The sequence below is a fragment of the Candidatus Mycoplasma haematobovis genome (genome assembly GCF_001645765.1).
Lineage (GTDB): Bacteria > Bacillota_I > Bacilli_A > Mycoplasmatales > Mycoplasmoidaceae > Eperythrozoon_B > Eperythrozoon_B haematobovis.
Genome location: NZ_LWUJ01000011.1, coordinates 57,672 through 256,799, shown reverse-complemented (window position 1 = coordinate 256,799; position 199,128 = coordinate 57,672). Strand labels below are relative to the sequence as shown.

208 protein-coding genes, 11 tRNA genes and 3 other RNA genes (1 of these 222 cut by a window edge) are annotated in these 199,128 nt (G+C 30.0%); 85 read left to right on the top strand and 137 right to left on the bottom strand.

Annotated features, from left to right (window positions below):
- Positions 1 to 259 precede the first annotated feature (259 nt).
- The 29 genes from A6V39_RS05930 to greA form a co-directional block, all read right to left on the bottom strand.
- A complete protein-coding gene (locus A6V39_RS05930; RefSeq protein ID WP_281178728.1) occupies positions 260 to 391 on the bottom strand; it encodes a hypothetical protein in 132 nt (43 codons plus the stop codon).
- 866 nt (positions 392 to 1,257) lie between these two features.
- Positions 1,258 to 1,719: a restriction endonuclease subunit S gene (locus A6V39_RS03515; RefSeq protein ID WP_187150260.1), complete on the bottom strand. Its 462-nt coding sequence runs from the start codon at positions 1,717 to 1,719 to the stop codon at positions 1,258 to 1,260.
- A 242-nt stretch (positions 1,720 to 1,961) separates the two neighbouring features.
- Positions 1,962 to 3,293, bottom strand: coding sequence for an MIP family Ig-specific serine endopeptidase (locus A6V39_RS03510; RefSeq protein ID WP_187150259.1), 1,332 nt, complete (start codon positions 3,291 to 3,293; stop codon positions 1,962 to 1,964).
- Positions 3,294 to 3,398: 105 nt separating this feature from the next.
- Positions 3,399 to 4,496 carry a restriction endonuclease subunit S gene (locus A6V39_RS03505; RefSeq protein WP_187150258.1) on the bottom strand — a complete coding sequence of 366 codons (1,098 nt, stop codon included), beginning with the start codon at positions 4,494 to 4,496 and terminating at the stop codon, positions 3,399 to 3,401.
- 1 nt (position 4,497) lies between these two features.
- On the bottom strand, positions 4,498 to 4,995 hold the full coding sequence (locus A6V39_RS03500) for a restriction endonuclease subunit S (RefSeq protein ID WP_281178730.1): 498 nt from the start codon (positions 4,993 to 4,995) through the stop codon (positions 4,498 to 4,500).
- A gap of 32 nt (positions 4,996 to 5,027) precedes the next feature.
- A complete protein-coding gene (locus A6V39_RS03495) occupies positions 5,028 to 5,633 on the bottom strand; it encodes a restriction endonuclease subunit S (RefSeq protein ID WP_187150256.1) in 606 nt (201 codons plus the stop codon).
- Between the two features lie 179 nt (positions 5,634 to 5,812).
- A complete protein-coding gene (locus A6V39_RS03490; RefSeq protein WP_187150255.1) occupies positions 5,813 to 6,346 on the bottom strand; it encodes a hypothetical protein in 534 nt (177 codons plus the stop codon).
- 309 nt (positions 6,347 to 6,655) lie between these two features.
- Positions 6,656 to 7,321 carry a TIR domain-containing protein gene (locus tag A6V39_RS03485; protein WP_187150254.1) on the bottom strand — a complete coding sequence of 222 codons (666 nt, stop codon included), beginning with the start codon at positions 7,319 to 7,321 and terminating at the stop codon, positions 6,656 to 6,658.
- Between the two features lies 1 nt (position 7,322).
- Positions 7,323 to 7,634, bottom strand: coding sequence for a hypothetical protein (locus A6V39_RS03480; protein ID WP_187150253.1), 312 nt, complete (start codon positions 7,632 to 7,634; stop codon positions 7,323 to 7,325).
- A 52-nt stretch (positions 7,635 to 7,686) separates the two neighbouring features.
- Positions 7,687 to 7,965 carry a hypothetical protein gene (locus A6V39_RS03475; RefSeq protein WP_187150252.1) on the bottom strand — a complete coding sequence of 93 codons (279 nt, stop codon included), beginning with the start codon at positions 7,963 to 7,965 and terminating at the stop codon, positions 7,687 to 7,689.
- Positions 7,966 to 8,083: 118 nt separating this feature from the next.
- The gene (locus tag A6V39_RS03470) at positions 8,084 to 8,659 is read right to left on the bottom strand and encodes a restriction endonuclease subunit S (RefSeq protein WP_187150251.1); all 576 of its coding nucleotides are present in this window, start codon (positions 8,657 to 8,659) and stop codon (positions 8,084 to 8,086) included.
- Positions 8,614 to 9,216, bottom strand: a complete 603-nt coding sequence (locus A6V39_RS03465; protein WP_187150250.1) for a restriction endonuclease subunit S — start codon at positions 9,214 to 9,216, stop codon at positions 8,614 to 8,616. The genes A6V39_RS03470 and A6V39_RS03465 overlap by 46 nt, the downstream gene beginning before the upstream one ends.
- A gap of 17 nt (positions 9,217 to 9,233) precedes the next feature.
- Complete coding sequence (locus A6V39_RS03460; RefSeq protein WP_187150249.1) at positions 9,234 to 9,770, bottom strand: hypothetical protein; 537 nt, start codon at positions 9,768 to 9,770, stop codon at positions 9,234 to 9,236.
- A gap of 4 nt (positions 9,771 to 9,774) precedes the next feature.
- Positions 9,775 to 10,479, bottom strand: a complete 705-nt coding sequence (locus A6V39_RS03455; protein WP_187150248.1) for a TIR domain-containing protein — start codon at positions 10,477 to 10,479, stop codon at positions 9,775 to 9,777.
- Between the two features lie 10 nt (positions 10,480 to 10,489).
- Positions 10,490 to 10,768, bottom strand: a complete 279-nt coding sequence (locus A6V39_RS03450) for a hypothetical protein (protein ID WP_187150247.1) — start codon at positions 10,766 to 10,768, stop codon at positions 10,490 to 10,492.
- 189 nt (positions 10,769 to 10,957) lie between these two features.
- The gene (locus A6V39_RS03445) at positions 10,958 to 12,052 is read right to left on the bottom strand and encodes a restriction endonuclease subunit S (protein WP_187150246.1); all 1,095 of its coding nucleotides are present in this window, start codon (positions 12,050 to 12,052) and stop codon (positions 10,958 to 10,960) included.
- A gap of 1 nt (position 12,053) precedes the next feature.
- Positions 12,054 to 13,196: a restriction endonuclease subunit S gene (locus A6V39_RS03440; protein ID WP_187150245.1), complete on the bottom strand. Its 1,143-nt coding sequence runs from the start codon at positions 13,194 to 13,196 to the stop codon at positions 12,054 to 12,056.
- Positions 13,189 to 13,557: a hypothetical protein gene (locus A6V39_RS03435; protein ID WP_187150244.1), complete on the bottom strand. Its 369-nt coding sequence runs from the start codon at positions 13,555 to 13,557 to the stop codon at positions 13,189 to 13,191. The genes A6V39_RS03440 and A6V39_RS03435 overlap by 8 nt, the downstream gene beginning before the upstream one ends.
- Before the next feature lie 2 nt (positions 13,558 to 13,559).
- On the bottom strand, positions 13,560 to 15,128 hold the full coding sequence (pyrG, locus tag A6V39_RS03430) for a CTP synthase (protein ID WP_245633510.1): 1,569 nt from the start codon (positions 15,126 to 15,128) through the stop codon (positions 13,560 to 13,562).
- A 1-nt stretch (position 15,129) separates the two neighbouring features.
- Complete coding sequence (gene obgE, locus A6V39_RS03425) at positions 15,130 to 16,383, bottom strand: GTPase ObgE (protein ID WP_187150243.1); 1,254 nt, start codon at positions 16,381 to 16,383, stop codon at positions 15,130 to 15,132.
- Positions 16,384 to 16,385: 2 nt separating this feature from the next.
- Positions 16,386 to 17,228 (bottom strand): hypothetical protein, encoded by an 843-nt coding sequence (locus tag A6V39_RS03420; protein WP_187150242.1) that lies wholly within the window; start codon positions 17,226 to 17,228, stop codon positions 16,386 to 16,388.
- Complete coding sequence (gene rbfA, locus A6V39_RS03415; RefSeq protein WP_187150241.1) at positions 17,221 to 17,574, bottom strand: 30S ribosome-binding factor RbfA; 354 nt, start codon at positions 17,572 to 17,574, stop codon at positions 17,221 to 17,223. Before rbfA ends, A6V39_RS03420 begins: the two co-directional genes overlap by 8 nt.
- Positions 17,574 to 19,277 carry a translation initiation factor IF-2 gene (infB, locus tag A6V39_RS03410; protein WP_187150240.1) on the bottom strand — a complete coding sequence of 568 codons (1,704 nt, stop codon included), beginning with the start codon at positions 19,275 to 19,277 and terminating at the stop codon, positions 17,574 to 17,576. Before infB ends, rbfA begins: the two co-directional genes overlap by 1 nt.
- On the bottom strand, positions 19,264 to 20,559 hold the full coding sequence (locus A6V39_RS03405) for a NusA N-terminal domain-containing protein (RefSeq protein ID WP_187150239.1): 1,296 nt from the start codon (positions 20,557 to 20,559) through the stop codon (positions 19,264 to 19,266). The genes infB and A6V39_RS03405 overlap by 14 nt, the downstream gene beginning before the upstream one ends.
- Positions 20,560 to 20,570: 11 nt before the next feature.
- A complete protein-coding gene (locus A6V39_RS03400) occupies positions 20,571 to 21,074 on the bottom strand; it encodes a hypothetical protein (RefSeq protein WP_187150238.1) in 504 nt (167 codons plus the stop codon).
- Positions 21,055 to 21,444 carry a transcription antitermination factor NusB gene (locus A6V39_RS03395; RefSeq protein WP_187150237.1) on the bottom strand — a complete coding sequence of 130 codons (390 nt, stop codon included), beginning with the start codon at positions 21,442 to 21,444 and terminating at the stop codon, positions 21,055 to 21,057. Before A6V39_RS03395 ends, A6V39_RS03400 begins: the two co-directional genes overlap by 20 nt.
- On the bottom strand, positions 21,437 to 21,778 hold the full coding sequence (locus A6V39_RS03390; protein ID WP_187150236.1) for a hypothetical protein: 342 nt from the start codon (positions 21,776 to 21,778) through the stop codon (positions 21,437 to 21,439). The genes A6V39_RS03395 and A6V39_RS03390 overlap by 8 nt, the downstream gene beginning before the upstream one ends.
- Entirely contained in the window at positions 21,750 to 22,559 is an 810-nt protein-coding gene (gene rpsB, locus A6V39_RS03385) for a 30S ribosomal protein S2 (RefSeq protein ID WP_245633508.1), read from the bottom strand. The genes A6V39_RS03390 and rpsB overlap by 29 nt, the downstream gene beginning before the upstream one ends.
- 2 nt (positions 22,560 to 22,561) lie before the next feature.
- Positions 22,562 to 23,035, bottom strand: coding sequence for a transcription elongation factor GreA (greA, locus tag A6V39_RS03380; RefSeq protein WP_187150234.1), 474 nt, complete (start codon positions 23,033 to 23,035; stop codon positions 22,562 to 22,564).
- A 126-nt stretch (positions 23,036 to 23,161) separates the two neighbouring features.
- On the opposite strand from greA, the gene ssrA reads away from it, so the two are divergent.
- Both ssrA and A6V39_RS03370 read left to right on the top strand, forming a co-directional pair.
- Positions 23,162 to 23,452: a transfer-messenger RNA gene (gene ssrA / locus A6V39_RS03375) on the top strand.
- Between the two features lie 8 nt (positions 23,453 to 23,460).
- A complete protein-coding gene (locus A6V39_RS03370) occupies positions 23,461 to 24,093 on the top strand; it encodes a DJ-1/PfpI family protein (RefSeq protein WP_187150233.1) in 633 nt (210 codons plus the stop codon).
- Here the strand turns inward: A6V39_RS03370 and rplQ are convergent.
- From rplQ to map, 7 genes are read right to left on the bottom strand one after another with little or no spacing between them, the layout of a single operon-like run.
- The gene (rplQ, locus tag A6V39_RS03365; protein ID WP_187150232.1) at positions 24,080 to 24,424 is read right to left on the bottom strand and encodes a 50S ribosomal protein L17; all 345 of its coding nucleotides are present in this window, start codon (positions 24,422 to 24,424) and stop codon (positions 24,080 to 24,082) included. The two genes, A6V39_RS03370 and rplQ, sit on opposite strands and share 14 nt — an antisense overlap.
- Positions 24,424 to 25,407 (bottom strand): DNA-directed RNA polymerase subunit alpha, encoded by a 984-nt coding sequence (locus A6V39_RS03360; RefSeq protein ID WP_187150231.1) that lies wholly within the window; start codon positions 25,405 to 25,407, stop codon positions 24,424 to 24,426. Before A6V39_RS03360 ends, rplQ begins: the two co-directional genes overlap by 1 nt.
- Positions 25,408 to 25,445: 38 nt before the next feature.
- A complete protein-coding gene (gene rpsK / locus A6V39_RS03355) occupies positions 25,446 to 25,820 on the bottom strand; it encodes a 30S ribosomal protein S11 (protein WP_245633507.1) in 375 nt (124 codons plus the stop codon).
- Entirely contained in the window at positions 25,820 to 26,287 is a 468-nt protein-coding gene (rpsM, locus tag A6V39_RS03350) for a 30S ribosomal protein S13 (RefSeq protein WP_187150230.1), read from the bottom strand. The genes rpsK and rpsM overlap by 1 nt, the downstream gene beginning before the upstream one ends.
- The gene (rpmJ, locus tag A6V39_RS03345) at positions 26,288 to 26,401 is read right to left on the bottom strand and encodes a 50S ribosomal protein L36 (protein ID WP_187150229.1); all 114 of its coding nucleotides are present in this window, start codon (positions 26,399 to 26,401) and stop codon (positions 26,288 to 26,290) included.
- Between the two features lie 2 nt (positions 26,402 to 26,403).
- Positions 26,404 to 26,643, bottom strand: a complete 240-nt coding sequence (infA, locus tag A6V39_RS03340; RefSeq protein ID WP_187150228.1) for a translation initiation factor IF-1 — start codon at positions 26,641 to 26,643, stop codon at positions 26,404 to 26,406.
- Positions 26,636 to 27,430 carry a type I methionyl aminopeptidase gene (gene map, locus A6V39_RS03335; protein WP_187150227.1) on the bottom strand — a complete coding sequence of 265 codons (795 nt, stop codon included), beginning with the start codon at positions 27,428 to 27,430 and terminating at the stop codon, positions 26,636 to 26,638. The genes infA and map overlap by 8 nt, the downstream gene beginning before the upstream one ends.
- 20 nt (positions 27,431 to 27,450) lie before the next feature.
- Here map and A6V39_RS03330 point away from each other — a divergent pair, with 20 nt between their 5' ends.
- On the top strand, positions 27,451 to 27,720 hold the full coding sequence (locus A6V39_RS03330) for a hypothetical protein (protein WP_187150226.1): 270 nt from the start codon (positions 27,451 to 27,453) through the stop codon (positions 27,718 to 27,720).
- A gap of 10 nt (positions 27,721 to 27,730) precedes the next feature.
- Positions 27,731 to 27,958, top strand: coding sequence for a hypothetical protein (locus A6V39_RS03325; RefSeq protein ID WP_187150225.1), 228 nt, complete (start codon positions 27,731 to 27,733; stop codon positions 27,956 to 27,958).
- On the opposite strand, the gene A6V39_RS03320 is transcribed toward A6V39_RS03325, so the two are convergent.
- Genes A6V39_RS03320 through A6V39_RS03210 form a run of 23 tightly spaced genes read right to left on the bottom strand, consistent with a single transcriptional unit; the run spans position 27,955 to position 39,255 of the window.
- Positions 27,955 to 28,575 (bottom strand): adenylate kinase family protein, encoded by a 621-nt coding sequence (locus A6V39_RS03320; protein WP_187150224.1) that lies wholly within the window; start codon positions 28,573 to 28,575, stop codon positions 27,955 to 27,957. The two genes, A6V39_RS03325 and A6V39_RS03320, sit on opposite strands and share 4 nt — an antisense overlap.
- A 13-nt stretch (positions 28,576 to 28,588) precedes the next feature.
- The gene (gene secY, locus A6V39_RS03315; protein WP_187150223.1) at positions 28,589 to 29,941 is read right to left on the bottom strand and encodes a preprotein translocase subunit SecY; all 1,353 of its coding nucleotides are present in this window, start codon (positions 29,939 to 29,941) and stop codon (positions 28,589 to 28,591) included.
- A complete protein-coding gene (gene rplO, locus A6V39_RS03310) occupies positions 29,925 to 30,380 on the bottom strand; it encodes a 50S ribosomal protein L15 (protein ID WP_187150222.1) in 456 nt (151 codons plus the stop codon). Before rplO ends, secY begins: the two co-directional genes overlap by 17 nt.
- Complete coding sequence (gene rpsE / locus A6V39_RS03305; protein WP_187150221.1) at positions 30,380 to 30,952, bottom strand: 30S ribosomal protein S5; 573 nt, start codon at positions 30,950 to 30,952, stop codon at positions 30,380 to 30,382. The genes rplO and rpsE overlap by 1 nt, the downstream gene beginning before the upstream one ends.
- The gene (gene rplR, locus A6V39_RS03300; RefSeq protein WP_187150220.1) at positions 30,952 to 31,296 is read right to left on the bottom strand and encodes a 50S ribosomal protein L18; all 345 of its coding nucleotides are present in this window, start codon (positions 31,294 to 31,296) and stop codon (positions 30,952 to 30,954) included. The genes rpsE and rplR overlap by 1 nt, the downstream gene beginning before the upstream one ends.
- Positions 31,296 to 31,847 (bottom strand): 50S ribosomal protein L6, encoded by a 552-nt coding sequence (rplF, locus tag A6V39_RS03295; RefSeq protein ID WP_187150219.1) that lies wholly within the window; start codon positions 31,845 to 31,847, stop codon positions 31,296 to 31,298. Before rplF ends, rplR begins: the two co-directional genes overlap by 1 nt.
- Entirely contained in the window at positions 31,847 to 32,242 is a 396-nt protein-coding gene (gene rpsH, locus A6V39_RS03290; RefSeq protein WP_187150218.1) for a 30S ribosomal protein S8, read from the bottom strand. The genes rplF and rpsH overlap by 1 nt, the downstream gene beginning before the upstream one ends.
- The gene (locus tag A6V39_RS03285; protein WP_187150217.1) at positions 32,236 to 32,421 is read right to left on the bottom strand and encodes a type Z 30S ribosomal protein S14; all 186 of its coding nucleotides are present in this window, start codon (positions 32,419 to 32,421) and stop codon (positions 32,236 to 32,238) included. The genes rpsH and A6V39_RS03285 overlap by 7 nt, the downstream gene beginning before the upstream one ends.
- Positions 32,421 to 32,966 (bottom strand): 50S ribosomal protein L5, encoded by a 546-nt coding sequence (rplE, locus tag A6V39_RS03280; protein ID WP_281178729.1) that lies wholly within the window; start codon positions 32,964 to 32,966, stop codon positions 32,421 to 32,423. Before rplE ends, A6V39_RS03285 begins: the two co-directional genes overlap by 1 nt.
- Positions 32,963 to 33,265 carry a 50S ribosomal protein L24 gene (rplX, locus tag A6V39_RS03275; protein WP_187150215.1) on the bottom strand — a complete coding sequence of 101 codons (303 nt, stop codon included), beginning with the start codon at positions 33,263 to 33,265 and terminating at the stop codon, positions 32,963 to 32,965. Before rplX ends, rplE begins: the two co-directional genes overlap by 4 nt.
- Positions 33,265 to 33,633, bottom strand: a complete 369-nt coding sequence (gene rplN / locus A6V39_RS03270; protein ID WP_187150214.1) for a 50S ribosomal protein L14 — start codon at positions 33,631 to 33,633, stop codon at positions 33,265 to 33,267. Before rplN ends, rplX begins: the two co-directional genes overlap by 1 nt.
- On the bottom strand, positions 33,633 to 33,875 hold the full coding sequence (gene rpsQ, locus A6V39_RS03265; protein WP_187150213.1) for a 30S ribosomal protein S17: 243 nt from the start codon (positions 33,873 to 33,875) through the stop codon (positions 33,633 to 33,635). Before rpsQ ends, rplN begins: the two co-directional genes overlap by 1 nt.
- Entirely contained in the window at positions 33,865 to 34,104 is a 240-nt protein-coding gene (gene rpmC / locus A6V39_RS03260) for a 50S ribosomal protein L29 (RefSeq protein WP_187150212.1), read from the bottom strand. The genes rpsQ and rpmC overlap by 11 nt, the downstream gene beginning before the upstream one ends.
- Positions 34,097 to 34,507 (bottom strand): 50S ribosomal protein L16, encoded by a 411-nt coding sequence (gene rplP / locus A6V39_RS03255; protein WP_187150211.1) that lies wholly within the window; start codon positions 34,505 to 34,507, stop codon positions 34,097 to 34,099. Before rplP ends, rpmC begins: the two co-directional genes overlap by 8 nt.
- Before the next feature lie 2 nt (positions 34,508 to 34,509).
- Positions 34,510 to 35,244: a 30S ribosomal protein S3 gene (gene rpsC / locus A6V39_RS03250; RefSeq protein WP_187150210.1), complete on the bottom strand. Its 735-nt coding sequence runs from the start codon at positions 35,242 to 35,244 to the stop codon at positions 34,510 to 34,512.
- Positions 35,244 to 35,705 (bottom strand): 50S ribosomal protein L22, encoded by a 462-nt coding sequence (gene rplV / locus A6V39_RS03245; protein WP_245633506.1) that lies wholly within the window; start codon positions 35,703 to 35,705, stop codon positions 35,244 to 35,246. Before rplV ends, rpsC begins: the two co-directional genes overlap by 1 nt.
- The gene (gene rpsS, locus A6V39_RS03240; protein WP_187150209.1) at positions 35,705 to 35,977 is read right to left on the bottom strand and encodes a 30S ribosomal protein S19; all 273 of its coding nucleotides are present in this window, start codon (positions 35,975 to 35,977) and stop codon (positions 35,705 to 35,707) included. The genes rplV and rpsS overlap by 1 nt, the downstream gene beginning before the upstream one ends.
- A gap of 2 nt (positions 35,978 to 35,979) precedes the next feature.
- Positions 35,980 to 36,834, bottom strand: a complete 855-nt coding sequence (rplB, locus tag A6V39_RS03235) for a 50S ribosomal protein L2 (protein ID WP_187150208.1) — start codon at positions 36,832 to 36,834, stop codon at positions 35,980 to 35,982.
- Between the two features lies 1 nt (position 36,835).
- Complete coding sequence (rplW, locus tag A6V39_RS03230; protein ID WP_187150207.1) at positions 36,836 to 37,171, bottom strand: 50S ribosomal protein L23; 336 nt, start codon at positions 37,169 to 37,171, stop codon at positions 36,836 to 36,838.
- Positions 37,162 to 37,797 (bottom strand): 50S ribosomal protein L4, encoded by a 636-nt coding sequence (rplD, locus tag A6V39_RS03225; RefSeq protein ID WP_187150206.1) that lies wholly within the window; start codon positions 37,795 to 37,797, stop codon positions 37,162 to 37,164. Before rplD ends, rplW begins: the two co-directional genes overlap by 10 nt.
- Positions 37,784 to 38,473, bottom strand: a complete 690-nt coding sequence (rplC, locus tag A6V39_RS03220; protein WP_187150205.1) for a 50S ribosomal protein L3 — start codon at positions 38,471 to 38,473, stop codon at positions 37,784 to 37,786. The genes rplD and rplC overlap by 14 nt, the downstream gene beginning before the upstream one ends.
- On the bottom strand, positions 38,473 to 38,784 hold the full coding sequence (gene rpsJ / locus A6V39_RS03215) for a 30S ribosomal protein S10 (protein WP_187150204.1): 312 nt from the start codon (positions 38,782 to 38,784) through the stop codon (positions 38,473 to 38,475). The genes rplC and rpsJ overlap by 1 nt, the downstream gene beginning before the upstream one ends.
- Positions 38,785 to 38,799: 15 nt before the next feature.
- Positions 38,800 to 39,255 (bottom strand): hypothetical protein, encoded by a 456-nt coding sequence (locus tag A6V39_RS03210; protein ID WP_187150203.1) that lies wholly within the window; start codon positions 39,253 to 39,255, stop codon positions 38,800 to 38,802.
- A 3-nt stretch (positions 39,256 to 39,258) separates the two neighbouring features.
- Between A6V39_RS03210 and A6V39_RS03205 the strand changes: the two genes are divergently transcribed.
- Positions 39,259 to 39,332, top strand: a tRNA-Thr gene (locus A6V39_RS03205).
- 2 nt (positions 39,333 to 39,334) lie between these two features.
- Here A6V39_RS03205 and rplL read toward each other — a convergent pair.
- Complete coding sequence (gene rplL, locus A6V39_RS03200; protein ID WP_187150202.1) at positions 39,335 to 39,709, bottom strand: 50S ribosomal protein L7/L12; 375 nt, start codon at positions 39,707 to 39,709, stop codon at positions 39,335 to 39,337.
- Between the two features lie 11 nt (positions 39,710 to 39,720).
- Positions 39,721 to 40,206, bottom strand: a complete 486-nt coding sequence (gene rplJ, locus A6V39_RS03195; RefSeq protein ID WP_187150201.1) for a 50S ribosomal protein L10 — start codon at positions 40,204 to 40,206, stop codon at positions 39,721 to 39,723.
- 32 nt (positions 40,207 to 40,238) lie between these two features.
- Here rplJ and rnpB point away from each other — a divergent pair.
- An RNA gene (gene rnpB, locus A6V39_RS03190) (RNase P RNA component class B) lies at positions 40,239 to 40,550 on the top strand.
- Here the strand turns inward: rnpB and lon are convergent.
- From lon to A6V39_RS03140, 10 genes are read right to left on the bottom strand one after another with little or no spacing between them, the layout of a single operon-like run.
- Positions 40,546 to 42,921: an endopeptidase La gene (gene lon, locus A6V39_RS03185; protein WP_187150200.1), complete on the bottom strand. Its 2,376-nt coding sequence runs from the start codon at positions 42,919 to 42,921 to the stop codon at positions 40,546 to 40,548. The two genes, rnpB and lon, sit on opposite strands and share 5 nt — an antisense overlap.
- 26 nt (positions 42,922 to 42,947) lie before the next feature.
- Entirely contained in the window at positions 42,948 to 44,120 is a 1,173-nt protein-coding gene (locus A6V39_RS03180; RefSeq protein ID WP_187150199.1) for a trigger factor, read from the bottom strand.
- A complete protein-coding gene (gene ruvX / locus A6V39_RS03175; RefSeq protein WP_187150198.1) occupies positions 44,120 to 44,542 on the bottom strand; it encodes a Holliday junction resolvase RuvX in 423 nt (140 codons plus the stop codon). The genes A6V39_RS03180 and ruvX overlap by 1 nt, the downstream gene beginning before the upstream one ends.
- On the bottom strand, positions 44,543 to 48,457 hold the full coding sequence (gene rpoC / locus A6V39_RS03170) for a DNA-directed RNA polymerase subunit beta' (RefSeq protein WP_187150197.1): 3,915 nt from the start codon (positions 48,455 to 48,457) through the stop codon (positions 44,543 to 44,545). It lies immediately after the preceding gene.
- Positions 48,457 to 52,599, bottom strand: a complete 4,143-nt coding sequence (gene rpoB, locus A6V39_RS03165; protein WP_187150196.1) for a DNA-directed RNA polymerase subunit beta — start codon at positions 52,597 to 52,599, stop codon at positions 48,457 to 48,459. The genes rpoC and rpoB overlap by 1 nt, the downstream gene beginning before the upstream one ends.
- A gap of 2 nt (positions 52,600 to 52,601) precedes the next feature.
- On the bottom strand, positions 52,602 to 54,203 hold the full coding sequence (gene pyk / locus A6V39_RS03160) for a pyruvate kinase (protein WP_187150195.1): 1,602 nt from the start codon (positions 54,201 to 54,203) through the stop codon (positions 52,602 to 52,604).
- A 3-nt stretch (positions 54,204 to 54,206) separates the two neighbouring features.
- Positions 54,207 to 55,205 (bottom strand): ATP-dependent 6-phosphofructokinase, encoded by a 999-nt coding sequence (locus tag A6V39_RS03155; RefSeq protein ID WP_187150194.1) that lies wholly within the window; start codon positions 55,203 to 55,205, stop codon positions 54,207 to 54,209.
- 34 nt (positions 55,206 to 55,239) lie between these two features.
- A complete protein-coding gene (eno, locus tag A6V39_RS03150) occupies positions 55,240 to 56,790 on the bottom strand; it encodes a phosphopyruvate hydratase (protein ID WP_187150193.1) in 1,551 nt (516 codons plus the stop codon).
- Positions 56,791 to 56,833: 43 nt separating this feature from the next.
- Entirely contained in the window at positions 56,834 to 57,394 is a 561-nt protein-coding gene (locus A6V39_RS03145) for an MPN555 family protein chaperone (RefSeq protein WP_187150192.1), read from the bottom strand.
- Entirely contained in the window at positions 57,395 to 59,230 is a 1,836-nt protein-coding gene (locus A6V39_RS03140) for a hypothetical protein (protein WP_187150191.1), read from the bottom strand.
- A gap of 53 nt (positions 59,231 to 59,283) precedes the next feature.
- Between A6V39_RS03140 and A6V39_RS03135 the strand changes: the two genes are divergently transcribed.
- The 4 genes from A6V39_RS03135 to A6V39_RS03120 are packed head-to-tail and all read left to right on the top strand — an operon-like array spanning position 59,284 to position 62,439.
- Positions 59,284 to 60,285, top strand: coding sequence for an adenosine kinase (locus A6V39_RS03135; RefSeq protein ID WP_187150190.1), 1,002 nt, complete (start codon positions 59,284 to 59,286; stop codon positions 60,283 to 60,285).
- Positions 60,285 to 60,518 (top strand): 50S ribosomal protein L31, encoded by a 234-nt coding sequence (gene rpmE, locus A6V39_RS03130; RefSeq protein WP_187150189.1) that lies wholly within the window; start codon positions 60,285 to 60,287, stop codon positions 60,516 to 60,518. The genes A6V39_RS03135 and rpmE overlap by 1 nt, the downstream gene beginning before the upstream one ends.
- 6 nt (positions 60,519 to 60,524) lie before the next feature.
- The gene (gene prfA / locus A6V39_RS03125) at positions 60,525 to 61,610 is read left to right on the top strand and encodes a peptide chain release factor 1 (RefSeq protein ID WP_187150188.1); all 1,086 of its coding nucleotides are present in this window, start codon (positions 60,525 to 60,527) and stop codon (positions 61,608 to 61,610) included.
- Entirely contained in the window at positions 61,597 to 62,439 is an 843-nt protein-coding gene (locus tag A6V39_RS03120; RefSeq protein ID WP_245633505.1) for a HemK family protein methyltransferase, read from the top strand. Before prfA ends, A6V39_RS03120 begins: the two co-directional genes overlap by 14 nt.
- On the opposite strand, the gene A6V39_RS03115 is transcribed toward A6V39_RS03120, so the two are convergent.
- Entirely contained in the window at positions 62,413 to 63,978 is a 1,566-nt protein-coding gene (locus tag A6V39_RS03115; protein WP_187150187.1) for a lyase family protein, read from the bottom strand. The two genes, A6V39_RS03120 and A6V39_RS03115, sit on opposite strands and share 27 nt — an antisense overlap.
- A gap of 2 nt (positions 63,979 to 63,980) precedes the next feature.
- On the bottom strand, positions 63,981 to 64,373 hold the full coding sequence (ybeY, locus tag A6V39_RS03110) for an rRNA maturation RNase YbeY (RefSeq protein ID WP_245633504.1): 393 nt from the start codon (positions 64,371 to 64,373) through the stop codon (positions 63,981 to 63,983).
- A gap of 177 nt (positions 64,374 to 64,550) precedes the next feature.
- On the opposite strand from ybeY, the gene secG reads away from it, so the two are divergent.
- Genes secG through A6V39_RS03095 form a run of 3 tightly spaced genes read left to right on the top strand, consistent with a single transcriptional unit; the run spans position 64,551 to position 67,036 of the window.
- Positions 64,551 to 64,778, top strand: coding sequence for a preprotein translocase subunit SecG (secG, locus tag A6V39_RS03105; protein ID WP_187150186.1), 228 nt, complete (start codon positions 64,551 to 64,553; stop codon positions 64,776 to 64,778).
- A gap of 3 nt (positions 64,779 to 64,781) precedes the next feature.
- Positions 64,782 to 66,635, top strand: coding sequence for a VacB/RNase II family 3'-5' exoribonuclease (locus tag A6V39_RS03100; RefSeq protein ID WP_187150185.1), 1,854 nt, complete (start codon positions 64,782 to 64,784; stop codon positions 66,633 to 66,635).
- Positions 66,635 to 67,036, top strand: a complete 402-nt coding sequence (locus tag A6V39_RS03095; RefSeq protein ID WP_245633503.1) for an SsrA-binding protein — start codon at positions 66,635 to 66,637, stop codon at positions 67,034 to 67,036. The genes A6V39_RS03100 and A6V39_RS03095 overlap by 1 nt, the downstream gene beginning before the upstream one ends.
- Here the strand turns inward: A6V39_RS03095 and tsf are convergent.
- The 5 genes from tsf to A6V39_RS03070 are packed head-to-tail and all read right to left on the bottom strand — an operon-like array spanning position 67,019 to position 71,143.
- Complete coding sequence (gene tsf, locus A6V39_RS03090; protein ID WP_187150184.1) at positions 67,019 to 67,852, bottom strand: translation elongation factor Ts; 834 nt, start codon at positions 67,850 to 67,852, stop codon at positions 67,019 to 67,021. The genes A6V39_RS03095 and tsf overlap by 18 nt on opposite strands.
- A 3-nt stretch (positions 67,853 to 67,855) precedes the next feature.
- A complete protein-coding gene (gene gatB, locus A6V39_RS03085; protein ID WP_187150183.1) occupies positions 67,856 to 69,241 on the bottom strand; it encodes an Asp-tRNA(Asn)/Glu-tRNA(Gln) amidotransferase subunit GatB in 1,386 nt (461 codons plus the stop codon).
- Entirely contained in the window at positions 69,229 to 70,599 is a 1,371-nt protein-coding gene (locus A6V39_RS03080) for an amidase family protein (RefSeq protein WP_187150182.1), read from the bottom strand. Before A6V39_RS03080 ends, gatB begins: the two co-directional genes overlap by 13 nt.
- The gene (locus tag A6V39_RS03075; RefSeq protein ID WP_187150181.1) at positions 70,562 to 70,840 is read right to left on the bottom strand and encodes a hypothetical protein; all 279 of its coding nucleotides are present in this window, start codon (positions 70,838 to 70,840) and stop codon (positions 70,562 to 70,564) included. Before A6V39_RS03075 ends, A6V39_RS03080 begins: the two co-directional genes overlap by 38 nt.
- Positions 70,841 to 71,143, bottom strand: a complete 303-nt coding sequence (locus A6V39_RS03070; protein WP_187150180.1) for an HU family DNA-binding protein — start codon at positions 71,141 to 71,143, stop codon at positions 70,841 to 70,843. It lies immediately after the preceding gene.
- A gap of 265 nt (positions 71,144 to 71,408) precedes the next feature.
- Here A6V39_RS03070 and cmk point away from each other — a divergent pair, with 265 nt between their 5' ends.
- Complete coding sequence (gene cmk, locus A6V39_RS03065) at positions 71,409 to 72,074, top strand: (d)CMP kinase (RefSeq protein WP_187150179.1); 666 nt, start codon at positions 71,409 to 71,411, stop codon at positions 72,072 to 72,074.
- Here cmk and A6V39_RS03060 read toward each other — a convergent pair.
- The 8 genes from A6V39_RS03060 to A6V39_RS03025 form a co-directional block, all read right to left on the bottom strand.
- The gene (locus A6V39_RS03060; RefSeq protein WP_187150178.1) at positions 72,061 to 73,854 is read right to left on the bottom strand and encodes a ribonuclease J; all 1,794 of its coding nucleotides are present in this window, start codon (positions 73,852 to 73,854) and stop codon (positions 72,061 to 72,063) included. The two genes, cmk and A6V39_RS03060, sit on opposite strands and share 14 nt — an antisense overlap.
- Positions 73,855 to 73,982: 128 nt before the next feature.
- The gene (locus tag A6V39_RS03055; protein ID WP_187150177.1) at positions 73,983 to 74,801 is read right to left on the bottom strand and encodes a DUF31 family putative serine protease; all 819 of its coding nucleotides are present in this window, start codon (positions 74,799 to 74,801) and stop codon (positions 73,983 to 73,985) included.
- Positions 74,794 to 75,492 carry a DUF31 family putative serine protease gene (locus tag A6V39_RS03050; RefSeq protein ID WP_187150176.1) on the bottom strand — a complete coding sequence of 233 codons (699 nt, stop codon included), beginning with the start codon at positions 75,490 to 75,492 and terminating at the stop codon, positions 74,794 to 74,796. Before A6V39_RS03050 ends, A6V39_RS03055 begins: the two co-directional genes overlap by 8 nt.
- A gap of 124 nt (positions 75,493 to 75,616) precedes the next feature.
- Complete coding sequence (locus tag A6V39_RS03045; RefSeq protein WP_187150175.1) at positions 75,617 to 75,886, bottom strand: hypothetical protein; 270 nt, start codon at positions 75,884 to 75,886, stop codon at positions 75,617 to 75,619.
- 337 nt (positions 75,887 to 76,223) lie between these two features.
- Positions 76,224 to 77,006, bottom strand: coding sequence for a DUF31 family putative serine protease (locus A6V39_RS03040; RefSeq protein WP_187150174.1), 783 nt, complete (start codon positions 77,004 to 77,006; stop codon positions 76,224 to 76,226).
- Between the two features lie 69 nt (positions 77,007 to 77,075).
- A complete protein-coding gene (locus tag A6V39_RS03035) occupies positions 77,076 to 78,650 on the bottom strand; it encodes an MIP family Ig-specific serine endopeptidase (RefSeq protein ID WP_187150173.1) in 1,575 nt (524 codons plus the stop codon).
- Between the two features lie 113 nt (positions 78,651 to 78,763).
- The gene (locus A6V39_RS03030; protein ID WP_187150172.1) at positions 78,764 to 79,015 is read right to left on the bottom strand and encodes a hypothetical protein; all 252 of its coding nucleotides are present in this window, start codon (positions 79,013 to 79,015) and stop codon (positions 78,764 to 78,766) included.
- A gap of 44 nt (positions 79,016 to 79,059) precedes the next feature.
- Positions 79,060 to 79,323, bottom strand: coding sequence for a hypothetical protein (locus A6V39_RS03025; RefSeq protein WP_187150171.1), 264 nt, complete (start codon positions 79,321 to 79,323; stop codon positions 79,060 to 79,062).
- On the opposite strand from A6V39_RS03025, the gene A6V39_RS03020 reads away from it, so the two are divergent.
- Positions 79,310 to 79,549 (top strand): hypothetical protein, encoded by a 240-nt coding sequence (locus tag A6V39_RS03020; protein WP_187150170.1) that lies wholly within the window; start codon positions 79,310 to 79,312, stop codon positions 79,547 to 79,549. The two genes, A6V39_RS03025 and A6V39_RS03020, sit on opposite strands and share 14 nt — an antisense overlap.
- Positions 79,550 to 80,200: 651 nt before the next feature.
- Here the strand turns inward: A6V39_RS03020 and A6V39_RS03015 are convergent.
- The 3 genes from A6V39_RS03015 to A6V39_RS03005 form a co-directional block, all read right to left on the bottom strand.
- A complete protein-coding gene (locus A6V39_RS03015; protein ID WP_187150169.1) occupies positions 80,201 to 80,446 on the bottom strand; it encodes a hypothetical protein in 246 nt (81 codons plus the stop codon).
- Between the two features lie 786 nt (positions 80,447 to 81,232).
- A complete protein-coding gene (locus A6V39_RS03010; protein WP_222702664.1) occupies positions 81,233 to 82,774 on the bottom strand; it encodes a sigma-70 family RNA polymerase sigma factor in 1,542 nt (513 codons plus the stop codon).
- The gene (locus tag A6V39_RS03005; protein ID WP_187150168.1) at positions 82,764 to 84,080 is read right to left on the bottom strand and encodes a thymidine phosphorylase; all 1,317 of its coding nucleotides are present in this window, start codon (positions 84,078 to 84,080) and stop codon (positions 82,764 to 82,766) included. The genes A6V39_RS03010 and A6V39_RS03005 overlap by 11 nt, the downstream gene beginning before the upstream one ends.
- A gap of 49 nt (positions 84,081 to 84,129) precedes the next feature.
- Between A6V39_RS03005 and A6V39_RS03000 the strand changes: the two genes are divergently transcribed.
- The 3 genes from A6V39_RS03000 (at position 84,130) to guaA (ending at position 86,688) form a co-directional block, all read left to right on the top strand.
- A tRNA-Ile gene (locus A6V39_RS03000) sits at positions 84,130 to 84,205 on the top strand.
- A 7-nt stretch (positions 84,206 to 84,212) separates the two neighbouring features.
- A complete protein-coding gene (locus A6V39_RS02995) occupies positions 84,213 to 85,160 on the top strand; it encodes an NAD(P)/FAD-dependent oxidoreductase (protein ID WP_187150167.1) in 948 nt (315 codons plus the stop codon).
- Positions 85,147 to 86,688, top strand: a complete 1,542-nt coding sequence (gene guaA, locus A6V39_RS02990; RefSeq protein ID WP_187150166.1) for a glutamine-hydrolyzing GMP synthase — start codon at positions 85,147 to 85,149, stop codon at positions 86,686 to 86,688. Before A6V39_RS02995 ends, guaA begins: the two co-directional genes overlap by 14 nt.
- A 2-nt stretch (positions 86,689 to 86,690) precedes the next feature.
- Here the strand turns inward: guaA and A6V39_RS02985 are convergent, their stop codons facing one another.
- On the bottom strand, positions 86,691 to 88,196 hold the full coding sequence (locus tag A6V39_RS02985; protein WP_187150165.1) for a TrkH family potassium uptake protein: 1,506 nt from the start codon (positions 88,194 to 88,196) through the stop codon (positions 86,691 to 86,693).
- Between the two features lie 18 nt (positions 88,197 to 88,214).
- On the opposite strand from A6V39_RS02985, the gene A6V39_RS02980 reads away from it, so the two are divergent.
- Positions 88,215 to 88,916, top strand: a complete 702-nt coding sequence (locus tag A6V39_RS02980; RefSeq protein ID WP_187150164.1) for a potassium channel family protein — start codon at positions 88,215 to 88,217, stop codon at positions 88,914 to 88,916.
- Here A6V39_RS02980 and A6V39_RS02975 read toward each other — a convergent pair.
- Genes A6V39_RS02975 through A6V39_RS02925 form a run of 11 tightly spaced genes read right to left on the bottom strand, consistent with a single transcriptional unit; the run spans position 88,900 to position 99,955 of the window.
- Complete coding sequence (locus A6V39_RS02975; protein WP_187150163.1) at positions 88,900 to 90,936, bottom strand: hypothetical protein; 2,037 nt, start codon at positions 90,934 to 90,936, stop codon at positions 88,900 to 88,902. The genes A6V39_RS02980 and A6V39_RS02975 overlap by 17 nt on opposite strands.
- Positions 90,937 to 90,938: 2 nt before the next feature.
- Complete coding sequence (fba, locus tag A6V39_RS02970) at positions 90,939 to 91,808, bottom strand: class II fructose-1,6-bisphosphate aldolase (protein ID WP_187150162.1); 870 nt, start codon at positions 91,806 to 91,808, stop codon at positions 90,939 to 90,941.
- On the bottom strand, positions 91,808 to 92,368 hold the full coding sequence (grpE, locus tag A6V39_RS02965; protein WP_187150161.1) for a nucleotide exchange factor GrpE: 561 nt from the start codon (positions 92,366 to 92,368) through the stop codon (positions 91,808 to 91,810). The genes fba and grpE overlap by 1 nt, the downstream gene beginning before the upstream one ends.
- A complete protein-coding gene (locus tag A6V39_RS02960; RefSeq protein ID WP_187150160.1) occupies positions 92,368 to 93,432 on the bottom strand; it encodes a DnaJ domain-containing protein in 1,065 nt (354 codons plus the stop codon). Before A6V39_RS02960 ends, grpE begins: the two co-directional genes overlap by 1 nt.
- Positions 93,433 to 93,439: 7 nt before the next feature.
- Positions 93,440 to 95,500 carry an elongation factor G gene (gene fusA, locus A6V39_RS02955; protein ID WP_187150159.1) on the bottom strand — a complete coding sequence of 687 codons (2,061 nt, stop codon included), beginning with the start codon at positions 95,498 to 95,500 and terminating at the stop codon, positions 93,440 to 93,442.
- Positions 95,501 to 95,971: a 30S ribosomal protein S7 gene (gene rpsG / locus A6V39_RS02950; RefSeq protein ID WP_187150158.1), complete on the bottom strand. Its 471-nt coding sequence runs from the start codon at positions 95,969 to 95,971 to the stop codon at positions 95,501 to 95,503.
- A 2-nt stretch (positions 95,972 to 95,973) separates the two neighbouring features.
- Positions 95,974 to 96,390, bottom strand: coding sequence for a 30S ribosomal protein S12 (gene rpsL, locus A6V39_RS02945; RefSeq protein WP_187150157.1), 417 nt, complete (start codon positions 96,388 to 96,390; stop codon positions 95,974 to 95,976).
- Positions 96,391 to 96,398: 8 nt separating this feature from the next.
- Positions 96,399 to 96,956, bottom strand: coding sequence for a nicotinate (nicotinamide) nucleotide adenylyltransferase (nadD, locus tag A6V39_RS02940; protein ID WP_187150156.1), 558 nt, complete (start codon positions 96,954 to 96,956; stop codon positions 96,399 to 96,401).
- Positions 96,947 to 97,945, bottom strand: coding sequence for a nicotinate phosphoribosyltransferase (locus tag A6V39_RS02935; RefSeq protein ID WP_187150155.1), 999 nt, complete (start codon positions 97,943 to 97,945; stop codon positions 96,947 to 96,949). Before A6V39_RS02935 ends, nadD begins: the two co-directional genes overlap by 10 nt.
- The gene (locus A6V39_RS02930) at positions 97,932 to 99,275 is read right to left on the bottom strand and encodes an MFS transporter (protein ID WP_281178727.1); all 1,344 of its coding nucleotides are present in this window, start codon (positions 99,273 to 99,275) and stop codon (positions 97,932 to 97,934) included. Before A6V39_RS02930 ends, A6V39_RS02935 begins: the two co-directional genes overlap by 14 nt.
- Positions 99,275 to 99,955, bottom strand: a complete 681-nt coding sequence (locus A6V39_RS02925) for a ribonuclease III family protein (RefSeq protein WP_187150154.1) — start codon at positions 99,953 to 99,955, stop codon at positions 99,275 to 99,277. The genes A6V39_RS02930 and A6V39_RS02925 overlap by 1 nt, the downstream gene beginning before the upstream one ends.
- A 17-nt stretch (positions 99,956 to 99,972) precedes the next feature.
- On the opposite strand from A6V39_RS02925, the gene A6V39_RS02920 reads away from it, so the two are divergent.
- Positions 99,973 to 100,962: a CPBP family intramembrane glutamic endopeptidase gene (locus A6V39_RS02920; protein ID WP_187150153.1), complete on the top strand. Its 990-nt coding sequence runs from the start codon at positions 99,973 to 99,975 to the stop codon at positions 100,960 to 100,962.
- Here the strand turns inward: A6V39_RS02920 and A6V39_RS02915 are convergent.
- From A6V39_RS02915 to A6V39_RS02905, 3 genes are read right to left on the bottom strand one after another with little or no spacing between them, the layout of a single operon-like run.
- On the bottom strand, positions 100,946 to 103,474 hold the full coding sequence (locus tag A6V39_RS02915) for a DNA gyrase/topoisomerase IV subunit A (RefSeq protein ID WP_245633501.1): 2,529 nt from the start codon (positions 103,472 to 103,474) through the stop codon (positions 100,946 to 100,948). The genes A6V39_RS02920 and A6V39_RS02915 overlap by 17 nt on opposite strands.
- Complete coding sequence (locus tag A6V39_RS02910) at positions 103,474 to 105,456, bottom strand: DNA gyrase/topoisomerase IV subunit B (RefSeq protein ID WP_245633500.1); 1,983 nt, start codon at positions 105,454 to 105,456, stop codon at positions 103,474 to 103,476. The genes A6V39_RS02915 and A6V39_RS02910 overlap by 1 nt, the downstream gene beginning before the upstream one ends.
- Before the next feature lie 2 nt (positions 105,457 to 105,458).
- On the bottom strand, positions 105,459 to 106,886 hold the full coding sequence (locus tag A6V39_RS02905) for an aldehyde dehydrogenase family protein (protein WP_187150152.1): 1,428 nt from the start codon (positions 106,884 to 106,886) through the stop codon (positions 105,459 to 105,461).
- A gap of 5 nt (positions 106,887 to 106,891) precedes the next feature.
- On the opposite strand from A6V39_RS02905, the gene hprK reads away from it, so the two are divergent.
- Positions 106,892 to 107,827: an HPr(Ser) kinase/phosphatase gene (gene hprK / locus A6V39_RS02900; protein WP_187150151.1), complete on the top strand. Its 936-nt coding sequence runs from the start codon at positions 106,892 to 106,894 to the stop codon at positions 107,825 to 107,827.
- On the opposite strand, the gene ftsY is transcribed toward hprK, so the two are convergent.
- Together ftsY and metG are read right to left on the bottom strand one after the other, a co-directional pair.
- Positions 107,814 to 108,743, bottom strand: a complete 930-nt coding sequence (ftsY, locus tag A6V39_RS02895) for a signal recognition particle-docking protein FtsY (protein ID WP_245633499.1) — start codon at positions 108,741 to 108,743, stop codon at positions 107,814 to 107,816. The two genes, hprK and ftsY, sit on opposite strands and share 14 nt — an antisense overlap.
- A complete protein-coding gene (gene metG / locus A6V39_RS02890) occupies positions 108,736 to 110,295 on the bottom strand; it encodes a methionine--tRNA ligase (protein WP_187150150.1) in 1,560 nt (519 codons plus the stop codon). Before metG ends, ftsY begins: the two co-directional genes overlap by 8 nt.
- Positions 110,296 to 110,337: 42 nt before the next feature.
- Between metG and A6V39_RS02885 the strand changes: the two genes are divergently transcribed.
- The gene (locus A6V39_RS02885; protein WP_187150149.1) at positions 110,338 to 110,946 is read left to right on the top strand and encodes a superoxide dismutase; all 609 of its coding nucleotides are present in this window, start codon (positions 110,338 to 110,340) and stop codon (positions 110,944 to 110,946) included.
- On the opposite strand, the gene recA is transcribed toward A6V39_RS02885, so the two are convergent.
- Positions 110,939 to 111,922, bottom strand: a complete 984-nt coding sequence (recA, locus tag A6V39_RS02880) for a recombinase RecA (RefSeq protein WP_187150148.1) — start codon at positions 111,920 to 111,922, stop codon at positions 110,939 to 110,941. The genes A6V39_RS02885 and recA overlap by 8 nt on opposite strands.
- 34 nt (positions 111,923 to 111,956) lie before the next feature.
- Between recA and tmk the strand changes: the two genes are divergently transcribed.
- From tmk to rlmB, 7 genes are read left to right on the top strand one after another with little or no spacing between them, the layout of a single operon-like run.
- Positions 111,957 to 112,613: a dTMP kinase gene (gene tmk / locus A6V39_RS02875; RefSeq protein ID WP_187150147.1), complete on the top strand. Its 657-nt coding sequence runs from the start codon at positions 111,957 to 111,959 to the stop codon at positions 112,611 to 112,613.
- Positions 112,606 to 114,408: a M3 family oligoendopeptidase gene (locus A6V39_RS02870; RefSeq protein ID WP_187150146.1), complete on the top strand. Its 1,803-nt coding sequence runs from the start codon at positions 112,606 to 112,608 to the stop codon at positions 114,406 to 114,408. Before tmk ends, A6V39_RS02870 begins: the two co-directional genes overlap by 8 nt.
- Complete coding sequence (gene thrS / locus A6V39_RS02865; RefSeq protein ID WP_187150145.1) at positions 114,408 to 115,964, top strand: threonine--tRNA ligase; 1,557 nt, start codon at positions 114,408 to 114,410, stop codon at positions 115,962 to 115,964. Before A6V39_RS02870 ends, thrS begins: the two co-directional genes overlap by 1 nt.
- Positions 115,954 to 117,102 carry an HAD hydrolase family protein gene (locus A6V39_RS02860; RefSeq protein ID WP_187150144.1) on the top strand — a complete coding sequence of 383 codons (1,149 nt, stop codon included), beginning with the start codon at positions 115,954 to 115,956 and terminating at the stop codon, positions 117,100 to 117,102. Before thrS ends, A6V39_RS02860 begins: the two co-directional genes overlap by 11 nt.
- On the top strand, positions 117,095 to 117,310 hold the full coding sequence (gene rpsO / locus A6V39_RS02855; protein ID WP_187150143.1) for a 30S ribosomal protein S15: 216 nt from the start codon (positions 117,095 to 117,097) through the stop codon (positions 117,308 to 117,310). The genes A6V39_RS02860 and rpsO overlap by 8 nt, the downstream gene beginning before the upstream one ends.
- Before the next feature lie 2 nt (positions 117,311 to 117,312).
- Positions 117,313 to 118,581: a cysteine--tRNA ligase gene (gene cysS, locus A6V39_RS02850; RefSeq protein WP_245633497.1), complete on the top strand. Its 1,269-nt coding sequence runs from the start codon at positions 117,313 to 117,315 to the stop codon at positions 118,579 to 118,581.
- Complete coding sequence (rlmB, locus tag A6V39_RS02845; RefSeq protein ID WP_187150142.1) at positions 118,582 to 119,325, top strand: 23S rRNA (guanosine(2251)-2'-O)-methyltransferase RlmB; 744 nt, start codon at positions 118,582 to 118,584, stop codon at positions 119,323 to 119,325.
- Here the strand turns inward: rlmB and A6V39_RS02840 are convergent.
- The gene (locus tag A6V39_RS02840; protein ID WP_187150141.1) at positions 119,258 to 120,391 is read right to left on the bottom strand and encodes a substrate-binding domain-containing protein; all 1,134 of its coding nucleotides are present in this window, start codon (positions 120,389 to 120,391) and stop codon (positions 119,258 to 119,260) included. The genes rlmB and A6V39_RS02840 overlap by 68 nt on opposite strands.
- A gap of 27 nt (positions 120,392 to 120,418) precedes the next feature.
- The gene (locus tag A6V39_RS02835; protein ID WP_245633496.1) at positions 120,419 to 121,648 is read right to left on the bottom strand and encodes a DUF2179 domain-containing protein; all 1,230 of its coding nucleotides are present in this window, start codon (positions 121,646 to 121,648) and stop codon (positions 120,419 to 120,421) included.
- Positions 121,649 to 121,692: 44 nt separating this feature from the next.
- Between A6V39_RS02835 and A6V39_RS02830 the strand changes: the two genes are divergently transcribed.
- The 5 genes from A6V39_RS02830 (at position 121,693) to A6V39_RS02810 (ending at position 122,099) form a co-directional block, all read left to right on the top strand.
- Positions 121,693 to 121,768 (top strand) — tRNA-Asn (locus A6V39_RS02830).
- Positions 121,769 to 121,774: 6 nt separating this feature from the next.
- A tRNA-Glu gene (locus A6V39_RS02825) sits at positions 121,775 to 121,851 on the top strand.
- Between the two features lie 3 nt (positions 121,852 to 121,854).
- Positions 121,855 to 121,930 (top strand) — tRNA-Val (locus A6V39_RS02820).
- A gap of 1 nt (position 121,931) precedes the next feature.
- Positions 121,932 to 122,007 (top strand) — tRNA-Thr (locus A6V39_RS02815).
- 7 nt (positions 122,008 to 122,014) lie between these two features.
- Positions 122,015 to 122,099: transfer RNA gene (locus A6V39_RS02810), tRNA-Leu, on the top strand.
- A gap of 2 nt (positions 122,100 to 122,101) precedes the next feature.
- On the opposite strand, the gene A6V39_RS02805 is transcribed toward A6V39_RS02810, so the two are convergent.
- The 15 genes from A6V39_RS02805 to A6V39_RS02735 all read right to left on the bottom strand — a co-directional run bounded on the left by A6V39_RS02805 (position 122,102) and on the right by A6V39_RS02735 (position 134,168).
- Positions 122,102 to 123,478 (bottom strand): replicative DNA helicase, encoded by a 1,377-nt coding sequence (locus A6V39_RS02805; RefSeq protein WP_187150140.1) that lies wholly within the window; start codon positions 123,476 to 123,478, stop codon positions 122,102 to 122,104.
- Positions 123,468 to 123,740: a 30S ribosomal protein S18 gene (gene rpsR / locus A6V39_RS02800; protein WP_187150139.1), complete on the bottom strand. Its 273-nt coding sequence runs from the start codon at positions 123,738 to 123,740 to the stop codon at positions 123,468 to 123,470. The genes A6V39_RS02805 and rpsR overlap by 11 nt, the downstream gene beginning before the upstream one ends.
- Positions 123,740 to 124,129, bottom strand: a complete 390-nt coding sequence (locus tag A6V39_RS02795) for a single-stranded DNA-binding protein (RefSeq protein WP_187150138.1) — start codon at positions 124,127 to 124,129, stop codon at positions 123,740 to 123,742. Before A6V39_RS02795 ends, rpsR begins: the two co-directional genes overlap by 1 nt.
- Positions 124,129 to 124,548, bottom strand: coding sequence for a 30S ribosomal protein S6 (rpsF, locus tag A6V39_RS02790; RefSeq protein ID WP_245633495.1), 420 nt, complete (start codon positions 124,546 to 124,548; stop codon positions 124,129 to 124,131). Before rpsF ends, A6V39_RS02795 begins: the two co-directional genes overlap by 1 nt.
- Positions 124,543 to 124,619: transfer RNA gene (locus A6V39_RS02785), tRNA-Arg, on the bottom strand. Before A6V39_RS02785 ends, rpsF begins: the two co-directional genes overlap by 6 nt.
- Before the next feature lie 15 nt (positions 124,620 to 124,634).
- Positions 124,635 to 125,954, bottom strand: coding sequence for a signal recognition particle receptor subunit alpha (locus tag A6V39_RS02780; RefSeq protein ID WP_187150137.1), 1,320 nt, complete (start codon positions 125,952 to 125,954; stop codon positions 124,635 to 124,637).
- Positions 125,942 to 127,153 carry a tyrosine--tRNA ligase gene (tyrS, locus tag A6V39_RS02775; protein WP_187150136.1) on the bottom strand — a complete coding sequence of 404 codons (1,212 nt, stop codon included), beginning with the start codon at positions 127,151 to 127,153 and terminating at the stop codon, positions 125,942 to 125,944. The genes A6V39_RS02780 and tyrS overlap by 13 nt, the downstream gene beginning before the upstream one ends.
- A 1-nt stretch (position 127,154) precedes the next feature.
- Positions 127,155 to 128,132, bottom strand: coding sequence for a ribose-phosphate diphosphokinase (locus A6V39_RS02770; RefSeq protein WP_187150135.1), 978 nt, complete (start codon positions 128,130 to 128,132; stop codon positions 127,155 to 127,157).
- Positions 128,132 to 129,688 carry a phospholipase D-like domain-containing protein gene (locus A6V39_RS02765; protein ID WP_187150134.1) on the bottom strand — a complete coding sequence of 519 codons (1,557 nt, stop codon included), beginning with the start codon at positions 129,686 to 129,688 and terminating at the stop codon, positions 128,132 to 128,134. The genes A6V39_RS02770 and A6V39_RS02765 overlap by 1 nt, the downstream gene beginning before the upstream one ends.
- Before the next feature lie 6 nt (positions 129,689 to 129,694).
- Entirely contained in the window at positions 129,695 to 130,975 is a 1,281-nt protein-coding gene (locus tag A6V39_RS02760) for a glucose-6-phosphate isomerase (protein WP_187150133.1), read from the bottom strand.
- Between the two features lie 2 nt (positions 130,976 to 130,977).
- Positions 130,978 to 132,381, bottom strand: coding sequence for an aminoacyl--tRNA ligase-related protein (locus A6V39_RS02755; RefSeq protein ID WP_187150132.1), 1,404 nt, complete (start codon positions 132,379 to 132,381; stop codon positions 130,978 to 130,980).
- A gap of 1 nt (position 132,382) precedes the next feature.
- Positions 132,383 to 132,913, bottom strand: a complete 531-nt coding sequence (locus tag A6V39_RS02750; RefSeq protein WP_187150131.1) for a PTS sugar transporter subunit IIA — start codon at positions 132,911 to 132,913, stop codon at positions 132,383 to 132,385.
- Between the two features lie 4 nt (positions 132,914 to 132,917).
- Positions 132,918 to 133,784, bottom strand: a complete 867-nt coding sequence (gene nusG / locus A6V39_RS02745) for a transcription termination/antitermination protein NusG (protein ID WP_187150130.1) — start codon at positions 133,782 to 133,784, stop codon at positions 132,918 to 132,920.
- A gap of 14 nt (positions 133,785 to 133,798) precedes the next feature.
- Positions 133,799 to 134,044 (bottom strand): preprotein translocase subunit SecE, encoded by a 246-nt coding sequence (gene secE, locus A6V39_RS02740; protein ID WP_187150129.1) that lies wholly within the window; start codon positions 134,042 to 134,044, stop codon positions 133,799 to 133,801.
- Positions 134,031 to 134,168, bottom strand: coding sequence for a 50S ribosomal protein L33 (locus tag A6V39_RS02735; protein ID WP_187150128.1), 138 nt, complete (start codon positions 134,166 to 134,168; stop codon positions 134,031 to 134,033). The genes secE and A6V39_RS02735 overlap by 14 nt, the downstream gene beginning before the upstream one ends.
- Positions 134,169 to 134,199: 31 nt before the next feature.
- On the opposite strand from A6V39_RS02735, the gene A6V39_RS02730 reads away from it, so the two are divergent.
- Positions 134,200 to 134,273: transfer RNA gene (locus A6V39_RS02730), tRNA-Gly, on the top strand.
- Positions 134,252 to 134,779: an L-threonylcarbamoyladenylate synthase gene (locus tag A6V39_RS02725; protein ID WP_187150127.1), complete on the top strand. Its 528-nt coding sequence runs from the start codon at positions 134,252 to 134,254 to the stop codon at positions 134,777 to 134,779. The genes A6V39_RS02730 and A6V39_RS02725 overlap by 22 nt, the downstream gene beginning before the upstream one ends.
- A gap of 256 nt (positions 134,780 to 135,035) precedes the next feature.
- Here A6V39_RS02725 and A6V39_RS02720 read toward each other — a convergent pair whose 3' ends face one another.
- The 4 genes from A6V39_RS02720 to A6V39_RS02705 are packed head-to-tail and all read right to left on the bottom strand — an operon-like array spanning position 135,036 to position 139,650.
- The gene (locus tag A6V39_RS02720) at positions 135,036 to 136,211 is read right to left on the bottom strand and encodes an ATP-binding cassette domain-containing protein (RefSeq protein WP_187150126.1); all 1,176 of its coding nucleotides are present in this window, start codon (positions 136,209 to 136,211) and stop codon (positions 135,036 to 135,038) included.
- A 6-nt stretch (positions 136,212 to 136,217) separates the two neighbouring features.
- Positions 136,218 to 137,270, bottom strand: coding sequence for an HrcA family transcriptional regulator (locus tag A6V39_RS02715; RefSeq protein ID WP_187150125.1), 1,053 nt, complete (start codon positions 137,268 to 137,270; stop codon positions 136,218 to 136,220).
- Positions 137,263 to 138,411, bottom strand: coding sequence for a beta clamp domain-containing protein (locus tag A6V39_RS02710; protein ID WP_187150124.1), 1,149 nt, complete (start codon positions 138,409 to 138,411; stop codon positions 137,263 to 137,265). The genes A6V39_RS02715 and A6V39_RS02710 overlap by 8 nt, the downstream gene beginning before the upstream one ends.
- 3 nt (positions 138,412 to 138,414) lie before the next feature.
- Positions 138,415 to 139,650: a helix-turn-helix domain-containing protein gene (locus tag A6V39_RS02705; RefSeq protein WP_187150123.1), complete on the bottom strand. Its 1,236-nt coding sequence runs from the start codon at positions 139,648 to 139,650 to the stop codon at positions 138,415 to 138,417.
- A gap of 7 nt (positions 139,651 to 139,657) precedes the next feature.
- Here A6V39_RS02705 and rpmH point away from each other — a divergent pair, with 7 nt between their 5' ends.
- From rpmH to rsmA, 4 genes are all read left to right on the top strand, one after another.
- Complete coding sequence (rpmH, locus tag A6V39_RS02700) at positions 139,658 to 139,801, top strand: 50S ribosomal protein L34 (RefSeq protein WP_187150122.1); 144 nt, start codon at positions 139,658 to 139,660, stop codon at positions 139,799 to 139,801.
- On the top strand, positions 139,802 to 140,158 hold the full coding sequence (locus tag A6V39_RS02695) for a ribonuclease P protein component (protein WP_187150121.1): 357 nt from the start codon (positions 139,802 to 139,804) through the stop codon (positions 140,156 to 140,158).
- A gap of 112 nt (positions 140,159 to 140,270) precedes the next feature.
- Positions 140,271 to 141,278, top strand: coding sequence for a YidC/Oxa1 family membrane protein insertase (locus A6V39_RS02690; RefSeq protein WP_245633494.1), 1,008 nt, complete (start codon positions 140,271 to 140,273; stop codon positions 141,276 to 141,278).
- Positions 141,278 to 142,066, top strand: coding sequence for a 16S rRNA (adenine(1518)-N(6)/adenine(1519)-N(6))-dimethyltransferase RsmA (gene rsmA, locus A6V39_RS02685; RefSeq protein ID WP_187150119.1), 789 nt, complete (start codon positions 141,278 to 141,280; stop codon positions 142,064 to 142,066). The genes A6V39_RS02690 and rsmA overlap by 1 nt, the downstream gene beginning before the upstream one ends.
- On the opposite strand, the gene A6V39_RS02680 is transcribed toward rsmA, so the two are convergent.
- Both A6V39_RS02680 and A6V39_RS02675 read right to left on the bottom strand, forming a co-directional pair.
- The gene (locus tag A6V39_RS02680) at positions 142,025 to 142,915 is read right to left on the bottom strand and encodes a hypothetical protein (RefSeq protein WP_187150118.1); all 891 of its coding nucleotides are present in this window, start codon (positions 142,913 to 142,915) and stop codon (positions 142,025 to 142,027) included. The two genes, rsmA and A6V39_RS02680, sit on opposite strands and share 42 nt — an antisense overlap.
- Entirely contained in the window at positions 142,915 to 144,024 is a 1,110-nt protein-coding gene (locus A6V39_RS02675; RefSeq protein ID WP_187150117.1) for a helicase DnaB, read from the bottom strand. Before A6V39_RS02675 ends, A6V39_RS02680 begins: the two co-directional genes overlap by 1 nt.
- A 207-nt stretch (positions 144,025 to 144,231) precedes the next feature.
- On the opposite strand from A6V39_RS02675, the gene ftsH reads away from it, so the two are divergent.
- Genes ftsH through mnmG form a run of 5 tightly spaced genes read left to right on the top strand, consistent with a single transcriptional unit; the run spans position 144,232 to position 153,404 of the window.
- On the top strand, positions 144,232 to 146,457 hold the full coding sequence (gene ftsH, locus A6V39_RS02670) for an ATP-dependent zinc metalloprotease FtsH (RefSeq protein WP_187150116.1): 2,226 nt from the start codon (positions 144,232 to 144,234) through the stop codon (positions 146,455 to 146,457).
- Complete coding sequence (gene serS, locus A6V39_RS02665) at positions 146,457 to 147,677, top strand: serine--tRNA ligase (RefSeq protein ID WP_187150115.1); 1,221 nt, start codon at positions 146,457 to 146,459, stop codon at positions 147,675 to 147,677. The genes ftsH and serS overlap by 1 nt, the downstream gene beginning before the upstream one ends.
- Positions 147,665 to 149,317, top strand: a complete 1,653-nt coding sequence (locus A6V39_RS02660) for a ribonuclease J (protein ID WP_187150114.1) — start codon at positions 147,665 to 147,667, stop codon at positions 149,315 to 149,317. The genes serS and A6V39_RS02660 overlap by 13 nt, the downstream gene beginning before the upstream one ends.
- Positions 149,318 to 149,332: 15 nt before the next feature.
- The gene (gene topA, locus A6V39_RS02655) at positions 149,333 to 151,576 is read left to right on the top strand and encodes a type I DNA topoisomerase (RefSeq protein ID WP_245633493.1); all 2,244 of its coding nucleotides are present in this window, start codon (positions 149,333 to 149,335) and stop codon (positions 151,574 to 151,576) included.
- Positions 151,569 to 153,404, top strand: a complete 1,836-nt coding sequence (mnmG, locus tag A6V39_RS02650; RefSeq protein ID WP_187150112.1) for a tRNA uridine-5-carboxymethylaminomethyl(34) synthesis enzyme MnmG — start codon at positions 151,569 to 151,571, stop codon at positions 153,402 to 153,404. The genes topA and mnmG overlap by 8 nt, the downstream gene beginning before the upstream one ends.
- On the opposite strand, the gene A6V39_RS02645 is transcribed toward mnmG, so the two are convergent.
- From A6V39_RS02645 to A6V39_RS02635, 3 genes are read right to left on the bottom strand one after another with little or no spacing between them, the layout of a single operon-like run.
- Positions 153,375 to 153,608, bottom strand: a complete 234-nt coding sequence (locus A6V39_RS02645; protein ID WP_187150111.1) for a hypothetical protein — start codon at positions 153,606 to 153,608, stop codon at positions 153,375 to 153,377. The two genes, mnmG and A6V39_RS02645, sit on opposite strands and share 30 nt — an antisense overlap.
- Positions 153,577 to 154,200, bottom strand: coding sequence for a uracil phosphoribosyltransferase (upp, locus tag A6V39_RS02640; RefSeq protein ID WP_187150110.1), 624 nt, complete (start codon positions 154,198 to 154,200; stop codon positions 153,577 to 153,579). Before upp ends, A6V39_RS02645 begins: the two co-directional genes overlap by 32 nt.
- Before the next feature lie 18 nt (positions 154,201 to 154,218).
- Positions 154,219 to 155,079 carry a hypothetical protein gene (locus A6V39_RS02635; protein WP_187150109.1) on the bottom strand — a complete coding sequence of 287 codons (861 nt, stop codon included), beginning with the start codon at positions 155,077 to 155,079 and terminating at the stop codon, positions 154,219 to 154,221.
- 16 nt (positions 155,080 to 155,095) lie between these two features.
- On the opposite strand from A6V39_RS02635, the gene A6V39_RS02630 reads away from it, so the two are divergent.
- On the top strand, positions 155,096 to 155,356 hold the full coding sequence (locus tag A6V39_RS02630) for an HPr family phosphocarrier protein (RefSeq protein WP_187150108.1): 261 nt from the start codon (positions 155,096 to 155,098) through the stop codon (positions 155,354 to 155,356).
- Here the strand turns inward: A6V39_RS02630 and ffs are convergent.
- The 3 genes from ffs to trpS all read right to left on the bottom strand — a co-directional run bounded on the left by ffs (position 155,349) and on the right by trpS (position 158,027).
- An RNA gene (gene ffs / locus A6V39_RS02625) (signal recognition particle sRNA small type) lies at positions 155,349 to 155,442 on the bottom strand. The genes A6V39_RS02630 and ffs overlap by 8 nt on opposite strands.
- Positions 155,438 to 157,033, bottom strand: coding sequence for a phosphohexomutase domain-containing protein (locus A6V39_RS02620; RefSeq protein ID WP_187150107.1), 1,596 nt, complete (start codon positions 157,031 to 157,033; stop codon positions 155,438 to 155,440). The genes ffs and A6V39_RS02620 overlap by 5 nt, the downstream gene beginning before the upstream one ends.
- Complete coding sequence (trpS, locus tag A6V39_RS02615) at positions 157,020 to 158,027, bottom strand: tryptophan--tRNA ligase (protein ID WP_187150106.1); 1,008 nt, start codon at positions 158,025 to 158,027, stop codon at positions 157,020 to 157,022. Before trpS ends, A6V39_RS02620 begins: the two co-directional genes overlap by 14 nt.
- Before the next feature lie 4 nt (positions 158,028 to 158,031).
- Between trpS and ychF the strand changes: the two genes are divergently transcribed.
- From ychF to A6V39_RS02455, 32 genes are all read left to right on the top strand, one after another.
- Entirely contained in the window at positions 158,032 to 159,096 is a 1,065-nt protein-coding gene (gene ychF, locus A6V39_RS02610) for a redox-regulated ATPase YchF (RefSeq protein ID WP_187150105.1), read from the top strand.
- Between the two features lie 2 nt (positions 159,097 to 159,098).
- Entirely contained in the window at positions 159,099 to 159,701 is a 603-nt protein-coding gene (locus tag A6V39_RS02605) for a thymidine kinase (protein WP_187150104.1), read from the top strand.
- Positions 159,702 to 159,988: 287 nt separating this feature from the next.
- Positions 159,989 to 160,396, top strand: a complete 408-nt coding sequence (locus A6V39_RS02600; RefSeq protein ID WP_187150103.1) for an NAD(+)/NADH kinase — start codon at positions 159,989 to 159,991, stop codon at positions 160,394 to 160,396.
- A complete protein-coding gene (locus A6V39_RS02595) occupies positions 160,396 to 160,815 on the top strand; it encodes a hypothetical protein (protein WP_187150102.1) in 420 nt (139 codons plus the stop codon). Before A6V39_RS02600 ends, A6V39_RS02595 begins: the two co-directional genes overlap by 1 nt.
- Complete coding sequence (gene lepA / locus A6V39_RS02590) at positions 160,816 to 162,582, top strand: translation elongation factor 4 (RefSeq protein WP_187150101.1); 1,767 nt, start codon at positions 160,816 to 160,818, stop codon at positions 162,580 to 162,582. It abuts the gene before it with no gap.
- A complete protein-coding gene (locus A6V39_RS02585) occupies positions 162,582 to 163,355 on the top strand; it encodes a hypothetical protein (RefSeq protein ID WP_187150100.1) in 774 nt (257 codons plus the stop codon). The genes lepA and A6V39_RS02585 overlap by 1 nt, the downstream gene beginning before the upstream one ends.
- A complete protein-coding gene (locus A6V39_RS02580; RefSeq protein ID WP_187150099.1) occupies positions 163,355 to 164,215 on the top strand; it encodes a hypothetical protein in 861 nt (286 codons plus the stop codon). The genes A6V39_RS02585 and A6V39_RS02580 overlap by 1 nt, the downstream gene beginning before the upstream one ends.
- Positions 164,216 to 164,218: 3 nt before the next feature.
- Entirely contained in the window at positions 164,219 to 165,133 is a 915-nt protein-coding gene (locus A6V39_RS02575) for a hypothetical protein (protein ID WP_187150098.1), read from the top strand.
- 16 nt (positions 165,134 to 165,149) lie between these two features.
- The gene (locus A6V39_RS02570; protein WP_187150097.1) at positions 165,150 to 166,079 is read left to right on the top strand and encodes a hypothetical protein; all 930 of its coding nucleotides are present in this window, start codon (positions 165,150 to 165,152) and stop codon (positions 166,077 to 166,079) included.
- A 20-nt stretch (positions 166,080 to 166,099) separates the two neighbouring features.
- Complete coding sequence (tpiA, locus tag A6V39_RS02565; protein ID WP_187150096.1) at positions 166,100 to 166,807, top strand: triose-phosphate isomerase; 708 nt, start codon at positions 166,100 to 166,102, stop codon at positions 166,805 to 166,807.
- A complete protein-coding gene (gene gpmI, locus A6V39_RS02560; protein ID WP_187150095.1) occupies positions 166,808 to 168,322 on the top strand; it encodes a 2,3-bisphosphoglycerate-independent phosphoglycerate mutase in 1,515 nt (504 codons plus the stop codon).
- On the top strand, positions 168,310 to 169,455 hold the full coding sequence (locus A6V39_RS02555; protein WP_187150094.1) for a hypothetical protein: 1,146 nt from the start codon (positions 168,310 to 168,312) through the stop codon (positions 169,453 to 169,455). The genes gpmI and A6V39_RS02555 overlap by 13 nt, the downstream gene beginning before the upstream one ends.
- Entirely contained in the window at positions 169,455 to 170,159 is a 705-nt protein-coding gene (locus tag A6V39_RS02550; RefSeq protein WP_187150093.1) for a hypothetical protein, read from the top strand. Before A6V39_RS02555 ends, A6V39_RS02550 begins: the two co-directional genes overlap by 1 nt.
- Positions 170,159 to 171,382, top strand: a complete 1,224-nt coding sequence (locus A6V39_RS02545) for a hypothetical protein (protein WP_187150092.1) — start codon at positions 170,159 to 170,161, stop codon at positions 171,380 to 171,382. Before A6V39_RS02550 ends, A6V39_RS02545 begins: the two co-directional genes overlap by 1 nt.
- Complete coding sequence (locus A6V39_RS02540) at positions 171,383 to 172,741, top strand: ABC transporter ATP-binding protein (RefSeq protein ID WP_187150091.1); 1,359 nt, start codon at positions 171,383 to 171,385, stop codon at positions 172,739 to 172,741.
- A complete protein-coding gene (locus tag A6V39_RS02535; protein WP_187150090.1) occupies positions 172,734 to 173,564 on the top strand; it encodes an ABC transporter permease in 831 nt (276 codons plus the stop codon). The genes A6V39_RS02540 and A6V39_RS02535 overlap by 8 nt, the downstream gene beginning before the upstream one ends.
- Entirely contained in the window at positions 173,557 to 174,402 is an 846-nt protein-coding gene (locus A6V39_RS02530; RefSeq protein ID WP_187150089.1) for an ABC transporter permease, read from the top strand. The genes A6V39_RS02535 and A6V39_RS02530 overlap by 8 nt, the downstream gene beginning before the upstream one ends.
- Positions 174,395 to 175,798 carry a type 2 periplasmic-binding domain-containing protein gene (locus A6V39_RS02525; RefSeq protein WP_187150088.1) on the top strand — a complete coding sequence of 468 codons (1,404 nt, stop codon included), beginning with the start codon at positions 174,395 to 174,397 and terminating at the stop codon, positions 175,796 to 175,798. The genes A6V39_RS02530 and A6V39_RS02525 overlap by 8 nt, the downstream gene beginning before the upstream one ends.
- A 21-nt stretch (positions 175,799 to 175,819) precedes the next feature.
- Positions 175,820 to 177,184, top strand: a complete 1,365-nt coding sequence (locus tag A6V39_RS02520; RefSeq protein ID WP_187150087.1) for a type 2 periplasmic-binding domain-containing protein — start codon at positions 175,820 to 175,822, stop codon at positions 177,182 to 177,184.
- Positions 177,185 to 177,188: 4 nt separating this feature from the next.
- Positions 177,189 to 178,559: a type 2 periplasmic-binding domain-containing protein gene (locus tag A6V39_RS02515; protein ID WP_187150086.1), complete on the top strand. Its 1,371-nt coding sequence runs from the start codon at positions 177,189 to 177,191 to the stop codon at positions 178,557 to 178,559.
- Between the two features lie 25 nt (positions 178,560 to 178,584).
- Positions 178,585 to 179,883 carry a type 2 periplasmic-binding domain-containing protein gene (locus A6V39_RS02510; RefSeq protein ID WP_187150085.1) on the top strand — a complete coding sequence of 433 codons (1,299 nt, stop codon included), beginning with the start codon at positions 178,585 to 178,587 and terminating at the stop codon, positions 179,881 to 179,883.
- Positions 179,884 to 179,908: 25 nt separating this feature from the next.
- Positions 179,909 to 181,240, top strand: coding sequence for a type 2 periplasmic-binding domain-containing protein (locus A6V39_RS02505; protein WP_187150084.1), 1,332 nt, complete (start codon positions 179,909 to 179,911; stop codon positions 181,238 to 181,240).
- Between the two features lie 25 nt (positions 181,241 to 181,265).
- On the top strand, positions 181,266 to 182,648 hold the full coding sequence (locus A6V39_RS02500) for a type 2 periplasmic-binding domain-containing protein (RefSeq protein ID WP_187150083.1): 1,383 nt from the start codon (positions 181,266 to 181,268) through the stop codon (positions 182,646 to 182,648).
- Positions 182,648 to 183,553: a tRNA (adenosine(37)-N6)-threonylcarbamoyltransferase complex transferase subunit TsaD gene (gene tsaD, locus A6V39_RS02495; protein WP_245633490.1), complete on the top strand. Its 906-nt coding sequence runs from the start codon at positions 182,648 to 182,650 to the stop codon at positions 183,551 to 183,553. Before A6V39_RS02500 ends, tsaD begins: the two co-directional genes overlap by 1 nt.
- Positions 183,554 to 183,556: 3 nt before the next feature.
- Complete coding sequence (gene metK / locus A6V39_RS02490; RefSeq protein WP_187150082.1) at positions 183,557 to 184,675, top strand: methionine adenosyltransferase; 1,119 nt, start codon at positions 183,557 to 183,559, stop codon at positions 184,673 to 184,675.
- Entirely contained in the window at positions 184,657 to 185,625 is a 969-nt protein-coding gene (gene pheS, locus A6V39_RS02485) for a phenylalanine--tRNA ligase subunit alpha (RefSeq protein WP_187150081.1), read from the top strand. The genes metK and pheS overlap by 19 nt, the downstream gene beginning before the upstream one ends.
- Positions 185,612 to 187,495, top strand: coding sequence for a phenylalanine--tRNA ligase subunit beta-related protein (locus A6V39_RS02480; RefSeq protein WP_187150080.1), 1,884 nt, complete (start codon positions 185,612 to 185,614; stop codon positions 187,493 to 187,495). The genes pheS and A6V39_RS02480 overlap by 14 nt, the downstream gene beginning before the upstream one ends.
- Positions 187,495 to 188,181: a PhoU domain-containing protein gene (locus A6V39_RS02475; protein ID WP_187150079.1), complete on the top strand. Its 687-nt coding sequence runs from the start codon at positions 187,495 to 187,497 to the stop codon at positions 188,179 to 188,181. The genes A6V39_RS02480 and A6V39_RS02475 overlap by 1 nt, the downstream gene beginning before the upstream one ends.
- Positions 188,182 to 188,369: 188 nt before the next feature.
- Positions 188,370 to 189,485, top strand: coding sequence for an ABC transporter ATP-binding protein (locus tag A6V39_RS02470; RefSeq protein ID WP_187150078.1), 1,116 nt, complete (start codon positions 188,370 to 188,372; stop codon positions 189,483 to 189,485).
- Positions 189,478 to 191,145 carry an ABC transporter ATP-binding protein gene (locus A6V39_RS02465; RefSeq protein ID WP_187150077.1) on the top strand — a complete coding sequence of 556 codons (1,668 nt, stop codon included), beginning with the start codon at positions 189,478 to 189,480 and terminating at the stop codon, positions 191,143 to 191,145. The genes A6V39_RS02470 and A6V39_RS02465 overlap by 8 nt, the downstream gene beginning before the upstream one ends.
- 15 nt (positions 191,146 to 191,160) lie before the next feature.
- Positions 191,161 to 191,235, top strand: a tRNA-Ile gene (locus A6V39_RS02460).
- A gap of 5 nt (positions 191,236 to 191,240) precedes the next feature.
- A tRNA-Ala gene (locus tag A6V39_RS02455) sits at positions 191,241 to 191,316 on the top strand.
- On the opposite strand, the gene A6V39_RS02450 is transcribed toward A6V39_RS02455, so the two are convergent.
- Positions 191,317 to 192,438, bottom strand: a complete 1,122-nt coding sequence (locus A6V39_RS02450) for an HD domain-containing protein (RefSeq protein WP_187150076.1) — start codon at positions 192,436 to 192,438, stop codon at positions 191,317 to 191,319.
- Here A6V39_RS02450 and A6V39_RS02445 point away from each other — a divergent pair.
- The 7 genes in view from A6V39_RS02445 to A6V39_RS02415 are tightly spaced (at most 15 nt apart) and all read left to right on the top strand, a layout consistent with a single transcriptional unit that may run on beyond the window.
- Positions 192,437 to 193,096, top strand: coding sequence for an RluA family pseudouridine synthase (locus A6V39_RS02445; RefSeq protein WP_187150075.1), 660 nt, complete (start codon positions 192,437 to 192,439; stop codon positions 193,094 to 193,096). The genes A6V39_RS02450 and A6V39_RS02445 overlap by 2 nt on opposite strands.
- A complete protein-coding gene (locus tag A6V39_RS02440; RefSeq protein WP_187150074.1) occupies positions 193,096 to 193,482 on the top strand; it encodes a hypothetical protein in 387 nt (128 codons plus the stop codon). The genes A6V39_RS02445 and A6V39_RS02440 overlap by 1 nt, the downstream gene beginning before the upstream one ends.
- Complete coding sequence (locus A6V39_RS02435) at positions 193,461 to 194,273, top strand: HAD-IIB family hydrolase (RefSeq protein ID WP_187150073.1); 813 nt, start codon at positions 193,461 to 193,463, stop codon at positions 194,271 to 194,273. The genes A6V39_RS02440 and A6V39_RS02435 overlap by 22 nt, the downstream gene beginning before the upstream one ends.
- A complete protein-coding gene (locus tag A6V39_RS02430) occupies positions 194,273 to 195,868 on the top strand; it encodes a DHH family phosphoesterase (protein ID WP_187150072.1) in 1,596 nt (531 codons plus the stop codon). Before A6V39_RS02435 ends, A6V39_RS02430 begins: the two co-directional genes overlap by 1 nt.
- On the top strand, positions 195,868 to 197,238 hold the full coding sequence (locus A6V39_RS02425) for an FGGY family carbohydrate kinase (protein WP_187150071.1): 1,371 nt from the start codon (positions 195,868 to 195,870) through the stop codon (positions 197,236 to 197,238). Before A6V39_RS02430 ends, A6V39_RS02425 begins: the two co-directional genes overlap by 1 nt.
- Before the next feature lie 7 nt (positions 197,239 to 197,245).
- The gene (tuf, locus tag A6V39_RS02420; protein ID WP_187150070.1) at positions 197,246 to 198,430 is read left to right on the top strand and encodes an elongation factor Tu; all 1,185 of its coding nucleotides are present in this window, start codon (positions 197,246 to 197,248) and stop codon (positions 198,428 to 198,430) included.
- 15 nt (positions 198,431 to 198,445) lie between these two features.
- A protein-coding gene (locus A6V39_RS02415; protein WP_245633489.1) for an adenylosuccinate synthase crosses the window boundary here: on the top strand, positions 198,446 to 199,128 show its 5' portion. Its footprint extends 544 nt past the window's final position; only the first 683 of its 1,227 coding nucleotides appear in the window; it begins with the start codon at positions 198,446 to 198,448; its stop codon lies off the right edge, out of view.

Sequence of the window (199,128 nt, the reverse complement as noted above, 5' to 3'; positions counted from 1 at the left end):
TTGAAACTCAAATGTACACATCTCAAAAATACCTCCTCTAAAACAGATAGCAATACGCGTCTTTCTTTTAAAGTTAAACTATCCCTGAAATCTTTTTTTGAAAACTTCATGTGATTACGTGATTACGTGATTACGAAAATTCCTTTACATATATGTGTATGTGTGGATTTTTAATAAAAACCGCATGACTAAAAAACTCTTATTTTGAAAAATATCCCAATTGAATACTTAACAATACCTAATTATTTACCTTAAATATTTAAATTTTTGTGCAACGTGATTCAATCCTTGCATAAATGTCTGGAAATAAACCTTCCTCATCTAGCTCTCTTGAAACATGATCATTAAACCATCCGTTTAATACTTCTGAATCTATTCCCTCTTTCTCCATATTTTGATTTAATATTTTCATAGAGGTCATTGGAATCAATCAATTCTCCCCAAAATCTTCTCACATATTCTTTTGAGTTTTCCATTACTTTCAAGCCTTTTTTGCCCAATAAATCTCTAATACTTCTGCACATCTGATAGATGATTTAAATATCGTACATCTTTCTTTTCTTGTCCTTTACATCATGCTTCAAGCTTTTTCCCATTATTTTGTTGTTTGCATTTATTAAGCTATTCAATTTGTCTTTATCACCACTTACAACTAAATGATTGAAAATCCCTTTTCATCTTTAATTAATCTCTCTTTTTCTCCTGCTCTAATAATATTTCTCATTATTGTTTTTGAATTATCTTTACAAGTATTTCTCTACAGAAGATAACATTGCTTCATCCTCTAATCCATATTTAAATCTTTAATACATCAATTTCAAATTCTTTTGCACTGTTAAAGCCTATTTTTTTAATTTCTCCTCATTTTCATAATACTTAGCATTTAATCCGTCATCACTTGAAATTAACCTTACTCCTTTTCAACGAAGTATAGACTGAATATCTTTGAGCTTCAAATATTCCCTTATCCCGATAATAGCCCCTAACAATAATAAAAAGTGCTAACTAATCCATACTTTGCCATGTATTACTACTACTTTAGGGCTGTTGCAAAAAAATTTAACAAATAAAATAAATTTATCTCTATGAAAAAATAACCTAAATCTCTTAACAATCTATTAAATTTTGCCTCCTAATTAATAATTCTTAAAATTAAAGCACAAATTAGTTTATCTCCAAATTTTGACTATAGATTCTCTCGATTAACTTGTTCTTAATAATTTGAAAATTGCTAACTTATTTAAATAAACTACCTATTTATTTTTGAATAGGTTTAGCAAATTTATTGAATAAGTTTAATAAATTGTCTGGAAGAAGAGGGGCTTCAAAATTTTTAGCGTCTTTTAAGTCTAATCCAGTAATCCCAACCCCTCTTGACATTTTGTCAAAAATAGGAATAAAATTCTTAATAAGTTCAAACAATCAATAAATGTATTTGTGTTCTAAACTAAAAAAATAAACATGTTCCATAGTATCAAATTTTCCACAACAATATTTAATATGTCTAGCTCCGGCTACCGTTAATGGTAGGGCTTCTTGGTCAAAAGAATATTCATTAATTCTCTGTGTTTCCTGAGCTTCAGTAAAAAAGAGGTATTTTCCATTATTTGTTGCATCCTCAGCTAATTTTTTTCCTTTCTTAAAAGTAACTAAATCTTTAAGTGGTAATTTTCTTCAATTAGATGGAGTAGTATTTACGATGTATAAATCATCTCTCAAACAACTTACTTTCCTTTAAAAGCGTCTGGTTAATATCCTCAAGATTAAAATATCACACTTATGCCTTTTGTGGTGAAAACTAATTTACATTAAGTATTAATTCTGTCACTATTTTTTAAAAGGCGTTTTGCATAAGGATTGATATGGCAAAGAATTTTCTTTAAATAAAAATCTCAACATTTTTTAACATAAATAAGCTATCTTTAATTCTTTCAACTAATTCCTATTTAATAGTTAATAATCTATCGCAAACTTAGAGCGGAATGCTTTCAACCACTTTCACTTAAAAAAGTCTTTTTTCCATATCTTTCAATTTGCTGTTTGTAAGATGTTTTTTGTCTAGGTGCTCCCCCAAGAATCAAATCATAAGCCGGCGACTGAATAACACCATCTTTAACAATTTCACTAGACCTTAATGGTACCACTCAAGAATGATTAGTTACCTCTCATTCTCCTAATCTCTTAATTCCCAAAATACTTCCATTTTTATCAATATACAAGGCTCCAGAAGACCCTCCAGGCATAGAAAAATTTTCAAGTAAATAAAAATGTCCTACACTATTTAATTTTTTTCCATTTCATTCAGTCATAACAAATGGTCACTTACTTTCCAAAGTTACAGCATTAACATGCCCGTGAACTATTTTCCCATCAGAAATTCCATGCCTATCTTTAGTTAATTTTGAAGCTTCTCCTGAGGATTCATCAAAATTAATAGAATAGGCAAATGGATCATTTTTCTTTTGTGGATAAGCCAAACTATAGTAATTGTCAATAGAATTCTCTATTTGACTTCAAGTTTTTTGTTTATCTAAAGGAGCTCCAAAAACATTAATGGCATCTTTTGATCCTACTGGATATTTACTATAAAAATCTCTTGTGGCCTCCCTAGCATAATCTTCATTAATAAACTCAATTTCAATAACCGCAAAATCTCTATAGTTATTTTCTTTAATGCCCACAGATTCATCTTTTTCTAAAAAATTAATCGGCACATAGAAAAGTTTGGGTTCTTTCATTTTTTTATTGTGAATTGCTCCCAAATTACTTTTCAATTGATATCCGTTTTCTGGCTTTGATAAATTTAAATCAAAATATCCGTAATTTTTTGAAGCGTCACAAGTAGTTTTGTTGTTAAGTTTTAAGTTAGAAAATCCCATATTCTTATATTTATTTCTTAACACTTTAGTATCTTCGGCAGGTATAGGAAGTTCTTGTCCATAAGGATTGTCAACAAATCTAAATTCATTTACAACATGAGCATTAGTTGCTATATATCAAGTTGTTGGATAATGACCTTCTTTAGGAATTTCATAATCTAATACTCATCCAGTTCCAATGGTGCAAGCTGAAAATATTCTGAAACTATAATCATTCATTGTCTCGAACGCCTTCCTAGCCTCCTCTTTAATTTTTGGTAAGTCAAACTTATCTTCTTCTTTAACTAATTCAACATTTGTTAATTCTTGAAGTAATTCTGAATCTTTACCTAAATTAGAAAATAATAAAGTTGTTAATATAGAACCTAAACCAAAAATAGAAATTAAGCTAACTAAAAAACGTTTTCTGATCATTAATAATTATTTCTCTTATACCAAGCCTATCTTAAGTATTTAAGCGTACTAAGAAATTAACCTAAATTTATCCTTTCACTAAAAAACTTATTTAACAGATCGTCTCTAATTTTTTCGCATCTTCGCATCTAATTTTTCTATTTTTGATTGTATATCCTCACAAAAAATATTGAATTTTTTGATAAGTTCTTTTGTGGGCAACAATATCGATAATTCTTTAACTTGTTTTATTGGCAAATTCTTAATAGTTGTTCCGACTATAGTTTTGTTTAAAAAATTTATGTAATTAGCGTCTAGCGCTTCACAAACTAAAAAAATATAGTCTAAATTTTCAAAATTAATAATATATGTGTGATCACTAGCTTCAAATTTTCCATTGTAAATTTTGATATGAAATTCACCTCCTTCAGCAATAATTAATGAAAAAGAATCATAAGAAAATCCATTAGATTTCTTAGTTTCAAAAGCAGCAGTAAAAAATGGATATTCTCCATTAGGATTGGCATGTCCTGCCGGTTTCTTTCCTTTTTGGATTGTTGCAATATCTTTAAGCTTTATTTTTTTTCATCCTTCTGGCAAACCATCTTTAATCTCATACTTTTCATAATTAGGAAATCTAAGATTAATAAATCATTCTTTGTAAAGGTCTGTTCTTAGTTTTTCAAGAATTTCAATTTGTTTTTGATGATTTTCAATTAATTCATCATAGGCTGAAAGAATATCTCCTATTTTCTTTTGGGTTGCAAAATTTGGAACAGAAATCTTAATTAAAGATAGTTTTTTAAATGACAAAACAGGTTGGGCTGTTGAAGAACTAGATAATGCAATAAGTTTTCTTTTTGTCTCTCGAAAAGTTAAACAATACCTTATAAATTTAGGATCTGAAATGTTTTCAAACGAATTAAATCCATAAATTTTGTCAGATAAGCAGGCGTCAAATTTCAATAAAGCAGAATCTCCAGAAGAGCCGCATCTAACTAAACAAACTGTATTTTTGGAAAAAAGTTTACTTTGTCTTAAGCCAAGTTTATTGTAATGCCTATTGCATTTAAGAATATATAGTCTACTTTCACTAACTTCTTTACCATCAATAAGAGGCACATTACCCATATCAAACAGTGAAACATCAACCTTCTTAGCTGTTTGTTTTCCCGTTTCTAAAGTACCTAACTTCTCTAAAGTAGTTTCTTTTCAAACAGACAAATTAATTTATTTCAAGATTCTGACTATATATTCGCTCAATTAATTCGTTCTTAATAATCTGAAATTTATTGACTTGTTTTGATAAACAATCTATTTGTTTTTGAATAGACTCAGCAAATTTATTAAATAAGTTTAACAAATTATTTGGAGGCAGAAAGATTTCAAAATTTTTAAATTTTTCCATTCCTAATCTTGGAATAGTTGTTGAATTAGACGTCTTTCTAAAGAAAGGAAGTAAATAATTAATCTTTTCAAATAATCAATATATGTAATTAGGTTTCAAACTAAGAACATAAACTTGAGACATAACATCAAATTTTCCCAAACAGTATTTAACACATAACTCCCCTGCACTAGACAATAGTAAAGCTTCTTGATCAAAAGAATATTCATTTATCCTTTGTGTTTCTTTTGAACAAGTAAAGAAAGGATAAAGCCCGCTTCCTGTTGCTTCTCCAGCTAATCTTGTTCCGGCTTTAAAGTTAACAAAATCCTTTAATAGAGTTGGTTTTCAATTAAATAATTGAGCATCTATATTGTCAGGAAATTTATGATGAATGAATCATCTTTGAAATATCTTGGTTCTTTGGTTCTTTGGTTCTTCAATAAATCTATCTGATTTTGATAATTCTCTATTAATAGATCATAAGTAGATAAGATCTTTCCTATTTTTTGTTGAAGTTCAAATGGAGGATTTGGGAAGAGAATTTTAAGCAATCTTTCAACTGTTAATATAGGGTGCCCTCCAGAACTTGCAATCCTTTTTAATTCACCTTTAATACTTGAAAAATTAAAACAATATTTAACAAATTTAGTATCCGAAATATTTTCAAAAGCATTGAAACCATAAGTATGGGTAGATATACAACTAGACTCTTTCAAAATAGATGAATCACCTACTCTGCCATCATTAGTAATAAGAACAGTGTCTTTTGGAAAAAGCTTGCTCTGCTTTAATCCTAATTCGTTGTAATAAAGTAACATTTTTACGTATAAACTTTCGGTTACATGTTTCATTTGAATAAACGGAATAGTTCCATTTTCAAATAAAACAGGATCGTATTCAGGTTTATGAGTTTGTCTTCCTCTTTGTATTCTTCCTAACTTATCTAAAGTTGTTTGTTTTCAAGTGACCAAAAGATAATTTAAACACCATTTTTATCCTGAAAGGGACCTATTTTTACTAATGATTTAAATCGAAAAATACATATGTATGAAAACAAAAATCCCTAATTAATCTATAAAAAATCGCACTAACGCTTTTATTAAATAGTTTTTTTAAATTAAGCTTTGCTTTATTTAAAGTCCATCATACTTTAAAAAACAATAGAATACTTTCCTTCATATTTTAAAAAAATATCCAATTTATCTTTTAAATTCTCAACAATCTGTGGAATGGCAGTTACTCTAACAGAATCTAAATTATTAATAATTTCATAAATTAACTTATCTCTATTAGTTATTTTTCCAAACAAATAATAAAGCTCTTCAGCCCATCTAACAATGTTTTCAGAAAAATAGTATTTTTTATTTGAAGCTTTAGAATGTAAATTTTTCAACGAAAAAAGGTCATCTTTTTGTTTTATTAAGTCCAATAATATTTTCATCCCTTCGCTTGGATTATTAATTTTGTAATTTGAAATAACGTTTAATTTCGCTTCAAGCCTTAAAATGTGTTCTTTAATTGGAAAATATCTCAATGTATTTAAAATTTTTAAAGTACTTCAAATTAACTCATCCCTGTCCTTTATCTTTTGCAACATATTAGATATCTCATTATTCCAATTTAAAAATTTAGAACTGTTCAGAGAACTTAAAGCTTTTTCTTTTTCAAAAATTAAATCAGCCAATGATCGCATAATTAACTAAGAAAAATAGTAAAGATCTTTAAATTTCAAAAAAATATTTAATTTAATCCTCAGTTTACGAGCCTCCAAAGACAATAATCCTCCTTCAATGGAATCTAGTATATTCAGTATCTCCTCAATCAATTTATCTTTGTTTTTTATTTTCTTAAAAAAATAGCGCACTTCAATGGCCCACAAATACATTCTCTCGTATATTCAAATATTAAATTCAAAATCAACCATTTCGGGTATGACAAGAAATGCCTCTTTCTCTTCCATTAAATCCCAAAAATACTTCAAATTCATAATTCTTTAAATAAAATTTTGAATCATTTCTTTTCACTTTTTTAGATTAGTACTTAAGTTCTTTTTTCATTCTCCGGAATTATCCAAGTTAATTGTTGCATGTCCTGAAAAATCACTAAATTCCATTCTGTCAATTTTTGAATCTCAAAGAACTAAAATATTTCTTATTCCTAATAATCCAATACCCAAACCAAGCTCCATAATAACATTTTGCCTAGATCTTGGTAAAAACGCAGTATTTTCTCCTTCATCTTTTCCGCCTTTATCATCTGCGCTTACAATAGCCAAAATCAATATACTTTTTTTCATGCCATCTATAATCTTGTTTAATAAGTTAGAAGAATTGGTAATATTTCCCAATTCGAAGTAGTGATCTTTAAAATCTTCATTTTTCAAGATAAGAACAACTTCATTAAGTAACTCTTGTTTATGGCCATAAATTACAAATACTTGATTTAAAGAATATTTTTTCTTTATTAGATTAAGTTCCTTAACAACATTATTAAAGTCTTCGTCGCTTTGATTTATTTGAAAACTAATTGCTTTATTTTCTAATTTTTTCTCATTTGTTTTTTCAGCCCAAATAATAACCTTAGAAATTCATTTAAATTTTTCTCTAAAATTTGAAAGAGTTTCAAAATTATTTAGAATCTCAAAAAGTTCAGATACCAATTTAAAGAGAGATCAAATATTCGCTCTTATTTTTTAAAAATAACTCTAATTTGTCATCTAAATTTTCAATAATTTCTATAGTAGCGGATTCCCGAGCCAATTCTAATCCCTCAATGATTTCGTCAATTAACTGGTCTTTTTTTGCTATTTTTCCAAAAAGATAGTAAGCTTCTTCAATTCACCAAAAAACTTTTTCGGCAAAATAATGCTCGCCTCCTCCCCTCTTAAAATGTAAATTTTCCAAAGAAAATACCTGATTTCTATTCATAATTAAATCAATCAACAATTCCATAACAATTGCTGGTGTAAACACCATTATTTACTAAAATCTAGTCTATTCATCAAATTAAAAAAACATCACGTTCTTATTTAAACTCTATATTTTCAGATTCATATCTTTCAAAAACACCTAACTCCCCTTTCAACTGACTAATTCTTTCGCGAAATCTAAATCCATGAAAACGAATCGAATCTATAGTAGACAATATATCGCGAACAATTTTGGTATGTGACTTTAAAGAGCTTAAAAGATAATGTAACTCTTCTAGTCACGAATAAACCTCATCATAATTTATTGAAGAACCAAGCACTGAGTCTCTCTTGGCAATCAAATCTAATAACCTACTTTTCTTAACAACCTCCATTATTACCTCAATTAAGAAACTAATATCTCTGCTCCTATTATATTTCTAAAATAATCAACTTAAAGCGTCTTTAAACATTGATTAGAAAAACATTTAACGAGGTTTTTGTATTCAAAAACTAATTAACTGAAAGATTTTGACTATAGATTCTTTCTACTAATTCTTGTTTAATAATTTGAAAAGTATTCATTTGTCTAGAGAGAATATCTATTTGTTTTTGAATAGGTTCAGCAAATTTATTGAATAAGTCTAATAAATTGTCTGGGGGAAGAGGGACTTTAAAGTTCTTCAACCATACTATGCTTAAATGTTTTAAGCCAGTTCCTTGGGCAACACAATTGAAAATATGAATTTGAAAATTAATAACTTCAAATAATCAAAGAGTTTTGTCTTTATTAATTCTCAAAACACAAACTTCAGATGTTGTTTCAAATTTACCAGAATAATACTTTACAAAAATCTTTCCCGATAGGGAAAGTAATAATGCTTCTTCATCAAAGGAATATTCATTAATTTTTTTGGTTTCTATTGAAGCAGAAAATAGTGGATAAAGTCCATTATCTATTGCATCTCCTGCTAATTTTTTTCCTTTTTTAAAAGTAACAAAATCTTTAAGTGGTAGTTTTTTTCAATTAGATGGAGTGGTATTTATGTTCTTGGGAAATTTATGATGTATGAATCATCTTTCAAACAACTTGGTTCTTTGGTTCTTTGGTTCTTCAATAAATCTATTTGTTTTTCGTAGTTCTCTATTAATAGATCATAAGTAGAGAGGATTCTTCCTATTTTTTGTTGGATATCTAAAAGAGGTTTGGGAAAAGGGACTTTAAATAATCGTTCTAAAGATAAATACTTTCTTCCTACTGAAGATATGGCTACTAGTTGCCTTTGAATTTCGGAAAAATTAAAACAATATTTAATAAATACAGGATCTGAAACCAATTCAAAGGAATTAAAGCCTCAAAGATCTGAAGATAAACAGGAACTAAACTTCAAAATAGCAGATTCTATTCGAGTTCCACTAGTAATACAAACTGTATCTCCTGGGAAAGATAGACTTTGTTTTAAGCCAAATTCATTGTAATACTTCTCGACACTATTAACATATAGCTTTCCATTTACATGTTGTCCTTGCACAAAAGGAATATGACCATTTTCAAACAAGCAAGGATCGTATTTCGGTTTATGAAATTGTTTGCCCAGCTGGCAATTACCTAACTTATCTAAAGTTACTAATTCTCAAATTGACAAAACCAAATATCTAACTTCTAAATAGAAATGTCAATATATCTATTCTTACCTAATTTGAACATTCTTAAATTCTTATCAAGTTCAAGCTTGTCTTTCTTAACGAGTGCGAATCTAGCTTTTTTTAAGAGCTCTATAGTCTTTTCAACAACATCACTTTTCTTTTCCAATTTTCTCATTAAATAATAGAGTTCTTCTGCCCAACTAGAAAGTTCTTGAGAAAAGAAATAATCATTGCTCAAAGTAGAAATTTTTGATTTATCATTAAGATATTCTTCTGACGAATCAACTAAAGTTAGAATTCTTCTTTGTCAAAATTCCTTAGGTTTATTTAAATATTTCACCAACAAATTGAATTTTTCCACTAGAGACTTCTCTAGACTATCACTTGACCCTTGAGAAATAAGAAGATTGAGAATATCTATCATTTCTCGTATTATTTCATCAGGATTTTCTTTATTTTCAAGTAAATAAAGCAATTCTTCTCTTCAATGAGACTTCTGTTCCAAAGAAGCCATTTGTTCCTTTTTTGAAAACAATTCAATTATCTTCTCCATATCCTTAACAAAAGACGCTTCCTTCCCATTCTTCATTAAATTTCTCCAATTTATCTATTAATTTTTGTTTTCACTGATTTTCATCTTCTTCAATATCAATTCTCATAATTCCTTGAAGATCAGTTATTCTTGCTATGGAAACTCTCTTATCTCAAAGCAAAAGAACATTGTGCATATCTAAAATTCCATAACTTAAACCAGCCTCTAATACAACATTTAACCTTGGCCTAGCAGTAAGTTTACTATCACTGCCTATTCTTCGTCCTTCATTATCTGCGCTTGCAATAACAAGAACCTTAAAACTTGAAGAAATCCTTTCAATTAATGTTGGCAAAATAATTGGAGAGCCTACAAAAGTATTTGTAGTGTCTAAAAAATCACATTCAAATCCGCTACTTTCAATACAATCCCTAACGATCTGAAAATGTTGTTTATTTCTTCCAAAAACAATAAATATTTGTTTTTTCAGATATTTGTTCTTGCGGCCTTTGAGCAAAGAAATCACTCTATAGAAATTCTCTAGGTTTGAAGATCTTAAAAAGTTAGTCACTTCTGAGGACAAACCGCTATCATTCGTTTTGTACGCTAGAAGAAGTAGTTTTTCTGCTCAAAAATCAAATAATACGTCCTTTAATTCAACACGCCTCTCACTTAGACTTTTCTCAACCTTCAAAATACTTTCATAAACTTCCTTGAACAGGAGTGACATTTTTTCACGACTAATTGTCCCTTAATTTTTCAGCTTCATATTTTTCAAAAACAAATAACTTTGCTTTAATTTGAATAATTTTTTCCGCCAATAAACATTTATCTGTGTTAAAAAACACCTCATCAATTGCCCTTCTTATTTTGGAAGCCACCGAACTTGAAAAATCAATCCTACCTAGAAGATAATGCAACTCTTCCAACCACTGATAAACTTTTTCATATTCAAGGGGTTCAGAACACATGATTTCTCTTTGAGAAATCAAATCTAACAACCTACTTTTGTCACTCATAGAAGAGATAAATTTTTTTAAATTTTAAAATCGATAATTTATTATTTTTCCTTAAATTTTCGCTTTTTTTAAATATTTACCCAAAAAATCAAATATTTCTGTTTTTTGTAAAAATTATTAACAAATTTAAAAATATCAATCTACTCGAGAATTATTTTTTCATAAAAAAATTTATTAAGCAAATCACCTTTAATTTTTTCGCATCTTCGCATCGAGATTTTCAATCTTTAATTGAATATTCAGACAAGTTTCATTAAATAAATTAATAATCTCTTTCGTTGGATAAACAACTTCAATATTTTGAAGCATATCTAAAGTCAAAAACTTAATTGTAGATCCCTTTGAATTTTTAGAAAGACTTCTCAAATTACTATCTATTGCTCCAAAAGACAAATAAATTAAGTCTTTCTCCGGAATCAAAACATAAACTCTTTGGTAAGCGTCAAATTTTCCCCTATATATTCTCAAATAAAAATTCCCATTTCCAGACAAAACTATTGCCTCAGCATCGAAAGCATAGGTGTCGCAATTTAAGGCTTTTTCTCCGCAAGTAAAAAATAAATAAGGACCTCCTTTCTTAGCAAAATTAGCATTTCTTTTTCCTGTAAAAATTTGAGTAATTTTTTTAAGATCTAATATCTTTCAATCTTCCGGCAATCCTTTATTGATTTCACAGTTTTCATGATTAGGAAATCTTAAATTAATAAATCATTCCTTGTAAAGAGAGGTTCTTAGCTCTTCAAGTAATTCAATTTGTCTTTCACAATTTTCAATTAATTCATCATAAGCTGAAAGAATATCTCCAATTTTCTTTTGTGTTTCAAAAGAAAGATTGGGAAATTTAATGGTCAATAACCTTTCAGAAGTTAAGGATAATCTAGTAGTTCCTGCTTGAGCTACTGAAATGCACTCCTTCTTTATGGGAGCAAAATCAAAACAATATTTTATGAATCTAGGACAAGAAATACCTTCATAGGCATTAAATCCATATACATCACAAGATAAACAAGAAGATTCTCTTAATAAAGCTGAATCAGCTACATTTGCATTATTAGTTATGCAAACTGTATTAATAGGAAAAAGCTTTCCCTGCTCTAAGCCTTTTTGGTTGTAATATCTACGTATTTGTCTTACAAACAGTTTAGCTTCTTTAACATCTTGTGTTTCAACAAAAGGAATGGTGCCTTTTCAAAATAAATTTGGATCGTTTTTTGGATAATGCGTTTGTCTTCCCCTGCTAATAAAGCCTAATTTATCTAAAGTAGTTTCTTTTCAATCAGGCAAATTAATTTATTTCAAGCTTCTGACTATATATTCACTCAATTAATTCGTTCTTAATAATCTGAAATTTATTGACCTGTTTTGACAAACAATCTATTTGTTTTTGAATAGGTTCAGCAAATTTATTAAATAAGTTTAACAAATTATTTGGAGGAATAGAAACTTTAAAATTTCTAAATCTTTCCACTCCTAATCTTGGAATAGTTGTTGAATTAGATGTTTTTCTAAAGAAAGGGAGCAAATAATTAATCTTTTCAAATAATCAATATACGTAATGATGTTTCAAACTAAGAACATAAACTTGAGACATAACATCAAATTTACCAACACAGTATTTAACACATAACTCTCCTGCACTAGACAATATTAAAGCTTCTTGATCAAAAGAATATTCGTTTATTCTTTGTGTTTCTTTTGAACAGGTAAAGAAAGGATAAAGTCCATGTTCTTTTGTTTCACCTGCAAGCCTTGGTCCGGCTTTAAAGTTAACAAAATCCTTTAATAGAGTTGGTTTTCAATTAGAGGGGTTGGTGTCTATGTAATTTGGAAACTTATGATTTATGAATCAACGTTGAAATAACTTGGTTCTTTGGTTCTTCAATAAATCTATTTGTTTTTCGTAGTTTTCTATTAATAGATCATAAGTAGATAAGATCTTTCCTATTTTTTGTTGAATATCTAAAGGAGGGTTAGGAAAAGATATTTTTAATATCCTGTTCAAGGTTAATTTTTTAGTAATAGATACAGCCGACGATATATTTTGACAAAGCCTCTTTATTTTCCCAAAATCAAAACAATACTTTACAAATTTTGGATCTGAAACGTTCTCAAAAGAGTTAAATCCATGCAATTGCGTACATAAACAAGAAGGTTTTTTTAAAATGGAAGTTCCAGCCACAATACCATGATTTACAATACAAACAGTATTTTCAGAAAATAATTTACTTTGCCTTAAACCAAATTTGTTGTAATATTTCCTAACATTATTAACAAACAGTTTTCCATCAATGCACAAAACTTGAACAAAGGGTATATTACCATTTTCAAACAAATAAGGGTCGTTTTCAGGTTTGTGAGTTTGTTTACCTCTTTGTAAATTTCCTAACTTATCTAAAGTTACTTCTTCTCATTTAGAATTGTTATCCATCTTCATCGCAAATCTTCTTTGTAGTTGATTCCTCTACTGTTTTTCTTCTTTCGGAATCTGCACAAAAACCAGAAAGCTCAGTTTTCTGTTGTGTTCCATTGCCGGGATAAAAACCAGTTTTTTCTTGGTTTAAAGCAAAGAGAACATAACTTCTTCCAGTAGCAATCTTCTTGGCAAGCTCTACTTCATCTTTACCTTCTTTATTTAATTTCACTAATTCTGTTTCCAAAACTTTCAATTTTTTGCCCCAAAAATCCTCATAATTAAAGGCGATCTTTTTGGGTTTTGGGTAAAGCAAAACTCCTGTAACAATAGCGCCTAAAGTCCCAACTCCTATTAATCCTTTAACTCAAATATTCATTATTACTTAGTTACTCCGGCTTTTAGGAAATTCAAGAATAAAGGAGAGATATCTAATAAATTAGTTTCAAATTCTGGATGAAATTGAGTTGCTACAAAAAATGGATGATTCCTTAATTCAATCATCTCTGTAATTTGCTCTTCATCATCACTAAAAGCAGATAATACAAAATCAGTATCTTTAAACACTCCTATATATTCAGGATTTAAATAATATTTATGTCTATGTCTTTCTGAAATAATCTCCTCTTTAAATAACTCATAAGCGTAAGTATTTCTAATAATCTTAATTTTCTTACTTCCCAGTCGCATCTCTTTGGTTGAAACAGGAATAAATAAAGGTGTCTTAGTATCTGGATCTATCTCAGTACTATTGCAATCACTGTAATTAAGCACATTACGCATATATTCAATACATGCCAATTGCATCCCAAAACAAATTCCTAAAAAAGGAATTTTGTTAACTCTACAATATTCAATGACTTTAATTTTACCTTCTGTACCTCTACTACCAAAGCCATGAGGCACACAAATTGCTCCATACTCCTTAAGCTCTTCTAAATCTACTTCATCAGAAGAAATGTAATCTATAGTAAGCTCTACACTTAATTGGTAAGAAGCAATCTTAAAAGATTCAATTATAGAAATATAGGCATCAGAAGCTAATGTATATTTACCAATTAAAGCTAACTTTAATTTGTATTTTTTAGGTTGCAAAATTTTAGAAGTAAGTTTTTTTCAATCATCTAAATTTTTTTTGGGTAAAGAAAGTCTGAAATAAGAAAGTATTTTAGAATGTACATCTGCTTCATAAAGTTTTTCTGCAATTAAATAAATACTTTCTTGATCAGTAGAATAAACCATATTATCTGGATCCATCTGAGCCGCAACAGAAATCTTAGGTCTCACATCTACTTGGGGAACAGAATCACATCTAAGAATTAATAAATTAGGAAAAATATTGTGAGAAATTAATTGCTTTAAAGAGTGTTGAGTAGCTTTAGTTTTAAATTCTCCAAATAATTTAAGTTTGAATATAGGAGAAATATGAATGAAAAAAACATTATCTTCTCCATACTCTCTCCTAAATCTATGTGCTGCTTCTAAAAAGGGTAAAGATTCTATATCTCCTACAGTTCCTCCTATTTCAACAAATAGAAAATCATAGTCTTTCTCTTTTTCTAATAAGGCATAAATAGAAGAATTAATTTCATTAACAACGTGCGGAATTACTTGAATAGTATCGCCAGAAAAATCATTTTCTTGCTTTTCTAATAAGCTTTTGTAAATAGTTCCGGCTGTAATACAAGATTGTTTAGTAAGCTTGTAATTCATAAATCTTTCATAATGCCCTAAATCTAAATCAGTCTCATGACCATCAGAAGTCACATATACCTCTCCATGTTGTTCTGGAGAAAGATTCCCAGAATTAATATTTAAATAAGGATCAAATTTAAGTACAGATACTTTAAAGCCTAACTCTTTAAATATTCTCCCTACGCTAGCTAAAGTTAATCCCTTTCCTACTGAAGAATAAACTCCACCTGTAAAAAAGATAATTTTTGTTTTCATACTAATCCACTAAAAATTTATAGTTTAGATCATAAATATTCACCGCCTCCCCCTTGACTGCTCCTCTCTTTAATAGCTCTTTCTCTACTCCTAAAGAATTAATTTTTTGAAAAAGACGAGCGATATTATCGTGAGTGTCTAAGGGAATTTTAAAAACTCAATATTTTAAAGCAGGATGCTTAACTACTCATATTTCTTTCTCTTTAGTTATCTCTAAAGTAGCGAATAATAGTGGATCATCTGCCACTTCTAAGTAGTCTGGTTTTTCTTTTACTTTAAACTTTGATTTCTCAAAAAGCTCAAATACTCTTTTTTTTAATTCCTCTATATTCTTATTATCAAGTACTGAAATCAAAATAGCTTCCGGATGTTCTTTCTTTAATTTAATTATTTGCTCATTAGTAATTAAGTCTATTTTATTCAAACATAATAATCTAGGTTTTTGAAATAACTCACCTGAGTAATTTTTTAACTCCTTCTCTATTACCTCTATATTCTCGGCTAAATTAGGAATAGAGCAGTCTACTATATGTATTAATAATTTGCATCTATTTAAATGTTTAAGAAATTCAAATCCTAGTCCTGCTCCTTCAGAAGCATTCTCTATTAATCCAGGAATATCAGCAAATACTAATTTCTTATTTTCATAAGTAACTGTACCTAATACCGGCACTAGTGTAGTAAAGGGAAAATCTGCTACTTTAGGTTTAGCATTAGAAATTAAAGAAAGTAATGAAGACTTTCCTGCATTAGGCATGCCTAAAAAACCAATATCTGAAATAGTCTCTAAATCTAGAATAATTTCTAGTTCTTCTGCGGGATCTCCTAATTCATATAAATAAGGTGCAGAATTTTTTGAAGATTTAAAGGATGCATTCCCTCTACCTCCTGCTCCTCCTTTGCAAGCTAGATAAGACTCTCCATGTTTAATTAATTCAAAAAGTTTTTCATTATTTACTTTATTGAAAATATTAGTTCCACAAGGAACTTTAATTCTCAAATCTTCGCCATTTTTTCCATGCATATTCTTATTGCTTCCATTTTCGCCATTCTCTGCCTTTATTAATTTAGAGTGTCTTAAATGAAAAAGACTATTTACATTTTCATCGGCCTCTATATATATAGAGCCTCCTTTGCCCCCATTCCCGCCTGCCGGCCCTCCTAACCTTACTTTACTCTCTCTCCTTCAAGCTATTATGCCATCCCCTCCTTTGCCCGATCTAAGAAGAATAGTAGCTGATGATACAAATTTCAAAATTATCTAATAATTCCTCACCTTCAATGTATTACATAGAATAAGAAAGTATTGAATATTGCTAAAGCTAAGAATACTACTGCTACAGTAAAGAATGTAAATAAGAAGAAGTGGAAGTTCTTAGAGTTATGTAAATGGTTTACATTAACAAATCAAAGTGTCATTAAAAAGAATGGAGGAATTAGTGCAAAAATAAAAGAGAAAGAGGCAGAATAGAAAATTAAGTTTGATCAAGTAGAAGCAAAAGCTCTTCTAAATTCATCTGTATGTGAAGAAGGTTTAGCTCAAAAAATTATTAATGGAATACTAAGTACAGTTATTACAGCTAAGAGTAATAGTTCAAATTTAAACATGAGAGAGCTCTTTCTTGTATTCCTAAGTCATAGCTCAGTCATGGAAGAGAAGTCATTAAGATAAGCATAAATGCGTTTTTTGTAATTCTTATGACATGAAGAAAAGAATCTTCACGCCTCAGGAACAATAACAGTTTGTTTTTGTACTTTTTTTTCTAATAATAATAAATCTCTTATTTTTTGTAATAAAGAGAGTAATGCATTAGTAGGAGCACCTTCCTCAAGAAGTTTTTTATGATGTATTTCAGTACTAGTTAAACTAGCATGAATACTAGTTAATAACTCAGGATCTGGTACGTGCTCTTGAAACTCATACTCTTTCTTCTCCTCAACATAAAGCTCACATATCTCAGGAGTATCAGAATTTCTAGCTCTCCTATTAGCCTCAATGAAAAGTTCAGCTAATTTCGAGTCCTCTATTTTTGTAACTTGGTCGGCCGCTTGATCTAAACTATCTCCACCTCCAGACTTCTTATTCTCTTCTTTAGGCATCCTCTAAATTCTTAGTAGCTTCATCTATTAAAGATTCTACTTTTCTGGCTCTATTAAAGTCTTCATCATTTACAAATCTTAAAAAAGGTACTCTATATTTACCTAAAGCTTGTGTTAATAAGACTTTAAAAAAACCATTAAGTTTGTTTAATTTTTCAAGCACTAATTTAGGTTTAGTATTATTTACTAAATCTAAATATACTGTAGCAAAAGTTTTATCTTTACTAACTTTAACAAAATTAATAGTAACTCTCTTAAATATAGGGTCTTCTAACTTTTCTGAAAGTATTCTCAACAAAACCTTATGCAGGTTTTTGGAGAACTTCTTGGATTCTATGCTCTCCACTAAACAATGCGAAATGCCTCAATAAAATCTCCAACTTTTATATTGTTTCAATTATTTACTACAATACCACATTCCTGATTCTCTAAACATTCTTTAATCTCAAAAGCTTCTGTCTTAAAGGACTTAATAGTGGAAGTAAATAATATCTCTCCCTCTCTAATAACTCTCACTTTATCAGTCTTATTAATCTTTCCAGATATTACTTTACATCCAGCAATAGTACCTACTTTTGAGTGATGTCAAAGCTTTAATACTTCAGCTCTTCCCAATACTTCCTCTACTTTTTCAATTACTTTATTACCCTCAATTATTGCAATTAAATCCTCTTCAATTTCATAAACACTTCTGTAATCCTTAAGTGCTAACTTCATCTCTTTAGCGCTATTAATAATAGTGGTGGGAATTTTTTGATTGAAATTAATAACTATCGAAGAAGAAATAGAGGCCAATTGTAAATCTGCATCTGTAACTGATCCTATACTTGAAGCAATTATTGGTATATTGTATCTATAAATAATTTCTTTTATTGCCTCTAAAGAACCACTTACATCTGCCCTAAGAATAATAGTAAGATTCTCTGTTTCTTTAGTTTTCTCAAGAATTACACTCTCTTTTTGTAAATCATCTTGTCACTTCTCAAATAGCTCTTTTGCTTCTTTCTCATTCTTAAATGAAAGAAATTTATCGCCTGCTTCTGGTAATGATTTAAAGCCAGAAAGTACCGCTGGTAAACAAGGCTCTAATAATTTAATTGGTTTATTACTAGCATCAGCAATAGACTTTATTTTGCAAAAAGAAGATTTCATTACTATGAAATCTCCACACTTTAAAGTGCCTCTTGAAAGTAATACAGTAGCTGTAGAGCCCATTCCTTTATTAATTCTAGATTCAATAACAGTACCTATAGCTGGCGTTTCTTCAGTAGTTTTAAGTTCAGCTATTTCTGCCACAAGTAATATAGATTCAAGTAATTCATCAATTCCTTTGCCTTGAAGTGCAGAACCCTCTACACATAATACATCTCCCCCAAATTCCTCTAATATTACTCCGTGCTCCATTAAAGTATTCTTAATAGAGCCTATATTCTTAGTACCTTTGTCAATCTTATTAATAAAGACTATTAATTTAACTTTAGCTGCTAAAGCATGTTGTATAGCCTCAATAGTTTGGGGCTTAATGCCATCATCTGCCGCTGTAACTAATACTACTATATCTGTAACATTAGCCCCCCTAGCTCTCATCTTTGTGAAAGCTTCATGGCCAGGAGTATCTAAGAAAGTTATTTTCTTCTTATTCTTAACTATTTGATAAGCACCTATATGCTGAGTAATACCACCATATTCTGAATCAGTAACATTACTACCTCTTATTTTGTCTAGCAAAGTAGTCTTACCATGGTCTACATGTCCCATAATAGTAACTATAGGTGTTTTCTCTATAGTTTTCTTAGAGTCTAAAGTAAGGTAAGGAGAGAATATATCTGACTCTTGATCATTTCCTTCCGACTTAGAGAATTGAATATTAAAGCTTTCGCAAAGAGATAAACAATCCTCTTCTTTAAGAATAGTATTTAAATTAGTAATAATCCCCTTAATAAAAAAATATTTAATTATTGAACCGGCATCTACATTTACCTTTTTTGCAAAGTCTGAAACTGTTAAAGGCTTTACAAAATTAAAGGAAGACTCATTATGATTGGTCATTGTCTATACTTCTGTCTTTGAGCTCTCTCATAGCATTTTCATTTTTTTTATAGTGCATTTTGAAAATTCTCTCTGAGATCTTATTACTATTAGAGAACTTATCATCATCAATAGCAATATAGTCTAAATTCTCATCTTTAGCTTCTTGTATTGTTTTCAAATTAATTTTTCAATTAGTTAACATATATACAAGTTTAGTATTTGAACCTCTCTTACCAATGCAAGAAAGTAAATTATCTAATGTTGCAACTAAAGTAATTTCGTTTTCATCTTCAACTTTGTAACCAATAATCTTTCCTGTAACAAAAGCATTAATAACATTCTGAACTGGATCATCATTCCAAAGAATGACATCTATTTTTTCATTTAATAATTCACTTGAAATAACTTTAAGTCTCTTGCCTTTAGGGCCAATACAACAACCTACTGGATCAATATTAGGATCATTAGAGTGCACTAATACTTTAGTTTTCAAGCCTGCTATTCTTGCAATACCTCTAATTTCCACCTTACCCTCAGCCATTTCTGAAATATGTTTAGCCATAACAAATTTAACAATTTCGGCATCAATTCTTGAAAGTGTTATAGGAAAGTGCATATTCATTTCAGATATTTCTTTAACATAGAACAAGTATGTTTGTCCTAATGCTAAATTTTCATAAATTCTTGTTCCATTAGGACCATCTATTCAAACAATATCACTTCTAAAAATAAGTCCTTTTGCTACGGTTCCGTCAGGAGCAATCAAAGAAACAATTATTTTCTTAACTTTCCTATCATCTTTATTCTCAATTATCTCTTCAACAGTACCTTCAATTACTTTACCTTGAAAAGGAGATCATTTTTGACAAATATTCTTACTTACTTCGGTTTGAGTAAGTTTCTTAAAGAATAGTTGTATATTATTAGTAATTTTTGAATCAAAATCTTCAATCTCTACTTCTTGATAAACCGTATCCCCTACTTGAGGTTTAGGAGGATTCTTAGAAGTTCTGGGTAATTTAGATACTTTAGAAATAGGAATTAATGTTTCATAGTCTTCAAAGCCCTCTTTTGAAAAGTATTCATCTGTAACTACTTGAAGATGTCTTCATATCTCTATTTTCTCATTCTTTAAATCTATATTTACGTCAACAACATTATCTGGATATTCTTTAAGAAAAGCCGTATGAAAAGTTTGAGATAATAACTCTGCTACTTTTTCTGGAGATAAAGCATATTTTTCAGCTACTTGCGAAATTAAATTAAGTAATGTCTTCTCTCCCTGTCTCCTAATTTTCATTCAAAAATAAATTAAATATTTCTTGCTTTTTTATTTGATAAATAACTGGCAATAATAGTCTCCTTATTTTTATTATAAAAAATATCCCAATTAACACAAAATTCATATCAGCTCAAGCAAGCGCCAGAAGCTACTCCTAATATACAAGTAAAGGCCAGCGCAGTATAACCAACTGTTGCTGCTGCTGCTGTTTGGGCTTTTCAAGAAACTACTAAAGAAATTATGAATAAATTAAATGAAATAAAGGAAGCTAATACACCTTTTCAAAAAAAACCAAATCTATCGTCTTTAATAATCTCTCTACATGCCTTAAATTCTCTCATAGTGTAATACATATATACAAGCAATAAAGGAAAGACTAAACTAGGAGCAATGCAAAGCATCAGCATACTCCCTGAACCTCCTGAACCGTTATTAACTTTCCTATCTACTGCTATTAGCGCTGGTATAGCTATATTAAAAAGTAAAGCAAGATATCAATATCAATGCTTTCATTTAATTATTAACTGCTCCATTCTTTAAACAATTCTCAAGCACTCCATTTATTAGTTTATATTCGTTCTCGCCACAGTAGTTCTTAGCTGTTTTAACGGATTGTTCAATAAGAATATTGGGAGGAGTATTTAAAGAATTAAATTCTGAAATAGCTTCAAGAAGTATAGAGGATGCAATAGTATTAAGCCTATCTATCTCTCAGCCTTCTTTAAGATATGTATTTAAAAGTTTAATATACTTATTCTTATTTTCTAGATAATTTTGAAATACTTTCTTTTCAAAATCGGTCCACTCTTCTAGTCCTATAGGGTGTTTTAATTGGGGACAAAGAAATTCCGAGTATATAGCCTCTACTAATGCAACTCTTCTCTGCCAACGTGATTTATCCATCGCATGTTATCTTAAAGTTCTGACCTTTTAAATATTCCATATACTTCTTATTACCTATTAATAAGTAGTCTTTAGACTTATCTAAACTATCTAATTCTTCTTTTCAATTCTCTTCACTCAAAAATATCATTCTATTTTGAAAAGCTATATATTTATTAAATTTAGAGCTATAGCCCACTACTAAAGGTATTAGCTTACCTCTGAATAATAATGACTTAATAGAGGGTTTAACTTTAATATTGAATTTGCTTAAGAAATTTAATAAGTACTCTAAGTAATAAAAAAATCTAAGCTCTATATGTCTCCTAAATAAAAGATACAGTTCCTCTTTCACCACTTCTAAATTTGTAATGTTGTTGATATTCTTCAGGAATTGTAATTTCTGACATATCTTTGTAAGCCACTAATTGCGCTTGACCTTGCACTTGAGCAATAGCATCACATAATAAATTAGCTATCAAATAAACTGATTTAGTAGAGCTATTATTACCTGGTATTACGAAATCTACATTATCTGGATCTGTATTAGTATTTGAAATAGCAATTATTGGAATATTCATTTTTCTTGCTTCTTGAACAGCAATAACATCTTCAACAGGATTAAATACTACCAATAAATTTGGCAATCTTTGTAAATTCCTAATACCTCCGTAAAACTTCTCTAATTTTTCTTTTTGTTTAGAAAAATGAAGTATCTCTCTTTTTGTATAACCCTCTTGTAAATCAGGGTTCTCTAATAAATCTGTAAGTTCATTAAGTTTTTTGATATTTGAACTAATATTTTTGAAATTAGTTAATAAACCTCCTAGTCATCTTTGAGTTAAATAAAGAGCTTTAACTCTTGAAGCTGCTTCCATAATAATAGGAGAAGTATTCTTATTCTTTACTCCCACAAACATAATATCTGCGCCAGCTTTAACTAAGTCCAGAATATAGTCATAAGCATTACCTAAAAATCAAGATATCTTGTCAGTATCAAATAAATATCTTCCGCTTTCTTTATTAAGAATGAAATCCTTCATTTTAGGATTTCAATATCTAAAACGAAGACCTATATGGCAGTCGCAATTTTCAAGTGTCTCCTTAGTTACTAAAGGTCTTTTATTATTTTCCAAATTTATGAAATATTAAGTATTTTTACTTTATATGGTGAGTGAATATTTTGTACTTCTACTACATCCCCTACCTTTTTACCCAACATAGATTTAGCTAAAGGACATTCATTAGAGATACGACCCATACTAGGATTATTATCTACAGACCCTAATATCTCATATTCACTCTCTATATTATCCTCAATCTCTAATATCTTTACTTTAGAACCAATCTTTACAATATCTCCTACTGAACCCACTTCAGTATCAGAAATTAGTACATGATTATCAAGAATAGCTTTAATTTCAAGAATTCTAGTTTCAATTACTTTTTGTTTATTTAAAGCAGCTTCATAGTCAGCATTCTCAGAAAGATCACCATTATCTCTAGCTACTTTAATTTCATTAATAACATCAATTCTTTCAACGTTAACTAAATTATTGTATTCTTCTTTAAGAGTAGCTAAAGATTCAGAAGTTAGACGATGCTTAATCATTAAATTTTCTTTTGATTTTTAATTAATTCCTACTAATAATAAAAAATATTAAGAAAAATAATTAATATACGAAAAAATTTTTTAAAATTTTCAAAGATACTTATTGAAAAATAAGTATGCAGTAGCGGGAGTGTTTATTGGCTTCGACAGTTAATTAAAAGGACACTGACTACAATAGGGTAAGCCCTTTATAGCTAAAAATAAACGCAAAGAAAAAAGAGCGTGCTTCATTAGTGAATCTACTAATGAGCAACTCTCAGCAATTAGCTTTAACTCTTTAGTTTAACTAGTAGCTGAGGGGGTGTCGAAGGGGTTTAAGTTGTAGAGGTTATTGTTAGTTCTTAGAAACTAACTAAGTTGTAAACGTCTTTGTTACTGGTTAATTGGATGGGGGTTCGAATCCCCTCACTTCCACCATTTTATTTATGCAAAAACAAATAAGAATTGCTGTAATAGCTCCTAATAACGTTGAAGATATGGAACTAATAGTTCCTATAGATATCTGAAAACGTGCTAAGTTTATTGTAGATGTAATGGTTTACGATGTTAAATCAAGCTTTAATTTAAGTTATTCAATGCTTAAAGTAACTTCTGGTCTTAATTTAAAGACTGTAAATATGATTCAGTATGATGCTATTTTCTTGCCTGGGGGCCCAGGATACAAAAGCTATTTAAATCCTTCAAGCATTGAAAGGGATGATCCCGATCCTAAATTGCATAACTCTGTTAAGAAATTCTTTGATGATCCAAGTAAGTGGTTAGTAGCTATTTGTGCAGCACCTATTCCTTTATTATGCATTCTAGAAGAAGCAAGAAATAAAGATTTAAGTTTTACTTGCTACAATGATCCTAATATTATTGGAGATTTCAGAGAGAATTGAATTAATAAAAAAGTAGTTGTAGATAAACAAGTAATTACTGCTCAGAATGCTGGTTGTGCTATAGATGTTGCTTTAGCTACTGTTGAATGTTTAGCTGGTGCAGAATTGGCTCAAGAAATAGCTAAGAAGCTATTTATCGATTACAAAGGAGTGCATAATTATCCTATACTAAACTAAGAATAACTCTATTCTCTTCTCTAAGTTTAAGTAATCTAGAATAACCACCGTTTCTATTTTTGTAAGTAGTAGCTATTTCAGTAAATAACTTCTTAAGCAACTCATCTTTTTTATATTTAGTAGTAGGTAAAAGAATTGAAGCTGCTTCTCTTTTGTGTTCTAAAGTATCTTCCTTTGAAAGAGTAATAAGTCTCTCTAGAAATCTTTGAGTATTCTTTCCATAGCTCTTAGTAGTAGTTATATAGCCATAAGACAAAACATCAGAGATCTGCTGTCTAGTCACCATTTTCTTATGAGCTAGAGTTCTGCCCTTCCTATTAACGAATGACACTACTCCCCTCTAAATTTAAGACCCCTCTCAGATAACTTCTGAATAATCTCATCTAAAGACTTCTTACCTAAATTTTTAATTTTCTCAGCTTCTTCCTTGGTAATCTCAGTTAGTTCAGTAATAGTATTAATACCACTTTGTTTTAAACAATTAAAGGACCTCATAGTTAACTCTAAATCATCAATAGGGGTTGCCATTGCTGTTTTTCTAGTAACAACATTTTCGCTACCTGCCATTAAATTCTTCTTAGCTATCTCAGGATTAAATTCGGCTATAGGTTCAAGAATAGAAATTAAAGTACGAGCAGCCAATGAAAGAGCATCGGCCGCTTTAATAGAGCCATTTGTAGCTACAGTTAAATTTAATTTATCAGTAGTACCTTGTTTAGTAGTCTTCTCTTCAGTAACTTTCCACTCTACTTTAACAATTGGGGAAAATAAAGAGTCAATTGCAATAATTTTCAAAGTATTTAATCTTTCTCTATTTTCTAAAAAGCTTCTGTAACCTCTATCTAAAGTAGCATATAATTCCATCTCTAAAGGAACTTCCTTAGTAAGCTCACATATTTTTAAATCTCCATTAACAATCTTCACGCCTGGAGGACATACAATATCTTTACCATAAACAGGTCCAACTTTAGAAGTATTAATTTTTAATGTAGGTCACTCACTAATTGATTTATCCTCTAAGCTTTCAGGATCAAATACTTTTTCATCTATTGAAATAACTAATTTCTTAATATTAAGTACTATAGCAGTTACATCTTCCATAATGCCATCAATTGCTGCAAACTCATGAGAAATAGAGTTTATTTTGATAGCAAAAACAGCGGCTCCTGGAATAGATCCAAGCAACACTCTCCTTAATGCATTGCCTAAAGTAGTTCCAAAACCTTGCTTTAAAGGAGAAATAACTACTGAGGCTAGATACTGACTGGACTCAATAAGTTTAAAATCTATATTAAATTTAGGAAATTTATCCACTGTCGTCTAAAAAAACCTTCTAATCATTATAACAATTTTTATCTAGGTTTTTTTGGAGGTCTGCATCCATTATGAGGTAGAGGTGTTACATCAATAATTTCTGTAACATTAAAACCAAAAGTAGATAGTGTTCTTATAGCTATCTCTTTTCCTCTCCCAATTCCTTTTACTTTTATTATTAAATTCTGCAACCCTAAATTCTGGGCATTCTTTCCGATCTTAGATGCTACTAAATTAGCTACATAAGGAGTGGCTTTCTTAGTGCCCTTGTAATTTAGTGTTCCTGCTGATTCTTGTAGAACACAATTACCACTTTCATCAGTAATAGTGATTAAAGTATTATTAAGAGTAGAGCTAATGTGCGCTATTCCAGAGCTTAAAACAACTTTTTTCTTTTTCTTAGGTGCTGCCACTATTTACTTTCGATTTTCTTATTAGCTACTGTTTTTCTAGGTCCTTTTCTGGTTCTAGCATTAGTTCTAGTTCTTTGACCATGAACAGGTAAACCTCTTCTATGTCTAATACCAATATAACAATTAATTTCGACTAAGTTTTTTATATTATCACTTACTTTTTTTCTTAAATCGCCCTCAAATAAAAATTCATGGTAAATATATTTTTCAGTATTATTTTGTAAATTAATAATTATTTGAGAAATAGTAGCTAAGTGGTCTTTAGTAAGCTCATTTACTTTAATCCTTAATTTCTTATCTAATTCTTCTTTTTCCTCTCTAGTTAACTTGTTTAGTGGCTTTATTTCATTAAAGAAAGCTTTTTGTACTATCTTTCTAGAAGTAGTAAGTCCTACTCCATATATAGCTGTAAGCGCAGAATAAAGTGGTTTATTGTTCGGTATATCTACTCCCAATATACGTGGCATCTATTTTTGTCTTTGCTTATGTTTAGCTACTTTGCAAATAACACAAACCCTACTTTTACGCTTAATGATTTTACAATATTTACAAATACACTTAACTGAGGCTCTTACTTTCATAATTAGGATTCAACTGGTCTTGGTTCTAGATGTCTTTTTACTATTCTACCTTTGGTTAAATCAAAAGGGCTGATTTCAACATCTACTTTATCACCCAATATCACATGTACATTATATTTCTTCATTTTTCCAGATACATGACAAGTTATTGTAGTATTATTCTCCAATTCCACAATAACTACACCACCGCCTTGGATCTTCCTTACTATCCCTCCTAACTTTATCTTATTCTCTTTATCCAAGATATTTTTTTATCTCTTCTTCTGAAGCTGTAAGTACTTCTATTCCATTATCCATTACTAATACCATATGCTCTCAGTGACATGTCATACTTCCAACTTTTTTAGAAAAAATATCAAAACCATTCTCGCCTTTTCTATGTTCTCCTGTATCTTGATCTAATAACATTGGTTCTACACATATTACTGTACCTGGTTTTATTATCATGCCTTGTCCTGGCTTCAAACCTTTATTGTATATATTAGGTTTAAGATGTATTTCTTTTCCAATGGTATGCCCTACAAAACCATCAATAATTGCATATTTAGTATTATCAATAACATATTTCTCTATAGCGTAAGCTATATCTCCCTGTGTACACTTAGGTCTTACAGCCTTAATACCTGCTCATAAAGCTTTATGCCCATGTTCAATAAAGTCAACATATTTACTATTAGTATCAGGATCTATTATTAGAGTCATTGCTGAATCAATAAAGATTGATTTGTGTTTGAAACCTATATCTAAAGTAACTTTATCACCTGACTTAAAAGTAATATCATGTCCTACTCCATGTATTATGCAATCATTAACAGAAATACATATATGTCCAGGGAAGTTATGGTACAAGTAAAATGCTGTTTCTACTCGATGTTTATCAAATAATTCTTTTGCTTTATTATTAACTTCTGCTCCTGTTACTCCAGCTTTTGTAAATTCTTTAAGTTCTTTACTTATTAGTTGCCATATCTTTCCGCCCTCCCGCATTTCTTTAATTTCATCAGGGTTTAAAATTGTATAATCATCCATATCTACTATATATTTTATATATGTTGCCGGTAGCTTATAGAGTAATAAAGAGTTTTGCCACTCTCTTTGGAGTGGTAGGAGTTCTTGCTTGTATAGGTGGAATTATCGGTGGAATAATTGCTAATGAAGGTGTAAAAAAGGGCCAAGCAGTAACACAAGCCAGTTCGTCGACAACAGTAGTAAATAGTGGAGGAGAAGCTTCAGGGAGCTCTGGGTCAACAGGTTCCAGCTCATCACAAGCTTTAAGTTCAAGCACTTCTCAAACATCTTTATCTTCTTTAATTCTTTAAAAGTCTAAGTATGCTTCCAGTAGCTTACAGAGTTATTAAAGGATTTGCAACATTCTTTGGTGTTATAGGAGTAATTAGTTGTGTTGGTGGAATCATTGGAGGAATTATTGCCAATGACGAGTTAAAAAAAAACAAAACCCAAGGGCTGAGTCAACCTCCAGTAGCGGACAACCAAGTTCAAGCGATTCCTCAACCAGCTCTGCAGGCACAGAAGGAGCGATTGCCTCAAGTACCCTAACTACAATACTTTGAAAATAAATCTACTAAATTTCTCACATCATCACTAGCATCTAGTTCTTCCATTAATCCTTCTGCTTTATAGTAGTCAATTAAAGGTTGTGTAGCCTCTTTGTATGTATTAAGCCTTTTTTCTACTACTTCTCTATTATCATCTTCTCTTTTGTAAAGCTTAGAACCATCAAAATCACAAATACCTGGTACTTTAGGAGGATTATTAATTAAATTAAAAGAATGATCTTCTTTTTCACATAACACTCTACTTGTAAGTCTCTCTGTTACATATTCATCTGATTTAGGTATTAAATAGAACACTTTATTAATAGGAAAGTGATCTTTAATAAAGTTAGCTTGCCCTATAGTTCTTGGATATCCATCCATTATTAGAACTTGAGAATTATTCTTATTTGATAAAGCTGTTAACTCCTCTAGTACTATCTTATTAACAACATCATCAGTAACTAACTTCCCAGAACTCATAATATCTTTGTATTTCTCCTTAGCTGCTCTAAAAATTTTTCCTGTTGAAAAATGCACAAATTTATATTTCTCTACTAGTGCTTGAGCAAGACTGCCTTTTCCGCTACCAGGAACTCCTAGTAGGAGTAATAAAACCACAATTTCTTTAATTTTATCAAAGAAATACTTGCCTATTTGAAATTTGAGAACTTAATTGTAAATTTTTTGATTTGTATCTTGAAGTAATAGTATTAGATTTAATAGAGTCTAATATTTGTATAGTTCCTGATACTAGAATAATTATTCCTGTTCCTCCAAGTGCAGCGTTGCTTGGTAGTCCTGTAGCCATACTTAAAAGGCTTGGTAACACTGCAATAAAAGCTAAGAAGGGTGCTCCAAAGCAGTTAATTCTATTTATTACTGATTTGAGATGATTAAAGGTATGTTGTCCTGATCTAATACCTGGAATAAAACGTCCCGATTTACTAAAGTTAGTTACTATTTCCTCTATATTTATCTGAATATGACTATAAATAAAAGAAAATAGGATAATTAAGAAGGAGTATATGGTTAGGCCTACAGGAGTAGTAAGAGCTAAATAAGTTTTGGTAAAGGTAGAGAGTCCTGGGTAATAATTTCTTAAGAGTTCTCCTAATGCACTAGGAAATACCATTAAAGAACCAGCAAATACTACTGGTATTATTCCGGCAGGCATTAATTTAATAGGTAAATAAGAAAGTTTTTTCTTATCTAGAATCAGTCCTTGTCCAGTTTGTTGAATAGGTATTTTTCTTACTGAACCATTTATGAATACTATTAGTAATAGTATTAAGAAGTAGAAGAATAAATAAATTATGAATTTAAATATAGCTATGAATTGTTTATGTTCTTGTAGTACTGTTTTGTCATCTGCTAAGTGATTGTAAGCTGTACTAAAGTTTTCTGGTAAAGAACTAATAATACCAGACATCATTATTAAAGTAATTCCATTACCTAGTCCTCTTTTTGAAATAATATCGGCTAAGAAAAGAGAGATATAGGTGCCACTTACAAATAGTATTACTAATAGAATTCTTTCGCCTATTGGTACATTTCAGAAGCTACTATGACTTTCTCCTGCAAAAGTCTTAAAGTTTATTGAAGAGGAGGAGCTTACTAGTGTTATGGTTCCTAGAGCTGTCATAACAGCAAAAGGAAGAGTAAGAAGTCTGGTGTAAAGCTCCATTTTATATCTACCTCTTTCGCCTCCTTTTCTTAGTTCTGCTAAGTGCTTAATTACATCATTCGACATCATCTGAATGATGATTTGGGCTGTAATGTAGGGGGAGATTCCTGTAGAGAAGAGGCTTATTTTTCTAAGTCCTCCTCCGCCAAGCATATTAAGAAGCTGTGAAAGAGCTCCTTGTTCGCCTACTCCTTTAAGCTCTATCCCAGGTACTGTTACGTGGGCTCCTGCTTGAAAAGCAAAAAGAATAAAGAGGGTTGAGAAGATCGCAACTCAAGTGTCCTTATTGTCGCGTATCACTTAGTAAGTGTAAAGTATTTTTTTTCAATTCTAAGCACTCTTTTGCCCCTTTAGAAAAAGAGTGAGCTCAAACAGATACTCCTTCTAGAACACAAGAATTACCAATAAATTTAATATGTTTGTCTTTTTTATGTATTAATTTTAATTGTAGCAGTACTTCTAAAGTAAACTCCTTTACTTCTTTAAAACACTCTAAATCTCTTATGTTTATGGCCTTTATTTTCTTTTCAAATACAAAATTATTGAAGCCATACTTACCTACCTTTCTATAAAGAGGCATTTGACCTCCTTCAAAACCTAGTCTTACATTACCTGACTTCCTAGCATTTTGACCTTTAGTACCTCTGGTGCTACGACCTCCAATACCAGATGAGAAACCTCTACCAACTCTCTTACATCTATGGTCTCTAGAACCCTTCTGAGGCGAAATATTGTACATTAAATATGGAATAAATCTTCAAAAGTTTTATCTCTTAATTTAGCAATATAAGCAGGGCTTCTCTGATTCTTAAGTGCTTCAACAGTAGCTCTAATCATATTCATTGAAGTATTAGAGCCTAAATTCTTAGAATAAATATCTGTGTAACCAGCCAACTCAAGAATAGTCTTAATTGCGCCACCAGCAATAATACCCGTACCTTGTTTAGCTGGTTTAATTAATACTTTTGAAGCGCCATGCTTACCCAAATATTCATGAAATACAGTGCCTTTTTCATTCATTGAAACTTTAACTAAATTCTTATTAGCATTCTTTACAGCTTTCCTTACTGCACTTTGAAATTCCTTTGATTTCCCAATACCATAACCTATCTTACCTTTCTTATTTCCTATAACTACTAATACTCAAGCCCTACTTTGTCTGCCGCCCTTAGTAGTTTTAGAGACTCTCTTAGCTTTAACTATCTTCTCTTCGTATTCTGATTTGTATGTTTTCCTAAAGAATTTTTGTGGCTTCTTAGCCGTCGGTTTCTTTTCAGTAAGGGAGGGATCTCCAGAAATAATTACATTCATTAAATTTTTATGCCTTCTGCTCTAAGTGTATCAGCAATAACAGCTATTTTACCGTGATATTTATGTCCTCCTCTATCTAAAACTAATTGCTCCACTTTTAAAGACTTTAATTTTTTGCTTAAATCTTTAGCTAACAAAACACAATTTTCTTTATTTCCGTTAGGGAGTTTAAGAGTTAAACTAGAAGAAGAAGCTATTGTTTTTTGTTCTAAATCATTAAGTGCATTAGCATAAACGTGTGTATTGGTTTTTGTAATTCGTAAACGTATATGATTATTACCTCTTCTCACTTGTTTAAGAACTCTCTTATGTCTAGCCTTTAAGATTTCTCGTTTAGTTTTCATTATTTTTTAGAACCCTCTGAAGTTTTACCCACCTTTCTAAGAATAATTTCTTCCTTGTATTTAACACCTTTTCCTTTGTAAGGTTCAGGTGGTCTGTAGCCTCTCAATTTAGAAGCAAATTCTCCTAATGATTGTTTATTGTAAGAACTAAGTTCAATTTCTAAAGAAGAAATTAATTTAACTTTTAAATCAGCAGGGATAGATACAAAAATTGGATGAGAATAACCTAAATCTAATCTTATTTTATTACCATCTAAAGCAGCTTTGTAACCAACACCAACTATTTCAAGACTTCTAGTAAAGCCTTTAGTTAAGCCAGTAAAGGCATTTAAAACTAGAGCATTTATTGTGCCGAATTGGGCTCTTGAATGTTTAGAGCTATTAGTCTTCTCTACTGAAAACTTATTATCTTGTAATAAAGGACAAACATTAAATTTATTGTATTTTATCTCTAATTTATTAGCTTGACTTGAAATGGCAATAATATCTTCTAAAATTTCTACCTTTACTCCATCAGGTACACTAAGTACTCTATTACCAATTCGTGACATTATCAAATATATAGTAGTACTTCTCCTCCTAAATTAAGCTTTCTTGACTCTTTTTCGCACATAACATTTTGATTAGTAGAAATAATTGCTGTACCCATTCCATTCATAACAATAGGAAGATTCTTAGCTTTACAATAAACTCTATATCCCGGCTTAGAAACTCTTTTCATTCCTCGTATAGGAGAAACTCCATCTTTATATTTAAGAAATAAAGTTATTTTTCCTATGCCATTAGGAGAAGTTTTAAGTACATAACCTTGTATATAGCCCTCTTCTTCCATTATTCTGCAAATAGATTCAATAACTTTAGAAGAAAAGAAAGATAGTGATTTCTTCCTAGCTCTTACTGCATTATTTATCTGTGCCACTACATTGGCAATAGGATCTGTTATCATGAAGCTTTTCTAATACCAGGCAAATAACCTTTAGTGGCAAAATCTCTAAAACATAGTCTGCATAAAGAGAAATCTCTAAATACTGCCCTTGCTCTTCCGCAACGTTTACAACGATTGTAAGCCCTCACTTTAAATTTAGGATGTTTATTACACTTTTCTATTAAAGCCTTTCTTGCCATTATCGTTTAGTTAAAGGACAGCCCAATGCTGATAATAAAGCATAAGCATGTTCATCATTATTGGAAGAAGTTACAAAAGTAATGTCCATACCTCTTGTTTTCTTAATGTCATCATAAACTATCTCAGTAAAAATTATTTGTTCTTTAATGCCAATAGTTAAATTTCCTCTACCATCAAAAGCATTACTCTTTATTCCTTTAAAGTCTCTAACTCTAGGTAAAGCTACATTAAATAATTTTTCAATAAAATTCCACATTTTCTTATCTCTTAAAGTCACTTTAAGTCCTACTGCTTGCCCTGCTCTTAATTTAAATTCAGCTATAGATTTTTTAGCTTTAGTAATGTAGGGCTTTTGATTAGTAATAAGTTGTAACTCATTGAAAGAAGCTTCTAAGAAACGTCTATCTTGAGTAGCATCACCACAACCTATATTAACTACTACTTTTTTTAGTTTAGGTACTTGCATAACAGAACTTAAGTTTAGTTTTTCTTTAAGTAAAGGTACTATTTCTTGTTTAAATTTAATTTGCAAATTACTCATTATTTAATTTCTTCTTTAGTTTTCTTATTTATTCTAATTTTGATATTGTCTTTAATACTAAATCCTACCCTTACAATTTTCTCATCTTTATCTACCAATGCCACTTTAGAGATATGTATAGGTGCTTCTTTTTCTATAAATAAAGCATCATTATCTGGATTCTTCTTATGTCTCTTAATTTTATTAACACCTTCAACTACCACTAAATTTTCTCTAGGCAACACTTTAATTACAGTGCCAACAGCACCTTTCTGACTGCCGTAAATTACTTTAACTTTATCTTTTCTTCTTATTTTGTGCATTAGAGTACCACTGGAGCTAATGAAAGAATACTATTGTAACCCCCTTTTCTAAGTTCTCTAGTAACGGGTCCAAAAATACGAGTTCCTATAGGATTCTTATCTTCTTTAATTAATACACAAGCATTATCATCAAAAGAAATCATAACTCCATTAGGTCTTGAAATTGGTCTCCTAGTGCGCACTATTAAAGCTTTAAAAATATTTCCTTTTTTCACATTGCCTGAAGTTGATAGTGATTTAACAGAAACTAATACTACATCTCCTATAGCTGCATATCTCCTTCGTGTACCACCATAAACTTTAATAACACCAACTTCCTTTGCTCCTGAATTATCGGCTACAGTAAGCCTACTCATAAACTGTATCATTAGGCGGGTAACACTTCCAATAATCTTCAACGTTTAAGAGCAGATAAGGGTCTACAACTTATGATTCTTACTTTATCTCCCTCTTTAGCTTTCTCATTTTCATCATGAGCATGAAACTTTTTATGTACAGTAACACGCTTTTTGTAGAATGAGTGCATAAAGTTTCTCTCTACAGAAACTACTATAGTTTTTGAGCTTTTTGTAGAGACAACGGTGCCCTGTAATACTTTCTTATTTGCCATCTTCTGCTATTTCTTTGTAAAGCTTTCAGTCTGTAGGGGTTAATTTTTCGCCTCTCTCATTAAGAATAGTTAGTAGTTGAGCTATAGTCCTTCTTGTTTCTTTAAAAATATTAGTATTTGTTAATTCTCCTTGAACTAACTTAAATCTATTCTCAACAAGCTTAGCTTTAAGCTTAATAATCATATTTTTAATCTCTTGGCTATCGTAGCCTCTAAGTTCTTTAATCATTTAAATAAACTGTTTTTGTTTTGATAGGAAGTTTAGCTCCTGCTAAATAGAAAGCTCGTTTAGCATCTTCTTTACTTAATCCTTTTACTTCAAACATAATAGTTCCTTTTTTTACAGGGCACACAAATTTATCAGGAGCACCTTTTCCAGATCCCATACGTACTTCAAGTGGTTTTTTAGTTAGAGACATATGAGGAAAAATTCTAATTCACATTTTCCCTGTCTTACCTAAACGTTTAGAAATAGCAATTCTAGCTGCTTCTATTTGTCTATCAGTAATTCAACAACCTTCTTCTGCCATTATTCCTGCAGTACCAAAAGCTACATATGTATTTCCTTTAGCAGAAGAGGTGTAATCAACTTTATGTGGTTTTCTCCACTTAATTCTCTTAGGCTGTAACATCTCTAATAAGTAGTTGAAATATATCTATTATCTTTACTTTCTTTTTGTTTTCAAGCTCTTGGTTCTGGAGGTAAAGGTACAAAATGGCGACCGAAATATAGCCCTCTATTAACTCAAACTTTAACACCTAGTACACCATAGTCCCTCTTAGCTACTTGGAAAGAATAATCTATATCTGCTCTAAGAGTTGAAAGAGGAATAGAGCCATCTGCACATACTTCGCTCCTAGCAATCTCTACTCCATTAATTCTTCCAGATAATTTAACTTTAACTCCTTGTGCTCCAGCACTCATAGCTCTCTTAATAATTCTTCTGATAGTAATTCGGTGTGGAATTCTATTTTGAATAGCATCTACTATTTCTGCTCCTATTATTTCAGCAGAAACAGCCGAATTTTTAAGCTCTTTAATCTCTAATTTAATAGTAATATTTTTGCCTAGAATACGTTTAAGTTCTCTATTAAGAGTGGAAAGCTCTTTATCATTAGTTAATATTAAAGCTGGCTGTGCTAAATGTAAATAAATTGTTACTGTTAATTTCTCACTTAAATTATTAAATCTCTCTATCTCAATAAGCCCTACGCCAGCTTTTCTACATCTATCTTTAAGTAACTTCCTTACTTTCTCATCTTCAAGAATTCACTTAATACAAGTAGCCTTATCTGGAGCATTCCATCTAGAAAGTCAATTCTTATTTAGTCCAAATCTAAAACTATTTGGATTTACCTTCTGACCCATTACTCTCTATTCTTTCTCTGAATTAGTTTGGGTTTGATTTCAATTGATTTATCTTTTGTAGCTGGTCTATATTTATGTTGATGCGCTCTAGGCTTTAATAAATATTTATTCATTTTTTCACGTTCTTGCCTATCATCGGATAAGTATATCTCCAAATGCGAACATCTCTTTCTTATTAAATCTGATCTACCTTTAGCTCTAGGCATAGTTCGCTTCATAACTCTACCAGTATTAGCTCTACTACTAAAAACATAAAGTTTATCTCCAGACATAGCATGATTATTAACTGCATTAGCTGCCGCAGACATAAGAAGCTTTAATAAATATTTTGCTGTTTTTTGGGGTTGATTTTCCAATATCTTTAGTGCTTCTTCCAGAGGCTTATCTTTAATAAGTCTACAGCATAAAACAGCTTTGCGTGGAGAAACATGCACATTTCTCTGAATGGCTCTAGCGATCATTATTTTTTAACTTTAGCAGCTGTATGCTGTTTAAATACCCTAGTAAGTGCAAACTCTCCTAATTTATGGCCTAACATATATTCAGTACAATAAACATTTACAAAAGTCTTTCCATTATGTACAGCAAAAGTAAGCCCAATAAATTCCGGATATATTGCGCTACGTCTAGATCAAGTCTTAATAATTTTTTTCTTTTCTTGAGCTTGCATAGCAATTGCTTTCTTTAATAATGAAGGCTCTACATAAAGTCCTTTTTTTGAGCTACGTGACATAATTATTTTTTATTTTTAAAGTGCCTGGATAATACGATTAATGAATTCGAATGCTTAGACTTCCTTCTAGTCTTAACCCCCATATGTTTTTTACCTCAAGGCGTTCTAGGAGCATCTCTACCAATAGGACTTCTACCTTCACCCCCTCCATGTATATGGTCATTAGGGTTCATAGCAGATCCTCTCACTGTAGGTCTAATACCCAAATATCTAGTCTTTCCTGCTTTTCCTAAACGTACTAAATTATGATCTAAATTTGATACTTGTCCAACAGTAGCTCTTGCTTCATTAATAATTTTTCTATTCTCTTTTGAAGCTAATTTAATAACTGTATATCTACCAGTAGTATCTTTACCTAATACTTGAGCATAAGCTCCAGCTGATCTAGCTAACTGACCTCCCTTCTTGGGGGTTATCTCAATATTATGTACAAAAGTACCTTCAACTATCTTACCTATAGGAAGTGTATTGCCTATTTTAATATCAATATTATCGCTACCAGAAATAATACTATCTCCTACTTTGATACCATGTGGAGTTAGAATATACCTCTTCTCTCCGTCGGCATAAGCTACTAGAGAGATAAAGGCGGATCTATTTGGATCATATTCAATAGTCTTTATTATTGCGAGAATATTATCTTTATCTCTCTTAAAATCAATTATTCTATATCTTCTCTTATGTCCTCCGCCCCTATGTCTTACAGTAATCTTACCAGTATTATTTCTTCCTCCAGATTTCTTAAGACTTTCAGTTAAAGGTTTATAGGGCTTTGAAGTAGTTAAAGCCTCTCGATAATTGATAAGTATTATTCTTCTCCTACCAGAGCTCCTAGTAATTACGTGTTTTGTAGGCATATTATTCTTCTGTAGCTGGCGCTTCTACTTTAGCTTCAGGCTCCAATTTTTCTTGAAAACCACTAAAGTCTTCTCCAGATACAGTAATGTAAGCAGTCTTATTGGCTTTAGTAAAATTATGCTTCGATTTAAGCATATATCTAGCTTTAGCAGGCTTATTATTAATAATATTTACGGCTTTAGGCTCCACTCCAAACATAGTTTTAAAGGCTAAAGCTACTTGATGTTTAGTAGCTCTACGATTTACAAAAAAAGTAAGTTTAGGATTAGCCAAAGACTTTAAATTTTGAGTCTTCTCAGTAATCTTAGGCTTAATTATTATTGAAGTTATTTCCATTTTTCTAGTTTATTAAATACAGTCTCTAATGCTCCTTTAGTTAATAATATATATTCAGTATTTATTAAATCCCTTACAGAACAATGATTAAAGTCTTTGAAAACTAAATTAGCAATATTTTTAGAAGCTAAATAAAGAGAGCTACCTTTATCAATATCTATTAATAATAATTTCTTATTATTTAAATTAGCTTTCTTAAGGAATTCAGAAAACTCTTTAGTTTTCTTAAACTCTACCTCTTCTAATACTGAGACCATTTCAAGTTCAAAAATTCTCTTTCATGCAGAAACAAAAGCAAGCATACCCACTTTTTTATTAGTCTTAATTAAATAATTCTTTTCAGGAGTAACTCCAAAAGCTACACCACCCCCCCTAAATTGAGGATTTCTTCTAGAACCTTGTCTTGCTCTACCAGTATGCTTCTGTCTATAAGGCTTTTTCCCAGTACCAGAAACTTCTGACTTATTCTTAGTATCGTGCGTTCCTTGACGTCTATTTTGATTTTCAGTATTTACAGCTTCAAAAATAGAATGACCATGTACATTCTCAGGTCAAAGTAGCTGCTTTGGAATAGCTAAACTACTTTTCTTTTCGCCAGCAATAGAAATAACACTAACTTCTTTCATGCTTCAATAATTTAAATGCTTCTGCTTTATGTTTTCTCTTTCTTGTAGTTGTCTTAATTCTCAATAATGAGTTAGATCTTCCGGGAACAGCTCCCTTTAAAAATATTAATTTTTTATCCGCATCTATATATACTACTTCTAAATTAGCTATAGTAACCTTCTCTACCCCATACCTACCAGCCATCTTCTTGCCTTTCCAAACTTTTTGTGGAGACATACCACCTCTACCTGTCTCTAAAGATCCTTGATATCTGTGAGGATATCCAGCACCATGAGACCTAGGTCCGCAAGCAAAATTCCATAACTTAATAGCTCCTGTAAAACCATGTCCTCTTGTAATACCGCTAACATCTACTAAATCTCCAGCTTTAAATAGAGCTTCAATATTTAAAGTTCCTCCTACTTCCAATCCTTTTTGATCCATATTCCTAAATTCAATTATCTTACGTCTAGGCGTTAATTTTTTTTTCTTAAATTGACCTAATACTGGTTTACTTAATTCTTTTTCCTTAATTTCTCCATAGCCAGCCACTACAGCAGAATAACCATCTTTTTCTGGAGTTTTTAAATCTACTATTAAATTAGGCTCTACTTCAATAGCAGTAACAGGTACAAGCACACCAGATTCAGAAAATAATTGAGTCATTCCTACTTTTTTTCCAATAATTACTTGCATTATTCAATACTTACACTAATATCCAAAGAAGCAGGTAAACTCATTTTTTGAATATCAGTTATTAATTCCATAGTGTAAGAAGAGAAAATTATTAGTCTTCTGTGCTCTCGTTTTTCAAACTGTTCCATAGAAGGCTTATTAACGTGGGGAGATTTTTGAAAAGTATATAGTTTTCTTTTGGTTGGTAAGGGGAGAGGTCCTTTAATTTTTGTTTTATGTAATAAAGCTAACTCAACTATTTTTTTTACTCAAAGATCTAGAAGACGGTAATCAAAAGAGAGCAATTTGACTCTAATCTCGTTGTTAGCCATAAAACAAACATCCTATTAATTATAATAATGAACTGATTCAATCAAATATGATTTTTCTATTTCCTGATAAATTTTAATAGATAATATAGGTACCAAAAGCATTAGTCTTATTTTTGAAAAATCATTTCATTCAAAGTTCGTTGCTTGCATTTTTAGAAAGAGTTTCCTGCTAATGTAAAGTCTTTTTGCTCCTAGGGAAAGTAGAAAAAGTAAGAAAAAAAAGTTTTCCATTCTTCCTCAATCAGAAAAAGAAGAGTTTTCTCTTAATATGGCAATGGGGGAAATAAAGAGGGAAGTTAAGCTATTAGAGCCTCTAATTACAATATATCAAATGAAGTTGAAACACATTGGTACTAAGCATAGTCAAAAAATAAGACGATCTATATCTCTCAGTTGTCTAATTAATGGAAAGGCTTTAACTTTAGAAAGAGCAATAAATTCATTTTCTTCGTTAAAATAGGGAATAGTCATTATGCCGAATTAGTTTAATGGCAAAACAAGACAATGGTAATGTCTAGCTCGGAGTTCGATTCTCCGATTCGGCACCACTTTATTTAAGTTCGACAGTTGCTCCAGCTTCTACAAATTTCTTTTTAAGCTCTTCTGCTTCAACAGCTGGTACAGCTTCTTTAATTAAAGCAGGTGCAGTATCCACAATTTTCTTAGCCTCCATCAAACCTAATCCAGTTAATTCTCTAATTATCTTAATAACTCCAATTTTGTTAGCTCCAGCATTAGTTAGATGTAAATTAAATTCCGATTGTGCTTCTTCTTTTGCTTCCTCACCGCCTGCTCCCGCGGATGCTACAGAAAAGTTAGCAGAAATATTAAATTCTTGTTCAATTCCTTTGACTAAATCATTAAGTTCAAGAATTGAATATTGCTTTAAAGAATCAATTATTTCTTGAATAGTTAATTTTGACATACCTCTTTAAATTATACAGAAATATTTTTAATCATAAATGCCAATTTGTACAATGGACTCATAATTGTTTGAGCTAGTTTAACTAATAAATCTTCTTTAGAGCTCAAAGAAGCTAAAGTAGATAAATTCTCATCTGCTATTAATACATTATCAAAATATGCTAATTTAAGCTTAATAAACTCTTTATCTTTTGCTAACTTAACTACATTTTGTAAGGAAGAGATATCGTTTTTAGAAAGCAAAATAGCATTAGGGCCTGTAATTTTTTTGTTGTATTCAAAATTAGCTGCCTCTAAAGAACGATTAAGAATATTGTTTTTATGTACTACTAATTTAGCTCCAGTTTTTCTGAAATCTCTACGCATTGCAGAGATTTCTTCAGCAGTTAAACCTAAATATTCAAAAATAAGGAATGCTCCATATTCCTTTATTTCTTGAGATAAAGAATCAACTATTACCCTTTTTTCTCTAATTTTTTCTTCTGATTTTGTTTTCATTTGTAGTTAATATTATAGTGTCGGAATAGCAAAATAGTTGCTGATTGCTAGTTCAATTTTAATTGAATTAGGGGAAAGTCCTTACTTCCATGGTCTGAGATGACCATAATGATGACGCGGGTATATAAAAAATAAAACCCGACACCTTTTGGGTGATGACCAGTGCCACAGAGACGAGCATATTAAGTTATGAGTGAAACGCGGTAAACTCCGTCAGGAAGAAACCTAAATTATGGTAAGGGAATTCGCTTGAAAAAAATGAATGGAGAGCGAAAATACAAGCAAGTGTATTAGATTAATTATCAGCGTGCTGTTTAAACAGTAACAGAATAAGGCTTATTAATTTTGCTGTTTCGACATTTTTGTAAATATATACTCGTACATTTCTTTGTACTCCTTAACAGCTATCATAGTTATTGCAGACTTAATATCTTCAGGAATATCCTTTAAATTTTTACTATTTTCATGGGGATAAAAAATCGTTTGCACTCCCCCTCTTACTGCTGAAATTACTTTCTCTTTAAGGCCTCCAATAGGTAATACTTTACCTCTTAAAGTTATCTCCCCAGTCATAGCAATAGTTGAAGGTACAGGAGTATTAGTAAAGGCTGAAATTAAAGCAGTAGTAATAGTTACACCAGCAGATGGACCATCTTTAGGAATACCGCCAGAAGGCACATGTAAATTAACATCAATATTATTTCAATCTATTTTCTTGATACCAAACTCTTTCTCATTAGCTCTTACATAAGCTAAAGCTACGCTAGCAGACTCTTTCATAGTATCTTTAAGATTACCAGTTAAAGATAAATTACCTTTACCAGACATGTAATTAACTTCAATCGGCAACAAATCACCACCATAACTAGTGTAAGCCATTCCATTTACTACACCTGGTATAGCAATATCATCTTTAACAGTAAAGTCATAAATAGGACAACTTAAATACTTCTCTACTTCCTCTAAACCTATTTTCTCTTCTTTAATTTCTCCCATTATTTGGGCTTTAACAAACTTCCTTGCTATTTTAGCTAAAGTATTCTTAAGCTGCCTTACACCTGCTTCTTTAGTATATTTTTGAATTATTAAAGTTAAAGCTTCATCATTAAAAGTTAATTCATTTGACTCTAACCCACTCTCTTTAAGCACTTCTGCTATTAAATGTTCTTTAGCAATATGTAATTTCTCTTTCTCAGTATAGGAATTTAAATAAATCATTTCCATTCTGTTATGTAATGGTTCAGAAATATCATCTTCATAGTTAGCAGTAGCAATAAACATCACTTTAGATAAATCTACATCTTCTTCAATGTAATGATCACTAAATTTATCATTCTGCTTAGGATCTAATACTTCCAATAAAGCGTGACTAGGATCGCCATTGTAACTAGAACTTACTTTATCAATCTCATCCAATAAGCAGACTGGGTTATTTACTTTTGCTTGCTTTAGAGCTCTAACAATACGTCCAGGCATAGCAGCTACATAAGTACGTCTATGACCTCTAATTTCAGACTCATCATGTATGCCCCCCAAAGATACTTTGGTAAATTCTTTATTAAGAGCTTTAGCTATAGATTTAACTAAAGAAGTCTTACCTACGCCTGGAGGCCCCACAAAACACATAATAGTGCCTTTAGGATCTTTAAGTTTTCGTTGTACTGCAATAAACTCAAGAATTCTATCCTTAACTTTCTCTAATCCATAATGCTCTTTATCTAATACTTCTTTAACTTTTTTTAAATCAGTTTCATCTTTAGATGATTTAAGTCAAGGAATATCTAGCATCCAATCTAAATAATTCCTTGTTATTATGGCTTCGTTAGAATAAGAAGAAGTGTATTCAAGTCTTCTTATTTCATCCTCAATACGCAATTTGACTTCTTTAGGAAATGAATTACTCTTTAACCTAGCTCTAATCTTATTAATAACTGCTTCTTTAGAAGAAGACTCTCCTAACTCTTCTCTAATAGCTTTAAGTCTTTCTCTTAAATAAAACTCTTTCTGCTGCTTAGAGATATTTCTTGAAACTTTTTTATTAATCTTATTGTCAATCTCATTCTTCATAGATTCAGTAAGAATATCAGCAGTAGTTATTAATTTAGCTCTTTTGGAAGGACTTAATTCGCCTAGTACTTTTTGTTTAAGTTGTATATGACTTTCGCCCTCTTTAGGTCATAAATTAGCCAACTTATCTGTTAGTATAGGTAAATCCTCTTTACTAGATTTCTCTACTGCTTCAGTAAGAGATTTGTAACTATTACTTTCGCAATCAAAAATAGAGGGTTTAGAGGCTACAAATTCTTTGAACTCTTTAAGTACTTTAAGCGAAATTGGTTTCTTCTCTTCATCTTTAAGAATTTCAACATTTACATATCATGCTTTTCCTAAATCAACATCTTCTTTCCAATGAACAAATTTTGCAGAAATAATATTAACTCTATTAATACCAGTTAATGAAACAGTTAAAGAGCCTTCATCATCTTCATTAACTATTTGAGCCTTTACTAAACAACCTATATCAAAGAAATCAGAAGTCTTAGGATTATCTAAATGTTTATCTTTTTGAGTAACTACTACTAAATGACCTCCAAAATAATTAACAGCACACTTAACTGCACTTATAGAGAACTCCCTACCTACTTCTAAATCACTAGAAGTGTTAGGAAAAATAACATCATCCCTTGAAATTAATAAAGGGAATTTATTTTCCATAGTGCTAATTTTAGCAAAGCAAACATTTAACTGCTAAAAAATAATTTAGTCTGAAGGAACCTAAAGGCTTTAAATTGCAATACATGTGCGTCCAACTCCTCTTTAGGTAATGCAAAGACTTCTTCGGGCGATTTATGTCCATATAAACTAGGCCTCTCTTCAAGCTCTCTAAAATAAATAGACTGATCTTCTTCATCAAGCACCATGTTCTCTTTCTTAGCTAATGCATTAAGTACGAAAGAGATCTTAAGATTTTTTACATGTTCAAATAATACATCTTCAAACTTAAGTCTCGTATTTCCTTTTTTATGGGCTAACTGTAAAACTTTATAACTTTCAACTCTTAAAGTCTCTACTGGCATAGGCTCCAAAATATTTTTAGGCGAAAGAATTCACTTAAGTACTCTCCTATGTTCTCCAGCAATATTATGCAGTTCTCATTGAGATTTAATAAGATTCTTGAATTGGTCTATATTATTTGTTTCAGGAAATGCTAATTCTTTAAGTAATTCAGGAGTAATCTCTCTCTTACTTACACAAGCTAATAAACGTAACTCTAAATCTAACTCATTTCATTTAATTATTTTTGGCTCTTTCTCTAATGTCAAAATAGCCTCCACAATAGGATTAGGAAGTTTAGTAGTAGTTAAATCAATTTCTAAATAGTCATAACTATATTCATCTACTACTTTACCTTCTCTATCTTTCGCTAATACACTAACCACTGCCACATCATCTTTCTCTACTGGTAATTCTTTAGGAGAAGTTCAAAAAAGATTATCAAGTGATTTAGGCTCAATTCAAGTGCCTATTTGGTCATAATTATCTAAAATTACTTCTGGTACTTTTTCAAATTTTGCAGAAAATACTAATAAATTCTTATTTACATCTAACTCTTTAACTTCACAATCAATTTGCTTTCCAAATATTTTTTCTTCCCACTCACCACTTAAATGCTCCACTTCGTGATCTATTACTTTATGGGCCACATGTTTATGTTCAGATTCTGCATAACCTCTAGATTTAATATAGTTAAGCACCATTGGCAAAGGTGCATGCCCTTTCCTAAAGCCAGGAATATTTAGTTTTTTGGAAAGGGCATTAAAGTGCTTAAGATAAATATTCCTAAAACAATTAGGATCTGCCTCTATAGTTAAATTAATATACTTTTCTTCAATACCGCTATCTAGTATCTTCATTAAAAATTAACTAATACTTCTGTTTTGAAAAAATCAAATAAGAATAATAAAGCTGCATAAGAGTCTACTTTATTTGCTTTTTTTTTACCTCTATAGCCAGCTCTATTTAATAAAGCTCTACTATCTACAGTACTATTAGTCTCAGAAATTAGAATAACTTCTCAATTAGTCCAAGCTTTAAGAAGTCTTGTAACTTGGTCAATTAAGTCGGCAATGGCATTATCTTGATTAACTTTCCCAATTACTACTGTATCTATTTCTTCTCAAACTCTATTTAATTGCTTCTTAAGCATTTCAAAGAATAAGTTACCTTTAAATTCTTTAAGAACTAATTTATTTAAAGGAAAGATTATTTCTTGATTTAGAGAAGAAAGTGCTATGCCAGTTTTTTTACTACCTATATCTAAAGCCAAAACTCTCATTTAGTAATTAAAGACATCATGAGAATTTTCATCTTGTATTACTTCTTCAGATGTTTTCAATCCAGTACCAGCAGGAATTAAATTACCTACCATAATATTTTCTTTTAGAGAATTTAAGTAATCAATTTGACCTTTAACACAAGCATCTGTCAAAATTTTCTTTGTATCTTGGAATGAAGCAGCTGCTAAGAAAGAATTTGTTTTTTCTGGTACTTCTTCCAATCCAAAAATAATATTTACAGCTATAGGAGGTGTCTTTCCATCCAATAAATATTTAGTACACTCTTGTGCAAAAGTGGTGTAATCCACCACTTCATTCATAGCTCACTTAGAATCATTAGGAGAAAGAATTTTCAATCTAGAAGTTAATTGCCTTACTACTATCTCAATATATTTCTCAGAAATATCGATACCTTGAATTCAATAAACTTTTAGAATTTCTTGAACTATATATTGTCTTACTGCCTCAATTCCTGAAACTTCTAATAATTTCTTTAAATCTATAGAACCGCCACATAATCTATCTCCAAAATTAACTTTTTGACCTTTTTTCACTAATACAGGCAAGTTTAAATCCACGGAATACTCTCTCCTATTAATATCATTAACAACAGTCACTACTTTTTCATCATCTTTAATTTCAATACTTTCCACAGTACCATTTATTTCTGAAATAACAGCAGTTTCTCATTTCTTAGGAGCAACAATTTCCAATAACTGTCTAAGTCTTTCAAACCCTTGAGAAATATTAGCTTCCCCAGCTACACCACCAGAGTGGAAGGTTCTCATGGTAAGCTGAGTAGCTGGCTCACCTACTGACTGAGCTGCAATAACCCCAATAGAAGTTCCTATATCAATTAATTTCTTAGTTGTTAAGTCATAACCAAAACATCTTTGACATACCCCTTGTTTCAAACGACAATGTAATACAGATCTAACTTGAACTTGTTTAATACCGGCTTCTTCAATCTTCCTAGCTAACTCTTTAGTAATTACTTCATTAGCGGGCACTATCACTTCGCCACTTTCCGGATGTAATACATCTACATGCGCACATTTGTAAAGTATTCTGTCTCTTAGAGTCTTAATAGGAAAAGCATGTTCACTATCTCTAATTTCTTCAATTAATAAACCTTTATTAGATCCACAATCATGTACTTTAACAATTACTTCTTGTGCTGCATCTACTAATTTTCTAGTAGTGTAACCAGATTTAGCTGTTTTCATAGCGGTATCAGTCATACCTTTTCTCGCACCATATGAAGAATTGAAATATTCAATAACACTTAATCCTTCAATGAAAGAGTGCTTGATAGGCACTTCAATAATATCTCTAATTACTTTAGTATCAGCGTTTTGGTCATAGTTATAGGACTTATTCATTAAACCCCTCATACCTGACAATTGAATAAAGTTAGAGACATTACCGCGGGCACCTGATTTAGCCATAATAACTATAGGATTATTTTTGTATTCAGCCCCACTTAATAAATTCTTAATTTGATCAGATACTTTGTCCTTTACAGAAGATCAAATAGCAATAACATTTTTGTACTTTTCATCACTAGTTACTAATCCTTTCTTAAAGAATCTCTTTTGTTGTTCAACCAATTTATCAGCCTCTTCAATTAATGAATATTTCTCTACAAATTTAGGCACATCAAAAGCTGAAATAGTAGTACATGACTTAGTAGAATATTCAAAACCTAAATTCTTAATAGAGTCTAAAATAGGAGCTAATTCTTGACAAGTGTAATTGTCATGCAAATCTTCAATTAATTTTGAAATAATATTTTTTGCAAATGGTTCTTTCTCTTGATATTTCTCAATAAACTCAAATCTATCTACTCTAGGATCAAGAATATCTGCTTCATCTACCCACATACCCTTACTTTGATTTACAAATTTGTAACTAGCAGGCAAGTGAGCATTAAAGATAATCTTACCTGGTGTAGTAATTAATATTCCTTCTTTAGGAAAACGTTTAGTGCCAAAACTGTTAGTACTTATGGCAATAATAGCGTTTAAATCTACTCCGCCTATTTGATAAACATGTATTACTTCCTCGGGAGAAGAAAATAACATTCCTGTACCTTTCTCAGCTTTATCCTCAGTAGTCAAATGATAAATACCTAATACCATATCTTGGGAAGGAGTAACTATAGGCTTACCATCCTTAGGACCTAAAATTTGTCAAGGAGCTAATAATACTGATCTTGCTTCATGTACTGCTTCAGAAGATAAAGGTAAGTGAACAGCCATTTGGTCACCGTCGAAGTCAGCATTGAAAGCTGTAGTTACTAATGGATGTAAACAAATAGCTTTACCTTCCACTAATATAGGCTCAAAAGCTTGAATACCTAACCTATGCAAAGTAGGCGCCCTATTTAAAAGTACTGGTCTTTCTCTAATAACTTTATGTACTACTGGTCATATCTCATCATCCTGCTCTAATATCATCTTAGAAGCAGTCTTAATATTTGGAGCAATAGGGGTTTTCTCTACTCCAAAATCATCTGTTTTCTTAATAAGTTCACTAATAATGAATGGTTTAAATAGAGCCAATATCATTAAGATAGGTAGCCCTACTTGATACATTTTCAATTCTGGACCCACAACAATTACAGAACGTCCAGAATAGTCAACTCTCTTACCTAGAAGATTTTGTCTAAATAAACCCTGCTTACCTTTAAGATGGTCAGTAATAGATTTAAGAGGATGTCTATCTCTCGCCGTTAAAGGTCTTTTTCTACTAGAGTTATCAATCAAAGAGTCAACAGCCTCTTGCAACATTCTCTTTTCATTGTTTGAAATAATATGCGCAACATTTAATTTAAGTATTCTTGCTAATCTATCATTCCTTACAATAATACGTCTATAGAAAGTATTAATATCAGAAGAAGTAAAACGACCTCCAGATAGCTGGATAATAGGTCTTAAATCAGGAGGAATTACCGGAATAACTTTCAAAATCATCCATTCCGGTCTATTCTTAGATTCTTTAAATCATCTAATTACTTGTAACCTTGATAATATCTTTCTTATTTTAGGATCTTGATAATTTACACCATGTTGAAAATTAAGATTAATTTCTTGATTAAGTTTGTACTCTAAGCTGTCTAAATCTATTTTCTTAAGTAAATCATAAATAGCTTCCGCTCCAATGCCTACTTTAAGTCCAGTATGTTTCTCTAAATATTCAAACATGTCCATAATAGAAAATGGCAAGTTTGAACTTGATAAAGCTTTGTAATAAGCTCTACCTTGTTGATAATTTAAATCAGTTTGAAATGTTTCTGGATGTTCCTTCTGAATACCCTCATAAATAGTTCTTAAGAGCGTTCTTAATTTGGATAATGAAATTACCGAATTCTTAGAGCTTGAAACATCAATAATTTCAAGTTCTGAGAATATTGGCTTTTCATCAATTAATAAATGTCCAGGATCAAGAACAATATAGTTAACAAAATATACCACTTCTTCAACATGTTTGTATTTAATACCCAAAATCAAAGATATTTTGGCGGGCAAAGGTAATTCCTTTGTCATTCATATGTGGGCTACAGGACAAGCCAACTCAATATGGCCCATCCAGTCTCTCCGTACTAAAGACTGCGTAATACATACTTTACACTTCTCACATCTCTTACCTTTGTATTTAACTTGTTTGTACTTGCCACAAGAACACTCATAGTCTTTAATAGGCCCAAAAATAGATTCACAAAACAATCCATTCTTCTCAGGTTTAAGTGTTTTGTAATTAATAGTTTCAAAAGTAGTTACTTCCCCTTTAGATAAAGAACGTATATATTCAGGAGCTGCTAACGAGATTTGAAGAGCCTTAATACTAAATTCATTACCATTCTTTTTTTGGGCTTTAGCCGTATTAGTATTTCTAAAATCCGATCTTGCCATTATTTTTTATCTGAAAACATCATAGAACTATCCTTTTCTAACTCTCTACTCAATTGACGTTCAATAAATTCATGACAATTTATGAATTTATTTTCATCCCCATACTGAACATTAATTTTTAAACAAGCTCCTTCTAGTTTTTTTACTAGCAGTTTAAAGGACTCAGGTATATTAGGAGAAGGTAACGGTTGATTTTTAATTATAGAAGAAAAAATAAATTGCCTTGATTGAATATCATCAGACTTAATAGTTAATAATTCTCTTAAATTGTAAGCAGCACCATAAGCCTCAAGAGCTCACACTTCCATTTCTCCAAATCTTTGTCCACCATTTTGAGATTTACCACCTAATGGCTGTTGAGTAATCTTAGAATAAGGACCAACAGAACGTGCATAAATCTTATCATCTACCATATGATCAAGTTTAAGCATATAAATTATTCCTACAGTAATAGGATGCTTAAACTTCTCTCCAGTTTTTCCATCTATTAAAGTAAATTTACCATTATTATTTTCTGGATCTATATCTGCATCTTTCATTATTGAAACTAAATCTTCATTATTTACTCCTGAAAATATAGGTGTTGCTACTTTAATATTTAAATCATCTTCTTTAAGCCCAGTTCTAGAAAGAATAATACTAAAGTCTATATTCTTTAATTGTTTACTTTCTTCAAAGGTCTTAATATTCTTAGACTCTAAATACTCCTTAGTTATTTTGAATAATCTATCAACAGTATCAGTATCTATACCAAACAAAGCGGTAGCTAATTCTTTATTTGAAGCAAAATAAAACTCTAACAGCTTTTTGAATACTAATTTTCTAGCAGCAAAACCTAAATGAGTTTCTAATACTTGCCCAATATTCATACGAGAAGGTACACCTAAAGGATTAAGAATAATATCTACAGGAGTACCATCCTCTAAATAAGGCATGTCTTCCATTAAAGCTATTTTTGAAACTATACCTTTGTTACCGTGTCTACCGGCCATCTTATCGCCCACTTGAATTTTTCTCTTTTGAGTAATAAAGACTTTAACTACTTCAATAACATCATCGTCTAATTTATCCCCTTTATAAATAGATAATCTCATTATTTTTGTAACCACCCCGCCACCGCCAGAAGGAACACGTAATGAAGTATCTCTTACGGATTTAACTTTTTCTGCAAAAATAGCTTGCAATAACTTCTCCTCTGAAGTCTGTTCTGTAGTAGCTAAAGGTGATACTTTACCTACTAATATATCTCCTTCTTTAACTTCGGCCCCAATCATAATTATTCCATCTTCATCTAAATATCTCTTTTCTTGATCAGAAGCCCCTACTATTTGTCTTGTTATTTCATCATCACCAATCTTAGTTCTCATACATTCAATACTATGTTCCTGAATATGTATGGATGTATAAACGTCTTCTTCAATTAATCTAGAAGAAAGGATAATAGCATCCTCATAGTTGTAGCCCATTCAAGTAGTAAAGGCTACTAATAAGTTTTGTCCCAAAGCTAACTCGCCATTTTGCATGGCAGGGCCATTAGCTAGTACATCTTTAAATTTAACTTTTTGTTTAGGCCTTACTAATGGATATTGATTCTTACAAGTATTCTGATTAAATCTCTCAAATTTATAAAGCTCTAACTCCTCTTCTCCTAATTTACCATCATCATACTTAACTTTAATATACTTATCCCCAACTTCCTTTACTTCGCCATCCCCTTTAGCTAATATAGATAACCCAGAATCAGTAGCTATTTTATATTCAACACCAGTACCAACAATAGGAGAATAAGGCTTCAATAAAGGCACAGCCTGCCTTTGCATATTAGATCCCATCAATGCCCTGTTAGCATCATTATGTTCTAGAAAAGGAATTAAAGAGGCGGAAACAGAAACTAATTGATGACAAGCAACATCTAAATAATCTACCATTTTAGGATCTACACTCTCAACAGAATCCCGATATCTGGCTGTAACAACCCCACTTAAATTACCATTCTCATCCCTAGGCACATTAGCTTCTGACATCACATAATTCTCTTCTTGCACCGCAGACATCCAACGTATCTCATCTGTAACTTTTCCATTATCTACTCTGTAATAAGGAGTAACAAAAAAGCCATATTCATCTATTTGAGCAAAAGAAGCTAATGCCATAATAAGACCAATATTCATACCTTCAGGAGTTTCAATAGGACAAATTTTTCCATAATGAGAATAGTGAACATCACGAATATTCAAGTTAGGATCTTCACGCTTAATACCACCTGGACCCATAGCTGAAATCTTTCGTTTATTTGTAAGTTCAGAAAGAGGATTTTGTTGATCTAGGAACTGCGTAAGCTGATGTGAATTAAAAAACTCCTTAACAACTATTTGGAAAGGTTTAGTATTAACTAAAGATTTAATAGAAAAATCAGTATCTGCAGAATCACGTAATACAGCATAGTTAATCTTAGCTTCCATGCTATTCATTCTCTCAGTAGAGAATCTAACAATTCTTGCCATAGCCACTTGAATTCTTGCTTGCAATAATTCATCTACTAATTTAAGACGCTTATTTCCTAAATGGTCAATATCATCATAATTCCCTACTTCATTCTCCATATTAGTAATGTAAGAAACAATAGCAATAATGTCAGAAATAAATATTCTATTATCAACCCCAATAAATCTTGGGGTTCCCATTAACTTAATTACTGAAGAATCTTGAGCGTGAGTTCTATAAATCAATAATTCCTCTATCTCAACTTTTGCATCCCTTTCAGAATTAGGAAAATTCTTAGGAGGATAAGAAATAGTGACAGTCTTAAGAATCTTTAATTTTCTTTGACGAGCTAATTCGTCAAACTTTAGTACTTTATCTCTAGACATGAAAGTGCCCTTAGGAAAGACCACTTCACCATCAACAGAAAGAATATCTTGAGCTATTACTTTTTGAAAAATTCTATGAGTTAAAGAAAGTTTATGATCTAATTTGTATCTCCCTGCTTTGCCAATATCGTAATAATTCTTTTCAAAAAAATAAGCTCATAATAATTCTTGAAAAGAAGTTACTTTATAAGAAGGGGCATCAAAAGAAATACCTATCTCCCTAACCAAATATTGACATATTCATTCAACTGTAATAGATTCAAGTAAAGTCTTTGCTTTATCTATCTCTTTTTCAAGTGTAACTTTAATAATTTCATATTCATCAGTATTATTAGCAGCTGCCGCTATTTTCAAATTATTTAATAAATTCTCATGAGACTTCTTCCAATATTTCTCGTGATATTCATAAGATAAAGAATTCAATCTATAATAAATACTCTCTTGCGATTCCTCTAATCATTTATCAAAGTCTTTAACTGAAACTACTTGTGATTCAAATCATTTCATATAGGGCCCATCAGACAAAATAATATCTCTATGCCTGAAGTCTTCGCCATCTAAAGTGTTTTGCATATAACCGGCTCCATCAAAAGCTTCCATAATATCTTTTTCTGAAAAACCAAAAGCTTTAAGTAAAGTAGTTAAAGGAAATTGAATTAAGTTATCTCCAAGATTATTTTTGGCTGAAATCTTAATTTTCTCTTTTTGATAATTGAAAAGCATCAAAATTCCCCTCAAGGGAAGTAATTCACATATAGTACCTTCTTGAACTCTCTTCTTAGAGTTAGACAGTTTAATTTGAGACTTAGGAAGTATATATGCTCCCGGAGCTCTAACTATCTGGCTAATAATAAACTTCTCAATACCATTAATAATGTAATTAGATCTAGAAGTAAGAGCAGGTAAATTACCTAAAAAAACATTCTCTACAGAAGTCTTCTCACTACCCTTAGAAAGATGACTTACTAATTTAATAACTAATCTAACTGAATATTGAAAATTCTTACCTTTTTCTAGAGCTTCATTTTCAGAAATATCAGGCGGAACAAGAATAACATCTTCTAAATGTAAAGAAGTATTCTTGGTATGAGAATAAATAGGAAAGAAAGTCTTAAGAGCATCAAATAAACCACCATTAATAAATCTAGTATAAGCTCCTAGTTGAACACCCTTAAGGTCCGGTGCAGTAAAATTTGGTGAGGATACTTTTGAAAAATCTAACCTATTAACTATTGGACTAAAACTATTAACCCTATACCCCCCAACTCTCATTCCTAAACCCTTCAGGTGCCACCATCTAAGTAAACAACTTTTTTATTAAAAAAGCTTCCCTTAACAAAGAAAGAATGAAATTCTTTAAATATAGCAGGTAAATCAGCAGAAGAAAAAAGTCCTTCAGTAAATACAGGATTAATAGATCTATGTAAAGCAGTAGCTAATTCAAGTCTAGTTGCTCTATAGATAGGGCAAGAAAAACTAGCTATTGCACAAGCAGATTCTAATTTCTCAGTTTTTATGAAATTAAATAAAGGAATTTCAAGACGCATAGCTGCAACAGCTTCCATAAATTCTTCTGTAACAGTCCCTGACATAGTCAATACAGCTCCAATATCATCATTAGTAGCCAGCATTTTCATTAAATCTTCACATAACTTCTTAGTATTAGGAGAAAATTTAAGCAAACTATTTTCTTTAAATTGAGCTAAAGCCCTTTCATTATCGAAACGTCCTTCAGACTCATAAACAATTTCACACATAGTTTTAACAGCTATTACAGGAAATAACCCTTGAGCAGTTTCACCAGAAAGCATGGTGCAGTCAGAGCCCAATTCGGCGGCTCTATAAACATCACTAACTTCTGCTCTTGTAGGCACCACATTCTTTTCAAGAGAGTCAAGCATTTGAGTAGCAACAATTACAGGTTTATTTTTCAATCTACAACGCTTAATAATTTCTTTAGTTCAATAAGGCACTTGATAATAAGGAATTTCAAGCCCTAAATCACCTCTAGCAATCATAATTGCGTCAGACTCATCAATTATTTCATCAATATTTTCACAAGATTTAAGAGTTTCAATTTTTGAAATAACTCTTAAATTTGAAGTAACAGCTTTTTCTTTTGAATAGGAAAGAATTAATTTTTTAACATCCTGAATATTCTCCTTTGAATTTACAAATGAAAGAGCAATGTACTCAAAACCATTATCAACAGCAAATTTGATATCAGAAATATCTTTTTCGCTTAAAAAATCCATAGAATAATCAGCACCAGGCAGATTAATTCTCTTATTAGCTTTAAGAATATGCCTATTCTTCACTCTAACCTTTACTAACCCTTTATCTTTATTAACCTCCAATATCTCTAAACTAAGCTTACCATCCTCTACTAAAATAGTATTCCCTACTACACAGTCATTTGCCATATTGTATCTACCAGTAGAGTCAAGTACAGAAAAACCATCTTTATTCCCTACAACCTTTTCAATACAATAAATATTTATTTCATCTCCAATTTCATAAACCACACCTTCAGAAGCTTCCATTTTGTAAACTCTAATTTCAGGACCCTTAGTATCGGCCATAAATACTATAGGCCTTACAAATCTATATTTATTGCCCGTTTGGGCCGCAATAATTTTCTCTTGTGCCATTCCAATAAGTTTGGATCGAATCAACTGTTCTTCTGTAGAACCGTGAGAAAAATTAAATCTTACACAGTTAATACCAGAATAAATAAGTTCATTAATAGTTGCTAATACTTCGGATAAAGAATCAGCTAAAGCAGGATTTGTTCTATCAGCCTCTGTATTAAAACCTTTAGTAATGGCTGGACCAAAAGTAGAAACTATCTTAGTATTCTTAAACAGGTATTTCATATTCTATAACTTATATATAGAATTAACGAATTCTACCACATCTATAGAAGAATTTTTACTTAGTGTCACTGCATCAGAAATAGGAGTTGAATAAAAATCATATCCATTAAAGCCAATAGACACTCCCATATTCTCGCTTTTTACATGTTCAAAAGCTCTTTGTCCAAATCTTTGTGCCACATAAAGATCTCAAGATGTAGGTTCAGCACCTCTTTGAATATATCCCAAAACACTAGATCTAACTTGTCTTCCTACTGCTTTCTCAATTTCCGCACATAATTCTGGTAATGAAGGCAAACCATAACCAAATTTCTCACCATAAACTCTTTCAGTAACTAAAATAACTATACCTTTCTTTCCTCTAGAAATCATATCTTGCACAATCTCGATTAATTCCGAAGCTACTTTAGGATTCTTATTAGTAATTACATAATCTGCCATCATAGCTAAACCAGCGGCTACAGTTAAATCAAAACAATCCCTTCCCATAGCTTCCACAAAAGTAACCTGAGAATGAGATTCAGAAGTAGCTCTTATTTTCTTAACGGCATCTACTATTTCTTGTAAGGCAGAAAAGAAACCAATAGTGTAATGACTAGAAGCCACATCATTATCAATAGTGCCTGGAGCAACCACTACTGGAAAACCCAATTTTTGTATTAAATTAGCACCTTTGTAAGAACCATCTCCCCCAATAACAAACAAAGCTTTAAAACCCTCTCTCTTTAAATTTTCTACTGATTTCTCTCTAGTAGAAGGATCATCTCTAAATTCCAAACATCTACTAGATCCGATTGCTGTACCAGGTAAATATATCTTCTCCCTAAAATCTGCAATCTTAATTTCTTGAAAATTTGAATTAATCAAACCCTTGTAGCCATCAATAACAGCATAAACTTTATAACCCTCTAAATTAGCAGCAACAGTAAAACCAAAAATAGCCGCATTCATAGAAGGCGAATCTCCACCTGACGTTAAAACAGCAAGCTTCTTGCTTTCCATCTTAAGAATTTAATGGAAAAAAGAATAAGTACACCTACTTATCTCCTTCCTCATTTTCAGATTCTTCAGGAGTTTCCATTTCAGCTTGAGCTTCAAATTCTAGAGAATCATTCCTTGTAGTATAAGGTTCCTCCTCAACATTAGATGTTTCAGATGAATCAGTAACAACCGCAGAGTCAGCTGAAGCTACCTTGAATAACTGAGTATTATTAAAATCTAAACTGAATAAACTATTTAAACCATAAAATACCGAATTGGCTGCAGTCAATTCAATTTCAATCTCTAACAATCTATTATATTTTGCAATACGCTCAGACCTAGACATAGAGCCAGTCTTAATTTGACCGGCAGAAGAACCAACAGCCAAGTCAGCAATGGAAGTATCTTCAGTTTCACCAGATCTATGAGAAAGAATACATGTTCATCCAGCATTCTTAGCAATTTGAATTGTCCTAATAGTTTCACTGATAGTACCAATTTGATTCATTTTCACCAACACTGCATTTGCCACTTTCTTATCAACACCTTCTTGTGTAATTTTTGGATTAGTACAAAATAAATCATCTCCTACAATCTGCACTTTATTTCCAATTTTTATATTAAGGTCAGCAAAACCATCTCAATCACTTTCATCCAGAGGATCTTCAATAGAAACAATTGGATATTTCTCTACTAATTGCTCATAATAAGCTACCATCTGTTCAGTATTTTTTGTACCCTCTTCTTCAGACATTAAACCAGCCGCAATAGCTTTTTTAAACTTGTAAATCTTTGTTTCCTTATCATAAAGTTCAGAAGCAGCTACATCTAATGCTAAAGCCACTTGACCATTAACAACCCCCGGTTTGTAACCAGCCCTTTCAATGGCAGAAATCATTACACTAAGAGCTTCATCATTATCTTTAAGGTTCGGAGCAAAACCACCCTCATCACCTTTATTAGTATTCATTCCTTTTTCTTTCAAACATTTTTGTAGAGAGTGAAAACATTCACTAGCAATACGTACAGCCTCATGCATAGAAGCAGCACCTACCGGCATAAACATAAACTCTTGAAAATCAAGAGTATTATCAGCATGTTCTCCGCCATTAATAACATTCACCATTGGTAAAGGCAATATATATTTAGATGGATAAGCATTACCCATTAAAGAAGCTACATATTGGTAAAAAGGCATTGATTTTGCCTTTGCCATAGCTTTAGCAACGGCTAAAGAAACAGCCAAAATGGCATTGGCACCATATCTAGATTTATTTTCAGTACCATCAAGTTCAATTAGGAATTTGTCTAATTTTTCTTGATCAGAAGGATCAATATTATTTTCAATTAAAGAAGTAACAATAACGTAGTTAACATAGTGAACTGCTTTCTTAACACCTTTCCCCAAATATCTACCCTTGTCATCATCTCTAAGTTCAAGTGCCTCTCTTTCTCCTGTTGAAGCGCCAGAAGGAATCATAGCCTTAGCAGAGAAAAATTTCTTACTTCATAAACCTGTTGAAATCTTAGCAATACAAGCAACAGTAGGATTACCTCTAGAATCTAAAACTTCATATGCAAAAACGCTTTCAATTTTGTAAGGCATAATCAGAAATAAATTATATACAAAAAATCATAACTAAATTCAATTAATTTTCTCTTTCCAAATTAAATTCTACTTTGAAAGCATTTAATAAACGATCTGTAACCACCTGTTCAATTAATGTCTCCCTAACTTCTTCAAATCTTTCTCTATTAGTTAAATATTCTCTAATTGGATTACCAGTAGATTTGTAATAACTCTCAAGAGTAATCCGCACTTCATCATCACTTATTTGCAATTCCCAATCATTAGCTAAGTCTTGATAAATTAATTTTTTGTATATAGAGATCAAAACAGAATTTCTGAAAGCTTCATCATTTCCTTCTGGATATTCTTCTTTCATAACTGCTATTCTCTCACTAACTTCTTCTTCATCTACTGTAAATTCATAAGCACTAGCCACTTCGTCCATCACTGCATTGTAACGATTATCCCTCCTAATATGAGCCATAACTTCTTGCTCTAAAGCCTCATCTGTAATTTCTGGATTATGTCTCTTTATGTTTTCGGCAATAGAATGTTTAGTACCTTCGCTATACATAAGCCTATTAATTAGTATGGTCTTACCAAACTTAATAGGTTTCTTTGTCTTAATCGCTGATTTCACTTATTTATTTAATGAATTATAGAAGTGATTGTAATTATTTCAATAACTTTCATAATGCCTTCTTAATTCTTCCAATTTCTTATTAGATTCAACTAATAATTCATTTAAATCTGGAGAAGGTATTTGGTTAAGTAATAATAATTGTTTTACTTCCATATCATCCCTATCCTTATATATTTTCCTACTTATTTCACTATACTGCAATAAAGCTTGAGAAGCTTTTTTGTATAGTTCTGATTCTGGCGAATAACCCTCCAACGCTTCTCCAACTGCCTTAAGTGTTTCGTGATTCATATTAAGTATTAAATATTCATGCATTCAAGGATTACTAGCTTTTTTTCATGACTTTACTCAAGGAGCATATTTATGCCTCAATCTTATTAATATCTTTCTTGCTTCACAATTAAATTCTGCATTAGCCCTAACCCAATAACGATTATTTAAATTCAATATTTCACCGCAAACAATTTCACAATCTTTCTTTAAGCGTTCAAGAATGATTTGAAATTGTTTATTATTAAGAGCGCTAACATTAGCTACTAAATCCATTTTCCTATCAAACACATCTTGAATTTGTTGTTTCTCTTCATTAAATTTCTTAATCAAAATATCTAAATTAACATTTTTCAATTGCTTAACTTCACTTAACTTCTCCTCCAATAAAGATCTATCCAATGCATAATTCTTACTAATCATTTCTTCAACATGTCAAAAGTTATCTAGCATTGGGGCTAATTGTTGTGTGTATTCAACTTTCAAACCATTGAGTTGAATATCAAACTCTTCTGAAAAAACTTTCTTTAATAATTCCAAATCTTCAATAGCAAAAGACTTATTAGCCAATTGAGCTTCAGAATTATGCATATGAAATCTGGAACAAAGTAAATCTATTTTTTCTGAATATCTTTTCTTTAAATAAAGTACTAGTTTCTCTGCTTCATTAGTGAATATTACTTGCTTCTGTAATAAGAATTTTTTGTAGTGATTAATAATTGAAATAATCTCTTTTTGATCTTTATTAAATTGAGATCTAACATCTGACACAGCAGACTCAAGATTTTTGTAATTAGCACTTAAATAAGAACCAAATAATGTTTTGAGCTCTACAGCATCAGCTAATTTAGACTCTATCTTTTTTTGAAGAAATAATTTAAAGTCTACTTTCTTATCTTCAGGTAACTCATATCTTCTTAATATCTCATAATATTCAACTATACCTTGTTTCTTTAATGACTTTACTACTTCAAAACACTCTTTCATATGTAGCTCTACAAAAATGTAATAATCTATGTAAGCTTTTGAAAGAGCTAATAAAGCTTTTCTATTTTCAAAACCAATAATAGTATTTCTTAATTCTCTATTAACGCTTAAAGCTTTAAGTCAATTATCCCAACAAATATCCTCTAATTCCTTTAGCCTAATTCTATGATCAGCTCTAATATTTACATTATTTATGTATTTGCTCTCATAAGCATTAAGTAATTGTCTATTGAAAGATATCTTTGACTCTAAATCTTTAATAATTTCCTTGAACTGAAAATTTACATTACTTAATTTAATTTTCTTGAGAGGAGTATCAATCTTCTCATCCATTATTAAATCTATCTTTTTTTGCTTCTCTAAATATATTCCTATTAACTTTTCACAACACTCCATAATTTCATAATAAATAGAACCACAAACACTAATTTGGTCTGAATATTTTTTGTAGAGTTTGAATAAAGCATTTATTCTTTCTTGTTGTTGGGGTTCCTTTAAATTAATATTTAGTTTTCTGGCTATATCTTTTCTGACCTTTAAAAGTAACTCGTTTTCTGACCTATCTTCTTGAAACATGCAAACTCTCCTTTTGTGTTTTTTATTTTAAATTTAATAAAATCAAATAAGTAATGAAAAAGTCTGTACTTTGTTTAGGAGATCCTGTTTTTGATGCCTTTGCATTTGTAGATGACCAATTATTAATAGACAATAATATCGAAAAAGGTTCTGCTCCCGTTAAAGATCCTGCCGAAGTAAAGAGAATTACTGATAGTTTAACATTAGCTGCCGCTAATTGTGGTGGTTCTGCGGCTAATGTAGCAAAAGGAATTGGTTTTTTAGGAGGTAAAGTGGCTTTGTTGGGCCAATACGGCGATGATGAAAGAGGCGGACAAGTTAGAGATAGCTTTATCAGTTACGGAGTTGAAGATAGATGTTTAATGAAAGTTGGTGGTACAACTACTCAAATTTTCATCCTAGTTACTCCTGATGCCCAAAGAACAATGCTTGCCATTTTTGGTACTTCTCATGCTTTAGATTGTTCAAAAGTAAATTACTCAGTAATAGATGAATATGACTATTTATTACTGGAAGGCTATCAATTTGGTAGTCCAAATCTTATTCAAAACGCTTACAATTGCTTAAATAGAGCTGAAGAAAAAGGTGTAGGAGTTATATTATGTCTTTCCAATATTTTTTGTGTTAATTCTTACTATGAACACATTAAACATTTCTCAGATAAAGCAAAAATTATTGCTGGTAATGATGAAGAATTTCTTAAATTATTTAGTATTGATAAAGTAGAGGATTTATTGAGTTATTTGGAGACTTTATGCACCAATAGTCCAGACAGCAAATACGTTGGTTTAATTGTTACTTTAGGTAAGTATGGAGCTTGAGTTTTTTGAAAAGGACAAAAGATATTTGTTGGAGCTCCTGATGTTGAAAAACCTACTGATACTAGTGGTGCTGGAGACTACTTTGTAGCTGGTTTGCTATATGGTTTCTTCCATGGATATTCTCTAGAAACAACAACTAAATTAGCTCAAATTCTTGCTGGTGATGTAATTTCTCATGTAGGAACACTTCTTTCTGACAATATTAAAGACGAGATTAAAAAGATTCTTGGCTAATGAGCAAGAAATTACCTTTTGAACCTAAAGTAGTTACTTTTGCTTGTACTGCGTGCAATAAAAAGTTTGAAATTCTAAGTGCTCATACAGAAGACACTATTAATATAGATATTTGCTCTAATTGTCATCCTTTTTACTTAGGTCAAACTAATTTAAGTCGTACTATTGGTGCTGTGGAAAAATTAAAAAGTAAATTTGAAGCAGGAAAAAACTATATCAAAAAAAGAGTTTAGACTTTTTTGAGTTCAGATTCTCTTTACAAAACCCTATTATCCATACATGAGAAATGCCAATTTCTCACTAAAAAATTAGAGACTGAAACTGACAGTAAAGAAATAATAAATTTAAATAAAGAACTATCAAAAATAAGCAAGATCTCTGAACAATTCTTAATTTACCAAAAAGAATTAAATAACTTAGAGGAATGTCATGAAATCATAAAAAAAGAAAGTAATCAGGAGTTTGTAAAGCTAGCACAATCAGAACTAGAAATCAGTAAGAAAAATATTGCTGACTTAGAGCAAGATTTAAAGAAATTACTAATTCCTGAAGACCCCTTAGATGAAAAGAATGTAATTATAGAGATGAGATCAGCCGCAGGAGGAGATGAAGCTGCTATTTTTGTAGAAAACTTATTTGATACTTACAAAAAATATGCAGATTTAAATAATTGAAAACTTGACATATTAGATATGCATGAAAATGCCGTAGGAATATATTTCTTAGCTTTTTCTTTATCAGGAAATAAAGTATTTAGCAAAATGAAATTTGAATCTGGAGTACATAGAGTTCAAAGAGTGCCTGCTACTGAATCTAAAGGTAGAGTTCATACTTCCACTATTACTGTGAGTGTAATGCCAGAGCAAGATGATATTGAAATAAATATAGATCCTTCAGAATTAAGAATAGATGTTTATAGAGCTAGTGGTGCTGGAGGTCAACATGTAAATAAAACTGAATCTTCAGTAAGAATTACACACTTACCTACTGGTATAGTAGTAGCCTGTCAACAAGAAAAATCACAAATTCAAAATAGAAGTTTTGCTATGAAAATGCTTAGATCTAAACTATGAGAATATGAGCAAGAGAAACAAAATAAAGAGATATCAGAAACAGTTAGAAAACAAATTGGAAAAGGCTTTAGATGTGAAAAAATACGTACTTACAATTATCCCCAAAATAGAATTACTGACCATAGAGTATCTTTAACAATTAATAGACTTAGCGAAATAATGCTAGGTGGGAATCTTACAGAAATACATGAAAGTCTTTTGAATAAGCAAGCAGAAGAAAATTTAAGTCAATTATTTATTGAAAATACTTAAAGTGAAAAAACTTACTTTCAAACAAATAATAGAGCAACATAATTTTCATATTAGTGCTTACAAATTAATATATTACCTTTCTCCAACAGTAAAGGATCTAAATAGCTATCAAAAGAATAAAGATTTAGCTGTAGATTTTGATATTAATGAATATCAAAAGCTATACACAGAAGTACAAGAAAATAATAAGCCCATTGAAAGAGTAACAGGTAAAGTATTCTTTTGTAAACATGAATTTATTCTTCTAGATGATGTATTCTGCCCAAGACATGAAACTGAATCAATGGTTGATTATGTTAATTCTCAAATCAAAAGTAACCCTGAACTAAAGAAAAGTAGCTATATTGATTTATGTTCTGGTACGGGAGTAGTAGGTATATCAGTTTTATTAGCTAATGAAAATAATTTAAAGAAAGCTACTTTAGTAGATATTTCAGAAAAAGCCACAGAGAATATTAAGAAGAATTTAACTAAACATAAACTTAAAGCTACTGTAATTACAGAAGACTGATATGAGTGCATAAGAAATAATAATTTTGAAATAATTACTGCTAATTTCCCTTATGTATCTAGGAATGATGAAATAGAGGATGGTTTATTAGATAATGAACCTCCTACTGCTTTATTTGCCGAAAAAGATGGATGAGAACATTATGACAAAATGATTGCATTTATGAACAGAAATAGGAATTGAAAGTTAGTAGTTATGGAATGTAGTGCTTATCACGAAATGAAGTGAAAAGGAATAGCAAAAAGCTATTCTAGATGAAAATGAAAACCTATGTATGACTTAAATGGTAAATTAAGACTTGTTTCTATTATGAGATAAAGAGCCATATCAATTTATTAAATTCTCACAACTTAAATCATTTTCTTTGTACAAAGCACACACCCTAACTTCTTTAGTTCCAACCTTCTTTAAATTACTAATTAATATAGGTAATAAAGTCTTTTCATCTACAAAATAATCTAGTATTAATACCTTCTGATTCTTAAACTTATTAACTACTAAAGGATGTAACTTAGATTCGTACTCTATATTAATTAAATTTACAGGAAATTTAAGCTTACTTAATAATTTAGCAACAAACTTTAAAGTACGTTCAAAAAAGCCTACTATTAATATAGATTCTTTTGAATAATAGAATTTATTCAATTCTTTAGCTAAAGAATTAACAAAAAAGTCTATATTCTCTTGCTCTCTTAAAGGCTCAAAAATCTTTTCATATAATTCATCCATAAATCTCAAGTGATATTCAGTCTCAAATAATTCATCATTAATATATTCAAAATACTTAGAGTACTTTAATCCCTCTTCAAAGCTTGGATAGTCATTATTAGCAGTTCTAGTTGAAATCTCTTTTAAATTCCTTAATACATCTGCTCTAGTATCATCCACATTATTAATTAAATGACACATAACTGTATTTGAAAATACAGTTCCTTTAGTTAATTCAATATTCGCTCTAATAACTTCTTCATTAACCTCTAATTCTCTTAAAGCTACTATTGCATCTACTAATAATTCATAAGAATTATTAATAACTTCAAATAACAACTTACTATCTTGCAAATAATCCATATTTGCATATCCTTGGATAACTTTAGCTAAAGCAATAACTCTAGTATCTTTAATTCTTACTTCTCCCACTTTCTCTAATAACTTCATATCTTCCATTATTCTTGCTACACTTTGTGCCATTACATTTAAAGCTGAAAGATATCTTTGGTATTTATGTTTAGGAGAAGTATTAGTATTGCCAGTAAGCTCTATCTTTAAGTATTTAGCTAAGAAATCTTGTAATTCTACTGCTAAAGAAGAATCAAATAAGCAATTGTAATTTACACATAAACAATTAGTTTTTTTAAGTGCTTTAGATAACTCTTTAAGTTCTCTTTCAATATCTGCATAATAAACTAAATATTTATGACCAAAAGAAGTGGGCTCTGCATGCATGCCATGAGTTCTTCCTATTTGAGGTAATTCTTTGTATTTAAGTGCTAATTCCTTAAGTACATCTTTAAGCTCTAGCGCTTTCTTTTCTACCTCTTTACCTGCCTTATTTAAGCACAAAACATTAGCAATATCTACAAAATTATCTCTAGATAAAGCAAAATCCATTAATTCTTTATCCAAAAACTTCATTTCTGAATAAAGCATTTTGATGAATGAAGCCCATTCATCTTCTCCTTGCTTTACATTACCAAATAATTCGAAAGCAGGAATTCTTAAATTAACTATTATCTTTTCACAAAGAGTTCGAGATATGTAACCCTTTAAATGAAAAAATTTAATAATTATTGTCTCTATATCTAATCAAATCTTATGTCTATTAGATGTGCTAAATATCTGTCTTATTAATTCCATATTTAAAAAAAATGTTTAAATATCTCTTCTTGTAATTGAAACATAAGCTCTCCATGCTCATGCCCTAATAAATGTAAGAAACTATGAATAAATAAAAGGGAAAATTCTGATAATAAATTAGAATTATTTTTTTTTATTACTGAATAACAAAAATATATAGCTCCTAGAAATAATTCGCTCTCATCAGTTTTCATAGGAAAAGAAAGCACATCAGTTTCTTTATCTTTATTCCTATAATTCTTATTTAATTCCCTTATTTCTTCTTCACTAATCACACTTAACTCTATTTCATATTTAGGACAATTAAATTTTTCACATATGTGTAAATATATGTTATTAAAAAATTTTTCTAATTCTGTTGGCAGGGGATATAGGTGGGGATTAAATATTTTCAAACTTATTTCTTTTTTAAAGTGTATCAAAATGCTCTATTTTCCATATCTTTGCAATTAAAATCTTCACAACAAGCGCCATCTCATGTTTGACAATTAATACCTTTGCACTCTTCTCAATTGCCTTGACAATTTAAACAAACCTTTATGTATTGTTCTTCCACTAAAATTTAAAGACTAATGTATTTTTACCAAATAGCTATATATATCTTTGCTATCTTAACTTTGATAATAGGCTTACTATTATCCAATGCTGGATCTACTGGTGGATTAGCAGCTTTATCAGGTCATGACCTAGAGCTATTTAAAAAAACTAAGGATTATGGCTTAGTAAAAATATTAAGGATAGTAATGTTCATAATGATCTTCTTATTAATAATTTTTTCTATTCTCCACGGTAAGAAATAATAAGTGATTGAAAATACTGTAGCCAAAGGAGTTTTTAAATTTCATGGTAATTATGGCTTTATTGAAGGTACAGATTTGTATGTTCGATGAGAGAATATTAATACTGCTTTAAATAAAGATTTAGTTGAATATATAGTAATTAAGAATAGAGCTAGTACAGATGAGAGAAAGAAATATGAAGCTAAGATACTTTCAGTATTAGAGAGATTTAAGACAGATTATGTAGGAGAAGTAGTATATAGAGAAACTAATAAGTCTTATGTTCTTTTAGATAATCCAAAATTAAATAAAGTTGTTGTAACTGATTCAGATAAGTATGAAATAGGTACTAAAGTACTTATTAAATTATCAGAATTTAAGCTTGATAATTTGCAAGGTCAAATTGTCAAAAAAATAGGAAATAAAGGAGATTTAAATATTGAAATCTTATCTATTCTTGAAGATCATGGTATTCAAGAAGTCTTTCCAGATGATGTTGAAAAAGAGATGGAAAAGATACAGTTGGATATTAATAAACATAGAGATGATGTTCTTAGGCAAGACTTTACAGATATTAGATTTGTAACTATTGATCCTCCAGATTCTAAAGACTTTGATGATGCGATAGCTGTTTACAAAGAAGGTAATAAATATCTTCTTTATGTAGCTATTGCGGATGTTTGAACTTATTTAAGAAATTCTCCCTGTACTAATAGGACTGCAAGAGAACGAGGAACTTCAATTTATTTTTTAGATTCTGTAATTCCTATGCTTCCTATTAAGCTCTCTAATAATTATTGTTCTTTAATTCCTAATGAAGATAGATGTGCTATTGTATTTTCAGTTGAAATTACTGAAAAAGGAGAAGTATTATGAGATAGTTTGGATGTAAAGCCTGGAATTATTCATTCTCACAGAAGATTTTCGTATTCAGAAGTTAATGATTATTTCAATAAGAAGAATGATTTCAAGGAAGAAAAAAAAGAAATAAGAGAGTCGCTAGATTTAGGATTAGAGCTTTACAGAATATTAGAGAATAATCGAATAAAGAGGGGGTATATATCTATTGAATCACCTGAAATTAAAGCAAAATTAGATGATAATGGAGATATTATTGAGCTATATCAGTACAAAAGAGATCATGCTCAAATCATGATTGAAAATTTCATGATTTTGGCTAATGAAGGAATAGCTAGATTGTTCTTCAAAAAGAAAATACCAAGCATTTACAGAGTGCATGAAAATCCAGAATTTAATAAGATGCTTATGTTTGCGGAGGAAGTTAAAAATCTTGAATTCAAAATTCCTGATAATAGTTTTGAAAAAATAAATCAAAAAGTAATCTCTAATTGATTCGTATCTAATAACTCTAATCCTAATTTAGATTTAATATTCTTATTATTATTGCGCTCTCTACAAAAAGCTAGATATTCAATTAATAATTTAGGTCATTTTGGTCTTAATTTAAAGCACTACTTACACTTTACTTCTCCTATTCGTAGATATCCTGATGCTATGGTACATAAGATGCTTTGAGATTATGTATTTGAAAAGAAATCATTACCTAGTACAGGAGGAGATGAAATTTATAGATTATTAGATGAGATTGCTGTAGAGTCTACTAATTCAGAAATCAAAAGTAATGAAATTAGTAAAGAGATAGAGAATTCTAAAATAATTCAATTTATGAATAAAAAATTAGATTCAATCTTTAAAGCTAGAGTTGTTTCTCCTTCAAAAAATGGAGCTTTTGTACGCATAGATAATTACTATGTTGAAGGACATGTAAAGAGTAGAATTCCTTTAACTTTAGGTAGTTATTTATTAGTTAAACCAGTACATAACTCTAAAGAATTTAAATTAGTTAAAGTTCTTTAATGTCCATTAAAGAGCTACTTAGTAATAAGAAAAATACAAGATTTTATGAAGTATTTGGTAAATATGAATGTGGCTTAGTACTTAATAGTGGCTCAAAAAAAAAAATACTTAATTACGAACTATCTTTATCAGGGAGCCATGGATGAATTAAGAATGGAGAAATATTTCTTAGGGGCTTTGCAAAAGAGAATATTAAGTTATTACTACATAGACATGAAATTGAAAAAATAATAAGGAATGTTAAAGAGAAGAAGTATTTACTTATTCCCAGTAATCTTTATTTAAGAAATTACAAAATAAAGATTACTTTATTGCTTGCAAAAAGAAATAAATATACCAGTAAGCAAAAACTAGAGACAATAAAGAGAAAGGATGAAAAGAGATTAGCGAGATTCGCCTAAAGCAAAGAACATAGCAATCTTTATTGAAGCCCCTAACTCTTTAAGTACATCTTTAATTTTCTTAGAAGTATCATACAAAAAATCTTGTTCCATTAAAGTCTCTTTAAGTATTGTTTTTTTAAGTCTTTGTTCAATAATATTATCCCTATATTCTGCAGGTTTATTCTCCTTCTCCAAAAGAGCTAATATTATTTCTTTTTCTGAAGCCACTCACCTCTCATCTACTTGATCGGCAGTAATAAATTTAGGACTATTAGCTGCATAATGAACAGCTAATTTAAATGCTAAATCTTCATCAAACTTCTTATCAAAAATCAAAAGTGCAGAAATTCTACCATTAGTATGTCTATAACAAGATGCTGTTTCTTCAGCGCTTACGGATACATATTTAACTCTATTTAAAACAATTTTCTCTCCTGTTATTGAGGATAAATGTAAACAACTTTCTGAAACACTCTCGCCACTACTTAACTTTAAATTCTTAACTGCTTCCAAATCATCAACTTTATTCTCTAATATTGTATTAACTATACTATTAGCTAGTGTTCCAAAGCCTTCAGAATTAGCTACAAAATCTGTTTCAGAATTTAATTCAATAAGTGCAATACCGTTTTCATCTTTCTTTACCCAAGTACCTCCTTCTTTAGCATCTTTAAGAGCATATTTATCAGTAGCTTTTGCAATACCTTTCTTTCTTAATCACTTAATAGCTTCTTGAATATCATTATTAGTTTCCTCTAAAGCTTTCTTGCAGTCAGCAAAACCAGCATGACTTAAACCTCTTAATTTAAGTATTAAATCTTTGTCGATAGCCATTAACTATATTTTATACTTTAATAAAAGTTCTTCAAAAATAGTCTTAGTTTTAATAGGATTTGCTTGTCCCTTAGAAGCTTTCATACATTCTCCAATTATTAATCTTTCTAATTTAGGAGGATTTTTTAAGAGATCAAGCAACTGTCCTTTGTACTTTTCAAAAGCTTCTCTTACTCAAACTCTAATAGCATCATCATCTGATACTTCTGAAACTTTAAGCTTCCTGATTGCACTCTTGTAACTTAATTTCTTTTCAAGAATTACTTTAAAGATATCTTTAGCAATTCTTGAATTAAACTTCTTCTTAAGTTCAACATCTAATATTACTTTCTCAATTTCATCATAAGGAATACTCTCAATATCATTTACCATACCGACCAAAACATTAATAATTCAATTGTAAGAAGCTTTAAGATTATTTAATTTTTCATCTAACTTTTGAACATACAAAAATAAAGTATGATTATCTAATAAATGCTCTACTTCTGTTTCTTTAAGTCCCCTCTCTACTAAGCTCTTTTCTAAATTTTCTAAATTGATATTGTGTTCATTAATAATATTCTCGTATTGCTCCTTAGTAAACGCGAGTGGGGGAATATTAGCTTCAGGAATATAGAAATATCCTGTTGCTTCTTCCTTTTTCCTCATTATTTCACATTTCTTTAATTTATCTACTCAAGCATAAGTGTAGCTCTTTAACTCTTCTCCTTCTTCCAGCTTCCTAGTTTGAATATCTACTAAATAATTTATTGAACTCTTTAAAGCAAAAAGACTATTTAAATTCTTAACTTCTGATTTAGCTGAAAGATTTTCTGAATTAGCTTTTCTTACAGATACATTTAAATCCACTCTCATCTTTCCTTCTTCATAAGAAGCTGTAGATACATTAAAGAAATTACATATTCTTCTTAGTTTCTTAAGAAATAACTCTATCTCTTCGTAAGAACTAAAGTCTGGTTTAGTAACTACTTCTGCTAAAGCTCTACCTAATCTATTGAAAGTAAGTCTTACTGTATGTCCTTGTTTATTTTGTTGTGCTGAATCCTCCTCTAAATGTATTTGTTTAATAAATATTTTTTTATGTCCTAAGTCAATAAAGCCTCCTTTTCCAATAGGATTAAAGTATTGGGTTATTTGGTAACCTCTGGGTAAGTCACAATAGAAGTAATTTTTTCTATCAAAAACTATATTTTCATAATTAACTTCTGCTCCTAAAGAATAAGCAAGAGTAATAGCTTTCTTAACTGCCTCTAAATTAAGAGTTGGTAAAGTACCTGGAAATCCTAAAGAAATTCAAGAAGATTGTTGCTCACTTTCTGGCGCAAAAACTTTTTGATTAGTTTTGAGAGCAATATGTATCTCTAACCCAATTGAAGTTATGTAACTCATTCTTTAATATATTTAGTTACATTAAGCAAGAAAGCATCACTCCTAAAAGCACTCATTAAATGTAAGCCTACTGGCATATTATCTAAAGTAGTTCAGGGTATAGAGATTGCAGGTAATGAACAGAAATTTGCTAGTAATAGAATATTTTGTGCAGTGTTTGGCTTGTACTCTCTTTTATATTCGTCTGCTTTAGGAGCAATATCTTCAGAAGTAGGACTTATTACTAAATCAAATTTAGTAAAGAGTTCCTCTATTTCTTTATTAATTAAAGTAATTAATTTCTTACTCTTTAAATATACATTTTCATAATTACTTCCATTTAAGAAATACATACCAGTTATTTGTCTATATACAAACTCTTTCCCTAATACACTCCTATTATTAAATAATATTTCAGAATAATCACGTCCATTCTGTTTATTAATAACATTAAATTTAGGATCTGTTTCAAATGGAAAAAATAAACCAGTTAAATTAGAATAATTGGAAATACTTTCTGATCTAGAAACAATTGAATAAATTAAAGTACATAAATCTAATAATTCTTTATTAAATTCATAAAGCTCTATTTGTACTTCTTCTTTTTCCTTTAATTTTTCGATTAATTCTTTGAATCTTTCTTCTACCCTAAAAGGAGAATTGAATAGATTTTTAAAAATAGCTATTTTTATGGGTTTTTTTAAAGGAGTTTCAAGTGCTTTGATGTAATTGTATTTAATAGTACTTAAAGTTGTTAAATCTCGCTCATCAGGAACTGAAATTTCTGAAAATACTGTAGCAATAGTCTCTAATGATGAAGCAATAATAGCAGGAGTATCAAATTGTGAACAAAAAGGAAAAAAACCATATCTAGAGATCATGCCATAACTAGGTTTAAAGCCATATATACCAGTATAAGAAGCAGGTATTCTTGCTGAGTCTCCAGTATCAGAAGCTATTGAATAATCAACATAACCTTTCTTTACTAAATAAGCACTTCCTGCTGAAGATCCTCCAATCATTCTTGTAGTATCCAAAGGATTTCTTACTTCTCCTCCATAAGCATGTAAACCTGTTCCGCCTAATCCAAATTCATCTAAATTAGCATTAGCTATATTTATTGCTCCAGCTTTCTTAAGTATTTCATAAACTGTAGCATCAAAAGGTGGTTTGTATTTAGAAAGAAATTTAGAACCTCCAGTTACATAACCATCTGTATTTGAAATTAAATCCTTTAAAGAATAAATAGTATTAGCTAAAGGATTATTAATTTTCTTAAGTGAAATATCTTTATTTAAAGTAGAAGAAAGGTAAGAGTTGCTCTCTTCTTCGGCTAAAGATTTAAATATCTGTTTTGTCCTTGATATTAGTGAACTCATATGAATCAGTTAAAGAGTTTAGTGCTGAGTCTTCTTTATTCTTATAAGAAAACTCTATCTTATCAGGAGTTAGACTAAATTCTCTTTTTAAAACAAAGGGAGATACTCCTTCTGTATCAATAGATTTAAGTTTATTTAAATCTGAATCTACCTGATCTAAATAAGAAATACAATCATCAATTGTATGTTTAGTAGGAGATAAATATATCTTCTTTGCTAAATCTACTAGTAAAAACTTCAACTAGTAGCTAAAATTATCAATATCTTCTGAACCTTCAACAAAAGCTTTAAATTTTCTAGAAGCTACTAAACTTGGTTTCTTTTTAGCAGGAATGTCAATAGGTTGCTTTGTAGCAGGATTAACGCCTTTTCTTGCAGCTCTCTCAACAACTTTAAATTTACCAAGATCTAAAAAAACAACTTCTTTATCATTTTTTAAATTCTCCAAAGTAAGTCTTTGAAAAGCATTAAGAACAGATTGAGCATCTTTTTGAGAAACTCCTGATCTTTTTGCAATTTCTGAAATTAATTCTTTTTTGTTCATAACGCTAATAGATTCTAAACAAAAAATTTAACAACAAATAATTTTTTTTTAAAAATTTTTTCATTTTTTGAAAAATAATTTCACAATGTTGGCTCTAGAAGCTGGATATCTAACAATAAATTTTTTTCGAAAATTTTTTGATTTGAACTCAAAATATGATTTTCGAGAATCAATTAGATAGTGTAAAAGTTAAATAAGTTTTAGCCTTTAAAAATCCTAAGGGGGTAAGTCCTCTATAAAATAAATAGGAATAATTTAAAGAATATTGTTTTTTCAAATTGCAATTGATGGTCCATCTGGAGTAGGAAAAAGTTCTGTTGCTAGAGAACTTTCCAAAGAGTTATCCTATTTACACATAAATACAGGTTTAATATTTAGGGGATTAGCTTGATATATTCTTCGCAAATCAAAAACAGTAGAGGATGCTTTATTAGAGCTAACTAAATTTAAATTATTTAGATTTGAGAGAAATAAGTGATTCTTGGATGAAAAAGAAATAGAGTTATCAGAATTTAGCAAAGGAGAAGTAGCTAAGAAAGCTTCAGAAATAGCAAAATTAAGAGAAATAAGAGCTTATGTTTTAGAGATTGAAAGATCTATAGCTTTATCTGAAAATGTAATAATGGAAGGAAGAGATATAGGTACTCAAGTATTTCCTAATGCTATTCTTAAAATATTTCTTACTGCTAGTAAAGAAGTAAGAGTCGATAGGAGATATAAAGAATTACAAAATAAGAATTTATTAGAGAATAAGAGTATTGAAGATATAGCTAAAGAAATAACAGAAAGAGATAAGCAAGATAGTAGTAGAGAGTTAGATCCTTTAAAGAAAGCAGAAGATGCCATTGAAATTAATACAGATAACAAGACTATTGAAGAAATAATAGCTTTAATTAAAGAATTATTACTTAATAAAATTAATCCTGTTTAGGCATTACACCATCCTTAAATAAGTCTTCTTTAGTAATATCAGTAATTAATACTTCAACATTAGGTCTTTGTTTCTTCTCAACATAAAGCTCTTTAGAAATAAGCGCTTTAAGAGAAGCTAATAATTCAGAATTAGACTTTCTCATTCTCAAAACAGTCTTAATTTCATTCTGAATATCATTTTGTAACTTCTTAACAAACTCTATTGATTCAGTTAAATAGAAACAACCAGCATTTGCAATAGGTGAAATAGTATGTAACTCTTGCTTCTTAGAATCAATAAAGATATGTATAAGAACTATTCCTTTAGCACCTAATTCTGCTCTCTTCTTAGAAATACTTTCTCCTTCTGAAGTAGTCTCATCTCCATCTATATACAATAAAGAAGCATCTACTTTTTCTCCTGGTACCGAAACTTCCCCATTAAGTAACTGAACCACATCCCCATTCTTAACAAGGAAAATGTTCTTCTCATTAAATCCTATCTCTACACAATTCCTAGCTAAAGCTTTCATCATTCTTGTTTCTCCATGTATAGGCACTATGTACTTAGGATTTACTAATGAAACAAATAACTGCTGTTCTAATTTTGAAGCATGTCCCGAAGAGTGAATTTTTAAATTTGAAGAATTTAAATAAATATTACATCCAGACTTATGTAATCTATTTATTACTCCCTCTACTGCTGCTGTATTGCCGGGTATTACATTTGAAGAAAAGATAATACTATCAGTTGGTTTAAGTTTGATATATGGATGTTTATTCTTGGAAATATTATTTAAAGCTGAATTATCTTCTCCCTGAGAACCAGTACAAATAATTAATATTTCATTATCAGGATAAGAATTAATATCTTTAGGAGAAATTAAGATCTCATCATTAGCTCTTAAATAACCTACATTCTTAGATGCAGTAACGTTTGCATCTATTGAATGTCCTAGAATAATAATTTTTTTATTTAAATTAACGGCAATCTTAAATATCTCTTCAATTCTTCCTATATTCGAAGCAAAGAAAGTAATAATTATTCTGCCCTCTACAGAGGACATAATATTGTGAATCTCATTAATAACTACTTTTTCGCTTTCATTGAATCCAGATTGCTCAGCATTAGTAGATTCACATAGTAATAAATCTACTTTTCTCCTGCTGGCTATTTGACTTAACTTTTGTAAATCAAACTTATCATTCTTACTAGCAAAATCAAATCTAAAGTCCCCAGAAGAAACTATTACCCCATTAGGACTTAATAAAGCTACTCCAAAAGAATCAGGAATAGAATGATTTACTTTATAGAAATCAATAACAAAATGTTTAGTAAAGAAAACAGAATTAGATGAATAAAGAACTATGTTTTGATTAGGCAACTTATTATCACTTACTTTTCTTTTGATTAATTCAGAAGCCATTATTGGGCTGTAAATAATAGGAAAATTAACTTGTTTAAGTACATGCACTATTCCACCAATATGGTCTTCATGACCATGAGTTACTATTAAAGCTTTAATTTTGTGTTGATTAGCCTTTAAGTAAGAAAGAGAAGGAATAACTCCACTAAGTCCTGGAAAATGTCTCTTATTTACAAATTTAATACCAGCATCAATAACTAATATTTCATCATCATGCTCAATACAATAAGTATTCTTACCAATTTCTTCTACTCCCCCTAATGCATAGAACTTGGTAGGAATAGTTTGAGAAACTACATTACCTAATTTCTTATTTAAAGACTCTTGATCCTCTACAGAAAGACCTCCTATATTTAAATTATTATCAATCATTAATTAAGGGGAAATGGTACTATATACTTAGTTATTAACATTCTGCTAATTTTATTTCTTTTTATTCATATTATCTTTTGCTAATCTTATTAGTAAATAAATAACTATATTCCTTAATAATAATTAATCTAAGAAGTTAATTTTTTCGTAGGCGTTTTCAATCTTCCGCTTCTTCTTAATCAAGTATCCCCATTGTTTCTTCTAACAATATATTCCTCTACTTGCTCTTTGTAAGAACCGATTTGACCTTCGGCCCCTAATATTAAATCGTAAGCAGGAGTCTCAAAATCGTGTCCTTTTACACCAGAACTTCTAAGAGGTTGAGCTAAAGACATACTTCCACTAATTTGTACAAGCATTCCGACTGCGTACCCATCACTATCTACAAACAAACCTCCAGAAGCTCCACCATCTAAACCATTATGATCAAAACCATAAAAATGGCCAAATTCATGGAAATGTTCTCCATGTCATTTAAATTTTGGTGCGTATACCGTTCCCAATACAGAATTTTTCTTAGCGGAAAGAAAACCTCTTCACTTATCTGGTTTATTTGCTTTTTCGTAATCCCAACCATTTCCAGCTAAATGTGAAGCAAATGTTGTTTTTTCATCAAAGTTATTTGTGTGTTTTCATGGATCTTTCCCAGGCACAACAGGATAAGCAAGAATATGATAGTTATCTCTTGCTTTTCATAACTGCTCTTTTGTTGGATATCTTTCTTCTATTGATCTACCAAATTTAATTGGTTCAGTCTTATTTTCAACATTGTATTTATCTGCAAAATTATTTGTGGCTACTCTTGCAGATTGTTCATCATTAAATTCAATCTCTAATACTGAAAAGTCAGCAAAATGATTACGACCTCCCGCTTTTTCGTAATCTTCTTTTATGAATTTAAATGCTGAATAGAATAGCTTGGGTTCTTTCATTTGTTTATTAGCCACCCCCCCCAATATCTGCTCGTCTTCCTGCCTCTCATGTTTTTTCTTGAGAAATATTCATATCAAAATAACCTAAATCGTGAGAAGCTTGGCAATTTCTTCTTACTTCATAATTAGGATCACTAATACTATCAATGTAGGTTTGTTTCTTTTGTCTCGCGGTTTTTGCCCATTCGTGCCTCTTTGGCAATAATTGTCCGTAAGGATTTTCAGAAAAACTAAGTCTTTGAATTACGTGTGAAGCTGTTGCAATGTATCATTTTGTAGGATACTGATTAGGATCTTTAGGAATTTCATAGTCTAATATTCAACCTGTTCCTACAGTACAAGGCAAAAACAATTTGAAAGTATAGTCCTCCAAAGTGCCAAGAACTTTATTTGCAACTTCTCTATTTCTCTCTTTATCTTCTTTTGTATATCCAACTCCTCAATCATAAGATTCGGTTATTTCACCCGTATAATTCACAGGAGAAGGTTCTCAGGTACTACCCAATTGTAAAGATAAAGGATTTGAATCATACGAATTTTGTATTTCTGGATGAGGACCAATTGTATCTACATTAGAAACATCCTTTGTTGGAGCGGATTTTGTAGATTCAACTAAAACACTCTCGCTGCCTGATTGCTTCAAAGCAATAAAGGCTGTTGATACAGTTAAAATGCCAGCTCCTAAAACTTTTAAATTTACAGGCATTCTTGACAAAATCTATTTTTTTATTCTTTTGAAAAATCAGATTTCGCCTTTATTGATGCTTATTTAAAGTGCTTTAATTCCTAGGTTTTGAAGGTATTAATTCTTTTAGTTGCAATCTTCCGCTTTAACTTAATCATCTTTTACCTCCTTTATCAAGAATGTGCTGTTTTACTTGACTAAAATATGATCTCTTTTGCCCTTCAAATCCCCCTAGGATTAAGTTATATCGAGGAGTAACTTTCCCTTCAACTTCTACGTTACCTTCGCTTCTGAATGGTAGAGCTCAAGATTTAATTCCTCCAGTACCATATTCATTTTCGCTAGTTACATTAATAATTCCAACTGCATAGCCATCTGAATCTACAAATATTCCGCCAGAAGAACCTCCTGCCATTGGATGATGATCAAACTCATAATTGTGCCCAAACTCTTCATAAATTTGTCCATTTCATTTAAATGCGGGAGTGTATCTGGTTGTTCCTCAAGGAGAAGTTCTTTTGGCGCTAACAAATCCTCTATAGTCGCTATGCTCCTTTTTTGCTGTTTTTCAATCTCAACTATTTCCTAATAAATGAGATGCAATTGTTGTTTCTTCATCAAAATTTCTTGTTTGTTTTCAATGTTCATTGCCGTTCTTTTTTAAGACAGGATAAGCAAGAATATAGTAATTGTCTTTGGCTTATCAAAGATCCTTTTTTGTCGCATATTTTTTTTCTAATGACCTACCGAATCTAATAGGTTCGGCTTCACCCCCCAATTTTGTATTTTTCAGCAAAACCATTTGTTGCGGTTTTTGCTTCTTCGGAGCTAGTAAATTCAATCTCTAATACTGCAAAATCGGCAAAATGATATTCACCTGCAACCTTCTTGCTTTCTCCTTCTAGGAAATCAATTGCACCAAATTCACTTTGTCTACCTTGCTTTCATGTTTTTTCATTTCCAAAATTCATATCAAAATAACCGGTTTTCTCTATATTTTCACATTTGTCTCTTACTTTTCCTTCATAATTTTTGGCATTTCCTTCTGCGCTTCGATTTCTTAAATAATCTGTATTTGAATACATCAAAGTCTCTCCATAATCATTATTTTTGTTAGAGAATTTAAGTCTTCAAATAACATGCATGTTTGTTGCAATGTATCATTTTGTAGGATATTTTTCTTTATTTTGAAGGATTTGATAGTCTAATATTCAACCAGTACCTACAGTGCAAGGCAAATAAAGCTTAAAGGTATAGTCATCTAAAGTACCATAGATTTTTTCAGCATCTTTTCTATTTTGCTCTTTCTGTTCCTGGGTATATCCAACTCCTCAATCATATTTTCCTTGTGGATTTCCTATAAGAAAAGGAGCTACCTCTCTTGGAATATCAACCGCTCCTTTAATTAAAGTCGGTTCTTGATATGAACTTTCATAAGTAACATCTTTCTCTTTATTTAAATTTTCAGAAATAACTTGACTTTCTTCTGGAAATAATCCTCTAAAACCAAATAAAATTCCAGTTCTCAACTTCATAGCAAATATCGATTTATTCTTTAAAAAACAATAAACTTTTGCCTTTATTGATGCCTGTCTAAGCTGATTTTAAGAAACTGCTTTTGTTGGTTTTCAACCTGCTTTCTCACTCAATCAAGTACTTCTTCCCTGATTAAGAATGTATTCCTCTACTTGTTGTTTGTAAGAGCCTATTTGTCCTTCAACTCCTGAGATTAAATCATACTTAGGTGTCTTAACTCCATTAACTTCTACAGTTCCATTACTTCTAAAAGGTTGTGCTCAAGAACTAGATCCTCCATTACCATTATCTCCATACTTATTACCGCTAGTTCGAACAATCATACCAACTGCAGTCCCTTCTCCATCAACATACATTGCGCCAGATGACCCTGGTGCTAATGGATTTTCTCTAAATTTGTAACGGTGTCCAAATTCGTAATAATATTCGCCATTTCAATTAAATTTTTGTCTACTGCTACCATGATAATATCCTCCACTATCTTTAACATCAACAAATCCTTTGTATCTTTTTGCTTTTTCTTCTGGTCCATACTCCCAGTCAAATAAATGTGAAGCAATTGCTGTATTATTATTGAAATTTGCAGTTGGAACTCATTTATCTGTACCTACCATAATAGGGTAACCAAAAATATAGTAGTTATCCCTTGCTGCTCAAAGATCTTCTTTTTTTTCATATTTTTCTTCTATTGGCTTACCAAGTACATTAATAGCATCTGGTTTATTTTTGTATTTAGATACAAAATCGTTTGTCGCTACTTTTGCAACTGTTGGATCAGTAAATTCAATCTCTAATACTGCAAAATCGGCAAAATGGTTCTTAGGTATTTGGTGATTTGCTGCAACTTCTGGATTTAAGAAATTAAATGCGCCATAGAATAACTTAGGTGCATTTATTTGTTTTTGAACAACGCCACCAACATCGGCTTTTCTTGCTATTCCTGTTCTTCCTTGTGAAATATTAAAGTCAACATAACCAAACTTATCTACTGCTTTACATTTATCCCTTACGGGTCCTGAATAATTCTTGACTTTCTCGTATTCTTCCTTATATTTTGTTCTTAAATGCTCTGTTCATGATTTATCCTTTGTTAATTTTTGTTTGTAAGGATTATCTTCAAAATTAATCCTTCAAATTACGTGTGCATTAGTTGCAATATATCATTTTGTGGGATACTTATTAGGATCTTTAGGAATTTCATAGTCTAATATTCATCCTGTCCCAAATCCACAAGGCATAAAGAACTTAAATGTGAAATCATTTAAAGTTTCATAAATCCTTTCAGCTTCTGCCCTCTTTACCTTTTTCTCTTGTTCTGAATAAGGCTTTAAAAGAAAATCATGTCTATTGTTATTTGACAAATATTTGTACTTTGTAGGCCAAGGTGATCCATTATCTGAATCCCCTAATCCAACTGTTTTACGTGATTCATCTATTATCTCTTCTGATTCTCAAGAAATTTCATCCTCTATTTCATTTGATGGATCTGGCTCAGATGAATAAACATCAGAAGTATTTTCTATTTGCCTTGAATTAGAAGAATCTACTACTAAATCAGCATCTGTAGCTAATTGCTTAAAGGCAAAAATAGCTGTAGATGCCGTTAAAATTAAAGCTCCACCAGTTTTAAAACTTACAGCCATCATTGAAAGTGTTTATTCTTTTATTCTTTAAAAAACAATAAACTTTTGCCTTTATTGATGCCTGTCTAAGTTAATTTACAGTGGTTCTTTCTGTTCGTTGTCACCCCCCCTCTTTAACTTAATAAAGTTCTTCTTCCTTCATTAAGAATGTATTTCACTACTTGTTCTTTGTAAGAACTTGTTTGATCTTCGCCACCTCCCACAACTAAATCGTATTTTGGAGTTTTGATACGATCGTTATTAAGTTCTTCTGATCTTAATTGAACTACTAAAGATCTATCTTTATTTGCGCTTGCCAAACTTTTGACTCCTAAAATATATCCATTTCCATCGATAACCAATCTGCCCGATACACCACAGTTCATATCGAAATTTTTAAGCAAATAAAAATGATCTACACGCTTTAGATTTATTCAATTCCATTTAATAATTTTTCATTTCGATTATCATACTTTGTAGCGCTAACACGTACTTCATATCCTAGGCTATATTTATTATTCTTTAAGTGCTCTTCTTTTTTAGGCAATTCTCTTTCTCAAGGAAAAATGCCAAGAGGTTTCCTAAAGCTTTCTAAATACTTTCCACAAAAATTGCCAGTTGCTTTTTCAGTATAATTTTGATTCTTAAATTTAACTTGAATAACTGCAAAATCTTTGTAATTGTCTTTTCTCATTTTTCCTTCTTTAAGAAATGTCAACAAACAAGAAGAGCTAATAGAAAAATTAAATACGAAAAAACAAGAGCTTGTAAATAAGTTAAATAAAGAGGGTCAAAAGTATGGAGAGCTTTTACAAAAATTAACAAAAAACGTTAAATCCCAATCAAAAATAGAGTGTTTTGAAAAAATTGAGCAATTTCTTAAAGAAACACCTTACGTAAAAATTAAAGAATACCGATAGGAAAAACTAAACTAGCATCTATTTATCTATTCGATATAGGAGGTTTAGCTACTTATTATTTAAGACCGATGAAAATAAAGAACAAATTGAAAAAATATCAAAACTTAATTCGGAATTAAAAGAAACCAAAGAAAGGCTTCAAAAAATGAAAACTAAAATAGTAACCACATTTAAAAAACTTAGTGATGCCTCAATCGATGAAGAAGATTTTTCAAAAAAATGACGTGAATTTATTGATGTTCCTACAATATTTAGATGATGGGTCTCATTCAGATTTGATGATTGCAACAAATATAATAAGTTCACTAAAGTAATCAATAGTCCTTTAAGAAAAACTATTATCTATCGACTTTTCTATATTTAAAGCTTAATTTAATTGTTTTTCTTGCAATTTCCAATTCTACTCAAATCAGGTTTCTCCACCTTTATTAAAAACATACTTCTATACCTGTTATTTGTAAGAGTTTAATTGTCCTGAAACTCCTGCTATTAAATCATATGCATGAGTATCAACCCCATGTGTCCTTTTTTTAGTACCGGCATTTCTAAGTGGTTGTGCTCAACTACTACTGTAGCTACCTTAAACAAGCGCTCCAAGTAAATTGTCATCACCATAAACACATAATCCTCCAGAAACCCCCTCCTAAGGGATTATTTCCAATATGGATAAAAATAGCCAATTTCTTTGTGCTCCTCTCCATATCAAATAAATTTAGGCAACTGTCATCCTCAAGAAGTAATTTTTTTAGTACTACACAATCCCCCTAATCTAGAAGCTACTTTTGTTTGTTCAAATTCACCCTTTCCCTCTACTAGATAAGCCAGAGGGTAGAAATTATCTAGTGAGTTTTGTAACTCAAATCATGATTTATATTTTTCCTCTAAAGGCTTAGCCAATAGATTAATTAGGCGGTTGTCACCGTTGTATTTATCTGTAAAATAGTTAATTGCTTTTCTGGCCGTATCTTCATTAATAAATTCAATCTCTAATACTAAAAAATCAGCAAAATGTTTGCCAACATCTACTTTACTTCGGTCTAAGAAATTAAATGCTGAATAGAATAATTTAAGTTCTTTTGTTTGTTTCCTAACACAGTGCCTTCATTAGCTCTTAATTCTTCTTGAGCAATATTCATATCAAAATAACCATACTTATCTCCTGTATCACAATTGTCACCATTCTTTCTCCTTTAACATATCTTTCGCAATTTTCTTTATGTTTTTCTCTTAAATAATCTGTATTGTGATATGGTATTAATTGATTGTAAGTGTTGTTTTTTTCGAGAAAATCTATATCTTCAAATTACGTGAAAGCTAGTTCCGATATATCATTTGGTAAAACATTTTCTTACTCTGGAATTTGATAGTCAAGTGTTCTGTCTGTTCCATTGGCACAAGTTCTAAAAATTTAAAATTGAATAGATTTCTTGAGTCTCTATTTTATTCTTAGCTCTTTTTCTCTTCATCAATTTTATTTTTCAGTACTACTTACTGGTGCTGGAACCCAAGTTTCTGGAATTTCTTTTGTAGAATTAGTAATTACTTCTTCAATTTCAGTGAATAAACCTTTAAGGATGAATAAAGCAACTCCTATATCAAAGACAAACGTCCCCAGATCTCCAACCCATAAGTAGATGTTGTTTGTTCCAAATATTTTTTTTAATTTTCAATAAATTTATTTAATTAACTACCAATACCAAGAATTGCCTTATATTTCCCATTTTTGGAAGGCTTTTTAAGCTTTCTCAAAGATTGAGATATTTTTTTCTTAACAAAATTTTCTACTTTTGACTTCTCTTTATTCCACTCTTCGGGCTTCATAGTTTTCTGTTTAGAAAGCATATTATTAATAACTAAATTAATAGATTTATTCTTAAGCATTCCTTTATTCTTTGGATTAAGTAATTTCTCACTTACTATTTGTTCAACAGTATATTGACTCTTAAATTTCCCTAATCCATAATGCATATGAATTATTGTTAATTCATCGTCATCTAAAGTTGATTTAAGAAACTCTTGCAATACCATTGATTTATGTGTTTGGGCTGCTACTTCTTCAGGACTTTGTAAATCAGTATCTTGTACAAAGTCTGAAAAATTAGTTGTTTCATTATGTGCAATAGGCTTATCTAAAGAAACTAAATCAATATTTAATTTCTTGATATCGCTAATTTTCTGAACGGTAAATTGAGGATTATATTTTTGCATCTCTTGAGCTAATTGTTCAATAGTAGGCTCTACACCATGCTCTAGTATTAAATCTTTTTCAGCTTTGACATATTTATTAATTATTTCAACCATATGTACTGGAACTCTAATAATTCTTGATTGATCAGCTATAGCTCTGGTAATGGCTTGTCTTATTCATCAAGTGGCATAAGTAGAGAATTTATTACCAAATTTGTAATCAAACTTAGAAATAGACTTCATTAATCCAAATACTCCTTCTTGAACTAAATCTCCTAAATTAAAGCCCCTATTCAAATATTTCTTAGCAATTGAAATAACTAACCTCAAGTTTGAGGTCATTAATTGCTTAGTAGCAAATTCTCTAGTATCTGGATTATCCATAAGTTTTGCTAACTTCTTCTCTTCATCAGAAGTAAGCATTTTTGAAAAATGTAAAGTAGATAAGAAAGATTTGGAAGTATCACTAGCCCCCCTCTCTCTACCATCCATTTTTGAATCCTCTAAACTCTTTCCATCTTGATATTCATAGTGTGCTATTTCTTCCTCTTCTGTAAGCTCTTCAATATTGATATTCTTAAGTGAAAGTTTTTGTGCTATTTCTTCTCACTTTTCATCAGGAATAGGCATGTAGTCTTCAAGAGCCAATATTAGCGACTCTTTCGAAAGCTTAAATCTACCTTTTCTTACGTTGTATGCCTGATTAATTAATGGATCAAGTAACTTAGTTATTGCTGTCTTCGAATCAAACTTAATCCTTTTAGTATTAGCTTCAAAAACAAAACTTTTGATTTCTGCCGCATCCTCAACAAATTTTTGCTTAGTATCCTCTAACTCCTGCTTTATTTCAAGAATTTTCTCATAAACTTTATGGAAATTATCTCCTCTTTTTGCAACCCTTCCCCTTCTCTTAGGGGGCATTACTATCTTAGGTTCTTCAACTTTTGATTTTTTTGTAGCCTTCGGTTTAGGTTTAGGTTTAGGTTTAGGTTTAGGTTTAGGTTTAGGTTTAGGTTTAGTATCCTTACTAGCCTTCATATTGCACAATCAATCTGTTTATTTCATTTGCTACTGAATTAAATTCCATATTTTCAAGCATTTTCTCAACTATTGAATCTTTTATGGGTGAAGAGGAATACATAGTTAATAGCAAATCATCTTTTTTTACATAATCATTAATTTTTTTATGAAATTTAAATCCTGCATGCATATCTATACTTGATTCTACCGAAGTTCTCCCAGCTCCCAGCTCATTTGCTAACCAACCTATAACTTCATTATTTTTAAAATTTAAATATCCCTCACTAGGGGATAACAAATCTTTTTTATGCTTTGGATTAAAGTACTTTCTTGAGATGTAACTATCTATATCTCCTTTTTGTTCTTTAAATCAATTTTCACTAACCTTTAATGCTTCTTTATTTTTCAATATCTCTTCTACTCTTGCTAATGCACTTGCTTTATTATTAAATAGACCGGTAAGTAGGAAGATATCTGTAGCAAAAGTAGTAATAAATTCTTTCAAATCTGAAGCTACTTCTTCCCCAGCTAAAAATTTTTGTGCTTCTAATAATTCAATAGCATTACCTACACAATTTCCCAATGGCTGTTGCATAGAAGTAATATGTACACTTACTTCAAGTCCTGCTAATTTACCAATAGAATACATAAGTGCTGCTAACTCTTGTGCATATTCGAAAGTCTTACAAAAAGCACCACTTCCATACTTAACATCTAAGAATAAATGATCTAAATTTAAAGACAACTTCTTAGACATTATTGAGGAAGCTATTAATGGTACGTTTTCAACTGTAGCTGTTACATCTCTTATTTGATAAAAAATTTTGTCTACAGGAGAAATATTCTTACTTTGAGCAATAATAAATATCTTTGTTTTCTCTAAGATTTTGAAAGCTTCCTCTAAAGGAATATCAGTATCTACAGAAATAGAAGAAAGCTTATCTATTGTTCCGCCAGTAAAACCCAATCCTCTTCCAGCAGACTTAACTACATTAAGTCCTCCGGCGGCTAATATAGGTAACAAAATTAATGAAGTTTTATCACCTATACCTCCAGAAGAGTGCTTATCTACATATATCTCTCCTTCTTTCTTATTTGGCAAAGGCAAAAGAAAATCACCTGACTCAGCCATAGCCAAAGTAAGCCAAGTAGTTTCTTGTGCACTAAGACCATTAATACACACTGCCATTAAAAAAGCAGAAATTTGATAGTTAGGAAGTGTACCATCCGCTACAGATCGCACAAAACTCTTTATCTCCAGTTCAGTAAGAGGTTCATTAATTCGCTTTTTATTTAAAAAAGCTACAATGTTAAAGCCCGACACCCAATATCTAATTTTAATATAAAAATAATATATAGTTTTCTAGTAAGATGGGGCTATAGCTCAATCGGCGGAGCGTACCTCTTATAAGGGTAAGGTTATGGGTTCGAGCCCCGTTAGCCCCACCATTTTTGTATGCAATCGGGGAAAAAGACTCATGAAACATTATTTGATTTATTCATAATAGGAGGAGGTCCTGCCTCCTTAACGGCAGCTATTTATGCTACTAGAGCTTGTTTAAAAACAGCTTTCATAGAGAAGGAATACCCAGGAGGAAAGTTAAATAAAACTCAATCAATTGAAAACTATCCAGGATATTTAGAAAATTTAGGCCCTGATTTAGCTGAGAAAATGCTGAAACAGGCTCTAGATAATGAAGTACAACAATTTTGAGGAGAAGTAATAGATCTTAAGAAAGAAGGGGGGGAATGAAGAGTATATTCAGAAAATAAAGTATATAGATCCAAAACAGTACTCATAGCTTCAGGCATGAAAGAAAGAGTGCTAGATATTCCTAATGTTAAGGAATATTATGGAAAAGGAGTTTCATATTGTGCAATATGTGATGGTAATTTGTACAAAGGAAAAAATGTTGTGGTAGTAGGTGGGGGGAATTCTGCTGTAGAGGAAGCTATTTATTTATCTGATATTACATCTAAAGTTAATTTAGTTCATAGAAGAAATGAATTTAGAGCAGATGCAGTAAGTGTTAAGAAAATGAAAAGTATTAACAACATCATTGTTAATACTCCATATATTCCAACAGAAGTTAAAGTAGAAAATGAAGTAGTAAGGGGTTTAATAATTAAGGGGGAAAATGAGAAATTAATAGAAGGTGATTGTGTTTTTTTTTATGTAGGGTTAATTCCCGAAAGCTCTTTTCTTAGTTCTTTAAATCTCGAAAGAGATGAAGGAGGATTTATTAAAGTAAATGAAAATATGAGAACTTCTGAAGAAGGACTTTATGCTGCGGGAGATATAATTTCTAAAGGCCTTAGACAAGTAGTAACTGCTATTAGTGATGGCGCGACAGCAGCTATAGCCATAAAAAATTATTTAAACTCTTTGGATGAACCCAACTAAGGGAGGTGGTGTCTTAATTATTGATTTTGGTTCTCAATATTCTCAGCTGATTGCAAAGAAAATAAGAGATAATGAGATTTATTCAGAAATAGTAAAGGCAGAATATGAAACAGTTCGAAAAGTAGCTAAAGATTTTCAAGCAATAATACTTTCAGGTAGTCCAGAATCAGTAGAGAATTCCATACACGAAGATTTATTAGATTTAATTTTTACTTTCAAAAAGCCAATGCTTTGCATTTGCTATGGAATGCAATTAGTACACAAAAGGCTTGGAGGTACTATGAATTATGGAGAATATCCAGAATTTGGAAATACTAAAGTAAGTAAAGTTAGTGAACATATTCTTACTGATGGATTACCAATAAATTTCAATGTATGAATGTCTCATAATGATTCCGTAATTGAACCTGCTCCAGACTTTACTTTATTAGCAAAAACAAATAACTCTTGTACTATTACAGCTAATGATAAATTAAATATTTACACTCTTCAATTTCATCCAGAAGTAGAGCACTCTGAATGAGGAGACAGAATTATTAAGAACTTTCTGTTATTAATATGTAGATTAAGTCAGAAATGAAAAATGGGTGAGTTATGTGAAGATAAAGTAGTAGAGATAAGAGAAAAAATAGGTAAAGATAAAGTATTATTGGCTCTTTCTGGTGGGTTAGATTCTTCAGTAGTGGCTAAATTACTTAAAAAAGCGAATCCAGAAAGCGTAATAGGTGTTTTTGTAGATAATGGCTTATTAAGAGATAAACAAAAAGCAATAATAATTGATTACTTTAAAGGAGAATTAAAGAATAATTTTCATGTTATTGACGCAAAAAAAAGATTCTATAATGCCCTTACAGGCATAGAGAATCCAGAAGAGAAAAGGAGAGTAGTAGGAGGGTTATTTCTTGAAATATTTAAAGAGTTTGTTGCTAGTGAGAAAAATATTAAATATTTAGCACAAGGGACAATACTTTCTGACTTAATTGAATCGGGCGAAAAGAGTGCTAATTCTGATGTAATTAAAACACATCACAACACTATTAGTGAATTAAGAAATATATTTGAATTAATTGAACCTCTTTCGCACTTATTTAAAGAAGAAGTAAGAACTTGGGGAGAGAAACTAGAACTTCCAGATTTTATTCTTAAAGAACATCCTTTTCCAGGTCCTGGATATGCCATAAGAATAATGGGAGAGGTAACAGAAGAAAAAATTGAAATAATTAAGAGAGTAGATGCTTTATTTGTTTCAAAACTTAAAAAAGAAGGACTTTATTCAAAAGCTTCACAAGCTTTTGCTGTCTTACTAAATACAAAAAGCGTTGGAGTTAAAGGTGATCGGAGAAGTGTGGGTTATGTAGTAGCTTTAAGATCAATAAATACTACTAATTTCATGACAGTTAATGTAACTGAACTACCATTTGAATTCTTAACTAAAGTAGCCACAGAGATAGTTAATAGTATTCCAGAAATTTCAAGAGTAGTATATGACTTAAGTACTAAGCCACCAAGTACTATTGAATGGGAATAATATTAAATAATCTTTAAATTTTCTGCACAATAACGAATATTTTTTCCTTTTGGTTGGAGATCTGTAAAGGATAGTAAAGAGTTAGATACTCCTAACTGTCCAATAAACATTAAAAAAATAATTACTATTTTTCCAAAGAAATTACATTCCTTAGTTACATTAGCTGTTAACCCTGTAGTACCAAAAGCAGAAGAAGCTTCAAAAGCTACATCCCCTATCTTTAAATTCTTCTTATTTAAAGATAGGAATATTAAGAAAATGCAGCCAATTATTAAGATAGTTGCAACAACAAAAGCTTGACAAGCATCAAAAATTATTTCAGGATCAACAGTCTTATTCCTAATAGTTAAATGATTTTTTCCTTTAATAGTAAATCAAATCTTAGCTAATATTAGGAATATAGTAATAGTTCTTATTCCTCCTCCCGTAGACGCAGGAGAAGTACCTACAAACATAAGAATAGATAATAGTCACTTAGTTTCTTCTGTAACTTGTCCTACATCTAGTGAAGAAAAGCCTGCAGATCTAGCCGAGAATGAAGTGTAAACAATATTTCACATCTTATCTGCATCATTTCAAACAAATTTATCTTTTGCTCTTGTTGCATCGTTAGGATAAATTATGGTACCAGTTGGATAGTCTCTCCCAAAACCTACTTCAAAAAATAAAACTAAGAAAGTTGAAAGAAAAGCTACAAAAAAGTAAGTGCTTAAACAAATAATTGTGAATAGACTTAATTGATGATGTTTTCCTCTTTGTTTATTTTTGTATAGTAAATAAAGATCATAATAAATTGGATATCCAATTCCTCCAATAACAGACTCAATAAGTAATATTACCGAAAGAATATTATTAGCCCCACTTCTGTAGGGCATAATAGAATGCTCACCGAGAATATCAAAACCAGCATTATTAGCTGCAGAAATAGAATGGAATATTCCTGCTCATAAAGATTTAAAAAAATCTCCTTTAAAATTTAGAGTTTCCTTAGCGGTGGCATCTGGAGTGGCACAAAAAAAGAATATAGTAAGTAAGAATGCTCCTATTGCTTCTGTAACTAGTAATACTATTACTCCGGCTTTAAATGACTGTGTTGATTCAACTCTATTGTAACTGCCTCTTTCAAAGTGTAAGAACCACCTACTTTCTGCATTTAAATTACCCCCTTTAGCTATCCAAGATCAAAGACAAATAATCGCAGTAATAAACCCTATCCCCCCTAACTGAATAAGAATTAGTATTACTAATTGTCCAAAAAAAGTAAATTTAGAGGAAGTTGTTTCAGTAGTTAAGCCGGTATTAGTAAAGGCCGAAATAGAAATAAAGAAAGCATCAATAATGTATATTCCATCCTTGTTAGATAAAGCAGGTATTCATAAAAGAATAGCTCCAAAAAAAGCTGTAAAAAGGTAAATTCTTAAAGTTTTTTGATAAATAGTTTTTCCTAGTAAACTTAAAAAAAACTTTTTTGAAGTAAAATAATTTAGGTACTCCTGTATATTATGCATTTAGTCTATTTTTTGTAGTTGAATTCACCCAAGACAGAAAAAGCATATAAAGAATATTGTTTAATTGGACTAAATAAATTCAACTACGAAATTGGATTAGTTTTAGTAAGCGAAGGACACAAAGTAACAGTACTAGATTCTGACCCGAAAGTAATCAATGAACATGGTCCTGAATTCAGCTATGCCATTGTTTGTGATTGTACCAATATCAAAGAATTAGAGGACGTAGGTGTACAATTCTTTGACTATGTAATACTAGGCATAACAAATATGGAAACCTCTGTAATTGCAGCGGCAAACTTGAAAAAGCTTAAAGTAAATAATATTTTATGCAAAGCAAAAACAGAAACCCATAGAAGAATACTTAACATGCTTGGAATAAGCATAACATTCATTCCAGAAGAAGAAATAGCTCTTAAGATAGCTTACAAAGCTATGTATGACTTAAATGTAGAGTTATTTTCTTTTGATAAAGAAATTAAAGATACTTTATTAATTAGATTGCCTGTATTAAATAGGACTTTATGGACTAGGAAGGTGAGTGAAATATCTTTCTTAAGAACTATTTCAGTTACTTTAATAAGTATTAAAAAAAAGAATGGACATGTTATTATTCCTGTTAGGGGAGAACATATAATAGATGTTGGAGATATAGTCTATTTGATATGCAAAAAAGATAATATTAAGGCAGTTAAAGAATTTTTTAGGAGCCAAGATTAAATACATTTCCATAAATTAAATAATCTTTCATGTTGTTGTTGTTGTTGTAATCATGTGTTCCATTTACTTTTTTCTTTTTCAAACTATCACCTAAAGAAGGCCTTGAAAGTTTATTATTCGAATTAAATAAATCATATCTTCAAGGAGAAATAAATAACATAACTTTACCTACTGCTTTTGTATCTAATCCAATTGGATTAGTTCAAGCATGTCTTCCTTCATACATGCCAACCATAATATTTTGATCACTATCTTGATCTTTCATTAAAGCCATTATTCCTTTGGCTTGAGATAGTCCTAAATTAGGAATATTTACTTGATGAGAAATATTTACATAGGTGCTTCCTCCTGCTTGAAAAGTTTCGAGTGGTGTAGTAGTGTCAATTTCTTTAATTTCTTTGTTTAATTTATGTACTTTATCGTGAATATTTTGAATTGGGAAATAACCATATTGAACAGATAATTCTTTTCATTCAGCCATTCCTTTTGGATCGGCTTCCAAAAACCTTTTGGTTGCATCGGACTTTCTTCTATGAGTATCATTGTATGTATTAACAAAATCTCTTCTGGCAGTAGGATTCCTTTTTTTAAAACCATCAAAAATTACTGTTCTTTTTTTAGGAAATTTCTTTTTTGTATTTTTGTTCTGTACATAGTAATCTACATACAAGAAGCCATACTCATCATTAGGAAAATATTCAAAATCAGTAGCAACATATTTATCCTGTGAACTTTGTGAACTACTATTTTTTAAAACTAATTCAAGACAGTCTCCTAGACTATTTGAAGTTGCTTTATGTTTTTTCTTAATATCACTAGGAACTATTTGGATTAAAGCATCATTATTTGCATTTAAACTATAGCTACTAGATGTGCTGTTGCATTGGCCATTATTTACTCCATTTTTTGCTTTTGCTTTTGCTTCAACTAATAAATTATCTACTTCATGCTGATCTCTTTCAGTTTGACTCATAACTGATCATCCTGCTAAGTAAAGTGGTTCTGTCTTTCCATCTCTAATAGACATACTATTTCTTGGAATTTTTGTTATTTTTCCTTCTTTCTTGAAAAGATCTCTTAAATAATCCCTAAATAAACCCCTAATATCTTTCATTTGGACTTTCAATTGCAACACTGCAAAATCAGCCGCAAATTTGTAGCTTGTTCCAAATCAATTAGTTCGCATCTCTGATTGAAAATCTGAATCGTCCTTGGTATTGGTATGAACATCTCTTAAAACATTATTAATTCCTTCGCGGCTATTAAGAGCTATATTTATTAATTTCTTATTAACCTTAAGATCTACAGCGGCATAAACTAACCCTACATTCTTGTTTTCTATTTTTACAAAATGTGGCTTATTAAGTTGAAATTCCTGCTTAGATAAATAATCTTCCTTTATTGAATATAGATTTTCTTGTTGTTTAACTCCTGTTTTTTCATTATCTTCTGGATAAGGGTGTGAAAAATAAAATTCATATTGTTCATTGTTACTATTAATCACTTCTTTTGGACAAGTGCCATTTCCTCCATTTCCTGAGTGCTTATCTAGAGTTATTACTTTAGTGCAATCATTTACCTTATCTCATTCATTAAGTCCTTTGAATACCTTTGAAACAAAAGAGAATGAAGTTCCTACAAGAAGTATTATTTCTTCTCCTGGTTGATAGTATTTAGGTGTATATGTGTATCTACTTGGATCGTCCTTTCCCAAATGAGGAGGATACATAATATTGATCAAAAAAGCATTTCCAAATACCTCGTCATCATTTACTCCATTCTTTTTCTTTCAAAGCAAACTGAAGGAATTATTAAAAAAATAATTCTTTATTCCTGTGCTATCCTCCTCAATAGAACTTTTGTATACAAAGTCTTCATTTTCTAATTTATTAAATAAGTTAGGATCTTGAAAAAAACTAGAATCTAATACTGTGGTATCTAAAGAATTAGAGAAGCAATAAAATGGTAAACCGACTACAGAAGTAAAGATCGAGACAGGTACTCAAGACTTATAGTACACATTTAGGCTTTACCTACAGACCCAAACATTGTTAATTTATCTGTAATAACTTGACAAATAGCATCAAAACCATATTTAAACAATTTTCTAGGATCAAAACCTTTTTTAGACATATCTAAATCTTTTTGTTCTTCAATATATTTTCTAGTTGCTGAAGCAAAAGCTAATTGTAATTCAGTGTTCACATTAATTTTTGAGATACCTAAAGAAATAGCTTTCTTAATTTGATCTTCAGGAATTCCAGTACCACCATGTAGCACAAGAGGTTTACTTACTGCTTTTGAAATTTCTGACAATAACTCAAAATTAAGGCCTTTTCAGTTGGTTGGATAAGGACCATGTATATTACCAATGCCTGCAGCTAACATTGATAAATCAAGAGACCCCATTCTCACACATTCATCAACACTAGCATTTTCACCAGCACCCACTACACCATCTTCTTCGCCACCAATAGTTCCTACTTCCAATTCAACAGAAATACCCTTAGAGTTCGCTAAATCAACAATTTCTTTTGATTTAGCAAAATTCTCCTCAATAGGAAAATGGGAACCATCAAACATTACTGAACTAAATCCAGCTTCAATAGCTTTCTTACATCCCTCATAACTACCGTGGTCTAAGTGAAGTATTACAGGAACTTCAATATTTAAATCTTTAATCATAGCTTTAACTAAAGAAGCCACTACATTAAAGCCACCCATATATTTAATAGCCCCTTCAGAAGCTCCAATAATTACAGGAGATTTAAGAGACTGAGTAGTTAATAAAATAGCTTTAGTTCACTCAAGATTATTAGTATTTATTTGTGCAACAGCATATCCTTCTTTGTATGCCTTAAGAAGAATTTCTCTTGCGCTTACTAATGCCACTAATCTAATTTACCTACCTTAACGGAGGACAATTTAATAACTCTTTCATTTAATTTATAACCTTTTGAGAAAACCTGCAACACTTTATTTTCCAATTCTTCACTGTCAACCTTCTCCACCATTGTAGCTTCCATGCATGATGAATCAAATTCATCATATTTCTTAGGACTAAATTTAGAGATATTTAAATCACTTAGCAATGTTTCAAATTGAGAACTAAACATTTTAAAACCAGCTAAATATGCTGCTATTTCTGGGGCAGTAGCCATATCTATAGCAGTTTCAAAATTTGAAATAATTCCTACTAATTCAGAAAATTGTCTCTCGTACAAATAATCCTTAGCATTCTCTAGCTCTCTTTTAAATTTAAGCTTTAATTCCTCTTCTTTCTTGAGTATTATTTGCTCAGCTTCTTTGGATTTCTTATCAATAAAATCCATAATTTTTTGATTACTCTCTTTTTCCAGAGTAGCAATCTGTTCTTGTAACTCCTTTATTTGCTCTCTTAACTCCTCCTCTACTCTTTCTTCTTTTTCTATTTGTTTCCCTTCTTCTGTCATTAACTTATTATTTTTTTAGCTTTTGCAATTCATTTAGTTGTCTCTGAAGTCTCCTGTCCACTTAAAGATTTTAATATTTCCTTTTGTTCCTTAGTTAATTTTGGATAAGTAGTAAATTTAACTTCTCCAATTAAATCACCACTATTTCGATTAACAGTTATTCCTTCTCCTCTTAATTTAAGTTTATCGCCTGAATTAGTTCCTTCGGGGATCTTAATTGTTTTAATTCCTTTTGGAGTAGGTATTTCTGCTACTCCTCCAAATATAGCTGTGAAAGGATTAATATATATTCTTGTATATATATTTAAATCATCCGCTTTCTTTCTCTCAAAAATCTCAGACTCTTCCACTTTAATTTTCAAAGAAATCTTTACGTCTACTAAACCTGATTTATCTCAGAAAGACAATACTTGTTTATCAAAAATACCAGCGGGAATTGGAACAGTAACTGTTTTCTTTTGACTCTTGTAACCCTCCCCTTTACACTCCTTACATTTCTTAGAAATTACTTTACCATGCCCTTCACACTGGGAACAAGGTCTAGTACTATCAAATATTCCAAATAATGACTGTTTTCTTACTCTTTCTTGACCAGTACCTCTACATGCACCACAAACAACTACATATTTAGCATCTCCTAAGAAAGCTTTATTGCCTTTACACACTTCACATTTCTGTTTAGAAAAATAATCATATTTACGACTAGTACCTCTTACAGAATCTAAGAAAGAAATAGTTACTTTATCAGAATAGTGCTCATATTGTCTTTGATTGTGCATTCCTCCAAAAAAATCATTAAAAAATTCTGTGAAGTCTCCGCCTCCCGAAAAAGGATTCCCTTGCATTTGTTCATCAGCGCTCCCATAAGTGTCATAGTTCTGTCTCTTCTGAGCATCACTCAACACTTCATAAGCCTCATTAATATCTTTAAATTTATCTTCTGCTTCTGGAGATTTATTAACGTCTGGGTGATATTTCTTAGCTAGACTCCTATATGCCTTTTTTATTTCTGATTCTGTAGCATCATGGGAAACGCCTAATATCTGATAGTAATCTTTAGCCATCTACTGATTACTTTCGACTCTCTAATAATTCTTTAGTAATATATTGAGGTAATGGTTGATAGTGTGAAAATTGCATAGTGTAAACACCTCTACCTTGAGTTAAAGATCTAAGTGCTGTTGCATAACCAAACATCTCTTTAAGAGGTATTTTTGATTTAATAACTTTAGCATTTTCCACTTGCTCATCCCCTTCAATAGTTCCTCTTCTTGAAGATACATCACCCATTACAGTGCCAAAATATTGCATTGGTACTGTAATCTCTACATTCATAATAGGTTCTAATAATATAGAAGCGCACTTCTTGCTTGCATCTTTAAGTGAAAGAGAAGCAGCAATTCTAAAGGCCATCTCATTTGAGTCAACTTCATGGAAAGAACCATCAAATAATGTAGCTTTAATATCAATAATTGGATAACCTGCCAAAGGGCCTGACTTCATAGCATCTATTAATCCTTGTTTAATAGACTTAATATATTCTTTAGGAATCTTACCACCTACTATTTTGTCAACAAACTCAAATCCTTTATCTTTATTAGGCTCATATTTAATTCATACATGACCATAGTTACCTCTACCACCACTTTGTTTAATATATTTACCCTCTACTTCAGCTTCTTGAGTAAAGGTCTCTCTAAATGCTACCTGTGGCTGTCCAATATTTACTTGAAGTCCAAACTCTCTTCCCATACGATCAATAAGTATTTCCAAATGTAATTCTCCCATACCAGAAATAATAGTTTGGCCTGTTTCGATATTAGTAGATATTTTGAAAGTAGGATCTTCTTCTGATAATCTTGAAAGTACCATAGACATCTTCTCTTGATCTACTTTAGTTTTAGGTTCAATAGCTAATGAAATTACAGGCTCTGCAAAGTTCATAGATTCAAGCACTACTTGATTTCCCTTTACAGTAAGAGTATCTCCTGTCTTGGTATTCTTAAGTCCTACTATTGCACATATTTCGCCAGCCTGAATACTCTCAATTTCTGTTCTATGATTAGAGTGCATTTGTACTAATCTACCTGCTTTTTCTGGAACATCCTGAGTAGTATTGTAAATAGAACTACCTTTTTTCAGTACACCAGAATAAACCCTAATGAAAGTTAATCTACCAACAAACGGGTCTGCAGCTATCTTAAAAGCCATAGCTACAAAATCATTATCAGGAGAATTCTTTATTGAAATAGGATTTTGTTCTTTATCAAAAGCAGGCGTTTCAGGTAAATCTATAGGGCTTGGTAAATAATCAATTACTGCATCAAGTAAGAACTTAACTCCTTTATTCTTAAAAGAAGAACCACACAATACTGGAAATAACTTAGTTTGTATAGTTCCTATACGAATACAATGCTTTATCTCTTCAACAGTTATTTCTTCACCACCTAAATACTTTTCCATAATTTTCTCATCATAAGTAAGTACTTCATCTAATAATTCTTGATGTAATCTATCAACTTCTTCCTTTAATGCTTCAGGAATAGGAATTTCTTTGTATTCCTCTTCTTGTTTTCCATCGAATTCATAAGCTTTTTTAGTAATTAAATCTATTATTCCAATAAAGTCTCCTTCTTTGCCTATATTAAGTTGTATTAATACTGCATTTACTTTAAGCTTTTCTCTTAAAGATTGAACTGACTTAAAATAGTCAGCTCCAATCTTGTCCATCTTATTACAATAAACAATTCTTGGAACTAAATACTTAGTAGCTTGTCTTCAGACTGTTTCAGTTTGTGGCTCTACTCCCATTTGAGAGTCCAAAACAGCTACAGCACCATCTAATACTCTTAAAGATCTCTCAACTTCAACAGTAAAATCCACGTGTCCGGGAGTATCAATTAAATTAAGTTGATGATCTTTTCAAACTACAGATGTAGCTGCCGCAGTAATAGTAATTCCCTTCTCTTTTTCTTGTTCCATCCAGTCCATAGTTGCCGCACCATCATGAACCTCTCCAATTTTGTAAGTTTTCCCAGTATGGAATAGAATACGTTCACTAGTAGTAGTTTTCCCAGCATCAATATGGGCCATAATACCAAAATTACGTATAAATTTCAGATCTTTGGCCATCTAAAATCTAAAGTAAGCAAAAGCTTTATTACTTTCAGCTGTCTTAATTACTTCATTACGTTTCTTAATTGAAAGTCCTGTATTATTGTAAGCATCAATAATTTCATGCGCTAAAGCCTCAACCATAGTTCTTTCAGCTCTTTTTCTACTAAAGTTAATTAATCATCTAAGAGAAAGAGTTTCTTTTCTTTCGGCAGAAGCTTCAACAGGTACTTGATAATTAGATCCACCAATTTTCCTAGTTTTCAACTCAATAGTAGGAGCTATATTCTTTAAAGCCTCCATAAATACTTCAAGAGGCTCTCTCCCTATTTTTTTTTCAACTAATTTAAGAGATTTATAAAAAATTCTTTGAGCTAACTGTTTCTTACCATCTCACATAATCATATTGATAGCTTTTGAAACAAGCTGTGATTGGTATACAGGGTCTGGAGGTAATATTCTCTTTCTCAAACTCCTATCTTTACGCATTATTAACTTTTTTTAGGTTTTTTAGTTCCATATTTTGACCTCCTTTGTCGTCTAGCATCTACTCCGACTGTATCTAACTTACCCCTAACTATATGATATTTAACACCTGGTAAATCCTTAACTCTTCCCCCTCTAACCATTACTACATGGTGTTCTTGTAAATTATGTCCTTCTCCAGGAATATATGCTAGTACCTCATAGTTATTTGAAAGTCTCACTTTAGCATACTTCCTAAGTGCAGAGTTAGGCTTCTTAGGAGTCATAGTACCAACCCTAGTACATACTCCTCTTTTGAAAGGGCTAGATTGAAAAGTTACTTTCTTATCTAAAGAGTTCCAAGATTTTAAAAGAGCTTGTGATTTAGATTTCTTTATTTTCTTTTTTCTCTTACACTTAATTAACTGGGCAATTGTAGGCATAGTATCAACTAAATATTATATATTTTATGATTTTTTATATACTCTTTTACTTTATTATCTAGCATATCTAATTTCCCTTTATTTCTTACTTCTTTAGAAGAAAAATCCCACAATTCGTTATTCATCCAAATTAACTTTAAATTAAATTTATTATCAAAATTAGAACTGCTAAGCTTTCTTCTAAATACTACTAAATTTACTAATTTTTCTATATTTCTAAATCCTTCTCAAGTATGTATACCCAATAAAGAGTCCTCTCCTATTAAGAAAAAGAGTTCATCATTCTTATAAAGATCTCTAAAGTATTCAATAGTCTTAATACTTTGTACAGGCACTCCTAAATCTATTTCATAAGTAGAAACAATACACTTTTCTGGTAATACCAATTCGATCATCTTAACTCTATCTTTAGCGCTTTCATATTCACTAATTGGTTTATCTACTGATTGATAACAAGGAATGAAAATTAATAAATCAAGAGAAAGATTAGAGATAGCATATTCTGCAAGATTTATGTGTGCTATATGTATAGGGTTAAAAGAGCCCCCATATAAACCTATTCTCACTTAAATACTTTAAGTTTTGAATTTTCTTGATATTCTCTACCCGCTTTAGCTAGAGCTATTCCATCAATTTTCACAGCATCTGCAGAAAAAGTATTATTAACCTTTAATAATGCTTCTCCCACTCCATAAGCATCTACGGGTGTATTTTCATCTTCAAAATACTTTATCTTTTCTGCATCAAATCCAGAAGACACAAATATCTTCACATGTTTACCCCCATTATTATCTAAAGCTTCCCTAAGTTTTTTGATTTGAACAGGAGTAACTCCAAACTCCTCTTCTTTCTTATAAAACATATTGTCTTTCATATTCTTAGAAGTATCTACTCTAACTCCAAATAGTTTTTCTCCAAAAACTCTAAGCACTTTAAGAGAATCATCTATTACATCATTATGAAAATCTGCTAATAAAATAAGTGGTTCATTAGGAAAGAGAGTTAAATATAGTTCCATTACCTTAATTACATCGCCTTTAAAATTCTGTATTAATGCATGCGGTATAGATCCATATATTTTGCAACTTGCATTAGGTGCTTGCGCTAGAGAAGAGAAAGAAGTAATACCCCCTACATACATAGCTCTTCCATCTCTAATTTGATTACTATAGTGATCTGCTCTATCTGACATACATATTACTTCTTTCCCATTAGATGCCTCTAAACAAAGTTTTGCATTAGTAGCAATAGAAGTAGATCTAGCTAATATTCCATCAATTAATCCTTCATAAATGCCAAAGTCTTGATATCTTCCCTCTAACTCTAATACTACTTCTTTTTCGCCTATTTCAGTCCCCTCTGGTAAATACCTAATTTGAACATTCTTTCCTTTAAGCCATACTTTAAGTAACTCCAATACTTCATCCATCCCTGCCAATATAGCTCTTTCTTTTCGTTGAAAGAATTGAAGCAATACTTGATTATTCGGATTAAATTTTTCAACTATATCTTTGGCTCTAAAAAAATACTCCGAAATAAAGCTATAAATTGACATTGTTTTCTTTTACTTTTCCCCAAGGAAACATTGGTCAATCAGGCCTTGGTTCCTTGATTAATAAAGAGAATGCTCCATAAAGGAGCATAAACAACATAATTACAAAAGCAGAAGACATATATCCATAGTAAGGATGTGCATCAAATATCCTAGAAGTAATAAAGTAATAAATAGCAAACAGAATATATCCTATACCTCACAAACAGGAATAGAAGGTAGTTATTCTCTTAGGATTTTCATTACCAGAATATTCGTGAGGAATGTATAGAATTACTGTTTGAATTCCCATACCAAAGAAAGCTATTAGAGCAACACAAATATAAATTATTACTGTTGCCGCTATAGGATTTGAAATAGCTCTAGCGGCTACTAAAACTATAAACCACAGTAAACTTACTATTGTACAGGCCAATACTACTATAGGTTTCCTTTGAATTTTAGGTTTTGTGAACCGCCCTAAAAAGAAACCAAATAAACAAAATACATAAAAGATAATAGTATACAGAGATGCTCAATCTGCTTTTCCTACAGATCCCTTTAATTCACTATTAACATTTAATAATACCTTAGTTGCAAAAGAAGATACCATTACTGAAACAACTAACATAAAGCTGTAAAAGAAAATTCATAATCAACAATCTTTTTCTTTAAGCAAACCTAAATAACTGTCGGGTTTGTCAGAAACTATTTCTTTAGTCTGTGGAGAAGCATCAAAATTCTTACCAAATAAACAATAATACAGTACAGGAAAATAAGTCATAAGGCCCGCTACTCCAACACATATTTGCCACTTATCAGTTAAAATTTTTTTAACATCAGTAGAAATAAATAACAAATTTACTAATAAAGCTCCCAATACATAAGCCCAAGAACTAAATATTGTTAATACTCCTTTAGCACCTAAACTAAAGAATTTTGAAAGTACTGGCTGTATAAAAATAATTAACATTGTTCCTCCGCAAGCCATTAACACCCTTCCCACAATAAACAATGGTAATGATGAAGAAAATACTAATGGGAAAGCGGCAGTATTCAATACCATAGCCAAAATAACTGCATACTTGTGTGTCAACTTTACCATTAACCATGAGACACCAATTGTGGCTATACCCCTAGCCAAGTATAAGGAATAGTTAACAGATTCAAGTAAAGTTTGATTATCGTCCTTCAGACTAAATTTGCCTTTTCATCCATCCTCAACCTTTGACATAATCAGCCAATTTACACAAAAAAACATGTACCCAAAGAATAGAAGAAATCACATTATTAGTCCGCTCCTAAACTTCTGTTGTTCTGTAGCTGTCTCTAAAAAGTTAGTCTTTATTTGCATTAATTAAAGTGCTTAAAAATAGCATTTCGAGCAGCATCCTGCTCTGCCTCCTGTAATTTAGTTCCATTACCTGTAGCTTTAGTTTCTGACCCCCAAGCTACAGCAACTTTAAATACTGTATGTCCCCTATTATTAATTATTGAATTCTGTAATGAATAAGATGTAGTTAATTTATGTTTTTTATAAACAAGCTCCTGTAACTTGGTTTTATGATCTATAGAGAAAACTAATTCATTATTTAAAAAATCTCTTCAAAGAGTATTTAATATTATTTCTTTAGCTTTATCAATACCAAATTCATAATAAACAGCCCCTATAAAAGCTTCATATACATCCTCAATCATAGAATCACTAATACAATTACAACATTTACCTACTCTTATGTACTTATGCAAATTAATTTTTTTTGCTGAGTAAGTTAAACTAGATCCTCTTATTATTTGCTTTTTCAAAACTGATATAGTTTTAAGGTCCTCTTTAAATTTGAAAAGTTCATTGGTTATTACAAAACCAATAACACTATCTCCTAAAAATTCCAACCTTTCATAGTCCACTTTTGAAGCATTCTTATTTCCTTTAAAAGAAGAATGGGTAAAGGCAGTTACAAAAAGATCTCAACGATTTATTTTAAACTTAAAGAACGAGTTTAAGAAATCACTTAGCCTAGTGGCGAATTCCAAATAATTATATTAATCTAATGTTTACTCTTAATGAAAGAATTGAAAGAATAAGAGAAAAATACGCTCTACCAGAAGAAAAAAGCAACATTAAACCTAAAGATTTTATATTTTTAATTATTGGTATATTTATTAAAGAAATTATTGGATGTCTTTTAAATACATTTGATTCTAAAAAAAGAAATATTGGTAATCTCTTCTCAACACATCCCTTTACAGATGATATATTTTGGTTCTTAATTCTTAAATTTATTCTTGGAATACTAATAATTATCTATTTCATTTGTAAATATTCTGAAAGCTTTGAATTATGGTACATATTTATTTTTTGATTATTCACTGTCGGCAATAGTATTACTAATACATTCAAAAACTTAGGAAACATTTGAGAAGCATTATCTAGCTTAGTTCAACTAGGGAATCTATTCTTATGCATTGTATTTCTTTTCAGAATAGATTCAGCAAATTTAGACTCTTTAAAGTTAATGTTCTATGATGACTTAGTATGGGATGACTTCAGTAAGAGATATATTATTTCCCCCTATAGCAAGATATCTAGTAAAAAAATAGAGCACTTAATTTGTACTACTTTGGCTGTAGTGCTTGGTGCTATGTGGTCTTATGCTCTTATTGGTTATTTAGTAAAGGCAATATTTAACACTTCTGATGAAACTACTAAGAATCAAAAAGATTTAGAGGAACATGCAAAAACACATTTTTTTACAGTACTTCTTTCATCTGTAGTGCTAGCTCCTTTGCTAGAGGAATTAGTATTTAGGAGATGTCTTATGAAAATAGGGGGTATGGGTAAGCTTGCAGCTGGCTTTAGTATTTTTATTTTTGGACTAATGCACTTAAGAAATGAGAATTTAATTAAATTACTACCTTATTGTGTTCCTGCTACTTTCTTTGTAGGCACTTACTATGTAACTAGAAATATATGACATACAATATTTGCTCACTCACTATTCAATGTAATAGCTTTTGCGAGCTCTATTGGTTTTCGTTAGTTACTTCTTCCTCTTCTTCACCTCCTTCAAAATTCTTAGCAAAATAAACTAATTTCTCTTTACCATCTAAATTAAATAATTTAACTCCAGAAGTAACTCTATTTTGAACACTAATATCAGATACTCTAAATCTATTTAATTTATTACTATTAGTCATTAACAATATTTCATCACTAGTATTAACTATTGTACATGCCAATATATTTCCTGTTTTTTCATTGATTCTCTGAGCTTTAGTACCTACTTTTCTACCTAATTTAACTATATTAAAGTCATCAATATGTGTCAATTTACCTTTACCATTCTCGCTAATAGAAAGCACATATTCTCCTTCTGCTGTAGAAGAAGCAGACACTAATTCTTGATTTTCTTTAAGTCTTAACCCATAAACACCAAAGGTATTTCTTGATCTAGGCCTTAAATCTTTTGAATCAAATTTAACCATTCTTCCTGCAGAAGAAGCCAAACAAATTTGTGAATTCTCTTCAATTTTGATAACAAATTTAAGAGCATCCCCATCTTTCAATCTAATAGCTTTCTTACCAGAAACATTAATTCTGGCGAACATTGAAAGTTTAGTTTTCTTAACTATTCCATTCTTAGTTGCAAAGAAAAGATATTTATTCTCTAAGTAATCATCTCTCTCTAGAGAGATAATAGTAATAATCTTTTCATTCTTATCCATTCCTTGAAGGACATTGTAAGAAATGGAAGACTTATTCTTATTAGTGCTTAAATTCATCTCATAAGCTTTCTTCCTATAAACCTTACCAGCATCAGAAAAGAATAGAACATCATCACTTCCAAAACATACTAATAACATCTTGGGTGCATCATCTTTATGCACGAAAGCACCCTTGACTCCTATGCCCCCTCTTTTGTGCAATCTAAAGGTCTCTAGTGGTATTTGAGATAAGTATCCTTTCTTAGTCAAAGAAATAATAATTTTCTTGAAATGGAATAGTTGGTAAAAATCTATTCTTCCTGAGTTAGTTTCATTAATTCTAGTTCTTCTCTCATCTCCAAATTTCTCTCTTAATTCGAGAATATCTTGAGATAACTTCTCTTTCATTTTCTCTTCGCTTGCCAATAATTCTTCTTTTGAAATTTTACTTGCTGTCTTAGTAGTATGCTCTTCTTGAAGCTTATCTACTGATATTTTTTTAAGACTTCCAATAGTTAATTTAAAGATATCCTCTAATTGTTCCTGAGATAACTCATATTTTTTCTGTATCTCTTCTTCAGGATTATCAGAAGTATTAACAATTCTTATGGCCTCCATAATATCACTAGATATCTTTATTCTTCCCTCAAGAATATGTAATCGTTTAGCTAATACACCTAATTGATAAATAGTTCTTCTCTTGAGCATTTCCAATTGATGCTCAAGATAAAGCTTTAATAGCTCGAGAATAGAAATCTTTCTAGGCTCATTATTAATTAATACTGTTAAGTTAGGAGAATAAGAAGTCTGTAGTTGAGTAAATTTATAAAGATTATTAAGTATTACTTGCTTAGAGATATCATTCTTACACTCTACTACTAATCTAATGCCCTCTAAGTTAGATTCATCTCTAATATCAACAATATTCTCAGCTAATACAGGAACTAATACTTTACCACTCTTAGAAGGCTTTATTAAAGAAACTATCTTCCCTATTATCTTAGTTTTCTTAACACCATAAGGAATTTCTTTAATAATAAATAAATTCCTTTTTTGTTGCTCCTCTACCTCTATTTTTGATCTAAGTTTAAAGGTACCAGAACCAGTACTAAAGTAATCTCTTACACCTGAATATTTAAATATCTCTCCGCCAGTAGGAAAGTCTGGTCCTTTAATATAGTCAGAAATTTCACCTAAAGTTAAATCTGGATTCTTTATTAAAGCTAATATAGCATCAAATACTTCAGTAATATTATGGGGTGGAATATTAGTAGCTAATCCTACTGCAATACCAGTACTACCATTAATTAATATATTAGGAATAAGAGTAGGAAGTACTACAGGCTCTTTCCTGCTCTGATCATAGTTATCCATAAAATCAACACACTCTTCTTCGATCCCATCTAAGAAATATTTACCTAATTTACTTAATCTTGCTTCTGTATACCTCATAGCCGCTGGAGAGTCACCATCAATAGAACCAAAGTTACCTTGCCCCTCAATTAATGGATATCTAAGACTAAAGTCTTGTGCCATACGCACAAGAGCATCATAAATAGAGGAATCGCCATGGGGGTGATATGACCCCATCACAGTACCTACTAAAGAAGCAGATTTCTTAAATTTAGCATCATGGAATAATCTTTCCTGATAAGCAGCATAAATAATTCTTCTATGTACTGGTTTAAGCCCATCCTTTAAATCTGGTAATGCTCTGGCAGTAATAACTGACATAGCATAGTCTAAAAAGGACTGCTCTACTTCAGAAACAATATTTCTGTCTAAAACGGTATCTTTATCAAGAGATTTAATAATCTTCTCAATAGTTTTTTGGCGTGTAGAGGACATTAAATATCTAGATTCTTAGCATTAGCATAGTTCTCAAAAATAAATTCTGTTCTAGGCTGAACTTTCTTACCCATTAAATCATCAAAAGTAACTTTAGCTGCTTCAGCATCTTTAATAGTTACTTGAGAAATAGTTCTCTCTTCAGGATTCATAGTTGTTTGTCATAATTGCTCCGGAGACATCTCCCCTAACCCCTTAAATCTACTTATCTCTCAAGACTTAGGATTACTTAAATTTTTAAGAAATTCATCCTTTTTCTTATCATCAAATAAATATACTACTTCTTTATTAGTAAAGGCTCTGTAAAGAGGGGGTTGAGCTATATATACATATCCATGTTCAAGTAATGGTTTCATAAATTTATATATACAAGTAAGTAATAGTATACGTATATGAGATCCATCTACATCAGCATCGGTCATAATTATTAATTTATTGTACTTTAATTTAGAGATATCAAAAGTCTGACCATAAGAACATCCAACAGCAGATATTAAACTCTTTACTTCTTCGTTTTCTAAAATAGCAGTATATTTACTTCTTTTTCATACATTAATTAATTTACCTTTAATAGGGAGTATTGCTTGATATTCTCTATTTCTTGCGCTCTTTGCAGAGCCACCAGCTGAATCACCCTCTACTACATAAAGCTCAGAAAACTCAATACTCTTAGTAGTACAATCAGCTAACTTACCTGCAAAAGACATAAAGCCTTCCAGAGCCAATTTCCTATCAGCCTGTCTAGCCATCTCCAATTTAAGTCTAAAATTTCTCTCTTGATCAACACGTTGCAGAATTACTTTTCTCTGTTCTGGATTCTCCTCAAGAAAACGACCAAATATTAATTCAACTTCTCCTTTAATAAAGGGCTTAATTTCAATATTACTTAGTACTTCTTTAGTTTGTCCTGAATACTCCGGAGAAGAATAATTTAATGAAACAATAGCAGTAAGCCCAGCTAATACATCGCTCTTAGTTAACTCTATAGCTTCTTTAATAATCTTCGCTTCAATAGCTCTTTCTCTTATGCAAGAAAGTAATCCATCTTTAACTGACTCTAAATGTGTACCCCCAGAAGCAGTATCAATATTATTGCAAAAGCTATGTACTATTGAACTATCTTCAAAAGTGTATTGAAAAGCACAAGTAATAGAAATTGAATTTAATATTTCCGGCGCTCTCCTATTCTTTACTTTACCCTCGGAATGAATAAAGATAACATCATGAATTGATTTCCTATCTGCATTTAAATTAATTACTCAATCTTTAATTCCCTCTTCATAAAAGAACTCTTTCTCCTCCTTAGTTATTTCATTAACAAAAACAAATTTCTTACCTTTATTTAAATAAGCTAGTTTAGTTAATCTAGATTCAATTAAATTAGCATCATAATCAGCTTTTTCAAATATAGTAAAGTCCGGTTTCCAAGTTACTACAGTTCCTGTTTTATCCTCCTCGCATTTAGATACCATCTTAGGCTCATCTTTAATTTTTCCTCCATTCTCAAAAGAAACATAATGCTCTTCACCATTCCTATATACATTTACTTCTAGAAAAGAAGAAAGAGCATTTACACATGTAGAGCCTACGCCATGTAGTCCTCCAGATGTTTTGTAAGAATTATTATCAAATTTACCACCTGCATGAAGTACAGTAAAAACAGTAATTAAATTAGAGATATTAGTTTGTGGATTAATTCCTGTAGGAATTCCTCTCCCATTATCGCTTACAGAAATAACATGCCCCTTCTTAAGTGTTAATTTAATTTCATTAGCAAAACCCGCTAACACTTCATCTACTGAGTTATCTAATACCTCTCAAATCAAGTGATGTAGCCCCTTAGAATCTGTAGAGCCAATATACATACCTGGCCGTTCACGAACAGCCTCAAGACCCTCAAGAACACGAATAGAAGAGTCTGTATATTGTCCTCCTGAATCAGAAGAATCTCCCCCAGCTATTAAATAAAAAGACTTAGACAAATTTAAACTTTCTTGTAAACTATCCCTTTAAATTTAGTAAAGAAATAAAGGGAATTCTTTATCCCCTGCACTTCCATTCCCGAATCTTTAACCCCTAAGAAAGGAAGAATATCTGGCGATCTAGAAGGAGCAGAATTAATATTTATTCTACCACATTCTAAAGATAATGCTAATTGAGAAGAGTCTTCTATATTTTCAGAAAAGATAGATGCTTGAAGTCCATAATTAGATTTATTGCACAGAGAAATAGCTTCTTTAATATCTTTAAAAGTTCTTAAAGCTATTACAGGAGCAAATAATTCTTCACTAGAAATAAACATTTCATCAGTCACATTTTCAAATACTATTGGACTTACTAAATTATTCCTAATATTTAACTCTCCACTTAATAAATTAGCTCCTTTATTTAAAGCATCTTCATAAAAAAGTTTTGCTTTAGCTACTGCGCTCTCATTTATTAAGGGTTCTTGTAAAGGAGGAAAATCCTTTAATTCTTTCATAAATAATTCAATAAATCTTTCATAAATTTCACTACTTACAAATACTTTTTTAATAGCTGTACATCTTTGACCAGAAAAACCAAAAGCACCTTTAAGTATTTCTGAAATGGCTAAAGAAAGATCAGCATCTTTAAGTACTATTGCAGAATTATGCCCCCCTAACTCTAATTGCTTAGGAATATTTGCTAATTGACTACCTATTTCTTTACCTATTTCAGTACTTCCTGTAAATGAAAGTGCTTTAATATGAGGAGATTTAATTAATGCTTTACTAATTTCTGACCCTTTACCCGTAACATAATTCAATACTCCGGGAGTAATTAAATATTCATCTACTGTTAATTCATTAAATAATTTAGCTACATACCACCCACTCAATGAACCTTGCATAGCAGATTTATGTACTACAGTATTGCCTGCAAGAATAGCAGGTACTACTTTAGTAATCATTAAATTAACTGGATAATTAAAAGGAGAAATAGTTAATACAACACCTAAAGGAACTCTTAAATAAGTGGCTGTAATATTCTTAGGTATTAATACATTATTCTCATAGCTATATTCTTCAGGATTCTCTACTAAATCAGAATAGGCGTGTACAGACTCTACTATATAGTCTGCAGATCTAATTATTTCTTCCTTAGCACTCTCTAAACTCTTACCTGTCTCTCTATGCAAAATATTTTGTAATACGAAAGCATGCTCTCTAAGTTTGGCTGCAAAAGCTAAAAGATATTTAGATTTAGTTTTATGATCTACTTGACTTCAATTTTTAAATGCTTTATTAGCTACTTCAAAAGCCTCTAATATTTGCTCTTCATTAAGAGCGGGAATATAGCCTACTTCTGAATTATCTATAGGGCTTTTGATTAATATTTCTTTATCTGTAAGAATAGGAATACTATCAATAAATGCTGTAGCTTTGTACATACTTTATGTCTAAGAAAACAATTAAAGTTCTTTCTATTTACAAACGATTTAATGGAGAATATTTAAATCGTACTAAGGAAAATGAAGAAAGAGAAGTCCATTTCCCCGGATTTAATAGACTGGGAATGGAGTTAAATGGATGCTTTTTAAATGAAAACATATTATTTGTAGTTTGTTGAGGTAAACAAGAAAGCGCTTTTCTTAATCAGTTTAATGAAGAAAAACAAAATGAAATAATTTCAGAAATTTTAAAACGAAATCCACCTGTTTTTTTAATTAGTAATAACTTTCAACATACTGAACTGCTATGCAAACTTAATAAAGAATTAAATAATAATCGAAGTGCTCTAATCAGAATGGAATATAGCACTCTTGAAATTTTCTCACTTATTGGAACTTGAATAGCCAAAACATTCTTAACTTGAACTACTATTCATGGAACAGTCTTAAATATTTATGGAGAAGGAGTATTAATTGTTGGAGAAGCAGGAGTAGGTAAGTCAGAAATAGCTTCTGAACTTCTAAAAATGAATCATCTTTTTCTGGGAGATGATGCTATTGATATTTCAAGATTAGGTAATACTATTCTTGCAAGATCAAATGCAATAAGTGAAGGATTCATACATATTAGAGGATTAGGAATACTTAATATTAAAGAGATGTATGGTGGAGTGAAAATAATAGATGAAACAAAAATAACAATGATTATTGAATTAAGAGATCCTAACGATAGTAGTGATTTTGAAAATGTTGGAGAAGTTATTAATTACAGAGAATTACTAGGAATTAAATTACCTCTATACAAGATACCTGTTACTTCAGGTAGAAAAATTAGTGAAATAATTGAATTAGCTGTAGCAGACATGAAGCTTAAGAAAAGGGGCTACAATGCTGCTAAAGAAATGGATAAGAGATGTAAAAAATTAGTTAGTCAGTCTTAAATCAAGAATCTAATATTGCATTTAAATCAAATTCGTGTAAATCTTCTAATTGTTCTCCTGTACCAATAAATTTAACTGGCACATTAAGTCTTTCTTTAATGGCAAAAATAATACCTCCCCTGCTTAAACTATCCATTTTGCTCAGAATAATACCACTAATAGAAGCGCTATCTAAGAAGCTCTGAGCTTGTGTAAAGGCTAATTGTCCAACAGAAGAATCTAATACTAATAAGCTTTCATGTGGAGCACTCTCATCGAATTTCTTTATTGTTCTATATACCTTATTAAGCTCTTTAAGTAAATTCAAATTACTATGTTGTCTGCCCGAAGTATCACAAATTATTAAGTCATAATCTGAATATTCACTTAAAGACCTATATATTAAAGCCGAAGGATCTTCCCTATCTCTTAAAGGATTTACTATTTCAATTCCTATTTTCTTAGCCCAAACATTAAGTTGCTCTACTGCTCCGGCTCTAAATGTATCTCCTGCTGCTAATAATACTTTAAAGCCCTCTTTCTTAAATCTATAAGCTAACTTAGCTATGCTAGTAGTCTTTCCAGAGCCATTAGCCCCTACTACTAATAAAATATTTTTTCTGCCTTTTTGAATATTAAGGGTGGTATAACAATTTCCGTAAGCCCTTAATAAAGCCTCTTTAGCATCAACACTATTAAGTGTTATCTCTTTAGATAAATATTCAGCAAAAGAATATCCAAAATCTAACTCTATTAATTTCTCCTCTAACTCAGTCCTAAACTCTTCATTTACTACTCTCCTCTTAAAAAAATTAAGAAATATATTCTTAAAAGAACTACTACTTTTCTCTAGTGAAATACGTAATTGCTGTTGTTTATTCTGCTCAGTAAGAGCATCTATTAATGATCTCTTTTTCTTTAAAGAGAACTTAAGCAAAATTCTTTACTCTAGGGAATAAATTCTCTGATAATTCATTTATCTTTTTCTTAAACCAAAGTCTATCTTGCTTTAAATACTCTAATCCTATTCTTTTTGCTGAAATATTAAGTACACTATAAATTTTAGGAGCAGTGTCAATTAATATAGGTGATAAAGCTCAAGTGCCTATACATAGTAATTTGTATATGAACACCATTAAAGTATCTAATAATGAATCGCCTTTCTCTAATTCCCAAGCTTTAGTTTTTTCAATTAATTTACCTGCAGATCTAAAAAATTCAAATACTTTTTCAATCATTGACGAAATAGAATGATTGCGCACATCAACTTCATATTCTTGATCTAAGAAATCATCCAATTCAATATTTAATTGTTCAATCTCAACATAATCTTCAATGTATCAATTATCTGGTAATCTATATTCATATTTCCTACTCATTATTCCATAAAATCTAGAAATTAAATTACCAAAAGTATTAACTAAATAAGAGTTGTAAATATTAAAGATATCTTCAACACGTACACTACTATCTCCTAATCAATTTAATTTTGATAAATAGAATCTAAGTCCTTCTCTTGGTATTATTTCAAGAACAGCTTTAGGATCAATAACATTTTTTTTAGATTTAGACATCTTCTCATTATCCATTAATAATCAACCATGTATTAGTAAAGTATCAAAAGATCTAAGTCCTAAATTCTTAAGCATTATTGGTCAATAAATTCCATGAAATCTTGCAATTTCTTTACCTATTATTTGAATTATTTTGCAATCAGGATTGCCTCAATAATTTTCAAAAACACTAGTATTCGTCTTTCCATAATTACCGTAATTTAAAGCTGTAAGATAACTAATAAGTGCATCAAATCAAACATATATAGTATGATTTTCATCACCTGGTACTTTAATACCCCAATTTAATTTAAGTCTAGTAATTGAAAGATCATCTAAATCTTTAATAAAGTTATTAATTAATTCTTTTTTAAATTTATCGGGTTGAATCATTTCTGGTCTATCTTCATATTCCTTAATTAATCAATCTTTGAAAGCTCTGGTTCTTAAGAAATAAGTTCTTTCATTTCTTAGAGTCAAGGGATGTCCTAATTTACAAGTTACTTCTTTACCTATAGCTCTATCCGAAAAGCTCTCTTCGCAAGGAGTACAATACCATCCCTTTCAATCATCCATAAATACTTGGTTGATATCTTGATGTTGTAAGAATATTTGCTTTACTAAAGCTTTATGTTCGTAATCGCTAGTTCTTAAAAACCTGTTGTATTTAATGCCTAAATCAATTCATAAATTCCTAAAAAAAGCTACATTTCTATTAGTAAATTCTTCTGGTGTAAGTTTGGCTGACTTAGCTGCTTGTTGTATCTTATCTCCATGTTCATCAGTCCCTACCATTAAATGAACTGTATGTCCTAGATTGGTATAGTGCCTTTTGAGCACATCTGCCAATACTACTGTAAATGCATGTCCTAGATGGGGTTTATCGGAAGCATAAAATACAGGGGTAGTTATATATATGTTGCATTCCTTTGACATTGCTTAAATTTCTAAAGGAAATAAAATAGTAAAATATTTACTATGTTTAAGGAAAAGGCTATGAGAGCGAGTTTCGCCTCTTATGAACCTTTTATCAGTGGAGAAATAATGGATCTGCATTATACAAGACATTATCTAGGTTATCTTAATAATTTAAATAAAGCTCTCGAAAAATACCCAGAATTTTTTAATTTAAGTGTTAATGATATATTGCAGAAAATCAATAGCGTTCCTGATGATATTAAGACTGCTATAAGAAATAATGGAGGAGGTGTTTCAAATCACGAAATTTTTTGGGATATATTAGATACTAAAGAAACTACTATACATGATGGACAACTTAAGAGAGATATAATATCAACCTTTAGCTCTTGAGATAACTTTAGAGAATGATTTGAGAAAGTAGTAGCAAGTTCATTTGGTGCTGGATGAGTATGACTTGTGCTAAGTAAAGATAAAAAATTAAAGATTATTTTTTGTCAGAATCAAGATTCTCCTTATATGAGTGGTGATTTACCTATATTTGGTATAGATATATGAGAGCATGCTTATTACTTACAATACAAAAATGGAAAGATGGCTTATTTTAAAGAAGTTTGAAAAATTCTTGATTGAAAAGTAATTGAAAATAGATATTTATCCTTTATTTAACTTTAAATATTTCTTCTTTTATTTTTTCAAACAGAGCTGGATTATCTTGTAAATGCTTTCTTAATTGAACTATTCCTTGGGCTATATTCTTTTCTTTAAATTCAAACCAAGAACCCTTCTTATTAAGAATATTTAGATTAATAGCCTCTTGAATAATTTCATAAACATAATCAAATCCACTTTCAAAATAAAGAGCAGTATTAGCTACTGATAAAGGAGCACCATATTTATTCTTAATTACAGTAGCTTTAGTAATAAATCCAATTACTGTATTGTTGGCATCTTTAATAGATTCACATCTCTTAATTTCAACTCTTATGCAAGCTGAATATTTAAGTGCTCTGCCTCCTGTAGTTGTGGTAGTAGGAATATAGCTATTACCAATTTTGTCTCTAATTTGATTAATAAAGATAATAGTAGTTTTAGAGTTAATCATTTTGGATTGAATAATTCTCAATCCTTTACTCATCAATCTTGCATGTAAGCCCATTGTTTGATCTTGAATATTATTTTCAAATTCAAAATAAGGCACTAAAGCAGCAACAGAATCAACAATTATTAAATCTACATTATTAGTATCAATTAATTTAGCAATAAGTTCAAAAGTGTTCTCTCCACAAACTGGAGAAGCCACAAAAATATTGTTTAAATCTACCCCTATTTTCTTAGCTCAATTAGGGTTTAAAGTATTCTCAATATCTATATAGACAACACATTTATTAATTTTTTGTGCTTCAGCTACTGCATGAAGTGCTAAAGTAGATTTACCAGAAGAATCAGAACCAAAAATTTCAATTATTTTTCCAACTGGCCATCCCCCCACTCCTAATACTTTATTTAAAAAATATGAGCCTGTTGAGATTACTTCAATGCCTGAATTATCGTTAAAATTCTTACTTCATAGTTTGACTCCTAATTCCTCAAGACTTAGAAAAGAATCTTTAGACTCTGTATTGGGCTTCTTACCGTTTTTCATCTTTACACTTCCTTAATATGAAACAAAACAAACAATGGAAGAAAAATTAGGTTTATTTGTTGTTTTTGAAGGAGTAGATGGGGCTGGAAAAAGCACTTTAATAGAGGGTTTAAAACAGAAAATAAGGGAAGGAAATTATTTAAAAAAAAGTTACAAAAATGTCTTATTTACTAGAGAGCCTGGAGGCAAAAATCAAGAATTTGGAAAACATATTAGAGAGCTATTACTAAATGATGAATATACTCTTAATGACAAAACGAGAGCTCTATTATTCTTTGCAGCTAGATCAGAACATTTTGAAAAATTAATAGCCCCCGCCTTAGCAAATAATTCTCTAGTAATATGTGATAGATATTATTTATCTACTTTTGTTTATCAAGGCAAAGGAGATAATGAAAAAATTGCTTGAATTAGAGAAACACAAAAATACATTTCTCCTATAGCTCCTGATGTTACTTTCTTTATTAATATCTCTATAGAGGAATATAAAAAAAGATACGAAAACAGAAAGAATAGTGGGAATAATAATAAACTAGATGAAGAACATCATCAAAGTTATGCTCTTCTCTCTAAATGCTACTCAGCTTCATTACAAGAAGGAATATCTGGCAAAATAATACAATTAAATGGTAATGATCCAATTGATAAGCTACTTGAAATAGTTAAAGAAAATTTAGATCTATATGAATAATTCTTTACATTGAGATTTAGAGAGTATTCTAGAGAATTCAACTTTAGATGAACTTAAAGATAAATATTTTCAACAAAATGAAGAGATATTAAATCTCTTTAAAGAAAATATCTTTTCAAGTAAAGAAAAGCTAATATTCTTTCATGCACTAAGCCTTAGACAACAAATAACTTCCAATAGATTATTTAATTATTTATCCAATAAGCACAATGAAGACTTATCTAATAATCAATGATTTGGCCTTATGCAAGAAATTCAAACCAAATCAATACCTTTCATGCAAGCAATGTCAAGCTTTTCTGATCAAGCCATAAAGAATAAAGAGAATATTCTTGAATTTCTTAAAGATCCACAATTAGCACCTCATCAAAGAAGTTATGAATTAATTTTCAAATATGAAAAACATGACTTACCTCCAGATATCAAAAGCTTTTCTGCCACTTACTCTCCTTTATCTTCTTGTTTTAGCTCTATATTTACACTTATTCTAGATAAAGAACTTAAAGTCAAAACTGTTAAAGATTCAAATAATAATAAACATGAACTACCTAACTATGCTGCTTTCATCAAAACACAAACAGATAATGATAGGAAATTAAGAAAAAATGCTTATTTAGCTTGACACGAAGCAGTACATAGTTCTAGAGAAAGCTTAGCTAGACTTATGTACTACAATTTTCTAGAACAAAATATAGATGCTAAGAATAGTAACTTTCCAGGAGGCTATTACGAAGCTAGTGCTTATGCTGATGAAATTCCTTTAACTTTCATTCCTGCTCTATATGAAAGAGTAAAGGGCTTTAGTACTCTTTGAAGAAAATACAGAAGAATATTCAGAGAATTACTAAAGAAAAACTATCAATTAAAGCTACTTCAGCCTTGAGATTTAAGAATGCCTATTATTAAGAAAGAAGATCAAAATATTACTATTGAAGAAGCAAAAACTTTAACTCTAGAAGCACTCCAAATACTAGGACCTGAATACATAAATAATATCTCTAAAGCACTTAATGAGAGATGAATAGATTGAGAAGCAAGAAAAGATAAATTAAGTGGAGCTTATTGTATTAGTGGTTCTTATGGCTTAGAGAAGAAATATATTCTTATGAACTACAACTCTAAACTTGAAGATGTCTATACATTAGTACATGAATTAGGTCATGCTATGCATGCCTTAGAATATTGCAAATATCAATCACATTATGCGGGCACTACTATTTTCATAGCAGAAATACCATCCACTCTTAATGAACTATTACTAAGCTATCACTTAATTAAAAAATATCAGAATGATACTCATAAATTACTAGAGGTATACGATAATTTAATTTCTGGTTTCTTTAGTACTACTTTAAGCCAAATAATCTTTAGTGAATGAGAATATGAAGTTAATCAATTAATTAATAATGGCGCAGTGCTTGATGCTGATTTAGCTGAAAATATATTTAGAGAAAAACAAGAAAAGTATTATGGAAAAAAACCAAAACTTACTCCTTTAAGAAAAAAAGCTTTAACTTCCATCCTTACTGTTCCTCACTTCTATAGTGAAGAATTCTATGTTTACAAATACTCTGTAGGGCAAGTAGTCTCTCTACTAATAGCAGAAAAAATAAAAAATGATGCTGAATATATCTCTAAATTTTTTGAATTTCTTAGAGCCGGTAACTCTTTATCTAACTTAGATACCATAAAGATATTGGATATAGATTTAGAAAAAGCTACCACATGAAAAACCGTTAAGAAAGTAGTTAAAGAATGGCTTGAAGAATACGAACAATTATCTAAGAAAATTTAATGTCAAAAGAAAAGTTAGAGTTACTAATTAAAGAGAAATATCCTAATATAAAAATTGAAAACTCTTTCAGTGGTAATAATATCCTTACTTTCAATTTAAATAGTCAAGAAGAAATAAGTGACAAAAATTTTAAAGATATTGAACTTAAAGAAGGAAGATATATAGCTTTTTCTGAATTAAAGAAAAAAGAGAAGAATAAATATGCTCTATCATTCTTCTCTTTCCCTAATGAACATGAATATTTAAAGTACTTAGAGAATATTAATAAGAATGCTAATAATGACCATAGAGGTATAGGAAAAGAATTAAAGATATTTGATTTTGATCCTTTAATTGGAGCAGGAATGCCCATATGACTTGAAAAAGGTACTATTCTTAAAAAAGAAATTACTAATTACGTAAACCAAATACAAAAAAAACACGGCATACTACTGGTAACTACGCCAGAATTAGGAAGAAAAGAACTATATCAATGCTCGGGTCACTGAGACCACTACAAAGAGAATATGTTCCCCCCTCTTTCTCTAGATGAGAATGATGAATATGTGCTAAGACCAATGACTTGTCCTCACCACATCATTCTCTACAAAAAACAAAAATGAAGTGAAAAACAACTACCTATAGCTTACGGCGAAAATGCTAAGCTTTATAGATATGAATCTTCTGGCGGCTTATTTGGATTGGAAAGAAATAGATGTATGGAATTAATAGATACACATATTTTTTGTACTCAAAATCAAATAAATTTATGTCTTGAAAAAATATGAGGAATAATTCAAGATATTAAGAAAGCTTTTGAAATTGAATACGACTCTGTTATTCTTTCGCTTAGAGATATTCAAGATAAAAAGAAATTCTTTGATTGCGATGAACTTTGAAAAACAGCAGAAGGAGAATTAAGAAAATTCCTAGAAAATAAGCAAGTTAATTATCAAGAAGGTATAGGAGATGCTGCTTTCTATGGTCCTAAAATAGATTTTCAAATTAAGACATATATAGGAAAAATCATTACTATCTCAACAATACAATTAGATTTCTTACTCCCTAGAAGATTCAAGCTTAAATACTTAAATGAAGCACAACAAGAAGATACACCAATAATGATTCACCTAGGAATTGTTGGCACTTTGGAAAGATTTGTAGCTTACTTATTAGAGAGAGATAATGGATGATTACCTTTTTGATTAAGTCCTACTCAAATAACTCTAATTCCTTTAAATAAAGAAAAGCATTTAGAAGGCGCCCAAAAATTAGCAGACTACTACAGATTCAAAAATATTAGAGTTGAAATAGATTCAAGTGATCTTTCTTTAGCAAAAAAAATAGCTAAAGCCGTAGATAAGAAATCTTATGGCTTTATGGTTATTGGAGATAAAGAATTAGAAAAAATAAATGTTGCTAATGAAAAAGAATTAATTGAAATAGCTGAAAAACATTGAAAAGCACAAATGATTAATATTTCAAAATCAAGAAATAAAGAATTAAATAATAAATTATCAGAAGAAAGATATCCTATTGAACATATGGATTTCTTAAGGTGAGCTAGTGAAAAGTAAATCTATATATGATAAGAAAGCCATTATCCTAGATCTTGATTTTGCAGAGATAAACCAATACAATCTTGATGATATCCTTAGTACTAATAGATTACTTAATGAAATATCAGCTAACCAAACACTAATACTTCTTACTCAGAATACTATTCAGGATTCTGAAAAGATGTTAAATGATCTAAATATAAAGACTGGCTATTTAATTGCTGAATCAGGAGCTGTTACTCTTAATATAGCTACTAGAAAAGTAATATTTGAAAGCTTCTTAAGTTCTGAATTTACTCTAAGATTAACTAATAAATGTATTTGAAATAATTTAAATTTCTCAATTAATACTAAAGAAAATCATACCTTTCCTTGAATAATAAATAACTGAATAATAAGAAAATACAAGTCTAATTTAAGTAGACTATTTCACCTCAAAAAAAATGAACTCTTAAATACTACTAATATTAAGTCCTGTATAGAGAACAACCAAATATATAGTTGTGAAGTTTATTTCTTAGATAAGAAGGAAAGTGATAAAGAAGCTAATATTAAAAACTTAATTAAAGATCTCTCTTCTTTCGAAAAAGCTAACTACTTCACTTACAAATCTAGCCTATATATCTCTAATGCAAATGCTACTAAATATGACTCAATCAAAAAATTATTTAAACAAATAAATTTAGATCTAAATAAAGACACCATTTATTTAGGCATACATCAATTAACTCCAGAGTTATGTAAACATTGCTACTTTTCAGCTTTAACTAAATATGTAATTGATAGTAGTGATACTGAATTAACAAAAAACTCAGATACTATTTCTGGCGGTGAATCTTCCTGAATTAATTGACTTTATGATAACTCACACTTATGAATTGAAGATAACAATGAACATTTAAATAAATTACTATCAAGGGGTCTTACTACTTCTCTTAGTGCTAGGGATATTCAAGCAATAAGTGCAGGAATTACTAAGTATTTACGCGTAAGTTTAAGTAATAAAGATATATTTAGAGAGAGTTCTAGATCAGAAAAAATCTTTAAGTCACTATTTAAAAACAAAGGAAGAAATAATAATATATTAGTTATTGCCTTTTGACCGAGACAAATAAGTGCAGTATTAAAATATTTAGATAGATTAAAAAATGAATAACTTTAAAGTTGGCTCTCATCCTTATCAAGTAGTTGAACTTACTAAAAGAATTGAAAGATTAACAGCTCATTTGAAGAATTTCAGAAAAGATAATGTATCTAAATTATCTTTATTTAAATTAGTTTCAAAAAGAAAAAGGTTTCTTAAGTATATAAAAAGAAGAGATTTTGAAGCTTATCAAATATTAACCACTAAGAAAAAGAGTTAAAGTTGAGGCTCTATGATTCTTTAGAGCAAACTCTCAAAGAATTAAATAAGAATCCTAAGATTTATTTATGTGGTCCTACTGTCTATGACCACATACATATAGGTAATTTAGCTCCTGTAATAATATTTGACTTCTTAATAAGAATTCTTAAATATTCCAAAGAAAACTACGTTTACATACATAATATTACTGATATTGATGACAAAATAATTGCCAAAGCAAAAGAACTCTCTTTAAAGGAAGAAGAAGTGAGTGAAAAATATACCTCTCACTACTTAGAGATACTTAAAAAATTAAATATTACTCCCCCTACCCATATGCCCAAAGTAAGTGAGCATATTGGAGAGATACAAAATACAGTACAAGAACTACTCAATAAAGGCTATGCAGAAATTGAAAATGGAGATGTAATAATGAAAATTGAGAAGATTAGTAATTATGGAGAATTATCAAAACAGAAATTAAATATGCTTAAATCAAATGAAGATTTTTGCTTATGAAAAAAAATGGAAGATGGAAAGAGATGAGATAGTGCTTGAGGTAAGGGAAGGCCCGGATGACATACAGAATGTTTTACATTTATTTCAAAATATGCAAATTCAGAAGTAGATTTACATGGAGGAGGTATAGATCTTAAATTTCCTCACCACGAAAATGAAAATGCTCATTCTAGAGCATTAAATTCAAAATCCTTAGCAAAAATATGAATACATATAGGTCATTTACATACAGAAGATGGAAAGATTTCTAAGTCCTCTAATAAAAAATTCTTAGTTAAAGATTTACTTAAAGAATACTCTGCTAATACTCTAAGATACTTATTCCTTACTAATAAATATAGTCTTCCTCTATTAATTAATAAAGAAAAATTAAAAGAATTTAATAAAGAATTCGAAAGTTATTTATTAGCTTTAAATCAAGCTAAATCTTTATTATTTATTAATAATATTTCTTTAAATAGCTCTTCCGAAATTTCAAATGAATTTCTTGAAATACTTAATAATGATTTAAATTTACCTACAGCACTTACTTGACTACAAAAAATTAAGAAAGAACTACTTAGAGAGATAAAGAATAAGAACTTTAATGCAATTAATGAAAGCTATTCAATACTCTTAGAACATTTACTTTTTTTAGGCTTCCAAATACCTAATATTCATACTAAAGAAAACTTAAAGCTCTTAAATGAATGAAAAGAAGCACAGAATTTAAAGGAATATTCAAAAGCTGATGCAATAAGGTCTGAATTAATTAAGAGAAAACTAATTTAAGTGGGTAATTATTTAATACTTAGTGGAAGAAAAGGAATAACAGATTTAATAAATAATAATTTATTAAATTATTTAATTGAAATAGTATATCTATCTAGTAGCCAAAAGTATTTAATAGAGCTGTGCAGAAATAAGAAAATTAGATTTGAACTTAAAGAAAAGAATTTCTTTAAGAAATATAAATCTAAGCATAAATACCAATATGCTATTGCTTTAATTAAAGCAAAAAAGCCTCTTACTTTAGAAGAGTTAATTAATAAGTGTTCTTCAAAAGAAAGAGCATTAATAATTGCTCTAGATCACCTACAAGACCCTTTTAATGTTGGGGCTATTCTAAGAACTTGTTGTGCTGCTGGAGTTGATGGAATAATAATACCTAAGAATAAACAAGCACCTCTAAATCATGAATTAACAATTAAGGCTTCTCAGGGATATTCATTACATATAGATTTAGTAGAGGTCTCTAATTTAGCTACAGCTATTGAGAAGCTTAAGAATAATAATTTTTGAATTTATTCAGCTGATATTAATGAGAATGCTAAGAGTTACAGAGAAGTGAAGTATGCAAATAAATCAATATTAATAATGGGTTCAGAAGGAGAAGGAATATCTCCTTTAATTAGTAAAAAAACTGATGTAAATATCTATATTCCTATGGAAAATAAAGTTAATTCTCTTAATGTGTCTGTAGCTGCTGGGGTTCTTGTGTTTGAGATACTAAAAAAGGTACCCCATACTTTTTAAGATCCTGATCGCTCTTGGTTTCATCTTTATCTTGATCTTCAACAGGAATTAAACTCATACCTTTAACATTATTTAAATTCTCTAATATTCATTTAACAAATTTCTGTTTGTTAGACTTCTTAGTTCCATTATTATTTTCGATATTTCCACTTGAAGATTGAATTGTAGTTTCATCCTTAACAAATTTTTCTGTTGAATAAATCAGATTGTAAGTTCTTCCTCATTCATATCCACCTTTCTTAACTTCCTTACTAAAGTTACTTAAATTTATTTCTTTATTATTTAACTTTGCTATTTTCACACCATTTTCGTTAATTTCTTCCATATTGGTAAATACAAAAGAACTTGGTAAATAGATCATTGAACCTTCAACTAAATTGCTTACAAAACTATTTCAAGAAAGTAAATTAGATTCAGATGTATACTTAATATCTTGGAAATCATTTCCGTAATTTTCACGTACTTTCTTTAGTCAATCTTGATCTTGATTCTTTAATACAGGATTATCAACGAAAGCATAAGCTGTTCCAGATCTAGTTGGTCCTGAACTCTTTACTCAAGGAATTATCTTTCCACTACACCCACTAATTAAATGGCTTCAATCAAATCTTTGAACATCTTTATGCCTATGTCCTGAAAAAACTGAATAAATATATTTAACATTGCTTTCAGTAATATCTAACTCTTCAGAACAATTCCTAGGTGGTTTGTAAAGAAGCATCATTGCTTCTTTAGCTAAAGTAATAGTTCTTAATTTTCTCTTATGCCACTTATCTTGATGTTTCTTAGCTAATTCAGTAACATCTTGTGAAACTAATGCAAAATCTGCATATCCATCTAATAATCGCTCTAATCCTGAATTTGAACCTACTGCCTGTATATTTGAAAAAATTAAATGATCAGTTCTGCTATATTCATTTACTAAATAATCTATAACAGCCTTCATTGAAGAGCTACCTTCAAAACTATATATTTCCAAGTCTCTTAAAGTGCCTCAAGTGGACGCCACTAATGAGGCTGGTACAGAGAAAAATCCACATAAATAAAGTGGAACTTTTATGCTCACAATTTGTTCCCCCCCTGCTTAAGAATTCTAATTTAAATTATCTTTAACTTTAAAATTTCCACTTAATGACTTAATTGGAGATGCCACTATTAAACAATTAGGATCAATCTTTCTTGTATAGTCTTGAATATTCTTAAGCTCCAAAGCAAAACATATTACTTCAAATACATTCTGTTTTCTTAATAAATAACCTCCAGTAGCTGTGTTAATAGTAAAACTATGGGGGAAATCAGAAGCTAATAAAATCTCCCTTAATTCCAGAGCTTTGTTAGTAAATATCTTTACATTTACTAATTTGAAGTGGGGATAGAAAAGATTAAATAATATTTTTTTAGTAAAGGCAGCTATGAAAGTAGCAAATAATATAGGTCCTACTATATTAGGTATTAAGAGTTTATGTAACTTTTCGCCATTTAAAGCTCCCTGTCCATTGCATCCATTACTCCTATGATCCGACATATGTGATAAGTAAGGAATATAGGTACCTACTAAATAAGAAAATAAAGTTATTAATAAGCTAAAGTAAAGAATTACATTATTAGTTGAATTCATTTTCTTTTTGGATAAATAAAAAACTAATCAATCAATACCACCTGTAGAGCCTCCTAATGCATAAATAACTAGAGAAGTAAAAGTATTTAAGAGTCCAAATATAAAGCCATAGAAAAAAATAAGTGAGATGTTGGAACTATCATTTAATACATAATTCTTCCCCCCTTTATCTAGGGGTGTAACATATTGCCACTGCAATATATTTATTTTTTGATCCTTTAGGCATTTATTGAAAGTTCTGGGGTCTGAAAAGATATAGAAATCTTTAAGCCCTAAAGGATCTGATACTGAAGAAAGTATTAGTGAAGTAATAGTCGAAACAGTAATAAATAAGAGGGTGAAAATAGTGAAGTTCTTTCCTATTCTTGTGTAACCTAGTACTGCTAAAGGTATATTAAATATCAATACCATCCCTCAAAAGAGGAAGGCATGTACTTTAGGATAATTCTTTCCTCAAAAAAATGTAATGCATCTTGCTATGGCTTGAAAAACAGAATTTATTCCTAAGCTATATAGTCCTGTACGCTCAAGTAAAAAAAAATTATAAATGCCTACGAATATTGATACAGCTGTAATTATTCAAATTTTCTGAGAAAATTTCTCTATATCAAATAGAAATTGAAGTTTGAGAATTCCTATAGATAAGCGAGAAGATTTTATTTCTTTAGGATTAAGTTGATAAACATAATTCGCTGTCACACTCACTTTGCTTCTAATATTTTAAAAAATGCTTAAAATAAAAATAGTTTGGCCACATAGCTCAGCGATTAGAGCAACCGGCTGTTAACCGGTAGGTCGTAGGTTTGAATCCTTCTGTGGCCGCCATTTATTGGTCTGTTGGTGAAGTGAACGAACACACATGCCTTTCACGCATGCATTCACGGGTTTGAATCCCGTACAGATCGCCATTTGGATTGTTAGCTCAGATGGGAGAGCATCTGCCTTACAAGCAGGAGGTCAGGGGTTCAAGTCCCTTACAATCCACCATGCCGCTATAGCTTAGCTGGTAGAGCAACCGCCTTGTAAGCGGTAGGTCGTAGGTTCGAATCCTATTAGCGGCACCATTTTTAAGCACTCGTGGCGGAACTGGCAGACGCGCTAGACTTAGGATCTAGTATCTTTTGATGTGTGGGTTCGATTCCCTCCGAGTGCACCAAATTAATTAGCAAGTTTGTATAGTCCCCTAGACTTATCAAACTTGAATTCCACATTCCCTACGGGACCATGTCTATTCTTAGCAATTTTTAATATAGTATTGGGTATCTCTTCTTGCTCCTCCCCAGAAGACTTCTCTTCATAAAGAAACATAACTATATCTGCATCCTGCTCTATAGAACCAGACTCTCTCAAGTCAGAAAGAATAGGTATTTTCTCAGAACCCTTCCTCTCCTCTGACTTCCTATTTAATTGTGCTAAAGCAACTATACATATATTCAATTCCATTGACAGAATTTTCAAACTCCTAGAAATAACACCAATCTTTTGATATTGGTTCATATTAGAGTTATTCCTATCATCAGGCACATTAATTAATTGCAAATAATCAATTATTACAAACTTAAGATCATGTAACTTAGCTCACGTCTTAATAGTAGATACTATCTTACCTATAGTAATATTAGCTTCATCACAGAATAATAAATTACACTTAGCTATCTTTTCTTGACTTAATGTAATTAATTCTTTATCTAAATCAGAAATACTTAAGCCCTCTAAAATCTTCTGCACTGTATTTAGTTCTAAAGAAGCGTCAATAGCTATTAATTTCTCTAGTAAAGAAGGGGTAGTCATTTCTAAAGAGAATACTCCTATTGCTGCTTCTTTAGTTGCTCCAAAAGATTCAATATTAGCCAAGTTATTGCATATTAAATTAATGCCAAAAGTAGTCTTACCTACTCCCGGCCTAGAAGCTACTACTACTAACTGTCCGGCACATAAAGCTTTAATTTTCTTATCTAAATCTCTGTAACAAGTCTTTAAATAACTAACTTTTGTAGACTTAGAGGCTTCTGAAGCCAAATCTTTAAAGTTCTGTATAGCTTGCTTAGAATCAGAGTAATTAGTAGAAGAACTCTGACCTATTATTTTTTCAAAATTAAACTTTCAACTCTCTACTTTATCACTAAAATTATCTGAGTTTAAACTAGTGCTTAATATTCTCTTAGCTAAAGCATCTAATTCTTTCTTTATTTTGTTTTCTTGAAGTAAATTTAAATATTTCGAAATAGAGAAGTAATGTATATCTCTTGGTAAATTAGCTAAATAATTAGAGCAATCATTTAATTCTTTATCATTTAAGCAAGAGTTCTTTAAATTATCGTAAACAATTATGGGATCATAATTGCCTCCTGTGGGAGGTGTAGTTTTAAGAGTGGTAAAAATTCTTTTTGTGGGAAGAGTTACAAAAATATCTACTGGTATTGAATCTATATTTACTAAGTCAGAAACTTCTGAGAAATAATAAAAAATTGAGGCGATTATTCCTTTTTCCGCCTCTAGAATATCCTTGTTATATCTAAAAACATTATTCTCCAACAAAAGGCAATAGAGCTACTATTCTCGCTCTTTTTATTGCTGTAGCTATTTGATGTTGATGCTTCAAGCAATTACCAGTAATTTTATGAGTAATAATTCTATTATTTCTTAAATACCTTTCTAAAAAAACAACATCCTTATAGTCTACATGCAAACAACCTCACCTACAAAGCCTGCAAACCTTCTTAACTTTTCTCTTTTTTTTCTTAAGAAGAGAGGCCTCCGTACCAACCTCAGTATTATTACTTTCGAATTCTGCCATTAATCTTTAGAGTATATATCGTCTATAGAAATATTATCTTCTTCCTCCACTTTTATTTCATCTTTATTAATTCCTCTAGAATTAAGAGACTCAATAGTTGATATTACTAAATCAAAAGTTCTTATCTCTCTTCCTTCTGCATTAGTATAGGAACCAGTAGTAATAGAATACTCTGCAAATATTTTATCTCCCTTTTTTAAGAAGTTTTGTACAAATTGAGCTGTCTTCCCTCAAGCCACACAATTAAAGAAATGTGACTTAGGAGCTGTATTTACTTTTGCAAAATTATCATTACATACAACAGAGAATCTAGCATATGAATTTTGCCCTGCATTACCAGCTTTAGGATCAACAGTTAATACACCAATCAAATAACCCTTAGGAGTCACTACTGATTAGTCATATCTTTATTCTTTCCCTTTTCTAGTCATGCTTGATATTTTTCTTGACGAATTTCATAATCTCTTATTTTTTTAGGATTATTTAAAGCTCTAAATCCCCTATCTTTAGATTCATTTATTACTAATGATCTAAGAATATATTTATTAAGTAGTGCTAACCTATTAAATTCAATTAATAAAGAAGGCTCATCCAACACAAAATTAAGAATGAATCTATGTCCTGTTTTTTTCTTCTTAATTTCATAAGCCAAACTATCACTAAAAATAACCCTCTCTTGATAAGAAGAAAGACCTTCAAATAAAGCTAATAAATTAGAGATGTTACTACGAGCACTAGCTTCACTTAAATCCCCATCCACCACTAACATTATCTCGTAACTAGGCACTTTAAAATTATAAACTGGCACATCAGAGAGGATTCGAACCTCTGACCCTAAGCTTAGAAGGCTTATGCTCTGTCCAGCTGAGCTACTGATGCATATCTCCTCAAATTTTACTTGAAAAAAGAGGCAAATGGATTCTTTCCCTTTTTAAAAGAAGAAGATAATTCTTCTATTTTCTTTCTAGATTCTTCTCATTTCTTTAATAATTTATTTAATTCATCTGGCTTTCTTCCCGAACCCTTAATTACTCTGACTTTCCTATTTGGTTGTTTCTTAAAAAGTCTAGGATTTCTCCTCTCTTTAAGAGTCATTGAATTAATCAAAATTTCTCAAATATGAAGTTGAGATTCAGCCGCCTCTATCATAGGTAATTTCTTATCAAAATTACCTGGCAAAAACTTAACAATATTTCTTAAAGATCCCATTTTCTTCATATCTTTAATTTGCTTAACTAAATCATCCAAATCAAACTTACCACTAAACATCCTAGTAACAAGTTTCTGAGAAATATCTAAATTTGCTTCAGACTCTATCTTCTCAGCTAAAGAAAGAATATCTCCCTCTCCTAGAATTAAATTAGCTATTCGACCTGGATGAAAGGGTGATAAATTAGAGATCTTCTCCCCATCTCCTAAGAATTTAATAGGTAAATTTAATAAATAAGCAATTGAAAAGGCAGCTCCCATTGAACTTCCTGAATCAGCTTTACTTACTATTAAACCAGTAAGATCTAAATGTTCATGAAAAACCTTTACTGTATTTAATAATTCTTGTCCAGAAACAGCATCAGCTACAAATAATACTTCAGAAGGATTAATATATTTCTTAATTTGTGTAATTTCCTCTATTAATTTATTATTATCAGGCAATAATCCAAAACTATCAAAAAGCAATACATCTAACTCATTATCCTTAATACATTCCTTTATTTCATTCTTAAAATCCTTAATATGAAAAGAAGGAATATCTACCGAATCAGATAAAGTCTTAAGTTGTTCAAAAGCCCCAGGTCTATAAATATCTAAACTAAAATTCTTTACTTTACTACCCTTCTTCTTTAAGTAATAACTAAGCTTTCCTACAGTAGTAGTTTTCCCAGAACCATTTAAACCTACTACTAATATTTTTGAAAACTTATTCTGTACATTTAATGGCTTATTCTCTGAACCTAGAATATTAATAAGCTTAGACTTTAGAGTTGAAAATACAACAATATCTAATTCTTCATGTTTAGCTAAAGATCTATTAATTAAATCTTTCTTAACTTCCTCTAAAAAAGACTTTACCACTCCTAAATTAACATCTGAATTTAAGAGTGCTATTCTTATTTCTCTTAATATAGGAGAAAGATCTTGCTCCGTTATTTCAGAATAATTAAATTTATTTTTTACAAATTTAGAGATTATTCCTCTAGCAGCTATTTTCAGCATGTAAAGTGTACTAAAGCGTAATTCTTCTTACCTTTTCTAAGTAAAAAATAACCTTTATTGGAGCTCTCACTAGTAAGAACTAAATCAGAAGTGGTTACTACTTCTTCAAATAGGAATAGTCCTTTTGAACTAACTAATCTATTAATTTCAGAATTAGAACTAACTAATCCTAAAGCCCTTAAAGCTTGTGCAAAAGTAATAGCTTCAGTAACTTCAATAGTAGGAATAGCTCCCTTTATTAAATCAAAATCTTCTTCAAGTTTTCCCGAAAACAACTTACTAGAAATGCTCTCCATTTTCTTAGCAATCCGAATACCATAAATATCTTTACATATTTCAAAAGCTAAAGTATTCTTCATTACTATTACACCTTTCAGTTTCTCTATTTCCTTTAACTCTAAAAAAGTTAATTGTTTAAGTAAATTAGGAACTAATGAATCATCTAAATTTAATAAGTATTGATAAATGGAGTAAGGGCTAGTCAATTCTTTATTAAGAAATAAAGCATTATTCTCGCTCTTTCCAAATTTCTTACCAGAAGAATCTAATAATAAAGGAAAGGTTAAACCTGAAGCAATATGATTGCTTCCTACTTTTTTCCTAATTAAATCTATTCCTACAGTAATATTCCCCCATTGATCACTTCCCCCTAACTGTACTGCTACATCTTTCATAGAATAAAGTACTAAGAAATCTCAAGATTGAAATAAAGGATATACAAACTCAGCTAAAGTAATACCTTTATTCAATCTATCTTTAAGAAATTCTTTGGCTAATAAATGATTAACATTAATACAACTACACATCTCTTTAACAAAGTTCAAAATAGATAATTGTTCATAAAATGAATAATTATTAATTATTTCTGCTTCTGGTAATAAATACTTAACTTCTCTTTCAATAGACTTCAAATTCTCTTTAATTTTTTCACTACTTAAACTAACTCTTTCATTAACTCTAAAAGAAGGATCTCCTATAGCAGAAGTCATCTCTCCTAGAAGTACTACTACTTCATAACCAGCTTTAATAAATCTCTTTAAGAGTGTTATTCCTAAGTAATTACCTAAATGTAAAGAAGGAGCAGTAGGATCTATTCCTAAATAAATCTTTTTCTTATTCCTAAGTGCAAATAAGAATTTCTCTTCGTCTGAAAGATCAAATACTAATTTTCTTTCTCTAAGCTCCTCTAAAAAATCCAAACTAACTTAATATTTGTTTTATATTTTTCTCATATTCTTGATATATTTCCTCTAAAGAGCCTTTATTCTTCATATACATATTTATTACTTTAGACAAAAACTCAGAAATTGAAATTACTTCAATAAAGGGACAATCACTATTAAATTCTAAGGTATTAGTAATATATATTTTTTCCACTATTTTCCTTTCTCAAGCTACTTTAAAATTCTCTAAAGCATTCCTACTAAATAAAGCGTGTGATACTACTATCATTACTTTATTAGCTCCTTTTTCTTTAAGTATTTTTGCTGCAACTAATAAAGTTCCTCCTGTATCCAAAATATCATCTATTATTAAACAATTCTTACCTTTAACTTCTCCTAATACATGGACTGCTTTACATTCATTAGCTGTCTCTCTCTCTTTATCAATTATTAATAAATCAGTATTAAGTAATTTATTAAGTGCTTTTGCTCTCTTTAATCCACCAAAATCAGGAGAAACAATACTTAAATCCTTTACTGAAATATTTCTTACTATATGCTCTGCTATAGGATAAATGGTAGTGACAGTATCTGCCGGAATATTAAAAAAGCCTTGTATTTGATTGGAATGTATCTCTACTAGCAATACTCTAGTAGCTCCTGCTGTTGTTAATAAATCTGCTACTAATCTTGAAGTAATAGGCTCCCTACCTTGCAACTTTCTATCTTGTCTAGCGTAACATAAATAGGGAAAAACAACATTTATCTCCTTAGCCAAAGCTCTCTTAAAGGAATCTAAAGCAATTAATAAAGCCATTAAATTTTCATTTATTGGCTTAGTGGTAGAATGAATTATGAATACATTCTTATTTCTTACAGATACTAAAGGTTTAGCAAAAGTCTCTCCATCTGCAAAATTCATTATTTGAATTTCAGATAATTTAAGTCCTAAATGCTTAACTACTTCTTCAGCTAATTTATTATCTTTGCTTAAAGAAAAAAAAAGATTAGACATTATAGGAAGGGTTTAAATATTCTTATGAACACTCCATGCGAAAAAGCAACAAATGACTTCATTTTTTTCAAATCAGAGAGAACAATTTTGTGGCTATTTTTGAATTGATTTTCAACAAACTTAGTTATTAAAGAAGTAAACTTCTTACATTTAACTAATAAAGCATTTTCAAAATTTAGATAAAGAGCTCTATAGTCTCAATTGTAAGAACCAAAGTAAGTGGTTTCATCATCTACTATCATTATTTTCTCATGATTAAATCCAAAATATTCATATATCTCTATATTCTCTGGAATTAAAGAGGTAAATAGTTGTCTATTTAAACTCCTAAAGAAATTCCTAAAATCCGTTTGTTTAGGTACTAATATTTTTATAGATACCCCTGATACACTAGCTTGTTTAAGAGCATTTATTAAATCTTTAGGGGGGTAAAAATAAGGAGTAGATATCAATATAGATTTCTTAGCATTTGAGACTAACTGTACTAAATTATCTTTAATAATTAATTCTGGCGAAAGAGGTGAAGCATTTAATACTTGAATTACTGTATTAGTATTTTCAGAAATATTAGATTCTCTGAAGTAGTTAAGTCCATCTAACATTAAAGGATCTCCTTTAACTGGTTTAATACAACACATCTCTCAGTGTGAACAGAATAAAGCATTAATAGAGTTAACTACAGTACCTTCAACAATTACTCCTAATTCAGTAGTTTGAAAATAGAATTGAGTAATATTGAAGTACTCGTCTGCAATATTACTACTACCACAAAAAGCATATTTATTATCAACTACTATTATTTTGTTATGGTTCCTATATTGTCACCAAAGACTATCAAATCTAAAGAAATGATTAAATATTCTTAATTCAATTCCATATTTCTTTATTTTCTTCCTAGTCTTAGAACTAAGTCTTCTAAAACTACCATGGTAATCAACCATTAATCTAACCTCTACTCCCTCTTCTGTTTTTTTTCTTAATAAGTCAAGAATATGATCAGAAACTAAGCCATCTCCAAAAATATAGAACTCCAAATGAATAAATTGCTTAGCTTTCTTTATTAAAGATGTTATTTCTTGAAGTATTTCAATAGGTGTTGAAAGAAGAGTTATTTTACTATTCCCACATATATTTGCATCATGTTTAATTAAGTTGTAAAAAAAAACTTTATGAGAGAGATGACTTAAATTCTTAATTTTTTTATTTTCAATATATCTACTATAGTTCTTGTATTTTTGAAGTATCTTTAAGTATTTAGGATTGTTCTGAATATGTACAGAATCAAATCCTAGTAAGAAATAAACAAAGGGACTAATGAATGGAACTAGTAAGAATGAGAATAAGTAAAGTACAACAAAGAGATCACTTCTTCTATGAGAATTAATAATTCTTAGGGATAGGACTACACTTACTAAATAATTAAATACTAATGCTCATATGAATTTTGAAGATTCTGAAGATGCTATTCCAACAATAGCAAAAATCAGTATTGTTGTGGTTATTGTAATACCAACAATTCTTGTTAAACTCCTTCATTTAGAAAAGGAAAGATCCATTAAACATTAAGGCTTTCCTAATAGACCAAACATACGTTTTTTGTAAGTTTCAACACCTGGTTGATCAAATGGATTAACTTCAAATAAATAAGCTGAAAACATAGCTACTAATGATAATCAGAAATAAAAATAACCAAACACTTCTGGAGCTCAAGAATCTAATTCAATAACTAAATTATTAATCTTGCCTACTTTAGAATGTGCATCTATAGTTCCACTAAAAGCACAATTATTAATTTCCTTTAAAGTTCTTCCTGCTAACCAATCTAAATTATCATCATTATCAAATTTAGATTTATTAAGTGAAATCTCATATTTAGGCTTATTTACTAATACTATAGTTTCAAAAAAACTCTTAAATCCATCTTGTAGTAGTTGCCCTACTGAATGCAAATCTGGAGTAAAGTTAAATAATACAGGCATCAAACCTTTATTATCCTTACCTTCAGATTCAGCAAATAATTGTTTCATTTTTTCCAAAGTGAAAGATAATTGAGGATCATAAGAAGCAATACATTCAGAAACTAATCCTTTTTCATCAAATAAATAATGTCTTATGGAAGCATAAGTAGCAGCGCTACTTCCTTCTTTAAAGTTCTCTTCTTTTGATTTCTTGGCCCCTGCTAATACTTTTTCAGCATCTACTCCAGCCAATACCATTGGCACTAATCCAACTGCTGTTAAAGTAGAATATCTTCCGCCAATATCATCTTCAATAACAAAGCTTACTATACTTCTCTTATTTACTAACTCTCTTAATATTCCTTTTGATTTATCAGTAACAGCTACTATATAGTCAGCATATGCTTCTCCTTCTTTTTCAGCCAGTAAATCCCTTAATACTCTAAAAGATACTGAACTTTCAAGAGTAGTACCAGACTTAGAAATAACTACTACTGAAAACTTCTTATTCTTTAAATAATCTAATAATTCACCTAAATATCTCTCTGAAAAAGAAGGTAAATAAATAAATTCAAAATTACTTTTCTCAAAGGCGCTATTACAGAAATTTAAGGCAGCTCTACAACCAATATAAGAACCCCCAGTTCCAACAATAACTACAACCTCTACTCCTTTACTTAATCATTTCTCTCTTAAAACAACAATATCTTTAATAAGTCCAGAATGATCTTTATCAACTCAAGTCATTCAACCCAGCATTTCAGCGCCAGCCAATGACTTATTCTTAACTCCCTCTATTATTTTTCCAATTCTCTCTCTATATTGATTAATTACTTGTTCTTCCTTAATATCAACAAGAAAAGAAGTATTTAATTTAAGTGACATAACTAATAGCTTCTTCCAAAATAAGCGTAGACGGTAGCTATTTTACCACTATAAAAACAAAATTCTTTAGAATTGATTAAACGAGATTCAATACACCTAGGCGAAAAACCTCATTGTTCATTCTTAAAATTAATTTCATTTTCTTCATCATCAAACCAAGGAACTAAAGCAATTTTCTTATTTTCTAATATTTCTTTCTTTACTTCCTCTAAAGTGTTACACTTAACTATAGAATTCTTTAAATTACTTTTTGAAGCTTCAAGAAGTTTATTCTTGTATTCTTTAATTTCTTCTTTAAAGTAATTACTCAAATTTTCAAAAGATACTTCTTTTTTCTCACTATCTAATCTAGATTTAATTAATAATACTTTATTCTCTAATTCTTTAGCTCCTAAAAGTATCACAAAAGGAGTGCCATTTAATTCTTCATTCTTAATTTTTCAACCAAATGACTTATTAGAAAAATCTCACTCTACTAAATAATCTTTAAGTGCATTATTAATAATATTAAATAGCTCTGAATTTTCATTAACTACACCATTAATTACTAATACCTTGATTTGTACATCTGCAAGATCAAAGGGTAATACTAATCCTTCATCATCAGAATGTGAAAGTATTAAAGCACCAATAAGTCTTGTTGAAGAACCAGCAGATAATTGATGTGGATAATCTTTTTGATTATTACTATTAGTAAATTTAATTTCAAACATCTTACTAAAGTTTTGTCCTAAGTAATGGGAAGTAGCTATTTGTAAAGCCTGCCCATCAGGCATTACAGCTTCTAAAGTTAAAGTCTTTAGAGCTCCTTGAAATCTCTCATTTACTGTTTTCTCTCCCTCCAAAAAAGCAATATTTAATAGCTCTTTAACTAGCTTCTTGTAGATTTCATGAAATAAATTTAAATATTCAAATGCTTCTTCTTTAGTTAAATGTAAAGTATGCGCTTCTTGCCAATGAAATTCACAACTTCTTAAAAAAGCTTTTGTATTTTTCTCAGATCTAAAGACATTACATCATTGATTGTAAAGTAAAGGTAAATCTTCATAACTATTAAGAATGCTTCTGAAAAAGTGTGAAAAAAGTATTTCTGAAGTAGGTCTCAAAAAAGTATTTTTTGTATCTGGATCAGTAGACTTAGAAATTAAATAAAGTTCTGGAATAAAACCAGTAAGACTTGCTTTCTCTTTTTCAATTTCAGATAATGGAATAAAGGATGGTAAAGAAATATTCTTAAGTCCTATTTTCTTAAATTCTTTATTTACAAAAGCTTGAATTCTTTCTCATATATTTCAACCTTTTGAATTAATAAATAAAGTACCCTTAACTATTCCTGGTAAAGCTATCCCAGAAATTTTGACAATATTTTCGTACCACCTAGCTGTGTTCTCTTTCTTAGAAAACAAACTAAGCGGGAACTATAGACATTATTAATTCTCCCTTTTTAACTTCCCCAAGGGATTTATGAATTAATACTTTCTTACCATTAAGATCTTCTTTCATAGCTAACAAAGCTGAAACAATACTTTTTTCTTGTTGTTGAACAACCTCTAAATTCATTTCACATAAAGGTGTGTTAGCTTCTAAGTTGTCACCCTCTGATCTGTTAGTGGTGAAAGCTTTAAGTTCTTCAGGAATCTCAACAGTATTAATTCCTAAATGTAACATAACACTAACTCCAATATCTTCGTCTTTAATTATGTAAGCGTGTTTAGTTTTAAATAAAGTAACTAATTTACCAGTCATAAATGAAACAATCTCCGAATTAGACGGCTTAATACCAACACCTTCACCCATGTGAGGTTCTGAAAAACCTTCATCAGGAATATCTTTTTGTGCCACCAACTCACCATCACAAGGAGAAAAAACATCTACTCTAAAATCTGGTTTAGGAGGCTCTTGCTTAGCTTTAAATTTATTAAAAAAATTCTTAAACATACAACTATATTTCACTTATCTCTGAAATTTTACAACTAACCGGCTGTCTTCTACCAAACATTTGCACTCCAACAACTACAATATCCTTTTCGTAATCTATTTCTTGAATAACACCTTTAAATCCTAGCTTACTTATAAACACAAAATCATTTACTTTAAACTTATTTTCATTTTTCTTAGATTTTCCTTTACTTCTTGGAACAATATCAAAATTATCTTCATACTCTTTAATTTTTAAATCTGAATATATTTCTGCTTTTTTTGCCTCTAATATTTCTTGTTCAGTAGGTACATATTTATTCTCTAGAATTGCTTCTCCAACTTCCTCTACCGGTTCCTCGCCCTTAACGCCTTCAACTTTAACATCTTTGAAAGAAGAAACACTTCCCTCTACCAACATATATCCCTTAGATTCAGCATATTCTTTAATAGATGGAATACTCTTATCTAAAGAATCTTCAGTTTTTTTCAATTGAAAACTTGATATTGGAGCTGGATTAGGTGCACCTAAAAAGAATGAATTAGCATCTCAGAATTTTGAAAGTTTAAATAAATCAAAGTCATAATCCATATTTATGAAAATCATACCTTTGAAAGGTCTCTTTTCAACTAATTTAAGTCTTTTGTAATTTCCATTACTTAATTTCACCCAAGCAGATGTCTTGCTTGCTTTGAAACCTCTCTTAGGTAATAAATCAGAACTAGGTGAAAACTCTTCTGATTCAATTATTTTGTGCTCCCTAAAGAATTTAACTTCTCTAATACGATCACTTAATTTATGATGACCAATAAATTCATTTATTGAGTTAATTAACTTTTCTTCATCTAATAAAGTTCTTAATGTGTACCAACTAAATTCTTGATTTTCCATAGTTACCTAATATTTTACTGTTGTATTAAAGAAATAAACTTGTATATTACATAAAAAAAGATTGCAAGAAAAAACAAAATACCTATTACTTGTATATATTCATTAGTTAAATTCTTCTTATTATGCCAAGATATTCTTCTAAAATTTTTAACAACTCCGGCAATTAATATTTGCGTTTCTCTTTTTATGTTTTTTAAATGTACTTTAAATCAAGAATAATCATCAGGACTACTTAATTCCTTAATATTATTTGTTTCCATTATGAATAGTATTTTTCTTACAATTAGAACAGTACTTATTTAAATTTTCTATAAATTTAGTAGTTTTGTAAGTGTAATTTCTAGAATTACATTTAGAGCAAACTAGTATTATTTTATATTTCATTAGGCTCTACAAATATAATTAGATAGATTTTGCAAAATTAGTTTAATGATAAAACATGTCCTTGCCAAGGACAAGACACGGGTTTGATTCCCGTATTTTGCTCCATTTTGTTTAAATTCTTAATTAATAAAATTAAGAAAGGTAAGCCTATAGTAATAAATACAGGAACTGTTTTTGGACTCCTTTCTACTAAAGAAAATAATATTTACAAATTGAAGAATAGAGAAAAAAATAAAAAAAATATTCTATTAATTAGTGATATTGGTCAAATAGGAAAGAAGTTACCAGAAGAATTTAAGAAATTAGCTAAAGAATTTTGACCTGGTTCTCTTACTTTAATTTATGAAAAGCAAGGATATAGAATTCCTAAGAACAAAATACTATTAAAGATATTAAGAAGTACCGGTCCTTTATGATCTTCAAGTGCTAATATGTCCGGTCAAAATCCAATAAAGAATCTTAAAGAAGCAAAAAGAATATTTAAGGATAAAGTACTTTATGTAAGTGCTAGTAATAAATTAAGTAATGAACCTTCAACTATTTATGACTTTGATGAAAAGAAAATAGTAAGAGAAGGAAAATTAGCTTTAAAACTTACTTCACTATACTAGGAAATAAATTACTCTTCTTTTTTCAAAATCCAAATCAACCATAGCCCTCAGGAAGGGTTACTAAAAAAATAATAAAAAATATTACTGAAAGTATTCCACAAACAGAACAAAGTATCTTAAGAGTTCGATCCATTTGTTTTCTTACTACTATTGGAATTACTACAGATATTGAAAATGTCCATACGAATAAAGTAAAAAAAAAGCAAGAAATTAGTAGAGGATCTAAACCAAATACTCCATCAAATAATAGCAATTACTATTTAGGAGTGAAATATCTCTTCGTATTTATATCTTTAATAGCCTGTCTATTTCCTACCTTAACTAATACAGGATAAAGATCATTAATATTAGTTTCAATTGGTCTAATTTCTTGAATAATTATATTTTTTTGAACACATTCTTTTTGAAACAAAAGCAAATTAAGTTTTCCATCAAACTTAACATAAATAGTATCAATTATTTCATTGTAAGAAAAATTACATTTAATTTTTGAAAGAATAGCTAATGCTGCTTTATTATCCATAGTTGAAATTGAATATTTATTTTGCTGAGTTAAGAACAAATTCTCAACTAGTCCTGTGTAATAAATCTTTCCTTTTGAAAGGATCGAAATAGTATTAGAGAATTTAGGAAAGTTATCAAATGAATGTGATAAGAAAAGGATTGCTCTATTGTCCCTTTTTAATTTAGAAAAAATAACAAGTAAATCTAAACATTCATATTGTTGTAAACCTAAAAAGGTTTCATCAAATACTATTAAGCTAGGATCAGTAGCTAAAGCAAACATTATTTGTATTTTTCTTTTCTCTAATAAAGTAAGATCAATTACTAAATGATTTCTTAAATAAGTTAAATTAAACTGTTCTAAAGCACTCCTCATATAGTTTTGTGCTTCAATTTCAGTCATTCCTAAATCTTGAAATTTCTTTAAGAATACTTCTTCAACTGTTGAATAAATATTTCATTCAATATCATGAGATACAAAACTTACTAAATTTTTAGGAAAGGTCTCTAATTTAAGTTCTCTACCATCAATAATAATTTCACCTTCATAGTTTTCAATACCCTTAATACAATTAAATAAAGTTGTTTTTCCTGATCCACTAACTCCAACAATTACATGTAAATCACCTAAATAAATCTTTAGATTTAAATTTAATAAAGAAGGTATTTTTTTACTTGCGTAGTATTTTGTTAAATGGTTAATTTCAAGTATTGGAATATTTACATTATTTTCTCTCGAAAGTACTAAAGAAGAATTTCTTATTTCAAAAATATCCTCTAAATTTTCTTTATTTTGTGCATAACTAAAAACATTTACATTTAAATATTCTTTAAGTTCTTTCTCTCTAGTCTCTAATTCTTTAAAAGTTTTCTTTAAATTTTCATACTCATTTAATTTTTCAGAATTTGAAATAATATCTTTAGACATAATTTCTTAGGATTTTTTCAAAAAGTTTAATTTTTCATTAATAAATTCAAATAAATATTTAATCAAAGCATAGTTCATTCTTATGGGTCCAACAACAGATAACTCGTGAGTAGTCAAATTTATATCTATTGTTGTTGTAGCTATTGATAAGCCTTCAACCTCATTTTCTAAATTTATTAATGTATTACCTGTCCTTAAAAAATTGTAATTGAAAGGTGAAAAAGTTGAATAATTCTCTAATAATTTAAATATATCAACAATATCTATTTGATTCCTTTTTATCTCAGGTTGAAAAATAATAGATTTAGTATTGTATATTTTTGAAACAGGTTTTATTTTTTGAAGGAAATTATTAATCATTTGAAAAATAATATTTTCATAAACAAATTCAAATTGATGTATTTTTCCCTTTAAATTTGGTACTATTGAATTCAATTTAGTATTAATTTCAGTTATTTTACAATTACTTAACTTTTCATTTAATAATCTTATTGAAGCAATAACATCACTAACTTCTTCACTATTTAAATCTTTAATTTCAACAGTATTCTTAATTATTTTTCCATGTGAAGTAACTATAAAAATAAGATAAGAATTTCTATCTATATTTACAATATCTATTTTCTTTAAATATTCATTTTCTATTTTTTTTGTTCTTGTAAGAATTAAAGGAAGATTTAAAAATTCTGATATTAAGAAAGAACATTTATCGATCATTTCATCAATTGATAAATGTCTATTACTAAATACTTCAATTAATTTATCTTTAATTTCAAAATTATTTTTTGAACAAAAGTTTTTCATAAGAAATTCAATATAGAATTCATACCCTAGTTTTGTTGGTATCTTTCCAGATGAATAATGTTCTTTCTTAAGATATCCCTTTTCTTCCAAAACTAACATATCATTTCTTATTGTTGCAGAAGATCAAGACTTTAATTCCTTAGTTTTTGCAAGACTTAATGAACTAATTAAATCAATTTCAACAATATATTTTTCAATTAATGTCTTTAGTATAAATTTCTGTCTTTGATTTAGATTACCATCTTTCTTAGACATTTCTTATTGGAAGAATAAATTGTTTAAAGTTATCTTTTTCATTTTTGTAAGGAAGAATAAGTATAGGTTTAAATGAATCAAAAATACTAAATAATATTCTTTCTGAATCGATATTTTTTATTAAAGGTTTTAATAAGGTATTATTTATTGAAAATTCAATATTATTATCTGATAAATTCTTTACAAAAATAAACTCTTTACAGAATCCTTTTTCTAAATCATCATATTCAATTCATAATTTATCACCATCTAATTTGTAAATAGTAGTCTTTAAATTTTTATTTACTATTAATAATAAATTCCTATCTATGGCTTCTAATAATTCAGTTTTTGAAAGTATAAATTCTATATTTGGTTTAGATTTAAATCAATTTGAAAATTCTGGAAAGTTATCAGCATCAACATTAACTTTCATAAATAAATTATCTTTTCTACAAATAAATTCATTATTAGTTATTCAAATATCTAAATCTTCCTTTAAATAGTTCGAAAATAAAGTTAATAAGGTATTTAATAACAGAGGTCTAATATTTAATTCAAATTTAATATTTTTTTCATATTCAAATTTACCAAATACTGTTCTGTAATTATCTGAAGATCAAACTTCAATTAAATTTTCATCAAGTTTCTTTTTGAAATGAATGTTTTTAAGTATGTCATTATTATGAAATGTATTATCTTGTCCTTTACAGAAATTTTTTAATTTTGAATAAGAAATATTAAATAATGAATAAGAAATATTAATTTTTTTATTTTCAATTAAATTAAAATTAATTAAATTATTATTCTTATTATTAATTTTTTTAGATATTAAATTACATTCAAAATTACCTGATAAAAATTGCAAATAATTATCTTCGACTTTAAAAATTTCAAGAATATTATCTGATTTAAGATTATCAATTAAAGAATTAAGTAATTTAATCTCTAATAAAAAATTGCCAGTTTTGTAAATATTTAAATTTTCTCCTTTATTAAGATTTAATTTAAATAAATTCTTACTATTACTTATTATTAATATTACTTCTTCAGAGTTACAATTAATTTCAATATTTTTTATTTTTTCTTCAAATGATTCATAAGGTATTGAAATAAAGTTCTTTATTGATTTAATGTAATCATTTTTGAAAATTAAATGCATTAATTAAGAGAAGTTATCTAAGTATTTCTTAAAGTCTTTATTTTCAAGCTTTTTCTCTATTTTTTTTAAAGAATGTATTATTGTTGAATGATTTTTATTAAACATCTTACCAATGTTAGTAATACTAATATTTAATCTTTTCTTAAGTATGTAAATAACTATATCTCTCTTTAGTACAATATCTTTTTTTCTATTATTTTCAAGTAATTCCTCAGGTTTAAAGTTTAATTTTTTACAAATAATTTTGATTTGTTGATTATTATGAAAATTTAATAATTTTTCATTATTATTAAATATTTCTGACTTTATTGAAGGTTTATTTAAATCATCAATATCTATTATTTTTGTCGTTTCAAATTTACCTAAAATAAGAATTATCTTTAATAATTTATCTATTAATACCTGTATATTGTTTCCTAATACTTCAGTTAAGTAAGATATAGCTTCCTTAGAAAAAATTAAGTTCTTGTCGTAATTTTTTAAAAAATTATTTATTATATTTTTTGTATCTTCCTCTTCTGGTTCATTAATTTTAAAAATAGATACAGAATTTAAGTCTTTTTGAATATCTTGTTTAATATTTGAAATAAATATAAATTTATTATTAGCACTATCTTTAAAAAATAAATTAAATATTTCATTTATTTTTTTCTTATTTTTTGTACTTTGAAAGTTATCAAAAATTATTAATTCATAAGTAAGAAATATTCTTATTAAATTTAGAAAATTCTTTTTTAATTTTGTAAATTCATAATATTTCTTAATGAATTCATTAGTATCTAAATAGATTATTTTTTTAGTATGAATGTATTTATTAATAAAGTAAGCTATTAAATAACTCTTACCTATTCCAGAATTACCTCAAAAATAAAAAAATTTGTCTTCTTTATTATTTAAAAAAGAATCTAGTTTATTGATTATTTCTGAGTTGTATTTAAAAATATAAAAGTTATCAACATTGTGTTTTTTTAAGAAATATTCTTGATTTTTTAGAAAATAGTATTCATTATTTTGAATTTCAAAATCTAATAATAATTCTTTATTGGTTGTTTCAAATATAGATTTCTTTAAAGGAATTAAGAAATTGTTTTTTAAATAATTAATATTTTCTAAGTCTAAGTAAATAATTATTTTTTTATTATTAATTATCTCTACTTTTCCTAATAATAGTGATTTAGTTACATTAAATAAAGAATTATTTTTTTTTAAATTATTTAAAATACTCTTTCATATATTCATTTAACTTATGAAAAGGACTTATCAACCAAATAATAGAAAAAGAAACAAAACACATGGTTTTTTAATAAGAATGAGTACTAGCAATGGAAGAAAAATAATCAATAATAGGAGAAGAAAAGGTAGAAGGTATTTAACTGTTTCTAGTGAATAATTGCAAAAAAAATACAGGCTTTTAAAAAATAAGGATTTTAAATCAATATTATCAAAAGGAAATAAGATTTTTTCAAAGAACTTAGTTTGTTATTACAGAAAAGATAAAGAACTATTAAATATTAAAATAGGTGTAATAATTCCAAAAAAAAAAATAAAGTCTTCTCCAAGAAGGAAATATTTAAAGAGATTATTTTGAGCTTTAAATACTAAGAATAGCATTATTTATCTACCAAAAATAAAATGTGTTTTTTTTTATAGGAATAGTTTTTTTGAAGATTTCTTGAGAAAAGATATTTCTTTTGAAAAAATTAAAGAGGAATTTTTAAATATTATGTTTCAAATAAATGATAAGTAATGAAAAAAAACTAACGCCTTTTTGAGATAAGAAAAAAGAGCAAGAGAAAACTTTTAAGACTGAAAATATTTTATTTTATGTAAAGATAGTTTGTTATTCATTTAGCTTATTAATGATCTTATGATCATTTATTCAATCTTTTGCAGCTCCCTATACTAATTATGATCCTTCACCTGGAGTAGGTTTAGAATTTGGTTTCTTACCAGGAGAACAAGGAGTAGATGATATTAAATTTGTATTAGGAAGTTGAAGTATAGCAGGTCCTAAATATCACGCATTCTTTAAACCAACATTTATTTACGGTCCATTTCTCTCATGATTTGTTTATCCAGTAGCAAGAGTATTCATGCTATTGATGTGAACTTTTCACAAGAATTTTCCTTCTTTACAAGAGAATGGACTTTATGTAATTTTTTCAATGCTAATTATTATGTTTTTCATGAGATTTATTACTTTTTGAACAACTCTTAGATCATCTATATATCAAGAAAAACAAGCTTTACATCAACCATTCTTAGATGCTATTCAAAGTAAATATGATAAGTATGATTTTGCAGATAAACAAGCTAAATTAAGAAAACATCAAGAATTATCTAATTACTACAAAAAACATGATCTTAGACCTTTAATAGTACTTGAAAATTTCTTTATCAATACTCCTATATTTCTTATTGTATTTAGATTAATAACTATTTGTAGACCTATCAAATTTACTACCCTCTTTAGCATTTGAGATTTATCAAAAAAACCATCAGATATGGTTTTCTTTCATTTTTTAGAAAATAAAGGATGAGCTTATTTATTACTTTGCTTAGTAATTATTCCAGTTAACTTTTCAAGTCAAAAAATTACTTCTTGATTAGCTAAATTAAGAAATGATTCTACAAAGAAAGAAGTAATAGACAAGAACTCTCAAACTTACAGAATGCAGAGAATTCAAAAGATAATGTCAATAATGTTTTTGTTATTTACTTTCTTTTGATCTACTAGTTTAGCTATTTATTATTTCTTTAACTCTATATTTACTATATTTCAGAGCTTAATAATTCATGAGATATTAAAGAGTAGAAAGAAAAAAAGAAATCTATTTGAAATTAAACTTAAGAAGCTTGGTGTTTAATGCATAGACATATAAAGAAATGAGGTCAAGTTTTTTTAAAGAATAAATTAATTCAAGAGAAAATAGGAAAATACATAAATTCTTTAAACTTTGATAATTTACTTGAAGTAGGAGGGGGAGAAGGAGCACTTACTCAATATATTCAATCTAATAATTTAGTTATTGTTGAAATAGATAAGAAATTAGCTTATTTTTTGCAAGAAAAGTTTCCTACTTCAAGAGTAATAGTTGAAGACTTTTTAGAACTTAAAATTAATAATATTTTTGAATCTAACCAAAAAGCTTTAATTGTAGGTAATATTCCTTACTACATAACTTCTCCAATAATTTCTAAATTCTTATTTGAACCCATTTTTAAAGAAGCAGTATTTATGGTTCAAAAAGAAGTATTTGAATCTATTACTTCTCCTCATTCAAATAAGAATTACACTTCTTTTTCTGCCTTTCTTCAAACTATTAGCACTATTAAGAAAGTATTAAATGTAGGAAGAAATAATTTCTTTCCTATTCCAAAAGTAGATTCAGTAGTAATACATTTCAAAAAGAAAGAGAGTGAAATATTTAATTCAATAAAGCAATACTCTTTATTTTTAAAAAAATCATTCTTTATGCCTAGAAAAACACTCGTTAATAATTGAAAGAAATTTTTAAATTTAGAGCAAATCGAAGAACTTGTTTCTGAGAACGAGATAGATATTAAAGTAAGACCAGATTGAATATCTCCTCAATTATTTGAAAAAATATTCTTAAGTAAATCTGGAAAAAAACATTTGCATAGTATTCTCTAGTGCTGAGAGCTTTTGTTTATTAATTTCTTTTGATATCTCATTTTTGTAATTAGTTCTTATGTAGGATCTAATTAGGTCTCACTTAATTGAAGTAATAATATGTGTTTTCTTATTCTTTTCACTCCTACTAGAGAGAAAATCAGGAAATAAGTCTAAGTAGTAATATATTTTTTGTAATTCGTTCTCTAATCCAAAATCAATAATTATTAAATTCTTTACATTTATTAATTCTTCATATTTTTCAATATCCTCCTCTTTCTTATCAAAATTGTAAGAATATCTAATACATATCTCTTTAAGTTCAGAACTTTTAAGTATTGTTACTTTTTCTCCTGAGAGAACTAAATGATAAGCATAAATAAGTACAAAATCTTTCTTACTTTCTAAATTATCAGTCGAAATACACATATTTTCGATCGGATAATTACAGTTTCCTATATTTTCTACTAATGACTTAATTATTTCTGAATCTGATAGGTTTTCAATACTTTTTTTTACATCTTCATTATTAAAGGTAATAAATGTAGAGGTAACTAATTTATTTATTTCTTTATTAATGCTTTCAGAAGTAATATTTTGATAGTTCTTAGATTTAGTACATTTGTATTCTTTAATTATTAATTTACCATCTACATTCTTCTTTAAAGTGAAGTGAGGTTCTAATGAAAAACATAACCTTTTGCTCTCTCCACACTTATTGTAATTCTCTAATACCTTATTTATCTCTACCCTCCCTTTAATTATTTCTTCATCTTCAAGCTCTAAGTCTTTAAGTAAAGGGTGTTTCTTTATTTCTGAAAACTTTTTCTTAAAAAAACTCTTCTCTAATTCTCGCTTTAAAGAAATCATTAATAATGAAACATAAATGATTTCTTCTTATTCTTAATATTAAGTCTATCTTTATTATCAGCATCATGAGATATTACATCTTTAATATGACTAATAAATGATTCAAAATCAGTAGCATTATTTTCATATAGAGTATCTGATAATTTAATTAAGTAATTAACAGGTATTTTGTGAAGTAATGTCTTTACAAAAGACATTGTTGCATTAATAATAGGAAACGAGAAATTCTTGTTTTGTATACAGTCTCTTATTCATTTATTAAGCCCTATAGGTGTTTTTGGTTTATTAGTTAATTTCTTGTAAAGAGTTTCACAATCATATTTAGAGAATAAAGATTTAAATATTTTTTTACTCTTGCTATCTGGGTTATCTAATAAGCCTTTTCAAAACAAATCATATTGGAAAGAATCAAATTTCTCATCACTATTATTATTTATCTTTTGTTCAATAAGAAATTGAAAGTGATTGTGGGAGATGTGGTACTTTCCATCTAATTCTTTAATAGCTTGATAAGCAAAATTTTGAAATTCTTCCATAGTAATAACTTTTTCATATTCTTTAATTAGACTTAATGTTTCATCATTAACAGAGAATTCTTCATTTAAGCGTTTGAAAACACCATTGTAGAATTCACAATAAATATCTTTATTTAATACCTCTTTTTCTACTATTGGCTCTTCTTCAAATTCCTCTACTTCTTCTGTTATTAACTTAAGTTCTGAAAATTTTTCTTTAGTTAAAGTAGCCTTTAATTTTCCTTTAATTTTTTCTATCTTTAAAGCTTCTTTAATATCTAAAGCTCTTTTAAGTTTTATTAATACTTCAGAAGCAGTATTAATATTTGATTTAATTTTTTTTTTTGCTAATCCTAACTCATTTAATTCTTGAAAAACTTCTTCAAATTCTTCCTCTTTAATTTTTGAATTTTTTAAGAATGATTTGAAAGAATAAGCATGAATATTTAATCGTTCATTAATGCTTTGTTGGTAGTAGAAATTAATGTACAAATTTTTAGCTTTTTCACTTAATAAAGGAGCATAAATTTGGTGGAAAGAAAACCAATTTTCTTCTAGGAGTTCAGTAAGTATTCTTATTGTTAAATTGGACACAAATTTAAAGTCGAAAAGTATTCTTAAAATTTAAACTGAAATTATTTTCATTTTAAAATTATTTGAGTTATGAACAATTCAAACGTGTCTAAGTTCCCTTTGGATGCTATTTTTTTGAATTAAAAGAATTATTTTGTTAACAACTGTCAAAACTATTGACTTCTAATAAGGGTTAGACTTTAAAAAAATTAAGTTTCTTCCAATTTAATGAATCTTACTTGAAAATGGATTCAATGATTGGATTTATTATCAGACATAGATTCAGAAGAATCTAAGAATAAGAAGCCTTCTAAGTTCATAAAGAGTCTATCTGGTGGCGATCCTAATCCATCCAGAACATGATTAATTAGAGGAGTAATTGGTGCTACTACACTAGCCATTCTTTATTTCATATTTTTTCATGGACAACCTAAGAATATTGAAGTTACAAAAATAGGATGTAATGGGGGTGGTGGCTTAAAGTTAACTCCAAAAAATGGAAGCGGAAGCGATGAAACAGTTGAAACAGATTGAAATTCAGAAAATACTTATTCCGAAAAATTATCTCAAGGGCAAGGAGGAGATGTTTATAGGATAATAACGAAGGAAAAAGGAAAAGGAAGAAAAGTTGCATTTACTGTTACTGTTAACAAAAACAACGGAACAGAAATAATTTACTCTTTACCTAATTCTTGTTCTTTCAAAAAAAAAGTAGATGGATGTTGTTCAAAAGGAACAGACTGTAATTGCTGTGAAAAAGGTTGTTCTGATGATTGTTGTAAAGATTGTTCAGGAGACTGTTGCAAGGATAAATGCTGTGAGAACGGTAAGTGTTGTGCTTGTTGTTGCTTTATTAGATTAGTTCATTATGCAATTTCTAATCCTGCTGATCCCCATAGAGTTACACCAGCTTCAGTATTCTTTTCTCTATTACCAACATTAGTTTATTTAGGCTTTTTCTTATTCATGGCCAGATCAGCCATGAAATCTCAAAGTATGGGTATGTATGGGGGTGGTTCTATATTCAAAATTGGACAATCTTTAAGCAAGACAGCTAAGTCCAAAATTACTTTCAAAGATGTTGCGGGTATTGAAGAAGAAAAAGAAGAATTACAAGAAATTGTTGATTATTTGAAAAATCCATCCAAATACAACTCTATGGGTGCAAGAACACCTAGAGGTGTAATTCTTTATGGTCCTCCAGGTACCGGTAAGACTTTATTAGCTAAAGCAGTATCAGGAGAAGCAGATGTACCTTTCTTAGAGGTAGCTGGTTCTAGCTTTGATGATATGTTTGTAGGTGTTGGGGCTAAGAGAGTTAGAGAGCTATTTAATAAAGCTAAGAAATTAGCTCCATGTATTATTTTCATTGATGAAATAGATGCTGTTGCTGCCAAAAGAGGCAATAAATTTATGGGTGGCGGAGTCAATGATCAAACAATTAACCAATTACTTAGCGAAATGGATGGATTCAATACTATGACAGGTATTGTTATTATGGCGGCAACTAATAAACTAGACTCTATAGATGAAGCTATTTTAAGACCAGGTAGATTTGATAGACATATTCAAGTAAGTCTTCCAGACATTAAAGAAAGAACAGCTATCCTTAAAATTCATGCAAGAAATAAGAATATCTCTTCTTCAGTTAACTTGGAAGATGTAGCTAGAAAAACACCAGGATTCTCTGGTGCTCAACTAGAAAATGTACTTAACGAAGCCACTTTATTAGCAGTAAGACATAACAAAAGAGTTATTGGTAATGCCGAAGTTAATGAAGCTATTGATAGAGTTATTGCAGGACCAGCAAAAAGAAATAGGAAGATATCATTTAATGAGAAAAAACAAATTGCTTATCATGAAGCAGGACATGCTATTGCAGGACTTTACAGCAAGGAAGGAGAGGTAGTGGAGAAAATAACTATAATCCCTAGAGGAAAAGCGGCTGGTTATGTTCTTTCCGCTCCCGAAAAACAAGAATCCTTCATAAAACGTAAAGATGAATTACTCTCAATTATTCTTACTGCTTTAGCTGGCAGAGCTGCAGAAGAGATATTCTTTGGAGAAGACCAAATTAGTTCAGGAGCTGCTAACGACCTTTACAAAGTAACTAATTTAGTGCGTAATATGGTAACTAAATTAGGTATGTCTAAGAAATTAGGATTAATGCAATATGAACCTTCAGAAGGTGCTGAAAATCCATATAAATCAGCTTATTCTGATAAATATTCAGAAGAAATAGATAAAGAGATTAATGCTATTATTAATCAACAATATGCTAAAGCTAAATCAATAATAATAGCTAATAGAGATGAATTTTTATTAATAGTAGAAACATTACTATTAATAGAAACCATAGATAAGAAACAAATAGACTTTATTCATAACAATAAAAAACTACCTAAAGAAGCTCAAGATATGAAAGACAGATTGATTAGGAGAAGTAAAACTTAATGTATAGCTACAAAGAATTAAGCCAAAACTTTGAAGAAATAAAGAAATCATTCAAACTAAGGGGTGTAGAGGAGAAAGAATTAGATGAAGCAAGGTTATTAGCAGAAGAACTTAATAATTTAAGTAATAAATTGGTTGAATTAAATACCAAGAAGAATTCTTTAGTAAAGGATAATTTAGATAGGAATGAAATTAGGAATTTAAAGAATGAAATTGGAACTCTTTCCGTTCAAGAAAAAGAATTATCAGAAAGGGTACATATGGCTTTGGCTAAACTTCCTAATATTCCTGATGATTCTTTAACTGATAAAGAAGAATTAATTAAAGAATGAGGAGTAATAAAGCAGTATTCATTTAAGCCTCTTTCTCATAAAGAATTAGCAATAAAGAATAATTTATTTGATTTATCTTTAGGAGCAGATATTGCAGGTTCTGGTTATGTTGTTTATACTGACTTTGGTGCCAAGCTCTTTAGAGCTTTAATGCAGTTCACTATTGATCATAATGAGAGTAAAGGATACAAACAAAAATATATTCCAGTGGTGGTAAATCAAAATACTCTTTTTGGTACAGCACAATTACCAAAATTTGAAAAAGATTTATTTAAAGTTTCAGACTCTAAATATTTATCTCCTACTGCTGAAACACAATTAGTTAATCTTTACAAAAATAAAATAATTACTGCTTCTGATTTACCCATTAAAGTAACTGCTAACTCTAATTGTTTTAGATTGGAGGCTGGTGCAGCAGGTGTTGAGAGTTCTGGAATAATAAGACTACATCAATTTAATAAAACTGAGATAGTAGTATTCTGTGAACCTAAAGACTCTTTTGAATGACTTGAAACTATGGTTAGAGATGCCTCAGGAATTTTAGAGAGACTTAATTTACCTTACAGAGTGATACAGCTTCCTTACAATGATATGAGTTTTGCTTCAACTAAAACTTATGATATAGAGGTTTGATTTCCTTCTGAGAATAGGTATAGAGAGATATCTTCCGTGTCTAATACATTAGCTTTTCAAGCCAAAAGAGCGAAAATAAGGTACAAAGAAGATATTTTTTCTAAAAGTGAAAAGACTAAGTTTCCTCATATATTAAATGGTTCTTCCCTGGCTATAGATAGACTTTTTGCAGCTTTGATAGAAAATTATCAGTGTGAAGATGGAACAATATCTATACCAGAGGAACTTAGTCGTTACATAATGTGTCAAAAATAAATTATTTTTCGTTAGGAGGTCAAGACGAGAAAGGAAGATATTCTGGGGTTCTCGAAATTAATGGAGATATCTTCATTCTTAATACTGGAATAGGTGCAGAACTTTCAAATCAATTAGGTATTAAGAGAGTAATTCCAGATTTACGTTATTTATCAGAGCAAAAAAATAGAGTTAAAGCTATATTTATTGGTTGTCCTAGAAATATTAATATTGGTTCCCTTCCCTACTTCCTAGAAGTATTCAAAGATATTCCAGTTTACACAAGTCCAGGGGGAAAGTTAATAATTGATTCTTTTTTAGAAAGATTTCAAAAAGAGAATAACAAAACCATTAGTACTAATGTTATTGCTGTTAATCCCTCTAATGATTTAAGTATTGGTAGTTTAAAGATATGTGGCGTTAAGACAGCCAGTTCTGTACCTAACTCATATGCTTGAATATTTAAATTGGTTACAGGTCAAGTAGTAGTATTCTTAGATGAATTCTTAATTGCTAATGAAAATAAACCTTGTTGTGAGAGTCAATTACATGTAATTGCTCAACAAGCTAAGAATAAGACGACATTACTCTTAGTAGGAGCTCAAAGCGCAGGTAAGATGATGGGCTTTGCTTTCCCTAATGCTCAAAACTTCTCCTTCTTAAAAAAATCAATAGCTTCAACAAAAAACAGAACTATAGTTAGTGTTTATGAAGATGACTGGAATACTTTATTTAATTTAAGTAAGATCTCTAAGATTTACCACATGAACTTTCACATTTCAGATTCTTACATATCTGAACTCTTTAATAAGCATGTTGAAGTTTTCAAGAGTGAAGAATATTCTTTATCTGCTCCTTTAATAAATAGCGAAAATTCACTTATTGCTATAGTAGGAGATGGAGAAACTTTATTTAAGACTCTTTCAAGTATTAATGATGGAGAACATGAAATTAAATTCCAAAAAGGAGATTTATTCTTAATGGCTACTATTACTCTTCCTGAAAATGAATTTGAAGAAATAACACTATTGAACGAAATATCAAAGCATGATATTTTGTTAATTAAACAACCTAAATCTATAGTTCCTTATTGTGCTGGTAATGAAGATATTAAATTTATAGTTAACTTCTTATCTCCATACAATATAGTTCCTATAGATGGATATTACAAAGATTTTGTAAATGTTCATAAAGCATTAGAGAATACTATAGATCCTAAGAGAATTAGATTTCTTTCAAGTGGTGAAAAAATAGAGATAGACGATAGGAATATTAATTTAACTACTGTGCCTATAGCTAAACAATATATTAGTAATGAAGGCGTATTAGATATTAATAGTAGTACTGTATTAGAGAGACAATTATTAGAAAAAAATGGATTAATAATGGTCTCTCTAATTTACAGTGTAAAGCAACATTGCTTTTCTAAACCTTCCCTTTCCACAAGAGCTTTTTTAACTGAAGACTATTCTAAAAAAGATGAGATACATGAAGCCATAACACAGCAATTAACTGAAGAACTGGCAAAATATTTATCTTTAAATAAAACATTAGATATTAAGGAAGCTAAATCTTTCATTAAAGATGCTATTTGAAAAGCAATTAAACCAAAAACTCAGAAAAAACCGTTAATTCTTCCATTAATAACAAAGCATTCTTAGATGAAAAATGAGTTAATGCTCATTGAGTCACCTAACAAAATAGCCACTATTGAGAAATATATAAAGAATAAGGGCATTAAAGTGATGGCCACAGTTGGCCATTTCAGAGAAATAGATGAAAAATCATTTCCACCTTTAGGCTTTGATCTAAAGTCTTTTGAAACTACATGAAAGAGTATTGCTAGATCAGAAAACATAATAGATAAGATAAATAAAGCTGCTGATAATTCTAGTAAGATTTATTTATCCACTGACCCAGATAGAGAAGGAGAAGCTATATCTTGACATATATATTCAATATTAAGCGAGAAGAATAGAAAGAAGTGTTCAAGAGTAGTATTTAATGAGATAACCAAGAGAGCTATAGAAGAAGCTCTTTTAAAGCCTAGGAATTTAGATCAGAATCAAATTAATTCTTATTTAGCAAGAAAATTTTTAGATAGGGGATTAGGCTTTAAGCTCTCAAATTTTGTTAACAAAAGTATAGGAGGAATATCTGCAGGAAGAGTTCAATCTATAGCACTTAAATTTCTTAGAGATAAACATGAAGAAATAAAGAGATTTGTTCCAGAACACTGATTTAATTTAAAGATAACTCTAAAGAATACACTTGAATTAACCCTAAGAAAGGTTTCTCCAGATATTGAAGTAGAGTTACATAAAGAGTTAAAGAATGGATTAGTTAATTTTCTTAAAGAAGAGGATGCTGGGAAAGTAAAGGCTTCTTTACTTCCCGAATACACTTTACTTTCAATAGATGATCCTAAGAAAGAAGTACAAAAAGCACCTAGAGCTTTAAAGACTTCTTCTATGCAGAAGAATGCTATTAATAAATTAGGAATGAGCTCTAATGCCACAGAAAGAACAGCTCAAAAACTTTATGAAGGAGTAAATATAGATGGTGAATCTATTTCTTTAATTACTTATCCAAGAACTGATAGAGAAGATCTTTCTGAGAGCTTTGTTAAAGAAGCTAACGAATTCATCATTAATACTTACTCTAAAGCTTATTTAGGAAGTAGTAAGAGTGTTAAAGCTCCTAAAAAAGAAGAATTAGTACAAGGAGCTCACGAAGGAATAAGGCCTACAGATATTAAATTAACTCCTGAGAGCTTAGAGAATAAATTAGAGCCTAATGAATTTAAACTTTACAAATTAATTTGAACTTACGCAGTAGCTTCTTTAATGAAAGAAGCTACTTATGAGAATACTACTTACAGATTTGAGAATAATAAGAATCAATTAACAGCTAACTTTAGAAAAGAGATTTTTGAAGGCTTTAAAGTATTATTCAAAAAATACTTTGCTCTGACTGAAGATTTTTCTTTCCCAGAAGACTTAAAAATTAATAATAAATATCCTGTTGGTAATGTTGAAATTAAGAGAGTAGATAAGAGACCTCCTGCTCCACATACAGAAGCTTCACTTATTGACTCTTTAGACGAAGAAGGAATAGGTAGACCCTCTACTTACTCCCATATTATTAATATAGTACTTAAACGTGAATATGCAGTACTTGAAAAAGGAAAAATAAATATTACTGATTTTGGATTAGTAGTTGCAGCTTTATTAGAGAAGCACTTTCCAGAAATAATGAAATATGACTACACTCGTAATATGGAGAAAGAATTAGACAATATTTCTGAGAATAAGACTGAGTGAAAGCTATTCTTAAGAAAAGTATTTGATTCTTTCTTTAAAGAGTTTGCAAAAGCATCAGAAAGTATTACTCATGAAAAAGTAGGAAGGAATTGTAGTCAGTGTAATAGTGATTTAGTTTTTAAATTTGCTAAGAAAACAGGTAAGAAGTTTATTTCTTGCTCTGCTTTTCCTAAATGTAAATACGTAGAGTTTATAGAGGAGAAGAAAGAATTATTAGAGGAGTTATGTCCTGAGTGTTCTGCGCCTTTAACTAAAAAAATAAGTAAATTAAAGAAAGTTTTTGTTGGTTGCTCTGCTTTTCCTAAATGTAAATACGTAAAGAGCGATAGAGTTCCTGATGAAGTATTAGATAGACAATGCCCTCAATGTAATAGTGTTTTAGTTAAGAAACAAAGCAAATACAAAACATTCTTTATTTCTTGTTCTGGATTTCCTAAATGTAAATATATTGAGGACTTAAGTCTTGAGGGTAAGAAATGTCCTGAATGCCAATCAGATTTAGTAAAGAAAAAAGGTAAGAAATCCTATTTCATATCTTGCTCTAAATATCCAAAATGTAAATATTCTGCCAATATGAAAGATTTAAAGAATGAATAATAAATATGATGTGGCTGTTATTGGTGCAGGCCACGCAGGATTAGAGGCCGCTTTTATTGTTAGTAAATTTAATTTAAAGGTAGCTTTATTCAATTTAAATGAAGCTAGTATTGCTAATTTACCTTGCAATCCCTCTATAGGGGGGCCTGCTAAAGGAGTAGTTACTAGAGAAATAGATGCATTAGGAGGAATACAAGCAATAGCAGCTGATGCCAATAAGATTCAAATTAAGAAATTAAATTATTCAAAAGGACCTGGTGTTTGGGCTTACAGAGCTCAAATAGATAAAGAAACATTTCATTCTTGATTTCTCAATGAAATTAAGAATAATCCTAATATTGAACTAATTACAGAAGAAGTAATTGAATTAATTAATAAAGAGAATGAAATAGTAGGACTAAGAACTAGAGAAGAAGAGTATGCATTTAAAACAGTAATAATAACTACAGGCACTTATTTAAAGTCTGAACTATATAGAGAGAAAAGATATGCTATTTCTGGTCCTGATGGAAACCCCTCTAGTAATTACTTATCTGATGCTCTTAAAGCGCTAGGACTTAAATTAATAAGACTTAAAACAGGTACACCCCCTAGAGTTTACAAAGACTCTATTAATTTCTCATTAATGGAAAGAGATGAGAGTAATAATGAGAATATCTCTTTCTCCTTTAGGAAACCTAAGAAATTACCACTTCAAGAACAACTCTATTGCTACTTAACTGAAACTACTCAATCAACTAAAGAATTTATGCTAGCTAATATTAAGGAATGTGGTACTTACAATGGTACTGTATGTGGTAAAGGCCCTCGTTATTGTCCTAGTATAGAGGATAAATATATGAAGTTTCCTAATCGAGAAAAACACTATATATTTGTAGAACCAGTAGCAAGAAATTATGACTATTACTACTTATCAGGTCTCTCTACTTCTTTAAATAAAGAACTCCAAGAACAACTACTAAAGACTATTAAAGGACTAGAGAATGCAAGAATTAAGAGTTATGCATATGCTATAGTTTATGATGCTATTGACCCTATACAGCTACATAAGACACTTGAAACTAAGAAAATAAAGAATTTATTTTTTGCTGGTCAAATTAATGGTACTTCTGGCTATGAAGAAGCAGCAGCTCAAGGACTTATTGCAGGAATAAATGCTGCTCTTAAAGCATTAAATAAAGAACCCTTTATTCTAAGAAGAGATGAAGCATATATAGGTGTATTAATAGATGATTTAACTACTAGAGGAGTTACAGAACCCTATAGACTTCTTACTTCAAGAGCGGAACATAGATTATTCTTGAGAAATGATAATGCCGATGAGAGATTATTAAAGAAAGGATATGAATTAGGTTTAATAGAACAAGAAGTATATGATTCTTTTATTAAAGCACAAGAAGATATAGCTTTCAATATAGAGTTACTTAAATCTTCTTATGCTGCCAAATACAAATTAGGAGAAGGTAATTTAACTCTCTTTTCTTGATTATCAGGAGACACCACTAAATATTCTAAACTTAAAGACTTATTAAATCTAAGAGAGTTAAGTATAGAGAATGAGGAGAAGTTAATGATTAGAGTTAAATACGAAGGTTATATTAAAGCTCAAGAAACAAGAATTAATAAATTAGAGAAGTGAAAGAGGCTTTCACTTCTCAAAATAAAAGATTACAAAGAAATACAGAATTTATCTCTTGAAGCTATAGAAAAACTAAATAATGAAAGGCCAATAACAATAAATGATGCTCTGAAAATATCAGGAATAAATATTAATGATATCTTTTGAATTAAAGCTTATTTAGATTCCGTAAATAGCCTCAATAAATAAGAGCAATAATTTAGAATCAAAATAGTAATTATCTCTTTCTCTTAATTCAATTACTTTATTCTTTATTTTTCAATTAGTTGTATTAATAATTAAACAATCTAAGAAAGCTTTAATATCCTTTAATCCTAAGAATATACTTCTCTCTTCTTTACCTCAATCCCCCTTTAATAATTTATTTTGTACCAAATATTCTATCTCCTGCATCACCTACTCCTGGAACTATATATGCATGATCATTCAATTCTTTATCTACAACTCCTACATATACTTTTATTTCAGGATGTTCAGTATTAATATTTTTAATTCCTTCTTCAGAAGCTATTATTGACAATATAGTAATAGATGCTACTTTATATTTTGATTTAATTAAATCAACAGCTTTACTAATTGATCTTCCCGTAGCTAATATAGGATCGCAAATAATTACTTGACTACCTTCAATAGTTAAAGGCATCTTCAAATAATATTCAATAGGTTTTACTGTTTCTGGATCTCTATATAGACCAATATGTCCAATTTTTGATTGATCTAATATTCAGTGTACCGCTTCAGCCATAGGAAGTCCTGCTCTTAATATTGGTACTATAGTAAATGTATCTTTAAGCACTTTAGTTACACAAGGAGCAATGGGAGTCTCTATACTCACCTCTTTGAGCTCAAAATCCTTTAAAGCTTCATTAACTAATAAACAAGCAATTCTCTTAATATTTTCAGTAAATTCTCTTGAATTAGTTTCTCTATCTCTTAATTTTGAAATAATATGTTTGGATAAAGAGCTATCTAGGACAAAAAACACATTTTAATTATAACGAAATTAAGCATTAACATACACCTTGTATCCTTTACCCCAGTGTAAGCATATTATCTTAGCTGGAGAAAACTTTAAATTACCTTTAATTTCCTTCTTTCCATCCAATATTTTTTGATAATTATTAAATTCATCTAATACCACAAAAGCTAATAAGTATTTATGTTTAACTACCATAAATTCAGTTCTTGGATCTTTAAGAGCAAAATCAAAATGTCTATGGTCATATCAATGAGGATTAAAGACTATATCTTTGAAAGTATTTTTCTTTTTGTTTTGCCTCAAAGCTTCAGATAAAGCCATTAATAAAAATTGGCTTTTGTTATCAAGGGAAGTTACTTCTTCTGGAGTAATATTTCATAAATCATCTAATAATTTCTGAGTTTCATTTGGAAATCTCTTCAGTAAATATTCCATAGATGAAGTTAAATTCTTTGAAAGATCTACACATGAATTACCAAATGAGTGTAATAATGATTTATTAGTTTCTTTAGTAAGTGTTTCTTCTGGATAATTCCATAAATCAGGATTTTTGCACATAAATAATAATACTATCCCTAAAGGAGAAACAAATATTACTGTGAGCCATGCTCACATTATTCATTTAGCTCCTTCATATGGTAGAGATCAATTAAGGAATAAGAAAGCTAAGTAAAAATGAATAATTATTTGGAGAATTAATAAATAAGTAATAGCACTTACATATGTGTCATTACTATGAAGTATGAATCATAAGTAAAATACAGTACAAGTAAAGATATTAGAGAATGAAAAAGCTATTCCTAATTTCTTTAAATTAGTTAAAGTTTTGTATTTTTCTAGTAGGAAATTTTGCTTTATGTTTATAAGGATTCATTCTTTATTCATATAATATTTAAGTATTATGAAAAGTTTTACTTACACAGTTCAAGACAAGGTAGGCATTCATGCAAGACCTGCTAACAAATTAGTGCAAGCTCTTAACGCTTATAAGTCTAAAGTGACTATCAAGTTTGGAGAAAAAGAAGCTAATGCTAAATCTTTAATTAATTTAATGGCATTAGGACTACAATATCAATCTCAAGTTGAATTTGTTATTGAAGGAGAGGATGAAGAAAAAGTTTTAAATGAACTACCTGCAATTTTAGATAGAGAAAAAATATAAAAGCTACCTCACACAAACCCTTTCTTAAAGCTGCTTTATTTCTAACCTGACTTGGTTCGAAATTGATTGCTGAGATAGCAGTTAAATTTTAAATATATTCTTAAAGTATTTCTTTAATTTATTAATCTGCCCATTAACTCACTCTTCGTTCTCTCCATACAAGTTGTAATAAATCTTAAATTTAGGCTCAGTCCCAGAAGCTCTAAATTTAATTCACCCCCCTTTCTTAAAATACCAAGCTAATATTTCATCCTTTAACTCAATATTCTCACATTCATATGAACATATCTCACTTACTTTAGTCTCAGAAAACACTTTAATATACTCTTCATGATTATTAACTCTATAAAATTCAGTAAATGCTTTCCAATAACCATATTTAGTTCTTAAATAATCTAATACATCTTTGAGACCCCCTTGTTTTAAGGATGCTAATATCCTTAAAATGTAAGCTAATTGTTGATAGCCATCTTTCTCTCTAAAATCAGGTAATAGTAATATGCCTATTGCTTCTTCAAAAGCTATTATTAAATCTTTTCCTTCTTGTTGTTTTTCTTCAACTATTTTTGAAATATTCTTAAAGCCAGTTAAAGTAGTATAGACAGGAACTTCAGGAAAGATTCTACTAATAAAGTCACTGGTTACATTAGTACTAACTATGTAAGGATTATCAAATTTAGTAGTACTAAGCTTAAAATAAGCTAATATTACTCCAATTTCATTTCCATTAAAGTAATACCAACTCCCATCTTTCTGTTTTTCAACTATTGCTACTCTATCCCCATCTGGATCATGAGCACATACATAATTAATATCATTCTCATTAGCATATTCAATCATTGCTTTAAATGATTCCTTTTCTTCAGGATTAGCTATCTCTCCTTTATTTAATTTATAAGTTACATTACATTCGGGAGCATATTCCATGAAGTTCTCAAAACCTAGCATATTAGCTAGCTTTAGCATATGGTAAGAAGAAGTACCATGATGACTACTAAAGAGTACTTTAGTTTTGTGATTTAGATACTCTCCAACATGAGGTAATTTAGTAATAATTTCTTTGAAATAATCAACCATAAAGCTTTCAGGTAAATACTCAAAGTCACTTCTGTCCTCTAAATCCAATTTAAAGATATTTGAAATGCACGGTATATTATTCTTTATTATTTCCTCTTCTTGAATATTAGTTTGACATCCAGAATAATTGTAAGTCTTAAAGCCATTGTAATTAGGGGGATTATGAGAAGCAGAGATATTTATCCCTCCTGTAAGCCCTAACTTTCTTATGTAATAAGAGAGTACTGGAGTAGGAATATGTACATTATGAGGAGTTAAATAAACTTTAATATTAAAGTTTCTTAGAACACTAGCTACTATTACAGAGTAATAAATACCATTCTCTCTATTATCATGACCTACTATAGCACTAGGACTTTCTGATTTACTCTTTAAATACTTCGCATATCCAACAGCCAACAATCTATAGCTATATTTATTTAATTTCTGAGGAGCTATTCCTGTCTCTCTTCTTATGCCAGCAGTACTAAATTTAAATGGTTCATAACTAAAATACTTCTCAATTTCTTCTTCACTACACCTCTCTAATTCTTCTTTTTCAGTATCAGTTAAGATACTTGAATTTTTTCACTCTTCATAAATCTCTCTAGATGTTTTCATAAATGTAGCTTAGTTTAGCTTTAGTAAGCTTTCGACAATAATCATTATTTTCTTGAATAACTTTCTCTAACTCTGCTCTATTAATGGCTTTATGTTTTTCTTGAATTAATGCTATTTCTTGAACTACTACTTCTGCCACTCCCTCTTTAAGTTCTTTGTAATTCTTATCTTTAAATAACTCATATGCTTCGTTTAATTCTATATCTTTAATGGAAGCATATATCTCTAGTAAATTAACTACTCCTGTTTGATTTTCTCTATCTAAAGAAATTTTTCCTATTGAATCAGTTTTGGCTTTCATTATTTTTGATTTAATATCCTCAAGACTATCATCCATAAAAATAACACCTTCATAAGACTTGCTAGTCTTAGACATTTTCTTGGTAGGATCTTGTAAATCCCTTATTCGTAATCCTTTCTTATCTCCTAAGCTTTTTGGAAGAGTAAATAACTTCTTTTTGTATCTTTCATTAATTCTTTCAGCTATATCTATAGTAAGTTCTAAGTGTTGTGTTTGATCTTCTCCTATAGAGACATATTCTGAATCATAAATTAAGATATCCGCTGCCATAAGTACTGGATATAGTAATATTCCCATAAGAGCGGCCTCAGTACCATTAGGCTCTTTAAATTGCTGAGATAAGTGTTTGTATTGAGTCATTCTCTTTAGCTCTCCTAAAAAAGAATGAGTTATTAAGAAGTAGAAGAGCTCTAAATGTTCTTTAATTTCTGATTGTATGAATATTCTTGTGCTATTTAAATCTATTCCACAAGCTACATACATTTCAACTACTTTTCATTTAAATTCTTTAAGTTCTTGATAATTAAATTTATGATGGCTTAAAGGAATAGTAATAGAATGAAGATCGGCTACAAATAGTAAACATTCATATTCTTTCTGAAGCTTTATTATTTTCTTAATTGCTCCTAAATAATTTCCTAAAGTTAATCTATTAGTGGGCTGTATTCCCGAAATAAGAATAGGTTTTTTCATTTAAATGTCTTTAGTTATAGGCATAGTTGGTTTACCTAATGTTGGTAAATCATCTTTATTTAATGCTTTAACAAAAGGAAATGCATTAGTAGAAAATCGTCCTTTTGCCACAATAGAGCCTAATTTAGGTATTGTTAAGCTCTTAGATCCACGAGTAACATATATTTCTAAAGTGGTAAATCCTGAAGTTACTACATATTCCATAGTTAAATTTTTAGATATTGCTGGATTAGTTAAAGGTGCTTCTAAGGGCGAAGGACTTGGAAATAAATTTCTTGAACATATTCGAAGCGTTAATGCCATTTGTTTAGTAGTTAGAGCATTTGATGATCCTTCTGTATTAAGTGTTAATAATACTACAGATCCTATATTTGAAGCAGAAATAGTACTGTGTGAACTTATTTATGCTGACTTAGAGATGGTAGATAATATTCTAAGAAAACTAAAGAGTAATGATAGCAAAATAACTTTATTAAAGAGAATTAAGGAGCATTTAGAGAATAATAAATTAGTTAAGAATTTGAATTTATCTGAAGAAGAAAAAGAAGAGTTAAAAATTTATTCTTTTTTAACTTCAAAATCAATAATACTCTTAGCTAATACTGATGATAGTGAGAATTCTAAGAAGTATTTAGAGAAAATAAAGGAATATGCCAGCAATATTAATGCTTCTTATTTAGAACTAAATATTAAATTAGAGAATGAAATTAGTGAATTATCAGAAGAAGAACAAAAAGAATTTCTTGAGAATTTAAGAGAAAATAAGAGTTGTTTAGATGATCTTATTTCTTTAGCTTTTAGAGCACTTAAATTAAAGACTTTTTTTACTGTTGGAAAAAAAGAAGTTAGGTCTTGAACATTTAAAGAAAATTCTTATGCACCTCAGTGTGCAGGCCTTATTCATTCAGATATAGAGAGAGGATTCATAAAAGCAAAAGTAATAAAATATGAGGACTTCTTAAAGTGTGGAGATCTGAAAATTCTTAAACAAAAAGGAAAGGTTTCACTAGAGGGAAAAAAGTATTTAATGCAAGACGGAGATATCGTCGAATTCGAGTTTAACGTTTAAAGGTGTCATACTTTAATTCCCAAATAGTGGTTATTTGTGGGCCTATGAAATCTGGAAAGAGTAAAGAGCTCTTAGTACAAATAGATAAGCTTAGATATTCTCAAATTCCTTTTCTATTATTTAAACCTAGTGTTGACTCTAGGAGCTTTGGAAAAGTGGTTTCTAGGTATATGAATAATCATTCAGAAGAAGCTATTGAGATAGATTCCAAAAAACCCTCTGATATTCTCACTCATTTAGATATAAAAAAAATAAAAACTCCATTCTATATAGTTATTGATGAAGCGCAATTTTTTGATAAGTCTTTAGTTGAATTAGTTATTTATTTAAATTCATTAGGTATTAGTTTCATTCTTTCAGGCTTAGATTTAGACGCTAAATCAAAGCCTTTTGGACCTATGGGAGAATTACTGTCTATTTCAACAAAAGTATTAAAGATGACTGCTGTTTGTGAGCAGTGTTATTCAGTGGCTACTAGGAGCTCTTTAAGGGATAATGATCCTAATTTTGCCAAGAATAATATCAAAATAGGAGATGGAGACATTTATGAAGTGCTTTGTTTAAAGTGTTATTATGCTAAATTTAAGCGAGAAAATGATGAGTAAATGAAGTACAAAATAGTTTCATTTTCTAATTTTTTTTTTCTGAACTTAAAGAATTACTTTCAAAACATGAATATTCAGAAAATGATTTTGAATATTTATTCATTCTAGGAGGGGATGGTAGTTTCTTACACTATGCCAAAGAATATGCTTTTGAAAATAAAAAAATAATTGGTTTTAGGCAAGATAAACAATCATTCTTTCCCCACCCCCTTGAAAAGCTTAAAGAGTTAAATAATTTAATATTCAAACCTCTAGATTTAATTGAAATTAATAGTAATTTAATAGCTTTGAATGAACTCTATATTTCAGGCACTCCTTTATTAAATACTGAAATATATTTGAATAATATTCATTTAGAGAACTTTAGAGGTACAGCATTATTATTTTCTACTCAAGCAGGAAGTACTGCCCATAATAAATCAGCCGGAGGGGCTATACTTTTTCCAGAAAGTAATGTTTGAACTATGAGAGAGATAGCTCCTCAAAGTTCAAATAGTTTAAGAAGTCCTTTAGTATTGCCTAATAATTATTTAGTTAAGCTAGCAATTAATAAAGAGTATTCTTGCTATATTGATGGCATTAGCACTTCTTTAAAAGGAAATTTAAATATACGTCTAATAAAATCTAGCTCTCAATATTGTTTATTTGACTCTTTAGAAAGCTATATTACTAAACTAAAGCATATTTTGCTCTAATGATTAGTCGTTTTCAGCGTACTTTAGTTCGAAAACTAAGAACTATTAAATTAAGAATAATTTATTCTCTAAAGAAAATTAAAGTAGTCGCTTTCTATTTAAGTAGGAAAAGAGCTAAAGCTGAATACACTGAAATAGTAAGTAAGAATTGTATTCATGCTTTAGAAAAAATATTAGAGGGTACTGGGGGAGTAAAGAATATAGCTAAAGTAAAGAGTACTCAAAGTAATTGCAAGATTTGAGTTAAATTTAAACCTTTATTGAATAGAGAGGCTTTAGAGAAGTCTGGAGGAATAGGTTTAGAGATAGATGAGAAATTAATCTCTCTTACTTTCTGTTCTGTTGAATGTAAAGATATTTCTAAGAGTATTAAAGTGGAAATGGATAGGCAACAATTAGTTCCATTAGATATGGAATAGATGGGGATTAAGAATTTTTGCATAATTGCCCATATTGATCACGGTAAATCAACTCTTTCTGACAGACTTATTGAACTTACTTCTGCTGTTCCAGAAAGAGAGATGAAACCTCAAATTCTGGATTCAATGGAACTCGAAAGAGAGAGAGGAATAACAATTAAGTTAAATGCTGTAAGACTTATTCATAAAGATATTCAGTTAAATTTAATTGATACTCCAGGCCATGCAGACTTTAGTTATGAAGTTTCAAGAAGTTTATCTGCCTGCGAAGGAGCTATCTTAGTAATAGATGCTTCCAAAGGGATACAGGCCCAAACTATTTCTAATTTTTTCTTAGCTAAAGAAGCTAATTTGAAAATAATAGTAGCTATTAATAAGATAGATATGCCCTCTATTGATTTAGAGAGTGTTAATGCTCAAATTAAGAATAAATTAGGAATGGATCCTACTAAGGCCATTCATATTTCAGCAAAAACAGGACTAGGTACAGATATTCTTCTTGAAGAAATAACCAAACAAATACCTTCTGCACCTTTAAGTAATAAGCCTCTTAAAGCCCTAATATTTGATTCTTATTATGATCCCTTTAAAGGCGCAATAGTATTCATAAGAATATTTGATGGTTCTTTAAAGAAAGGAGACAAAATATTATTTATTCAGACTGGTAAAGTAGCAGACGTTATTGAATTAGGTATTAAATTACCTAAATTAGTAACAGTTCAAGAATTAAAGTGCGGGGAAGTAGGTTGGGTTAATGCAAATATTAAGAATTTAAAGGAAATTAAAGTAGGAGATACTATTACTTTAGCTAATGCTCCTTGCGAAGTAGCTTGCGAAGGATATGAAGAAATATTGCCTATGGTATATTCTTCATTCTTTGCAGTGGAGAGCGAAAAACAGAATGTATTTAAACAGGCTATAGAGAAGCTATCTCTTTCTGATGGTTCTTTTGTATTTCAACCAGAAAGTTCAGCCTCTTTAGGCTTTGGTTATAGATGTGGATTCTTAGGCTTATTACACTTAGAAATAATTAAAGAAAGACTCTTTAGAGAATATAGTATTTCTGTAATTGTTACTAATCCTACCGTAAAGTATGAAGTACAGTTAACTAACGGTACTTCTATTTATTTAACTTCTCCTTCTGACCTGCCAGAAATAACCAAAATAAAGTGTATTAAAGAACCTTATGTATTAGCACAACTTAATATCCCTAAAGAATATATAGGAAAGATAACTGAGCTAATGGAAAAATATAGAGCACAATATATTGAGCTTGATTACTTGAGTGATGAGCAAGTAGTACTTAAATATGACTTACCTTTAAGTGAAATAATTCAAGATTTTTATGATGCTCTTAAGACTCTAACTCATGGATATGGCTCTATGGATTATGAGTTATTAGACTATAGAGAGAATAAACTAGTTAAAGTGGATATTCTTTTAAATGGTGTGATAGCTCCTACTTTTTCTTTCATTTCTGATACTTCTCAGAGCTATAGAAAAGCAAAACAAATAGTAGAGAAATTAAAAGAACATATCTCGCCACACTTATTTGAAATATCTATTCAAGCGGCTATTAATAACAAAGTTATTTCTAGGGAAAATATAAAAGCACTAAGGAAGAATGTCACTGCTAAGTGTTATGGCGGAGATATTACTAGAAAGAAGAAGCTTTGAGAACAACAAAAGAAAGGTAAGAAGAAAATGAGACAAATTGGTAAAGTAAGTTTACCGCCTGATATATTTGAGAAGATATTAGGACATTAATGGTTAACATAATTGAAAAACCAGATAAATTAAAGCAATTCACAGATAGGAATACCCCTATTGAAGAGAGAGTATCTAAGCTTATTCATACTATGGGTGGACTTAATCCTAATCCGGAATTACAAAAAATTCTAGATTCAATTAATTCAGAGGAATTCTTATTAATAAATGCTTATCGAGAGCTCTCTCTAGAAATTAAAGAAACATTACACAAAACTCTATTAAGTATTAATTCTTTAAAGGCAGAAGCACTAAAGATTGATATTAGTTTAGTTAAAGAAGGAGAGAGATTAAATAAATATTGCACTATATATTCCAATCTTCCCCCACTTAAAGAAAGCCAAAATGTCGAAGAATATCAATTTTTTAAGAAAAGTTATGAAAGAACTAATGAGATAGCTCAAGAGCTTGCACAATTAAATGTGAAAGCTATGAATTTACTTGAAGTACAAAAAATTCTAGATTCTTCTTTCTCTCTTGAAATTATTGAATTCAGAAGTTTAGTAGAGAAATTGCATGGAGTTATTAAGAGTTTTGGAGTTATGAAAACTCCTGAGTTAATAGAGGAATATAGACAGAAATTTAATCATTTAGGAGAATTACATTCGCTGGTAGAGGATAAGAATAAAGAATTTGAAGAGCTACGTAAACATCTTGAAATAGCTCATTTAGATACTAAGATAGTGAATAAGTATGATAAGTTTGCTACTGATTACTTAACAGATAGTAACTCAGTAGAAGTAAGTAAGAATTTGTTTGTCTATAAAAAATAGTGGTTGATACACAGATATTAGATCAAGATTTCTTAGATAAAGATCAAATATTTGCTGGAGGGGAAGAAGAGGAAGCAAGTAGTGAGTACTTCTACAATCAAGCTAGTAAGGCCTATAAGTGCTGTCATGCTGCGCTTAAGAGACAAACACAAATGGCTACTTTTTGATTATTATTTCTTGTTCTTTTTTTAGGGGCAATAGGGGCATTGTATGGAAAAAGCTATTTAGACTTTAGTAATAAAAAAACAGAAGCCATAACGGTCATACCATTTGCCGCCGCGGCAGCTGGTGCAATAATTGCAAAGATAGTTACTCTTAAGAAACAGAATAAATATTATTCTTATGAAAAACCAAACTTTGTTGATGCATTACCAGAACAACCTAATAAGTTGATGCAAGAATTTTATGTACTTCAACAATGCAGGAAGTGTTCACAATATTGAATAACACTAGTACTTGTTTGTCTTTCTTTTACTACAAGTGTATATGGCGTAATAGCATCAGGTATTCTTAGAGCCGCACAACAACAACAATCAAAATTGTTTGAGAGTGGTCCAGATAAATGATTTGGCACAGATACTTGCACTACAGTAACTCATGTGTCCTGAATGTTAATTCCTATCTGATTTGCTCTTTATTCTTTGGCTACTATCAGAACTAATAAAATCATTAAATCTCTAGAAGAACTTTATCCTTCAGACCAAATTATTGATATAGCCTTGTGCAATCATAGATTAGCATTACTTAATAGAAAATTAAAGATCTTCTCTTTTGCCACAATAGCTCTATTAGGATGCGTTATCTTCTTATTTACAAAAAAATTTCTTTGCACACTCTTTAGAAGAAGTTTTCATCTATAGGTTATGGCGGATAATCAAGAGGAAGAGTTTTTAGATAAGGACGAGATACTTGCCGAGGATGAAGAAGAGGAAGAAATAGTTGAGGAACCAGAGGAGGAAAAACAAGAGGAAGAAGAATTAAAGAAAGAGGAGGAATTTGTTTGTGTCTATGATCCTAGTAGTAAGGCTTACAAGTGCTGTCATGAAGCACTTAAACGACAAACTAGCTTAATATTCTTATGAGTTCTATTTCTCTTGGTATTCTTGGGAGGAATAGCAACTCTTTTTGCTACTAAAGCTTTAGATTTCGATAGCAAAAAAAGACCTACTATAACTGCTATACCTTTTGCTTCTGTTGCGGCTATTGCTATAGTTGCTAAGATAGTAGCACTTAAGATGCAAAATGGTTTTTTCTTATCTGAAAAACATAATTACACAATTGCTTTACCTGAAAAACCAAATAAATTAATTCAAGAATTTTATGTACTTCAACAATGCAGGAAGTGTTCGCAATATTGAATTTTCATAATACTTACAGTACTTTCGATTATTACTGGAATTTATTGTGTAATAGTTTCGGCTATTTTGAAAGCATGCGGACAAACAGGACACTCAGGTTTATTTGAGATGTCTAGTAATTTAGGATTTGGGCAGGATACAGTAGCGGCAGTAACTACTCTTTCTTGAATGACCTTACCTATTTGAGCTTTATGTTATGGTGTTGCTTCTTTAAGAACAGACAAAATTATTAAGTCTCTAGAGAGAACTTATCCAAAGGCAGAAATAATTGATTGTTCTTTATGTAATCACAAATTAGAGGCAAGTAATAAGAGAAAGAAACTTATTGCTTTTGCTATAGTATGTTCATTAGGATTCTTTATTTATTTTTTCTTTAAGCGATTTACTTGTACTATATTTGAAAGGAGCTTTCAAGTATAAAAAATAAGCAACAGTTATGGAAGATAATACACAGCAACAAGAGCAACAACCCGAAAAGGAAGAAGGAGAGTTCTTAGATACAGAACGAATACTTTCTGAAGAGGATGAAAGATTAATTGATGAGTTAGCTGGGGATGAAGAAGTAGATGATGACTACTTTTACAATCCTACAAGTAAAGCCTATAGATGTTGTCATACAGCTCTGAAAAGACAAACTCAAATGACTCTATTTTGAGTCTTATTTCTCTTAGCTTTTTTAGGGGCAATAGGAGCCCTATATGCTACTAAGGTTTTAGATTTCAGCAACAGCAACAGTAAATGTAGTCAAAAAGAAGCCATTCTCGTTATTCCTTTTGCTTCAATGGCAACATTGGGATTAATGGCAAAGATTATTGCTGTAAAGAGACAAAATAGATATTACTCGGTAGAGAAGAAAAGATTTCTTAAAGGACTTCCCGACAAGCCTAATGAACTTGTTCAAGAATTTTATGTGTTACAGTATTGCAGAAGAAGTTCTCAATTCTGAATAATGATTACTTTAGTAGGTCTTTCAATAGTAACTGGTGTATATTGTGTGATAGTTTCTGGAATACTAAAGGCAGCGGGCATTGAGGGCAAATCAAGATTATTTAACATGACTGGTAAATTAGGTTTTGGAGAAGATACTGTTGCCGGATTAACTAGTCTCTCTTGAATGGTTATTCCATTTTGGTTACTATGTTATGCTATTGCTAGATCTCGTTCTACAAAAATTATTAAAGCTTTAGAGGAAGTCTATCCACCTGATAAGATTATGGACGAATGTCTATGTAACCATAGACTATCTGTAAACAACAGAAAACAAAAGCTTATTGCTTTTGCTATAGTATGTTGATTAGGATGCGTGGTTTATTTACTTTTTAAAAAATTAATATGCAACATTTTTGAAAAAAGTTTCTATATTTAAGTTTAAAATAGCAATTACTTATGAAAATCATATTTGGTAATCTTAAAATGAATTTCCTTTTCAGGGATTTTCAAGATTATCTTGAAACTATTTCTGCGAAATTAGTGAATGGAGCTCCTAAAGTTGATTTGGGTTTGGCTATTCCTTACATTTATTTAAAGAGTGCGGCAGATTCATTAGGTTCAAAGATTAAAGTATTAGCGCAAGATTTACATCCTGCTGATTCTGGTGCTTACACTTCTTCAATTTCAGGAGCACAAATACGTTCTCTTGGTGTTCCTGCCACACTTATTGGTCATTCTGAATGTAGAGCAATGAGCCAAAGATCTTTCATAATTACTAGCAAAGTTAAATCTGCTATGAATCATGGCTTGGAAGTTATTTATTGTTGTGGTGAAGATCCAGCTAAAGAAATTCCAGAAGAGCTATTTTTTTTAGATAATGAAGGTATTAAAAAAATTATTATTGCTTATGAACCAATTGCTTCAATTGGTACTGGTAAACCTATGGATGCAGAAAGTGCTGATAGAGAATTAGCAAAAATAAGAGACTTAGTTGCTGAAAAATATGGAAGAGATACTGCAACAAATATGAGATTACTATATGGGGGTTCAGTTAATTTAAATAATTACAAAGATTATTTAGCTAAGAGTAATATAGATGGAGTATTAGTAGGAGGGGCTTCACTTAATGTTGAAGATTTATGAAAAATGGCCACTCTACAATAAATGAGTAAACCAGTTGTTCTATGCATAATGGACGGCTGGGGACTTACTTCTAATGTTGATGGTAACGCGCCTTATTTAGCCAAAACACCTATATTAGATGGTTTATTAAAGAGATATCCTAATTCAACTCTTTCAGCTTCTGGGGAGGCTGTAGGATTGCCTGATGGACAAATGGGTAATTCAGAAGTTGGCCATATAAATTTAGGAGCAGGAAGAGTAGTTTACACCGGCCTTTCTCTTATTAATAAATGTATTAATGATGGTCAATTAGATAAGCAAGAAGCTGTTGTTGAGTTCTTTAATTTAGTAAAGGAAAGAGGATCTAAATTACATTTCTTATCTTTAATTTCAGAAGGAGGAGTTCACTCTAATATGAACCACTTTTTAGCGTTTGCAGATTTAGCATTTAAACAAAATCAACCATATATTCTTCATGCCTTTACTGATGGTAGAGATGTATCTCCACATTCAGCAAAAACAGATTTCATAAAGATTATTGATAAGCTTGAAAAGACTAATGGTAAGTTAGGTGTAATATCTGGAAGATATTTTGCTATGGATAGAGATAAGAACTGAGATAGAGGCGAAAAAGTATTTGCTTATTTAGTTGGTAAGAATAAAGAAAAACAATTTGATTCTGCTATTAATTACATAGAGTCTTCTTATGTTGCTGGAGTTACTGATGAATTTATTGAACCAGCTGTTTGTTCTTCATCTTTAGATTGTACTATTGCAGATAATGATGTGGTAGTATTTCTTAACTTTAGACCAGATAGAGCAAGACAACTCTCACACTTATTAGTGGGCTCTAATAATCTATATGATTACAAACCCTCTTTCAAACTTAATGATATTGCTCTATATGCTTTAATGGATTATGAAAAAATTAATTTAACTAAGACTTTATTCCCTCCTTTTGATTTAAAGAATACTTTAGGAGAGGTATTGTCTAAGAATGGTATTTCTCAGTTAAGAATTGCAGAAACCGAGAAATATCCACATGTTACTCACTTTTTTGATGGAGGTAAGACTATAGATTATCCAAAAATGACTAAGATCTTAATTCCTTCTCCAAAAGTAGCTACTTATGATTTGAAACCGGAAATGTCTGCTCCTGAGATTACTGTTGCTTTATTGCCTGAATTAAAGAGATTTGATGTAGTTATTCTTAATTATGCTAATCCAGATATGGTTGGACATACAGGCTCATTAGAGGCTACTATTAAAGCTTGTGAAACTGTTGATATTCAAATAGGTAAAGTACATGCAGAAGTCCAAAGATTAGGAGGTACTTTAATTATTATTGCAGATCATGGAAATGCAGAAGTAATGATTGCTAGTGATGGTTCACCTCATACAGCCCACACAACTAACTTAGTTCCTTTCATTATTTGTAAAGAAGGAATTAAATTAAGAGATGACGGGGTATTAGGGGATATAGCTCCTACAATATTATCCTTTCTTAAAGTTCCTCAACCTCCAGAGATGACAGGCAAAGTGCTTTGACAAAGTTAGTTGTTTGTAATAAAGATTTTTTCTTAAATTCTCCAGAGTTATTTAGGCAGTATAAGGATGCTTATTTTTTAACTTCGGAATTTAAACTTTACAAACTACTAGATCCTTTACTCCTAAGAATAGAATCTCACAGAACATTTAAGAGCAAAACTATATTTAAATTAGACGAAGGAATTTACTTCAGTTGTTCTAATAAAGCTTCTGATCCCATATGTAACTTAATCTTCCATAAAGATCGCTCTATTAAGAATAGATTTAATGGAAGAGAATTTATTTTCTCAATTGAATCTTTAGAGCCTGATCAAATACTTGAAATAGAACTTCTTCCTTCTTATTTAAAGTCTGCTAGTTTAATTACTTTAGCTACTTGAATAACTGCTTGAGATTTAAATATTACTTCTTATTTCTATGTACACAAAATACAAAAATATTTATTAGAGAGTGGTTTATTAACTACTAGCTTTACACATTTACCAATGGTAACTAATTCAAAAAAAATTAATGATATGCCTTCCTTCAAGAATTTCTTAAATACCTTTAAAGAAGAATCAGATATTTTTGGAGATCTTTCATTAGATGCTTTTGATTTCCTATACAAAAAGAAAACAAAAGCCAACAGGAACTCTAATCATTTTTTTGATGAAAATGAAGAGATAGATTTTGATTATTTAGAATTATTATTTGAAGATGATTCCTTCATAAAAGAAATAGCAAAAGCAAAGCGTAGACAGCGAAAAAAAGAAGCAGAAAGTTATGTATCTCAAATTGAAAGAAATATAGCAAGATCTAGTGCTTTTTCTTTCCCTAAAGAAATTGAAGTAATTCCAAAAGCTATTCCTGAACTACCAGCAGTTGATTTTCATTATTTAAATGGGGAAAATAAATATTCAGAAGATAGTTATGCTGATATTGTTAAATTAGAGGTAGAAGTAAAATCTGAAGTTCCTCAAAATATAGAAGGTGTATATTTATTTTTTGATTTAGAAGAAATATTTGAACCAGCCTTCAATTTAATTAAGATACCAGACTTAGAGGATGAAATTAAAACAATAAATGCTTATGTGGATGAAGCAATAGAATTCTACTTTAAAAAAGAACATACCGAACCTCCTTTCTTTTCTTGAGAGAAATAATGGAAATAACTTTACAAGAGATATACTCTACTCCTACTCCCCCCCGTTTCAAAAGCTATTTTTCTGTAAGAGATATAGTTGTTTTTGATCTTCAAAATTTAAAGAGAACTGCTACTTCTTTCTTTAGATTCTTAAAGTATGAATTTTTGCATAAGCTTAAAGTTGGAAGAGCTACTAATTTCTTCGAAGAAGAATTATTTGATAGTGGTACTATTGCTAGAAAATATGAAGCAGACTATTTATTCCTAGAAAAAGTACAAAGATATACTTTATTTCCTAAATATGATGGTGTAATATTTCCTTTTGATAATACTTATGAAAAACTATATTTTGGTATTAGTTTATTTGAAAAATTTATTTTCAAATTTAGACAAAAAATAGAATTCTTTCCTAGTGATCCTTTTGAAGATGCAGGACACTCACATTTTTTTGAAGTATCAGAATTATGAAGGCCCGAAAAGTGCCCTCATTATTTAAACTTAATAACAGAAGAAGTAAAAAGAAAGTTTAGTGCTTTAGAAAAAGCAGTTCTTAGATTTAATGCAGATATATTTGAAACTTATGACGGTGATTTCGTTGTTGTAGACAATGATGAAATAAGATTAGGTAAGTTAAATAAGAAGTTAAGAAAAGAAGATATATATGAAAAAGGAATACCTAAAGTAGAGATTGAATATGAAGAACCTAGGAATAAAGTTGCTTAATGGATAATAATCAACAGGAACAAGAGTCACTTCAGCTCGAGAGGAGAAAGCTCGAAATTCCTGATTTATCATCTCACCCTTCTTACAAAGAGCATGGGGATGATGCTATAGTTGACTTCTCAGTTGATGATATTTATGATGCCTTTAATCCTCATGTAGCTGTAGTAGTTAAACAAACAACCAAAGCTGGTAAGGTAGTCTTTGAATGTGATGATGTAATAAATATAGCTTCTGTTAAATTAGCCAAAAAAGAAGAGAAAAAACTACATATAGATTTTGATGGTGATGAAATTATTACAGTTATTAATAAGAATGATTTTGAAAAACAAGTAGCAGAAAGAGGTAAAGCAGTATTTGATAAGCCAGTAGTAACAAGTACTAAAGTAGAGAAGAAAGAAGAAGAGAAAGAGTTTGTATTCAATACACTACCTAAAGCTCTATTTAAAGGTAAATTAAGTGAAGTAGATGAAGCTATTTATGACTCTGCCTTTGGTAGTGATAATGAGATTGCACTTATTGAAAGAAGAGAAAGAGCAGAAGTAATTCAGAGCTTAATAGAGTTTAAAAAAGAACAAGCACCAATACCCGAACCAGCCCCAGATACTCCTGAATTATCTGAAGTTAAGAGTTACTTATCTACATATCCAGTTCATAAAGTATATAGAGGCATAATAACTGAGGCAGATGATGATTACATACCTAAGGATGCTTACCAAGATGCTGAAGTATTAGATGAAATTTTAGGAAGATCAAAAGAAGCTGCTATTGAAAAAGCTAAGAGAGAAGTAGCATTAGAATTTGGTAAAGATGTTGAAGATGAAGAATTATTTAATTATGCTAGAGCTCCTTTAGCTTCAGAAGAAGAAATAGCAGAATTAGAAAGTAAACACATGGCTTTGTATTCCTCACTTTCTAGAATACAAGAAATACAATCAGCTAATGATTTTAAATCTGCTTACCAAATACAAGATAGAATCTCTTATTTATTAAACCACAGAACTTTGCTATACAAGTCCCTAACTATAGAATTAATTAAATTTATTGATTCTATAATTAAAAAGCTTGATTCTTATTATGAACAAGCTTCAGCTAAATATGAAGAATTGAAGAAATACAATGAGAAGATTTCTGGTATTAAAAGCTACAAATGAAAAGCTGATGAATCTATGAAAATAATACAAGAAAATAAAGAAGCCGCTGAAAGGGAGTTTGGAAATCTTTAATTGTCTGAAAAGGTTTTTATTTCTCTTCGTTCAATAAACAAAACTTACGATAGGAAAAATAGAGTTCTTTCAAATTTTGATTTAGATATCGAAGAAGGTTCATTCGTTTCAATATTAGGCTCTTCTGGCTCCGGAAAATCCACGATTCTTAACTTAATTTCGGGATTTATTAAACCAGATTCAGGCAAAATACTTTTAAATGGCATAGATATTAAAGATATTCCTCCATACCACAGACCTACAGCCACAGTATTCCAAGACTATGCTTTATTCCCACATATGAATGTATTTGAAAATATCTCTTTTGGACTCAAAAAGATGTTTACTAATAAATCAAATGTAACTAAAGAAGTACTAGATAACACTAAGAGATTACATAACTTAGCAATAGAGAAGTCAAATAAGAAATTAGAGAAACTTAATGTACAAATTAAATACTTATCAAATAAAGCTCTTAAATTAAAGAAGAGTATTAGGGAATTAGATAAAGAGAGTGTATTCTATAAATTAAAGCTTTGATATCTTAAGAGTTACATATTCAGAATTAATGATTTAGATTATTGAAAATCTTATTGAGAATACTACCCTATACTTCAACAGAAAAAACTCTCAAATAAGTATTTACAAAGACCTTTAAATCAAAAGGAAATTAATGATAGAGTAAGAAATATTATTTCTTTAGTTGGTTTAGAGGGAAAAGAGAAAGTTAAACATTCTTCTCTTTCTGGTGGACAACAACAAAGAGTAGCTTTAGCAAGAGCAATTATTACTAAACCTAAAATACTCTTATTAGATGAGCCTTTATCGGCTTTAGATGAAGAAGTAAGAGAGAAGTTGCAATTAGAGTTAAAGAGATTACATAAACAATTGAAAATCACCTTTGTTCTTATTACTCATAATCAAAAAGAGGCTCTACTACTCTCAGACAAGATTGTAGTTATGAGAAAGGGTAATGTAGAGCAAATAGGTACTCCTTCTGAACTTTATGACTCTCCTACTAATAAATGAGTTGCTTCTTTTATGGGTAAAGCAAATATATTTAATGGTGTTTATTTAAGACCAGGAGCGGTATTAGTAGGAGATAAAGAATTTATTACTGATGTTAGGGAGGGATTTACAGCCAATGAAAAAGTATATGTAATGATTAGACCAGAAGATTACGATGTAGTAGATAGTTCTAGAGGTATAGTAAGTGTCCAAGTAATAGATGCTATTTACAAAGGACAGTTATGAGAATTAAGATGTCAGTTGTTTGAAGAGATTATTTATGTTGAGGCTATTAATGAAGTAATGATAGGTAAGACAGTAGGATTAGTGTGAGATGCAATGGATGTGCATGTTATGAAATTAGATGCTTAACTTATTTTTTGTTGGGATTGACAGAACAAAGAAATTAAATAATGGAATTAATATCTTTAATTTCTTTGCTTTCTTTTTCATAATACTTCCAATATTTATTGTTATTTATCATGCATTTAACCAAGCAAATGGAATAGAGAATAATGTTGCTGCCGTAAATATGAGTAATGTCAAAATAACAATAAAGAGTCTCTATGTAGCTTTCGTAACAGTATTATTTGTTTTTCTATTAGGTTATCCTTTTGCATATTTTGTATCTGAAGTTGAATCAAAGAAAGTAAAGAGCCTATTAATTCTCTTAATATCCTCTCCATTGTGGAGTAGTTATTTTGTAAAGTTATTGGGATTAAAGACTTTTTTTGATTTACTTTATGGAAGTAGCAATAGTACTTCAGGAATTATCTATGTGATTATAGGGCTAGTTTATATACACTTGCCCATTGCAATACTTTCTTTTTACAATGTATTAACTCAATTACCTAGGAATCTAATTAATGCTTCTTATGATTTGGGTTCAACTCCCCCCGAGACCTTTTCACAAATAATTCTTCCCTATACCAAAGAGGCACTTCTTTCAGCAATATTTCTAGTATTTCTTCCAGCTTTCACTACAGTTACTGTAGCAGATTTTATGGATAGGAGTCCAGGTGGTTCAATGATCGGACAAGTAATCAATAACTTTATTATTGTTGATATTAGTGGCTCTCTACCAAAATCAAGAGCTTCTTTCTTGACTCTATTTGTATCTTCAATAGTATTCTTAGTTTATTTCTTAGTTAAGTTCCTTCCTAAATTTCTACAACAAAAGAAAGACAATGATTAGCCTTGCTATTGACGGTCAAAAATGAAAACAAAGATTCCAATCTTCATTCATATTGCTTATTTTTTTATTTCTCTATGTTCCTTTAGCAGTTTTCATGCTACTTTCATTTAATAATGCCCATGATAAGAAGGATAATGTTGTAACTAAACTTCAATTTAATCAATTTAATTTTGAAAACTATCGTAAATTTTTTACTGATGAAGAAGGCTTTAATGGGGGTATGTTTAATGCTCTCACTAACTCCTTTACTATTGCTTTCGTAGCTACACCTATCGCTGTATTTATTGGTTTATTAACAGCAGTAAATATTTGAAGACATAATGAAAGAAATAAGAATTATGTCTTTGCTACTAGTAATTTCTCTATTTCTTGCCCAGATATTATTCAAGGAATAGCTTTTTCAATATTATTCTATGCACTTCTTGTTCCATTAGGAATTGACTTAGGCTTTTTTACCATAATATTAGCTCATGTTGCTTTCTCTATTCCTTATGTGATTGTCTTTATTTATCCTAAGTTATCAAAAATAAGCAAGTCTGTTCTCTATGCTTCTTATGATTTAAATTATGGTTTTTTCGAATGTTTATTTGAAATACTAGTTCCTATGCTACTCCCTAACTTAGCAGGGGCAGCATTATTAGTATTTTCTATTTCTTTTGATGACTTTATTATTACTAATTTAGTTAAAGGTAGTGTCTCAACAATAACAACTGAACTTTACAACATGAAACAAGGTGTTAAAGCTTGATCTACAGTATTTGGAACACTAATGATTTTAGGTATTACTGGAGTATTCTTAGTAAACTGGGCAATTAAATCATGAAGATCTAATGATTAAGAAATTAGTAATTGGTATTTCTGCCTGAGCTACAGCTGCTTCTGGTTTATTAATAGGCAGGTCATGAAGCAGTAATGACATAGTATTTGGTAACTATAGTGATTACATCTCTTCAGATGTAGCTCAAGAGCTCAGAGAAAAATATCAACTAAGAGTTGATTTATTTGATTATGACCATTTAGTTAAAGAGAGATTCCAGAAAGGAATCTATGATATGGCTATTGTAAGTACTTCTGTACTTTCAGAACTAAAGAGCTCTAATGCAGCTATGAAGCTAGATTGGAGTAAGTTACTTAAGAAAGAAGACGTTACTAATAGTGGCAACGGTCAATTAGATTCAAATACTGCTCTTTCTAAGGCTAGAGAATTATTTACAGATATTGTTAAGGATATGTCACATGATTTATTGGAATATGGAATACCTTACTTTGTTCAGAAGTTAAGTTTTTACTATATAGGAGATCCTATTGAAGGCTTAAGGGATGGGCAGAAAGTATCCTTTAAAGATTTAGTAAATAAAGTTTCAAATGAACCAAGATTCAAAAGTCAAGGAGGTAAGCCTCAATTAGGATTAATAGATGACCCTAGAACTGTTCTTTCTTTTGCTAGGAAAGTGGCAGGCAAACAAGATGTAAATCCTAAAGAGAATGACTATCCTGACTCTAATTCAATTTTGAAGGACTATAGGTCTTTAATTGATAATGGATTAAGTAGAGATAAGTTAGGTAAAGATTTTTTACTAATGAGTCCAGACTCAGGCACTTTAGTTGATGCATTAAGTGGTGGAGATATCAAAGGAGCATTTATGTACAACGGTGATGGTTTATTTGCTGCTTATGGAGGTAACGCCAAAAAAGAACCAGAGAAATTCCATACTGTTGAATTGTCAGAAAATATTTTCTTTTTGGATTTCTTAACTTTCTCAGAGAAAATGCCAAAGCATAAATTAGAGAATGCTTACAAGTTGGCAAAAGATTTGTTATTTATTACAGAGGCAAATAAAGAAAATCCTTTCAAAAGAAAAGGGGGAGATGGATCTAGCAAGGAAGAAGAGAATGATGAAGAAGATTCAACAGATGCAAGTAATAATGGTGAAGATGACGATGAACCGCCTTACGAAGAAATGGCAATTAGGAATTTTGATGAGGTTGGATACACTCCAACATTGAAATCTGTATATGAGAAATTAGATAAAGATTATTTTGATATTAATGATGAACCTGCAAAACCTGCAACTGAGGGTACAGAAAAAATCAAAAGCAAACTAAAAAGCAAAATTATTAAAGTTGAAAAAACAGTTGGAGGTAAGTTAGAGCATGAATATGAAAAACAAATATCTGCCCAACAAAAGAGTGATATGTTGATTGCCTATAGTAACTTTAAGTTACTAATTTAACAATGTTTTCTTCATATATCAATGATTAAGAAGTTGGTGGCCGGACTTTCAGTCTGGGTTACAGCTTCTTCAGGATTACTTTTAGGAAAAGCTGGAAGTAGTAATGATTTAGTATTTGGAAATTACAGTGATTATATTTCTTCTGATGTAGCTCAAGAATTAAGAAAGAAATACAAATTAAGAGTTGATTTATTTGACTACGACCATTTAGTTAAAGAAAGATTCCAAAAAGGAATCTATGATATAGCAATAACAAGTACTTCAGTACTCTCTGAATTAAAGAGTTCTGGAGCTGCCTTGAAGCTTGACTGAAGTAAGTTACTTACAAAAGAAAATGACAGCACAAGTAGTATAGACAATAACACCCCAAAAACTGTTGAAGATGCAAGAAAGTTATTTACAGAGATTGTTCAAGATATGTCTCAAGATCTTTTGGAGTATGGAATACCCTACTTTATTCAAAAGTTGGGATTCTATTATCGAGGAAATGAAATTGAGAACTTGAAAAAAGATCAACCAGTGACTTTCAAGAAATTAATTGAAGTAATTTCTAGCGATAATAGATTTCATAGTAAAGATGGAAAACCTAAATTAGGCTTAATAGATGATCCAAGAACTGTACTCTCTTTAGCTAGAAAAGTAGGAAATAAACAAGACGTAAATCCAAGCAAAGAAGAATACAAAAATTCTCAATTAATACTTGACGATTATAGGCAACTAATTAATGCGGGTCTAGATAAGAATAAATTAGGAGAAAACTTCTTATATATGACTCCAGATTCTGGCCCTCTTGTTGATGCCTTGAGTAGCGGAGATATCAAAGGAGCATTTATGTACAACGGTGATGGCTTATTTGCCGCTAGTGGCGGCAATGCTTCAAAAGAAATAAATGCTAATGATTTTCATTATGTTGAATTGTCAGAAAATATATTTTTCCTAGATTTCTTAACTTTATCAGCGAATATGTCAGATAGCAAAAAAGAAAAAGCCTATGGGCTTGCTAAAGATCTTTTGTTTCTTAAAAACGATAAGGAAGATGTATTAAGAAAGCAAAATAAGAAATCAAAAGGAGAAAATGGTTTAAGTAATTCTGTAGCGGCAGCAGAGGATAGTGAGGATGATGAAGAGTCACCTTACGAAGAAATGGTTGTTAGAAATTTTGATGAAGTTCAATACACTCCAACGCTTAAGTCTGTATATGACAAATTAGAAGAGTATTTCAAAGATGAAAAAGATGAATTAATTAAGGGTACTACAAAACATGAAATTATTAAAGTAGAAAAACCAAAAACTGGCACATTATCGCAAGAATATGAAAGACAATTAGATTCTCGACAAAAGAATGATATGTTAATTGCCTATAGTAATTTCAAATTGCTAGTTTAATTTTATGATTAAGAAATTAACAATAAGTCTTACAACTTGAGTTGCGGCTTCTTCAGGATTACTTCTAGGAAAATCAAGTAACAGTAATGATTTAGTATTTGGTAACTATAGTGATTACATCTCTTCAAATGTAGCTCAAGAGCTCAGAGAAAAATATCAACTAAGAGTTGATTTATTTGATTATGACCATTTAGTTAAAGAGAGATTCCAGAAAGGAATCTATGATATAGCAATAACAAGCACTTCAGTACTTTCTGAATTAAAGAGTTCTGGAGCTGCCTTGAAGCTTGACTGAAGCAGGTTATTAGGAAACGGCACTAATGATGGAAATGTAGGCAGAACAGAAAGTAATGTTTCTGAAACAGGAAATTCAAAAACCGTTGAAGACGCAAGAAAGTTATTTACAGAGATTGTTCAAGATATGTCTCAAGATCTTTTGGAGTATGGAATACCCTACTTTATTCAAAAGTTGGGATTCTATTATCGAGGCGAAGAAATTGCCGGTTTAAAGGATCAACAGCCGGTTACTTTTTCAAAATTAATTGAAGAGATTTCTAAAGATGATAGATTCAAAAGTAAAGATGGAAAACCCAAAATAGGCTTAATAGACGATCCTAGAACAGTACTGTCTTTAGCTAGAAAAGTTGCAGGCAAACAAGATGTAAACCCTAAGGAAAGTGAGTACAGTAGTTCTGAAGCGATACTCAAGGATTACAGAACTTTAATAAATAAAGGTTTAAGTATAGAAAATTTAGGCAATAACTTCTTATTAATGAGTCCTGACTCAGGAACTCTAGTAGACGCCCTTAGTTCTAAAAGTATTGAGGGTGCTTTCATGTACAATGGAGACGGCTATTTTGCATCTGAAGGAGGCAATGCAAAGGAAGAAATAAATGAAAAAGATTTTCATTATGTTAATCTTTCCGAAAACATTTATTTTTTAGATTTCCTAACATTTTCTTCAAAAATGTCCCCTGATAAGCAAGAGAAAGCCTATGGCTTAGCAAAAAAATTAATATTTATTGGTAATACAGAAGAGCCATTTAAGAAACAAGCAAAACAAGAAGGAGAAGAAGAGGCAAAATATGAAGAAATGGCAATCAGAAATTTTGACTATGTAGGATATACACCAACACTTCAGTCTGTATATGGTAAATTATATAAATACCTTAATGATGAAGATGATACATCTGAAACAGAAGATACTTTATCATCCACAGAGGATGAATCAGTTAAGTGAACTAAAAAACATGAAATTCTTAAAGTAGAAAAACCAAAAACTGGCACATTATCGCAAGAATATGAAAGACAATTAGATTCACAACAAAAAAACGACATGTTAATTGCCTATAGTAATTTCAAATTGCTAGTTTAGTTAATGAATATTTTTCAATATTACCATGCTTAAGAAGCTTGGTATTGGGTTTGCGACATGAGTCACAGCCGCCTCTGGCTTATTAATAGGAAAATCAAGTAACAGTAATGATTTAGTATTTGGTAACTATAGTGATTACATCTCTTCAGATGTAGCTCAAGAGCTCAGAGAAAAATATCAACTAAGAGTTGATTTATTTGATTATGACCATTTAGTTAAAGAGAGATTCCAGAAAGGAATCTACGATATAGCTATCACAAGCACTTCAGTACTCTTTGAATTAAAGAGTTCTAATGCAGTTTTGAAATTAGATTGGAGTAAATTATTAGGAAAAAGCAATGAACAAACTCAGAACTCAGAAAGTAAGACTGTTGAAGATGCAAGAAAATTATTTACTGAAATAGTTAGAGATATGTCACATGATTTATTGGAATATGGAATACCTTACTTTGTACAAAAACTGAGTTTCTACTATACAGGAAAACCAATTGAAGCATTGGGAAAAGGAAAGAAGGTTAAGTTTAAAGATTTAGTTGAAATAGTTTCAAGTGATAGTAGATTTCACAGCAAAAATGGCAAAGCTCAATTAGGCTTAATAGACGATCCTAGAACAGTACTGTCTTTAGCTAGAAAAGTTGTAGGCAAACAAGATGTAAACCCTAAAGAACATGAATATCGAACTTCACAAGAGATTTTGTCTGATTATAGATATTTGATAGATAGTGGTTTAAATAAGGATCGAATGGGCGAAAATTTCTTGTATATGACTCCAGATTCTGGACCTATGGTTGATGCATTAAGTGGAGGAGATATCAAAGGAGCATTTATGTACAATGGTGATGGATTATTCGCTTCAGCTGGCGGAAATGCCAAAAAGAAAATTAAAGACGGTGAATTTCATACAGTTGAGTTAGCTGAGAACATATTTTTCTTAGATTTCTTGACATTTTCTTCCAAAATGTCAAAAGAAAAACAAGAAAAAGCTTACGAAATGGCCAAGAAATTACTGTTTATTAGCGATGAAAACAAGGATGATCCTTTTAAGGAGGATGAAAATGAAAAGTATGTAGAGATGATGGCCAGAAATTTTGACGACGTTTGATACACCCCGACCCTTGACTCTGTATATAGAAAACTTGAAAAGTATTTTGAAGATGAAGATGAAGATGCAAAGGGATTAGTGAAGGGCAAAACAAAACACGAAATTATTAAGGTCGAAAAAACAGAAGGAGGTAACTTAGAACATGATTACGAAAAACAACTTTCTTCCCAAAAGAAAAGCGACATGTTAATTGCCTATAGTAATTTCAAATTGCTAGTTTAGTTAATGAATATTTTTTATTATCAAAATGATTAAGAAGTTGGTGGCCGGACTTTCAGTCTGGGTTACAGCTTCTTCAGGATTACTTTTAGGAAAAGCTGGAAGTAGTAATGATTTAGTATTTGGAAATTACAGTGACTATATTTCCTCCGATGTAGCTCAAGAATTAAGAAAGAAATACAAATTAAGAGTTGATTTATTTGACTACGACCATTTAGTTAAAGAAAGATTCCAAAAAGGCATTTACGATATTGCAGTTGTAAGTACATCTGTGCTTTCAGAGCTCAAGAGCTCTGGAGTAGCAATGAAATTAGATTGAAGTATATTACTTAAAGAAGAAGATAACGTTGGCGGATCTGGAAATACAAGTTCAGAACAAAAAACTTCTAAAGATGCTGTTGGATTGTTTACTGATATTGTTCAATATATGTCAAAAGATCTATTAGATTATGGAATACCTTACTTTGTTCAAAAATTGGGATTCTATTATCGAGGAGAAAAAATTAAAGACTTACAAGAACCAGTGACATTTAAGACTTTAATTGAAAAAATTTCTAACGATAATAGATTTCACAGCAAAAATGGCAAAGCTCAATTAGGCTTAATAGACGATCCTAGAACAGTACTTTCACTAGCCAGAAAAGTTAAAGGACATGAAGATGTAAATCCTTCTGATAATGAATACAAAACTTCTGACTCAATTTTGAATGATTACAAAACATTAATAACAAGTGGCTTAAGTAGGAATAAATTAGGAGAAAATTTCTTGTATATGACTCCAGATTCTGGTCCTCTTGTTGATGCCTTGAGTAGCGGAGATATTCAAGGCGCCTTTATGTATAATGGCGACGGTTTATTTGCTGCAGAAGGTGGAAATGCAGAATTAGATATGGAAGGAGATAAATTTCATTATGTTAAATTGTCAGAAAATATATTCTTTTTAGATTTCTTAACTTTTTCAGCAAAAATGACAGAACATAAGAAAACAAACGCTTACAAAATGGCAAAAGAGTTATTATTTATTACTAACAAAAACAAAGATAATCCATTTAAAGAAAAATCTAAATTAAGTTCCGAAAGTGAAGGTGATGATGGAAAAGAATATGAAGAAATGGCAGTTAGAAATTTTAATGATGTCTTGTATACTCCAACATTGAAATCTGTATATGAAAAATTAAAAAATTGTTACTTTAAAGACGAAGACGAAAAAAAGTCAATCAATGCCACTACAAAACATGAAATTCTTAAAGTAGAAAAATCCGAAAATCATTCCATTGATAAAGAATTTGAAAAACAATTAGATGCTCAAAAGAAAAGCGACATGTTAATTGCCTATAGTAATTTCAAATTGCTAGTTTAGTTAATGAATATTTTTCAATATTACCATGCTTAAGAAGCTTGGTATTGGGTTTGCGACATGAGTCACAGCCGCCTCTGGCTTATTAATAGGAAAATCAAGTAACAGTAATGATTTAGTATTTGGTAACTATAGTGATTACATCTCTTCAGATGTGGCTCAGAAACTCAGAGAAAAATATCAATTAAGGGTAGACCTTTTTGACTATGACCATTTAGTTAAAGAGAGATTCCAGAAAGGAATCTATGATATAGCTATCACAAGTACATCTGTTCTTTCAGAGCTCAAGAGCTCTGGCGTAGCAATGAAATTAGATTGAAGTAAATTGCTTGGAGATGAAACTATTTCTCAAGGTAATGAAGTAAATAATGGGCAACAATTAAATAAACCAAAGAAAACTATTGAAGATGCAAGGGCCTTATTTACAGATATTGTTAAGGATATGTCACATGATTTATTGGAGTATGGAATCCCTTACTTTGTTCAAAAATTGGGATTCTATTATCGAGGAGAAAAAATTAAAGACTTACAAGAACCAGTGACATTTAAGACTTTAATTGAAAAAATTTCTAACGATAATAGATTTCACAGCAAAAATGGCAAGCCTCAGTTAGGTTTAATAGATGATCCAAGAACTGTACTCTCTTTAGCTAGAAAAGTAGGAAATAAACAAGACGTAAATCCAAACGAAGATGAATACAAAAATTCTGAATCAATACTTAACGACTACAAAAAATTAATTAGTGCTGGATTAGACAAAAAAGTGATGGGAGACAATTTCTTATACATGACTCCTGATTCTGGTCCTATGGTTGATGCCCTAAGTAATAAAGACATTCAAGGCGCTTTTATGTACAACGGTGATGGTTTATTTGCTGCTAATGGAGGAAACGCAGAGTTAAAGATAAAGGAAACTGATTTTCATCATGTTGAGTTATCTGAGAATATATTCTTCTTAGATTTCTTAACTTTTTCAAACAAAATGTCCGAAGAGAAGAAAGATAAAGCTTACAAATTAGCAAAAGATTTACTCTTTCTTAAAGACGAGGTAAAAAATCCATTTAGAAAAGAAGGAGAAGATTCTGGGGATGTCGATTCAGTTGTTAGTTCTGTAGGTAGTGAAGAAGAGGAAGGCGACAAACCATATGAAGAAATAGTAGCGCAAAATTTTGATGAAGTTCAATATACTCCAACTTTGGAGAAGGTTTATTCAGCTTTAAATAAATATTTTAAAGATGATTCAGATGATTCAGATGATGAAGAATTAGTTAAGGAAAGTACTAAGCATGAAATTATTAAAGTAGATAAGCCCGCAAATGGAAAGTTATCACAAGACTACGAAAGACAATTGGATTCACAACAAAAAAGCGATATGTTAATTGCTTACAGTAACTTTAAATTATTGATTTAGTGCTGATATTAGGCATTGAGACCAGTTGTGATGATACTTCTCTTGCTATAGTTCAAAATCATAAACTTATTGATGTTCTTACTATATCGTCTTCAAAACTACAAAATAAATGAGGAGGTGTAGTTCCAGAAATAGCATCTAGAAATCACGAAGAACATATACTACCTCTATTACTTGAATTACTAAATAAGAATAATCTTTCTATTAACGATATTACTCATATCGCCTATACTGATCATCCTGGATTAATAGGTTGTTTATTAGTTGGCAAGATATTTGCCAAAACACTCTCTTTTCTACTTAATAAACCCTTAATTCCTATTAACCATGTATATGGTCATATATTCTCAGTAGGCTTAACTAATAAATTAATATTCCCCCACTTAGCTCTAGTAGTATCAGGTAAAACTACTTCTTTATTCTATGTAAAGAGCTATAGCGAAATAATTACTTTAGATAGTGCTACTGATAATGCTTTAGGTGAGATATATGATAAAGTAGCAAGAAGATTAGGACTTGATTATCCCGGTGGCCCAATTATAGATTCTCTATTTGATAATGAATTAAAAGTTAAACCTTTATTAAAACAAAAATCTAATCCTGCTAAACTTTTTAGTTACGGAGGAATATTAAGTGCTACACTAAGACTCTGCGAAACAGAAAGCAATAAGGAATATATTGCTACTGTTTTTCAATCTTGAGTTATTAATGAATTAATTAATAAACTTAAATATTGAATTGAGAAAACCAATACTAATTGCATAACAGTATCTGGTGGTGTTGCTGCTAATAAATACTTAAGATCTAGACTAAATGAACTTAAAGCGCCTACTTTACTAGTTGACTTAAATTATGCAGGAGACAATGCTGCAATGATAGCTTATTATGCCTCTTTTCTTATTTAATTAATGTTACAAACTTCTGAATCGGTAGGAATAGGTCATCCAGATAAGATCGCAGATCAAATAGCTGACTCTATATTAGATGCGGCCATTTCTATAGATAAGAATAGTCAAGTTGCTTGTGAAGTATTAACTTCACATAATTTAATAGTAGTAGCGGGAGAAGTACATACTACAGCTAATTTGGATTATGAATCAATAATTAAAGAACTATTAACTAAGCTTAAATACAATTTGAATGATTTCAAGTTTATTCTTAATATTAGTAAACAAAGCCTAGATATTAGGAATTCTGTATTTAGTAATAAAATAACGGGCGCAGGAGATCAAGGAATAGTATATGGTTATGCCACTAATGAAACTCCTTCTTACTTGCCCTTATCCCACGTAATCTCTTCTGATTTAGTAAAGGTAGCTACTAAATTAATAGATACTAATGTAATTCCTTGAGCAAAATACGATATGAAATCCTTAGTATCTTTAAGAAAAAAAGATACTAAGTATTACTTAGAGAATTTAGTATTCTCAATACAGCATCAAGAAGATATTAAATATGAAACTCTTAAAGAAGAGATATTAAATAAGATAATTGAACCTGTACTAAAGAAGCACGGAATAGACTTTATTACTGAAAAAATTTATATTAATAGCTCAGGTAGATTTGTTTTAGGAGGATTGGAGGCAGATAGTGGACTTACTAACAGAAAGCTTATGGTAGATTCATACGGCTCAGAAGCTAAGCATGGAGGAGGTGGATATAGCGGTAAAGATTTAACTAAAATTGATAGATTAGGAGCTTATTATGCAAGATGAATATGTAAGAATTTAGTAGCTAGTGGTATATGTAAATTCATAGAGTTAGAATTAGTTTATTATCTAGGAGCTAAAGAAGCAGTAAGTTATTCAATAAATGTAAATGATGACTGTAAGTACACAAAAGAAGAAATTCTAGAAATAATAAAAAATATTTTCCCTAAATATATTTCTGAATTAATAGATAGATTTAATAATGGTAAATTTAAATATAGAGATTTAGCTTGTTTTGGACACTTTGGTAATGAGCTTTATCCATGAGAAAAGATTGATAAAAAAGAAGAGATAGAGGCTTGATTAAAGAAAAGATAAAGAACGCTAAAGATATTCAAGAAGCTTTAGCGCTTAAGAAAGCATTTGAAGAAGAATATATTAATGTTTTAAAAGAAGAAATAGCTATTGCCTCTGTTGATCAAAAGAAAGAATTAGGAATAAGAATTAATACTCTTAAGAAAGAAGTTGAAGAAGCATTTTATGAATTCAAAAAATTATATGAAGAGAAAGCTTTAAATATAGATACTTTAGATCTCTCTATTCCTAATTTAAATTTCAACAATTACTCACTAAATTACTTGTCTGAAATTAAATCAGACTTAATTAAGCTCTTTTATAGCTTAGGATTTCATATTGAAGCAGGCAAAGAAGTAGTTACTGAAGAAGAAGCTTTTGATAATTTATGTTTTACTCCAGATCATCCTTCAAAATCAGAAAGTGAAACATTTTACTTTAATAATGGCACTATATTAAGGCCTCACTGCACCACTAATAGTATTATTTTTTTAAAGGAAAATAAGGGCAATAAGTGCGCTACTATAGGCGCTGTATATCGCAAAGATGATGAGAGTGCTAGACATACACACCAATTTACTCAATTAGATTTTGTATGGGTAGAAAAAGGTATGAATTTAGCAAACTTAAAGTGAATGCTAGGAGTAATAACTAAAGCTATATTTGGAGAGAATCGAGAGTATAGATTTAGAAACTCCTACTTTCCCTTTACTCAACCCTCCTTAGAAATAGATATGCGTTGCACTTGCACTTCTAAGAATTGCAAAATATGTAAAGGTAGTGGGTGAATAGAGGTATTAGGGGCAGGCTTATTAAAGAGTGAAATACTTAATAATTTTGGTTATTCTTCAGAATATGAAGCTATTGCGGGAGGTGTAGGGCTAGAGAGATTAGCCATGATTAAGTATCACATTTCTGATATCAGAAAGCTTTACACTAATAATTTTTCATTTTTAAGAGATGATTATTACTAGGAACTTACTTTCTGATTTCTTTCCAGATATAAAAAACTTTTCTATTGAAGCTCTGACTAAAGCTTTTTTTAAGAGCGGTATAGAGCTTGAATCTTATGAAGAAATAATAGCTCCTACAGGTATTTATTATGCACAAATTAAATCTTTTGAAAAGATAGAGGGCAGTAGTAAGCTTAATTATTGCAAAGTCTTTATTCCTTTATTAAATGAAGAGAGAGATATAGTTTGTGGAGCAAGTAATGTAAGAGAAGGCATTAAAGTAATTGCTTCTTTACCAGGCGCTAAACTAGGAGATATAGAGATTAAAGAAAGAGAAGTATTTGGGAAGGTATCTTATGGAATGCTTTGTTCTTACAAAGAATTATTTAAATCTAATCTCTTAACTTTCAAAGGAATAGAGGGTATATTAGAGTTACCAGAAGACTTTAATATTAATAAGCTTTTTGAAGCTAGTGATTTAAATTTAGATGATATTATTTTTGAACTCTCTCTACCTTCCAATAGAGGAGATTTACATTCTGCTTGAGGCTTAGCCTCAGAATTAATAAAGCATTTAAATTATGAAAAGCCCATAAATAATGGAAAGAAATATAGTAGTAATTGAGAACTTCAATTGGCTCTCTTTACTAATAACTTCTTTTCTACTAATTATGAAGAATGTTTAAATTACTATATATTCTTAGCCTTTAATATACTAATTAAACCAATTACTGGCCAAACAATTAAATCTAAATCAATATTCTTTAATAATTTGGCTAATGAATTTTTAGGCAATGAAATATCAGAAATAGTAAATCCTGTAACTATAGATATAGATTGAGGTAAAGTTTGTACTTTTTTATGTATTAATGAAACTACTAAGCAAGAGCTAATTACTAAATTAAGTAAATATGGCTTTATTTTTGAAAATAATAAATGTACTGTACCTTTGTGAAGAAACGACATTAATAATTGCAAAGACTTTATTGAAGAAATAATGAGAAATGTAGATTTAAATGATATAGATGAAAAGCCTCCAATAGCTCAATACTCAATAACTCCCGCTTCCAAATTATTCTCTTTGGAAAAAGTTAAAGATTTTTGAAAGAATAAAAATTTCTTAGAGTGCTCTACCTTTAATTTACAACTACCAGAACAAGCTTCTCAAACTTATGAATTATTTAATAATGAAGTAAGCACTTTAAAGAATCCTATTTCTTTAGATAAGTCAGCACTAAGAAAACATGCTCTATTTGAATTAATAAATGTATTAGAGAGAAATAATAATCTTAAGAATGCTCTTTACCCTATATTTGAAATAACTACAGATTTAAATACTTTAAATATAGTAGTTCCTTTAATTCCTAAATCCTTTCCTTTAAATACTTCTCTAATTAATAATGACCTATATGACTTACAATCCTTTTTAAAGAGAAGTAGTTCATTGATTAATCAAGAGATTACTTTCGCTTTAGCTACAAAAGTTTTTCCACCATTTCTAAGTACTAATTTATTACAAATTATTAGTAATAAAGAAATAGTTGGTTATTTAGGGTATTTAAAAGCTAAATTACCATTTAAAGTTGTTGGAGCTTTCTTATCCTTAAGAGAAGGAGAGAACATATTAAAGAAATCCCCAGAATATTCAGAATTCCCCCCCTCTTATAAAGACATCTCTTTTGAGCTATCTAATATTGAAATAGGTAAAATATTGAATCATTTAACTAATCCCTTACTCCGAGAGATTCAATTTCTAGAAAGATATCAAAACACCTTCTTATTCCGGTTTAAATTTCAGTCTTTTGAAAAAACTTTAACTAAAGAAGAAATAAATGCTTCTATGCAATTTATCACTGATACTCTTATTTCTTTAGGGGCCAAAATAAGATAATGGCCATAAATGCTTTCCTCTTAGAGGGTGTTATTAGTGACTGCTTTATTTCCTTTAAAGCTTATTTTGATTTAACTTATTCTTTACACAAAAAAGTATATGACTTCTATTTCCAATATCAAAATAAAGACTTATTACAAGAAATAAGAGAAATAGAGTTTGATGTTAATAGTATTCAAAAAAGAATGGCTGAAGAGATAGTATGAAATATCTCTCAGCACACACCACAAGCTACTGATTTAAGATTCTTCTTGGCTGTCTTATTATCCCTTAAAGACTTAGAAAGATTTGCTGATTATGGCTTTTCTATAGCTCAAATAATTAATAAACAAGGCAAAGAATTAAGTACAGTCTTCAAAAGCTTTGATATTTTTTCAGAAATGCTTAAATGTATTAAAGAGATATGAAAAGAGTTTATTAAATGTAAGGGAAGAATAAATGCTATTGATTTAAAGCAGTGTAGCGGAATAAGGAATAAGTTTATTGAGATGCAAAAGCATGCTTTTGCAAAAACTAGTGAATTAGTACTAGTTATTTCAGAAATGAATAAAGATTTACCTTCTTTTGTACATTTAGTATTAGTTAAATTAGGTAGAGCAATGGATCATATTTTCAATGTAATAGAGAACTTTTGTCAAGCTTATTTTCCAGATATGGAGAATGAGGATATTCTTAATGAAAGTTAAATTTGAGAAGAATCCAGAAGGTTTTTTGAGTTACAATAATGAATATTCTTTTGCTATTAGAATTGCATTAAATTTATTCAAAAGTGTATTGAATTGAATAATTAAAAAGAAAAGTGAGAATACTAAGATAAACAGACAAATTCTTAAAGAATTAGAGCTTCCTTTAGATATACATATTTCAGAATTAGATGCGTTTCACAAGAGAGAATTTAGAAAGAAAAAGTATATATATTCGCTTAAGAGTAAAGAATCTTCCTATTTTCCAGAGCCTAAAAAAATATACTTACCGTTTATTCCAACCACTCACCAAAATAGATCGAAAACTACTACAGTTAAATTTTTTAAAGAATACTATAGAGAAGAAGAAAAATAGCTTTCAAGAATTACCCACACATCCCAATTACAATCCCTATTTAAGTAAAGGAAATGAGAGGATATATGGAAGCTACGATGAATGGTATAGAGATTTCTATTCCTCTCAAAAAAGGAAAAAGAAAACTAATGCTAAAGATGCCGTTTCAAAAATAAAGAAATGTAATTCTGTACACAAAGGAAGTAAATACATACTTAATAGACCAGGTTACATACTTGAAGTAAAGAATGTAAATAAATGATTCTGTAATAGCTCAGATAAGTCTTACAACCAAGTATTACATAACATTAATATTGATATTAAAGAAGGAGAATTTGTAGTAATATTAGGTCATTCAGGTTCTGGTAAGTCCACTCTTCTTAATGTACTTTCAGGCATAGATAGACCTTCCAATGGGAGCATAATAGTAGCTTCTCATAACTTAATTGCTCTTAAAGAAAAAGAATTAACTAGATTCAGAAGAGAGAACCTCTCTTTTATTTTTCAACAATATGCCTTAATTCCAGACCTTACTGTTAAAGATAATATTATGCAAGGAGCTGCACTTCAAGAGAATGTACATAGGAGATTAGATTTAGATGAATTAGTTGATTTTTTAGGTATTAAAGAACACTTACACAAGAAACCTAATCAGCTTTCAGGGGGCCAACAACAAAGAGTAGCAATAGTTAAATCAGTAATAAAGAATCCAAAAATATTATTTGCAGATGAGCCAACAGCTGCTGTTGATGAAAGCACTTCTAAGAGTATTCTTAAAATTTTTAGTGATATTAATAAGCGTTACAAAACTACTATAGTACTAATCACACATAATCCTATTATTGCCAAAATGGGCACTAAATTAGTACACATTGAAAAAGGTAGGATTATTAAGCTACATAACCAAATACCTTTACCATTAGATGAGCTCCCATGAGCAGGCGATGAATAATGAAGCCTTCTATGATTCTTTAAAGAGTTACACAATACAACAACAATTTCTTAAGAATCACTACCCCCTTAAATATTGGTGTCTTAACTTCAATTTCTTTATCCACTTAACTTATTGACTTTTCTGTATCTGAGCAATAACAGCTTTAAGTGCTATATTTGTACCAGTTAATAATACACATAGAGTTGGTAGAGGGGCTGTTGTGGCTTTTGAAACAGCCTTTAATTATGTAGTTAAATTACTTAGACCAGACACAAGGCATTCATCAGAAAACATTAGTTCTGCTCTATGAAGCTTTGATTCTTATGTATTCTTAATAGTTACTATAGCTTTATTAGTAATTAGTCTTTATTGTCATTTTGTAGTTAATAACTTCTTATTAGATTTATTAGATATTGTAGATTCACATGGAAAATCAAAAGAACAAGAAAGAATAATACACTTCCTTAAGTATCTTAAATATCTTTTCATATTTTGCTTTCTTCTTAATATTTGAACAGCTTTTTCTTTGCTTTACATAAGAAAGCCAATGTCAGATGTAGGCATTTCAACTTTACTTTTTGCCCCTACTACTCTTCCACAACAAGGAAAAATATATCATAGACCTTTAACTACAACAGGCTGACTAACAAGTATTCTAAATATTGCTTCTTTGGCAGGAATTAGCACCCTTTATTGACGTTACGTAAGAGAGAAATTTAATGGTAATGATTTTTTTTTTAGTGCTTTCAGAACTAATAAAGAACCACAACAAAATTTGATACAGGATCCATTACTTCAACAACAAATTTTGATGTCAATGCATGTATTACTAAAGCAAGATATACGTAAGAAAAATAAGAAAGGATATATTGCAGAATTAAAGAAAGTAAATAAATATTTCTTAGTAAATAACAAACAGTTTCATGCTCTTAAAGATATTAACTTAGATATTAAAGAAGGAGAATTTGTAGTAATACTAGGTTATTCTGGCTCAGGAAAAACTACTTTATTAAATATACTCTCTGGTATTGATAGACCTACTAATGGCGCATGTATCTTAAATAACTACGATATATCTAAGATGACTGATGAAGATTTAAATGAATTCAGAAGAAAATCTATTGGATATATATTTCAGAATTATGCTTTACTTCCTAACTTAACTGCTTCTGAGAATATAGCTATTGCTCAGAATTTAAATAATAAGACTTCTTTAAGAGAGAAAATTAGTACTTTAAGAAATAATGTCTTTAAAGGAGAGGGAAAGATAAAGTCCTTCATTTTATTTCTTAAAGATATCTTTATTTCTAAGGAAAGTAAAGAAGAGCTTAATTACTTAATAGACGCTCTTAATTTAGAGGAACATAAAGATAAGTATCCTCACCAACTTTCAGGGGGCCAACAACAAAGAGTAGCTATTGCTAGGGCTTTAATAAAGAAGCCAAAAATATTACTAGCTGACGAACCTACTGGCGCTATTGACCACTCAATGACTAAATCTATTCTAGAACTTTTTTATTACATTAATTTTTATGCAAAAACTACTGTAATAATAATTACACATAATCCATTAATTGCTAAAATGGCAAAGAGGGTTTTGCACGTAGCTGACGGGCAGATCGTTAAAGATATTTATAATCCTCATCCTAAGATGCCTAGGGATATTGAGGGATTATAATTAGATAATTTGCAAGGAAATATAGTTCAGTAGTAGAACATTCCCCTGATAAGGGAAAGGTCGGTGGTGCGATCCCGCCTATTTCCACCATAAACGGGGGGGTAGCTCAGCTGGAAGAGCACATGCTTTGCAAGCATAAGGTCGTGGGTTCGAGACCCATCCTCTCCACCATTATTTATTTTCAAGCAAGAAGTGTTCTTCATAAATTACATGAAATTCAATTTGATAGTTGTAAGAATACTCAGACTGTAATTGTCTTAATTTAGCTCTAGTCTCTAATCTCATAATAGGCAATTTATCAAAAGAAAATTTCTCTGGCTTAATAAAGATCTGAACTAAATTCCCTACATTTTTAATTACTACTTTCTTAGCTCAAGGAATAGTCATTAAATGTTTATGAATCATATCTTTTCTTTGCTCTATTAATTCAATTTGTCTTGGCCTTGCACCTTCCCTACCAGCACTAAGAATATCAGCAGCTTTAACAATCATTGAATAAGGATTATCTGCAACAACTCTTCCGTGATGAGATTCAATAGAGTTCTGAATATATTCCTCTAATCCTTCTTCTTGAGCTATCTTTAACCCTTCTTCCACATGATCTCCAAAGTTAGCAGTAGCTTTACCAATATCGTGAAAAAACCCTGCTCTTTTAGCTTTAAGAACATCTAACTCTAGTTGTGCAGCTATATTGGCTGAAATTTGAGATACCTCTATACTATGCTCTAAGATATTTTGGCTATAGGAATATACAAATTGAAGAGTACCTACATTTACTGCTAACTGTTCAGAAAATTCTTCATATTGAAGAAAATTTTTAAGCCATTCCTCTCCAATCTTCTTACATCTCTCTCTAAATTCCCGATTAACTTCTTCATAAAGAGACTCCATTTTTTTTAAATCCCATCTCTTTACCGCTAGCAATTTTTTTATTAATTCACATGCTTTCTCCACATCAATAGAGTTGTATTTAGAAATTACTATTCCTGATCTATTCTTCTTATCTTTATCGATCTCTAAATCTACTTTAGTTAAATTAATAAAGAATTGCTTATGCTGTCCCTCTTTTCCTAATAATTGTCCAATAGTTTCAGGAGTGAAATTAGGAAAAGAAGCTAAATCAATTTTCTTACAACAATTAATAATAGGTTGCTTTATTCTTAAGGTATATATGGCATCTAAAACTATCCTATTAAAAATATTTTTTTTATTTTCCTGAATATACTTTTCGTATGCCTCTAACTCTTTCTTAACTTCAGGATCATTCTCAAAATTCTTTTCGTTGTAATCCATGTTTATTTATTCGATATTGTATGAAGATGAAAATTTTTTGATTGTTAATAAAGCTTCTGGCATAGTTGTGCATCCCACAATTTATGACAGAGATTGCAGTTTAATTGGAGAAGTAAATAAAGATAAACAAGCTCACTATTACTTAGTACACAGGATTGATAAATATACTTCTGGAGCCGTACTAATTGCTAAGCACAAAGAAGCTCTATTTCTATTAAAAAATCTCTTCCTTGATAGTGAGATTGAAAAACACTACTTAGCTATAGTAGCCAAAGAACTACCGGCTAAGAAGATGAAAATTACTCTTTCGTTGGGAAGAAGCAAAAGTAATAAACTTCGCTTCACTAATAAAGAAGCCATTAATTACAAACCAGCTTGCACAGAAGTGGAAGTAATAGATAGATTCTTTTTAAAAATTTTATTGAAAACTGGACGAACTCATCAAATTAGAGCACATTTATTTTCAATTAATTGCCCCATACTTAATGATCCAATATATGGAAATAATTGTTTTGATCCTACTTTTGGCCAATATTTACATGCATACAAATTAAAATTTCTTTGCCCTTTCACTAGAGAATTGATTTCTGTTTATGCTCCTTTACCAGATGAATTTAAATTCAAATTACAAGAACTAAATGTAGATTTTGTGGATTAATGCAACTTTACATATTTCATTCTCAAAAGAATGTAATATGTGCTCTTTATTTAGAACAAAAGTTTCAAAAATATATTGAAATAGAGAAAATTAAATTAGGAGAGCAATTTATTGAAACTTTAAAGAGTATTTTTGATTTTAGTAGTATTAAAGAAATATATTTCAGGAATTCTTATTCAGCTTGAAATGCTTCTCGTTTAATAGTACTTTTTATAAAATGTTGCTATTACTTTAGTAAAGCCACTATACATCTAAAAGAATTAGATGAAGATGTGGAAGACATAGATAAAGAATTGGAGGCTTTCAATTGCTTAGAATTTAAGATATTAAAAAATATAAACGACCTTAGACCGCTCTACAAGGAATGCAAAAATATAGATATTTAGTTCTTTCTGATTTAGATGGCACCCTTCTTAATAGCCATGGAGAGCTATCAGAAGAAACTATTGCTTATGTTAAAGAATTAAATAGGAGAAACGATATTCTCTTTTGTTTTTCTACTGGTCGCTGTTGAAGAGATGCTAAAGAGATATATGCAAAGCTTGAACTAAAGGGCTTTGCATCTTGTTGTAATGGAGCTTACATATATGATCCTCATCAAGAATTAATAAGATATTCTTTCATTTCAGAAAAATTTCTAAATTACTTCTTACACAATAAAGACTTTATTAGTGGCTTAATGAAAGGAGATGTTTTAACTGATAAGATGCATCTTCCTTTAACTAAAGATAATGCTACTGAAGTATTAAATAAGATAAGAGAACTTGAAGCTAATGTATATGGAATCAAAAATTATTATGATTACACACAACCTATAGAGGACTTTAATAGATTAATGGTTAATAGAATTAATGCTTTAAGATCTTTTGATTTTCCCCCTAATGTAACTGTTTTTAATTATGATAATTTCCTTAATATGGAAATTCAAGCTTCTTATGTTAATAAAGAATTAGTAGTGGATTTCTTAGGTAATTATTATGGGGTAGCTCCAGAAAATATTCTTACTTTTGGAGATCAAGTTAATGATTTAAGTCCTGCTATGGGTAAATCAAGATTTTGTGCTGTAAGTAATGCTATTGATTTAATAAAACAAAATGCTACTTTAGTATCTAAATATAGTAATGATGAGAATGCTGTTATTAGAGAAATAGAATTATTTCTTAGGGATAAGAAGTAATGATTCCCGATAATATAGATGAAGAAGTAAAAAGGATAGTAGAGAAGAGAGATAAAGAAAGAGCTAATTTCTTAAAGTATTTTGTTCAATTAATTGAAAATCACTCCAGTGTTTTTATTTTTTTCCATGTAAATCCTGATGGTGATTGTTTAGGGGCTGCTTTTGGCCTTAAGGAATTAATACTTACTAATTTTCCCGGAAAAAAGGCTTATGTGGTTGGAGATACCGGCGATCAATTTGATTGACTAGATATGAAACCTGATTTAAATATTAATATTTGTACTGATTTTACTGATGCTTTAGCAGTAATAGTAGATGTAGGTAATAAAGATAGAGTACAGGGATATGTTAAATATTTTGAATATTCTAAGACTAAATTTAATGCTATTGCTAAAGTAGATCATCACGGAGTAGTCTCAGATTTTGCTACAGAAATTTCTTGAGATGACCCCACCTATGCAGCTACTTGTGAACAAATAATGCAAATAGCTGATTATTATGGTTGAAAAGTAACTCCTGTTGCGGCCACTTACCTTTATTTAGGCATGTGTACTGATAGTCAAAGATTCTTATTTGATTCAGTGTTACCAAGATCACTGATATTGGCAGCTAAAGCATGAAGGGCAGGGGCAGAAAAGAATTTAATACACAATAAATTAACTCATAGAACTTGGCAAAGCATTTGTACTAGTTCTTACGTATTAAATCACTGCACCAAAAGTAAAAATATTATTTGAATACATTTAACCCAAAAAGATTTAAATAAATTAGGACTAGAGGAAGCTAAAGGATTAATAAATACTTTTCAAAATTTAGAGGAATATTGAATATGAATGCTCTTTTCTGATACTCCTGAAGGAAAAGTTAAATGTGATTTTAGATCTATTAATGTTACTGTCAGAGAGTTAGCTATTAAATATGGCGGGGGAGGTCATCCAAATGCCTCTGGAGCTTTAATAGCTAATGCCGAAATAATTAAAGATATAGTAGCAGATGCAGAAGAGATAGTTGCAAAAGCTAAAAAAGCATTAGAGATTCAACGTAAAAAAGAAGAAGATAATTTATTGAAAATTAAGAAAACTAAAGAAATAGAGGAGACTTTACTTAAAGATAATTTAGAGTTATTAAGCGATGTAGAGAAATTTATTGCTGCCACTCCTAAAGAAGCTTGAAGAGAGTTAGATGAACTTAATAAAGAGACTGCCCAATGAGTTAATGAAGAATGGGAGAAAAAGAGAGTCGAAGAGGAGGAAAAAAGAAAGTTGGAAGAGGAAGAAGTTGCCAAATTAGCTCCTCCTCCTTCAGGTGAAAATGCTCTTGATGCTTTGAAACGTCAGAGAGAACAACAAATTTATTTAGAGAACCGATTAACTCTTGAAGAGATCTATATGAACAAAACTAGAAAAAGATTAGATTTTGATAAGTATGAAGCAGTTATTAAAGAGAGCTTAATTGATCTAATTACTTCAAATCCTAAATATTCTTCAGATGGTATAGATTTTGATAATTATTTAAAACAAGAAAAGGTAGGAGGTGAAATAGCTACTGGTATTGTAAACACCTTAGTGGAAAAAATTAAAGCAGAGGCATCTTAATGTCTAAGTACATACTAGCCATAGATGTTAGTTCTTCTGCCTGTAAAGCTTATTTAGTAGATAAGAATAAAGAAGTATTTAAATCTACTTCTTTTCCTATTACTACTATTTCTCCAGATATTGGTTTAGTAGAGCATGATGCAGATGAAATTTGAGAACAAGCTTTAAGGTCTATTAAAGTTCTTATTAAAGAATGCTCTATAGATGAAATAGCTGCTATTGCTATTTCAAATCAAAGAGAAACTGTAATGGCCTGAGATGAAAATGGAAGATCTTTATTTAATGCCATTTCTTGACAAGACCAAAGAACTAATGCTTTTTTTGAACAATACAAAGAACATGAGGATTTAGTAAGAGAAAAGACAGGACTAGTATTTAATCCTTACTTTTCAGTATCAAAAATTAAATGATTATTAGATTGCTTAAATAGTACTAATTTAAGAATTGGTACTGTAGATAGTTGATTAATTTACAAATTAACTGGAAATTACTATACAGATGTTAGTAATGCTTCCAGAACTATGCTTTTTGATATTGCAAAGTTAGAGTGATCTGATGAATTATTAGCATTATTCGAAATACCTAAACATATTCTTCCTGAAGTTAAAGCTTCTGCAGATGCTTATGGTTATTGGGAATATGAGGGAAAAAAGATACCAGTATGTGCAGTCCTAGGAGATCAACAAGCGGCTCTTTATGCTTTGGGCAATAAAGAAGGAGTAGTTAATTGTACTTATGGAACAGGAGCTTTCTTATTACTTAATACTAGTAATAGAATAATAAAGCTTCCAAATACTATTACTTCTGTTGCTTGAAAGCACGCTAATAAAGTAACTTATATTTTGGAAGCCGCTTCCTTTAATTGCGGAAATGTCTTAAGCAAACTACACTCAGAAAAAGCTTTTGAATATCTAATAAATAATGAGGAATACTTAGATGCTTTCTATTTACCAACTCAAAATAAGAGACTTTTCATTTTTGGTGGGGAAGTGAAAAATGAATTGTCATACAATGTTCCTAAAGAGGGAGAACCTTTATTAAAGGCTTTATGTAATGGAATAGCTCTTTCTATAAATGAATTACTTCAAAGCTTTATGAAAGAAATAGAGATTAAAGAGCTATGAGTTAATGGAAAGATTTCAGAATTAAATTATTTAAATAGTATTCAAGCTTCTTTATCTAAATTGAAAACTTTTAAAAGTGTTATTAGTAATCAGAGTGCTATGGGTGTAGCTTATTTAGCGGGCGTATATATGGGATGATGAAAAGAAGGGGAGTGAAATAAAGAAGCAAATGCTGTTTTTGAACCTAAAGAATTGAAGGTAAAAATATTTGAGAAGTGAAGAGAAATATTTTATAATAAGTGTTAGTCACATTATGTCCAAGGTTAAGTTTGATAGATCCAAAGATCACATAAATGTTGGTACTATTGGCCACATTGACCACGGTAAAACAACTTTAACAGCTGCTATTTGTACAGTATCTTCAAAGTTGGGTTTAGCAGAAGCAAGAGATTACGCTTCTATTGATAAAGCTCCTGAGGAAAGAGCAAGAGGTATTACTATTAATACTTCTCACGTTGAATACGAAACTGAGACAAGACACTATGCACACGTTGATTGTCCTGGTCACTCTGACTACATTAAGAACATGATTACTGGTGCAGCTCAAATAGATGCTGCCATTCTTGTTGTATCAGCTACTGATGGTACCATGCCTCAAACTAGAGAACACATTCTATTAGCTAGACAAGTTGGTGTTGAAAGGATGGTAGTATTCCTAAATAAATGTGATATGGTTGAAGATCCGGAAATGCAAGACTTGGTTGAAATGGAGGTTAGAGATTTATTAACTTCTTATGGTTATGATGGTTCTAGTACTCCTGTAATTAGAGGTTCTGCTTTAAGAGCTCTCGAAGGTGATGATAAGTATGTTGAGTCTATTAAAGAATTATTGAAAAACTTGGATGAATATGTTCCTTTACCTGTTAGAGAAGTCGATAAACCTTTCCTACTTTCTATTGAGGATGTGTTAACTATTACTGGTAGAGGTACTGTTGTTACTGGTCGTTGTGAAAGAGGTACACTTAAAGTTAATGAGGAAGTTGAAATTGTAGGCCTTAAAGAAACTTCAAAAGCTGTTGTTACTGGTATTGAAATGTTCAGAAAACCTTTAGACGAAGTTTTAGCTGGCGATAATGCTGGTATTCTTTTAAGAGGTGTTAATAAGGATGAAGTATCAAGAGGTCAAGTATTAGCTAAACCTAAATCTATTACTCCTCATAGTAAATTTAGTGCTCAAATTTATGCTCTTAAAAAAGAAGAGGGTGGAAGGCATACTGCTTTTACTAAAGGATACAAACCTCAATTTTATTTCAGAACTACAGATGTTACCGGTACTATAGATCTTCCAGAAGGAGTTGAAATGATAATGCCAGGTGATAATGCAACTATTCTTGTTGAATTAATTAATGTAGTTGCTATTGAAAAAGGTTCTAAGTTTTCTATTAGAGAGGGAGGTAAAACAATTGGCGCTGGAACTGTAGTAGATATTGTTGAATAGTTCAACATATCTTTGATGAGAGGAGAGGTAGCTGTTGTAGTTGGTACCTTTTTTGGCGACGAAGGTAAGGCTAAAATAGTAGACTTTATAACTCATAATTACGACTACGTAGTAAGATATCAGGGAGGCGATAATGCAGGCCATTCAGTATACATAAATGGTAAGAAATATACTTTCCAAATAGTACCCTGCGGAATACTAAGAACTAAAGCAGTAATATCACACGGAGTAGTAATAAATCCAGAACAACTATTCTCTGAAATAGATGAATTAGGAGATTTAGTTAATGACAATCTTTACATCTCTAAGAATATTCATATTATTTGTTCTTGAAATATAGCTTTTGATAGATTACTTGAAAAAATAAAGGGAGCTAGTGCAGTAGGCACCACCCTAAAAGGCATTGGACCTACTTATTCTAATAAAGCTTTAAGATTAGGATTAAGAGCAAAAGATTTATTAGATTTAGACTCTTTAAGAGAGAAAATAAAACTTAATTTAGATATTTACAATGTGCTTTTTGAACATTATGGAGAACCTACTTTTGATTTAGAATTTGAAACTAATAAGTACTATGAATATGGTCAAAGACTTAAATCTTATTTAATAGACTCTTATTCTTTCTTCCATTCAGAATTCAAGAACGGTAAGAAATTTCTTCTAGAGGGTAGTCAAGGAATAATGCTAGATTTAGACTT